Raw genomic sequence first — 223,082 nt, forward strand, 5'->3', positions numbered from 1 at the left:
GTCCCGAACCCCCACCGTCACCCTGGCAGCATGACCACCCCAAACAACCCCATACCCGGCACCACGTCCTTGACGGAGGACATAGAGACACCCCCCCCTCACAGGACCAGGGCCTCAGAGAGGTCCAGGGCCTTCGGTTCGGATCACGCCGCGAGCCCGGCGAGATCCGGAAAGGAGTCTCAGCTCTTGTCCGGGCGGTCGGTCACCCGGAGGGTGTTCAGCAGGGGCTTGCCGAAGCCGGTGTGCGTCACGAAGCGGACGTTGAGCACCCCGTCCGTGACCGTGACCGTGTAGGTGCGGGTCAGGGCCTTGTAGGTGCCCGCCTCCAGGGCGATGTCGAGGGAGGGCAGGACCTGCGTGCCCTCGGCGAGGACGTCGAAGACGCGCTTGTTCGGCTTGGTGGAGGAGAGTTCGGCGAAGCCGAGCTCCACCGTGTAGGTGCCGTTGGGGACGTTGTCGAAGCGGTACTCGTACATGCCCTCACGGGCGTTGCGGAAGAGGCGCTGTTCGTCGGTGCCGGCGATGGTGCGGCCGGTGGACTGGACGGTGCCGTTGCCCTGGTAGCCGTAGGAGCCGGCGGTGTACTTGCGGTCCGGGGACCAGGCGTCGCCGAGGGCGTCGGTGGTGGCGTAGCCGGAGCCCGCGTCCAGGGCGACCTGGTAGCGCGGGACGACGACCTTGACCGGGACGGTGAGGACCGGGGTGCGGCCGCTCGCCGAGGCGATCTTCAGGTCGGCGGTGAGGACGGTGCCGGCGGCCAGCCCGGCCGTGTCGACCGCGAGGGTGACCGGGACCTTTCCGCCCGTCGGCAGCTCGCCGGCGGCCGGCGTGGCCGTCAGCCAGCCCGCGTCCTCGGACACCGTGAACGCCGTGCCCAGGCCCGGGTTGGTGAGGTCCAGGGTCCGGGTCCGCTGCTGGTCGGCCGGGAGCACGACCTCCAGGGCCGGCGCGGACGCCGTCACCTTGCCGGTGCGCAGGGACTGCGTCACCGTCGTGACGTCGGCGGCCTTGACGTCCACGGTCGCCGTGGCGGACTGGTACTGCGGCGCCGCGAGGGAGACGGCCCGCGAGCCGGAGGGGCTCTGGACGACGTACCCGCCGTCGACGGCCGTGGTGGCCGACACGGCGGTGTCGCCCGTGCCGACGGTCACCGTGGCGCCCGCGACGCCGTTGCCGTCGTTGGCGTCGAGCACCCGGCCGGCGACGACGCCGCTCTTGGTGGTGCGGAAGGCGATGGAGAGGCCGTTCGTGACGACGGGGGTGTTGAAGGAGTACTTGAAGGCGTCGGTGCCGGCGGCGTTCTCCACGCCGACCGTGGCCGTGGAGCCGCCCTTGATCCCGGTGCCGCCCGTGCCCTTGTAGGAGTACGTGACGGTGCCGTCCTCGCCGATGGCCGCGGAGAAGGAGAACTTGTCGGCCTGCGCCGACCAGTGGGACACCTCGCGCCACTCGATCACGTAGGCGCGGTGCGGGGCGGTGCCGGTGACCGCGGTGAAGACGCCCGAGCCGCTGCCCGCCGCGCCGACGACCAGGTCGTCCCAGAAGGGGTAGAGGGCGGCGTTCGGCGTGGCCGTGCTCGGGAGGTCGCCGTTGATGTCGCCGGTGTTGTTGCCGCCGAAGCTGACCGTGCCGTTGGTGCCGATCCAGGCCTGGGCGTACGTCTTGCCGTACAGCGGCAGCGGGAAGGGCAGGTCGACCCGTTCGGTGGTGTTGTCGCCGCTCAGCGCGAGCTGCCGGCTCCCCTCGGCGTACGGCCGGTCCGCGGTGGCGCAGGCGTAGCCGTAGCCGTCGGTGCGCTCGGGCAGGTTCACCGCGACGGTGGTGTCGCCGCCGACGCTGACCTCGGCCGTCCCGCCGCTGAGGCAGCGGGAGGCGTGGGTTGCGTCCAGCCGGTAGGTGCCGTGCGGCAGGGTGACCTCGAAGCGGCCCTGCGCGTCGGCGATCGCGGTCACCGGGGTGTCGGCGACGGTGACGGAGGCCCCGGCGGCCGGCCCGGAGGCCGAGGCGACGGTACCGGTGACCTTGCCGGAGGCCGCCTGGGTGAGGGTGAAGTCGCCGATGGCGGTGGCGTTCTCGGTCACGGTGGCGGTGGCGGTCTGCCGGCCGTAGCCGAACTTGGCCGCGGTCAGGGTGTACTCGCCCACCGAGAGGGCCGGGAAGGAGTAGCTGCCGTCGGCCGCCGTGGTGGCCGTACGGTCGATCGGGCCGTCGGCGGTGACCTTCACGCCCGCGAGGGGCTGGCCGCCGGAGCGGACGGTGCCGCCGAGGGCGCCGAGCGCGCCGCGCGGGGCGGCGTCGACTGCGGCGAGGACGTCGAGGCGGCCCTCGCCGAAGACGTTGTTGTCGGCGGCGTTGCCCCCGCACTGGCTGCTGTCGGTGTCCTGGGCGGTGCCGTCCAGCAGCGACTCGGTCTGCGCGATGTCGCCTTCGAGGGACGGGGCGGCGGACCACAGCAGCGCCACGGCGGCCGCGGTGTGCGGCGAGGCCATGGAGGTGCCGGAGAAGGCCTCGTAGGCCCCGCCGGGGACGGACGAGCGGACGTTCACACCCGGGGCGGAGATGTTCGGCTTGACGATGCCGCCCGGGCCGGCGCCGCGCGAGGAGAAGGACGCGACGGCGTTGTTGATGTCGAAGGCGCCGGAGCTGTAGGAGCTGGCGTAGTCACCGGGCGAGCCGCTGGTCGAGCAGCCGGGGCCGGCGTTGCCGTTGGAGAAGGCCGGGAAGATGCCGGCGGCCCGCCAGGTGTCGACGATCTGCTGGTACCAGGTGTCGCCGCCCGCGCCGCCCCAGGAGTTGTTGACGATGTGCGGAGCGAGGTCGGGACGCGGGTTCTGGCCGTTCAGGTCCGTCGGGGCGACGATCCACTGGCCGGAGGCGAGCAGCGAGGCCTCGGAGCAGGAGTTGGACTCGCAGCCCTTGGCGGCGATCCACTGGGCGCCGGGGGCGACGCCGATCTTGTTGGCGCCGCCGTCGTCGCCGACCATCGTGCCCATGGTGTGGGTGCCGTGGTCGTTGTTGTCGCACGGTGCGGCGCCCGCGCACACGCCCGCCGGGTCGAACCAGTTGTAGGCGTGGGAGTGGCTGCCGTCCGCGTTCCTGCCGCGGTACTGGTGGGCCACGGCCGGGTGCGTGAAGTCGACTCCGCTGTCGATGTTGGCGACGACGATGCCCTCGCCGCGGACGCCGATGCGGTCCCACACCTGCGGGGCCTTGACCCGGTCTATGTTCCACTCGACGGCGTCGGCGACGGCCTTTTCGCGCTTGCCCTCGGCGGGCTTGGGCAGGTCGACCTTGTCGTCGGCGTCGATCCTGGCCACCTCGGGGCGCTGCGCGAGCGTCCCGGCGAGCTTCCCGCTGCCGACGACGCGCACGGCGTTCACGATCCAGTACGAGGTGTACTCGGCCCCGGCACCTTCCAGGGCCTTGATGACGTCGGCCTGGCTGCGCGCGGCGTGGTCCTTCTTCGTCCTCAGGACGGTCTCGGCCTTGGCGGCGCGGGTCTGCTGCTTCCCCGCGGCCGTGAGGTCGGCGGCGCTGTCGAGGTAGACCCAGAAGACGGCTTTGGCGGAGCCGTCGAGCTGGGCGCGGAGCTTGGGTTCGATCTTGCGCTCGGCCGCGTTCGGCGTGCCGGGGCCGGGATCCGGTGCGGCCGCGGCGACGCCCGCGCCGAGCGGGAGCAGCAGGACCGAGGTGAGGGCGGCGAGCGCCCTGCGTAAGGACCGTGCGGACCTGCCCGGCCTCGTGGGCCTCAGGGCTCGTGAGGGCCGCTTGTCGCGTTGGGCCACGTGTTGTCTCCTCGTACGCCGTGTGCGGGATGTGCGGGAAGGGTGCGCGTGACGTGCGCGGGTCATGCTGAAGGAGGCGTCATGCTCATTACAAGAGGGCCTTATGAGCCGTTCCGCGCCCCGGGACACGCCGCCGGCCCCGGAACGCGCCGCCGCGCCCCCGGTGGCCCTTCCGCGCAGGGCGGGCCAGCCTGAAGGCATGACCGTGCCTGCCGAGTCGCCTGACACGTCGCCCGAACCCGCCGTCCCGCTCGCCTCGGCGCGCGGCCGGTGGATCCTGCTGACCACGGTGCTCGGCTCGACCATGGCCATGCTGGACGGGACCGTGGTGAACGTGGCGCTCCCGCGCATCGGGGAGGATCTCGACGCCGATCTGGCCGTGCTCCAGTGGACGGTGAACGCCTACCTGCTGACCCTGGCCGGGCTGATCCTGGTCGGCGGCTCGCTGAGCGACCGCTTCGGGCGGCGCCGGATCTTCACACTCGGCGTGGTGTGGTTCGCCGTCGGCTCGCTGCTGTGCGGCCTCGCGCCGAACGCCGGGGTGCTGATCGCCGCCCGTGCCCTGCAGGGCATCGGCGGGGCGCTGCTGACGCCCGGCTCCCTGGCCCTGATCCAGGCGTCGATCCGCGCCGAGGACCGGGGGCGGGCGATCGGCCTGTGGTCGGGGTTCGGCGGGGTGGGTGCGGCGGTGGGGCCGTTCCTCGGCGGCTGGCTGGTGGACGGGCCCGGCTGGCGGTGGGTCTTCCTGCTGAACGTCCCGCTGGCCGCGGTGTGCGTCCCGGTCGCCCTGCGGCACGTACCGGAATCCCGGGACGCGCAGGCGCACGGGCGGTTCGACGCGGCCGGCGCGGCACTCGGCGCGGGCGCCCTCGGGCTGGTCACCTACGCCTTGATCGAAGCCCGGTCCGGATCGGCCGCCGTGATCGTCGCGGCGGTGCTCGGGGTCCTGCTCGGCGCCGCCTTCGTGTATGTGGAGCGGCGGCGCGCCGACCCGATGGTGCCGCCGGACATCTTCGCGTCGCGGCTGTTCACCGCCGTCAACCTCGTCACCCTGTGCGTGTACGCGGCCATCGGGGGGTTCTTCTTCCTCGTGGTGCTCCAGCTCCAGGTGGTGTCCGGGTATTCGGCACTGGCCGCCGGGGCCGCGATGCTGCCGACGACCCTGCTGATGCTTCTCCTGTCGGCGCGCTCGGGTGAGCTGGGGGAGCGGATCGGACCGCGCATCCCGCTCACGGTGGGGCCCGTGCTGTGCGCGGTGGGGACGCTGCTGATGCTGCGGGTGGGGCCCGCGGCCTCGTACGTGCAGGACGTGCTGCCCGCGATGGTCGTGATGGGCATGGGACTGGTGGCCCTGGTCGCGCCGCTGACGTCCACCGTGCTGGCCTCGGTGGATCCCGGCCGGGCGGGACTGGCCAGCGGCATCAACAACGCGGCGGCGCGCGTCGCCGGGCTGCTCGCGGTGGCGGCGCTGCCGCTGCTGTCCGGGATGGGGCCCGAGTCGTACCGCTCGGCGACCCAGTTCGACGCCGCGTTCGGGCGGGCCATGCTCTGGTGCACCGGGGCGTTCCTGGCCGGCGCCGCCGTGGCCTGGGCGACCGTGCGCGCCCCCGCCTCCCGGGCATGCCATCCGCGGTGCCACACCTACTGCGCGGTGGAGGCCCCGCCGCTCGAACCCCGCGAGCGGGGCGACCGCGCGGCGCCGGACTGAGGGGCCGGCGGCGGTCGGTCTCGCGGCCGCCGCCGTCCTCGCGTACGCCCTCGCGACGGGGCCGGTGACCGCAGAGACCCGGAGCCGCACCCATCGGCTACGGCGTGAATGTTCCGTGGATGCCGCTGGTCCTGGCGGGCCGCCTGTGCGCCACCCTGGCGCGCCGCCGCTCGCACGTGGCCGGCGGCTGCGGACCCTCGGCGTGGTCCCTTCCGGCGGGGGCGCCGGCCTGCTCAGCACTGTGGCGGCTGGAATTCGCCTCCACCCGGTGCTCCTTCGCCGCGGTCGCCTCGCTGCTCGTCCCGGGCCGGGTCCGGGGCCGGGAACCGGCCGCCCGGGGCACCTGATCGACCGGAAGTTACCTAGACGTATGTAGTGACTTCACACGCGGGCAGCAGTAGAACTCGTTCCCATTCCATCGAGAGTGAGGAACGTCACATGGGTGACAACACCCTGCCCGAAAGAGGCTCCAATGGAATTTCACGTCGCGGGTTCCTGGGTAGAACAGGTTACATAGTCGGCGCAGTGGCTCTGGCCGGTCACATCACCCCGGCCACGGCCGCGGCCGCCGCACCCGAACCGATCGCGGACGGTGCCCGCGTCCCGGTCCTCGTCATCGGCACCGGCTACGGCGGGTCGGTCGCGGCGCTGCGGCTGGCCCAGGCCGGAGTGGACGTGCAGATGATCGAGATGGGCATGAACTGGGACACGCCGGGCCCCGACGGCAAGATCTTCCCGAAGGTGACCAGCCCGGACTACCGCTCGTTCTGGCTCCGTACGCGGACCAAGGCCCCGCTCAGCAACTTCCTCGGCTTCCCCATCGACAGGGACGTCCCCAAGTACACGGGGATCCTGGACGCCGAGGACTTCGCCGGCATCACCGTCTACCAGGGCCGCGGTGTCGGCGGCGGTTCGCTGGTCAACGGCGGCATGGCGGTCACGCCCAAGCGGGCGAACTTCGCCGCCGTCCTCCCGTCGGTGAACGCCGACGAGATGTACGACACCTACTATCCGCGGGCCAACGCCGGACTCGGGGTCGGGATGGTCGACCCGGCATGGTTCGACACCGCCGAGTGCTACCAGTTCTCCCGCGTCGGCCGCAAGCACGCCCAGCGGTCCGGCTTCGCCTGGACCTTCGTGCCCGACGTGTACGACTGGGACTACATGAAGCGGGAGGCCGCCGGCACCGCCGCCAAGTCGGCCCTGGCCGGGGAGATCCTCTACGGCAACAACCACGGCAAGAAGTCGCTGGTGCAGACCTACCTCGCCCAGGCCAGGGCCACGGGCAGGGTCACCATCTCGCCGCTGCACAAGGTCACCACCGTCTCCCCCGCCGCGGGCGGCGGCTACACGGTCGCCATCGACCAGATCAACACCACCGGGGACACCGTGGCCGCCAAGACCGTCACCGCCGACCGGGTGTTCTTCGCGGCCGGCAGCGTCGGCACCAGCAAGCTCCTGGTCAAGCTGAAGGCGACCGGGGCCCTGCCGCACCTCAACGGCGAGGTGGGCAGGGGCTGGGGCGAGAACGGGAACGTCATGTGCGGCCGCGCCAACCACATGTGGGACCCGACCGGCAAGCTCCAGTCGACCATCCCCTGCTCCGGTATCGACAACTGGGACGCGGGCGGCGCCTTCGCCGAGGTCGCCCCGCTGCCCACCGGGATCGAGACCTACGCCTCCTTCTACCTCTCGATCACGAAGAACCCCAACCGTGCCGAGTTCACCTGGAACACCGCGACGGGCAGGGCCGACCTGAGCTGGCAGACGGCCTGGAAGCAGCCCTCCATCACCATGGCGAAGACGATCTTCGACAAGATCAACTCGAGGGAGGGAACGATCTACCGGACCGACCTGTTCGGTGGCAACAAGATCTGGAACGACAGCCTCACCTACCACCCGCTCGGCGGCGCCGTCCTCGACCGGGCCACCGACAACTACGGCCGTCTGCACGGCTACTCCGGTCTGTACGTGATCGACGGCGCGCTGATCCCCGGAAACGCCAGCGTGAACCCGTTCGTCACCATCACCGCGCTCGCCGAGCGCAACATCGAGAAGATCATCGCGACAGACCTCCCGTAGGGCCGCGCCCTCCCCCCAGCGGCCGGGGCCGTTCGGATGCGCCGAACGGCCCCTTTTCCAGCCCTGCCGCGCTCGGGGCCCCGCTCAGTGGCCGGGCAGCACGCAGACGCTGTCGAGGCCCAGCACGTGGTTGAGCCGCCCGAACGCCAGCCAGGACCCGATGCTCATCGTGAGCTCCACGATCTCCAGCTGGCTGTAGTGCGCGGTCATCCGGTCCCAGAACTCCTCGTCGAGACCGTGGTGGTCGAGGGTGTACCGCTCGGCGTACTCCGCAGCCAGCCGGGTGCGCTCGTCGAACGCCTCCGTGGTGCGCCACTCGGTGACCGCGTCCGCGAACTCCTCCTCGACCTTCTGCCCGTCGCGCTCGGTGCGCCAGTCCAGGCAGAAGGCGCACCCGTTGATCTGCGCGACGCGCAGCCGGGCGGCCTCGAACTCGCGCAGCCCCAGGGTGGTGTGGGCGTACACCGACAGGGAGAAGTTGGCGGCGGCCATGCCGATCCCGGGCACCATGTCGCCCCACACGTACTCGATCGGGTGCTGGCCTTCGGGGATGTCGATCCTCATGACGATTTCCTTCCGAGTCTGCCGGTCGCGGGGCGCAGCGGGACGTCGAGGGCGTCGTAGAGTCCCGGCTCCGCCGCGGTGAGCCAGTCGATGGCGCCGACGAGGCGGCCGACGGCGGTGGCGTTGCCGCCCGCGGAGCGGTTCTCGCCCTCGTCGGTGGCCTCGACGGTGACCTCGATGCGGGGTCGGCCCTCGATGACGACGCGGTGGGCGCCGTCGCCGCCGTCCGGCGGCGACGGCCACTCCGGTGCGCACGAGGGGTGGATGCGGGTGACGTGCTCGATGACGATGCGGGGCTCGCCGCCGACGATGCCCTGTACCTCGAAGCGGATCGCGCCCTGGGTGCCCGCCTCGAACTCGCCCATGCTGCGGGTGGTCACGGTGGTGTCGAGGGCACGGCGCTGCGAGGTCTCGCGGATCTCGTCCAGTTCGACACCGAGCGCCCGGGCCATCATCCGTATCTGGCCGCCCCAGACCATCGTCGGGATCGAGGGCATGAGCATCATCGGCTCGAAGTCCATGGGGTGGCCCATGCCGACGAGGTTGCGGACGGAGTCCGGCTGGTCGTAGGTGGAGTAGTCGAAGATCTCCTGGCAGCGGATGGCGTCGATGGTGGTGCCGAGTCCGCTGAGCAGGAGCGGGAGCGCGTCGTTGCCCCAGCCGGGGTCGACGCCCGAGGCGAAGAGCGAGCCGCCGCCCTCAGCGATCGCCGCCAGTACCGGGTCGCGGAACTCGGGCGGGGCGCTGCGGTGGTCGTAGAGCGGGTAGAGGGCAGGGCTGACGACGACCGCGCCCGCCCGGATCGCGCGGATGATGTCGGCGAGCGCCTCGTCGGGGCGGACGTCCCCGGACGCGGCGTACACCACCGCCCGGGGACGGCCGGCGAGTACGGTTTCGACGTCGTCGGTGGCCTCGACGCCCAACAGGCGCTCGAGTCCGCCGAGTTCGCCGGCGTCGCGGCCGACCTTGGCTGGATTGTGGACGATGACCGCGCAGAGCTCGAGCGCGGGATGGGCCGCGACGGCGCGAATGGCCAGACGGCCGACGTTGCCGGTACCCCAGACAACCGTGGGAATCATGCGCGGAGGGTAGCCACCGCCCCCGCACCTTTCCATAGCCGTGCGGCCCGAACTCGCGCGCCCCGGACGGTTACTGGTTCTGGCCACCCAGGACGAAGAGGAGGTAGACGAAGAAGGCGAAGAGGTGGCCCACGAAGAGGTAGGCGATCAGCCGGATGATCAGGCCGCGGGGGAACTTGGCCTCGAAGCGCGCGCGTACGCCGACGGGCTTGTCTGCAGGGGACACGGGGGTCATGGGTGGGCTCCTCGCCTATCGGTGGTGCGTGGTGGTCGCGGCCCCGCCGAGGCACACCCCGGCGAGGCTGCTCTGGAGCAGGGTGTGGACGAACAGCAGGTCGGCACCGCCGGAGGAGGCGGCGCCGATCCGGTGCGGGGTCAGGGAGTCGAAGTGCGCGCTGTCCCCCGCCTCCAGCAGGTACTCCGTCTCGCCCAGGTGCAGGCGCAGCCTCCCCTGGAGGACGTACAGCCATTCCTCGCCGGGATGGACGCGGACCAGTTCGTCCGGTCCGCGGCCGGACGGCACATGGACGCGCAGCGCCTGCATCCCTCGGCCGGCGCCGCCCGCCTGCCAGTACGTCCAGCCGTCCGCCTCGCGGGCGCCCGGACCGCCTGCCCGTACGATGGGATCGGCCGCGGCGGAGGTCTCGCCGAGCAGATCGGAGACCGTCGTACCGTAGGTGCGGGCCAGTCCCAGCAGGAGCGGCAGCGACGGCCGGCGCCGACCGGTCTCCAGACGGGACAGGTGGGCGGGTGAGAGCCGGGCCCGCGCGGCGGCGGCCTCCAGGGTGAGGCCGGCGCGGCGGCGCAGCTCACGCAGCTGCGGCGCCACTGCGGGCAGCTCGTCGGCCGTGTCGTCGGAGCGGTCGGGGGCGGGACCGGGGTTCATGCCCCCGATTGAGCCAGAGTCTTGCCTTCCTGGCAAACCTCCTTGCCTCTGAGGCAAACGGCGGTGCGTGCACCGTCCGCGGCAGCCTCGGCTACCACCAGCGGACGGGGTAGCGGGGCGCTGCCCGGTTCAGGCGGGAGGCGGCGTGACCGCCCAGGACGAGGACCACCGTGGCACAGAGCAGCAGCGGCACGAACCGCGCGGGGGCCGGGCCCTGGAACACCACGACGACGGCGGTGGCGCACGCGGGCGAGTGCTGGGTCCGGGTGAGGCTGGTGGCGGCGAAGGTCAGTCCTGCGGCCAGGGCCGCACTCCAGGGGCTGCTCGGCGCTGCCGCGAGGACCGCGTAACCGGCCGCGGCGCCCAGGAGATGGGCGACGACGACGGTTCGGGGTTGGGCCGCGGGCAGGGTCGGGGTGTGGTGGAGGACGGCGGCGCTGGCGGCCAGGGACGGTATGAGGACCGGTTCACCGATCACCGCGCCGATGGCGGCGATGGCGAGGAGGGAGGCGGCGACGGCACCGCAGCCGTGCAGGACCGCGGCAGCGGCGGCCCGGGCCCGGTGCAGGCGCCCCGTCTCCCTCGGGAGGAGTACGTCGTCGCGGGGGGCGTCGGCGCCGGGGAGGGCTCGGGGGGACAGCACGGAGTCAACGTCCACGATGGCGGCTCCCGGCACGGCGGATCAGGGTCACAGGTCGGCGCGACGACGGGGCGGGCCCGTCGCGCTGGGTGCCGTCCGTCAGGGCCCGGCACGTGGACAGCCACCTTGGCCCGCACCTCTATCGCCGTCCTATGACGGTTCGATGGCTCGGCTCAGGGCGTGGCCCCTGCGCCCAGCACCGTCTCGACGGTGTCGGCCTGCTCCGCGCCCTTGTCCGGGCGGTACCGCACCACCCGCGCGAAGCGCAGGGCCACTCCGGCCGGGTAGCGCGGCGAGCGCTGCAGTCCGTCGTAGGCGATCTCCACCACCAGTTCGGGGCGCACCCGCACGGTGAAACCGTCGTCCGAGGTGGCGAGCGCGCGCAGCGCCTGCGTCTGCCAGCGCAGCATCTCGTCCGTGAGGCCCTTGAACGTCTTGCCGAGCATGGCGTACGTGCCGTCTGCGGCCCGCGCCCCCAGGTGCAGGTTCGACAGGAGTCCGGTGCGCCGCCCGTGGCCCCATTCGGCGGCGAGCACGACCAGGTCCAGGGTGTGCACCGGCTTCACCTTCAACCAGTGCTTGCCGCGCCGGCCGGCCGCGTACCCCGAGGCCAGGGCCTTCATGACCACGCCCTCGTGGCCGCGGCGCAGGGTCTCGGCCCAGAACTCGACGGCCTCGGCCGCCTGGGCCGCCGGGTCGCGCACCTCCAGGCGGCGGACCCGGGCGTCCTCGGGCACGAGGGCGGCGAGGGCCTCGTACCGCTCGCGGACCGGGAGGTCCAGGAGGACGTCGTCGCCGGCGGCCAGGAGGTCGAAGAAATAGGGGACGACCGGCAGCGTCCGCCGGGCGGCGGCCACGTCCACCCGGGAGCCGACCCGGCTCGCGATCTCCTGGAAGGGGACGGGGCGGCCGTCCGCCGTCTGCCCGATGACCTCCCCGTCGAGGATGAACCGCTCCCCCGGCAGCGACCTGGCCAGTTCGCAGACCTCCGGAAGCCGCCCGGTGATCTCGTCGAGGGAGCGCGTGTAGACCCGTACGTCGTCCCCCTCGCGGTGGACCTGCACGCGGATCCCGTCGAGCTTCTCCTCCACCGCGCAGGGGCCGAGCGCGGCCAGCGCCTCGGAGACCGATCCGGCCGTGCCCGCCAGCATCGGCTGGACGGGCCGCCCCACCCGCAGGGTCACGGCGCCCAGCGCCTCGGCGCCGCCGGCGAGCACCGCCTCGGCGACCCTGGGCAGGGACCCGTCCAGCATCACCGCCCGCCGCAGCTCGGCGGCGGGTACCGCGGCGGCCGCGGCCACAGCCTCCAGGGCCACGGCGTCGAGCGCGCCCTGGCGCACCTCGCCCGACAGCAGGCTGCGCAGGAAGGCCTGCTCGGCCTCGGTGGCCGCGCCGAGCAGCTCGGCGACGATCCGGCCGCGCCGGGCGGCGGACCCGGCGCCGGCCTGCGCCGCGAGTGCGCCGACCGCCGTGTCGACGTCGCGGACGGTGAGGGTGGGTTCCGCCGCCGGTGCGGCCGCCTGGCCCAGGGTGCGCCAGCCGATGCCGGGACGGCCCTGCGGGAGGCGCCCGGAGAGGTAGGAGATGACCAGCCCGGCCTCCTCGGGCGGGGCGGCGGCGAAGAGCTCCGCGAGCAGTGCGGTCTTGCGGGAGCGGGCGGAAGTGGCGGCGACTTCCCTGGACACGCGAGCGACCTCGGCCAACAGCATGCGGCCATCCTCCCGCCCGGCGCTCCCGTCTGCAGGTCGGACGGGCGTACCGCAGGTGCGGTACGCGCCCGCGGCGGACTACTCCCTGAGAAGGTCGGCAGTTCCGCCTGTGGGTGCTCCAAGGCCGGCTACCGGCCGTTTAGGGTGCCCGTATGAAGCTCCGAATGCCCCGGCGGCGCCGAGACCGACTGCTCGCGGGCGCCGCCGCGCTGGCCGTCGTGGCGGGTGCCGGCACGTGGACGGCCGCGTCCGCGTCCGGCGACACGCCCGCCGTGCACCGCCAGGACCAGGTCCTGAACATGCCCGGTGCCGACATCGACACCTCCTACTTCCTCGCCGGCGGCGGGGAGGGCAGCGGGGCGAAACGTCCGGCCGTCCTCCTCGGGCACGGCTTCGGGGGCAGCAAGGACGACGTCCGTGAGCAGGCCGAGCGGCTGGCCCGCGACGGCTACGCCGTCATGACCTGGTCGGCGCGCGGCTTCGGCCGGTCCGGCGGCCGGATCGGGCTGAACGACCCCGAGCACGAGGTCAAGGACGTCTCCCGGCTGATCGACTGGCTCGCAGCCCGGCCCGAGGTACGGCTCGACGCGGACGGCGACCCGCGCATCGGGGTGTCCGGAGCCTCTTACGGCGGGGCCGTCTCGCTGCTGGCCGCCGGTCACGACCGGCGCGTGGACGCGATCGCCCCGGAGATCACCTATTGGAACCTCGCGGACGCCCTCTTCCCGGGCGGCGTCTTCAAGAAGCTGTGGTCGGGCATCTTCTTCACGACCGGCTCGGCCGGCGGGATGCAGCAGGCCGGGACGGCGCAGCAGGACGCCGGGGCCGGGCGCCCCGAGGGTGCGGGTAGGGGCGCGGGCGCGTCCGCGGCCGGCACCGTGACCGGGTCCGGCCCGCAGGACGGCGCCCCGGCCGGTCCCGGCTGCGGGAGGTTCACCCCCGAGCTGTGCGCGATGTACGAACGGGTCGCCGTGGCGGGCAAGCCCGACGCCGAGGCCCGCACGCTGTTGGAACAGCGCAGTCCGTCGGCGGTCGGCGACCGGATCAAGGTGCCCGCCCTCATCGTGCAGGGCCAGGACGACTCCCTCTTCCCGCTGGACCAGGCCGACGCGATGGCCGCGGCCATCGCGGCGAACGGCACACCCGTGTCGGTGGACTGGGCGGCCGGCGGACACGACGGCGGCATGCGGGAGGCGGACCGGGTGGAGGCACGCGTGGCCGCCTGGTTCGACCGCCACCTGAAGGGCGACGAGAGCGTGGACACCGGGCCGGCGTTCCGGGTCTCGCGCTCCGGCGGGATCGACTCCACCGACGGCGAGGTGATACTGCGCGGCGCCGACGGCGACCGCTACCCGGGACTGGCTTCCGGGCCCCGGGACGTCGCCCTGACGGGACGGGAGCAGACCTTCACGAACCCGGCGGGGGGCGCGCCCCCCGCACTGTCCTCCCTGCCCGGCATCGGCGGGCAGCTCGCCTCCTTCGGGGCCGGGCTCTCGCTGGACTTCCCCGGGCAGAACGCCCGCTTCGAGTCGGCTCCGCTGGACGCGGATCTGCAGATCACCGGAACCCCCACCGTGACCCTGAAGGTGAGGTCGACGGCTGCGGACGGTTCGGCCGTACTGTTCGGCAAGGTGTACGACGTGGGGCCCGACGGACGGCAGCAGGTGCTGCCCTCCCAGCTGGTCGCCCCGCTGCGGGTGGAGAACGCGCAGCAGGGCGCGACCGTGCGGCTGAGACTGGCCGCGATCGACCATGCGGTCGCGGCCGGACACCGCCTGCGCCTGGTCATCGCCGCCACGGACCTCGGCTATGCGAGCCCGGCCGCGACGGCCGCCTACACGGTGTCGGTGGACGGCCCCCTGGCCGTGCCCGTGGCACCCGGGGTGCGGACCGCCGCGGCAAGTATGCCCGCCTGGACCTGGTGGCTGCCGCTGGGGGCGCTGGCCCTGGCCGCGACGCTGCTCGGGTTCCGCCGGACCGGCGGGAGCGCCGCCGGGGCACGGGCTGGCGTACCGCTGCCCGACCCGGCGCTGGCCGACGTACCTCTGCAGATCACGGGACTGACGAAGCGGTACGCGAAGTCCCAGGACCGGTACGCGGTACAGGACCTGTCGTTCCGGGTCGAGAAGGGGCAGGTGCTGGGGCTGCTCGGGCCCAACGGGGCCGGTAAGACCACCACCCTGCGCATGCTGATGGGGCTGATCTCGCCGGACGCCGGGGAGATCCGGGTGTTCGGGCACGCGGTGCGGGCCGGAGCACCGGTCCTGTCGCGGGTCGGGGCCTTCGTGGAGGGGGCGGGCTTCCTGCCGCACCTGACGGGCCGCGCCAACCTGGAGCTGTACTGGCAGGCCACCGGCCGCCCCGCCGAGGACTCGCACATGGCGGAGGCCCTGGAGATCGCCGGGCTCGGCGACGCGCTGGAGCGCGCGGTGCGCACGTACTCGCAGGGCATGCGGCAGCGGCTCGCGATCGCGCAGGCGATGCTCGGGATGCCGGACCTGCTGATCCTGGACGAGCCGACGAACGGTCTGGACCCGCCGCAGATCCGGGAGATGCGGGACGTGATGATCCGCTACGCGGCCGGTGGTCGGACGGTCATCGTCTCCAGCCACCTGCTGTCGGAGGTCGAGCAGTCCTGCACGCACCTGGTGGTCATGGACCGCGGCCGGCGGGTGGCGGCGGGTGAGGTCGCCGAGATCACCGGCGGCGGGGACACCCTGCTGGTGACCCTGGCCGAGCCGGTGGACGAGGTGACCGTCGAGAAGGTGGCGGCGCTGGAGGGCGTGGGTTCGGTGGTGGCCGCGGACGACGGGCTGCTCGTACTGCTCGAAGGCTCGACGGCGGCCGGGCTGATCGCCGAACTCGTGCGGCTGGAGGTGCCGGTGACCGGAGTGGGGCCGCACCGCAGACTCGAGGACGCGTTCCTCACTCTGATCGGAGGTGCGGCGTGAGTACGGCGACGACGGCGCGGGAGGTGGCTCCGGGCTACCGGGCGAGCCGTACGCTGCCGCTGCGCGTGGAGGCGCTGCGGCAGTGGCGCCGGCGGCGGACGCTGGTGATGGGCGGGGTCCTGGCCGCACTGCCCATCATCATGATCATCGCCTTCGCGGTGGGCGGCGGGCCGGAGGGCCGGCGCGGCGGCGGCAACCGGATCACCCTGATCGACACGGCCACGGCCTCGGGCGCGAACTTCGCCGCGACCTGCCTGTTCGTGTCGGCCGGTTTCCTGCTGGTGGTGCCGGTGGCACTGTTCTGCGGGGACACCGTGGCATCGGAGGCGAGCTGGTCCTCGCTGCGCTATCTGCTGGCCTCGCCGGTGCCGCGGGCGCGGCTGCTGTGGAGCAAGCTGGTGGTCGCGCTGGGCTTCAGCCTGGCGGCGATCGTGCTGCTGCCGGTGGTGGCGCTGGCCGCGGGCACGGTCGCGTACGGGTGGGGGCCGCTCAAGCTTCCGGCGGGCGGCGCGCTGGCGGCCGGGGACACGGTGCCACGGCTCGCGCTGGCGGTGGCCTTCGTCTTCGTGTCGCAGCTGGTGACGGCGGGGCTGGCGTTCTGGCTGTCCACGCGGACGGACGCGCCGCTGGGCGCGGTGGGCGGCGCGGTCGGCCTGACGATCGTCGGGAACGTGCTGGACGCGGTGACGGCGCTCGGCTCGTGGCGCGAGTTCCTGCCGGCGCACTGGCAGTTCGCGTGGGCGGACGCCCTGCAGCCTCAGCTGGAGTGGGGCGGGATGGCCAAGGGGGCGGTGGTGTCGGTGTCGTACGCGCTGGTGCTGTTCGCCCTCGCCTTCCGCGGCTTCTCCCGCAAGGACATCGTGTCCTGACCGGCGGCCGCGAGCCGCCCGGGCGCGAGCGCCCCCGCCCCATGGGCGGGTGGCGCTCGTCGGCGTCCCGGCGCCTACGCGCTGAAGCCCGGGGCGATCGCGTCGATCTCGGCGAGCAGCTCCGCGTCGAGCGGGCGTTCGCCGGCGGCCGCGTTCGCGCGTATCTGCTCGGGAGAGGTGGCGCCGGCGATGACGGAGGCGCAGCCGGGCCGGGCGGAGAGCCAGCCGATGGCCAGTTCGAGGACGGTGCGGTCGTGCTTCTCGGCGATCGCGGCCAGCGCCTCGACCACGTCGAGGCGCTCCTCGGTGAGGTAGGCGTCCCTGCCTTCGAGGCGGGAGCCGGCCGGGACGGGCGCGCCCCGGCGGATCTTGCCGGTCAGCAGGCCGTTGGCGAGGGGGAAGTACGGGAGTACGCCGACACCGTAGTGCAGGGCCGCGGGGACGAGCTCGCGCTCGGCCGACCGCTCCAGCAGCGACCACTCGTTCTGCGCGGAGACGAAGGGGACGGAGCCGGTCTCACGGGCGACGTGGGCGGCTTCGGCGAGCTGCCAGCCGGTGAAGTTGGAGTGGCCGATGTAGCGGACCTTGCCCTCGGCGACGAGCTCCGTGAGCGCGGCCAGCGTCTCGGCGATGGGAGTGGCCGGATCGGGGCTGTGCAACTGGAGCAGGTCGATGTGGTCGGTTTCGAGGCGGCGCAGGGACTCCTCCACGGCGCGCCGGATGTAGGCGCGGCCGCCGCGGGATCCGGCTGCGGGGCCGTACTTCATGTCGACGCCGTCGTAGCCGAACTTGGTGGCGAGGACGACCTGGTCGCGGCGACCCTTCAGGGCCTGCCCGAGGTGCCGCTCGGAGCCGCCCGCGCCGCCGTAGATGTCGGCGGTGTCGAGGAGGGTGACGCCCGCGTCGAGGGCGGCGTCGACGACGGCGCGGGTGGCCTGGGCATCGAGTCGCCCGCCGAAGTTGTTGCAGCCGAGGCCGACGGCGGACACGTGCAGACCTGAACTGCCCAGGGGGAGATAGCGCATGCGTTTTCGTTCCTCCGGCTCGACGGGTACATGATCAAGGGAGTCACCGACCCCCCTGCATACTGCCACCCCCGGCCGCTGCACTGCGGCGGTGGACGTTTCGTCCGTACCGCCCGGTGCGGACCTCTTCGACCTCCTTCGGCCCGCGCCTGCGGCCGGCGTCGTCCCTGCCGTGTTCGCCTTCGCTGTGCCGTCCGGCCCGTTCGAAGGGCGAAGCTCGCCTTCGAACGGGCCGGACGAGCCGCGCAGCGCTCGCGTACCCGAGGCAGGGGGAGGACGGGGATCGAACTCTCACGGTGCCGTCACCGTCAGGGCCCGGCGGGGTCGGCCGGGTCGTGGACACCGGGATTGCCGAGGGAGATGCACCACGGACATTCGTGGACGTCACCCGCTGCGCTCTCCGCATGCGGCGAGGGCAGGGAGAAACCCGCCCTGTATACGTCCTCACGCAGCCGCGCCGAGCATATTTTCGTCCGGGGCCAGGTGATTGCCCCGGCACCACCCCGTTGCACGAAGCGGCGTGCCGCCCGTACCAGCGCCGCCCGCACCGTGTTCCCCACCCGTGATGCTCCAGGCAGGAAACGGCCAAGGGCGGTCGCCCACGGAAGGCGATCGGATCGGTCACCGTAGGGCGCCATGCTCGCGCAACCCTTCTCGCGGAAGATTCGTATGCACCACAACTCTGACATCGTCGGCTGGTCGCGAAATGTACTCCTCCTCGATCGCGCGGGGTGCGAGTGAAGATCTTGCCGCCGGGGGCGCCCTCCAGGTAAGGGTGGCAGACCCTTGCGAATTCCGGACCATCCCGCGCACGAGCGCAATTGATTTACTTTTTAACGTTCCCGCATTTCCATCGAGCATCAGAACCGAGATCCGTCGAACAGGAAACAGGCAGACCACATGCATTCGGCGAGATCCCAACAGTTCGACCAAAGTCAGCAATGTACGGATTGCCGGGGTTTTTTAGCGGCCGGCCGCGTGTGGATTGCCGGGGTTTTCACGGGATTCGGCGATCGAGTCCGCCCTCCCTGGGTCCCGGAATGGCACACCTTGCCACGCAGTCCAGGAGTGCCGACTCGGCCGGTGCCCCGTGACGGGACGCCGGAGCCCGACCGTCGAGCGGGTGGAGTCGGTCGGCGGCGTGGAGGCACACGGCCGGAGGGGTCTCGCACGAAGACCGGTCGCCCGGCTCCTGCCACCCCGGAGGGAATCCGCACCCGGCCAGGTCGAGACACCGACGGGCTTCACTCCCGGTCCCTGCGGTGTCGCAGCTCGCCGGGAAGACAGCCGGACAGCGTCCACATGGCAGGACAGGACGTGCTCGAGGCGTTGACGGCGCCCCAACTCAAGGGCGTCCACGCGCCACAGGCGGCCGGTCCCTGATGACGTGAAGGCCGTGCAACCCGTGCCCAGCGCGGTGGAGATCAGCACGATCCAGAGGAGAACATCTCCCACAGCCCATCCTTTCGAAGGGTGATGACCCCAGGGCGCACACGATCGAAGCCCTGCGGACTTCGGGCATAACGCAGAGGCATATGCAGAGTTGCGCCCTCACCTTCGATTGCAGCCATGCGCAGCAATCTGCGGATCTTGACATCTCAGCGTTTTTGATGATGTTGGGCCGAAGCCGGGGGCGCAGAGAAGGGGCTCGCAGGGCTCGGCGGCGAGGATGGAACGTGCCGGACGGCGGGGCCCGGCGGCATGCGCAGACGCAGCACGCGAGGTACGGCGGTTCGGCAGCACGCGACGCACACCGCCCGGAAAGCCCTCGCCCCGAGGAAGCGCTCGACCGTCGGGCGCGCCGCGAACGGGAGTTCAGGGGCGAGGGGTCCCTGGCACCGGGTCCGCATCGGCCCGCCAGTCCGCGGCGCCTTGAACTGCGGAGAGGCAGGTCACAACTGCCTCGCCGGCTGAATTTGCAGAAACGATAAGCGGCAGGGAGCACCTGTGCATCCGCCACCACCACCCGGATGGCCCATACCCGGACCAACATCGACAGCGTTTACGGCATATGACAACAGCAAAGCTCCCCCTCTCCTTCCGCGGCCCTGCGGAAGGAGAGGGACAGGGGAGCAACGTTCACGCCGGGGCCACTCGCATCGGAAAGTGGACTTTCACTCCGCGTTCAACCGGCTGCGGCGAGGCCGGGAACGCGACGTTGGAACACGACAGCCTGGCGGTCGATCTGAGCTATTCCTCCTCGATCTTTGAGGACTTCCTCCACACGATGAGAATGATCCAGGTCGACTTCGAACGGCGGACGGAAGACACCGAACGGTCCGCGATGCCGGGCGACCAGGGTTCGGGCGGCAGCTCACGTGGCTGAGCAGTACGGATCCCCGGACGCCCACGCCACCCGCATCGAGCCGGACGACACCGCCTTCTGGCTGCAACCGGACCCTGTGCAGCGTCACTCCCCCGGGCAGCCGCTCGACGGTCCCGGTGAGCCGGGCCGGCCGTGGGATCCGGCGGAAGAACTCGCCATCCTTCTTCAGGAGAGCACCGCGCCCCGGCACACGGAGCCCTTCAGCCGGCTCGGCTTCGACGCCGCGGCCGACCCGGTCGGTGCCGCAGGCCTCGTCGCCGGGCTCGATCACACCCCCGTCGAGCGGCCGCCCAGGCACACTGCCGGCGGGCACCGCCGGAATCCGTCGAAGCGGCCGATCGTGACCCTGCTGCGAACGGGCAGTCTGTTCACCGCCGTGTTGGTCGCCGTCATCGCCGCCTTCGTGAGCATCCTCAGCGGCCTGGCCATCTGCGAGGCCCTGCGCCACAGCGCCGGACTCCACACGTCCCGCGAAGTGGTCAGCTGGTGGCCCCTGCTGATCTACGGGCCCTGGATGGTCGCCTCGCTGTCCATCCTCAGATCGGCTCTGCACCAGCGCCGTGCGCTGCATTCCTGGTCCATCGTTCTGCTGTTCTCCACCCTGGCCACGCTTCTGTGCATTGCCCAGGCGCCCAGAACCATCGCTGCCGGAACGTCGTCCGCTCTTCCCGCCGTCGCGGCGCTGGCCTGCTTCCAGCAGCTGGTCCGCCAGATCACCCTCACCCGGCCGCCTCGCAACGCCGCTCCACGGCACCGGAACCCGCCCGCCGCTGCGCTCGGCTGGACCACCACCGCCGGACGCGGCCCGGCCGGCGCCCCTGCCGGCTACTCCACGGCAGGAAAGGGGGCAGCCCGCTCCCCATCCGGCAGTCATGGATACAGGTACGGCGCATGACGGCCTCATGCGTGCGGCGGTCTCGGCTGCGCAGCAGGTCAGAGCTGCGGCGGCCGGTCCGGGCACCGGGCTGCGGGTCCTGTGACGGGCGAGGCGGGAGCGGGTTGCCGCCACTGCGATCGCGGTCGTGCCGGCGGCGCGGGGGCAGCCCAGGGGTTGGCCACTTGTCTGCTCGGCAGGCGTCGGTGCGATCCCGCGGAAGGTCCGGGCGCGCGTCGGTACCGTCACCGGCGTAGGGCCCGCCGACAGCCTTGCGGTCGTCGAGGACGGTCCGCCGTCCAGGCGCGGGAGAGGGATTCCCGGGTGAGCGTCCTGGCGGAGCCGGCGTCGTCGGCCGACGACGCAAGAGTGCCGAGCGTCCCCACGACGGCGACCGCGAAGAGCGAAGGCGGTAGCAGCCGCTGACTCCCTGGCCAACCCGGTCCTTCCCACACATCAAAGAGGTGTTCGCCTGCACCTTTGAAACGAAGATCGAAACCGATGGTCACGGGCCGTACCCGGACTCGGTCCGACGGTCTGCCCACGCCTGCCCCACCGCGAGCCCGGTCCAGTCCCGTCCGCCACGGGTGCGGCCCGGAGCGCCGCACCCCGCACCCCGGGCATCCGGTCTCTGCAGCACACCCCGGCGGACGTGCCGCGGGGAATCCTCTCCGCACCCATCATGAAAGGTCGGCTACATGTACGAAGAGCGGATCCACCACAAGCGGCGCCAGGACGCCGCCCGCCAGGCGGGCGCAGAGGCTGTCACCGGCCTTCGGGCGGCGCTCGCACTCGCCGACCTGACCCTTCCCTCCCTGAGCAGCGACGGGCCGCTGGCCGGCCACGGCTTCGTCCGGCTCGGAGGATGCAACGCGGCCCTCGCCAACCGGCTCGCCGAAGTCGTCACCGCAGGCGCCTTCGCTCTGCAGTGTCAACGGAAGGCCGGCACGGTGGAACAGCCGCCGGGAGGGCTGCAGCAGCCCACCGCCCACGGCGTCGACATCGACGGCTACCGGATCCTGCGCGCCGACGTCCCGGTCGCGCCGGACCACATCGCCGCGTTCCTCCTCGCCGTGCGCGACACCACCAGGCATCCGGCCCTCGTCGACCGCAGGCCTGCGCGGGCCCGCTGAGGCCCGTGGACTGTCTGGCCGTGTCCGGTCGGGAGATCGTGGACGGCCTGGACGGGCACGGATCCGGCGGGTGGGGCGCCAGGCCCTCGGCTTCAGGCTGTTCGAACCGTCGAGCGCCGGGCCGTGACCCGTCGGTGCGCGCCGCCGAGGCCTGGTATGCCCGGCCGCGTCGCGGGGTACGCGTGTGGCGTGGGAGGCGAACGTTTGACGTTCGACGGCTGGATCGCCGCCGTCGGCACGGACTCCGGCACGCGCGTGGTCGTGGGTCACTGGCCGCGGTCACCCTTCGGGCCGTTCAGTGATGTGATGCTGGAGCGCGCCGACGGATGGCGCACGCTGATCGCGCCCACCGCGCGGACGGCCGAGTACATCGCCGGCGTCTACCACTTCGACGAGGCCCGCACGGCCCCGGTGGGAGTGCGGATTCATGACGGCACGTGGGACGTCACCGCAGGACCCCTGGATCTCGGCTTCCGGGTCGGGCGTCAGGGAGTCCTCGGCCTGGCCCTGCGGGCCGTGCCCCGGCCGCTCGCCCGACGGCCGGTGTGGGCGGCCGTGACCGACGTGCCCGCCCGCCTGATGGCCGGCGTACGGACCCGGGGCAGCTCGCGCCCCGGATACCGCCAGTGGTACGCGGCAGGCGGCCTGTGGCCGATCACGAACGTCCGGGCCTTCTTCGAGGCGCACGACCTCGGCGCACTGGCTCCTGTCGTCCCGCCCGTACGCTTCGGCTTCGCCTCGGCTCCCGCCTCGCCCGCACTGGTCCGGGTGCTCTCCACCGTCGAACGCACTGCTCGCTGACCGGCCGGAGAGTCCGCAGGCAACGCCCCGCGGCGTCGCCCGGAGGGTGACGACCTCGGTGCGGCCCGGGTCCGGTCGGTCACGCAAGTACAAGGCCCCCGAGACGATCCGGGGGCGGCCCGCGCGCCGGAACCGCCCTGGCCCGTCGCCGACGATGCGTCGCAGGTGAGCCGGCCCCGACTCCCTGGGCAGTTCGCGGTGCCGTGAGGTGCGGAACACCGCCGAATGCAGGAACGTGCCGCCAGGGCCGGCAGCGGTCCTGGGCGGCCGGATCGCTCGCTTGCCGACCCCCCGTTCCGCTGGCATATGCGGCTGAATCAGGTCGATCGCTCCGCGCCCGTTGGGGAGCAGGTTCGCTCCCTTGTTGTCGCATGCTGATCCTTTCGCGCGGCCCGCGAGAACCGGCACTTCCGAAACCGTCCAGACGGGTGACTTCCGCACACTTCTTCCAAGAAGGGAGATGTCCGGATATCTGCTCTGAGGTGATCCTGCTGGGCTAGAACGGGTGCCCCCACGGCACCGATCGGCCCGCCCGGTCGGCGATTTCGAGAGGACCCCTTCGTGAGCCACTCGCAGGACGACAACCCGATCACCCACGTCACCGCAGCCCAGTTGAACCGGATCGCAGGGCAGGGCATCTACAGCTCGGCCACGTCCGTGGACCCGGACGCCGTCAACGTCGCCGAGGCCCTGGTCGCCACCCTGAACGGCACGGCGGAGACGCCGCTGCTCACCGCCGACCTCCAGAAGCTCACGGAACAGGTGCGGCAGAAGGCGACGATCGGCTTCCCCTGGATCACCACCGACGACGGGGTACGGCTGTCGGCGCACACGATCAAGCTCAACACCTCGGAGCCCCGCCCCGTGGTGGTCGTTCCGTCGGGCTGGACGCCCTTCGGCTGGATCCTGTTCGAGTACGCGTACCTCCAGCTGGCGCTCCGCGGCTACCACGTGCTCGCCTACACTCCCCGGGGCATGGGCCTCACGTCACCCCTGCCGGGCGGCGGCTTCGTCGACGCCCCCTGGACCTCCCAGGGCACGATCGACGTGGCGGGCCCCTTGGACTGGGCCGACGGCTCCACCGTCATCGACTACGCCCAGCAGCACCTCGACCCGAGCAGGATCGCCTTCCTCGGCGAGTCCTACGGGTCCGGCATCAGCCAGATGGTCGCGGCGAACGACCCGGCCGGCCGGGTGGACGCGGTCGTGGCCCTGAGCACGTGGGGCGACCTGGCCGACAGCCTCTACCAGAACGACACCCGGCACCTGGCGGCGGTCAAGGCGCTGATCGGCTTCACCGGCGGCCCGATCGAGCGGAAGTTCGACCCGGCCACCCGCCGCCTGCTGGAGGACTTCCTGGCCGGCCGGAACTCCGATCCCGTGCGGGCATGGCTCAAGGAGCGGTCGCCGTCGGCCTACCTCGACGAGACCAACGCCCGCGGCATCCCCACCTTCTTCTCCAACACCTGGCACGAAACGCTCTTCCCGGCCAACCAGACCGTCGCCCACTTCGACAGGCTCACCGTGCCCAAGCGGCTCAACCTCTGGATCGGCGACCACGCCGCACCCGAGGGCGCCGGCCTCACCATCCCCTTCAGCGGGCCGAACGTGCCCGTCGAGGAGGCGTTCGCCTGGCTCGACCACCACGTGCTCGGGGCGGACAACGGCGTCGGCGCATGGCCGCAGGTCAACAGCCAGATCATGTTCACGTACACGACCAAGATCGACCCGGAGACCGGGCAGAACGTGATCACCGAGCCCGCCGTCCGCGAACCCAGGCCGTCCTGGGCGGACGTCACCACCTCCACCGAATCCTGGTACCTCACCGCCTCCTCCACCGACCGCCGCGACGGCGGCCTCGGCACCTCGCCGGAAACGGGCTGGAAGCGGGAGTTCACCGCCGGACAGCTCACGGCCGCCACCGCGGTGGACGCCATCATCACGACGGGCCAGGCGGAGTGGAAGGGCAACCCGAAGTCCTACCCCACCGGCACCTTCGACCGCCGCCACCTCGCCGTGTGGACCAGCGGCCCGCTCCAGCAGGCCCGCCGCATCCGCGGCGTCCCCGAGCTCACCCTGACCGTCCGCAGCTCCGCCGCCGCCACGACCCTCGTGGCGTACCTGTTCGACGTCGCCCCCGACGACACCGCCCGCATCATCACGCACGAGCCCCTCACGCTGCCGGACCTGGCCCCCGGTGAGGACCGCAACGCCTCCTGGAAGCTCCAGGCCGCGGGCTACGACCTCGCCGCGAACCACCGGCTCATGCTGGTCGTGAACAGCATGGACCAGCTCTACTCCGACGCCGGCGAGGGCAGGAGCAGCACCACCACGATCACGTCTGCCGACGACAGCACCGCCCACCTGGTCCTGCCCCTCGGATAGTCCGCCCCGGCGGGGGCACGACGTCCGCGCCCTGCCCCCGCCCCTGCTTCCGCACCCCCGCCTGCCGACTTGGACGCCCCGGGCCGAAAGGGCTCGGGGCGGTGGAAGCGGGGCGCGAAGGGTGCCATAGCGTGCCCTCATGGATCAGGAGCACATAGCCGGCCCGGCCGGGGACGGCGAAGGCGCGGGCAGGCGGCGGTTCCTCGCGATCGCCACGGGCGCCGCGACGGCCGCGGGACTCGGGGCGGCGGCCGGCTGCGCGGGCGGCGACGGGAGCGGGAACCTCCGCGCCGGCGAGAAGGCAGGGCCCCCGGACCCGGACGGCAAGCCGTCGGCGACAGGGCCGCACGGCTTCGACGTGAAGGCCGAGAACGCCCGCCCGGGCAACGCCGACTGGGCCGTGGCGAAGGCCGGTCCCGCTCGGGCCGTCGAGGGCTTCGCCGACAAGGTCAGCGTGCTGCCCGGCGAGTCCTTCGGGCTGTACGTGTCGACGACCGCACCCCGGTTCACCGTCTCCGCCTACCGGATGGGATGGTACGGCGGCGCCCGCGCCCGGCTGGTGTGGCGTTCGGAGGCCCTGCCCGGGGTGCGGCAGCCCGAGCCCACGGTGGACTCCGACACCCGGATGGTCCGCACCCGGTGGGCCCGCACCGCCACCGTGGAGACGAAGGACTGGCCGGAGGGCAGCTACCTGCTGCGCCTCGACACACAGGGCGGCGAGGGCGGCCAGCGCTTCGTACCGGTCACCGTCCGGTCGGCGGCGACGGCCGGGCGTACGGTCGTGGTCAACGCCGTGGCCACCTGGCAGGCCTACAACCGCTGGGGCGGCTACGGCAGTTACGACGGCCCCAGCGGCGGCTACGCCTCGCGTTCCCTCGCCGTGTCCTTCGACCGGCCGTACGAGTACGACGACGGCGCGGGCCTGTTCCTGGTGTACGAGGCCCCGCTGATCGCGCTGGCGGAACGTCTCGGCATCCCCCTCGCCTACGCCACCACCACCGACGTGGCGCGGGAGAAGCGGCTCCTGGAGGGAGCCGCGGCGGTCATCTCGCTCGGGCACGACGAGTACTGGTCCCCGGAGCAGCGCGCCCACGTCACGGCCGCCCGCGACGCCGGCACCAACATCGCGATCCTGGGTGCGAACTGCTGCTTCCGGCGGATCCGCCTGGAGGCCTCCGAGCTGGGGCCGGACCGTACGCTGGTCTGCTACAAGTCCTCCTACGGCCAGGACCCGGGCTTCAAGCGGGGCCATCCGGCGACGGTGGACTTCCGCTCGGCTCCCGGCGCGGACCCGGAGAGCTCCCTGCTCGGTGTGATCTACGACGGCTATCCGGTGGACGCCCCCTACGTGGTGACCAACCCCGGGCACTGGTTGTTCGAGGGCACCGGCGCGAAAGCGGGCGACCGCTTCGAGCACCTGGTCGGCGTGGAGTACGACAAGGTCAACACCGCTTTCGCGACGCCCCGGCCGATCGAGATACTGGCCCACTCCCCCGTGGTCTGCGACGGCCGCCCCAGCCACCAGGACACTGCGTACCACACGGTGCCCAGCGGTGCGGGGGTCTTCGCGACGGGCACGATGCGGTGGGTGGAGGCCCTGGACGCGACGGGAGACGGCCGCAGCGGGCGCAACCACGGCCTGGACGCGCGGTCCGGGGCGCTGACGACACGCGTGACGGAGAACCTCCTGCGGGTGTTCGCGGCGGGTCCGGCCGGCCGGTCGCGTCCGGCGCGGGACAACGTCAAGGCGGTGTACGGGGGTTGATGACCCTGTGGCGGCACGAACGGCTCGGCTTCGGCCCGGCGCGATCCAGGGGCTCTCGCGTAGGATCGTGATCACGGCATCGCGTGTCGGTCACCGACCGGGTGAGGCATGGAGGTGCCCGTGATGTGCCTTCCGGAGGCATTCACCCATGTCCGTACAGCTGAACCACACAATCGTCCACTCCCGTGACAACCGGGAGTCCGCCGAGTTCCTGGCCTACGTCCTCGGTCTCGAAGTCGGGCCCGAGTGGGGGCCGTTCATCCCCGTCGACACCGCCAACGGAGTCACCTTGGACTTCGCTGCCGTCCCGGCCGGGGCCATCACGCCGCAGCACTACGCCTTCCTGGTCTCCGAGGAGGAGTTCGACGCGGCGTTCGAGAAGATCCGCTCGGGCGGGATTGCGTACTTCGCCGACCCGCACGGCAGGCTCCCGGGCGAGATCAACCACAACGACGGGGGCCGCGGCGTGTACTTCACGGACCCGACCGGGCACGGGATGGAGATCATCACGCGCCCGTACGGCTACCAGGAGCCCGCCGCCACGGGCAGGTAGACGACGTTGGGCGAGCCCGTGTCGGGGTGCACCCCGACACGGGCCCGCACGCCGTACACCTCGGCCAGCAGGTCCTCCGTGAGCACCTGGGCCGGCGTCCCCGAGGCCGCGACCCGGCCGCCCGCCAGGACGTACAGGCGGTCGCAGAAGGCGGCCGCGAGGTTCAGGTCGTGCAGAACGAGCAGACCGGTGGCGGGCAGGGCCCGGACCAGGCCGAGGACCTCCAGCTGGTAGCGGATGTCCAGGTGATTGGTAGGCTCGTCGAGGGCGAGCAGTCCCGGGTCCTGGACGAGGGCGCGGGCCACCAGGACGCGCTGCCGTTCGCCCCCGGACAGCTCGTCGAAACGGCGGGCGGCGAAGCCGGCCGCTCCCACGGTCTCCAGGGCGTCGGCGACGCGCCGTACGTCGTCCGGGCCGTCCTGTTCCCAGAAGCGCTTGTGCGGGCTGCGGCCCATGGCGACGACCTCGCGGACGGTCAGGCCGAGGGTGCCGCTCGCGTCCTGCGGCACCACCGCCACGCGGCGCGCCCGTTCCTTGACGGTGAGCGCGCCCGCGTCCGCGCCGTCGAGCAGCACTCTGCCGCCGGTCGCCCGCAGGGCTCCGTGGACGCAGCGCAGCAGGGTGGTCTTGCCGCTGCCGTTGGGGCCGACGACCCCCACCGTCTCGCCGGCCCGCGCGGTGAGGTCGATCCCGTGGAGCAGGGTGTGCCCGTCCGTTTCGTAGCGGACGGCCTCGAGGGCCAGTTGCACCGGCCGGGCCGGTCCGGTCGGGTCCGTCATCCGGTCACCCCTTCGGTACGGCTGGAGCGGCGCAGCATCCAGAGGAAGAACGGCCCGCCCACGAGCGCGGTGACGACACCCACCGGTATCTCCTCGGGGGCTGCGGCCGTACGGGCGATCAGGTCGGCCAGGATCAGGAACACCGCCCCGCCCAGCGCGGCGACGGGCAGCAGTGCCCGGTGTCCGGCGCCCACGACCATCCGGGCGGCGTGCGGGACCATCAGCCCGACGAAGCCGATGGCGCCGCTGCACGCGACGAGCACGCCGATGACGAGGGAGGTCAGGACGAACACGGCGGCGCGGAAGCGTCCGGTGTCCAGGCCCAGGGTGTGCGCGCCCTCCTCCCCGGTGAGGAGCAGGTCGAGCGGCCGGGCGAGGGCGAGGAGGAGCGCGCCGCCGACGAGGAGCGCGGTGGTGGGCAGGGCCAGTTCGTCCCAGCGCGCCCCGCCGAGCCCGCCGAGGGTCCAGAACAGCACGGAGCGGATCTGGTCGGGGTGCGCGGCGAGGACGAGGACGAGGCTGGTGAGAGCGGACAGGATGTACTGGACGGCCACGCCGGCCAGGATCAGCCGGCCGGTGGTCATGGTGCCGCCGCGCCGGGCCATCGCGTAGACGGCGACGAGCGCGGCCATGGAGCCCGCGAAGGCGGCCAGCGGCACACCCATGCCGAAACCGGCCGCGGTCGTGCCGAAGACGATCACGAGGACGGCTCCGGCGGAGGCCCCGGAGGAGGCGCCGAGGAGGAACGGGTCGGCGAGCTGGTTGCGTACGAGGGCCTGGAGCACGGTGCCCGCCACGGCGAGCCCCGCTCCGACGACGGCGCCGAGGAGGATCCGCGGCATCCGCACGTCCCACACGATGGAGGCGAAGGCCCCGGTGGGCCGGTTCCCCGACAGGCCGCCGATGACGATGTCGAGCACGCGGCCGGGGGCGATCCGTACGGGCCCCAGCGCCAGGCCCGCGATCGCCGAGACGGCGAGCGCGGCGGCGAGGACGGCGAGGACCGCGCCGGTGCGGAGCCTCACGCGGGGTTCGGGTGGAGCTGGCTCCCCAGCGATTCCACCGCGTCCGCCACGCGGACGCCGAGGACGGCCGAGGAGAGCGGCAGCACGACGAACCGCCGGTTCTTCACGGCGGGCACGTCCGCCAGTGCCGGGTCGTTCAGCAGGCGCTGCTTCTTGGCCTCGACGGTGGTACCGCCGTAGTCGTAGATGAGGACGACCTCGGGCTTGCGCTCGATGACCTTCTCCCAGGCGACGTCGCCGAAGGTGTCCTTGAGGTCGGCAAAGACGTTGGAGCCGCCTGCGAGGGAGATGATCTCGTTGCCCACGCCGTTGCCTCCGGAGGTGGAGGCGGTGCCCTCGCCGGAGTCGTAGGCGAAGACGGTCGGCCGGGGGAGGTCCTTGACGCGGGCGGTCACGGCGTCGATGCGGCGCTGCTCGTCCTCGATGAGCTTCGCACCGCGGTCGGGTACTCCGAAGGTCCGCGCGACCTCGGTGATCTCGGTTTTGAGCTGGTCGAGGCCGACGGGCCCCTCGGTGCAGTACTCCACGTTGAGGCGGGAGTCGATGCCGGACTCGGCGAGTCCCTCGCGGTCGCGGCCCTGCGTCCTGTCGAAGGCGCTGGCGTAACCGCCGTAGACGAAGTCCGGATCGGCGCCGAGCAGGATCTCCTTGGAGGGGTACTCCTCGGCCAGCACCTTGATCTTGTCGTAGGCGGGCTTGTAGGCGGGCAGTACGGCGTCGTCGAGGTAGGCGGTGCCGGCGATCCGGTCGCCCAGGCCGAGGGCGAGCATGAGCTCGGTGGCGTGCTGGTTCATGGTGACCGCCCGCCGGGGCGGGGCCTGATAGGTGTTGCTCACACCGCAGTTGGTGAGGGTGTACGGGAAGCCCGGCGCGGCGGCGTCCTCCGCAGCACGGTCCTGCCCGCCGCCGGGTGAGCCGGCGCAGGCGGTCAGGGATATCAGAAGCGTGACAGGGGTGAGCGCGCGCAGGGCGGCGCGGGAACGCGACATGGCGTGGCCTCTCCGGGGGATCCGCGTCCCCTGGTCGTCGTGAAGGAGCAGAGGCGGTGCGTCAGTGTCTGACTCCCGGTGTCCCGCGCGGGGAGGACCGGTCACAGTGGCGGGACCGCACCGGAATCGCACCGGTTTCCTGTCCTGCACCGCCTGGTCGTGCGCCCCCAGTCTGCCAGAACGCGCACGTGGACCGGGGTGCCGGGCCCTGAGAGTCCCGCGGTCACGCGGGCTCGCGCTGTGTCACGGGTACGTCAACAGACCTCACGCCGCCCACACACCGGACACGATGGCGTGATGCGCACACACCGCACCGCCGCTCTCGCCGCCACTGCCGCCGCACTTCTCGCCCTCACCGCATGCAATCCGCAGACCACCGACACCGGCAAGCCCCCCGCTGCGCCCAGCGCGCCCGCCGCGAACTCCGCCCCCGCTCCGGCCTCCAGTGCCCCGACCTCCGCGAAGACCGCCACCCTCCCGGACATGGTCGGCAAGGGACTCCAGAGCGCCCAGGACGAAGCGCAGGCCGCGGGGTTCGCCCTCCTCAAGTCCCACGACGCGCTGGGCCGCGACCGGCTCCAGGCTCTCGACCGGAACTGGAAGGTCTGTTCCCAGACTCCGGCTGCCGGCGCGGACGTCGACACGGGTACGACCGTGGACTTCGGGGCCGTGAAGCTGGAGGAGTCCTGCCCGGCCGCCGACGCACCGCCCCCGAAGCCTGCGGGCAGCACGATGCCGGACTTCGCCGGGCAGGGCATGAAGGCCGTCCGCGGGGCGCTGCCGTCCCACGCGAGCATCACCGTGAAGGACGCCGTCCAGAGCCGCATGGTGCTGCAGGAGTCGAACTGGAAGGTGTGCTCCCAGGATCCGAAGCCGGGGACGGCTCTGACGGGGCAGCCGGTGTCGTTCCAGGTCGTCAAGACGGAAGAGTCCTGCCCGTAGGCCTTTCCCGCGGTTCCGACCCTGGCGGGGTGCCGACCTCGCGAGACGACGGCCGCCCGGCCGGCCTTTAACGCGGCCGAGCCCCGTCGAACCATCGACGGGGCTCATACTTCGGCGAGGACGAGAGCCGCTCGGCTCCCTTCCCTCATGGCAGGGGCGGCAGGATTCGAACCTGCGGCCTACGGTTTTGGAGACCGTTGCTCTGACCAGCTGAGCTACACCCCTTCGGCGAGACCAACCATGGCACGGCCGGGCCCTGCGATCCAGTGAATTCCCGTCGCGTCGCCGGACGGGATCAGCGACAGAGCTCCATGATCATGTCGTCGAAGCCGGGGAACTCCTCGGCCGCCAGCTCGACCACGGCACCGGCCGTACGCCGCGCGCCCGGGGCGAACCGGTCGGCGACGGCCGTCAGGGCCTCGTCCGGGCGCGAGGTCCGGTCGGCCCCGTAGGGCGCGGCAGCCTCGTACGGGCCGCACCCGTCGGCCAGCAGCCACAGGAAGTCGTCCAGGTCGCGCGCGACGACGCCCGTCTCCCCCTCGGACCCGAGGAAGACCACAGGCTGTTCGGCGAGCGGCCGGCCCGGGCGGACCATCCAGAACGCCGCGTATCCGCCGGATCCGTCCTGGCCGAAGACACGGAAGGCGCCGCCGTCCACGTCGTTGTTCCCCGTCCACGCCCTGAACCAGTCGTCGGTGTCCTCGGCGGACAGGAAGGCTTCGAAGGGGTCGAAGTCGACCCCGTCTCCGTCCGCGTGGCCGAAGGGGACCGCCAGCGCGGCGGCGAGTGCGGCGGGGAACCGTCGATCGTCGTTGAGCGTCACCCGCACACACTAACGGGGCGACGCCCGCAGGTCAGGCCAGGGCCGGAAGGAAGCCGCCGCGGGAGGTGCCGGAGCGCAGGAGGTGCGGCCAGTCCAGCGTCTCGGGCAGCGCCTCGAGGGACAGGACGACCACTCCGCCCGCCCGTTCGGCGTCCGCGCACCAGTCGGCCATGTCGCCGGCCCGGGGGCTTCCGCCGGATCCGTCGAGCACCGGCGCGGCCATGGCGGGAACGACCAGCCCGGCATCGCCGGGGCCGTCCACGACGCACAGCGTGAGCCTGGGGACGATGCTCCACCCCTCGCACGGGGGCACCGCCCCGTCCTGCGCGGCAAGCACCGGCAGGGCGTCGTGCACGGGGGCGTCCGCCACCAGCAGTGCGGGGGTGGTCCCCCGGACGAACAGGGTCTTCTCAGGATCGAACAGCATGGGGCACCCTCGCGGATCGGCGCGGCCGAGTTCCGGCCGCCCCCTTGACCGCTCTGGTCCAGACCAATAGTTTCCGGCATGCACCGCCTCACGCGCTCACGCCCATCCCTCGCATCCGCAAAGGAAGCCCATGCGCCGCAGCATGCTCGGCAGACTGGCCGTAGCCGCATGTTCCCTCTCCCTGCTGACCGCCTTCGCCCCCGCCGCCGGTGCGGACGCCGCCGCCGCGGGCGGATCAGGTCGCGCGTACAAGAAGGTCGGCTACTTCACGCAATGGGGCGTCTACGGCCGGGACTTCCAGGTCCAGGACCTCGATGCGAACGGCTCCGCCGGCAAGCTCACCCACATCAACTACGCCTTCGGCAACGTCAATGCGGAGGGCAAGTGCTTCACCGGCAACGTCCCCGGCGAGGCCGACGCCTGGGCCGACTACGCCCGCCCGCTCGACGCCGCGAACTCCGTCGACGGGGTCGCCGACACGTGGGACCAGCCGCTCGCCGGCAACTTCAACCAGCTGCGCGAACTCAAGGCCAAGCACCCCGGTCTCAAGGTGCTCATCTCACTGGGCGGCTGGAGCTGGTCCACCCACTTCTCCGACGCCGCACTCACCCCGGCCTCCCGCAAGGCCTTCGTCGAGTCCTGCATCGACCTGTACATCAAGGGCAACCTCCCCCAGGACGGCACCCGCGGCGGCGCCGGAGCCGCCGCCGGCGTGTTCGACGGGATCGACCTCGACTGGGAGTGGCCCGGCTCCGCGGGCGACACCGACACGAAGTACCGTCCCGAGGACAAGCGCAACTTCACCGAGCTCGTCAAGGAGTTCCGCACCCAGCTCGACGCGTACGCACGGAGCCGGAAGAAGGCCGGGTACGAGCTGACCGCCTTCGTGCCGACCGCCCCGGCCAAGATCGACGCGGGCTTCGACGTCCGCCGCATCATGCGCGACCTGGACTTCGTCAACCTCCAGGGCTACGACTTCCACGTCTCCGGCGAACCGAGGACCGCGCAGCAGTCCGCCCTGTACGCGCGCGGCGACTTCAGCGTCCACGGCACCGTGGAGGCCTGGAAGCGGCGCGGCGCGCCCGCGCGCAAGCTCGTGATGGGCATGCCGTTCTACGGGCAGGGCTGGACCGGCGTCGGCGGGGGCGGGGACGGCCTGGGGCAGCCCGCCACCGGGCCGGCCCCGGCCACCTGGGCCGCCGGGTACGAGGACTACAAGGTGCTGAAGAAGCTGGCCGATTCGGGTGCGTACCAGGTCCACCGGGACCGGCGCGGCGGGCACGCCTGGCTCTTCGACGGCACCACCCTGTGGACGTACGACGATCCCCGGGTGTTGCGCGCCAAGACCGGCTACATCCGCGAACACGGCCTGGGCGGCGCGATGTTCTGGTCGCTCGACGCGGACACCGCCGCCGGCGAGCTGATGACGGCCGTCGACCGGGGCCTGCGCGGCCGCTGACCGGCGCCGCCGGGCCGTGGACTTGCGTCCGGCCCGGCGGCGTCCCTCCACGTACGCTCCCCCGCATGACACAGACGCATGCGACGGTACGGGCGGTCAACCACCTCACCACGCGCTGGGCCGCGCAGGCCGTGGACGGCACCCGGGGCACGGTCTTCACCGCGGCCGGGGTCTGGCCGCTGCTCGCCCTGCTCGCGGACGGCGCCGACGGGCCCGCCCGCGACGAACTGGCCCAGGCCCTGGGCATACCCGCCGAGGACGCGGCCGCGGCCGCGGGAGAGCTGCTGGCCGAGCTGGCCGGCGTACGGGGGCTCAGCACCGCGACCGGCCTGTGGACCGCGGCCGGCCTGCCGCTGGAGGATGGGTGGTCGGCGAAGCTTCCGCCCGGTACCCGCGGCACGCTGACCGGTGACCTGGAAGCGGACACGAAGGCCCTGGACGGGTGGGCGTCGGACCGGACGGGCGGCCTGATCGAACGCATGCCGGTCACCCTGCAGGACGACACCCGTCTCGTGCTCGCCTCCGCGCTCGCCCTGACGCTGAAGTGGGCGGAGCCGTTCCGGGAGTTTCCGGGCCGGCCGTCCGACGGCCCCTGGGCCGGGCGCGTCCTGCGGCAGCTGTCGCGTACCACGTCCTCGCTGGATCCGGTCCGGGTTGCCGAGGGCCCTGCGGGTCCGGTCACGGCCCTGGAGGTCACCGGCGACGACGACATGGACGTGGACGTGCACCTGGTGCTCGGCGGCCCTGCGGCGCCGGCCGCCGAGGTGCTGGCCGCCGGCATCGCGGCCATCTCCGGAACCCTCCCGTCCGTGGCGGGCGGCGCCCTCCCGGACGGAAGCCCGGGACCCGGGCTGGCGATCGCGACGGTGGAGGCGTTCAGTCCGCAGCCCCAGCTGTCCGTGTCCACGGTGGCCTTCTCGCTGTCCGCGGAGCACGACCTGCTGGAGGACGCGGCGCTGTTCGGGCTCCTGACCGCCACCGACGAGGCCTACGGGCACTTCCCCGGGATCAGCAGGGAGGGCCTGGCGATCGCCTCGGCACGGCAGTCGGCCATGGCCCGGTTCCACGCCACCGGGTTCGAGGCGGCGGCGGTCACCGCCATCGCCGCCCGGCCGGGCGGGGCCGCCCGGCCGGTGAACCACCGGGCCCGGCGCGCCGTGATCAGGTTCGACCGGCCTTTCGGGTTCCTGGCCGTCCACCGCGCCTCCGGGCTGGTCCTGGCAGCGGGCTGGGTCACCGATCCCGAACCGGCGGCGCAGCCTCGGCCGGGAGTGGCCGACCCGCTCGCTCCGCCGCCCTTCCCCGGTGCGCGGCCGCCAGCGCCGCCGTCTCGGTGAAGGCCGGGATCCGCCCGGTGCCGCCGCGGCCGGACACCGACAGGGAGGCGGCGGCGATGCCGTGGGCCACGGCGTCCTCGAGGGTGTCACCGAGGACGAGCCGGGCGGTCGCGGTGCCCGCGAAGCAGTCGCCCGCACCCGTCGCGTCGACCGGTGCGGGGTTCACGGGCACCGGGTGGTGGACCGCCCTCGTGCCGTCGTCCAGCAGGAGCCGGCCGGCGCCCGCGGTGACCGCGACCGTAGGGGCGCCGAGCGCGCGCAACCGGGCGGCGGCGGTACGGGGGTCGGCGGTGTCGACGAGGGCCTGCGCGTCGGCCGGGCAGGAGGTCTTGAGCAGTGCGGTCAGCGGGGCGATGCGGGCAAGCAGGGCCCGTGCCTCGGAACGGCCGGTGAGCCGGGGGCGGAAGTTGGGGTCGTACGTCAGTTGCCCGCCCGCCCGGTGGACGAGGCGGGCGGCGGCCAGGACGGCGGCCCGGCTGCTCGGTGACAGGGCGCCGGTGATCCCGCTGGTGACGAGCGCCCCGCAGCGGGTCAGCAGTGCGCCCCAGGATTCTATGTGCCGCGGGGCGAGGGTGGATCCGGCGCTGCGGGTGCGCCAGTAGACGAACTCGCGGTCGCCGCGGGGGTCGGCGGAGAGCAGGTAGGCGCCGTTGGGGCGCGGGGCGCGGCGGACGTGGGAGACGTCCACGCCGAGTTCGGCGGCCCGCCGCAGCAGCGGGACGCTGAGCTCGTCGTCGCCGACCACGGCGAGCAGCGCGGTCCGGGCTCCGGCGGCAGCGGAGGCGGCCGCGGCGTTGAGGGCGTCGCCGGAGTAGGAGAGGCGGGCCGCGGTGCCGTCGGCGGCTTCGCGCAGGGCGGTGCCCGCGTGGATCTCGACCAGGACCTCGCCGAGTACGAGGACGTCGTAGTCGGTGGGGGCGCGCCCGGTCACGGCCGGAGCTCCGGGGCCGCGGCGCGGTCGACGGCGGGGCCCCGGTCGCCGGGGGTGCCGCGGCCCGGCCGGACCGGTACGGCGACCGCTGCGAACACGGCGGCCAGTGCGTCCGGATCGGCCGGAAGGCCGCTGCCGATACCGACGGCGGTGGCTCCGGCGGCGATCCAGTCGGGAACCTCGTCGGGCCGGATGCCCCCGGTCGGTACGAGCACCGCGTCCGGCAGGACGGCCCGGAGGGAGCGCACGAATCCCGGGCCGCCCACGTGGGCCGGGAAGACCTTGGCCGCTCCGGCGGCCCGGACGGCGGAGGCGATCTCGGCCGGGGTGAACCCGCCCTCGATGAAGACGGCTTCGTGCCGCGCGGCGGCCTCGCGGACCTCCGGCGCCGGGTACGGGGAGACCAGGAAGGCGGCGCCCGCGTCCAGGGCGGCCCGGGCCTGCGCGGCGGTGGTCACCGTACCCACGCCGATCAGGGCGGGACGTCCGTGCGCGTCCGCGAGGTCGGCCGTACGGGCGACGGCCCCGGCCCAGCCGGGGGTGGATGTGGTCAGCTCCACGGCGCGGCAGCCGGCGGCGAGCAGGGCGGTGGTGGCGCGGACGGCCTCGTCGGCGCCCGCGTTGCGCAGCACCGGGAGGAGGCGCTGGGCGGCGAGCACCTCGTACGGGTGGCTGGACATGGGACCCTCCCCACTTGTTCCACGTAGTGGAACTGCGTACCGTCTGACGGAACGATGTGGTCCAGACCCTACACACTCAGGGAGTTGCCGTGCCGACACATGCCGAGGAAGCCGACAGGGGTGTGCGCGCGGGCCGGTCGTCGGCGGCCGGTTCGGCGGCGGAGAAGTCCCTGCGCGTCCTGGAGGCGGTGGCGGTGCCCGGCGGCCCGCACCGGCTGACCGATGTGGCGGCGGCGGCCGCCGTGCCGAAGTCGAGCACCTTCCGCATCCTGGCCTCCCTGGTCGACCAGGGGTTCGTGCGCCAGGAACCCGAGAGCCGCTACGGAGTGGGGCCGCGGCTGCGCGCGCTGTCCGCCCTGGTCGACGGCGGGGAGCCGGACGGGATCGGACGGGTCCTCGGCGAACTGCAGCGGGCCACCGGGCAGACGGTCCACCTCGCCCTGCACAGCGGGGAGACGATCACCTACATCCGCAAGCTGGAGGGCGACCAGCCCTTCCGGACGGCCTCCCGGGTCGGCATGCGCATGCCGCTGCACACGACGGCGATCGGCAAGGGCGTCCTGGCCCACCTGCCCGCCGGGGAGGTGGGCGAACTCGTCGCCGCCACCGGGCTGCCGCGCCGGACGCCGAACACCCTCACCAGCGCGCAGGCCCTGTACGCCCAGTTGGAGGCGGTCCGCTCCTGCGGCCACGCGCTCGACGACGAGGAGAACGAGCCCACCATCCGCTGCATCGGGGCGCCGGTGCTCGGCCCGTCGGGCCGACCGGTCGGCGGGGTCAGCGTCACCACCGTGACCTTCCTGGTCTCACGGGAGGAGATCGAGTCGTACGCACCCGCCCTGCACGCCGCCGCGGAGGCGCTGGCACCCCTGTTGTGACCCCGGTGGGTGCCCGGAAATGGCCTCGGGGAAAGTTCTTCCGATTAACTGTTATCGGGGCCCCCCTCGGCGGTCTCCCATGTATCGGGCATCATCGACCGCCGGTACGGACAGGGACATTCACATGACTACTCAGCACACCGCAGCGCTGGTGGCAGCGGCACGCGCGGGCGATCCCCGCGCCCAGGACGAGCTCGTCGGCGCCCACCTCCCGCTCGTCTACAACATCGTCGGGCGGGCTCTGGGCGGCTCCTGCGACGTGGACGACGTGGTGCAGGACACGATGCTGCGGGCTCTCGACGGGCTGGGCGGCCTGCGCGCGGACGAGTCCTTCCGGTCCTGGCTGGTGGCCATCGCGATGAACCGGGTGCGGGCACACTGGCAGGCCCGGCAGAGCGGCTTCGGCGAGAGCACCTTGGAGTCGGCCTGGGACGTGGCCGACCCGGGCGCGGACTTCGTCGACCTGACCGTCGTACGCCTCAACCTGGCGGGCCAGCGCCGGGAGACGGCACGGGCGACGCGCTGGCTGGAGCCCGAGGACCGGGGGCTGCTGTCGCTGTGGTGGCTGGAGTGCGCCGGGGAGCTGACCCGGGCGGAGGTGGCCTCGGCGCTGGAGCTGTCCCCCCAGCACACCGCGGTGCGGGTGCAGCGGATGAAGGCGCAGCTGGAGGCGGCTCGGGTGGTCGAGCGCGCCCTGGACGCCCAGCCGGGTTGCGAGGAGCTGCGGTCCGTGCTCGCGGGCTGGGACGGCCGGCCCTCGGCGCTGTGGCGCAAGCGAATAGCCCGTCACGCACGTGAGTGCGTGCGGTGCTCCGGACTGTGGAGCGGACTGGTGCCGGCGGAGGGACTGCTGGCCGGTCTGGCACTCGTCCCGGTCTCGGCGGCCCTGCTGGCGGGGATGCGCACGGCCGGACCGGCCGGGTTCGCCCCGGCGGCCTTCGCACAGGACGCGGCCACCGCGAACGGCACCGACGGCGGGTTCGCCACCGACGGCGGGTTCTCCGCCGACGGCGGGTTCGGTGAGGCGACCCAGCTCACTCCGGTGGCCGGTCCGGGCACAGGCGGCCGGGGCGCACTGCGCAAGCGTCGGCAGAGCCGACGCCGGGTGGTCGGCGGTGCGGTAGTGGCAGCCTGCGTCGCGGGCGGCGGTCTGGTGTACCTCGGCGGACTGCCCGGTTCGGCCGGTGCGAAAGACGACGGCGGCGCGTCCTCGGCGCCCCTGGCGGCGCTCTCGGCCACGGAGTCCGCCGGGACCCCGTCGGAGTCGGCCTCCCCCTCTCCCTCCGCTCCGGCGTCCGCGTCCCCCTCGGCCTCGGCGAGCCCGTCGGCGAGCCCGAGCCCCACGCAGCGCCGCAGCACCTCGCCCAGCCCGCGCGCCTCGGCGCCCAAGCCGGCGCCCGCGCCGCCGGGCATCGCCGGGCAGGTGGTGGCGCTCGTCAACACCGAGCGGGCGGCGGCCGGCTGCGGCCCCCTCAAGGAGGACCCGCAGCTGCGGGCGGCGGCGCAGGGGCACTCCGACGACATGGCCGCACGGGACTTCTTCGACCACACCAACCCGGACGGCAAGGACCCCGGGCAACGCACGACGGCGTCCGGCTACCGCTGGTCGACGTACGGCGAGAACATCGCGAGGGGCCAGCAGACGGCCCAGTCGGTCATGGACTCCTGGATGAAGAGCCCCGGCCACCGGGCGAACATCCTCAACTGCTCGTTCAAGGACATCGGCGTGGGCGTCCACCAGGGTGCGGGCGGCCCCTGGTGGACGCAGAACTTCGGCGCCAAGTAGGGAGCACCCGCGGCGGTTGTGACCCGGGCGGTACCGCCTGTGCCATTCCCGCGTTCCCCCGGTCATGGCCGTGCGTCACTCCTGCGGGTCGGCCGGGCGCCTGCCCCGGACCGTCCACGCGCGGGCGGCGAGGGCGACCGAGCCGTCGGGGCGGGTGGGGAGGGCCTCCGCGAGCCGGGTGCGCAGCCGCTCACGGGCTGCGGGGGCGAGGGTCGCGACGTAGCCGGGGGCCGGTCCCTGGCCGCAGAGGAAGGGCTCCCACAGGTCCTCGAACCCGCCGAAGACCGTGGGCACCTCGACGGGGGCGACCGCCACGTCGACCAGCCCGGCCCCGCTCCAGAGGGCGCGCAGCGGGCCGGGGCGGCACAGCGCGAAGCGGCGGCCCTCGTCCAGGGCCGCGGCTGCCGGGTCGAGGGAGGCCGCGGCGTCCCAGAAGCGGCGCAGAAAGGCCATGCCGTCGGCGTAGTCCCACACGTACGCCGCGACGAGCCCGCCGGGCCGGACCACCCGGACGGCCTCGGCGACCGCCCTCCCGGGCGGTTCGAGGAAGTTGAGGGCCAGCCCGCTGACGACCGCGTCGAACGCCGCGTCGCGGACCGGCAGCGCCGACGCGTCGGCCACGGCGAAGCGGGCGGGTGCGGGTGCCGAGGCCCGGGCGGCGCGCACGAATCCCGGGGACCGGTCCAGTCCCAGCACGGTGCGCGGCCGGCACCGCGACGCGACCACCGCGGTCAGCGCCCCGGTGCCGCAGCCGACGTCCAGCCACCGCGGGCCGGCCGGGCCACCGATCCGCGTCACGAACACCTCTGCGACCCGGCGGCTCCACCGGCCCATGTACCGCTCGTACGCGTCGCCTTGTGCCCAGACGTCGGACGGGCCGCCTCCTTGCATCCCGCGCGGCTAGTGGTGGAAGCCGGAGCGGGGTTCGGCCGCGGGCACCGGCGGGGGTGAGGACGTCAGGTGTTCCACGGCCCGGCGCAGGTCCTCGACGAGCAGGGCGATCTGGTCGCGGGTCACGCCGTGGCGGACCAGAACGCGCTGGATGACGGTGTCGTCGCGGTCGGCGGGCAGCGGGTACGAAGGCACCTGCCAGCCGCGCATGCGCAGTCGGTCGGAGAGGTCGTAGAGGGTGAACGGGGACGAGGCCGGGTCGGCGAGCGTGTAGGAGACCGCGGGCAGGGCGCCCCTGCCGTCGTAGAGAAGGGTGAAGGGGCCCATGTCGGCGATCTGCTGTGCCAGGTACTGGGCGGTGTCGGCGCAGGCCTGCTGGACGCGGGTGTAGCCGGCGCGGCCCAGACGCAGGAAGAGGTAGTACTGGGCGATGATCTCACCGCCGGGGCGGGAGAAGTTGAGGGCGAAGGTCGGCATGTCGCCGCCCAGGTAGTCCACCTTGAAGACGAGGTCGGCGGGCAGCAGGTCGGCGGAGCGCCAGATGATCCAGCCGACTCCGAGGGGCGCGAGGCCGTACTTGTGGCCGGAGGTGTTGACGGAGGCGACGCGCGGCAGCCGGAAGTCCCACACCACGTCGGGGTGGAGGAAGGGCGCGACGAAGCCGCCGCTGGCGCCGTCGACGTGGATGGGGATGTCCCAGCCGTGCTCGGCCTGGATGCGGTCGAGCTCGGCGGCGAGCTCGGCGACGGGCTCGTAGTCGCAGGTGTAGGTGACGCCGAGGATGGCGACGACGCCGATGGTGTTCTCGTCGACGTACTGGGCGAGCTGATGGGGCTGCAGGCCGGTGGCGCCGGGCTCCAGAGGGACTTGGCGCAGTTCGACGTCGAAGTAGCGGGCGAACTTGTCCCAGCAGATCTGGACCGGCCCGCAGACGAGGTTCGGCCGGTCCGTGGGGAGCCCTTCGGCGCGGCGGCGCTCGCGCCAGCGCCACTTGAGGGCGAGGCCGCCGAGCATGGCGGCCTCGCTGGAGCCGGTGGTGGAGCAGCCGGTCGCGGTGGTGCCGGCGGGGGCGTTCCACAGGTCGGCCAGGATGTTGACGCACCGGGACTCGATCTCTGCGGTCTGGGGGTACTCGTCCTTGTCGATCATGTTCTTGTCGAGGCAGACGTTCATCAGGCGGTGCACGCCCTCGTCCGACCATGTGGTGCAGAAAGTCGCGAGGTTCTGTGCGGCGTTGCCGTCGAGGAGGAGTTCGTTGCGGAGGAGCTCGTACACGACCTCGGTGGGCGAGTGGTCCTCCGGGATCCGGTATTTGGGGAGGATCTGGCCGCTCAACGTGGACGCGAACACGTCCGTATCGGCGTCCTGGCGGGATGCGTCCTTCGTCTCATGCAAGGCCATGACGGGACTATAGGTGACGAACTTCCTCATTCCCGGGCAGAACAGACATCGACGCGGTGTGGGGCCTGACCGTCGTCGCCGGAGGGGGCCGCCGGGGTCCGGCCGCCGCGGCCGGACCACAGGAGGGCTGCGGCCAGGAGGGCGGCACCTCCCAGCAGCCAGGGAAGCGGCCCCGGTGGGAGGAGCCCGGCGACCGAACCGGTCACGGCCGCCGACAACTGCAGGGCGAGGGACTGGACGGACAGGGCGGTGGCCCGCCCCGCCCCTCCGACGCGACGGTGCATCAGCTCGTTCTCGTTCGGGCCCGCCGCGCCGCGGCCCAGGTAGACCAGCCCGAAGCCGGTGGCCGCGAGGACCGCCGGCCCCACGCCGCCGGCCGCCGCCGTGGCGCCCAGCAGGAGCAGGCCGCCCGCGGCGGCGGCGAGTCCCGTCAGGACCGCTCGCTCTCCGCTGCCCGCGAGCCTGGCGGCGAGCGGTGCGAGGTGGCTGCCGACGGCGGAGCAGGCGAATCCGGCGCAGGCGAGCAGGGCGAAGAGCACCGCACCCGACTCCGGAGCACCCGTCAGGGCCGCGGTGCGGCCCGGGGTGAGCAGTTCGACCACGGCAAGCGCGCTGCCTGCCCCCGCCGCGCTGAGGAGGACCCGGCGGACCAGCGCGTCACGGCCGCCCAGGCGCAGCCCGCCCGCTACGGTGGCCGGTACGCCCCGAAGCGCGCCGCGCAGGGTGGCCGCAGGCCGGCGCGGCTCGGGCAGGGCCGTGAGGGCGTACAGGACGAAGGCCACCTCGACCGCCGCGCCCAGCAGGAGCGGTACGGACAGGGGCAGCACCAGCCCGGAGGTCGCCCCGCCGAGCCGGCCGCCGAGGTCCGGCCCGAGTCCGAGCAGCCAGGGCAGGGCGCCGCCCAGCAGGGTGCCGCCCGCGAGTGCGGCGGAGGTCGCGGAGGCGCCGCGGGCCAGGCCGGTGCGCAGTTCGGCGCCCGGACCGGAGCGGGCGTGGACGGCGTCGACGTACCAGGCCTCCGCCGGCCCGCTGGCCAGGGCGCGGCCCGCGCCCATCAGGGCCATGCCGAGTCCGAGCTGCCAGGGGGCGGTGCCCAGGGCCACCAGGACGAGTGCGGCCAGGTTCGAGAGCCCCGCGGCGGCCAGGACGGCGCGGCGCCCGAGGACGTCGGACAGGCCCCCGGTGGGCAGTTCCAGCGCCGCGGCGGTGAGGGAGTGCGCGGCGAAGCAGCCGGCGATGGCCGCCAGGGTCATCCCCCGCTCGGTGAGCAGCAGGATCAGCGGGGCGATGGTCAGCCCGATCGGCAGCCAGAACAGGACGCAGGCCGTGACGTAGCGCCGGCGTGCGGCGGACGGCTCCGGTATCCCGCTCACCAGGCGCCCTCCGCGTCCGCGGCGGCGTCCGGTCCGGCCGTTGCCGGGCGGGGGGCCATGGGCAGGCCGGCGGTGAGCAGGACGACCTGCATCGCGCGCGGGTCGCCCGCGTCACGCGCGGTCAGCTCTTCCAACTTGCGGCCGAAGGCCTCCCGCAGTTCGGCGAGGGATTCGGGGGTCAGCCTGGGCATCAGATCGCTGATCCCGGAGGGCTCCACCCATTCCCGGCCCAGCCGGCCGTCGGCGATGTCGGCCTCGTACCGGGCGAGGCACTCCTCCAGGCGCCGGATCTGCACTCGGCGGGAGAGATTGACGTAGGCGCGGCTGCCCGGCGTGGCCTCCATGGCCCTGTTGCTCCAGGAGGTCAGGGCGTGCACCGCCTGCCAGCGTCGTTCCCGGCCGTCGCGGTGCTCGGCCTCGGCGACGAACGCGTACTTCGCCAGGACGCGCAGGTGGTAACTGGTGGAAGCGGACGACTCCCCCGTGCGGACCGCCAGTTCGCTGGCGGTGGCCGGTCCGTCCTGCCGGAGCATTCCGAGCAGCCGGATGCGCAGGGGGTGCGTGAGGGCCTTGAGCGCCGCCGCGTCCTGTTCGGGATCGAGTACGCGCTTTTGATCTTCGCTGGGCATGAGGGGGAGGGTAGAGCGGCACCGCACCCTTTCCAAAAGTATTTCTGCAGAATGTTTTTTGCAGAGTCCGCTCGGTGCCGGGGCTCGGCGGGCCGTCAGCCGTCGGCGCGGAGGTACGCCTCCAGTCCGGCGGCGCCGGTCAGCAGGGACCGGCCGCGGGACGACAGGCGGTCGTTCCAGGTACGCAGAGCCGACTCCAGGGGTTCCAGGCCGCCGGCCGAGCGGACCTGGGCGAGCAGGGGGGCGATCTGCTCCAGCAGGTAGCCGCCGCGCCTGAGTTGGCGGGTCAGGCGGGCGTCCCGTACGGCTGCTCCGTCGTAGACGCGGTATCCGGTCAGCCGATCGCGGCGCGGCTGGACGAGGCCGGCCCGCTCCCATGCCCGCAGGGTCGCGGGGCGGATCCCGAGCTGCTCGGCGAGCGGTCCGATGAACGTGTCACCGGACGGCGGCGCCTGCGCGGCGGGTGCCAGGTCGCGGAGGGCGTCCTTGACGGCCCGCAGGGTCCGCCGGTCGTCGAGCAGTTGGGCATGGCTCTCGTCGATGAGGCGGAACGCCTCGTCGAGCTCGCCCTCGTTCACCGCCCGCATGATCGACGTCGCCGCCCGGTGGCCGTGACCGGGCACGAGGGCGAGGAAGGCGTCCAGGGCGTGCGCGTGCAGCGGGGTGTAGGTGCGGTAGCCGTGGGGTGTGCGGTCGGCGGCCGGAAGGATGCCGGCCTCCTCGTAGTTCCTGATCGCCTGCGTCGACAGACCGCGGCCGCGCGCCAGGTCGACCGGCCTCAGCTTCTCACCGCTTTTAAGGTTTCGCCCCATCTGCCCCACGATATAGCGTCAAAGTTTCAACCGGAGCTTCAGCGATAGCGTTGAGGGCATGGCTACTGACCTCAAGGACACCGTCCATGCCGTCGATGCCGCCGCCGTCATGGGGCTGCTGGCGACCCGGCCGCGGGTGCTCGCGCTGGGCGAGCCCACCCACGGCGAGGACGCACTGCTCGACGTGCGCAACGAGCTCTTCCGGCAGCTCGTCGAGGAAGAGGGCTACCGGACGATCGCGGTCGAGAGCGACTGCCTGGCGGCGCTGCTCGTCGACGCGTACGTCACCTCCGCCGCCGGCAGCCTCGACGACGTCATGGAGCGCGGGTTCAGCCACGGCTTGGGCGCTTCCGCAGCCAACCGCGAACTCGTGCGCTGGATGCGGGCGTACAACGTCGGCCGGCCCGCGCCCGAGCGGCTCCGCTTCGCCGGCATCGACGGCCCGCTGGAGATGACCGCAGCCGCGAGCCCCCGCGAGGCCATGACCTCCCTCCACGGATACCTCGCCCGCCACGTCGACGCCGGCCTGCTCCCCTGCACGCAGCGAACGCTGGACCGCCTGCTCGGATCCGAGGGCCGCTGGACCGAGCCGGCCGCGATGAGGGACCCGGCCCGCTCGACGGGCCGGTCCGCCGAGGCGGGGGAGCTGCGGCTGATCGCCGACGATCTCGCGGCTCTGCTCGACGCGCACACGCCGCACCTGAGCACGGCGACCTCGCAGGAGGAGTTCGAGCGGGCCCGCCTGTACGGGCGCACCGCCACCGGCCTGCTGCGCTACCACTTCTGGATGGCCGACACCTCCCCCGGCCGCCTGGCGCGGCTGACCGGCCTGCGGGACCTGATGATGGCCGACAACCTCCTCGCCCTCGCCGAGCGCGGCCCGACCCTGGTCCACGCACACAACAGCCACCTCCAGCGGGAGAAGAGCTCGATGCGCATGGGGGGCCTGCCGCTGGAGTGGTGGGGTGCCGGTTCGATCGCAAGCGCGCGCCTGGGCGGTGGTTACGCCTTCTTCGCCACGGCCCTCGGCACGATCCGGCACCGGGGAGTGGACGCCCCGCCGCCGGGCACGCTGGAAGGGCTGCTGTACGCGCTCCCGGACGACGTCTGCGTGGTCGACGCGCCCCGCCTCGGCGCCGCCCTCGCCGACACGCTGGCCGCGCCCCGCGCGTCCGCCTGGTTCGGCTACTTCCCGTTCGACCCGGCCCACTTGACGGCGACCGACGGGCTCGTGTTCATCAAGGACATTCCGAAGGGCCGTGCCGCGTCCACCCGACAGCTTCCCTGACGCTCCGCTTCCGGCCGACTCTGCCGTGTGACACCGTTCATACGACCCCGGCCCGACCGCAGAAATTACTGCCGGATATACCCATTACCGCAGATCTTCCCGTCCTGACCTCGGGAGCCGGTCCAGACGGGAAGATCATCCAACTTGTTCTACCGGCAACTTATCCATCGATGTCCGGATAGCGGCAGAGCCCGTCCCGAGCGCTGATACCTCTTCCGGCATGAACAAGATCACCCGCCGTCAGGCCCTGGGGACAACTGCCGGTGCACTCACCGTCCTCGGCCTGACCGCCGCAGCAACGAGCGTCGCCACGAGCGCCGCCGCGACCCCCGCCGCGCCCACACCCCAGGGCACGGTCGACGAGGTCTACCAGGGCCGCCGCATCCAGATCATCATGGGCGGCGGAGGCCACCACGGCGGCCACCACTCGCCCGGTCAACCCACCGTCCGGATAGACGGCAGAGAACTCCACATCATGCGCAACGCCGACGGCAGCTGGATCAGCGTGATCAACCACTACGAGACGTTCGCCGAGCCCAAGCTGCTCGCCCGCGCCGCCGTCCGCGACCTCCAGGGCGCGCCCCTCGTCCCCTTCGGAGGTGCGGCATGACCGTCCGCAAGAACCAGGCCACGCTGACGCCCGACGAGAAGCGCGCCTTCACCTCGGCGCTGCTGGAGCTCAAGCGCAACGGCAGCTACGACCGCTTCGTCACCACCCACAACGGTTTCATCATGAGCGACACCGACTCGGGCGACCGCGTCGGCCACCGCTCCCCCTCCTTCCTGCCGTGGCACCGCCGCTTCCTGCTGGAGTTCGAGGAGGCGCTGCAGAAAGTGGACGCGAGCGTCGCGCTCCCCTACTGGGACTGGACCGCCGACCGCACCACCCGTTCCTCCCTCTGGGCCCCGGACTTCCTCGGCGGCACCGGGCGGGCCCGTGACGGCCAGGTCGTCGACGGCCCCTTCGCCTACTCGACCGGCCGCTGGAACATAAACGTGCGCGTGGACGGCCGCCCGTACCTGCGGCGCGCTCTCGGTACGGGCGTGGCCCAGCTGCCGACCCGGGCCGAGGTGGACTCCGTACTCGCCATGCCGGTCTACGACATGGCTCCCTGGAACAGCTCCTCCAACGGCTTCCGCAACCACCTGGAGGGCTGGCGCGGCGCCAACCTGCACAACCGGGTGCACGTGTGGGTCGGCGGACAGATGTCCACCGGGGTCTCCCCCAACGACCCGGTGTTCTGGATGCACCACGCCTTCATCGACAAGCTGTGGGCGGACTGGCAGGCCAAGCACCCGCAGTCCACGTATCTGCCGGCCGCCGGCACGACGAACGTGGTGGACCTGAACGACACCATGCGGCCGTGGGACAACGTGACCCCGGCGGACATGCTGGACCACCGGAAGTTCTACACGTTCGACACCGAACCGGCCGCCGCCAGCCAGCGGTAGTGCAGTTCGGGGCGGCCGACCTGGCCGTACCGGGGGGTCCGGTCCGCGCGGCCGGTGTCCACCAGGTGCTCCAGGTAACGGCGGGCGGTGATCCGGGAGATGCCGGCCGCCCCGGCCGCCGCCGCCGCGGTCAGCCCCTCGGGCGCGGCCCGCAGCAGGGCGGCGACCCGGTCCAGGGTCGGCGCGCTCAGCCCCTTGGGGAGCTCGGCCGGGCGGGGGGCGCGCAGGGCGGCCATCGCCCGGTCGACGTCGTCCTGGCCGGCCGCCTCGCCCGCCGCCTGGCGGAATTCCGCGTAGCGCAGGAGCCGTTCGCGCAGGGTCGGGAAGGCGAAGGGTTTCAGGACGTACTGGACCACGCCGAGCGATACGCTCTCGCGGACCACGGCCAGATCCCTGGCGGACGTCACCACGATCACGTCGACCGGATGCCCGGCCGCCCGCAGTCCGCGCGCGAAGCGCAGGCCGTGCCCGTCGGGCAGGCCGAGGTCGAGGAGCAGGAGGTCGACCCGGGTGCGCTCCAGCACCCGGGTGGCCTCGGCGAGCGAGTGGACGGCGCCGACGGCGGTGAAGCCGGGTACCCGGTCGACGTAGAGCGCGTGCGCGTCGGCGGCGACCTGGTCGTCCTCGACCACCAGCACGCGCACATCGGTGCCGCTCACCGCGGGCCCCCTGCGGCCGGGGCCCGGTCCCCGGGCCGCTCGGGCGCCGTGGGCAGCCGTACGGTGAACTCCGCACCGCCGCCCGGTCCCTGCGCGGCGACCACCGCGCCGCCGTAGCGCTGTGCGACCTGGGCGACGAGGGCGAGGCCGAGGCCGCGGCCCTCCCCCTTGCCGGACCAGCCCCTGCGGAACACGTCCACGCCCTCCGGCAGGCCGGGCCCGTTGTCGGCGACCCGTAGCAGCAGCTCCTCCCGCTCGGGCCGCAGCGTGACCGCGATCCGCGCCCCCGGTACGGCCGTCACGGCGTCGACGGCGTTGTCTATGAGGTTGCCCAGCACGGTGACGAGGTCACGGGCCGACGGCAGTCCGCCCAGGTCGGCGAGGCTGCGGCTGTCGGCGGTGACGACGAGTTCGACCCCTCGTTCGTGCGCCTGGGCGGCCTTGCCCAGCAGCAGCGCGACCAGTACCGGCTCCCCCACCGCGGTGACCACCTCGTCGGTGAGGGCCTGGGCCAGTTCCAGTTCGGCGGTGGCGAAGTCCACCGCCTCCTGCGCCCGGCCCAGCTCGATGAGGGAGACCACGGTGTGCAGCCGGTTGGCCGCCTCGTGGGCCTGGGAGCGCAGCGCCTGGGTGAAGCCCCGTTCGTGGTCCAGCTCGCCGGTCAGCGCCTGCAGTTCCGTGTGGTCGCGCAGGGTGACCACGGTGCCGCGGCGGCCGCCGCCGGCGACCGGTGAGCTGTTGACCACCAGGACCCGGTCCGCCGTCAGGTGCACCTCGTCCACCCGGGGCCGGTCGGCGAGCAGCGCACCGGTGAGGGGGGCCGGCAGTCCCAGGTCGGCGGCCCCGCGGCCGGTGACGTCCCCCGGCAGGCCCAGCAGCTCGCGGCCGGCGTCGTTGATCAGGGTGATCCTGCGCTGCCCGTCGAGCATGAGCAGTCCCTCGCGCACCCCGTGCAGGGCCGCCTGGTGGTAGTCGTACATCCGGCTGAGCTCGGCCGCGTTCATGCCGTGAGTGTGGCGGCGCAGCCTCGCGTTGACGACGTACGTGCCCACACCGCCCAGGGCGAGCGCGCCCCCCGCGACCCAGACGAGTGCGGTGAGCTGGGCGCCGAGCCGGTCGCTGATGGCGCGGACGGTGATCCCCGCGCTGACCAGGCCGACGATCCGGCCGCCGTCCTCCAGTGGGGTGACCACGCGGATGGAGGGGCCGAGGGTACCGGTGTAGGTCTCGCTGAAGGTCTCGCCGCGCAGGGCCGGGGCGGTGTTGCCGAGGAAGGGCTCGCCGATCCGGCGCGGGTCGGGGTGGGTCCAGCGCCTGCCGTCCGGGGCCATGATCGTCACGAAGTCGACCCCGGAGTCCACACGGACCTTCTGCGCGTAGGGCTGGAGCTCGACCGACGGGTCGGTGCCCCGCGCCGCTCCCCGTACGGCGTCGCGCACGGAGGGCGAGTCCGCGACCGCGCGGGCCACGGCCCCGGCCTGGCGCCGGGCGGCCTCCTCGGCCTGGCCGCGGGCGGTGGCGTAGGCGAAGACCGCGCAGCCCGCGACGACCACGGCGACGAGCAGCACCTGCATGGCGAAGAGCTGGCCGGCGAGGCTGCGCGGCGGACGAGGGAAGCGGAACATGGCGCTCAGTGTGCACCGGCTCGTGAACTCAATGAACGCAAGGGTGACCGGGGTCACAGCCCTGGGCGATGGTCTCCACGGACGACTTCACCACCAGGAGGCATCGTGGCCGCCAGGCGCGACAGAACGCACTATCTCTACATCGCGGTGATCGCCGCGGTGCTGCTCGGCATCGGGGTCGGGTTCGCCGCGCCCGGCGTGGCCGTGGAGCTCAAACCGCTGGGTACGGGCTTCGTGAACCTCATCAAGATGATGATCTCGCCCGTGATCTTCTGCACGATCGTGCTGGGCATCGGCTCCGTGCGCAAGGCGGCCAAGGTGGGCGCCGTGGGCGGGCTGGCCCTCGGCTACTTCATGGTCATGTCCACGGTGGCATTGGCCATCGGCCTCCTGGTCGGCAACCTCCTGGAACCGGGCAGCGGTCTGCAGCTGACCGAGGCGGCGCGCAGCGCGGGCGAGGCGCAGGCCAAGGCGGGCGGGGCCGAGAGCACCACGGAGTTCCTGCTGGGGATCATCCCGACCACGCTGGTCTCCGCCTTCACCGGCGGCGAGGTGCTCCAGACGCTGCTGGTGGCGCTGCTGTGCGGGTTCGCGCTCCAGGCGATGGGCGCGGCGGGCGAACCCGTGCTGCGCGGCATCGGGCACGTGCAGAAGCTGGTGTTCCGGGTGCTCGCGATGATCATGTGGGCAGCTCCCGTGGGCGCTTTCGGAGCGATCGCGGCGGTGGTCGGCGCGACCGGCATCGACGCCCTGAAGTCCCTCGCCGTCATCATGATCGGCTTCTACACGACCTGCCTGGTCTTCGTCTTCCTGGTGCTGGGCACGCTGCTGCGCGTGTGCACCGGGGTCAGCGTCTTCGCCCTGCTGCGCTACCTGGGCCGGGAGTTCCTGCTGATCCTGTCGACCTCCTCGTCGGAGTCGGCGCTGCCGCGGCTGATCGCGAAGATGGAGCACCTGGGCGTCTCGCGGCCGGTCACCGGCATCACGGTGCCGACCGGGTACTCCTTCAACCTGGACGGAACCGCGATCTACCTCACGATGTCCTCGCTGTTCGTCGCCGAGGCGATGGGCACGCCGCTGGCCCTGGGCGAGCAGATCTCCCTGCTGCTGTTCATGATCATCGCCTCGAAGGGCGCCGCCGGGGTGACCGGCGCGGGTCTGGCCACCCTCGCCGGCGGCCTCCAGTCGCACCGGCCCGAACTGGTCGACGGAGTCGGCCTGATCGTGGGCATCGACCGGTTCATGAGCGAGGCCCGGGCCCTGACGAACTTCGCGGGCAACGCGGTGGCGACGGTGCTCATCGGAACGTGGACGAAGGAGTTCGACCGCGGCCGGGCCGCGGAAGTCCTCGCGGGACGCCTGCCGTTCGACGAGAAGACCCTGGTGGACGACGGGCACGGGACGCAGCCGGCCGAGCCGGACACGACCCCGGAGGCGACCCCGGCAGCGACCGCCGCGCCGGTCCCGGCGCACACCCCCAAGGACGGCGTACCGGTCTAGGACTCCTCCCCCGCCGGTCCGCCCCTCCGGGCCGGCCGGGCAGGGCTCGCCCCCACGGTGCCCAGCCCGGCCGGCCCGCCGCATTCTCCGCACTTGCGCCCATAGTCGGTATTCCGCCACCGATAAACGAACCCCCGTGCTGTAAAAGGTACTTCCGCAACTGGCCGCGTGCATGACATCTTGCGTCCACCACTTGTTTCGTACGGCCCGGCCTGACCACCGGGTCAACGGAGGACGCATTGATACCCCACATATCCAGCCGACCTCGACGTACCCTCGTGCTGGCCGCCACCCTCGGTGCGGCCCTCGCCTTCGGGGCACCCGCCGCACTCGCCGGCACCGCTCCGGTCTCTCCGTCCGGCTCCGCCGCCTCCGCTCCCGCGGCGGCGCCCAAGGCCGCGGCCCCGGCTTCCCAGAGTGCGACCTGGGTTGCCGGCACCCGTGCCTACCTCGTGATCACCGCCCCCGGTGACACCACGGCGGTCCGCAACGCGGTCACCGCCAACGGGGGAACGGTCTTCCAGTACTACGACGCGATCGGCGTCATCACCGCCCACTCCGCGTCCGCGTCCTTCGCCACCACCATGCGCGGTGTCAGCGGGGTCCAGCAGGTCGGCGCCACCCGCACCTCGGACGTGCCGGCGGACGCCTACAACCCGGCGCTGCCGGCCAACCCGGCGCAGTCCACGACGCCTTCCGGTGAGCCGGTCCGCGCCGACATGACCCAGATCAAGGCCGACCAGGCCTGGGCCGTCACCACGGGTTCCGCCTCCGTCAAGGTCGGCATCCTGGACACCGGTGTGGACGACCAGCACCAGGACCTGGCCCCGAACTTCAACGCCGCGGACTCCGCGTCCTGCGCGTACGGCAGGCCGGATACCCGTACCGGCGCCTGGCGCGACGTCGGCACCCACGGCACGCACGTGGCCGGCACGGTCGCCGCCGCCAAGAACGGCAAGGGCGTCATCGGCGTGGCCCCCGGCGTGAAGATCTCCTCGGTGCGCATCGCCGAGCCGAACTCCTCGCTGTTCTTCGCCGAGAACACCATCTGCGGCTTCATGTGGGCCGGCGACCACGGCTTCAAGGTCACCAACAACAGCTACTACACGGACCCGTGGCAGTTCAACTGCCCGGACAACGCCGACCAGGCCGCGATCATCGAGGGCGTCAAGCGCGCCCAGGAGTACGCGGAGGGCAAGGGCTCGCTGCAGGTCGCGGCGGCCGGCAACTCCAACCTGGACCTGGCCAACAAGACGACCGACACCGAGAGCCCGAACGACTCGACACCGGTCACCCGCACCATCACCAACGCCTGCCTGGACATCCCGACCGAGCTGCCGGGCGTGGTCACGGTCTCGGCGATGGGCACCACCGCGAAGGCCTCGTACTCCAACTACGGCCTGAACGTCATCGACGTCACGGCCCCCGGCGGAGACGCCACCGGCATCTACAGCACCCTGCCGGGCGGCAAGTACGGCTCCATGAGCGGCACTTCGATGGCCTCGCCGCACGTCGCGGGTGTGGCGGCGCTGATGGTCAGCACCAACCCCGGCATCACCCCGGCGCAGCTGCGCGACAAGCTGGCCACCCAGGCCAACGACGTCGCCTGCCCGTCGGACAGCCGCTGCAAGGGCACCACGGCGAAGAACGGCTTCTTCGGCGAAGGCCAGGTCGACGCCCTCAAGGCCGTCGGCAGCACCCCGCCGCCCGGCAAGTACTTCGCGAACGCGGCGGACTTCGCCATCGGTGACAACACCACCGTGGAGAGCCCGATCGCCGTCAGCGGCGTGACCGGCAACGCCCCGGCCACCCTCAAGGTCGGTGTGAACATCGTCCACACCTACATCGGTGACCTGAAGGTCGACCTGGTCGCCCCGGACGGCTCCGTCTACACGCTCCACAACCGCTCGGGCGGCAGCACCGACAACATCAACCAGGTCTACACCGTCAACGCCTCCTCCGAGGTCGCGAACGGCACCTGGAAGCTCCGGGTCAACGACAACGCCGGCGGCGACACCGGCAGGATCGACTCCTGGAACCTCACCTTCTGAGGTCGCGTGAACCGATAGGACACAGGGCGACCAGGGCTTTTCTCTCGGCGTCGCGAGCCCGGCAGGATCCGGGAGAGAGGTCCTAGTGCTGGAGGACGTCGGCGAGCCAGTCGAAGACGATCTCGCAGTGCTGCTGCGGGGCCATCGGGGAGCAGTGCAACTGCGCCCCGGTGGCCTTCGTCAGTTTCACGTACTCCCGCCGCGTGCGCAGCAGTTCGTACATCGCACGCGGCTGGCCCGGGTAGAACTGCTCGAAGTCGTAGTCCAGGACGAGCGTCGGGGCCTTGATCCGGCCGACCACCTTGGTGATGTCGAGCCCGATGGCCACCTGGGCCGGTGTCCACAGGTCCGTGAGGACCGTGCCCTCGCGCGCCTGGCGCAGCGCCTGCCGGTCGAAGATCTCGAAACGCTTCTTGACGGTGAATGCCTCCTGCGGGGTCAGTTCCGGAACGACGTCCTCGTTCCACACCCGGTTGGTCTCCGCCTTGTCGGGCGTGACGATGTCGCGCAGTTCCTCGTCGAAGCCGAGCCACGGGCTGAGGCATCCGGGTTGCGCGACGACGGCGGCGAGGCGGTGTTCGAAGGCGGCGGCGCGCGGGGCGAGGTTGCCGCCCATGCTCAAGCCGGTGAGGGCGATCCGGTCCCCGTCCACGTCCTCGCGCCGGAGCAGCCAGTCGACGATCGGGCTGACCACCGTCTCCCAGCGGGTGGTGAAGGGGATCTCCTCCACGAACAGCAACTGCCCCTGTCCCGGGCCGTCGTAGACGAGCGCGTTCCAGCCGCGGTCGAGGGCCGCGGACACGCCGTAGGTCCACATGTCCACGTTCTGGCCGTCACTGCCGTTGGTGAGGATGACGGTGGGGCGCCGCTCTGCGGGACCGTCCGGGCGGAAGAACCACAGCGGGAGGCGCGTCCTGCCCCACGGGACCCGGTCCGTGACGGCGGCCGGCGTGCAGAGCCTCGCGAAGGTGTCCCAGGCCCTGCGTCCCGCCCGGTACACCGCCTCCTCGTCCCCCGGCTGGTCGGTGCCCAGCACGTAGAACAACGCCTGGGCGTAGTACTGGGCTGCCCGCAGGGAGCGGAAGCGACGGGTCTGCGACGGTGCCCCGCCGCCGTCCCGGCCCGCGGCCGGCGGCGCGGCGAGCCTGTCGCCCCAGGAGCGGAAGGTGTCGGTGTACGTCTGCTCCGAAAGGCCGGCCGCATTGATGGCGTTGACCGCGGTGAGCACCTCGCCGACCTCGGAGGCGCGCATCCCGGCGGCTCCGAGCGCGAGCAGCCCCGCGAAGTTGAAGCCGGGGTCGGCGAAGAGCTTCATCGCTCCGGGCGCCGGTTCCGCCGCCGCGGACGGTGTGGGCACGGCGGCCGCGGTGCGGGCGGTGCTCCCGACGGCGAGCGCCCCGGCTCCCGCGGCCAATCCGGTCAGGGCGGCGCGGCGGGTGAGGGAGGCGGGCTGGTGCGGTGTGCTTGCGGTCATGCAGGGGACGCTACGGCGCGACCCCCGTCCCCTGCGCCGCGCCGCGCCCTCCCCTGCTCCGAACGGGCCCCGCCGGCGGGTCAGCGACTCCCCCGGGTGCGAAGGACGCAGTCGCCGCACAGACCGCCGCCCGGAACCCGGTAGTAGAGGCAGCAACTGCGCCGAACGAAGGCCACGCCGAGCCCCTCCTCGTGGATGAACGTTCCGGTGCCGGCGAGCGCGCCGTCCGCGGCCAGCAGGCCGCGCACCAGTCCGGGGGCCACGCCGCCCGGCACCCGGTCGATCAGCACCCGCAGCGCGCCGACCAGCCCGGCCGCGGCGTTCCCCCGAAGGACCGTCGGGGAGACGCCGTACCGCTCCCGCAGAGCCGTCTCCAGCAGGGCCAGATGCCCCAGGACCGACTCCCCGAGGCCCTCTGCGGGCCGCCCGGCGGGCTCGGGCAGCCAGAGCTGGAGCGAACCCGCCTCCGGCAGCCGCCACCACACCCGGTCGGCGGCCAGGTCCGGCACCCGCCCGGCCAGGGCCGCGCACCCCAGCCCGATCGACCACAGCCGGGAGGCGATCCCGAACTGGGCGGTCGAGGCGGCCACCCTTCCGGGCCCGCTGCCGATCCGGCGGCCCACCTCGGCCACGTACGGACCGAGGTGCCCGCCGTACAGCGCGGTGAGCGGCAGGAAGCCGGGCCCGGGAGGATCCTGCCCGTGACCGGCGGTGAAGAAGGGCCCCACGTCGGCCAGTCGCCGCAGTACGTCGTCCATACCGGGAATGATCTCAGGCCGGCACATGGACGTGCTCACGTCACCGCAGGCGGTCAGGCCGGGTCCGGCGTCGCCCCTTCGAGGATCTCCACGTAGTGCGGGTTGCGCATGATCCCCAGCACGTTGCCGAAGGGGTCGGTGACGGCCGCCGTGACGAACCCGCCGTCCCCGTGCGCGGTCACGGGCTGGTACTCCTCGGCCCCCAGCTCCAGGAGCCGCCGACGGGCCCCCGGAAGGTCGTCGACGACCCAGTAGGCCACCGCCCCGCCCGGCTCCTCGGCGGCGCCCGGCGGGGCGTAGCGGCGGTCGACGATGCCGATCTCGTGCTGGTAGTCGCCGATGCGGAACTCCGCGTAGCCGGGCCGCTCGAAGTACGGCGGGATCCCGAGCACCTCGGTGTACCAGGCCTTGGCCGCTTCCAGGTCGTCGGCCCAGAAGTTGATCGTGGCAAATCCGCGCAGCATGCGCACCCTCCTCTTCGTGATCTTCCCCCGACTGTACGGCTCCGGGGCCTGCGGCGGGCCCCTGCGGGCCCGCCCGGCTCAGCGGCCGGCCGGGAACTCCGGCAGCGCACGGTTGCAGGCCTCCGGCAGCTCCCCAGCCGGGCGCTCGGCCCGGCCTCGCCGGGCGGGGACCCGGGTGGCGCAGTCGCACCTCCATGGCGATCCGAGCGCCCGCGGACACTCCACCCACGACCACGTGTTCGATGTCCGGCCGCGGCGGGAGGGCGGCGTGATCGTCCGCGGGACCGGCGAGCAGCGCCTTGCCCGGCAGCACCGGACTGTCTCCGCATCCTCGCAGGTCAGGCATGATCGCACGGTGTCCTGAGGCTGCGAGCGCGGCCGTCCGGGGGACCCGCGGCGTGCGGTGGAAGAGCCGTCCGCGGACCAGGATGACGGGCGCTCCGGCGCGGGGACCCGAGTCGGCGAAAACCAGCGTCACACCATTGCCGAATTGGGGCTTCAAGAGAGGACTTCGAGGGGCTACATTGAGCCACTCGCGTTCACCTGACAGCCGGTTGCCTTTCACTCGTGTTTTGCACGGGGGGCGACGTCATGGACGCAGACTGTGCAACCACCCCACCGCCCAGAAGGACCGAAGGCTCCGTGCCCGTACCCGTACACCTCGCGGGCCGCACCGTGCGGCTCGAGCCCCTCGCACCACACCACACCGAGGCCCTGGCCGTGGCCGGTGCCGAGGATCGTACGACTTACGCCTTCACCCCCGTACCCCACGGTGTGCAGGCGTCACACGAGTACATCGACCGCGCGCTCGCCGATCAGGCAGCGGGTCGATCGCTCCCGTTCGCCGTCGTCAGAGCCACTGACGGGCGCGTGGTCGGCTCGACCCGGTTCCTGGAACTCGACTACTGGCAGGGGCCGCTGGTGTGGCCCGCCGTGCCGGGCGTCCCGTTCGGCGATCCGGCGACGGCGATCCCCGATGCCGCCGAGATCGGCAATACCTGGCTGTCCCCGACAGCCCAGGGCACCGGCATCAACACCGAGGCGAAGCTGCTCATGCTCCGCCACGCCTTCGAGACCTGGGGGGTCCGGCGCATCTCACTGCGCGCCGATGCCCGCAACGGCCGGTCGCGGGCTGCGATGGAACGTCTCGGCTTCACTTGCGAGGGGGTCCGCCGGGCTCATTCGCGGGGGCTGGACGGCGCCGTCCGCAGTACAGCCTTCTACTCGATCCTCGACGAGGAGTGGCCGGCCGTGCGGTCGATCATCGAGCTGAGGCTGTCGGCGGGGGCGCAGCGCAAGCGCCGCCGCAAGACCCTGGTCCCGGCCTAGGCCGGACAGAAGAACGGAAAAACGGTCCTGCCCCGGCGTTCCCCATCCGAGGAAGGCCGGGGCGAGGGCCGAGTCCGTCGGCCGGACCGGAGCCCCGCACCCGTCGGCCGGTACGGCGTACGGGGCGGCGCCGCTGTTTCGCCGCGGGCCGGGTGGCTCCGGCCGCCCATGACCATGGCCGCGTAGCAGGCCCGCTCGCGGCGGCGAAGTCCACACCCCAAAGTTCACGTCGGCGCTGCGGTACGGTCTGCGCCCTTGTGGACCGTGAAGCCCCGAGCGAGGCGCCGAACCTGCCGGTACGCAGGTCGGACACGCAGGACGGCGAGCGGGCCCACGGCCGTGGGGCACCCGACCCGGCGGCGTGTGCCGGAGCAGGAATGGGCGGTCCCCGGATCGGCACCTCCTGCGACCACCGTGCAATGGGCTGCCCCAGGAAACCCCAAGAGAAGGGAAAGTGCGCAACCCCGGCGAACTTTCGTTCATCTTCCGAACGGAAGAACCGAGACGTCGGACCACCCGCCCCCCTGGGGGCAGCACCAGCCGGAGAGCCACCGCACATGTCGTACGCACCCGAGGGGCAGCAGCACCAGCCTTACCGGCCGGAGGGACAGAGCCCGCAGCCGCCCTACGGCGACCCGTACGGCCGGCCGTACGGGCAGCAGCCGCACGGACAGTCCCCGTACGCGGAGCAGTACGGCGGGCAGAGCCCGTCGTACGGCCAGCAGCCGCAGGACCAGTGGGAGCAGGAGCAGCCCGACCCCCCGCGCCGCAAAGGCCGGGGCCGGCTGATCGCCGTGGTGTCGGTCCTCGCGCTCGCGGGCATAGCCGCCGGCGTCATGGCCCACTACGAGATACCCCCCTTCACCGACAAGGGCTCGGCGGTGTCCTTCGGGCAGGACGCGGGCGGCAAGGGCTCCGGCCAGGGCGGCGCGGGGAGCCCGCAGCCGGCGAACTCCAAGATGCTCATGCCGACCGGGCCGACGGCCGAGTTCAAGAACTCGATGACACTGGCCGACGGCACGCATGTGGCCGTGACCACCCTGGACGGCAAGAAGTCGGGATTCAAGGGCAAGGTCTGGGTCTGGGCCCCCAAGGAGTACAACGACCCGAAGTTCGCCAAGAGCGGCTTCCCTGTCATGATCGCCCTCCCGGGCGGCGCCGGTTACCCGAACAATTACTGGATGGGCACCGACCTCGGCCTCCAGACCAGCATCAGCAAGTGGTACGCGGAGGGGAAGAGCAAGCCCTTCCTGCTGGCCATGCCGGTGCTCAACCCCGGCCCGGACGACAAGGGCGTCTACTGGGACGGCTCCGACATCCCCGGCCAGCCGAAGATGGGCACGTGGCTGACCGAGGACGTCCCGGACCTGATGAAAGCGAACTTCCGCACGGTGAAGTCACGTGACGGCTGGGCGTTCATGGGCTCCTCGACCGGCGGCTTCGCGGGCATGAAGGCCGTGCTGAAGCACCCGGACAAGTTCAAGGCCGTGATCGCCTCCGGCCCGGACATCGTCCCGGACTCCTCCCTGTGGAAGGGCCACGACAAGGAGAAGGCCGAGAACAACCCGGAGCTGCTGGCCAAGCAGCTCATCGACGCCAAGGGCCCGGACGTCTACATCGCCTTCCAGGTCGGCGACAACGAGAACAACAAGAAGACCCTGCCGGACGTGCAGAAGTTCGTCGCCACCTTCGGCAACAAGGGGCCCGTGCACACCAGCCTGCGGGTGATCCCGGGCGGCCGGCACAACGCGAAGACCTACGTCCCGAACATGGGCGAGGGTCCGATCCAGTACATCAGCAAGGTCATGGAAGGACCGGTCGAGTAACCTGCGGCTCCTGCGTCCGCTCCAGCTCAGGCCCGCCGAACACTTTCGGCGGGCCTGAGCCGTTCCAGGGCGCCCAGCCCGGTTCGCCCGTCGTCGCGAACCGCACCCACGCGCCGTGCATCTCGTCGGCCAGCTCCTGCGGGGCGTCCCGGCCGGCCAGCCACCCGGCCTCGGGCACGGACAGGGTGTCGAACACGAAGCCCAGCTCCAGGGCGTGGCAGGCGCCGAGCCCCGGGACGCCCGAACACCAGGCGAACTCGTACAGGAAGCTCGGCGCCTCCCGCCGGGCCCCGGCGAGCCTGCGCAGCGGATCGCGCAGCAGCAGGTCGGTGAACAGCTGACCGGCGAGCTCGGCAGGACCGGCCGCGGGCAGGGCGGTGCGCAGCGCCGCCACGGCGGCCCGGTCCTTGCCGGTCCGGGTCCGGGCCAGTGCCACGGCGAGCGGCCCCATCCGGTCCAGCAGCCGCATGCCGCCGGTGGGGGCCAGCCAGAGCCGGTACTCGTCGGTGGTCCAGCCGAACAGCAGGGGCACCGCAGCGGAAGCGGGGTCCTCGTCGGCGGTCAGGGCGTCGAGGGGGTCGACGGGCAGCGTCTCCGGGTCGACGACCAGGCCGAAGGCGGGTCCTCCGAGGAGGGGGCCCGATCTGCGCAGGACGGCCGCCTGGGCCGCCATCAGGTCGGGCAGGGAGACGGCCGTGAAGGCCGCGGCGGTGGCCTCCACCTTCAGCAGCGAGGCCATCCGCCGGACCATGGCCCGCACCCGGGGGCGGGGCAGGGCCTCGGGGGCTCCGCTCTGCAGGACCGCCCGCCGGAAGAGTCCGGCCGCGCGGGGCGCGGCCAGGAGGGCGCCGATGCTGATGGCTCCGGCGGATTCGCCGAAGAGGGTGACGCGGGCCGGGTCTCCGCCGAAGGCCGCGATGTTGTCGCGGACCCATTCGAGGGCGGCGATCTGGTCCAGGAGGCCGCGGTTGGCGGGCGCGTCGGGGAAGAGCCCGTACCCGAGGACGCCGAGGCGGAAGTTGAAGGAGACGAGCACGACGCCGTCGCGGGCGAAGGCGGAGCCGTTGTAGACGGGCACGGCCGAGGAGCCGCGGGTGTGCGCCCCGCCGTGGATCCACACCATGACCGGCAGGCCGGCCCCGTCAGCCGGCTCGGGGGTCCACACGTTCACGTTCAGGCAGTCGTCGCCGGGGATCGCCGGGTCGGGCAGCAGGGCCGCGAACGTGGGCGGGTAGGGCACCTTGGGTGCGGTCGGCCCGAAGGCGGTGGCCTCGCGCACGCCGTCCCAGGCGGCGGGGGCCGCGGGTGGTGCCAGGCGGAGGGCGCCGACGGGCGGGGCCGCGTAGGGGATGCCCAGGAAGACGGAGATCCCGTCGGCCCCGGTACGTCCCTCGACCACGCCGGCCCCGGTCACGACCCGCGGCCGGCCGACGCCGGCGACGACGTCCTCTGCACTCATCCGTCCTCCTGCTGCTGGTACCGGTCCCGCACGGTCGCACAGCCGTCCGAAGGGTGACAAGGCGTGACCGGTCCGGGGACCGGCCCGGTTGCACGGGCATGCGAATCCTGCGTATCCACCACACTGTGCCCGTCCTTCTGCTGGCGGGCATCTCGTGCGTCGCCGGTCCGGCCCACGCCGCGGGGCCGGATTTCCAGTACGTCGGCCAGGACGACCGGGTCCACGGGCTCACCGCGCCGCGGGGCTGTGCGGCCGCGGAGGGCGGCGGCGGCCGTGCGGTCACCAACGCGACCCGCGGCTCGGCGACCCTGTACCAGGGGCCCCGCTGCACGGGCCGGGTCGTCGGGGTGCTGCGCCCCGGGGAGATCACTCAGGTCCGGCCCCCTTTCGCCTCCGTCGCCTTTCCCGTCACCGGGTAGGCGCAGGGGCCGTGACCCCTCGGCTCTCCTCGCGTTGTATGCCATGTCAAATGCCACAGATTCTGTGGCGCCCCATATCTCACGAGGAGATCTTGATGTCGCGTATCGCGAAGGCATTCGCCATCACCGCTGTCACCGGTAGCGCCGTGGTCGCCGGTGCGGGTCTGGCTGTCGCCGATGCCGGAGCGCACGGTGCGGCGGTCGGCTCCCCCGGTGTCCTGTCGGGCAACCTGCTCCAGGTCCCGGTGCACGTCCCGGTCAACGTCTGCGGCAACACCGTGAACGTGATCGGCCTGCTCAACCCCGCGTTCGGCAACACCTGCGTCAACGCGTCGGGCGGCGGCGACCACCACACCGAGGGTGCCGGCTACGGCCACTGATCGCCTGCTCGACCGAAGGGCCCCCACCGCGGCGCGGCGGGGGCCCTTCCCGTGTGCCCTGCTGCCCTGCCCCCCCCGCCGCTCACCGCGCCCTCGCGGGCGGGTCATTCGTAGCGGTACAGACCCTGGTGGTCGAGCACCTCGCGCGGGGTGACGTCCCAGGGAGGCATCGGCTCGTCAAGGGCGATCACCCGGCCGCGCTGGAGGTCACCGAGGGCCAGGGGCGCCGCGGGCAGGTAGCCGGAGCGGGGGTGCTTGCGCTGCCAGCGGTCCCAGACGAGGTCGACGAAGGCGTGGTGCAGCCAGAACGCCGGGTCGTTGGGCGCCGTACCCCCTGTCATGTGGCCGCCGATCCACTGGTGGACCTTGTTGTGGTTGCGCCACCGCTCGCTCCTGGGGGCCGCCCAGCCCTCCAGCTTGTTGCGGAACCCGCCCGCCGTGGCGGTGGAGTCCCACGGCGAGACGTCGTAGACCGGGTCGTCGATCGCCCACTGGAGTTCGGCCGGGGTGGGCAGGGCGATCGGATTCTGCGGCCTGCCCAGGTTGCGGGTGAGGAACGCGGACTCCGTGATGCCCACGGTCACCGTCCAGTTGCCCCTGTCGTAGGCGAACGGCCCGGTCATCACCTTGCGGTCGGTCGAGCGGCCGGTGCCGCCGAGGAAGTCGTCCGCCCAGAGCGAGGAGACCGGGCTGGTGTCGGTGGTCCAGTCCCAGTACGGGACGGAGACGCGCGGGTCGATCTGCTGCAACTGCTTCTCGAACTCCAGCAGATAGAGCCGGTGCCACGGGAAGAAGGACGGCGACATGTGCCCGACGCGCAGCTTGCGGTCGCGGTCGGGCACGAAGTACTTGTCATGGGTGCGCACCAGGGCGTCGTAGGCGCCGCTGCGCTTCAGCTCCAGTACGGCCGCGGTGAACCGCTTCTTCTGGGCGCTGGTGAGGTTCTTCTGGTTCTGCCGGACGTGCAACGCGTGCATCCTCCCGTTCCCGTGGGTCTGTCAGCCGTGGTGCGGAGCAGCGAACGCCAGCTGGGTCGTGCCCAGTTCGTCGACGGCGGCCCGGGCCAGTTCCAGTGGGGTCGGATAGGACTGGAAGTGGTTGATGCCGCTCAGGTAGCTGCCGTCGGCCCGGCGCATGACGTGCAGCGGGCGGCCGTCGATGCGGACCCCGGCGGCGTCCACGGCGATGTGCCGGCCGCGGTACGTCTCCTCCTCGGCCAGCGGCGCCGGGGTGAGGGTCTGCCGGGGCCGGCGGGCGCGCAGCACCGGGGCCAGGGCCGCGCCCGTACCGGCCAGCACGGCCGCGGTGAACGCCGCGCGCAGCAGCGCGCGTCGGGTCAGGGGTGCGGCGGCTGCTGCGGACATGCGGTCTCCCTCGATCGGTGGCCGGCGGCTACGGGTCTAACGCCGCGCGGCGGGCGAGGTCACCGGTGGGCGCCGCGGAGCTGCTTGTAGAAGAGGGTCGTCGGGTGCAGCCGGCCCGCCGGGTCGGTGGCGTAGTCGGGGATGGTGCCGGCCTCCGTCCAGCCCGCGGAGCGGTAGACGTGCTCCGCGCCGCTGCCGGTCTCGGTGTCCAGGAACAGCAGCAGCACCCCGGCGCGGACGGCCTCGGTCTCGGCGTGCGCGAGGAGGGCGCGGGCGGTGCCGCGGCCCCGGGCGGCCGGGTGGACCATGAGCTTGCGCAGCTCGGCGCGGTGGCGGCCGTTGGGCTTGGATTCGCGGTACCAGCTGACGGTGCCGTCGATGGGGCCGTCGGCACCGGTGCGGGATACCCACACGGCGAGGGAGCCGTCCTCGACGGCGGGCAGCAGGGAGTCCCACCAGGCGGCGGCGGCCGTGTGGTCGAGGCCCTCGAGGAAGCCGAGCGAGGAGCCGTCGCGGACCACGGCGTGCAGGAGGGCTGCGAGTTCGTCACGGTGGGTGCGCAGCGCGGTCGCGGACAGCGCTGCGATGACGGCGGTCATGCGGTGAGCATAGGGATCGGTCGGGGACGTGCCGCAGGCGGGGCAGGTGCAGGTCGCGGACGATCGCGGCCATCCGCAGCGCGAGGACCGGGCCGGGGACGGGGATGTCGACGGTGGCCGGGACGCCGGTCGTGGGACGCCGGTCGCGTGCAGGCCGAGGTGGGCTCGGCCGAAGGCGCACCACGCCGGCTCCCGGCGGCCGGGGCGGCCCTGTCAGCGCCCTTGCCCCTGCGTTTCGCCCCGCACCCGGTCGACCACGTCGCGCACGGCGTCCGCCACGGCGCGGGGCTGCTCCACGGCGATCCCGTGTCCGCTGTGGGTGTCGGTCACGTGCCGGGCGTGCAGTTCGGCGGCGAGCCGTTTCTGAGCGGCCGACCGCCGGAGCCGTTGCCGTCTTGCGGTACGGCGCGACGGCAGGCACCGGGCCGGCCGACCGCCGGAGACCCCAGGGCCTTCTTCCGGAACCTGCGGGGTCGTGGCGCCCGGCACCGCACCGCACCCGGCCGCGTGGTCGTCGGCCGCCGACGCTCCGCGGGGACCTCCTCCTCCGCCGTGCGATCCGCGCCGCACGCCGCACCCTGATCCGGCCTGATCCGAGAGAAGGCCCCTAAGGCGCCGGGAGTTCCGCGAAGTCGGCGACCAGGCCGCGGTGGTGACCGGCCGTGCCGAGGGCGAGGGAGTCGGCCTTGGCCCGCTTGAGGTAGAGGTGGGCCGGGTGTTCCCACGTCATGCCGATGCCTCCGTGGAGCTGGACGCATTCCTCGGCGGCGCGGACGGCCACCCCCGAGCAGTGGGCCTGGGCGACGGCGACGGCGAGGGGCGTGTCGGGGGCTCCGGTGGCGAGGGCGTCGGCGGCGGCCCTGGCCGCCGCCCGGGCGGAGGCCACGTCCAGCCAGAGCCTCGCCAGGCGGTGCTTGAGGGCCTGGAAGGAGCCGACGGGTCGGTTGAACTGGTAGCGGCCCTTGACGTGTCCCACGGTCTCGGTCAGGCACCACTCGGCCAGCCCGACCTGTTCGGAGGCGAGCAGTCCCGCCGCGGAGAGCAGCGCTCCGGCGACGGCCGCCCGGGCCGTGGCCGGGTCGGCGAGGCGGACGCCGGGGGCCGCCTCCAGGGTGACGGTGGCGAGCGGGCGGGTCAGGTCCAGGGGTACGAGCGGGGTGACGCGGGCTTCCCCTGCGCGAACCGCGTACAGCCCGGTGTCGGCCAGGACGAGCAGTACGTCGGCGGCCACCGCGTCCGCCACGGCAGTGACCGTGCCGGTCAGGGTCCCCCCGCCGAAGTCGCGTACGGGCGCCGGCAGGCGGGCGCCGGGGGGCGAGGGTCAGCGGCACGGCCGGGGCGCAGACGGTGCGGCCCGAGGCGAGTTCCGCCAGCAGCGTGGTGGCTTCGGCTGTGTCGCAGGCGAGCAGGATCTCCGTGGCGAGCACGGCGCTCGTGAGGTACGGGACGGGCGCCACGGCCCGGCCCAGCTCCTCCATCACCACGGCGGCCTCGCGGTGCCCCGCGCCCTGTCCCCCGAGCTTCTCGGGTACGAGGAGCCCCGCCGTGCCGATCTCGACGGCGAGGGTGCGCCACAGGTCCGGGTCGTGCGGCAGGGCCGTCTCGGCCCGGGCGAGTACAGCCGTGGCGTCGCACCGGTCGGCGAGGAGCGAGCGTACGGCGGCGCGCAGTTCCTCCTCGGCCTGGGAGTAGAGGAGGTCGGCCGGGGCCGCGGGCGCTGCGGCCGGTGCCGGTGCGGTCATCGGGACAGGTCCTTCCACGCGAGGTCCTTGTCGTCGCGCGGCTCGGTCGGCAGGCCGAGGACGCGTTCGGCGACGATGTTGAGGAGGATTTCGCTCGTGCCGCCCTCGATGCTGTTGCCCTTGGCGCGCAGGTAGCGGTAGCCGGCGTCGCGGCCGGTGAAGTCGACCAGTTCGGGGCGGCGCATGGTCCAGTCCTGGTACAGGAGGCCTTCCTCGCCGAGGAGTTCGACCTCCAGACCGCTGATCTCCTGGTTGAGCCGGGCGAAGGTCAGCTTCATGCCGGAGCCTTCGGGGCCCGGCTGGCCGGCGGCGAGCTGCTGGCGCAGCCGCTCGCCGGTGAGGCGGGCGACCTCGGCCTCGACCCACAGTTCCAGCAGCCGCTGGTGGAGGGCGTGGGTGCGCAGTTCGGGGCGTTCGCGCCAGGCCGCGGCGACGGGGGCGATCATGCCGCCCTCGCGGGCGATGCGCATACCGCCGATGGAGACGCGCTCGTTCATCAGGGTGGTGCGGGCGACCGCCCAGCCCTCGCCGACGGCGCCGAGGCGGTGGGTGTCGGGGATGCGGACGCCGGTGAGGAAGACCTCGTTGAACTCGGCCTCGCCGGTGATCTGGCGCAGTGGCCGGACCTCGACGCCGGGGTCGCGCATGTCGCAGAGGAAGTAGGTGATGCCCTGGTGCTTGGGCAGGGTCGGGTCGGTGCGGGCGACGAGGATGCCCCAGCGGGCGTTGTGGGCGCTGGACGTCCAGACCTTCTGGCCGTCGACCGTCCACTCGCCGGCGGCCTCGTCGAGGACGGCGCGGGTGGCGAGCGCGGCGAGGTCGGATCCGGCGCCGGGCTCGCTGAAGAGCTGGCACCAGACCTCCTCGCCCACCCACAGGGGGCGCAGGAAGCGCCGCTTCTGCTCTTCGGTGCCGTACGCGAGGATCGTGGGCGCGGCCATGCCGAGGCCGATACCGATCCGGCGCGGGTCGTTGTCGGGGGCGCCGGCGGCCTCCAGTTCGGCGTCGACGGCGGCTTGGAGGGAACGGGGCGCGCCGAGTCCGCCGAGGCCCTCGGGGTAGTGCACCCAGGCGAGTCCGGCATCGAAGCGGGCGCGGAGGAAGTCGTCGCGGGGTGTGGACGCGGGCGGATGCCCGGCGAGCAGGTCCCGGACCCGTGTGAGCAGTTGGTCGGCGGTGATCGCTGTCATCGGGCCGCACCCGGCTCTCGGGGCACGGCCAGGACCACCCGGCCGGTGGTGGTGCCGTCGGCGAGGCGCTGCACGGCGTCGGCGACGCCCGGGAGTGCGACGAGCTCGCTGATCAGGGGCTTGACTGCGCCTTCGGCGGCGAGGCGGGTGAGTTCGGTGTGGCAGGCGAGGATCGCGGCCGGGTCCTTGGCCGCGTAGAGGCCCCAGTGCAGGCCGAGGATCGCATAATTCTTGATGAGGGCGTGGTTGAGGGCGGGGGCGGGGATGTCGCCGCTCGCGAAGCCGACCACGACGATCCGGCCCTCGAAGGCCACACACTTGGCGGAGGCGGTGTACGAGTCGCCGCCGACGGGGTCGTAGACCACGTCGGCGCCGCGTCCGCCGGTGAACTCCTTGACCCGGGCGACGACGTCCTCGCTCGTACGGTCGATCACCAGATCGCAGCCGAGCTCCTCGGCGGTACGCACCTTGGCCTTGCCTCCGACGACCCCGATGACGGTGGCTCCGGCGGCCTTGCCGAGCTGGACTGCCGCGCTTCCGACCCCGCCTGCGGCAGCGTGCACGAGCAGGGTCTCGCCCGGCTGGAGGCGCGCCCGGCGGTGCAGACCGAACCAGCCGGTCTGGTAGCCGATGTGCAGGGCTGCGGCCTCGGCGTCGTCGAGGCTCTCGGGGGCCGGGAGCAGGGCCCGCTCGGACGCGATCACGTACTCGGCGAAGCCGCCGTGGGGCAGGCTCGGGGTGGCGATGACGCGCCGGCCGTCGTCGGTGAGGCCGCAGATCTCGACACCGGGGGTGAAGGGCAGCGGCGGGCGGATCTGGTACTGGCCGCGGACGAGCAGCGCGTCGGGGAAGTTGAGGTTCGCCGCGAGCACCCGCAGCCGCACCTCGCCCTCGCCCGGGAGCGGTTGGGGAATCTCCTCGAGGCGCAGGGCCTCTCGGGGCTCTCCGGGGGTATGTACTCGCCATGCCTGCATCCGGGGCCTCCAGCCGCCGTCGAGGAATCACGTTCCGCGCGCATACTAAGCGGTCGCTTGCCCCTCTGTGAACCGTCGGCCGACAGGAAGGCCCTCCGATCCGGTACCGACACGCGCCATTCAGGCCACATCCGCCTCAAGATCAGGCAACATGTGGCGTGCACGTGTCATGACTCAACGGGGAACAGCACCTGTCCAGGGGGGACCACCACATGAGAAGAAGCCTGCCCGCAGCTGCAGCCGCCGTCGTTCTGGCCGGCCTGGTCAGCGCGGCCGGCCCGGCCGCCGCGTCGACCGACGCTCAATGCGCGCCGAAGATCCAGGTCTCGGCTCGATCGGGGACGAGTCGTACGTGCGCGACATGCAGCAGAGCCAGGGCGTCTTCGACTTCGGAGCGGGCGACCTCGCGGTCGGCGTCTCGGGCCACAGGCCCGTGTACTGGACCGGCACCGCGGTGCACCGGGTCCCGCTCACCGACCCGAACGCGTCGGGCCGGGTGATCGCCGTCAACGCGCACGGACTGATGGTGGGCGTCCTCCACGATTCCGCCGGCGCCTCCCTGTTCACCTATCAGGTGGGCGCCGCGGCGATCACCCGGCTGCCGGACGGCTACGGCCACGACCTCGAGGCCGACGTCAACGACGCCGGGTACGTGGTGTCCCGCGCCGACAGCGGGCCCGGGACCGTCTGGAAGGACGGCCGGAAGGTCCGTGAACTGCCCGTCCCGGCCGAAGCCGGCCCGGGGACCCGGATCACGATGGTCACCGGCATCAACAACCGGGGCGACATCCTCGGCATGGCGACGCAGGACTACGAGGTCCCCGAGACCGGCGCGCACCTGGAGGGCACCCACCCGGTGCTGTGGCCGGGGGACGGCAGCGCCGCCCGGCTGCTGGATCCCACGATGAACGACAGCTACGTCCAGGACCTCGACGAGAGCGGCCGGATCGTCGGCTACGACTGGGCGGGTCCGTGGCACGAGTACCGGACGTGGGTCTGGGAGCCCCCGGTCGGCGGCCCCGGCACCACCCCCGGGGGGCTGGCCTCGCACCCGTACGCCACGTTGGAGGCGATCAGCCCGACCACGAACGTCAGCGTCGGCACCGCCAAGTTCCACCCGGACGAGATGGCCCTGCCGGACCAGGCGCTGCTGCGGGCCGGTTCCGGCCCGGTCAAGGCCCTGCCGCGGCTGGCCGCGGGCGGGGCGAGCATGGCCGACGCGGTGTCCGACGCCGACCGGGTCGGCGGAGCGGCCGTGAACGCGAAGGGCAGGCTCAAGCCCGTGATCTGGACCTGCGCCACCAAGCAGGCGTACAACCCGGGCAGCTAGTTCCGTATCTTCCGGATCAGGATCTTTCGGATCAGGCCGGATCGGGGAGCGGGTCCGGTGCCGTGCACCGCGTGGCGGAGGAGGAAGCCCGTGCGGAGCATCGGCGACGGACGAGCAACGCGGCGGGGCGCGGTGCGGTGCGGTGCCGGGCGTCGCGAGCCCGGCAAGGCCTGTAAGGGGGCCCTGGGGCGCGGGCCTCCCGGGGATGGTGATCTGAGCGTCCGCGCGCTATCGATGGGCGGATGGAGAACCCTCAGCGCGGCCTGCCCGCGCCACCGCCCCTCGGTGCCGCCGCCCTGCCCCCCGGTACCTACGGGGGGCAGGTGGTCCTCGTGACCGGCGGCGGCACCGGTCTGGGCAAGGCCGTGGCGGCCGAGTTCGCACGGCTCGGCGCCGACCTGCTGATCGCGGGCCGGCGTCCCGAGCAGCTCAAGGCGGCGCAGGACGAGCTGGCCGCCGTACCGGGTGCGGGCCGGGTGACCGCCGCCGTCTGCGACATCCGCGACCCCGAGCGGGTCGCGGAGGTCTTCGACGCGGCGCAGGCGGCGCTCGGGTTGCCGGACGTACTGGTGAACAACGCGGCCGCCAATTTCCCCTCCCCGGCGGAGGACCTCTCCCCGAACGCCTGGCGGGCGGTCGTGGACATCACCCTGACCGGCACGTGGTTCATGACCCGCGAGTTCGGCTGCCGCCACCTCGCGGCGGGCACCCCCGGGTCGATCGTCAACATCGGCGCCTCGTACGCCTGGACGGGCGGGCCGGGCTTCGCCCACAGCGCCGCCGCCAAGGCGGGGGTGAAGAACCTCGTGGAGACCCTCGCCGTGGAGTGGGGGCCGTACGGCATCCAGATCAACGGGCTCGTCCCGGGCCTGTTCCCGCACGCCGACATGACGGCGGACATCCGCGGCGGGCTGGAGCGCGGCGCCCCCGGCCCCAAGGACGCCCGGCAGCCGGCGTTGCGGGTCGGGGTGCCGCGCGAACTGGGCTGGGCGGCGACGTTCCTGGCCTCGCCGTACGCCAGGTTCGTCACCGGGCACACCCTGGTCGTCGACGGGGCCAACTGGCAGCGCCGGACGGTGGTCAGCCCCGAGGTGGTCCCGGTACGCGAGCAGCTGGGACGCGGCCCCTTCGCCGCCGGGCCGGGCGAGCCCCACCCGGCCGTCCCGCCGTCGCCCGGCATCCCCGGGACCCCGCGCCCGGGAGACTGAGCTGCCCCAGTCGGGCCGCGCGCCCGGGAACGCTGAGAGTGCGTCGGCGAACCGGTCCGGGACCTCCGGGTCCGGTCAGTGGGCCGTGGCCGCAACAGCGTCCTCGCCGACGCCCGGGATCGCGGACACCAGCCGGGCGGTCGCGGCCGTCCGGCCGGAAGAGTCCAGGGCCCCGTCGGCGGCGAGCGCGGGGACCACGGGGGTCGGCGGCGCGGTCGGCGTACGGGGCACCGGCACCCGGTGGTCGGGCTCCCCGGGCCACGCTTGCCGCTCCTGGGCGCGTCGAGGCCGTTCCCTACCGCGTGCACCGGCGCTCGTCGCCGGTCCGGCTCCCCGAGGCCGGTGGCGGCGCCATCGCCGCGGCCCTGTCCGACGACGGCGACGTGGGCCGGCGGCCTCCTGCGGTCAGCCCCCGGTGAAGCGGGGTGGCCGGCCGTCGGCCTGGGCGCCGTATCCCTCGCGGGCGTCGTCCGAGGCCAGCGTGAGGGCCGCGGTCATCGCCACCCGGTCGAGGGCAGCGGGGAGGGCCGCGTCGGCGTAGGCGTCGATTGCGCGCTTGATGCCCTGCACCGCGAGGGGGGCGTTGGCGGCGATCTCCTCCGCCAGGGCGCGGGAGGAAGTCGCCAACGCATCAGCCTCCACGACGAGTTGGACGAGGTTGAGCCGCTCGGCGGTCGCCGCGTCGATGCGGCGGCCCGTCAGCGCCAGCAGCTTCGCCCAGCCCGCGCCCGCCTCGCGGGCGATGCGCAGGTCGCCGCCCGCGTCGACCGCGACGCCCAGCCGGGCCTCGGGCAGGGCGAAGACGGCGTCCCGCGCCGCCACCCGGATGTCGGCCATCAGGGCCAGCTCGAAGCCGAAGCCGAGGCAGTAGCCCTGGACGGCGGCCACCACCGGCTGCGGAAGCCGGGCGAGGACCGCGAACCGCTCGTGGGCCCAGCGGATGCCCTCGCAGTAGTTGCGGGTGCGTTCGGAGGCGGACCCGCCGGTGATGCCGCCGCCCGGGGCCGTCACGTCGATGCCCGCGCAGAACGCCCGGCCCTCCGCCCGCAGCAGCACGGCCCGCACCGAGGGGTCGAAGCGGATCCGGTCAGCGAGCAGGCCGAGCTGCCGGCTGGACTCCCAGCTCCAGCCGTTGAGTTTGTCCGGGCGGCAGAGGGTGAGGACCGCCACGCCGTCCGCGACCTCCAGGCGGACCCGCTCCTCGCCCTCCGCGATCTCCGTGGAGATGGTGTCGATCACCTTGTCCCGCACCCCCGGCCCCGACGAATGCCCATCATTTGACGGTCCGTCAGAGTACGGGTGGAGGGTCAGCGGGGGAAGACCTCGAACGCGACCGCCGGGCGGCCGCCGAACCGCGCCGCCACCCCCTCGGCGTTGCCGGTGAGGAACGTACGGACGTATTCCTCGGGGTCCTGGCCCGTCAGCGCCTCGATGTAGGCCTTGTGCTCCATCAGGGAGAGCACCGACCGCTCCAGGCCCGGACCGGCGTCGGCCGCGTGCGTGGGCGTGCTGGTCCCGGCCACCGCCACCCAGCGGACCCCGTTCCACGGCTCCAGGCCCTGTTCGGAGATGAGCTCCGGGAAGATCCACCGGTTGCCCGCGTCGGCGGCGGCGTCCAGGGTGGCCCTGCCGACGGCCTTGTGATCGGGGGTGTTCCAGTAGCCGCCGCCCTGCTCCCCGCCCCACGTGTCACGGTGGTTGAGGGTGATGACCAGTTCGGGGCGGTGCCGGCGGATGGCCGCCGCGATGTCCCGGCGCAGGCCGAGTCCGTACTCGACGACCCCGTCGCGGTGGTCCAGGAACTCCACCGCGGACACCCCGACCACGGCGGCGCTCGCGCGCTGCTCCGCTTCGCGCAGCGGGGCGCAGTCGGCGGGGGCGAGGGAGTCGATGCCCGCCTCGCCGCGGGTGGCCAGGAGGTATACCACCTCCCGCCCGCCGTCCGTCCAGTCCGCGATGGCGGCCGCGCACCCGTACTCCAGGTCGTCCGGGTGGGCGACGACGGCGAGGGCGCGCTGCCAGTCGGTGGGCATGGGCTCCAAGGGGGCCTGCTGATCACGTGGTTCGGTCATGCGTCGCACAATAGGCGAACGGACCGTCACGGGCCGGGACGTACGGGCCACCGCTGACGCCTGCATGCCGCGCAGCCGGGCGGCGAGCGCGACCGTTGTCGGCGAGGGCGCGGACCGGCCCCCGGGCCGCCCCCTCGCCGCCGGCGCGGCGGGCGTCGGCGTCCTCGCACGTCACACCTCGACGTGCGCGCCGGTCACACCGCGTCGTTCACGAGGGCCAGCAGCCGGTCCAGTACGCGGGGGCCGCCCGCGCGCAGGCCGTCGTGCTCGAACTCGTCCGTCACCCAGGTCCGCAGCCCCCGGATGGCGCGGGCCGTGCGCAGCGAGTCCTCCACGTCCACGTACATGTCGTCGTGGTAGACCGCGGCAGCCACCGGCACCTCGTTGGCCGCCAGCCGCTCCGGGTCGTAGAGCGGCTGCCAGCCCGTACGGGCGGCCAGCAGATCGGCGGTCTCGCGCAGCGGGGAGAGGGCCGGGTCGGTGGTGAAGTGCCAGGGGTGGATGGTCTCGCCGGTGAAGAGCACGGGCTCGTCGCCCGTGAGCGCCTTGCGGGCGTCGAAGCGGGGGTGCTCCGCCCGGACGCGCTCGGCGGCCCAGGCCGTGGGCGCGGCCGGGTCCTGGGCGTAGATCGCCTCGTGGACCAGGGCGTAGAGGGGGTGTCCGGCGAAGGAGAGGAGGCCGCGGGCGCTTTCCAGGAAGGCGTCGGAGAGGGCCGGCCCGGCGGGGGTCGGGACAAAGGCGTCCTCCAGCAGGTAGTGGAGCTGGTGGCTGCCGTCGCCGCCGCCGAGGAGGATGCCGAGGGACTGGAAGGCCTCGACCGTCAGGACGTGGCCGCCGGGGAGCTCGGCCGGCTGGTCCGCGAGATGGGCGGCGATCCGGCGGGCCCGCTCGACGTCCATGGGGTAACGGGCGTAGTGGGCCGCGTTCTTGCGCTCGATGCGCGGGTAGGCGGCCCGGTAGACCTCGTCGGCGGTGGCGGTCAGCGCCGGCAGGCCGCCGGTGATCAGGGCGGCGGTGAGGCCCTCGGGCGCGCTGGAGAGGTACCGGACCGTGCAGAACCCGCCGAAGCTCTGGCCCAGTACGGTCCAGGGCGCGCCGCCGGTGAGACCGGGGCGGATCGCTTCGGCGTCGCGCACGATGGAGTCGGCGCGGAAGTGGGCGAGGTGGTCGGCCTGCCGGGCAGGAGTGCCGCGCAGGGGCAGCGTCTGCCGGTTCAGGGGGGTGGAACGGCCGGTGCCGCGCTGGTCCAGGAGCAGCACCCGGTAGTCCTGGAGGGCCCGCTCCAGCCAGGCCTGCCGGCCGACGAAGCGGCGGGCGCCGAAGCCCGGCCCGCCCTCCAGGTACAGCAGCCAGGGCAGGCTCTCCGGGTCCTTGCCGGTGGCGACCACTTCCCGGCCGTACAGCTCGATCCGCTCCCCGTCCGGGCGCGCGTGGTCCAGCGGGACGGAGAACCGGTGGTCGGTGAGGACCGTGCCGGGCTGGCGGTAGCTGTGGACGATGGTCACGGACGGCCCCCAGGGGTAGGTACGGAGGTACGCGGCCCGGCCGGGTCGGGCACGGGCGCGCGGCGGTCCGCCCGAGTCTAGTGTCCGGGGCGCACAGGGCTGCGGGGCCTTACCGCGGACGGCCTTCCGTGCGGCCGCGGCGGACCGGGTCGCACGGAAGGCGGTGGTGGGGCCGTCGGGCCGGCCGCAGCTGCTTCAGAACTCGACGACCGAGCGGAGCACTTCGCCGCGCTCCATCCGGGCGAAGGCCTCCTCGACGCCGTCGAGCGGGATGGTCTCGGAGACGAACGCGTCCAGGTCGAGCCGGCCCTGCAGGTAGAGGTCGATCAGCAGGGGGAAGTCCCGCTCGGGCAGGCAGTCGCCGTACCAGGAGGACTTCAGGGCGCCGCCGCGGCCGAAGACGTCCAGGAGCGGGAGCTCGAGCTTCATCTCCGGGGTCGGCACGCCGACCAGAACCACGGTCCCGGCGAGGTCGCGTGCGTAGAAGGCCTGCTGGTAGGTCTCCGGACGGCCCACGGCGTCGATGACGACGTCGGCGCCGTTGCCGCCGGTCAGGGCCTGGACGGCCTTGACGACGTCCTCGGTGCGGCCGTTGACGGTGTGCGTGGCGCCGAGGCCGCGGGCCCATTCCAGCTTCCGGTCGTCCAGGTCGACCGCGATGATCCGCGAGGCGCCCGCCAGCCTGGCGCCCGCCACGGCGGCGTTGCCCACTCCCCCGCAGCCGATGACGGCGACGGAGTCGCCCCGTCCGACGTTCCCGGTGTTGAGGGCGGCGCCGAGGCCGGCCATCACGCCGCAGCCGAGCAGTCCGGCCGCGGCCGGGGAGGCGGCCGGGTCCACCTTGGTGCACTGGCCGGCGGCGACCAGGGTCTTCTCGGCGAAGGCTCCGATCCCGAGCGCCGGGGAGAGGGGGGTGCCGTCCTCCAGCGTCATGGGCTGGGTGGCGTTGTGCGTGGCGAAGCAGTACCAGGGGCGCCCGCGCCTGCAGGCCCGACAGGTGCCGCAGACCGCACGCCAGTTGAGGACGACGAAGTCGCCGGGTGCGACGGAGGTGACGTCCGGCCCGACGGACTCGACGATTCCGGCGGCCTCGTGGCCGAGCAGGAAGGGGAACTCGTCGTTGATCCCGCCTTCTCGGTAGTGCAGGTCGGTGTGGCAGACCCCGCAGGCCTGCACCCGGACGAGCGCCTCGCCCGGGCCCGGGTCGGGCACGAGGATCGTCGTCGTCTCCACCGGTGCGCCCTTGCTCCGGGCGATGACCCCTCGTACGCGATGCGTCACGTCGTACCCCGTTCTGATCGGTTCGGTCTGGATCAACGAACGTACACGGACGGCACCCGGTAAGGGAGTTGTGTCACGCTTCGGCGCGCGACCCGGCCAGATCCGGTGGTACGGCGGCGCGAAGGGCCGCGCCGAAGGCGGCCACCGCCGGGTGGGTGCCGGCTCCGCTGCGGAAGGCCAGGCGGGTACGCCGTTGCATCACCAGCCGGGTGAGGTGCACGGCCGGGTCGGGGGGACCGGCCACCCCGAGCTGGGGTACGACGGCCACGCCCTGGCCGGCGGCGACCAGCGCGAGCACGGTGGCGAACTCGTCCACCTGGTGGCGCACGCGGGGCGTGAAGCCGGCCGCCTGGCAGGCCCGCACGGTCATGGTGTGGCAGAGGGTGCCCGGTGTGGCGGTGATCCAGGGCGATCGGGCGTGTGCGCGCAGGACCGCGCCCTGGTCGGGCGCCGGGGGCGGCTGCGGGAGGTCCCCGGCGGGTGGACGGCCGGCTTCCGCCCCGGCCGGCCCCCTCGCCCCGGGTGTCCCGGGCCTCTCGGCCGCCCGGGGCGTTCCCCCCGTGGGCTCCGCCAGGTACATCGCCTCGCCGTAGAGGGGCTCGGTGGTCAGGCCCGGCTCGCGCTCGGCGGGTACGAAGTCGTACGAGTGGACCAGGGCGACGTCCAGGTCCCCGGCCCGAAGGGCGTGGGCGACCCCCGCCGGATCGGTCTCGCAGACCATCGGCTCCAGAGCCGGGTGGCGGCGGGCGAGGGCCACCAGGGCCGCGGGGACGATGGCGCGCGTGGCCGTGGGGAAGGCGCCGATCCGCAGGGCTCCGGCGAGGCCCCCGCGGGCCTCGGCCAGGTCGGCGTCCGCCTGCTCCAGCAGTTCCAGGACGGCCTCGGCGTGCCGGACCAGGTTCTGCCCGGCCGGGGTGAGCCGGACCCGCCGCCCGGTGCGCTCCAGCAGGGGCAGTCCGGCCTCCCGCTCCAGCACGCCGAGCTGCTGGGACACCGCCGAAGGGCTGAAGGAGAGGGCCTCGGCCACGGCGGCGATCGTGCCGCGGCGGGCGAGTTCACGCAGCAGGCGCAGGCGCCGGACATCGAGCATCGGCTCAGCTTACGTGTTGCCCAAGAAACGTGAACTGGATTCGGCGCTGGGGGCGGGCCAGGCTCATGGGCATGGCACAGGACACGACACAGAACACCGCGGAGGACCTCGCGGGGGGAACCTCCGGGGGCATCGCGCGGACGGTCCCGCTCCACGGGATCCACGTACCGCTCGTCACGCCGTTCACGCACACCGGAGGGATCGCCGCCGAGGCCCTGGAGGCGCTCGCCCACGAAGTGCTCGAGGCGGGCGCCACCGGGATCGTCGCCCTCGGCACCACCGGGGAGGCGGCCTGCCTCGACGAGCCGGAGCGCGACCTCGTCACCGGCGTGTGCGCCCGGGTCTGCCGGGAGCGCGGCGCGATGCTGACCGTCGGTGCGGGGGCGGTCGGCACCCGGGCCGCGGAGGCCTCGCTGGCCGGGCTGGCCCGCTGGCCGCAGGCGGGGGCGGCGCTCGTCACCGTCCCGTCGTTCGTACGGCCCTCGGCGGCGGGGGTGTTGGCACACTTCGGACGGCTGGCCGAGGTGAGCCCCGTACCGCTGGTCGTCTACCACATCCCGCACCGCACGGGTCAGCCGCTGGACGCCGCCGCGCTGCGGACCCTCGCGTCGCTCCCCGGGGTCGCCGGAGTGAAGTACTCCACCGGCAGCGTCGACCAGGACGCGGTGGAGCTGCTCGGCGACCGGCCCGCCGGATTCCACGTGCTGGCCGGGGACGACGTGTACGTGTCGCCGATGCTCGCCATGGGCGCGTCGGGCGCGGTCCTCGCCTCGGCCCACCTGGCGACGGAGCGGTTCGCGGAACTCGCCGCGGCCTGGCGGGCGGGGGACGCGGTGCGCGCCCGGGCACTGGGGCACGCCTTGGCGGGGCTGTCGGCGGCGGCCTTCGCCGAACCCAATCCGGCCGTCGTCAAGGGCGTGCTCCACGCCCAGGGCCGCATCCCGGCCGCCGACGTCCGGCTCCCCCTGCTCCCGGCCTCGGAGGGGGCGGTGGCGGCCGTCCTGGAGCGGTTGGCGGCACTCGAGGAACGCCTCCCCGCGCAGCACCCGGGGGAAATGAACGCCTGAGGGGGAAATAGGCGCCGGAAAGCATCCCTCCTGGGCGATTTGACCCCTACGCGCGAGTCGCCCGAATGAGCCCGTCAGGGACCGGACTTGCCCCTAATGCCCCCGGAGCCCCGACCCCGTGATGTCAGTCACGCGGGACACGTCAACATCATTTCCCGCAAGAGGCCGATTCCCTTTTCCCGGAAAGGGAATCGGCCTTTTCGCCGGGATGTCCACAAGGTCATTTCCGGGGCGGATTGCGGGATGTCGATCTATGGGTGGAATTCAGGGCTTGTTCCCGCCCGGCGGGCTCACCTACGGTCACCTCACTCCAGGTGACGGGCGGCCGAATACGGCCCCGCCACCCGGGTCTCCCGTCCCCCCACGTGAGGAATTCCGCCATGCCTGCAAAGGGCAAGCACCGCCGGCCGAAGCAGAACCCGATCACCCGCAAGCTGGCCCTCGCAGGCACAGGCGGCGCGGCTCTCACGCTGCCGCTGATCAGCGCGACCACCGCGGGAGCGGTGGGCACGAGCGCGCCGGCGGCAGTGGCCACCGTCACCGCCGCCACCGCCGTGAACGTGGCGGCGGCCCCTCCCGCCACGTATTCCGTGGTCGTCGGCGACACCCTTTCGGAGATCGCCGCGGACCACTCCGTCAGTGGCGGATGGAAGCAGCTCTACGAGGCGAACCGTGCGGTGGTCGGTGACAACCCGTCCGTCATCCGCCCCGGCATCAAACTGACCATCGGTGCCCAGGCGAAGGCGGCGGCGGCCGCCAAGTCCGCGGCGAAGACCGCCGCCAAGCCGGCTTCCTCCTACCCGAACAATCTCGACGGGTGGATCCGCGAGTCCCTCGCCGTGATGGCCAAGCACGGTATTCCCGGAAGCTACAACGGAATTCACCGCAACGTGATGCGGGAGTCCTCGGGCAACCCCAAGGCGATCAACCTGTGGGACATCAACGCCCGGAACGGAATCCCCTCGAAGGGCCTGCTCCAGGTCATCGACCCGACCTTCAAGGCCTACCACGTGCCCGGCACTTCGCTGGACTCGTACGACCCGGTCGCCAACATCACCGCGGCATGCAACTACGCGGCCGCCCGCTACGGCTCCATCGACAACGTCAACGGCGCCTACTAGCGGGTGCGGCGCGGCCTCGGCCGCCCGACGCGGCGCGCACGAGGATCCGCAGGGGCGCGGTGAGGCCGTAGCCGACGTCGCGGCGCAGGGCGCCGGCGCCGGCCCGCTCCACGGCGGTCAGCTGGTGCGCCATGAGGTCCGCCATGGTGGCGACGACGGGGCGCAGGCCGGGCTCGGCGAGGTCGAGGATGCCGTGGGTGGCGTCGAGGGCCGCGCGGGCGCGCCGGGCCTCGGCGGCGAGGAGGGCCCGTACGGCAGGGGTGTCACGGGCCCCCTCCAGGTCGGCCCGGGTCACGGAGTGCTCGTCGAGGCGGGCGCGCGGGAGGCAGAGCCTGCCGTCGGCGAGGTCGCCGTGGAGGTCGGCGAGGAAGTCGACGCGCTGGGCCGCGTCGACGAACCGGCGCCAGCCGGCGGCCTGTTCGGGATCCGGGCCGCCCTGGTACTGCAGGCCGGTGAAGACCAGCACACCGGGCCAGGCGTAGGCGTCGAGGTAGGCCTGGAAGTCCGCCTCGTCGGCGAAGCCGTCGAAGGCGGCCTCCGCCGAGGCGGCGCCCGCGAGGAAGCGGGACACCCAGTGCTCGGGCAGGCCCCGGGAGTCCACGGCGTGGGCGTAGGCCAGCAGTACGGGATGGGGGCTGTCCCCGGACTCCAGGGCGGCCTCGACGCGCTCGGTCAACGCGGCGAGGCCGGCGGCACGTTGCTGCGGGGTGCCGGTCTCGGCCCCGTCGTCGACGAGGTTCATGAAGGCGAGACCGGCGGCGAGGGCCGGCACCAGGGGCGGCGCTGCGAGCAGTCGCAGCGCCAGGTACGGCGCGGGTTCGCGGCGGAGCACCCGGCGGGCGGCCTGCGTGTAGTCGTCCCGCAGCCGGGTGCCGGATATCCCGGCCGCAGTGAGGGTGGTGCGCCAGCTGGGCACGGGGGTCGCGCTCCTCGAGGTCGGCGTGGGCGGATGGGGGGCGCGGGTTCGGGGCGCGCCCCCGGTCGGTGTCGTGCGGCCCGGTGCGGGGCCGCGCCGGGTCAGGTGGCGGTGACCTTCCTGAGGCTGCCGTCGGTCTTCCACAGGACGTAGCCGCCGCGGCCGTACTCGTCGCTGAGGTAGGTACGGATCGACGGGACCTGGTCCATCATCCACGGGTCGATGATCACGTGGCGCGAGGTCGGCTTCTCGACCTTCAGGTCCTTCTTGGACTGCTCCAGCATGCCGGGCAGGGCGTCCCAGTTGACCGTGGCCATGTCGATCAGCGGCTCCCCCTCCTCGACCGTGCCGTCCGGCCCCGTGCGGGAGGCCGCGCCGTCCCGGTACTGCCAGGAGTCGACGGTCTCGGCGCCCGCGGCGGTGGGGATGGAGGCGAGGATGTACCCGTCGTAGAGCGTCATGTCGACGAAGGTGGTCGTCCCCGTCTCCTTCTTGAACGCCTCCAGCGCGGTGCGGACGTTCTCCGGCGTCATCATGCTGCCCCGGGGAGCGTCCGCCTTCTGCGCGCTGGCCTTGGGGGCGGGGGCCGATGCGGTGTCCCGCCCGGGAGGCGTGGCGGAGGTGGCGACGGCCGGGCGGGTCGCTGCGCCGCCCTTCGCCTCGTCGTCGCCGGAGTTCCCGTCGGGCAGCAGCTGCACGATGCCGACGACGCCGGCCGCCAGGACCACGGTGATCGCGGCGCCGATCAGGGCCGGGCGCCTGCGCGGGGCGCCGCCCACCGGGACGGGCGTGGTCGCGGCGGCGTACGGGGAGCCGCCGGCGCCGTAGGGCGGCGGGGTGTGCGGGGGCGGCGGGGTGTGCGGGGTGCTGTTCGGCGCGTAGGGACCGAACTGCCCGTACGGGGCCGGCACCACCGGGGAGGCGACGGGCGGTGGGGTGGCGGCGGGACCGGTGCCCGCGCCGGATCCGAGAGCGGCGCCAGCGTCCCGGAGCAGTTGTTCCAGCTGTGCTCCGTCGGGGCGCGCGGCCGGGTCCCGCACGAGGAGCCGCTCCAGTACGGGCCCCAGCGGGCCGGAGCGCACCGGCGCGGGGATCGGCTCGTCGAGCACGGCGACGACCGTGGCCAGGCTGGTGGCCCGGCGCAGCGGGTTGGTCCCCTCGGCGGCCACGTACAGGAGCATGCCGAGCGACCACAGGTCGGAGGCGGCCAGCCCTTCCTCCCCGCGGACCCGCTCGGGTGCGATGTACTCCGGGGAGCCGATCAGCACACCGGTCGCGGTGAGGCCGGTGGAGTCGTGCAGCGCCGCGATGCCGAAGTCGGTCAGCACGGCCGACCCGTCGGGGCGCAGCAGCACGTTGGCGGGCTTCACGTCACGGTGGAGGATCCCCTCGGCGTGTGCGGCGCGCAGTGCGGACAGCACGTCGAGGCCGAGCCGTACGACCTCGGCGGGCGGCATCGGGCCGGACTCCAGGCGGTCGTGCAGGGAGCCTCCCCGGACCATCTCCATGACGATCCACGGGTGCCCGTCCGTGCCCTGCGCGGGCTCGACGATGTGGTGGATGGTCACGACATGGGGGTGGGCGAGACGGGCGAGGGCGCGGGCCTCGCGGACGGCGCGTTCGCGCATCTGGTCAGCGAGGCCGGGCTGGGCGGCGGCGGTCGCCGGGTCCGGCGGGCGCACCTCCTTGAGCGCCACCTCGCGGTGCAGGGCGATGTCGCGCGCCCGCCAAACGGTACCCATGCCGCCGCTGCCCAGGGGCGCGACCAATTCGAAGCGCCCGTCGATCAGCTGTCTGCCGGCCTCACTCGTGTCCATGGCGGATCATCGTAGGCGGCGCCGCCGTCAGCAGCGCCGCCGGTCCACCGTGACCGTGCCCTGGGCGGTGGCCACCGCGCGGTCGTAACATCCGCCGGGCGCCTGGGACCCGTACAGCCGGTGGCGGGCGGAGGTGGTGGCGACCGCATGGCGCTGGTCGCGGGGGACGTTCGCGGTGTAGGTGGCGTCGCCGGTGTACCGGTCGTCGAGCCGGGAGGCGTCGACGGTCCGGCCGGCGCGCACGGTGACGGTGTCCGCGCGATCGCCCAGGGTCAGGACCGTGCGCAGGCGGTCGCCGGCTCCGAGGGTGGTCTCGCCGTCCATCGTGTAGGTGCGGTCGGTCCGGGTGGTCGTCGGCCCGTGCGTCACGCGCTCCTCGTCGTTCCAGGCCGCGGTCAGCGCGTCGCGGCTCCCGCCCTCGGTCCAGCGGTGGGCGGAGGTGTGGTGCACGGAGCGGGTGACGGTGGTGGCCAACCGGCCGCGGGAGGTGTCCAGGTACCCGGCGACGGTCAGCCGGTGGTCGCCCTCGGTGTCCACCCGGTGCTGGCCGGGACCGGCCGGCGTCCAGCGGGAGCGCACCGACGGGGCGCTCTCCTCGTGCCGGGTCAGGGCGCCGGTGACGACCCGGCGGGCCTCGTCCTGCCACAGCAGCAGGTTGGCGGGGGTGCTCCAGCCGCTCTGTCCGGCCGGCAGCCCGGCGACGGTCACCTCGATGCGGTGCGGGCGGCCGTCGTTGAGGAGGGCGGCGTAGGGCGTGAGGTCGTAGCGGATCGGCTGCACGTCGAAGGCCCGCGGGCCGGGGGTGACGTACCAGAGGAAGGGGTTGGACCAGCCTCCGGTCCAGACGGTGGGGAAGGGCGCGGCGATGCCGGCGAGCCGCCCGTCGACCAGGACGCGGACCTCGCGGTGGGGGCCGCCGTCCGCGGTGCAGGAGTACGGGGCTCCGGGGGGTGCGGTCAGGTACCAGTACTCCTCGCAGCCACCGCCGGAGCCCGTGGCGTACACCTCGGCGAGCAGCCGTTCGGTGTTGCGGGGGGTGGTGACGGTCGGGGTGGTGAGGGGCAGGACCCGGTCCGGGGTGTCGGGTGCGGGGGTGCGTCCGTCGGCGGCGTAGAAGGTCAGGGTCACCTCGACGTCGATGACGCCGGTGTAGGTGTCGTTCACGACGTTGCCGATGAGCATCTCGACGGGCTGCGGGCGGGCGAGGGTGTCGCGGTAGCGGGTGACGTCCTTCTCGACGGACCAGGTGATGCCGTCGGGCGAGGGCTGGGGCGTCGAGGTGCGCAGGATCTCCACGCCGCCGAGGGACAGGTGGCCCAGGCGGTCGTACTGGCGGCCCTTGACCTTGCCGTCGAGGCGGAGCACCACCGCGGCCCAGTCGGCCGCGCCGCACCCGGCGGGGGGCGCGTAGTCGCCGCGGTAGGGGGTGAAGTCGCGGAACCGGGCGTGCGCGAGGGTCACCTCGCAGGACCGGGTGGCGGGCCGCGCGACGGGCGGTGCCGCGGTGAGGGGGTCGTGCCAGTCGGTGCCGAACTCGGCGGGCGGCGGGTCGGCCCGGGTCAGGCCGTGCGCGGGTCCCGCGGCCGCCAGGGTGCCGGCGGTCAGCGCGAGCGCGCCGAGCAGGCCCCTGATCCTGTGTCGTCTCATGGACCGGCAGTGAAACCCGGTGCGCAGGGCGGCGGCCAGGGCCGCGGGCCGGACCTGGCCGGTTCTCGTCGTCAGCCGCGCAGGAGGACGACGCCGTCGTCGTCCGCGTGGACGGTGTCCCCGGCGCGGAAGGTGACCTCGCCGATGGTGACGGGCTCGTCGACGGCGCCGGCGCCGGTCTTGCCGCTCTTGCGGGGGACGGTGCCCAGGGCCTTCACGCCGAGGTCGAGGGCGCCGAGGGCGACGCTGTCGCGGACCGAGCCGTTGATGATCAGGCCCGCCCAGCCGTTGCGTTCGGCCGCGCCGGCGATCAGGTCTCCGACCAGGGCGGTCCGCGGCGAGCCGGCTCCGTCCACGACGAGGACGGCGCCCTCGCCCGGGGTGTGGAGGAGTTCGCGCAGCAGGGCGTTGTCCTCGTGGCAGCGGACGGTCCGCACGGGGCCGGCGAAGAGCCGGCGGCCGCCGAACTGCCGGAAGCCGGTGGTGCAGACGTCGAGCGCTTCGCCGTGCTCGTCGTACAGGTCGGCTGTGGGGACGGGGGTGATGCTCATGCCGGTACCGGTTCCTCGCTGCTCGGTCTCGTACGTCGCGCCGTGCGGCCACAGTAGTGGGCCCGGCTCGGCCAGCAGGGGGGGGCGGGGGCGGGCAGGCCCGGACAAAGGCCTGAATCCGACGGGCCGATGGGTGCCGCGCCGGCGATCCGGGGCGGGCGAACCGTTTCGCCTGTGCGCAGCGCGGGTCTGCGGGCTCAGACGGGCACTCGTCCCCCTGGTACGGCCAGTTCGCCCGCCGCGGCCGGCACCGGAGACGTCGGGGCGCCCTTCGAGGCGACCGGTGCGCGGGTCAGCAGGACCACGCCCCGCGCCGCGACGAGGGCTCCGGCCCCCGCCAGCAGCAGCCCCGCCGGCCCGCCCTGGAGGCGTTCGCCGAGCAGGACCGCGCCGATGGCGGCCGCGGTGAGCGGATTGGCCAGGTTCACGACGGCGAGCGGGGCACCGAGCCCGCCGCCCCGGTAGGCCCGCTGCGACAGGAGCATCCCGCCGACCGCGAACACCACGACGAGCAGGGCCACGGCGACGACCCGCACACTCAGCAGGGGCCCTCCGCGGCCGCCCGCGACCGCCACGGTCTGGGTCAGCGCGGAGGCCACGGCGGAGGCCAGCCCGGAGGCCGTGGCGTGCCGTAGGCCCGCGCCCGGCTCCCTGACCGCGGTCAGGAGCAGGATGACGGCCGCGGTCGCCCCGGAGACGGCGAGCGCCTCGGCCAGCGTGAGGGTGTCGTCGGGGGCCGGCCCGGAGGCCGGGAGCAGCAGCAGGCCGAGCCCGGCGACGGTGGCGAGGGTGCCGCGCCATTCGGTGGCCGCCACGCGGCGTCCGGCCCGGCGCGCCCCCATCGGGACGGCGGCCACCAGGGTGAGCGCGCCGAGCGGCTGCACCAGGGTGAGGGGGCCGTAGCGCAGTGCCGCCGCGTGCAGCAGGGCCGCGCCGGTGTTCAGCCCGGCCGACCACCACCAGACGCCGGTGCCCAGCAGCGCCCCGGCGCTGCGCGCGGCGCCGGCACGGGCGAGCCGCTCCTGCGCGACGGCGCCGGCAGCGTAGGCCACGGCCGAGGCGAGGCAGAGCCCGACGGCGAGGGTGGTGTCGTTCACCTGCCCGCTCCCACGACCTCGGCGTCGCTCTTGCGGCGCGGCAGTCCGGGTACGGCGCCCTCCGCACCGCCGTCGGTGCCGGTTCCCGGCCCGATGTCCGTACCGGGCTCCGTACCCGTGGGCGTGTGGTCCCGCCCGCTCGTGCGCGGCCGCGGCACCAGTAGCAGGGCGATGCCGAGCAGGGCGGCGGCGACGATCGCGTCGATCCAGTAGTGGTTGGCGGTGCCGACTATGACCAGGAGGGTCACCAGCGGGTGCAGCAGCCACAGCGGCCGCAGGCGCGAGCCCTTCCCGCCGCCGTTGCCGCGGGTCGCGACGATCACGCCGATCGCGAGCATCAGCGCCCAGCCGAAGTGCAGGGAGGGCATCGCGGCGAACTGGTTGGCCAGGGTGTCCGCGTCGGGCGCGGCCCGGTAGACGGTGGGCCCGTAGACCTGGCCGGTGTCGATGAGCCCGGCGGCGGGGAGCATCCGCGGGGGCGCCAGGGGGTAGGCGAGGTGCAGGACGAGCGCGGCTGCGGTGAGCACCGCGAGCACCCGCCGGGTCCACAGGTAGTGCGCGGGGCGGCGGATGTAGAGCCAGACCAGGAAGAGCGCGGTGGCGGGGAAGTGGACGGCCGCGTAGTAGGTGTTCGCGGTGGTCACCAGGGCGTCGCCGTGCAGCAGCAGCCGCTGTACCGCGCCCTCGCCGGGCAGGTGCAGGAGGCGCTCGGCGTCCCAGATCCGGTCCGCGTTGCGGAAGGCCTCGCCGGTGCGGTCGGTCGAGAGCAGCCGGCCCGCCTTGTAGACGGTGAAGAAGCCCGCGACGAGCAGCAGCTCGCGTATGAGGCGCCGACGGGCTGCTCTCGGGCCGGCTTCCGGCCCGGCAGGCGTGGTGTGGGCGGTCATCCCCCGGTCTCTCTTTCCTGTTGCGCGCACAGCGAAACGCCAGTGTATCGATACATTGGCGTATCGATACGCTGGTGTACCGATACGGTCGCGTTCCCGTACACTTCACAGCGGAACCCACCAGCCGAGGCGCCCCGAGGAGAGCCGCAGCCCATGACGTCGACGCCGACCCCCGCGCGCCGCTCCAAGATCACCCCGGAGCGGGAGCAGGAGTTCTACGACGCCGTCCTGGAACAGCTGCGCGAGCACGGCTACGAGGCCCTGACGATGGAGGGCATCGCCGCCCGGGCCAGCTGCGGCAAGTCCACGCTCTACCGGCAGTGGAGGACCAAGCCCCAGCTCGTGGCCGCCGCCCTGCGCTCCGCCCGGCGGGGCACCCTCGCCGCGGTGGACACCGGAACCCTGGCGGGCGACCTGCGCGAGGCGGCCCGGGTCGCGGCCGGCACCTCCGGCCGCGACACCCGGCTGACGCAGGCCCTCGGGCACGCCGTGCTCAGTGACGAGGCCCTCCAGGCCGCCCTGCGCGAGGCCCTGGTCGACCCCGAACTGGCCGCCTTCGACGCGATGGTGGAGCGGGCCGTGGCCCGCGGCGAGATCGCAGCGGACCATCCCGCCGTGGAGTTCCTGCCGGCCCAGCTGATGGGTGTGCTCCGCATCCGGCCGGTGCTGGAGGGCCAGTACGCGGACGCCGACTACCTGATCCGGTTCGTGGAGGCGGTCATGCTCCCGTCCCTGGGGCTCGCGCCCGAGCGCCCCGCCCGGCGGACGGCCGGCCAGGCCCCTTGAACCGGCGGGCCGTCGTCCCGGTGACCGGACGGCGCCCCGCCCGCGCTGCCTCGTGGGGACGGCGGCAGCGCGCCACCCGGACCGGGCGGCGGCCACTCACCCCAGTGGCCGCCGCCCGCTCCGAGCGGCCCCGCGGCGCTCTCCGCCGCATTCAGCGGACCCCGCCCATGACCCGGGTGAACTCCTCCGGGTCGACTTCGAAGCCCTCCAGCCGTACGTCGAACGACCAGGCGCCCGAGGCGTCCCGGGTGAACTCGGCGACGGTGGCCGCCGTGGCACCCGGCACGTCCGTGAAGTCGCCCTGGGCGAGGTCGGTGTGGCCCTCCCGGATCCGGAACCCCGTGCCCGCGACATCGGCGAACGTCTTCGCGCCGGCCGCGCCGCCGCCCGCTGCGGCTCCGGGTTCCTGGATGACCACGCCGATCACCACACGCCCCCTGTCGGGGGACATCCGGTGCAGTTCGACGGTCATCACCTCGTCGAAGCCGAAGCCCTGGCCGGTGTGGCTGTCCCGGTTGAGGGTGATGGTCCCGTCCGGCGACCGGCTGCCGAAGTGCACGAGTTGGACGGGGGTCCCGTGCGGATCCGCGGCTGCGTAGACCGCGGCGACGATGTCGAGGTCGTTCGCGGGCGTGCCGGCCGGGCTGGGGTCCCACCGCAGCGCGATCTCCACCTTGGCCAGTCCTTTGCGTACACCGGTCACCGAACTCCCCCTTCGTTTGCGGGTATTGCCCGCCCATGATCCCACGCGACGCCCGTCCCGGCCCGAACGGCCGTACGTTCCCGGCCAGTCGGTCGGGATCGGGCCCCGCACACCACCCCGCGGGCGTCGGCACCGCCGGCCGGGCCCGGCCGCCCGGCACACCGGCCCCCGCCGGCTACCAGTCGCCGTCCTGTACGGGCTTGCCGGGCCTGGGCGCGGTGCCGAGCGGCTTGACCTGGCCGGGGGCCGGCTCCACCCACGGTGCATGGTCGTCCCCGAGCCACTCACCCACCGGCTTGACCCCGCTCAGGGCATCGGTCGGCGCAAGATCGGCGGCCGAGTCGTCGTAGTAGTCGAACCAGGGCAGCCCGGCCCTGGTGTAGGCGGCCCGGTCGACGGGCGAGGGCGGAGCCTCCTCTCCGGTGATGCGGCGCCACGCCGGCGGGGGCACCAGGTGCACGAAGACCCGCGCGGACGGCTCCTCCGCCCAGTCGGACAGCGGGCGCTCGTCCCGGTAGACCTCCTGGTGCATGCTGCCGCCGACGCCGAGCCCCATCGCGGGTGCCGCGGGCGGCCCCGACCTGCCTGCGGGAGGCGCCGAACGGGGCGCCGCGGCCGGCGCGGGCGGAGCCATCATCGGCGCGGGGACCGGGCCGCCGAAGCCCCCGCCGCCGGGCGGGCCCCCGTAGAACCCCTCGGCCCCGCCCGGCGGCGGGGGCGGCGTCAGTCGCGCCCGTTCGGCCCGCCGCCACTGCGCCAGCGCCTCGCGGCCCAGTGGAAACGCCTGCAGCTGCACGCCGCCGGTGGTCTCCTCACCGGTGACCTGCCCCTCGACCGTGGCGCCGAGGCCCAGCGGCACGGCGACGAACTGGCGCACCGTGCCGTCCCCGGAGTTGATCCCGTCCAGCCAGGGCTGCCGGGGCAGCACCACGTAGTTCTGCGGGGTGCGCGCCAGGCGGCCGCTCCACCGCTCGCCGGAGACGGCGCAGACCTTGCCGACGCCGACCTGGAGCGCGGTGGGCGTCCGGGTCCCGCCGAAGCTCAGCCACATCGCCTCGCGCAGGTACACGGGCAGCATCACGCCGCCCTTCGCCAGCCACTCCGGCGGAACCGTGTCGGGATGGTCCTCGACCCTGCGCAGCGGGAATTCACCCAGCCCCGGGGGCAGTGAATGCGTTCCGGATTCGGGCAGGCGCAGGGTCCGTATGAACCGGATCTGCACCCCTTCTCCCAAAAGCAGCGCATTCCCGTCCACGCGTACCGAACCTGTTCCCACACCCGCCCCTTTCTGCTGGTCAAACCCGGTTCTGCCGAAGAAATTGCGGCTGAGCCGGATCGTTATCCTCAAGTTTTGCTCAAATGTAGTGACGCTGCGGCCGCCCTCTTCCTAGCTTCCTCGTACACGTCTCGACGTGTCGTACGTTCTCGCGGTTCCACACGCCCGGCGATCCCGGTGACGCGTCCCGCGTTCCCCCAGGAAAGAGTGCAAGCATGAAGGTTCCCCAGGCCGGCGCGGTCGCCGCAGTGATCGCCCTCGCCCTGACCGCCTCCGGGTGCGGTGGCGGAGACGAGGACAAGGGGACCCTTCCCATCGGCATCAAGTTCGACCAGCCGGGCATCGGCATGCGGGAGGCCGGTGGCACCTTCACCGGCTTCGACGTGGATGTCGCCACCTACGTCGCCAAGGAGCTCGGCTACGCGCCGGAGCAGATCGAGTTCAAGCAGGTCCTGAGCAACGACCGAGAACTGCTGCTCCAATACAACGAGGTGGAGTTCGTCGTCGCGAGCTACTCGATCAACGAGAAGCGCAAGGAGAAGGTCGACTTCGCCGGGCCGTACTTCGTGGCCCACCAGGACCTGCTGACCCGCGCCAACGACACCTCGATCACGAAGCCCGAGGACCTCAACTCGAAGACGATGTGCTCGGTGACGGGCTCCACCTCCGCCGAGAACCTCAAGAAGAACCTCGCCCCGAAGGCGGCGCTTCTGGAGCTCGGCGGCTACTCGGACTGCGTCGTCGCCCTCCAGGAGGGCCGCGTCGACGCCATGACCACGGACAACTCGATCCTGGCCGGGTACGCCGCGCGCAAGGGCAACGAGGGCAAGTTCAAGCTGACCGGCCAGAGCCTCAGCAACGAGAACTACGGCATCGGGGTCAAGAAGGGCGAGAAGGACCTTCAGCGCAAGATCAACGACGCTCTGAAGAAGATGGTCCAGGACGGTTCCTGGGAAGCGGCCGTGAAGAAGAACTTCGGCGCGAACTACAAGTACGAGCCGGCTCCGGCGATCACCACCGGCAGCTGACGCCCCTGGCTCGGCCGGCCGGGACCCCGCTGTCGAGGGGTCGCGGCCACCCGTGCGTTCCGCCCCGGGTCAGGCCACGGGGGCCTTGCCGCGCAGCACGGTCAGGAACTCCCTCATCCAGCGCGAGTGGTCGGGCCACGCCCGGGCCGAGACCAGGGTGCCGTCGACCACCGTCTCGGAGTCCTCGAACTCCGCCCCCGCGGCCTTCATGTCCAGTGCGAGCGCCGGGTAGGCGGTCACCCGGCGGCCGGCCAGGCCACCTGCCGCGGCGGTGATGAGCGGGCCGTGGCAGATCTGCGCGATCGGCTTGTCCGCTTCCGCGAAGGCGGCCAGGATCCGCCGCACCTCGGGGTCGTTGCGCAGGTATTCGGGAGCCCGCCCGCCCGGGACGACCAGGGCCGCGTAGTCCTCCGTCACCACGTCCGTGAAGGCCAGGTCGGCCGGCCAGGTGTAGCCCGGCTTCTCGGTGTAGGTGTCGAAGCCGTCCTCGAAGTCGTGGACCACGAAGCGCAGCTTCTTGACCTGCGGTGCCGCGATGTGGACCTCGTACCCCTCCTCGCGCAGACGCTGGTACGGATACAGCACCTCCAGCGACTCGGCCGCGTCGCCGGTCACGATGAGGATCTTCACTGCCATGGGCTGCTCCAGGTAGGGCTGATCACGGTTCGGGCCGGCCCCGCCGGGGCCACCGCTACCCTGCCCGCGACAATCGGGGCGCACACCCGGGCTTCCACGTCCCGGACACATGTTTTTTGCCTGATGGGCACATGACAATGCGATCCTCTTGCACGCCACCTGATCCCCCGCCGATTCCCCGGGCGGGGACGGTGCGTACGGAGAGGTACCCCCCACCCGATGAGAATCTCGCGCCTGACCCCCTGGGCGGCCGGCCTCGCCGCCGTCGCCCTGGTCGCCGTACCGGCGGCCGCGTCCGCCGGCCAGCAGGGCACGACCCCCGGGGCCGCCCCCGCCGCGGCCGCCTCCTACGACGCGTACTACGCCTCCGCCGAGGGCAAGACCGGTGCCGCGCTGAAGGCGGCCCTGCACGACATCATCAAGACGCAGTCCAAGGTCACCTACGACGGCGTGTGGAACGCCCTCAAGGTGACCGACCAGGACCCGGCGAACCCGAACAACGTCATCCTCCTCTACTCCGGCCGCTCCCAGTCGAAGTCGTCGAACGGCGGCGGCGCCAACGACTGGAACCGCGAGCACGTCTGGGCGAAGAGCCACGGCGACTTCGGCACGGCCACCGGCCCGGGCACCGACCTGCACCACCTGCGACCCGAGGACGTCACGGTCAACAGCACCCGCGGCAACAAGGACTTCGATCTGGGCGGCAGCGCCGTGGGCGAGGCCCCGGGCAGTCTGACCGACGCGGACTCCTTCGAGCCCCGGGACGCGGTCAAGGGCGACGTGGCCCGCATGCTGCTCTACATGGCCGTCCGCTACGACGGCGGTGACGGCTTCGCGGACCTGGAGATGAACGACAGGGTCAACAACGGCTCCGCCCCGCTCTTCGGCCGGATCAGCCTGCTGAAGCAGTGGAACCGGGCGGACCCGCCGGACGCCTTCGAGCAGCGCCGCAACCAGGTCATATTCGACGTGTACCAGCACAACCGCAACCCGTTCGTCGACCACCCGGAGTGGGTCGACTCCATCTGGTGACGCCGGGCGGCCCGGATCGGCGGCCTCCGGGGGTGACGCGCGCCGGGCCGGGTGTTCGCAGGCGACAGCCGCGGACCGGGCCCGCCGTCGGCAGCCCGCGGAGGCATGTCGCTCAGAGGCGGCCGGCGAGGGCCTGGAACTCGGACCACGGCAGCTGCGGCGTCCGCGCGTCCCACACCTTCTGCGACAGCGCGGCCAGCGGCATCCGGATGCCGGCCGCCACCTGGTCCTGGGTCTGCGCACCGGACAGGTCGGCCCATACGGCGAGGCGCCCGCCGAGGATCTGGCCGTCGTAGGAGGCCGGTACGGCGGTGGTGCCGCGCAGGACCAGCGGGGTCCACTGCTCGTAGATGCGCCGGCCGGTGGGGTAGGTGAACTGGTTGGGCTCGCCGAGCACGTAGTACAGGTACTCGTCGTTGAGGTTCACGAGCTTGCGGCCCTCGCGCAGGTACTCCAGCGGCGGGCGGGCGCCGATCTCCTTGCCGGTCCAGTACTCGACCTGGATGTCCTTGGCAGCGCTGGTGACCCCGCCGGCGAAGAACCCGTCGTTCCACGCCTTGAGCGCCTTGCCCGACGGGCGAACCACGGCGGCGCGGTCGTTGAGCCACCCCGTGGCCAGGTCCTGCACCCGTGCCGAGGGCCCGTAGCGCTGCTGCGCGGCCCGTGCGAGCTGGGGGAAGGAGGCCTGCGGGTCGCGGACGACCAGCGCCTGGTACTCGTCGGCGCCCAAATGCCAGGCCCCGCCGGGGAAGAGCGGCCGGTACTCGCGCAGCAGCTCGTCGATCAGCTTGGCGGAGGCCGGGTTGGATATGTCCACCGCCCCCTTGACGGCCCTGCCCGTGACGTCCCGCAGCTGCAGGTCCGGGTGGGCGCGCAGCACCGCGCCGAGGTGTCCGGGCGAGTCGATCTCCGGGACCACCGTGATGTGGAGCCGGGAGGCGAGCGCCGTGATGTCGCGCACCTGCGCCTTGGTGAGGTGCGGGGTGGAGACGATCTCGGGGTGGCTGTCGGACTGGATCCGGAAGGCCTGGTCGTCGGAGAAGTGCAGGCCGAGCTGGTTGAGCTTGAGGTCGGCCATCTCGCGCAGCCGGCTCTTTATCCACTCGGGTGTGAAGTGCTTGCGCGCTATGTCGAGGTTGAGGCCGCGCTGGGGCTTGGCCGGGGCGTCGCGCACGGTGCCCTCGGGGGCCGAGCCGGAGGCGCGCACGGCCTGCTTGAGGGTGCGCGTGCCGTAGAAGACGCCGGCTTCGTCGGGGGCGTTGATGCGTATGCGGCCGTCCTTGACGGTGAGGGTGTACGACTCGGGGCGGTCGGCGCCCTCGACGGACAGCGCCACGTCGCCGGCGCGCGGCGCCGCCGACTCGCCGTAGGTGATGCCCAGTTCCCCGGCGAGCAGCCGGGCCTCGTCCGAGAGCGCGGCCGTGTCGCCCTGTGCGACGACGACGCGGGCGCCGGGGGCGGGCTTCCAGCCGGGGCCGCGGGCCGGCTCGTGTTCGCGTACGGCCGGGATGGTGCGCGGGGCGGTGGACAGGGCGTAGGTCGGGGAGGGGGCCGGCGGGGTGGGGGCCGCGGCCGGGGCGGTCGTCGCGGGGGCGGTGCCCTGGGCCGTGGGGCTGGGGGCGCGTACCTCGTCGGAGGCGGCCGTGCATCCCGGGAGGGCAAGGGTGGCCAGCACGGCGGCACCTGCCGTCGCGATGGTGTGGACCCTTCTGCGCTTCATCGGCTTCCGCATCGTGCGCCCGTGTCCCCCGTACCAGACCAACGTGGCACGGGGGACGCGGGCGCGCGACCCGGCGGTCTCAGACCAGGGCCTCGAGCGCGGCGGCGGCGAAGGCGTGGTCCTGGTCGGGGGCGCCGCCGCCGACGCCCACGGCGCCGACGAGCCGGCCGTCGCGGTGGACGGGCAGCCCGCCCGCGATGAACAGCAGGGGGCGGTCCAGGGCGGTGGGCAGCGTGTGGAACGGGCCGTCGGGCCGGACGGCGTCGACGAGGTCGGCGGTGGGCGCGTTCAGCTGGAGGGCCGTGTAGGCCTTGCGGGTGCTGGTCTCGCCGGAGATCAGTACGGCGCGGTCGTCGCGCCGGAAGGCGAGCAGGTGTCCGCCGGCGTCGAGGACGGTGACACTGACCGTGGCCCCCGCCGCCTCGGCGGCGGTCGTGGCGGCCGCGACGAGCTGTTCTGCGTCCAAGGTGCTCAGGGGCGCGACAGCGGTGGGCGTGGGGGTGAGGGTGGGGGTGGACATGCGGTTTCTCCTTGCGTGGTGGACAGGGGTCGATCAGTGGCGGGCGGGTGCGGCGGCGGCCTCGCGGACCGCGGCAGCGGCGACCACCCGACTGTGCGGGTCGCGTACGGTCGTACGGCGTTCCAGTGCGCCGGAGACGAGGGCCAGCGCCAGGGCCGAGGCGGCGAGCGCGGCGCCGACCCAGTTGGGGGCGGTCCAGCCGAGGCCGGCGGCGATCACGAGCCCGCCGAGCCAGGCGGCGAGGGCATTGCCGAGGTTGAAGGCGCCGATGTTGACGGCGGAGGCCAGGGTGGGCGCGCCGACGGCCTGGTCCAGGACGCGCTTCTGGAGCGGGGGCACCGTCGCGAAGCCGAGGGCGCCGATGAGCACGATGGTGACGGCGGCGCCGGCCTTGGTGTGGGCGGTGAGGGTGAAGACGGCGAGGGTGACGGCGAGGGCGCCCAGTGAGACGTAGAGCATCGGCATCAGCGCGCGGTCGGCGTAGCGCCCTCCGATGAGGTTGCCGGCGACCATGCCGAGGCCGAAGAGGACGAGGAGCCAGGTGACGGAGGAGTCCGCGTATCCGGCGACGTCGGTCATCATCGGGGTGATGTAGGTGATCGCCGCGAAGACGCCGCCGAAGCCGAGGACGGTCATGGCCATCGCGAGCAGCACCTGGGCATTGCGGAAGGCGGCGAGTTCGCTGCGGATGCGCAGCTCGCCCCCGGGCCGGGGCAGCTCGGGCACGAGGCGGGCGATACCGAGCAGGCCCGCGACGCCGAGCGCGGCGACGATCAGGAAGGTGACGCGCCAGCCGAGGGTCTGTCCGACGAGGGTTCCGAGGGGGACGCCGACGACGTTGGCGACGGTCAGGCCGGTGAACATCATGGCGATCGCGCCGGCCTTCTTCTCGGGGGCGACGAGCTCGGCCGCGACGACCGCGCCGATACCGAAGAAGGCTCCATGGGCGAGCGAGGCGACGACCCGGCCGGCGAGCATGACGCCGAAGGCGGGGGCCAGTGCGGAGAGCACGTTGCCCGCGATGAAGAGGCCCATGAGCAGCATCAGCATGCGCTTGCGGGGGATGCGGGTGCCGAGCACGGTCATGAGGGGGGCGCCGAGGACGACGCCGAGGGCGTATCCGGTCACCAGGAAGCCGGCGGTCGGGATCGAGACGCCGTAGTCGGCGGCGACCTCGGGGAGCAGGCCCATGATCACGAATTCGGTGGTGCCGATCCCGAAGGCCCCGACGGCGAGGGCGAGGAGTGCGAGAGGCATGGGAGGTGCCCTTCAGGGAGGTGGTGCGGGTGCGGCCCGCACCCATCGATGCTGCCGCCGCTTACGTGCGTCCACATTAATTGCACGCGCGGGATATTTGCAAGCGCGGGCTATTGCGATGGTGGCATACCCTGGTGGTCACACGCCCGCGCGGCACGCTTCGACGCTTCGATGGAGGAGCCCATGACGGCCACGGACAGCGCGCTGACCGCCCTCTCCCAGGGCTGGTGCGCACTCTCGCTCCTGCACGGCCGCATCGAGGCGCACATCGAACGGGCCCTGCAGGCCGGGCACGGCCTCAGCGTCCGCGAGTACTCGCTGCTCGACGTCCTCAGCCGTCAGCACGACGGGCCGGGCGGACACCTGCGGATGCACCAGGTCGCCGACTCGGTGGTGCTCAGCCAGAGCGCGACGACCCGGCTGGTCAGCAGGCTGGAGGACCGCGGCCTGCTGAACCGGTACATCTGCGACACGGACCGGCGCGGCATCTACACCGACGTGAGCCCGTCCGGCCTGGCCCTGCTGGCCGCGGCCCGCCCCACGAACGACACCGCCCTGCGCGAGGCCCTGGACGAGGCTGCGGGCAATCCCGAACTGGCCCCCCTGGTGGCGGTCGTGGAGAACCTCCGCAAGCCGTAGGGGGCGCCTTCGCCCGGACACCCCGTCGGGCCTACCGCCCGGGGGGCGGGGGGGACGAGACGACGGCCGCCCCCGGCATGGTGGACGAGCTCTGCGAAGGCGTCACCGATCCGGCCCGCTGCGGGGACGCCTGAGCCGTCGGGCCCGCCGACCGGGTGGGTCTCGCGGATCCGGACGGGCCCGCCGACGCGTCCCCGCCCAGGGGCGGGCCCGGCCTGCTCGGCGAAGGCGACGGCGGAGCCCCGGTGGACGGGCCCGGGGTCGTCACCCGCGGCGGGGTGGCGGGCAGCTGCGGGCCGGGCTCTGGGTCAGGGGCGAACAGCAGGTAGCCGACCCCGGCGGCCGCGGCCGCCGCCAGACCTGCGAGCGGCAGCGCGAACCGCCGCAGCCGCTCCACCGCGGGCCGCCGTCCCGCCCGCGCCCCCGGCGGGCTCGCCGGGCGCAGCAGGCGGACGTCGACGCTGTCGGCGCGAGCCTCGAGCGCCCGGCGCAGCCTGCGCTCCACGGGGCGCTCGCCCGGGTGTTCGCCGAGGCGTTCGCCGTCGGGCGTCATATCCGACCCTCCAGATTCCGTTCCAGCGCGTCCAGGCCGCGGCTCGCATTGGACTTCACCGCGCCCCGGCTGATCCCCAGGGTCGTCGCGATCTCCGCCTCACTGAGATCGGCCCAGTACCGCAGTACGAGGACCTGCCGGCGGCGGGGTGTCAGCCGGGCCAGCGCGGCGAGGACCTCGCGGTGTGCCTCGTCCAGGACCACATGGTCCTCGGCGGACGGTATGTCGACCGCCGGCGGCGGGGCCCAGGCCCGCGCGGTGCGCCTGCGGCGCAGGACGGAGCGCGCTGTGTTGACGACCGAGGTGCGCAGGTAGCCGAGGGCGTTGTCGACCTCGGCGATCTGCTCGCCGTGCCGCCGGTAGAGGGCGGTGAAGGCGTCCTGGACCACGTCCTCGGCGGTGGCGAGGTCGTCGACGAGCAGCACCGCCAGCCGGACCATGCCGAGCCGGTGAGCGTGGTAGAGCTCGGTGACGGTGGGCGGTCTCGGGCCCGCGCCGCCCGCGTGGTCGTGGTCGTGGGTGTGGGCGTGCCACGGCCCGTACGAGGGGGCGTACGCCGGGCCGTACGGCCGGGGGGAGACCCGCGGGTCGGTGGAGCGCTCGCGGCGCAGCCATGACCACAGGCCCCGCCACGCCCGGCCGGGACCGGGCGTGAGGGGGCCGACGGACGGTGCGAGGTGGAGCACGGGGTTCCTCAGCTGTTCGCGCGGCGCCGCACGGCGTAGAGGGCTCCGGCGCCGGCGAGGACCAGCCCGGTCGCCGCCGCCCCCATCGCGACGGTCGTCGCCGAGGAGCCAGTATGCGCGAGCTCGGCGCCCTCGCCCGCCTCGGGGGCGGCGGCGGGCGACGAGGGAGAGGCGCTGGGCTCGGCACCGCCGCCCGCGGCACTCGGGGAAGCACTGGGGGCGGCGCTGGGGGACGCGCTGTTCCCGTCCTTGCCGGTGCTCGACGGGGTGCTGACCGAAGGAGCGGGCCGGGGGCCGCCCTCGCCGGGTGAGGCGCTCGCCGGGAGGCTGACCGACGGGGCGGGCGCGGCCGAGCCGCCGCTCGCGGCGTACGCGGGGCCGGCCAGGGCGACGGCCGTCCCCGCGGCGGCTGCGGCGACGGCCGTGCGGCGGACGGCCGGGTGGACACGCTTCAGGTTCTTCACGGTGGTTCTCCACGGTCGGGTCGGGGGTGCGGGACCGCGCCCCTTCACCCCCGCACGACGCGCGACCGTCCGGCAGGTTGCCGCCGCTGCGGAAAAACTTTCATCCGCCATCCGTCAGACCGCCCAGGGCCGTGCCCAGGGTGGCGATGCCGTCCTCGATCTCCCCCGCGGTGCCCGCCGCGTAGCCGAGGATCAGGCCCGGCGGGCCGGGCCGGTGGCGGTGCCAGGACAGCGGGTGGGTCTTGACCCCGAGGTCGAGGGCCGCCGAGGCCAGGTCGGTGTCGTCGAAGCCGGCGCCGTCGAAGGTGACCGTCAGGTGCAGGCCGGCGGCGGCTCCGTGGACCCGGGCCCCCGGGAGCCGTTCGGCGACGGCCCGGAGCATGACATCCCGGCGGCGCCGGTGGCGGCGCCGGACGAAGCGCAGGTGCCGCTCCAGCTCGCCCGAGTCCATGAGCCGGGCGAGGACCAGCTGGGCGAGGACCGGATTGCCGAGGTCCGCGTAGCGTTTGGCGGCGGCCACCGCGTCGCGCAGGTGCGGCGGGACCAGCAGCCAGCCCAGGCGCAGCGCGGGCGCGAGGAGCTTGGACACGCTTCCGGCGTAGCAGACGCCCTGGGGCATCAGGGCGCGCAGCGCGGGGACGGGCGCACGGTCGTAGCGGTGTTCGGCGTCGTAGTCGTCCTCGATGACCAGCCCTCCTGCGGCCGCCCAGGCGAGCAGGTCGCGTCGGCGCTCGCCGTCGAGGACGACCCCGGTGGGGAACTGGTGCGCCGGGGTGAGCAGGACGGCCTCGGCCCCGCTCGCCCGCAGCGCCGCCACGTCCAGCCCGGCCTCGTCCACGCGGACGGGGACCGTCTCCATCCGCCCGTACTCGAGCTGCTGCCGGGCGCCGAGCGAGCCGGGGTCCTCGACCGCGATCCGGCGCACGCCCCGCTCGCGCAGGACCTGCGCCAGCAGCCCCAGGGCCTGGGCGACGCCCGCGACGACCACCACCTCGTCCGGATCGGCGCGGATGCCGCGGTTGCGGGCCAGCCAGCCGACGACGGCCTCCCGCAGTGCGGGCGCGCCCTGCGGGTTGCCGTAGCCGAAGTCGGCCGGGGTCAGATCGGCGAGCACCCGGCGTTCGGCCTGGATCCAGGCCGAACGCGGGAAGGCGGTCAGGTCGGGGACCCCGGGCGAGAGGTCGATCCGGCAGGGCACGGCCCGCAGCGCGTCGACGAGGCCGCCGCGGTCCGGTGCGAGGGACGGAGCGGCGGGGACGGCGGAGGGGGGCGGGGCGGCGACGACGACCGTCCCGCCGCGGCCCCGGCCCGCCACCTGGCCGGTCTCCGCCAGCCGCTGGTAGGCCTCGGTGACCAGCCCGCGGGAGACCCGCAGTTCGGCGGCGAGGATCCGGCTGGCGGGGAGCCGGCTGCCGACGGGCAGGGTGCCGTCGGCAATGGCGGCGCGGAGCCGGCCCGCCAGCCAGTCGGTGCGGCCGCCGGCCGGCGCCTGGCCGATGTCGAGTTGGAGGAAGTCGGAGCCGCTCGGGCTTTTGGACCCCTGGACCGCACCCTCATTGGACCTGCTCATGAGTCCATTGTGGGGACACGCTGGACCGCATGCAGACAACCACCCCCACCTCCCCCTCCGGCGCCTTCCGGGACCTGGCCCCCGGTGTCGCCGGGATGGCGCTGGTCGGCAGCAGCGTCACCGTCTCCCACGCGCTCGTCGACGCCCCGCTGTTCGCCGTCCAGTCCGTGCGGTACGCGGCCGCCGCACTGCTGCTGTTCGCCCTGGCCCGGGCCGCCCGGGTGCCGGTGCTGCGGCCGCGCGGCCGGGAGTGGCTGTGGCTGGGCGGGATCGCTGCGACCGGCCTGGTGCTGTTCAACGTGGCGGTCGTCCGCGGGGTGGCGCACGCCGAACCGGCCGTCATCGCCGTGGCGGTGGCCTCCGTACCGGTGCTGCTGGGGGTGATCGGGCCCTTCCTGGAGAGGCGGCGGCCGAGCCTGCGGGTGCTGCTGGCGGCTCCGGTGGTGGTGGCGGGCGCGGTGCTGGTCCAGGGCACGGGCCGGACGGACGCCGCCGGAGTGGCCTGGGCCGCGCTCGCGCTGGCCTGCGAGGCCGCCTTCACGCTGCTGGCCGTACCGGTGCTGCGCCGGCACGGCGCATGGGGGGTGTCCGTCCACGCGGTGTGGCTGGGGGCGTTGATGCTGGCAGGCCTCACGGTGCTGTTCGAGACGCCTTCGGACCTGGGGTCGCTGCGGGCCGGCCAGTGGGCGTCGGCCGGCTACCTCGCCGTGATGGTGACAGCGGTGGCGTTCCTCCTGTGGTACCGCACGGTGGCCGCGGTGGGCGCGGGCCGGGCGGGCCTGTTGACCGGGGTCGCGCCGCTGGCCGCGGCCGGCGCGGGGGTCCTGGCCGGCGGCCCGGTCCCGGGCCCGGCGGTGTGGCTGGGCATGGTGGTGGTGGTCGCCGGCCTCGCGGTGGGGCTGCGTCCGGCCCGCGCGGCGGTGGAGCCCGCGCGGGCGCCCCGTACCGGCCGGGTGGGCGGCGGGAAGCCCGCGCCTGCCGCCCCGTGAGGCGTCCTGGCCGCCTCGGCGGTCAGGGCCTGCGCCGGGCGTAGCAGAACAGGTGCTCCTCGGGGCCCGCCAGGCCGTCGGCGGGCTGGAACACCGCGGTGTGGTGGTGCAGTACCTCCAGGCCGCGGTCGGCGAGCCGGACCAGGTGGTCCTGGGTGGAGAGGCTGCTGACGGTGACCTCGTGGCCCATCCACTCGATGTCCAGGCCCCGGATGTCCCCCGGCACCGTGGCCATCACGAAGTAGCCGCCGGGTGCGGTCCACGAGGCCATCCGGTCCAGTGCCGCCGCGACCTCGGGCTGGTCCATGACCAGCAGCGGGAAGAAGGAGCACACGGCGTCGAAGGCGGCTGTTCGCGGCGTGTAGGTGCGCACGTCGGCCTGTTCGAAGCGGGCTCCCGGGACTCTGGCGCGGGCCAGGGCGACCATGGCCGGCGAGACGTCGATGCCGGTCACGTCGCAGCCGGCGCGGACCAGTGTCTCGGCGGTGGGCCGCCCGGTGCCGCTGCCCACGTCCAGTACGCGGGCTCCCGCGGGCAGCCGGGCGGTGAGCCAGTCGAGGGCCTCGATCTGGCCCGGGACCGGGCCGAACACTTCTTCGTAGCGCTCTCCCAGAGCGTCGAACACCTCAGCCGCCGACTTGCGTCGACTCATCGGGCCGCCCCCTTCGCCTGCGGAGCAACCACCGTACAGGGAAGGTCAGGTGGAGGCGGGGACGAGGATGACGGCCGTTCCGTAGGCACAGACCTCGGTCCCGACGTCGGCGGCGTCGGTGACGTCGAAGCGCATCATCAGCACGGCGTTCGCGCCGCGCGCCTTCGCCTGTTCGACGAGCCGGTCCATGGCCTGCTTGCGCGTCTGGACCAGGGTCTTGGTGAGGCCCTTCAGCTCGCCGCCGATCATCGACTTCAGTCCGGCGCCGATCTGGCTGCCCAGGTGGCGGGAGCGCACGGTGAGTCCGAAGACCTCGCCGATGACGCGCTCGACCCGGTAGCCGGGGACGTCGTTGGTCGTCACGACGAGGACGCCGCTCTCGTGCGCGCCGGCTCCGCCGCCGTAGTCGTCGATACCCATGGGACCCACTCTTGCTCCGCCTGCCCCCACCCGCATCCGGGAAGCCCCGCGGCCGGGGCATTCGGGCGGCCGGAGCCTCTCCGGCGACCTCGCCGGGCACGGCGCCGGGTCGAACTCGTCGGCGGCGGTCCGGCCGCGTCGCCCGGCGCCGTTCCGTCGCTGCTCTGCCGGCCGCCCGGCCGGCAGCGGCCCTGTCCCCCGGGGTCCCGCTGCGCGGCCGTGCCCGTACGGGGGCGGGCACAGCCGCCGCACGGGCCCTGTCCCCCGGGGTCCCGCTGCGCGGCCGTGCCCGTACGGGGGCGGGCACAGCCGCCGCACCCAGGTGGACAGGTTGGGCATATCGGGCTAAAAGCCGGTGAGTCATCGGGGCTGCGGGTCCGGCCCTCGTCATAGTCGTCCGTGGCAGCCGCCTGTTGCCATCCCGCGCCGCGCGCAGCGGCCGGTCGGACGTCTTCACAGAGGAGTCGGCTCATGCTGAAGCCCACCGGAACCATCCTCGCTCTCGCCGCAGGAAGCCTGGTTCTCGGTCTGGTCGGGGTGGGCGCCGCCGTCGCGGACGAGGGCCCGCAGGAGATCATCGTCGGCGAGGGTCCCGCGTCCGCCCAGCCGGGCGGATACCCGTACGACAAGTACGCGTTCGGCAGGGTCGTCTCCAGGGGACCGCTGAAGGTCCGCAGCAAGCCGACCACCGCTTCCCGCGCGATCGGCCAGGTGAAGCCGAACAGCAGGGTCGAGATCGAGTGCAAGAAGTACGGTGAGAAGGTCGACGGGAACCGCATCTGGTACCGCCTGCACGTCGAGCGCGAGGACTGGGAGAACGGCTCCGGCCGCGAGGAGCGCCAGGACCCGAACCGCGCGAAGGCGTACGAGAACGAGCAGTGGGTCTCCGCCCGCTACGTCAGGAACCTCTCCGAGGTGAAGTACTGCCGCTGACCCCGGTCAGTCCACCGGGCGTACGGAACGCGGTCCCACGCACCGCGCACCGTGCGCCCGGACCCGTTTGCGCAGTTCGCGGTCGGCCGTGACCACGACCACGGAGCAGCCGTCCCCCGCATGGGCCGCGGCCAGCTCCACGATCAGGTCGTCACCGCTGCCGGGCGCCGTCTCGACCCGCACGCCGGGCACGGACCCGACGCCGCGGGCGGAGCCTTCGACGACGAGGACGACCTCCTCGCCGTCGTCACGGGCGGCCAGCCGGTCACGCAGCCGTTCGGCCGCGCCGCGCCGGTCGCGCCACCAACCGTCCGGCACCGAGCCGACGACGTTCGCGGCATCGACGATCAGCACTTTCCTCACAAGGGAACTGTAGGGGCTGTCCGGCGGATCGCGGCCGGACAACCCCTGAGCCCCTAGAAGTCGCCGTAGTTGACCTGCCAGGTGGGCAGGCCCATGCGGCGCCAGATCGCGACGACCCGGTCGCGGTCGTCGAGCGACACCCGCACCGCGTAGCGGTGGCGCACGTGCGCGTCGAACAGCTCCGCCTTGACCACGTCGTCACGACGCGTGTCGCCCGCCGCGCGCATCCACAGCTCGTCGTACGGCACCTGGTGGCGGCGCAGCCAGGCCTCGGTCTGCGGCCGGTACTCCTCGCTGCGGCCCGACAGCAGCACGATCACGTCGCCGTCCGCACGCCGGAAGGCGTCCAGCGCCTGCCGCACCGGCTCGTTGAGCAGGTCGAGCTCGCAGCGCGTGAAGTCGTACGGCCCCCGGTCGCCGGTCAGCGCGAGCGTGCCGTCGATGTCGCACATCACCGCCGCCGGCAGCGCCGGGTCGGGGACGTAGGGCGTCACGGGCGGCGCGGCCACCGCGCCCGACCCGCCGTTCATCCACTCCGCCGTCAGACGCCAGCCGCCCTTGCGGGCGTTGCCGTGCTTCTCGGCCAGGATGCGGATGATCTCCTCGCCGACCTGCCGTTCGCGGGCGGCGTCCCGGCGCAGGCACTCCTCCAGCGGGACGTCGGTGAAGTCGTGCACGACGAAGGTCGCGAGACCGCCGACGGCCGCCTTCAGCCGCTTGGGGATGTTCTTGGTCAGGTGGGTGTTGTCGACGACCACGTCGAAACCGCCGTCGACGGCCGCGCGGACCGCCGCGTCCTGGACCGCCAGGACCGTCTGCTCGTGGGCGAAGCTGCGGCCCCGCCCGGGGTCCGGCAGGTCGAGCATGGCCCTCAGGTCGTCGAGGTTGACGCGCCGCATGCGGCCGCCGGCCTCGGCCTGGAGGGCGCGCGCGGCCGTCGTCTTGCCGGAGGCGGGCAGTCCCGTCATGACGTGGACGACGGGCAGCCGTGCCTCGGGCTCCGCGGGGCGGTCGGGCCGGTCCGCCGCCGGCGCCGGGATCCGCGGCGCCGCATGCGGGGCGCGGGCGGGCGCGGCGGCGGGCGTCCGCTTCTGCGCGGGCGCGGCGGCGGGCGTCCGCTCCTGCGCGGGCGCGGACCGGTCGCCCTGCTCGGGCACGGTCTTGTTCTCCTCGTCGGTGATGTAGGGATCTGCGGCGTCCGGCCGTACCTGGCGCCAGGTCGTGAGCTCGGTGGGCCGGCCGTCGAGCCGCATGAACATCGCCGGCCGGACGCCACGGTCGGGCAGCTGCGCGACCGCCCGGGCGAAGGCCCCCCGGTCGCCGGTCAGGTGAGCCAGGCCCGCGAAGGCCTCGTCGATGGCGCGCTCGTGGCGGGCGGCTGCCTCCTCCAGGCCGGCCACGACCTCGCGCACCCAGTGGTCGAATTCGTCGGGCACCTGCTCCAGGAGCGCGTCGAGGGGTTTTCCGCCCCAGGCGTCGATGTCGGCGACGGTGCAGTTCAGGCCCTGCGCGAGCTGCTTGGCGGGCAGGCCGGCGAAGCGCTGGATGCCGTGGCCGCGCCAGATGTCCCGCGCGGTCACGCCGGTGAGCACCTTGTGGAGCCGTACGTACTCGGACAGCTTGGCCTTGGCGCGCACGCCGGAGGCGAAGCGCAGGACGAAGCCCTCGGCATCCATGCCGTTGGCGGGGGCCCCGCCGGGCAGGGTGTTGGACTCGGTCAGGGCGAGCAGCTCGTCGAGGGGCATGGCGGGCCACGCCGTGACGACGGAACCCACCCCGCCCCAGTGGGCCGCTGCCTCGGCGAGCGGGACCTCGGCGCCGTCCGTCCGGAAGGCCGCGAGGAGGACGAGGTCGCGGCGGTCGCCGTAGTCGACGACGATGCGGTTCTGCGGGTACAGGATCTCCGCGAGGTAGGTGGTGCCCGGGTGGAGGGCAGCGGTGTCCGCACCGTCGAGCCGGCGCTGTGCCCAGGTGGCCTGGGCACTGGTGAAGGACCCCTTGGAGGCGACGCGCCAGCGGCCCGCGTAGTGGAAGACGATCGCGAGGCTGCCGTCGACCTTGTCGTACACCTCGAACGGCTCGTCGGGGAGGGCGGGGGCGTACGGCTGGCCGGACTCGTGCTCGCCGACGTTGAAGAACTTCGGCAGCGGCAGGGCGACGATCGCGCCGGTCTCGTCGTCGGCGACGAGACCGCGGCAGCGCGTGGTGACTTCGTTCCAGACGCGTTCGTACTGGGCCGTCCGCGTGTACGTGTAGATGGACAGCGGCAGCTCGGGGTGCGACTTGCGGGTCACGTATCCTGCGTCGATCGAGTCCGCCAGCGCCTGGGCGGGCAGCAGGTCATGCAGAGTCAGGGTCTCCTGGCTCATGGGGTCCTCCCGGTTCGAGATGGCTCATTCTCACCCGCGGGAGGGTGTGCCCGGTACTCAATTATGCCTGGTCGGGGCACCCCCCAAGCGGTTGATGTCCGCGGGCCGCAGGATGTGGCCGGGCACCTCGGTGCCGGGCGTGGCGACGGCGATCATGGCGCGGCCGAAGGCCTCGGAGGTGATGACGAGGTCCGGTGCGAACCTCCGCAGCAGCGGGACGAGCGGCGCGGTGACGGCGTAGAGCACGCGGTGGAGCCGGGTCCTGGACGGGACGCCGCGCACCGGCTGCACGATGCCGGGGCGGAACATGTAGGCGCGGAAGGGGAGTTCCAGCAGGTCGTTCTCGGTCCTCCCCTTGACGCGGGCCCACATGGAGCGGCCCCGCCCGGTGCTGTCCGTGCCCACTCCGGAGACGTACACGAAGGTCATTCCGGGGTTGGCCGCGGCGAGCGGGCGGGCCACGGCGAGGGTGAGGTCGTGGGTGACGCGCCGGTACTCCTCCTCCTTCATGCCGACGGAGGAGACGCCCAGGCAGAAGAAGCAGGCGTCGTGGGCGGCCGGGTCGACCCCGGCGGCGGAAAGGTCGGACGGGTCGTCCTGCACCCGCTCGCGCAGTTTGGGGTGGGTGACGCCGAGCGGGGAGCGCCCGACGGCCAGGACGCTGTCGACCGAGCCGTCGCGCAGGCACTCGCGCAGGACGCTCCGGCCGAGCATTCCGGTCGCGCCGAAGAGGAGGACGTTCACCCGTGGAAGCGTAGGCGCTGCCGGGCCTTCGCGCACGGAGGCGGGCGGGGTCGCGGGACCCGGCGGGACCCGGCGGGACCCGGGAGTCCTTGTGGGTCCCGCGGGGTCCTGCGACTCAGTGGGAGACGCAGAGTTCGTTGCCCTGGGGGTCGGCGAGGGTCGTCCAGGTGCTGGGGCCCTGGCGGCCCTCGTGGAGGTGCTGGGCCCCCTTGGCGACGAGGCGCTCGACCAGCTCCTTCGGATCGTCGTCGCCGGTGCGGACGTCGAGGTGCACCCGGTTCTTGACGGTCTTGGCCTCCGGGACGAGCTGGAAGAGGATGCGCGGCGCGCCGTCCAGCCCCTCGGGGTGGCGGATCGCCGCGCCCGTCTTCCAGACGAGGGTGCCGCGGTGGGTGGTGGTGTCGTCCTCGGTCGCGTGCCCCGCCGCGATCAGGCCGCGGATGAACTGCTCGTCGCTGGGTTCCACTTCCCAGCCGAGGGCGTCGGCCCACCAGTCGGCGAGCGGGTGCGGGTCGGGCGAGTCGATGGTCACCTGGAACGTGTACGCCATGCCGGGACCCTACTGACCGGCCGCAGGCCGCGCCACAGGAAGGGCGCCGTCACGCCGGTGGGACGCCCCGGCGGGGCGGGCGCCGGGCGGTGAGGTGGGAGGAGACGAGTACGGCGACGGTGACCAGCCAGGCCGCCACTGCGATCCAGAGCAGGAACTCCCCCAGCGGCACCAGCCAGGCGACGCCGGCGGGTTCGGCGACGGAGAGGCAGGCGGTGGCCGTCATGCCGAGGGGGAAGACGGTCGCCCAGCGGCGGATGTCGTAGCGCGGCCGGGGGTGGCGCAGTTCGGCGGCGAGCAGGACGGCGTACCACAGGAGGGACAGGGCGAGCGCGACGAGCGTGACGGTACGCAGAGCCGTGTGGGCCGAACCCGACCATACGGGTGACGCGGTGAGCCTGGAGCCGGCCAGGGCGCAGATGGAGAGCGCTCCGCCCGCCACCCAGTGGTCTCCGGCGCCCCCCACCACCTCGCGCAGGTCGAACCTGAAGAAGGCGGCCGCGTACAGCAGCAGTCCGAGGCAGAAGGCGGCCAGCGCCGCCCGGGCCAGCCAGTCCTGCCGACAGGCGGCGGCGAGCACCGCCGCGAGGACCGCGAGCCCCTGCGTGGCCACGCAGCCGAGGAAGGCACCTCCGGGCATGCGGCGGCGCCAGTGACGTACGACGTTGAACAGGAGACCGGGCCAGAGCACCGCGGCCAGCGCGAGCAGGGCGGCGGCCGCGGTCTGCCACCCGAGGAGGGAGAGACGGGTGCCGACGACGGTGGTCGCGGCGACGGCCGTCAGCGCGGCCGGGGTGTCGGCCTCGGCACGGAAACGCCCGCGGTCGCCCACGAGCCGGGCAGTGAAGTCGACGGCGAGTACGAGCCACAGGGCGACGGAGATGACCAGGGCGACCAACGACGACGCTTCGTGTCCCGTCATGTGCAGGGCGACGGAGATGATGCCCGTGGCCATGACGGCGGCTCCCGCCGCCGGCGGGAGCCCGGTCCACCAGCCCGGGCCGGGAAGGACGCTCACACCTACAGCGGACCCCAGGGGGCGGCGGGCCGCCAGCGGGCTGGGCCGACCGGCGTCCAAACCTCTTGCGCTGAAGATCAACGGAACGTGCGCGCGATGCACGGGGCGGGGGGCGGCCCCGTCCTAGGCTCGGGGTGGGACGAAGACCTGCCGGTCCGTCACAGGGGAACGGACCGGCGGGCCCCCTCGGCCTCCCGCTTCCGCGTTCACGCCCATCGGCCCCGACCTGCGTCCTACCGGCGTCCGGCACGGTGGCCGGAACTCGCGCTTGTCACTCCTGTTAGGGCTACCTAACCTATGGCTCGCTCGCGCTCGAGCGCGTTCGGCACGACTTCGGGACCCGTCCCCGACCGAAGGAGCCTCCCCCATTGAACGCACAACTCGACCACGCCCGGCCCTACGCCGTCGGCCTGTTCCGGATCGTCACGGGCCTGCTGTTCGCCTCGCACGGAGCCGCCTCCCTCTTCGGCGTCCTCGGCGGCGCCCACGGCGGCGGCACCATCGCGGCCGGCACCTGGCCCGGCTGGTACGCGGCCGCCATCCAGCTGGTCGCCGGCTCCCTGGTCCTCCTGGGCCTGGGCACCCGCGCGGCCGCCTTCGTCGCCTCCGGATCCATGGCGTACGCGTACTTCACGGTGCATCAGCCCGGCGCGCTCTGGCCGCTCCAGAACGGCGGCGAGGCCTCCGTGATGTTCTGCTGGGCCTTCCTGCTCCTGGTGTTCACCGGACCCGGCGCGCTCGCACTGGACTCGCTGTTCACATCGCGCACTTCGGCCCCCTCGGGGCACCGCGACGACACCCGCCCGGAGACCGTGACCGCCTGAGCAATCGATTCGTCGACAGCTCGACGGCCGATAGCCTGGGGCATATGGACGAACTCAACGGGGTGGAGATCGTCGGCTTCGCGGACGCCGAGGCGTTCGAGAGCTGGCTCGCCGAGCACCACACGCGCAAGGAGGGAGTGTGGATCAAGCTCGCGAAGAAGAAGTCCGGTATCGCGTCGGTCACCGATGACGAGCTCGTCGACATCGGGCTCTGCTACGGCTGGATCTCCGGGCAGCGGCGCTCCCTCGACGCTCTGCACTATCTGCAGAAGTACGTGCCGCGCCGGCCGAGGAGCCTGTGGTCGCAGGTGAACGTGGACAAGGTCGCGGCACTGACCGCCGCGGGCCGTATGCGCGAACCGGGGCTCGCCGAGGTGCGCAGGGCGCAGGCGGACGGCCGCTGGGTCGCCGCCTACGCCTCGCAGCGGACCGCGGGGGTTCCGGAGGACCTCGAGGCGGCCCTCGAAGCGCGCCCGGAGGCCCGGGCGGCCTTCGAGGCGCTGGACCGGACCGGGCGCTATCTGGTGGCACTGCCGCTGCTCCAGGCACTGACGCCGCAGACCCGGCAGGCCCGGCTCGAGCGGGCCGTGCGCCTGCTGGCCGGTGACCCTCCGCAATGAGCCGTTGAGCAAGTGGCCCGTTCGGCCGGGTGGGGCGGTGAGCCGGTGGGGCGGTCCGCGTCAAGACGTCAGGCCCGGCCTCCCCCGCGAGGGGAGGCCGGGCCTGCGGGGAGTCCGGGGAATCCGGACCGCGGCGGTCAGGACTCCTGGTTGCGCGGCTTCTCGGCCCGCTCCGCGTTGCGCTCCTTGATCCGCACCGCTTCCTTGCGGACCTCGGCCTGGGTGGCCCGCTCCCGCTGGAGCCACTCGGGGGCTTCCTGCTTCAGTGCTTCGATCTGCTCGGTGGTGAGGGGCTCGGTGACTCCGCCACGGGCGAGGCCCGCGATGGAGACGCCCAGCTTGGAGGCGACCACCGGCCGGGGGTGCGGACCGTTGCGGCGCAGCTCCTGGAGCCACTGGGGCGGGTCGGCCTGGAGCGCACTCAATTCACTGCGCGAGACGACACCCTCCTGGAACTCTGCGGGGGTGGCCTCGAGGTACACGCCCAGCTTCTTCGCCGCGGTCGCGGGCTTCATCGTCTGGGTGTTCTGGTGCGACGTCATGAGGTCAAGGGTATCGAGCGTGTGCACGGGTTCCGACCACGCCCGGTAACCTTGCGGGGTGACAGGCTCGGAAGTACCCCATGCGTTCCGGCTCGCTTATGTCCCCGGCGTGACCCCTGCCAAGTGGGTGCGGATCTGGAACGAGCGGCTGCCCGACGTCCCACTGGCCCTCGCCCAGGTGTCCTCCGCCGAGGTGCTGGGCGTCCTGCGCGCCGGGGACGCCGACGCGGGATTCGTCCGGCTCCCGGTCGACGGTACGGACCTCAGCGCGATCCCCCTCTACACCGAGACCACGGTGGTCGTCGTCCCCAAGGACCACATCGTGGCGGCGGCCGAGGAAGTCACCACCGAGGACCTCGCCGACGAGGTCGTGTGGCATCCCCTCGACGACACCCTCGACTGGGAGAAGCTGCCCGGACAGCCCGCGATCGAGCGGCCCGCCACGACGGCGGACGCGATCGAGCTGGTGGCGGCGGGCGTGGGCGTACTCGTCGTGCCCCAGTCCCTGGCCCGTCTCCACCACCGCAGGGACCTCACCTACCGTCCGGTCACGGACGCCCCCACGTCGCGGGTCGCGCTGTCCTGGCCGCAGGAGGAGCCCACTCCCGATCTGGTGGAGGAGTTCATCGGGATCGTCCGCGGCCGGACGGTGAACAGCACGCGGGGCCGTCAGCAGACCGCGCCGCAGCCCAAGGCGAAGCGCAAGGCGCCGGAGAAGGCCACGGGTACGGGCAAGGGCGGCGCGGGGGCCCGGCGCGGGGCCGCGGCCGCGACGGGGAAGCCGGCGGGGAAGAACCCGCGAGGGGGCTCCGGAGCCGCCAGGGGCGGCAGCGGAGCGAAGGGCGGCAAGGGCGGCAAGCCCCGCCGGCGTCCGTAGGGCCGGAGCCCGGGGCACGCCGGGGACGGGCCGGGCTGAACCGTCGGTGGACCGGCCGGTTCGCCCACGGCCTGGCTTCGGGGGTCGCGATCGCCTCGCGGTGTATGCAGGAGGGATGGATCTCCGGCCGCCGCTCACACGTCATCACCGGCCCCGGCAGCTGAGCCACGCGCAGCTGGTGGCCCCGTTCGCGCTCATCGCGGTCGTGACGGTGGTCGACATCCTCGCCCCGCCCGAGGTGCACCTCGGGCCCTTCCTGGCCGCCGCACCGGCCATGACGGCTTCGTTCGCGGGGCCCCGGATGACGGGTTTCGTGGGTCTGGTGGCCGTGCTGGCCCAGGTGATCGTCTCGGTGACGCGCACCACCCTGACCGACCTGAACCACACCTTCCAGATCATCGCGCTGGTCATGATCTCGGTCTTCGTGACCTTCTTCGCCCACCTGCGGGAGGTACACGAGAAGGAGGTGGTGCAGCTGCGCACGGTGGCCGAGACCGCCCAACAGGTGGTCCTGCGGCCGCTGCGCGACCGGATCGGCCCGCTGGGCGTCGCCTCGGTGTACCTGGCCGCGGCGGCGGAAGCCCGGATCGGCGGCGACCTGTACGCAGCCGCCCGCACGGCCACGGGGACGCGACTGATCATCGGCGATGTGCGCGGCAAGGGCCTGGAGGCGGTCGGGGACGCCGCGCTCGTACTCGGTGCCTTCCGGGCCTCCGCCCACCAGGAGGCCGAGCTCTCCGGACTGGTGGACTACCTGGAGGCCGCGGTCTCCGCGGACCTGGACGGAGGGAACGAGGGCGAGAGCTTCGTGACCGCGGCCGTGCTGGAGATCCCGGACGACGAGCCGGTGCTGCGCCTGGTCAGCTGCGGGCATCCGCCGCCGCTGGTCCTGCTCCAAGACGGCTCAGCCATGGGGCTCGAAGTGGACCGGCCCGCGCCGCCGCTCGGTCTCGCCGGGCTCATGACCGGGGCGGTCACCGCCCAGACCTTTCCGTTCGGGCCGGGTGACGTGCTGCTCCTGTACACGGACGGGGTCCTGGAGGCGCGCGACCGGGCGGGCACCTTCTATCCCCTCGAGGAGCGTGTCGCCGCGTGGACCGGCATGCGCCCGCAGGCCCTGCTGGACCACCTGTGCGAGGACCTGCTCGCGCACGCGGCCGGGAACACGCTCGACGACGACGCCGCGATGGTCGCGGTCGAGCGGCCCGCGCGGCCCTGACGCACGGGCCACGACCCGGCCGACCCGGATTTGCCAGAATCGGCTCATGCTGACCATAGGGACGATCGTCATGGGCGCCGCGGACGTGCGGCGGGCCGCGGAATTCTGGTCCGGTGCGCTGGGTTACGTGCCGCGCGGCGGCGAGGTGGACGACGGCTGGACCGTCCTGGTCCCGGCTGACGGCGGCGGGCCCGGACTGGCCCTCGGGCGCAGCGTCACGCCGCTCCAGGAACACCCCCGCGTCCACCTCGACCTGTACGCGGCGGACGCGGCCGAGCAGGCGGCGGAGGTGGCGCGCCTGGTGGCGCTGGGGGCGCGGCACGTGGACTGGGACTCGTACCCGGAGGACCCGGACTTCGTGGTGCTGGCGGACCCGGAGGGCAACCGCTTCTGCGTGATCGACGCGACCCACGGCTGAGGCCGGCGCGGCAGGGCCGGCGCGGCAGGGCCGGCGCGGCAGGGCCGGCGCGGCAGCGGCGCCGATCCCCCTGGTGCGCCGCCAGTTTTGCACCGCCGCGCGTGAGGGGCGGGGGCTGTCGGCATCGCGTGTCCGCGGGTGGCCGCCTACCGGGGTTCCTGGGCCGCCAGACGGCAGGCGCCGGTGGCCGCGCCGCCCGGGACGCCGGCTTCGGTGAGGCCGTTCACGCAGCCCTGCAGGTCTGCGACCACACCGCGCCGGCATGCGGCCGTGACGGCGTCGGTGGTCTCCGTGCCGGCCTGCGCGGCCATCTGCGTGCAGGCCGGGATGTCCGCCGGGGCGGTGGGGGCGGCGGCGACGATGCCGCCGAGCGTGAGAACGAGGCCGGTGAGGACCCCGGCGGTTCGGATGGGCCTTCGCATGGAACACACCTCGCCCGCGGTCGTTTCCGGGCGGGACGGCGAGGAGCCGGATCCCTCCTGACTCCACCGTACGGCCGGAGGCACCAACCCACACCGCGGGGTCGCAACGCCGCTACCTGATGCCCCGCTTTCCCCTTCCTTAAGCGGAACCTAAGACTCATCGAGGCCGCACCGAAACGAACGAATGTCCGTTTCCGGGCGGCTAGCGTGCTGCCGAAACCCCAACTCCCCAGTAACACAGAGGCAGGCACGCGATGGGCAGCACAGTCGGTCACCGGCGCAGGACGAGTCGTACGGCCAGGGTCACGGGCGCGATCGTGGCGGCGGCGGTGATCGGCGGCGCGGCCTTCGCGCTCACCGGGACCGCCCACGCCGGCTCCGTCGGCGCCGTCTACACCAAGTCCAGTTCCTGGAGCGGCGGTTACACCGGGCAGTACGTCATCACCAACAGCACCGGCCAGGCCCAGTCGGGCTGGACGCTGGAGTTCGACCTGCCGGCTGGTACGAAGATCGACTCGCTCTGGAACGGCACGCACACCGTCGCCGGGCAGCGCGTCACCGTGAAGCCCGCGAGCTGGAACGGGCAACTGGCGGCCGGCGCCTCTGTCACCGTCGGCTTCGTCGCGAGCGGCTCCGGCGCGCCGGGCGATCCGACGGGCTGCCGCATCAACGGGGTGAAGTGCTCCGTGGACCAGGGCGCGACGGCCCAGCCGAGCGGGCGCCCCACCGCCCGCCCCACCGCCACGGCGGCCCCCACAGCCACGGCGGCCCCGACCGCGTCGGCGACCTCCGCCGCGCCGACCGGCACCGCGGCGCCCTCTCCCACGGCTACCGCCCCCGCCCCGGCCGGCGGCGGCGCGCGGTTCGCCCCGTACGTGGACACCTCGCTGTACCCGTCGTACGACCTCCTCGACACCGCAGCCCGGACCGGCGTGAAGGAGTTCCACCTGGCCTTCATCACCTCCGGCGGCGGCTGCGCACCGCTGTGGGGCGGCGTCACGGATCTCGCCAGCGACAAGGTCGCCGCGCAGATCGGTGCGCTGCGCGCCAAGGGCGGCGACGTACGGGTGTCCTTCGGCGGGGCCGCCGGGCACGAACTGGCCCTGAACTGCTCCACGGTGGACGACCTCGCCGCGGCCTACGGAAAGGTCGTCGACCACTACCGGCTCACCAAGGTCGATTTCGACATCGAGGGCGCGGCCCTGCCGGACACGGCCGCCAACGCGCGCCGCGCACAAGCCATCGCCAAGCTCCAGAAGGCCCACCCGGGCCTCGACGTGGCCTTCACCCTGCCCGTGATGCCCGAGGGCCTGACCCAGCCGGGCGTGGCGCTGCTGGCGGACGCCCGGAAGAACGGCGTCCGCGTCGACGCCGTCAACATCATGGCGATGGACTACGGCCCGGCGTACAGCGGGGACATGGGGCAGTACGCGATCCAGGCCGCGACGGCCACCCAGGCCCAGATCAAGGGTGTGCTCGGGCTCTCCGACGCGGCGGCGTGGAAGGCCGTGGCCGTCACGCCGATGATCGGTGTCAACGACGTGACCAGCGAGATCTTCACCGTCGCCGACGCGACGCAGCTCGTGGAATTCGCGGCGTCGAAGGGGATCGGCAGGCTGGCGATGTGGTCCGCCACGCGTGACAAGCAGTGCGCGGCCGGAGCCGTCAACCACGCCGATGCCACGTGCAGTTCGATCCTTCAGCAGCCGCTGGCCTTCACCAGGGCGTTCGCCGCCCTCAAGTAGCGGACGCCCTGGCCGGCCTCTGCCGGATCAGGCCAGGATGCCCGCACAGGTGGCGATGTCGAGCGCCGCGTCGGCGCGCGGCGCGGGGCGGCCCTCGATGTCGGGAGCGGTCAGCAGGGCCGTCACCGCGTCGGCGTCGGCCCTGGCGTGTCCTCGAGCCCGTGAACCCCCGGAGCAGCAGTGCGGAGTCGGCGTGCCCTGCGACGAGGCGGGCCGGGCGTACGGCCCGTCCCGGCCGGAGAGTCCGGCCGGGACGGGCTCGGTGCTACGGCCTTCAGGTGTTGATGCAGGTGTTGCCGGCGGCCGGGTTGAGCGCACCGATCACGTTGATGCTGTTTCCGCACACGTTGATCGGAATGTGGATCGGGATCTGGACGACGTTGCCCGAGAGGACGCCCGGCGAGCCGACCGCGTAGCCCTCCGCGACGGAGTCCGCCGAGGCCGAGGACGCACCGCCGATGACCGCCAGGCCCATCACCAGGGCGAGGCCCGCACTCTTCCAAACACGCGACACGTGGAATCTCCTTGTCGTGCACGACGGCGCCTGAGCACCGCACGGCCCCGAGGGGGGCCGCCCCTCCTTCTTCGGCATCCGACCACGGCCGACCGAAGCCAGGACGGCCCTGTTCGCTCGAAGAGGTGTCCCCTCGGCCTCCGTTTGGAGGTATGAGCGGCGCGGTGGAGCGCCTGCGCCTCCGGCCCGAACTCCCTGTTCGAGCACACCGGTTCGCGTGGCGGGCGAGTTCCGCGACCGTAGAGCCGGAAACGTGGCGGGGCCGTCGCACCGACCGCGCGGGCGCCGCGTTCCGGCCGGTGTCCGCTCGCGAGCTCCGGTTCAGTATGCGTCATTTCGACGATCCGGCAGGCGATGGCGCGATCCGGCGGCCGAGGGTGCCACCACGGCGCCGCTCCGGCGCCGCCGTGAGCGCGATCCCGGCCCGGCGTCGCTCTCGAACCCGCCGCACAGTGACTCAAAGTCACCAATGACGCCGCTCGGCCGGGGCGACTGCCTCGTGCAGGCCATGGTGCCCGGCCCGGCCGAGGACCCGGCCGGGCTGCTCGCCCGGCTGCTGGCCGAGTCCGGCCTCGCGAGGCGGCTGCGCCGGGCGCCCCGTACCGCGGTGGCCCTGGAGGCGGCGCCGCGGATCCACCTCGCCCCGGCGGTCCCGCCCGCCGCGGGCCGCGGCGGCGTGCTGGTCGTGGGCGCGGGCGCCCTGCGCCAGGACCCCCTCAGCGGCACGGGCACCGCACAGGCGCTGCGTACGGCGATCCTCGCCGCGGCGGTGATCGACGCGGCCGCGGCCGGCACGTCCGCGGGCGCACTGTGCGCCCACTACGCACACCGCCTGCGCGCGGCCCACCGCGACCACCTGGCCACCTGCCTGCGGCTGTACGCGGCTGCTTTCGGGTCCGATGCCTGGCGGGACGAGATCGACGCCACACGCAGAGCACTGGGCGGCTCCGCGCCGGTACGCTTCCGGGTCGATCGGACCGTGCCGTTCCCGAACCCGCCCAGGAGCCACCACCCAGATGATCTCCCTCCGCGAAGTACGCGACAGTGACCTGCCCGCCTTCTGGGAGCAGCTCTCCGACCCGGCGGCGCACCAGGTGGCCGCGGTCACCAGGGAGTACCACTACGAGCGGGGCCGCTTCGAGAGCCATTGGGCGAAGGTCCGCGCGAGCCCCGACGTCCTCGTGCGCACCGTGCTCTCCGGGGACGAAGTGGTGGGGCACGCCGCGGTGTACGGGCCGCCGGACGAGCGGGAGGTCACGTACTGGATCGGTCGCGCACACTGGGGGCGCGGGATCGCCACGAAGGCCCTCGCGGCGCTGGTCGCCCTGGAGGGCACCCGCCCGTTGCACGCCCGCGCGGCGGCCGACAACACCGGGTCGATCCGGGTGCTGGAGAAGTGCGGCTTCGTCGTCACCGGGCACGAGCGGGGCTTCGCCCGTGCGCGGGACGGCGAGATCGACGAAGTGCTCCTCACTCTGGAGTGAGGCCCTGTCGAGGCCGCGCGCGGCGGCACCCGGTCCGCTTCGAGCGGACCGGGTGCTCGCCTGTTCGCAGCGTCACGCGGGCTTCTGCGACCAGCTCGTGCACAGGGACCAGATGATGAACACGTCGATCGCGATGATGATGATCGACCACCACGGCTGGTAGGGAAGCCACAGGAAGTTCACGATGATGCTGAGGCCGGCGAGGGCGATGCCCGCGCCCCTGGCGACGTTCGAGCCGAGGAACAGGCCCACTCCGGTCAGGACGACGACGAGTCCGACGATGAGGTGGATCCATCCCCAGGCCGTCAGGTCGAACTCGAAGACGTAGCTGCCGAGGCGCGCGTACACGTCGTCCTCGGCGATGGCCGCGATGCCCTGGAAGATCGCGAGGCATCCGGTCACCACGAGGAGGACCGCGGCGAAGAACGTGCCGACCGCTCCTCCGGTTCCGTCACCACCGCTGGACAGCGGTGCGGTGCCCGGCGCGGGGCCGGTATTCCAATTTCCCCCGGTCGGTGTCGACTGGCCCATCGAACTCACCTCACAGTTGGCGGTACCGCGCCGGACACACCTCGCAGTGTGGTCCGGCCGACGGCTTCTCGTGATCACCCGCAGCGGGTGGTCCTCCCTTCCGGGTCACGGGGCGGGCACGGCGTCAGGCAGGTACCTGGCGCATTTCGAGCACCCGCAGGCCCAGGGACTGGAAGCGCGTGAGGAGCCCGTACAGGTGTGCCTCGTCCGCCACGAAGCCGAGGAGGAGCGTCTGCTCCCGGACCGGGATCCGGTCGAGCTCGGGGAAGTTCGCGGCGAGTGTGTCCGGCACGACGCCCGAGATGCGGAACTCGTAGCGCATGAGAGCACTCACTTCTCTCCGAAGGATGACTTCACGTGCCTTGCCCTGCCCTGCCATGGTGGTCCCGGACCCGTCGCCCTGCATCGCCCGGTACGGGCGATAAGCCGCCCCTAGAGCAGTCCGAGATCCTGGGCGCGGTGGACGGCGTCGCTGCGCCGGGTGACGCAGAGCTTGCGGTAGATGCTCTTCAGGTGGGTCTTGACCGTGTTGGCCGACACGTACAGCTCGGCCGCGATCTCCTCGGTGGACAGCATCCGTGCGGCTTGGCGCAGCACCTCGGTCTCCCGCGCGCTGAGCGCCTCCACCACGGGCGGCGGCCCGTCCGGCGCCGTCGGCCCGTCGGCCGGACGGCTGTGGCGCGGGGCCGGCCGGGGGGCCTCGCGGAGGTTGCGGCGCACCCAGGGCCCGCTCTCGGCGAACGGCCGGCGCAGCTCCTCCGGCCGGGCGAGCTCCACGGCCTCGGCCAGCTTCCGCTGCGCCTCACCGGTGTGGCCGGCCGCCGCGGCGAGCTCCGCCCCGAGCAGCCGGGCACGCACACGTGCCGGCGCCGAGAGGCCGTCGTCGGCAGGCAGGCCCGCCAGCTCACGCGCGGCCGGCTCGGTGTGGCCGGCCGCCAGCAGGGCGCGGGCGCGGGCCAGCGCGGGCGCGGGCCGCCCGGCGGGTGCGGCGTCGAGGACGCGCAGGGCCGCCGCGGCGTCACCGCGCGCCAGGTGCGCGGCCGATTCGGCCACGACCAGCGCGTCCGCCGCCCATGCCGCGCAGGGCACCGTCATGGGGGCCGTCCCTCCCGGACCGAGGCGGGCGAGAACGGCGAGCGCGGCCTCGGCGTCGCCCTCGGCGGCGGCGATCCGGGCGCCGATGACGGCGGCCTGGACCGCGGCCGCGGGTTCGGGGCGGGGTGCGGCGGCCGCAGTCGCGGTCGCCAGGTCCAAGTGGGAGCGGGCCGCCCGCAGATCGTCCTGCTCGACGGCGACGCCCGCCAGGACGAGGTGACCCGTACCGGACCGGCGCTCGGGCGGCAGCGCCGACTGCTCGGCGACGACGAGCGAGGCACGGGCGTGCTCGGCGGCCTGCCGCAGTCGGCCGCGCAACAGCTCGGCGAGGGCCAGCGAGCCGAGCGCGTCGCAGAGCGGATACTGCGTTCCGAGCTCCGTGCCCGGCTCCGTCGCGGGCTCTGCGCAGGCGTCGACCGCGGCCGTGAGCGCGCTGTGCGCGCCGTCGAGCCGTCCGGCGCCGAGCCTCACCGCGCCGAGGGCCGCGAGGAGCAGGGCGCGGATCTCGGGGCGGGCGGCGACCAGTGGGGGTGGCAGCTCTCCGAGTACGCGCTCGGCGTCGGCCGCCGCGCGCTCGGTGGCTGCCGGGTCGGCGTTCGCGCGCCCGGCGAGGACCCCGAGGAAGGCGCGGCTGAACCTGGCGGCCGCGCCGGATCCGGCGCCCAGGTGGGAGTCCGCGCGCCGCACCGCTTCCTCGTAGCCGGGGAGATCCTGTACGACGAGCCGGGCGGCCGCGCCGACCAGTGCGGGCGCGGCACCCGGCGCGTCGGCGGGCAGGGGTGCGAACGCCCGGTTCAGCTGCTCGGCCTCCAGGCCTGTGAACAGCCGGCCGATCGCCAGGTCGTCGACGAGCCGGCCCGCGGCGAACGGCCAGTCGCCGGCGGCCGCCCCCTGGACCACGGCCTCGTTGAGCCGGCCGGTCCCGGCGAGCCAGCGCGCCGCCAGGCCGTGCAGTTGCTGCTCCAGGCCGGGGTGGCGCTGGCGCAGGTGTGCGCGCAGGACCTCGGCGAACAGGGGGTGGAGCCGGTACCAGGCGGATGCGTCGACCTGTTCCAGGAAGGCGTTGTCGCGGGCCAGTCCGGCGAGGGTGCGGGCGGCGTCGTCGCGGCCGGTCAGCGCGTCCGCGAGGTCGGGGTGGACGCGGTCCGCGACGCTGACGCGCAGCAGCAGGTCCTGCGTGGCGGGCGGTTGCGCGTCCAGCACCTCTTTGAGCAGGTAGTCGGCGATCGTGGTGCGGTCGGCCGCGAACTGGCGGACGAAAGCCTCCGGGTCGGGGCTGCGCTGCATGGCGAGGGCGCACAGCCGCACGCCGGCGGCCCACCCCTCGGTCCGTTGCATGAGCAGCCGGACGCCGGCCTGTGAGATGTCGAGTCGGTGCTCGGCCAGCAGGGCTTCGGCGTCCGCGGGGGTGAACCTGAGGTCGGCGTGCCGGATCTCCGCGATCTCGCCGGCCGCCCGGTAGCGGTGCAGTGGGAGCAGGGAGTCCGTCCGGCTGGTGAGGACGATGCGCAGCCCTCCGGCGGCGTGCCGGAGCACGAAGTCCAGTCCTTCGGTCAGGGCGGGCGGCTGGGCCGTGTCGAACTGGTCGAGTACGAGGACCACGGGCCGTGCGGACCCGGACTCGGCCAGCCCCGCCGCGAGACGCACCAGGAAGGACTGGGTGACTCCTTCGGCGCGGGTCGGTCTGCCCACGGCGGCGGGCAGCTCGACCCCGCCCCGGTGGAGGGCCTCCAGGAGGTAGGCCCAGAAGACGCCGGGGGCGTCGTCGGGTTCGACGGTCAGCCACAAGGGGGGTCGAGGGGCGCGGCCGCCGGCCGCCGCCCAGTGGGCGGTGAGCACCGTCTTGCCCGAGCCGGCGGGACCGTTGATCAGGGTGAGCGGGCCCTGCACACCGGCCGTCAGGCGTCTGAGCAGCTCGGGCCGGTGGACGAGGGTCTTCGGCACGGCCGGTGCGGTGAACCGGGCCGTGAGCATCGGGTCGCACTGCTGCGGTCGGGCCACAGGCACCACTGAAGCCGTGATCGGTCGTGATCACCAGTTGTGTCACCCGGTACGGGTGAGGTGCGGGCTCACTGCTGGGTTCGCTGCGGGGCGGGTCCGGGCTCCCGCGGGTCGTCGGCGGTGCCCAGCCGGTGTGCGAGCACGTGCTCGTGGGCCAGTACGTATCCCAGGGCGATACCCATGGTGACGACGACGAAGAACATGATCAGCCAGGAGAGCACAACGAAGACCGGCCCGAGGCCGCCGAACTGCTGGAGACTGTGGTTCAGGGCGCGGGGCATGTAGAACCTGGAGCCCCAGCTGATGAGGCTCGCCCCCACCGCGACCAGGACGGCGCCGGGCAGCAGGGGCAGCCACGCCACGCGGCCGCCGAGCAGGAGGTGCTGGGTCCACCACCACAGCAGGAGGCCGCTGATCAGGGAGACGACCGCGCCGAGCACCGGGCCGGCCCCGAACGCCTGCTGTATCGGCCCCTGGAACAACAGGGCGGTCAGCCATACCAGGAGCCAGGCCACCCAGCGCCAGGCCGCGAGCCGGGCGCCCGCCTTCGGCAGGTGCCACGCGCGCTCGCAGGTCCGCTGGAGGGCGCGGCTGCAGGCGGTCGCGGACAGCAGGGTGACCACGACGCCCACCACCCCGGTACTCGCGATGGTCGCCGTGTCCTCGCCGCTGTTGTGCACCACCGAGCGGATCTCGTCCAGGGCCGGTCCGGTGAGGCCCAGGGTCGCGCTGAGGGTCGAGACGAGCTGCTTGCGCATCCAGTCGGGTGCGAGCGCCCCGATGACGAAGATGGCGGGGATCGCGCCGAGGAAGGCCTGCGCGGCCAGGCGGGTGGCGCAGTCCAGCAGGTTGACCCGGGCGAACTGTTCGAGGATCCGGCCCAGGAACGGCGTGTACCTGCGCATCCAGGCCGGCATGGTGAAGCGGGGCGGCTTGTCGCGCGGCTCCGACACGGTGACGGCTCCTTCCGCGGACGGCGCCTGTCGGCTGCGGTGGCCCTCCATGAGCAGGATGGGGCAGCCCGGGAGGTCCGGCACGTCGGCAGGGCCGCCCGCACGGGGAAAAGGAGCGCGGACGCGGCGGCTCCGCGCCTACGATCCGGGCTGAGCCCTCTGAGAGAAGGAACGATGGAGATCATCTTCCGGAAGCTTCCGGACAACCGGCACGATCTGGAAGTGCGTGACCGGCGGGGCCCGGACGTGCGGCTGTTGCCCCGGGCGACCGGACCGACCATGCCCCACGACCTCGTGCACGCGGCGGTCGAGAGCGCGCTCGGGATCACCGACGGGTTCTGGGGGGCCATGGCCCGCGGCGCCACCTTCGAGGGGTTCGAGAGGGCGGCCCCGTCCCGCCACCGCCGGTCGGGGATGAAGATCCTCCGACGCGGCGGCGACGCGGTGATGCGGGCCGAACTCTGCGTCAACTGGACCTACCGCGTCTGGTCCGGGCTGGGCACGCAGGGCCGGGGAGTGGGCCGGAGCCCGCTCGACGAACGGCAGGTCGCCCTGGCGTGCGCGGCGCTCGACCGTGCCGCCGAACGCTGGTCGGGCGTGGCGGAGGGCGGAACCCTCACCTGGCGCTGGTGAGGGCCGGGGCAGGGCCGGTCCGGGTTTCGAGAGCGGCCGGCGCCGCCCGCCGCCCGCCGCCCGCTGCCCCTCGCCCGCCGCCCCCCTCTACCGCCCCTGGGGTCCGTCCAGGAGGGCGATCTCGTGTTCCAGCGGACCGAGTTCCATCCGGTGGCCGGTGTCCAGGAGGGTGATCTCCCTCTGCACCCCCTCGAGTTCCTCCTGGTGCCCCATGGCCGCCAACTGCAGCCGACAGGCCTTGAGGACGACTACGAGCAGCTGCGCCCTCCCGGCATCCAGGGAGTACATCCGGCGTGCCGCCTCGAGCGCCTCGGTCCGCAGGGCGAGGGCCGTACCGGGCTGGTCGGCGAATTCCTGGCGGCTGTAGCTGCACAGCGCCCGGGCCAGCAGGGGCAGGTACGCGAGCGGGCTCACCTGGGCGAGCACGCGGTAGGCGGCGACCTCCTGTCGGACGGTCAGGGCCTGGGAGCCGAGGAGGGCCACTCGGGCTCGGAGTACCGCGTCGTGACTGATGTGCGCCGTGTGATTCATGACGCTGATTCTGAAAGCCGCACAGGAGCCCAAACAAGGGCAATCGACTGTGCCCTTGGTCCTACGAAAACCCGCTCTGACCTGTCATGATGGGTACGTCTTCACCTCTGCGCCCGCACGGCGGCCGAGTCAGCCGGCGAGGAAGGACAGCCGCACCTGGCGGCGGGGGTTGTCCCGGTTGGTGTCCACCAGGGTGACGGACTGCCAGGTTCCGAGTTCCAGCGTCCCGTCGATCACCGGAAGCGTCGCGTGGGGCGGGACGATCGCGGGCAGGACGTGGTCGCGTCCGTGGCCCGGGGATCCGTGCCGGTGCCGCCACCGGCCGTCGGCCGGCAGCAGGGACTCCAGGGCGGTCAACAGGTCGTCGTCGCTGCCCGCTCCCGTCTCGATGACGGCGAGCCCGGCGGTCGCGTGCGGAGTGAAGATGTTGAGCAGTCCGCTCCGGCCGCGTGCCACCTCGCTGAGGAAGGCGGCGCAGGCGGAGGTCAGGTCGTGGACGGTCTCCCGGTCCCCGGTCGTCACGTCGATGGTGCGCGTTGCGAAGGTGTCGGCCATGGCACCATCCTCCCGCCGCACCACTGCGGGGCGACGCAACCGGGCCGGGGCGGGCCGGCTCCGGACCCAGCCCCTCCCCCGCCGACGGGCGACCCGTCCGGCTTTCCGAACCCGGGGAGCCCAGGGCCGTCACGGACGCAGCGCCGATCGCGCGGCCCGAGTGGGCCCCTCTGGCGGAGAAGGCGTCGGACGAGCGGGCGAAGCCCTGCGGTCGCGCCGGGAACCCCCTGGTCAGCGACCCATTCGGCGCTGCTCGCCGAACCGGAGCAGCACCCGCACCAGACGCCACACGCCGGCCGACACGGCGAGCAGCCCGCCGACCGCCAACACGCCCTTCTCCGCCGAACCGGAGATGCCGAGGGCCAGGACGAGAGTCAGAGCGACGGCAAAGACCACCGCAGCCAGCACGGCTGCAGTCACCAGGGCGAAAACGATCTCCACCGTCATTGCGTCTTTTTCCCACCGCGACTCGCGCCCCATGTCCATGCCGCAAGTCTCACATCCCGGTCAAGCCGCCGCGCCCGGCGCTGCGGCCGACTTGCGCGGTCCGTCACCGCGGCAAGGTGCTGCGCAGGGGGCCGCGGCCCGGTGAACGTCTCCGGCCACAGCACCGGCCGACGTCGGTGACACGGTGTGCGTCGGCGACGGGAAGTCGCCTTCTCCGCTTCCGCATTGAGCTGGCGGTCCGTCAATGGGGCTGTTTTCGGGACTGATTCGCCGAGCGGGCAGTTGGATCCGCGTCCGGCGGCCGCCGGACGGGCTGCGCCGTCACTGCACGCTGAAGCGATGGGGGTGGGCGGGGTCCCGGGGGCAGGCGAAGACGTTGAGCTTGCCGTAGTTGCCCACGGCGACGCCCGTCGGCCGGTGCGCGTCGGCCCCCGCCTCGGCGGGCAGGGGGCGCCAGCTCTCGCTGTCGGAGCGCCACTCGTACGAGTCGACGGTCAGCAGCAGCCGCATCGTGTGGCCGCAGTCCCCGCAGTCCGTACTCCCGGGCCCGGTCACGTTCCACGCCGCGTGCCCGCCGGCCTTCCAGCCGGGCGCGACCGACAGGTCGCCCTGGTAGCTCGGCCGGGCGGCGTCCTCCTCCTCACCTCCGTCCTCGTACGCGGCCTCCTCCTGCGCGTCCTCCCACTCCTCCACCCGGGCGCCCAGTTCGCCGGCCAGCAGCTCGATGTACGGGTACTCGGTGACCTGTTCGGGATGCAGCATGCACGGCGCGGGCAGGTAGCCGTCGAAGCCGACGCGCTCGGGGCGCGGCTGCGGCGCCAGCACCTCGCGCACGTCGGCCGACCGCCGCCACTTCAGCCGCACGTGCATGCCGTGCCGCGTGGGCCCGTGGAGGTCGAAGGGGCACCACAGCACCTGGAGGAGGTCGCAGCCGTCGGGCCCGGCCGCCAGGTCCGGCACGTCCCGGGAGTACAGCTGGGCAACCGCGAGCAACGGCCCGCCGTACGGGTGCGGCTCGTCGCACACCGGCCACGGCTCAGCGGCCGGCCACAGCAGCGGACCACCGACGTGGCTGTCGCGCGCCGTCGGACTCCCTGCGCGGGGGTGCAGCCTGGTCGCCGTCGCGCGGTGGGCGGCCAGCCCGGGGAAGAGCGCCTCGGCGTCCAGCGGCCGCGGCGGGGTGGTGAAGGTCATGCGGCCGAACCTACAAGCCGGCGCCGCCGGTGCGTTCTGCGGGTGTGGGAAGGCAACCGGAGCGGGCATACCTTTCATACTTCCCCCCACCGCTCGTGCAGCCTTCGGTTGAAAGGATGATCGGTGACCTCTCAAAGCATTCATCAGTCCTCTGATGGGCATGTACCGGTGCTCCGTGGCGACGCGACAGTGGAGTGGGCGATGGGCCTGGTGATGGCCCTGACACCCTGCGGGACCCGTGAGGCGCGGCTCGTGCTGGCGGCGGCCGCCGAGCTGGCGCGGGTACCGCTGGCGGAGTTCGCCGCCGCGGTGGTCGCGGGCGCGCGCGGGGAGCCCGCACCCGCCCGGTGGGAACGGGCGCTGCGGCGGGCGGTCGAGGCCTCGAGGAACCCCCGGCCCGGGCCCGAGGGCGGGCGGGGCGTGGGGCTGCTGCCCAGCCGGGCCCGGACCGGGGACGTGCTGGCCCGGTTCCGGGCGGCCCGGGACCGCCTCGCCGCCGCTCCCGGCGACAGCGCGGCCCGCGGGGCCATGGACGACGTGGCCTACACCCTGTGCGTGCTGATGGGCCGCTCGACCGTCCACGAAGCGCTCCTGGCGGCCGAACGGCACCTGGCGGGGCCGGACTGACCGCTGGTGGAGTGACACCGCGGCGAGGGGCGGGCGCGGCGCGGGGACATAGTACGGCCGGCGGGCCGATCCCCGGCTCCGCCCCCTCCCCCGGGGCGGCCGTGTGGGGCGTCCCGTCACGGGTAGGCGCCGCACGTACCAGCCGTGCGCACATGAGCGGTCGGCATGCCCCGCGGAAGCGGGACGCGGGAACGGCGGTACGAGAACGGCGCCGAGGAGCGGCGCACACCCGATGACGGCGAAGGAGAACACGATGGCACGGCACGGACAGTCCCACGGCCGGCGGCCGACCACCCCGTCGCAGGCTCCGGGCGAGAGCGGTGACCGCGAGGCCCGCCGCGAGGCGGACGAGGCCGTCCGGCGCGATACGGGGGGCGGGGACGGCCGGGAGGCCGACGCCCATACCGCGAAGCGGCAGCGGCCCGGCACCGGGCGCGAGGAGCAAGTACGCCCGCACCCCCCGAAGGGCGAGCGGCCTGCGCCGGACGGCCCTGACCACTGAGCCGGTCGGCGCAGGCGGCGGATGATCAGGGCGATCCCGGGGTAACCGCACCGGGTGATCACATTCGGCGTCGAAGAGGAATACCTGCTGGTGGACCCGGTGACGGTGCTGCCGGTCCCCGGGGCCGAGTACGTACGCAGGGCGGCCGGGCTCGGGCCGATCGCGGAGGACGGCGAAGTCCAGGACGAGCTGCTGCAGGCGCAGGTCGAAGTCGCCACACCGGTCTGCACGGAACTGGAGGAGGTGGGCGGGCACCTGCTGCGGCTGCGGCACGCCGTCGCGTCCGCCGCCGAGGAACACGGCTGCCGCGTCGCCATGGCGGCGACCGCACCGCTGCGGGACGCGTCGGCGGTGCCGGTCACCCGCAAGCCCAGGTACCTCAGGATGGAGGGCCAGGCGCGGCAGCTGGTGGACGAGCAGCTGATCAACGGCATGCACGTCCACGTGGGGGTGCCCGATCCGGCGACCGGGGTCGCGGTGCTCAACCGCATCCGGGTGTGGCTCCCGACGCTGCTGGCCATGTCGGCGAACTCTCCCCTGTGGGACGGCAAGGACACCGGCTTCGCGAGCTGGCGCACGATCGTCTTCGGCCGCTGGCCGGTCAGCGGCCCGCCGCCGTACTTCGACGGGCTCGACGACTACGAGCGGCGCGTCGACGCCCTGGTCGGCTCCGGGGTGATCGCCGACCGGGGCCAGCTGTACTGGCAGGCGCGGCTCTCCGACCGCTTCCCGACCATCGAGGTGCGGTGTCTGGACGTGCAGTTGCGTGCCGACGACGCGGTGATGCTGGCCGGCCTGGTACGGGCGCTCGTCGCGGTCGCCCTCGCCGAGGAGAAGGCCGGGGCCGCACCGACCCGGTGCCGGCCGGAGCTGCTGCAGGCCGCCAACTGGCACGCGGCCCGGCACGGCCTGAACTCCACGCTGGTCGACCCCGACGGGCGCTGCCGCAGCAGCGGGGACGTGCTGTACTCCCTGCTCGCCCACGTCGCTCCGGCGCTGTCCGAGTCCGGCGACGAACGTGAGGTCTCGTCGCTCGTGCACCGGCTCCTCCAGGAGGGGACGCCGGCCGACCGGCAGCGCCGCGCCCTGCGGGAGGGCGGCATGCCGGCCCTGCGGAGCCTGATCGTGGGCGACTCCCCGTCCGGCTGAGGCCCGGGACCGCCACGGCGACGATGCCGGGGCCGCAGGCCTGGCAGGAGCCACGGCGGTGTCGGGCCGGCGCCGGGCCCGCGGTTCGCACCGTGCGATGCTGGGACGCATGACCCTGGAAGACCTGGTGAGGCTGCGCCGTGCCCGGGACGTGATCGACCGCGACTACGCGGAGCCCCTGGACGTACCGGCGCTCGCGAAGGTCGCCCTGATGTCGCCGGGGCACTTCTCCCGCAGCTTCCGCGCCGCCTTCGGGGAGAGCCCGTACAGCTATCTGATGACGCGCCGCGTCGAGCGCGCGAAGGCGCTGCTGCGCAGGGGGGACATGAGCGTGACGGACGTGTGCTTCGCCGTGGGGAGCACCTCGCTGGGGTCCTTCAGCTCGCGTTTCGCCGAGCTGGTCGGCGAGAGCCCGAGCGCGTACCGGGCCCGCGCGCACGAGGCGGGCGAGGCCATCCCGGCGTGCGTCGCCAAGTACATGACGCGACCGGTCAGGGGCGGTGAGCCGAACAGGGGCGGTGAGCCGAACAGAGGCGGTGAGCCGGTCGAGGATCCGATCAGGAATGGAGAAGCGAAATCGACGGGCGCCTCGTAGCGTCGGAGCCATGAACATCAACCTCTCGCAGTGCTTCATCGCAGTCGACGACCACGACAAGGCGATCGCGTTCTACCGCGACGTCCTCGGCCTGGAGGTACGCAACGACGTCGGGTTCGAGGGGATGCGCTGGGTGACCGTCGGCTCGCCCTCGCAGGACGTCGAGATCGTCCTCGAACCGCCGCTCGCCGATCCCGGCGCGCCCGCCGCGGACCGGCAGGCGATGGCCGAGCTGCTGGCCAAGGGCATGCTGCGCGGCGTGATCTTCTCCACCGACGACGTCGACGCCACCTTCGAACGCATCCGGGCCGCCGGCGGAGAGGTCATGCAGGAGCCCATCGACCAGCCCTACGGTGTCCGCGACTGCGCCTTCCGCGACCCGGCCGGCAACATGCTCCGCTTCAACCAGCCCCGCAAGCAGTAGGAACCCCTTCCCCCACGGGCCGCGGTCACGTTCGCGTGACCCGGCGTGCCCGTGACCCCCGGCCCGCCCCATGGATGGAGACACGTCAAGCATGGCCACGAGGAAGAGCACGCAGCCCCCCGGCCGGCACGCTGCCGACAGTCACGATCTGATCCGCGTGCACGGTGCCCGCGTGAACAACCTCAAGGACGTCAGCATCGAGATCCCCAAGCGCCGGCTGACGGTGTTCACCGGGGTCTCCGGCTCGGGCAAGAGCTCGCTGGTCTTCGACACGATCGCCGCGGAGTCGCAGCGGCTGATCAACGAGACGTACAGCGCCTTCGTCCAGGGCTTCATGCCCACGCTGGCGCGGCCCGAGGTCGACGTGCTCGACGGGCTGACCACCGCGATCATCGTCGACCAGCAGCGGATGGGCGGCGACCCCCGCTCGACGGTCGGCACCGCGACCGACGCCAACGCGATGCTGCGCATCCTGTTCAGCCGGCTCGGCAAGCCCTACATCGGCTCCCCGAAGGCGTTCTCCTTCAACGTCGCCTCCATCAGCGGCGCGGGTGCGGTCACCGTGGAGCGCGGCGGCCAGACCGTGAAGGAGCGCCGCTCCTTCAGCATCACCGGCGGCATGTGCCCGCGCTGCGAGGGCCGGGGCTCGGTCACCGACCTCGACCTCACGCAGCTCTACGACGACTCCAAGTCGCTGAACGACGGCGCGCTCACCGTCCCCGGCTACAAGCCGGGTGGCTGGAGCTACCGGCTCTACAGCGAGTCGGGTCTCTACGACCCCGACAAGCCGATCCGCAAGTACACCAAGAGGGAGCTGCACGACTTCCTCCACCGCGAGCCGGTCAGGATGAAGATCGCGGGCATCAACATGACCTACGAGGGCCTCGTCCCCCGGATCCAGAAGTCCATGCTCGCCAAGGACCGGGAGTCGATGCAGCCGCACATCCGGGAGTTCGTGGACCGGGCGGTCACCTTCACCACCTGCCCGGACTGCGACGGCACCCGGCTCACCGCGGCGGCCCGGTCATCGAAGATCAAGAAGATCAGCATCGCCGACGCGTGCGCGATGCAGATCAGCGACCTGGCCGCATGGGTCGACTCCCTCGACGAGCCCTCCGTGGCGCCGCTGCTCGCGACGCTCCACCACACCCTCGAATCGTTCGTCGAGATCGGGCTCGGCTACCTCTCCCTCGACCGTCCCGCGGGCACGCTCTCCGGCGGCGAGGCGCAGCGCGTCAAGATGATCCGCCACCTCGGGTCCTCCCTCACCGACACCACGTACGTCTTCGACGAGCCCACCACCGGCCTGCACCCGCACGACATCCAGCGCATGAACGGCCTGCTGCTGCGGCTGCGGGACAAGGGCAACACGGTGCTCGTGGTGGAGCACAAGCCGGAGACGATCGCGATCGCCGACCACGTCGTCGACCTCGGCCCCGGCGCCGGCACGGCGGGCGGCAGCGTCTGCTTCGAGGGCACCGTCGACGGGCTGCGCAAGGGCGGCACCATCACCGGCCGGCACTTCGACGACCGGGCGGCCCTGAAGAAGACGGTGCGCGAGCCCACCGGCCGACTCGAGATCCGCGGCGCCACGACGCACAACCTGCGCAACGTCGACGTCGACATCCCGCTGGGCGTCCTCACCGTCATCACGGGGGTCGCCGGCTCGGGAAAGAGTTCGCTGATCCACGGTTCGATCCCGGCCGGCGAGGGTCTCGTGTCGATCGACCAGGGCGCGATCCGCGGGTCCCGGCGCAGCAACCCGGCGACCTACACGGGTCTGCTCGACCCGATCCGCAAGGCCTTCGCGAAGGCGCACGGCGTCAAGCCCGCCCTGTTCAGCGCCAACTCGGAGGGTGCCTGCCCCACCTGCAACGGCGCGGGAGTCGTGTACACCGACCTGGCGATGATGGCCGGTGTCGCGACCACGTGCGAGGACTGCGAGGGGAAGCGGTTCCAGGCGTCGGTGCTGGACTACCACCTGGGTGGCCGCGACATAAGCGAGGTGCTCGCGATGCCGGTGACCGAGGCCCTGGAGTTCTTCGGGTCCGGTGAGGCGGCCACGCCGGCGGCGCACCGCATCCTCGACCGGCTCTCCGACGTCGGGCTGGGCTACGTCAGCCTCGGCCAGCCGCTCACGACGCTGTCCGGGGGTGAGCGGCAGCGGCTGAAGCTGGCCACGCACATGTCCGACAAGGGCGGGGTCTACGTCCTCGACGAGCCGACCACGGGACTCCACCTCGCCGACGTCGAGCAGCTCCTCGGCCTGCTCGACCGGCTCGTCGACTCGGGCAAGTCGGTCATCGTCATCGAGCACCACCAGGCCGTCATGGCGCACGCCGACTGGATCGTGGACCTCGGTCCCGGCGCGGGCCACGACGGCGGCCGGATCGTCTTCGAGGGCACCCCCGCCGATCTTGTCGCCGACCGTTCCACCCTCACCGGGGAGCACCTCGCGGCCTACGTCGGGGCCTGACCGCCTGGTGGGCTCCGCGGCGCCGTGACCGCGGGGCCCGCGTCCGATCAGGTCGCGTACGGTGCGTACGCGCGCGGGAGGGGCCGGTGCGCGGAAGGCTTGCCGGGTGACGGTGACGCTTCGCGGATCAGCCGGCCGGCTTCCCGCCCGCCGGTCCCTCCTCACGGTGTGCGCCCTGGCGCTGGCCGCCGCGGGGTACGCGCCGCTCGGCTGCGCCGGGCGGCCGGGACCGGCGCCGGTCGGCGAGAGGGTCCGCACGGACGCCGGAGCGGTGCGCGGTGTGCGGTCGGGTCCGCACCTCCTCTTCCGGGGCATCCCGTACGCGGGCGCCCCTAAGGGGCGGCACCGGTGGGCGCCGCCCCGTCCCGTACCGCCGTGGAAGGGGGTCCGGGACGCGACCTCGCCGGGGCCGCTGTGCCCGCAGGTCGCCTCGCCGTACGCCCCGATCTCCAGTACCGAGGAGGACTGCCTGGTCCTGAACGTGACCACGCCGCCCGCGGCGGACCGGGGCCGGCCGGCCCCCGTACTTGTCTGGATCCACGGGGACGGCTCCGTGGGCGGCGGCTCCTTCTTCGACGGCCGCCGGCTGGCCGCGCGCGGCCTGGTGGTCGTCACCGTCAACTACCGGCTCGGCGTCTTCGGCGGCTTGGCCCTGCCGGGCCTGGAGGGCTCCGGCACGTTCGGTCTGCAGGACCAGCGGGCGGCGCTGGCCTGGGTGCGGAGGAACGCGCGGGCCTTCGGCGGGGATCCGGGCAACGTCACCGTCGCGGGCGTGTCCTTCGGGGCGTCGGCCGTCGCCGGGCATCTGACGTCGCCCGCCTCCGCGGGGCTGTTCCACCGCGCGGTCATGGCGAGCGGCGAGGGCGCGATGGACATGCCGCCCGGTGCGATGGGGCCGGGCGTACCGGGATATCCGTGGTACGTGTGGCGGACCGGGCGGGAGATGGAGGACATCACCACGGCGGTGACGGCGTCCCTGGGCTGCGGTGACGACCGCCCGGAGGGCACCTTGGCCTGCCTGCGCGCCCTGCCCGTCCGCAGGATCCTGGAGGTGCCGTACGTCATGAACGCCTTCCAGGCGCTGGGGTACGGCAACGCCACCCTGCCCGAGCTGCCGCCTGCGGCGCTGCGGGCCGGACGGTTCCACAAGGTGCCCGTCCTGTCGGGCGCCACCCGCGACGAGCACCGCGTCTTCGTGGCAATGTCGTACGACGCGGCCGGGAGGCCCTTCACCGAAGCGGACTACGACCGCTCGCTGCGGACCGCGTTCGGCGCGGCGTCCGCGGCGCGGGTGCGTGCGGCGTACCCGCCGGATGCCTTCGCTTCCCCGGCTCTGGCGTGGGCCGCGGTGGTCACCGACCGGATGTGGGCGCGCGGCACGCAGGCCCAGCATGACGCGCTCGCGCCGTACGTGCCCGTGTACGCCTACGAGTTCGCGGACCGCGGCGCGCCGATGTTCCTCCCGCTGCGGGCCGGCTTCGCCTTCGGGGCCTTCCACGCCGGGGACGTCCCGTACCTGTTCGAGGACGAGGCCGCCGAGCCGCGGTTCACCGCGGAACAGCGCCGGCTGTCGGCCGCGATGACCGGCTACTGGGCGGCGTTCGCCCGTACCGGTGCGCCGCGGGGGGCGGGCCTGCCCGACTGGCAGCCCCACCGCGTGGACCGGCCGTACACGCAGTCCCTGGCACCGCGGCGGATCGCTCCCGTCGACTACCGCCGGGAGCACCGCCTCGGCTTCTGGGACGGCCTTTCCTGACGCGGTCCGGCACACCCGCCGGCCCTGCCGCACAGGTTCGGGCCAACTCTCCCTGTTCGCGGACGAGTTGTCCCTGCGCTGGCTATGTTCTACGGGGCTCATCAGTTCGCCCCAGGAGGTCAGATTGCAGTCCAGGCGCTCCTTCGCGCTCTCCCGCCCGTTACGCCGCCCCCACCTGCTCATAGTCTTCGCCCTCGGCTCCCTGCTGGTCGGCCTCACACCCTGGCTCGGGGTCACGAGCACCGCGGCGGCCGGCCGCGTCCCGGGGCCGCGGGCGGCGCCCGTGCCCACCGATCAGCAGGCGGCGGTGCAGTCGCCGCACCACGGCATCGCGCCGGCGAACGCCATGGAGCCCGCGGCTCCCGTCCTCGACCGGGGCGGGTGGACGGCGACGGCGAGCGACGAGGAGACCACCGGCGAGAACGGCCGCGCCGCCAACGTGCTCGACGGTGACAACAACACGATCTGGCACAGCAAGTGGACCGCCCCCGCCGCTCCCCTGCCGCACAGCATCACCCTCGACATGCACCGCACCGCGGTCGTCTCCGCCCTCGTCTACCGACCGCGCGCGGGCGGGTCCAACGGGCGCGTCGGCGAGTACGCAATCAGCGTCAGCCCGGACGGCCAGAACTGGGGCGCCCCCGTCGCCACGGGAACCCTCGCCGACGACGCCACGGCCAAGACCCTCGGTTTCGCCCCGACGGGCGCCCGCTTCGTACGGCTGACGGCGGTCACCGAGGCCGGCAACCGCGGGCCCTGGACCTCCGCCGCCGAGATCAACCTGCTGGGCGATCCCGGCACCCCCGCCGCGACGGTCGACCTGCCCCGGGGCGGGTGGACGGCGACGGCGAGCGACGAGGAGACCACCGGCGAGAACGGCCGCGCCGCCAACGTGCTCGACGGCGACGACAACACCATCTGGCACAGCAAGTGGACCGCCCCCGCCGCTCCCCTGCCGCACAGCATCACCCTCGACATGCACCGCACCGCGGTCGTCTCCGCCCTCGTCTACCATCCCCGCGGCAACGGGCCCAACGGGCGGGCGGGCGCGTACACCGTCGCGACCAGCACCGACGGCATCTCCTTCGGCGCCGCGGTGGCGTCGGGCACCTGGCGGGACGACGACACCGTCAAGACCGCCACCTTCACCCGCGCCGAGCACGCGCGCTACGTACGCCTCACCGTGACCACCGAGGCCGGCGGCCGCGGGCCGTGGACCTCCGCGGGGGAGATACGCCTGAGCGGGCCGGCCAGCCCCGCCGTGCACGGGTCCTGGGGCAGGATCATCGGCTTCCCGCTGGTGCCGGTGGCCACCGCCGCCCTGCCCGGGGACAAGCTGCTCGCGTGGTCCGCGTACGCCGTCGACCGCTTCGGCGGCAGCAACGGCTACACGCAGACGGCGATCCTGGACCTGAGGACGGGCAAGGTCACCCAGCGCCGCATCGACAACACCGGCCACGACATGTTCTGTCCCGGCATAGCCATGCTGGCCGACGGCCGGGTGCTGGTCACCGGCGGCAGCAACGCGGAGAAGGCCAGCATCTACGACCCGGCCACCGACTCCTGGTCCACGACCACCAGCATGAACACGGCCCGCGGCTACCAGGCCATGACCCTGCTCTCCACCGGCGAGGCCTTCGTCCTCGGCGGGTCCTGGAGCGGGGACGCGAGCACCGACAAGGCCGGTGAGGTCTGGTCGCCGGACACCCGTACGTGGCGCAACCTCCCGGGCGTTCCCGCGTCGCAGGCACTGACGGCCGATCCGGCCGGCGCCTACCGCGCCGACAACCACATGTGGCTGCACGCCACTTCGGGCGGCAAGGTCCTCCAGTTGGGCCCGAGCAAGCAGATGAACTGGATCTCCACCAGCGGCCGGGGCGCCATCACCCCGGCCGGCACCCGGGCCGACAGCCAGGACGCGATGACCGGCAACGCCGTGCCGTACGACATCGGCAAGCTGGTCACACTGGGAGGCTCGCCGGCCTACCAGGACTCCCCCGCCACGCAGCGGGCGTACACCGTAAGCATCTCGGGCAGCCAGGTCCAGGCGGCCCGCACCGGGGACATGGAGCACCCGCGCGCGTTCAGCAACAGCGTCGTCCTGCCGGACGGCAAGGTGGCGGTCTTCGGCGGCCAGGCCCGCCCGGTGCCCTTCAGCGACGCCACGTCGGTTCTGACACCCGAGCTCTGGGACCCGGTGACCGGCAGGTTCACCCCGCTCGCCTCCATGGCCGTCCCGCGCAACTACCACAGTGTGGCCAACCTGCTGCCGGACGGCCGGGTCTTCTCCGGTGGCGGCGGCCTGTGCGGCGACTGCGCGACCAACCATCCCGACGGGGCGGTCTTCACTCCGCCCTACCTGCTCAACGCGGACGGTTCGCCCAAGCCGCGACCCGTCATCACCGGGGGTGTGCCCCCGAGGGCGGCCCCCGGCACGCAGCTGACGGTGAGCACCGGGGCCTCCGTGGCGTCGTTCGTCCTGATGCGGGCCGCGGCCGCGACCCACTCCACGGACAACGACCAGCGGCGGGTGCCGCTCGTGTCCACGACGGCGGGGACCGGCACGTACACCGTGTCGATCCCGGCGGACACCGGCGTTGTGCTGCCGGGGACGTACATGCTCTTCGCCCTCGACGCGCAAGGGGTTCCGAGCATCGGGCAGTTCGTCACCGTTTCCTGATCCGGAAGTGCGTCGCCCGGCCCGGTGGGGCGGACGGCGGCGCCGGAGCCGAGGCCCGGGGACACCCGTCCCGGGGCCTCGGCTCGTCGGTCGGTGCACGCACCGCCACCCCGGCATGTGATCCTTACCGGACTTCCGCACGAACGTCGTGGCCGGATCACGGCGGATGGCACGGGTGTTCGGGCGACCGGTCTCCTCGCGCGCTCGCCCGCGGGTACGGTTCCGGCATGGACGACTCCACAACGAACCCGAGCGACGACGGCGCGGCACTGCCGGCGGTGGTCATGGCAACCGCACGCAGACAACTGGCGGAACGGGGGGCGTCGGGGTTGTCCCTCGACGTCGTGGCCCGCGACAGCGGTCTCCCCGGCACGGCTGTGAAAGCCGCCTTCCCGCACCGGGACGACCTGCTGACCGCGCTGGTCGTGGACGCCTACGATGCCTCCGGTGCGGCGATGGAGCGAGCCGACCGGGCCGCCGCCGACGCCGGTGCGACGGCGGGTGCCAGGCTCCTCGCGGCCTCCCGGGCCCTGCGGGAGTGGTCCTTCGCCAACCCGGCGGATTTCACGCTGATCTACGGATCGCCCGTACCGGGCTACCACGCCCCGCAGGACACCGTCCCGCCCGCCTCTCGCACCCCTGCGGTCCTGGCCGGCATCCTGCGGTCGGCGCTGGAGGCCGGCGAACTCACCCCGCCCCGGCGGACACTGCCCGGCGGGCTGCTGCGGCCGGAGGCCCTGGAGCTCTTCGGCGGTGCGCCCGAGGCTCCCTTCTCGGACATCGTCGAACGGGGCATCGTCCTGTGGAGCAGCCTGATCGGGCTGCTGGTGTTCCAGGTCTTCAGCCGGACGCACGACAGCGTCCGGGACGAGGCGGCCTACTTCGACCACGCCGTCGCCGTCGCGGCCGAGACCGTCGGACTCGAGGTCCCCTTCTGCGAGGGCGACCGCTGACGTGACCGCCATCAGGACCCTCTGTTTCGCGATAGCGGCCCTCTCCTCCTACGCCGCGCTCTTCTACCGCCTCTCCCAGGCCCGGCGCAGCTGGCGGGACGGCGCCTACCGCGCGCTGATCGCCACCCTGCTGCTCCAGTGCCTCACGTTCACCATGGGCGCCGTGGCCATGGGCGGCGGAAGCTTCCTCGGCGTGGGCAACCTGGCCATCCTCATCATGCACCTGGCAGCGGTGGCCTTCTGCGTCGCGGCGCAGATCATCCTGCTGCGATGGGCGGCCACGGACGAGGCGGCGGCCCGCGGGACCCGCTACTGGCTGATCACCGGCATCGTCCTGGACGTGCTGCTGACGGTCCTGTTCTTCCTCGCGGACGGCCCCGGCCGGCCCACCTCCGACTTCGACGGCACCAGCAGGCCGCTGCTCCTCACCTACCTCCTGGTGTTCATCGTGTCCCAGGCCGTGCCGTGCGTGACGATCTACCGCCAGTGCGGCCCGTACGCCCGGATGACGGACAACGCCTCGCTGCGGCAGGCCCTGCGGATGCTGTCCGTCGCCGCCGTGGTGCTGTTCCTCTACTGCACGGCCCGTACGGTCAACATCCTGACCGCGGCGGCCGGCGTGGACATCGGCGCCTGGAAGCTCGCCTCGAACGTCTTCAGTGCCTCGGGGATCGTGATCCTCTCCCTCAGCCTGATCAACTCCCTCTGGGGGCCGCCGGTTTCCCGGCTCACGGAGTGGGCCCGCAGCTACCGCTCCTACCGGGCGCTGCACCCGCTGTGGCGGGACCTGTACGAGGCTTCGCCGGACATCGCGCTGGAACCCCCGGGGTCATCGGTGTCCGACCTCAACTACCGCCTGCACCGCCGGGTGGTCGAGATCCGCGACGGCTGGCGCGACTTGCGCCCCTACATCGACCGGGAGACCAACGCGGCAGGCGCCGCGGGCCGGCAGACGGGCGGTGGGGCGAACGGAGAGGCCGGCGCGGAGCTGCGGCAGGCCTTCGCGGAAGCGGCGCAGATCAGACAGGCTCTGCAGGCGAAGCGGACCGGCATCGTCCCCGACCACAGCAAGGACGCCGGCGATTTCGACGACCGCGACACGGACAACTTCGTGGCGGAAGTCGCCTGGCTCACCCAGGTTGCCGCCGCCTACAGTAAGCTCAGCAAGGCGAGTTGAGAGCTCCCGCCCGGTTTGCATCCCCCGTCAAACCGGGCGGGCACTCCCGTTCCCCCGTGTTTCATCGGGCCGGACGGGTGGCTTCCGCCCGGACTGGCCCGGCCCATCCCCCGAGGGCCGGGCCAGTCCGATTTTCCGCAGCAACCCGACCCCGTTTCCCCCGTGAGTCGCGTTAGCTGACAGCTATCGGCGAGACCCAACGTTGGCGGAGTCCAGGCCAATTGTCAACTGACCGCTATTCTGGGAAACTGACGTATAGCCAAGGGCTATACCGAGGAGGTGACGGGAGGAAGGTTCACCATGACGGAGACCGAGACCGGGGGCGATGACCGGCCCCTGCTCGCAGTGCGTCTCGACGACCTTTTCAAGACGGTGCGCCCCAAGGGCAAGCACTGGACCAACGCCGAGGTGGCGGAGGAACTGAAGCGGGCCAGCCCCGAACTCAAGGTCGGGGGTGTGTACTTGTCGCAGCTGCGGACGGGGAAGCGCTCCAATCCCTCACCCGACCTCCTCGCCGCCCTCGCCCGCTTCTTCGGCGTCTCCGTCGCGTACTTCTTCGACGACAAGGTCGCCCGGTCGGTCCTCAGCGAGCTCGCCGCGGTCGAGGCGCTGCGGCAGTCCGGAGTCCGCGCCGTGGCGATGCGGGCGGCCGGTATGAAGAAGGAGAACCTCCAGGCCATCACGGCCATCATGGACCAGTACCGGCAGTTGCAGGGGCTCCCGCCGGTCGACGACCCCTCCGGCACCGAATGAGGGGCGCCAGGAGAGAGCGGTCGGCCGGCCAGGACCGCCGCACGCAGCTCAAGAAGCTCCGGAAGGCCGGTGCGGAGCGGATCGCCGAACTCGACCTGCCGAAGGCGACCGACGTGGCCGAACTGTGCCGCCACCTCGGTGAAGCGCGGGGCCGCCCCATCATCCTGGTACCGATGCAGATGCCCTCGTCGCACCCGTGCGGCATGTGGGTCGCCGCCCGCGACGAGGACCTCATCTTCTACGATGCCAACACCACCAGCGCGCATCAGGAGCACATCATCTTGCACGAGCTGGGCCACATCATCTGCTGCCATCGCGGGGCCGGCGGGCTGGACGAGGCGGCCGCCCGTCTGCTCTTCCCCAACCTCGACCCCGAACTCGTCCGCGACATGCTCCTGCGAGCGGCCTACGACGACGTGCAGGAGCAGGAGGCGGAGATCATCGCCTACCTGCTCTCCCAGCGGATGGGCGCCGCCGAGGGCCGCGACGGCGCCGCCCCCTCCGGCGAGACGGGAGCGGCCGGGGATCCGGGGACGACTGCCATGCTCAGCCGCATCGAACGCACGCTGTTCTGACATGGCCGGCTCAGGACCGGGCGGCAGCCGCCACCTCCTCGGCCAGGACGGTGACGGCCCGGCGGACGTCGTCCTCGCGGTGCTCGCTCGTGAGGAAGAACCGCAGCCTCGACAGGCCCTCCTCCACGGCGGGGTGGAAGATCGGGTCGGCGATGACCCCGCGCGCGAACAGCCGGTCCGCGACGCGCAGGGTCCGCGCCGAGTCGCCGAGGACGACCGGCACGATGGGGGTGCCGGCGCTGGAGCCGGTCGGCAGACCGGCCGCCGCGGCAAGGCCGAGGAAGAGTGCGGCGTTGCGCCTGAGCGCGCGCACCCGATGGGGTTCGGAGGCGATCAGCTCGGTGGCGGCCAGTGCGGCGGCCGCGTTGGCCGGGGTCAGGCCCACGCTGTAGACGAAGCCCGGGAGGGTGTGCCGCAGCCAGCGCACCATGCGGGCCGAGCCGCCGAGGTACCCCCCGCAACTGGCGAAGGACTTGGAGAGGGTGCCCATCCAGAGGTCCACATCGGACCGGTCGACACCGAACAACTCCCCCACGCCCCGGCCGTGTTCGCCCACGGTGCCGATGCTGTGCGCCTCGTCGACCATCAGCAGGGCGCCGTAGCGCTTCTTCAGCTCGATCACGGCGGGCAGGTCGACCAGGTCGCCGTCCATGCTGTAGGCGCCCTCGACGACGACCAGTACCCGGCGGAAGCGGGACCGGTTGATCCGCAGCAGGTGTTCCAGGGCACCGCTGTCGTTGTGGGCGAACGGCCTGCGTGCCGCCCCGGACAGGGCGCAGCCCTGGAGGATGCTGTCGTGGGCCAGCGCATCGTGCAGGACGAGGTCCCCCGCGCCGACGAGGTGCCCGATCGCGGTGACGTTGGTGGCATGGCCGCTGACCAGTGTGAGGCAGTCCCCGACCCCGAGGAAGCCGGCCAGGGCGCGTTCGAGACGGACCGTCAGTCCCCGTTCACCCGAGAGCGCACGGCTCGCGGAGACGGAGGTCCCGTACCGCTCCACGGCCCGGTGCACGGCTTCGTTGACCGCAGGATGGCCCGATATCCCCAGGTAGTTGTAGCTGCCGAAGGACAGGTACGAGCGGTCGCCGATCACCGTGGTGTCGCGGATGGTGCCCTCGTGGACGCGGAAGTACGGGAAATCGGCGCCGCCGGCGGTGACGGCGGCCAGGCGCTCCTCGAAGAGGGCGACCTCCGGGAAGTCGTCGACGCTCGCGGTCTCGGTGCCCCACTCGGCGGCCCGCGCCTCCCGGGACGGCAAACGGCCGGGCGCGGCAGGCCGTGGCCGGTCCGGATCGAGCAGCGCGATCAGCCCGCCGACGGTGAGTCCCGGCGCGAACAGGTCCTCGGAGCGGAATCCGGGCGCCCGCTTGCCGATGTTGACCGCCAGTTCCTGGAGCATGAGGGAGTCGAAGCCGAGACCGGCCACCAGCGTCATGCCCTCGCCCAGGTCCGCGAGGGGGAACACCCCGGTCCGCGACACCTCTTCGAGCACGATGGACACAGCGTCCTCGCCGGACGCGGCGGAGGAGGCGGCAGCGGCGGGCGCGGCGGACGGGGCCGGCGCCTCCGTCGGGGCGGGCGCCTCCGTCGGGGCGGGCGCCTCCGTCGGGGCCGACACGGCCGCCTCCCCCGCCTCGCGCTCCGCGTCGTCCACGACCCAGTGTCGGCGCGGGGCGAGCGGACTCGGCGGCAGGGTGCACGGGGGTGTGCGCCCCGCCGCGGGTGGTTCGGCCGGCGTCGGCGCGGGTCCGGACTCCACGGCACGGCCGGCCTCCAGCGCCGAGGCCGCCACGGTCAGCCGGGAGGCCGCCTCGGCCGAGTCCCGCGCCATGAGGGCGAGGCGCTCCCGCAGGGGACTGCGGCGGGCCAGCGTGTCCGCGACCCGGGCCAGCGGCGGCCCGTCCTCGGTGATGGTCCGTGCCACGTCCCGGGCGTACCGGACCAGCCCGGCCCGGTCGCGTGCCGTGAGGACCAGCTCATAGGGTTCCCCGGCCGGTGCAGAGCGCAGCGGTGGAGCGGGGGCCTCCTCCACGACCAGGTGGACGCCGGTGCCGCCGAAACCGAAGGCGCTCACCCCGGCCCGGCGGGGCAGGTCGCTCGCGGGCCACGCGACCGGTGTCGTCGCGACGGTCAGCCGCGCGGCGTCGAGGGCGGCGGTGTCGGCGAGGCCGAACTCCGGCTGCGGCGGGATCACCCCCCGCTGCACGGCCAGCACCGACTTGACGAGCCCGGCCAGTCCCGCGGAGTTGAGCGAGTGCCCGACCACGGCCTTGACCGCCCCGAGGTGGGCGGGGGCCGCGTCCTCACCCCGCAGTTCGCGCAGGACCTCGAGCTCGACGGGGTCGCCGACGGAGGTTCCGGTGCCGTGAGCCTCCAGGTATCCCACCGCGCCCGGGGACAGGCCCGCGTCGCGGTACGCCCGGCGCAGGGCTCTGAGCTGGCCGCCGGCCCGGGGGTGCATGCCGCCCTGCACGGTGCCGTCGTTGGCCGTGCCCACGCCGCGGATCACGGCGTAGACGCGGTCGCCGGCCGCCCGCGCGTCCGTCAGCGGCCGCAGCACCAGCACCCCGGCGCCCTCCCCCAGGACGAAACCGTCGGCGTCCGCCCCGAAGGGCAGGCATCTGCCGCTGCGCGAGATGGCGCCTATCCTGCACAGCCCGACCAGCAGGTCCGGGGCGAGAATCAGCTGGGCGCCACCGGCGATCGCGATGCGGGAGCGACCGGCGCGCAGCGCGTGGACCGCGTTGGCGACGGCCATGAGTCCGCCGGAGCACGCGGAGTCCAGTGCGTAGCTCTCGCCGTGCAGGTCGAAGACCGAGCTGATGGTGTTGGGTCCCATGTTGAGCAGGAGCCCGGCCACGGACGTGCCGTGCAGCCCGCTGACGGCGCGTACGGTCTCCTGCCAGCCGGAGTCCGTCGCCCGGGTTCCGAACTCGCCGCCGGCCAGCTGGCGCATCCGTATCCGCATGGTGCTGAGCTCGCGGTAGCCGCTCTCGGTGAGGGCCGTGATCACGGAGGTCTCCTCGCGGTCGAAGCCGTCCGCCTCCCACCCCGCATCCTGGATCGCCTCACGGGTCAGGTCGATCAGCAGCCGGTGCTGGGGGTCCATCGCGGCGGCCCGGCGCGGCGGGATGCCGTAGTGCGCCGCGTCGAAGTGGCCCACATCCGGCAGCAGCGCCATGGTGTCGGTGTAGGTCGACGACGTGTCGCGGAAGTCGCCGGTGAGGAAGGCGGCGCTGCGCCAGCGGGTGTCGGGGATGGCGGAGAACTGTGGCTTCGGGGCCGTCAGGAGCCGCCAGTACTCGTTCAGGTTCCGGGCTCCCGGGAACCGGCAGGCCATTCCCACGACGGCTATGGCCTCGTGCTGCTCCCCCGGCTTCTGCGTCCCTGTCACGGGCGTCACCCGGACGTCGGTCGCGCGCGCCACCAGTCGAGCGTGGCCTTGACCTGTTCGTCGACGGGAGTGGCGCGCACCGCGAACGCGGCCTCGTAGGCGCTCGAATCGACCGTGAAGGGGCCGTCGAACTGGTAGCGGATCTCCTTCAGTTCGCGCAGCAGTGGGGAGAAGAGTCCTCCGAGGGCCAGTACGGCCGGAGGGATCCTGCGCACCACAGCGGGCCCGGTTCCCGCTTCCGCGGCGAGCCGGTCGGCCATCTCCCGGACGGACCGCGCGGGTTGGGTCGGGACGTGCCAGGGGCGCCCCCAGGCCCGCTCCTCGGCCGCGACCTCGGCCATCGCCGCGGCCACGTCGGGGAGGTAGGTCCAGCTGTGCGGGGCGTCCGGGTCCCCCAGCGTGGAGACCGGCTTGCCGCGCAGCAGCGCCGGTACGACCCGGCCGGCGAGGTGCCCGCCGTCGGCGACGCCCGGCCCGAAGAAGTCGCTGGCGCGCACCTCGACCGCCTGGATGCGGCCCTGCTCGTGCCGTGCCCGGATCTGTTCCCAGGCGGCGGCGCGGACACGGCCCTTGGGGCCGGTCGCCGCGAGCGGCAGCTCCTCGGTCATCGGTCCGTCCACAGGCCCGTAGCCGTAGAGGTTGCCCAGCATGACCAGTACGGCCCCGGTGGCCTCGGCCGCGGCGCAGACCGAGGAGACGAGCGGCGGCCATGCCCGGACCCAGCGGTGATAGGGCGGCGCGGCGCAGTGGTGGATCGCCGCTGCGCCGCGTGCGGCGGCGGCCAGCCGCTCCCCGTCCGTCGCGTCGAGGGCGAGGTGCTCGATCCCCGGTTCCGGGCTTCTGCCCGTCCTGGTGACGACCCGTACGGAATGTCCCTGCTCTGCCAGCAAACGGGCGGTGGCGGCGCCTGCGGGTCCGAAACCCACGACCACATGAAGACTCACGGGCGCACAGTAGCGCGAGAGCGGATCGATCTCTTCCAAGTTTGGCTGGTACAGGTCAATCGCCGACCGGAACTGGCCCGTTGATCGGCAAGGCCTCTCGGCGCAGGGGCACGGAGGGCGGCCGGATTGCGCTGCGGCGAATTTGGCCAGGACCCGTCCGGCTCCCGGCCCCGGCGCCCGGCACCGCTCGGCCGCGGCGCCTGTGATCCGGAGCACGGTCGAGGTTGCCCCGCGTCAGGGTGGATGTTCGTCGCAGCGGCACGACGTCGACGCACGCGAACCGGCGCCGGCGCCGCGCCGGTGACCGGCGGTACGGAGGTTGCTGCAGCACACCAGTGGGATCTGCAACCACACCGGCGAGCTCCACGAGGACGGATCCCTGGAGCCGCACTGCTGGGTGATCCGGTCGGCCGGCAGGCCTGGGGCAACGCCTCCGCCCCGTACAGCTTGGTCGACGGGCATCGCCGGGACCGGGCGCAGCTCTCCGCCCGGCTGACCGGGCTCGCCGAGGCAGGCTGCGCTCCGCGGGCCTCCGCTTCCCGCGCCCCTGACGGGGCGCCACGCCGGAGGGCCGGACCCGTGCTCGCGGGCCCGGCCGTCGTGCTTCGGTGTCAGACGCGGTCGGCCGCGATCAGGACGTACTGGAAGGAGCCGTCCCTGTAGGAATTGATGAACGCCTCCTCGATACCCGTGACCAGGGAGGACGTGGCACGCAGCTCCCAGTAGGGCAGGGTCTCGGGGGTCAGGTCGATCACGGCCTGCGGCACGAGACGGTTGTCGGCCATGGCCCGCATGTACTCCCGGCGGGAGTGGATGTTGCACTCGAAGTGGGCGTTGATCTGGGAGACCCACTTCGAGGGCTGGCCGTAACGCGGGTTCCAGCAACCGGTGATCGTCACGTAGCGGCCGCCGACGGCGAGGACGCGGGAGTGCTCGGCGAACAGGTCGTGCAGGTCGACGTACATGCTCGACTCGTTGTTCCAGGAGGCGGCGGCCTGCCCGGTCTCGAACGGCGTGTGGAGCATGTTGCAGACGCGGGCGCGCACGGAGTCCTCGATGCCGAGCTCGCGAGCCCGCTGGTTCGCGAAGTCGGCCTGCTTGGCCGACAGGGTGACACCTTCGACCTTGCATCCGAACCGCTGGTGGGCCATGACCATCGAGCCGCCGCGGCCGCAGCCGGCGTCCACGAGCGTGTCGTCGCGTCCGATGGAGCCGAGGTGGTTGAGCAGGACGTCCGCCTGCGCGGACTCCAGGCGGTGGAGCTCGGCGATCAGCTTCTTCTCGTATGCGCTGTCCTCGGTGTCCCCGAGGGCCGCGTGGTCGATGTCACCGATGCCGTAGTGGTGGTGGTACAGACCGTCGACATCCCCGAGGCGCAGGTTCACCGGCCGGGCCTCGTGGTCCCAGTAGCGGGCGATGTCGCCCTGGTAGGGCGTCGCCGGCGCGGGGATGAAGGCGGAAGTGGGGGCGGCAACGGTGAAATCGGTGCTAGTCACGGATAAGTCCATCCTTACCAGAAGTCGGGCAGGCTGTATCGGTAGGTGTTGCTCTGGTGCCAGTAGTGGTTGCCGTCGACCCAGACGGCCACGCCCCGCAGGAAGCGCACCACGCGTGGATCGGGGCAGGAAACGGCCAGTTCCGCGGCCGCGGCCTCGAAGGCGTGCATGAGGTCGTTGTGGATCTCGACCGCCTTCAGGTAGGCCTCCTTGTCGGAGAGGCCCTCTCGTGCTGCGATGACCACCGGCAGGTTCAGGTGCAGGCCGGGGCTGTCGAGTTCCTTGGTGTAGGAGTACAGGTCGTTGGAGATGGTGGTGGCGTTGCCGGCCAGCGCGATCACCCGTTGCATGGCGGGCATGGCGTGCAGATCGGCCGGGAGTTCGTAGCCGCCCACGGTGTCGGTGATGGTGGGGCAGGGACGGAAGTTGTTGAACTGGCGCATCGCCAGGTATTCGGACACTTCCGGGACGTACTTCGTCTCGGCCCAGGCGGCCTCGGCGAGGTACCCCATGTGCAGCCGGGCCATGTCGTGCCGGTACCGGTCGGCCTGGGACGGGGTCGCCGCCTGCGCGAAGTACTCCATGGCCGAGCGGTAGGAGCGCCGCGGCGCGTCCGAGAGGAGCGACTGCGCCCACGCCGACTGGTATGGCGCGGTCGTGTGGACCGGGTCCAGGGCGGTGTGCGCCAGCAGAAGCCTTCCTCCTAGTCCGACCGGCGAACCTCCGTGGTCCTCGCAGTAGCAGTCGTCGACCACGTTCTCGGCGACCATCAGCCGCGTGGCGATCATGAGGTGGTCGACGGTGGGGGCGTCCGGGTGGCAGGCGACCATGTAGCGGCCCACGGAGAAGCCGTCGAACTGGTCCTCCCACTCCGGCGGATACGCCTGCACCTCGTCCACCGCCCAGCGCTTGATCCGGCGGCTGACCTCCTCCACGCGGGCGGGGTCGGGCTCCGGGACGGGGTGGTGGTACAGGCCGGGGATCGGCCTGCCCCCCGCCGCCGGCCGGGGGGCGGGCGGGTCGGCCGGCGCAGGCGGCGCGCCGGGCGGCGCCTGGCGCGGGGTGAAGAACAGCCCCTCCGTGCCCACACCGCTGGGTCCGCGCAGGATCCGTTCCAGGGCGGGGTTCGGTGTCGCCGCCGCCGCGGCGGCCTCCCGCGCCGGCCCGGCGGCCGGGTCGCCACCCGGTCCTTCGGCCGGTACGGGCAGCGCCTCGGGCACGGGCGCGGGAGCAGGAACGGGAACGGGAACGGGAACGGGATGGGAGGGCCGGGCCGCCGGCCCGAAGGGCAGCGCCGGCCCGGTCGGCAGCGCGGGCTTGCCTCCGGTGACGGCGTCGGCGCCTCGGCCGTGTCCGTGGGTCCCGAAGCGGGCCGCGGCGGCAGGCAGGCTCGACTGCGCAGGGGAAGGCCCGGGAACGGGCATCCGTGGCTCCTAGGTGATGGGGGTGGCTGTGCCGGACCCTCCCGGGCACGTTCGGCCGGCCCGGGAGGGGCCGGGCTGATGACGGCAGGGCCGTCAGTCGCGTCGGCGGCCGATCTGGACGTTCTCCATCACGCCGAGCGCGTCGGGCACCAGAATGGCGGCGGAGTAGTAGGTGGTGACCAGGTACGAGATGATCGCCTGCTCGCTGATGCCCATGAAGCGCACGGACAGGCCCGGCTCGTACTCCTCCGGCAGCCCGGTCTGGTGCAGGCCGATCACGCCCTGGTTGTCCTCGCCCGTGCGCATGGCGAGGATGGAGCTCGTGTTCTCCTTGCTGATGGGGATCTTGCTGCAGGGGAGGATCGGGACCCCGCGCCAGGCCGGCACCTGCTGGCCGCCGAGGTCGACGTGGTCGGGGTAGAGCCCGCGGGCGTTGAACTCGCGCCCGATCGCCGCGATGGTCTTGGGGTGGGCGAAGAAGAACTTGGTGCCGCGGCGGCGGCACAGCAGTTCGTCCAAGTCGTCCGGGGTGGGCGGGCCGGAGTGCGTCTGGATGCGCTGCTTGAAGTCGGCGTTGTGGAGGAGGCCGAACTCCCGGTTGTTGACGAGCTCGTACTCCTGGCGCTCGCGCAGCGCCTCGATGGTGAGCCTGAGCTGTTCCTCGGTCTGGTTGTGCGGCCCGTTGTAGAGGTCGGCGACGCGCGTGTGGACGCGCAGCACGGTCTGGGCGATGGAGAGTTCGTACTCGCGCGGCTTGAGTTCGTAGTCGACGAACGTGCCGGGGAGCGCGGCCTCGCCGGTGTGTCCGGCGGACATCGCGATCTCGGCCTCGCCGTGCTTGTTCTGCCGCTGGTGCGGGAGCGAGCCGAACTGCTCGACGTGTGCCCGGAGGTTCGGTGCAGCGTCGAGGACGGCGGAGAAATCGGCGCGGGAGAGGGTGAGCAGGGTGCCGGAGGTCTCGGCGGTGGCCGTGCAGTCGGCGGTCGCGTCGGCGTCCAGCAGCGCGTTCTCGCCGAACCGGTCGCCGTCGGCCAGCACCGCGACGGCGATCGCGTCGCCGTACTTGCCGACCGAGGTCTGGCTGATCCGGCCGTGGGCGATCAGGTGGATCCGATCGGCGGCGGCCCCGCGCTCGACCAGCACCTCGCCGGCGCGGAAGTCGCGCTGGACGCACCGGTCGGCGAGCGTGACCAGCACCTGCTCGTCCTCGAAGCCGCGCAGCATGGCGAGTTCGCCCAGCTCGCGCGGGATCACGCGGACGTTGGCTCCGTCCTGGACGAACTCGATGCGACCGTCACCGACGGTGTAGGTCAGGCGGCGGTTGACACGGTAGGTGCCGCCCTTGGTCTCCACCCAGGGGAGCGTCTTCAGCAGCCACCGGGAGGTGATCTCCTGCATCTGCGGGGCGGACTTGGTCGTGGTGGCAAGGTTGCGGGCCGCCGCCGTGCCCAGACTGGTCTGCTGGGTCGGCTCCAGCTGCGCCTCTGGGCTGGTGTCCACGGTCATCGCGCAGGGCTCTCCTTCGTGCGGGCGGTGATTCGGCACATGGGTGTGCCTGTCACCAGTGAAAGAAGAAAAATAGGGTGAATACCCGGGCAATCCCTCTAGATCCGGAAGCACACTAACGGCCCGCCAACCGGATCCCCCAAAGGAAGGGGCGGGCATTACCTCGATTCGGTGATCTTGGGCCGTGGGGTGTTTGACCAGGTCCTCCGCGGTTTCGGACACGCACGCCGGGCACTTTCCGCCAAGGCTGCGGCGGACTGTCAACTTCCGCTCCGTCGGCCGAGGTTGCGGGGCGCTCATCCGGACAACCGGAGTGGTGCGGCGGCGGGTCCCCGCTCTCCGTGACCGGCGGCGCGGCGAGGTGGACCGGCCGACCGTCCGGGCGCGTCGCCGGCGCGGCCGGCGCGGGGCCCGAGCGGGCGCTCCCGCCGGACTGCCGGCCCGGCATTGCACGCACCGCGGGGGCTTCGGCCCGGTGTCCCTGCACACCGAACGGCAGGCACCGGACGCCTGCGGGATCGGGGAGGTGGCCGAGGTGTGCCCGAAGCCGCTGCGGATGCGGGAGGCCGACCCCGAGGCGCCGCGCAGCCCGGTCGGCCGAAGTCACCGTTCGAGGACGTCACCCGCCCGGTCTTCGGCGGGCGTACGAGCGGGCACTGCCGGAGTTCTCCGGACCATACCGCTCCGCCGCCCGCGTGGGCCCCGCAGGCCGGCCGGCGAGGGCCGATCCGCAGGGCCGGGCGCGCCGTACGCGAGGAGGCGGCGGTGACACCCGGGCGACGCCCCGTGGCTCAAGCGGGCGGGGGGGCCGTGATCCGGCGGACCGACTCCACGACGGCCGCCCGGTGGCGCGCGAGCCGCTCGGCGGGCCAGCCGGTGCCCGCCGCTCCCGCCGCCGGGCCGCCCACCGCCCCGAACCAGGCCTGTGACAGGCCGATGACCAGTGTCAGCACGTCCGCTGCGGCGATGCCGGCGTCGATCCGGCCCGCTTCCTGCGCCTCCCGCACGGCCGCGATCTTGCCCTCGTAGGACTCGGCCTCCGCCCCCGTGGATCCGGGGCGCTCCAGTTGCTTCCACAACACGAGACGCATCAGCTCGGGCCGCTCGACGAGGTGGTCGAACACGGCGCCCGCGTAGCCGGGCAGGTCACCGGCGTCGAAGGGGACGATTTCCGAGCCGGTCTCCAGGGCCCGCCGGAGCACGGCGTCGAAGAGCTGCTCCTTGTTGCCGTAGTAGACGTAGATGAGCCGCTTGTTCGCCTGCGCGCTCTCCGCGATGCGGTCGACGCGCGCACCGGCGATGCCGTACGCCGCGAACTCGGAGAAGGCCGCGTCGAGCAGGCGGGCCTTGGTCGCGTGGGAATCCCGTGCCATGGGCCGCAGCCTAGCAAGTAACTATCTGGTTATTGACAATGCGAACCGGTGCGCCGCAGACTCTATCTATCCGGTTAGTTACTTTCTTGGGAGGAGCACACCATGCAGATGCGCACACTGGGCCGCCAGGGTCTTGCGGTGGGGGCGGAAGGCCTCGGGCTCATGGGCATGAGCGCCCACTACGGCGCCACCGACGAGGCCGAGTCGCTCGCCACGATCGACCGCGCCCTGGAGCTCGGCGTCACCCTTCTCGACACCGCCGAGGGCTACGGCCCCTTCCGCAATGAGCAGCTGCTCGGCAAGGCACTCGCCGGGCGCCGCGAGGCGGCCGTCGTGGCGACGAAGACCGGGATCGAGTTCACCGACGAGGGCGCCTTCCTCGGCCACAACGGGACCCCCGAGTACATCCGCAGGTCGGCGGACCGATCCCTGCGCCACCTGGGCACCGACCACATCGACCTCTACTACCTGCACCGCGTCGACCCGAAGGTGCCGATCGAGGAGAGCGTGGGCGCCCTGGCCGGGCTGGTCGAGGCCGGCAAGGTCCGCCACATCGGTCTGTGCGAGGTCTCCCCCGCCACGATCACCCGTGCCCACGCCGTGCACCCGCTGGCCGCGGTACAGACCGAGTACAGCCTCTTCGAGCGCGGCATCGAGCACGACGGGGTTCTCGACACCCTCCGCACGCTGGGGATCGGGCTCGTCGCCTACTCCCCGCTCGGCCGCGGCTTCCTCTCCGGCGCCATCAGCAGCCCCGACGACTTCGCGGCGGACGACTTCCGCCGCACAGACCCCCGCTTCCAGGGCGAGAACTTCCGCCGGAACCTGGCCGTCGTGGACCGGGTGCGCCGACTCGCCGCCGACAAGGGGGTGACGCCCTCGCAGCTGGCGCTGGCCTGGACCCTGTACCAGGGCGCGGTGCCCATCCCGGGCACCAAGCGCCGCACCTACCTGGAGGAGAACGTCGCCGCGGCCGGCGTGGTGATCACCCCCGCCGAACTGGCCGCGATCGACGCCGTCGCACCGCACGGCGTGGCCTCGGGCGACCGTTACGCGCCCGAGCTGATGGCCTCCCTGAACGGCTGACCGGGCGCGGGATGCCGCGGGGACGTGTTCGATCCGGGCGGGTCCACGGGTCGGCGCCCCGCATCAGGGTGCGGGCCGTACGCGGTGCGCCGGCCCGGTTCCCGGTGGGGGTCGGCGCGTCGTGGCGTCGCGCCCCGCTCTCCGGGCCCGGTCAGAACCGCGGGAACCGGCGGTGACGAAAGTCAGCCGAGCGGCTCCGCAGGACCCGCCGGGTCGGCGGTGAGGGCCGCGGCGGCCGCGAAGAGGCGGGCGCAGCGGCGCGTCATGGCCTCCGGGGATTCGTCGGGGTGCTTGACCCACCAGCGGACGAGGGTGGCGACCAGGTCCCGCCACACGTACCTGAGGGCGTCCGCGTCCAGGGGGTCGTCGGAGCCTGCCGCGCGCAGCAGATCCGCGGTCCCCCCGGCGGCAAGACCGTCGAGGGCGGACCAGTACTCCGCGGCACGGCGTGCGGCCGCGCCGTCGGCCGGCAGGGACGTGTCGTACAGCACGAACCACGCCCTCCGCTGCCCTTCCAGGGCGGTGAAAATGCTCTGCAGCACCCGCAGGGGCGTGTGCCCGGTGGCCCCCTCCCGGCCCATCGCGGTGCGGACGGCGTCCAGCAGGCGGTCCCCGACGGGCACCAGGCAGGCGACGTACAGGCCCTCCTTGGTGCCGAAGTACTGGTGCAGCAGGGTCTTGGTGACGCCGACACGCTCGGCGATGGCGGCGAGGGAGGCAGCCGCGTAGCCGCGGGTGCCGAACTCCTCGGTGGCGGCGGCCAGGATCTGCTGCTGGCGGTGGTGCCGCGGGACTCCCTTGGTGCCGGCTTTCGAGCGGGGGGTTGCCATGGCGGCATATTATCAGTAAGTAATTTACCGTCAGGTAAGTTTCGCACCGCGACCTCTGGAGCGCACCCGTGCCCGGTACGACGCCACAGCCGACCTCCGCCGCGCGCACCCGGTCCTGGTGGGGATGGGGGTGGGCGGACGCACATCCCGACGACGCGGAGTGCACCGCGATGGGGGCCCTGATACCGGGCACCCTCGCCCACCCGCTGCCCGTCCCGCGGGTCCGCGACCTGGACATCGGGCGGCCCGCCGCCGAAGTCCCGGCGAGCCTGGCGCACCTGGTCACGGCCGACCCCGGGGACCGTGCGGCCCACGCCATGGGCAAGGCCTACCGCGACATCGTGCGCGCCCTGCGCGGACGCCCCGGCCGCATCCCCGACCTGGTCGCACGGCCGACGCACGAGCGTGACGTGGCAGACCTGCTGGACTGGGCCGGCGAGCGCCAGGTCGCGGTGGTCCCGTACGGGGGCGGCTCCTCCGTCTCGGGCGGTGTGGAGTACCGCGGCGACGCCCATCGCGCCGTCCTGTCCCTCGACCTGACCGCCATGGACCGCGTCCTGGAGGTCGACGCCGTCGGGCGGGCGGCGCGCATCCAGGCCGGCACCCTCGGCCCGGCCCTGGAGGACCAGCTGCGGCCCCACGGGCTGACCCTGCGGCATTTCCCGCAGAGCTTCGAGTTCTCCACGCTGGGCGGCTGGCTCGCCACCAGGGCGGGCGGCCACTACGCCACCGGGCGTACGCACATCGACGACTTCGTGCAGTCCCTCCGCGTGGTCACACCGGCCGGCACCAGCGCCTCGTGGCGGCTGCCCGCGTCCGGTGCGGGCCCCTCGCCCGACCGGCTGTTCCTCGGCTCCGAGGGGGCGCTGGGGGTCATCACCGAGGCGTGGGTGCGGCTGCAGCAACGCCCCGCCCACAAGGCGTCCGCCTCGCTCGCCTTCGGCGACTTCCACGCCGCGCTGGAAGCGGTGCGCGCCGTCGCGCAGTCGGACCTGTACCCCGCCAACTGCCGGCTGCTCGACGCCGGCGAGGCCGCGCTGTCGGGCGCCTCCCACGACGGCTCCGCGGTGCTCGTGCTGGGGTTCGAGTCCGCGGACGGACCCGTCGACGCCCGGCTGCTGCAGGCCGTGGGGCTGGCCCGCTCCCACGGCGGCAGGCCCGCCGCAGGGTCCGCCGCCGCAGCGGCCGCGGGCGGCACGCTGGGCGGGGACTCCGACGCGGCCGTGAGCGCCTGGCGCTCGGCCTTCCTGCGGATGCCCTACCTCCGCGACGGCCTGGCCAGGATGGGAGCCGTCGCGGAAACCTTCGAGACGGCGGCCACCTGGGACCGGATCCCCGCCCTGATCGAAGCGGTCCGCCAGGAGGTCGCAGAGGCGGCCCGCAAGGGCTCCGGCCACCCGGCGACCGTCAACTGCCGCCTCACCCACGTCTATCCCGACGGCGCGGCCCCGTACTTCACCGTCCTCGCGGCGGGCCGCCCCGGCGACGAGGCGGCCTTCTGGGACGACCTCAAGGCCGTGGCGAGCGACGTCCTGCACCGCCACCGGGCCACGATCACCCACCACCACGCCGTGGGCCGGGACCACCGTGCCGGATACGACCTCCAGCGCCCCGACCCCTTCGCACGCGCGCTGCACGCCGCCAAGGACGCCCTCGACCCGCGGGGCATCCTCAACCCGGGCGTGCTCGTCGGCTGAGGGGCGCCCCGCACGGGGGTCGGGGCGGCGAAGATGACCGGAGCGCGGGTCGTACGGTACGAAGACTTCTGTGAAGGAACAGATCCAGCCCTCGACCGTTCGCGTGTTCATAGCGCTCGCCCCGCCCGACGACGCCAAGGACGAGCTCGCGCGGGCGCTGCGGCCCGCCTACGCGGCGTACCCGGGCCTGCGGTGGAACCGCATCGAGGACTGGCACATCACCCTGGCGTTCCTGGGGGAGCTCCCGGTCGGGACGGTTCCGCTCCTGCGGCCGCCGCTGGCCGGCCTGGCGGCGGGCCGCCCGCCCCTCGAACTGGCGCTGAGCGGCGGCGGGCACTTCGACGAGCGGGTGCTGTGGAGCGGTGTCGACGGGGACCTCGAAGGCCTGCACCTGCTGGCCTGCGAGGTGCGTGCCGTGGTCAAGGAGTGCGGAGTGCCCTTCGAGGACCGGCCGCTGCGCCCCCATCTCACGCTGGCCCGGACCCGCCGAAACGATCCCGCGTGCGTGGTCGAGGCCGCCGCCGGGCTCGGCGCGTTCTCCGGCCGGCGGTGGCGGACCGCACGCCTGCACCTGGTCGGCAGCAACATCGGCCGCGGCCCGGGCCCGATCCACTACCGCGACATCGAGGCCTGGAGCTTCCGCCACGGCGGCTGAGGTCCCGTCCGGACACCCTGCGGCGCTGCCCGCAGCCGGGCCACCCAGGACGCGGGGCCCCCAGGGCGAGCAGCCGGAACATCCCGGCGGCCGGCCCGCGTCCGCCGCGGGCGCCGGAGCGTGACTGCGCTGCCGTCGCCTTGACGAGGGGGTGCCGGCCGCCGAGGGCGGCCTGCGGGTGGAAGTGGTCCGCCACGGGTTCGGAGCCGGGAAAAGCCACCGGCACGAGGCCCGCAGCCCGGCCGGTGCAGGTGCCTGGGGGCAGCTTCGGCCGGGACGGGCGCTTTCCTGCGCCCGCCGGCGAGCGGCAGCAGCCGCTGCGGCCGGCCGGCGCCGTGACCGGGGCGGGGAACACCCCGGGCGGACGTCGGTGAGAGCCTGGTGGAAGGAGCGTGGCGCGCAGGTCCACGGCCCCGGGCACGTCTGCGCCGGGCCGGGTGGGGGGAAGCGGCCGGGTGCGGAGGCGGCCGGGACCGGGCGCGCCGCTCGGCTCGGGTGTCGAGGCCTGTGCCCGCCGGGACGACCCCGCGTCGGGGATGCACGGCAGAAGGCGGAGTCGGCCCCTCGGGGAGGGTGGCGCGGTGTACGGAGCCGCGCGCTGCTCCGGTCGGGCAGCCCTCCGGGGGCCGGCCGGCTGACGCAACCTGACCGGTTCGGGGGCAAGTTCCGGTCCGCGCTGCACCCCCACGGGTGACCGCTGCCCGCAACGGCCGTGCCGGGCCCGCCTCCCGAGCCATTCTGGGAGTCGGCCCTCTTTTCGGACTGTGAGGTTCACGTGCCGCCCACCCGCTCCCCCCTCCACGCTGCCGTCGCCGCCTACCTCGAACGCCATCCCGCCGAACGTGACGCGCTCCAAGCCCTGTTGACGGCTCTCGACGCCGGAGCCGATCCCGCCGGCCGGTCGAGCGTGCCCGGGGACATGACGTGCAGGGCGGTCGTGGTCGACCCCCGTCGGCGCGTCCTGCACGTCCGGGACGAGGCCGGCGGCACGCCCCTCGTACCGGGCGGGCGCGTCGAGCCGGACGACCGTACGCTCATGGCCGCGGCCCTGCGCGGGGTCCAGGAGGGGGCGGGGATCCCGCCCGCCGCCCTCTGCCACACCGCCGAGTACCGGGGCGTGCCCGTCCACATCGGTGTCCGCGCCGTCGATGCGGGCCCGGGCCAGGGTGAATCGGCCCGCCCCCACTACGACTTCCGCATGGTCTTCCACGTGGCCGACCGGGACCTCGCCGCGGCGCCGCCCGCCGAAGGGGCGCCGGGGACCGAGTGGCTCCCCTTCGACGACGTCGGCCCGCCCGCCCTGCGGGCCAGACTCCTGGCGTCGGGGCTCGACGGCCGGGCCGAGCCGGTGAACGCCTCGGCGTTGATCCACGACGGCGCCGGCCGCTACCTGCTCCACCTGAGGGACGACGTCCCGGACATCTGGGAGCCGGGTGCCTGGGCCCTGCTCGGCGGCGGCCGTGAGCCGCAGGACGCCTCGCTGGAGGACACCGTCCGCCGGGAGCTGCGGGAGGAGGCCGGGCTCGAGCCCTCCGCCGTCGAGCCGTACACCGTGGAACACACCGTCGGGACGGACGGCACCACCGTCCCCGTGCAGATCTTCACCGCCCGCTGGACCGGAGACCCCGGCGCCCTCACCCTGACGGAGGGCGTCATGCTCGCCTGGCACGACCCACAGGCCATGTCCCGCCTGCGCATGTCCCCTTCGACCCGCGCCCTGATCCGCCGGCACGCCCAGGACCATTCCGCGGAGCCGGCCCGCGCCGGGACCGTGAACGCGGCGGTCCCCCACATCGTCGGTGTCCACCTCTACCTGGAACGCGACGGCGAGGTCCTGCTCGGGCTGCGGCACCCCGACTCACCGTACGCGGGCTCCGCCCATCATTTCCTCGCCGGGCACTGCGAGCAGGAGTCCGCCGTGAGCTGCCTGGTCAGGGAGGCGCGGGAAGAGGCCGGGCTCGTCGTCGACCCGGCCGACGTGGACCTCGTCCACGTGGTGCACGTCGTGGACCGGCCGGGTGCGCAGCCGCGCGTGCAGCTGGTCTTCCGGGCCCGGCGCTGGTTCGGTGAGCCGCAACTGCTGGAACCCGACCGGTGCGTGTCGTGGCAGTGGTGGCCGCTCGACGCGCTGCCGGATCCTGTCGTCCCCTACACCCGGGCCGCGGTCGAGGGCATCCGTGTCGGGCGCCTGTACACCGAACTCGGCTGGAGCCGCCCGGTGAGCGCCGGATGACCGCCCCGCGCAGGCACACGCTGCCGCTCGACGTGCACCTCCTGCTGCGCCGTGACGGGGAGCGCGGCCCCGAGGTCCTGCTGTCGCGGCGGTCCGGGCCGGTCTACGCGACTGGGATGTGGCACCTGCCGTCAGGCCACCTGGAGGCGGACGAGGACTTCGTCCAGTCCGTGATCCGGGAGGCCCGTGAGGAGACCGGGATCGTCATCGACACGCCGGACGTGCGGGCGGCCGTCACCGTGCACCACCGCCCCCCGACGGGCTCGTCCTCGCGCCTCGGTGTGTTCTTCGAGGTGCGCAGATGGTCCGGCCTGCCCCGGATCATGGAGCCGGACCGGTGCGACGGCCTGGGCTGGTTCGCGCTGGACGCGCTGCCGGCGCCGATGGTCGCGTACTGCCGGGCCGGGCTGGACGCCTACGGGGCCGGGCTCCCGGCGGCCGTCCACTTCCAGCGTGCGGGCGACCCCGTCGAACACCGGGACGGCGAACCGGGCCCCGCCCGTACCGAGTTCCTGGCCGGCCCGGCGGCCGCCGACCCGAGCCGCCCGCCCCTGCGCGAAGGGGGCCGGTAGCGTGCCCCGCGTGGAGCTGGGGAGCGAGGGGACCCGGCTCGTGGTGGTCCGGGGGAATTCGGCCTCGGGCAAGTCCTCGGTGGCGGAGGGGATCCGCGACCGGTTCGGTCGCGGCCTGGCCCTGGTCGGCCAGGACAATCTGCGGCGAACCGTGCTGAGGGAGCGCGACGTGCCCGGCGGCGCCAACATCGGGCTGATCGACACGGTCGCCCGCTACGCGCTTGACGCCGGCTACCACGTGGTGGTCGAGGGCATCCTGTACGCCGACCGGTACGGTGACATGCTCGCCGGTCTGCTCCGCGACCACCGCGGCGTCTCGCGCTGCTACTACCTCGACATCCCGATCGAGGAGACGCTGCGCCGCCACGCCTCGAAGGCCGATCCCGACCTACTGGCCCGGGTCACCGAGCTCCACCTGCGCGACTGGTACCGCGAACGCGACCTCCTACCCGGCGGCGTCGAGACCGTCGTCCGAGCCGAGAGCGCCCTCACCGAGACGATCGACCGCATCATGCGCGACTCGGGCCTGGAAGGCCTGCCACCCCGGACCGATTGACATCACCGACCTGGGCGAAACGGGCATAGGGTCGCGTAATCGTGGTAGACGCCGTGCATAGCGGTTCTACAGGAACCAGGAGGTAGTCATGATCATTCTTGGCGTCATCCTGCTGATCATCGGCTTCGTCACAGGGATATCGATCCTCTGGACGATCGGCGTGATCCTCGTGGTCATCGGCCTGGTGCTGTGGCTGCTGGGCGCCGTCGGGCACGCCGTGGGAGGCCGTAAGCACTACTACTGACGCCGGGCCTCCTGGCACCCGCCCCGCCTTCAGGGGCGGTAGCGCAGTGGATGGTCCCGCGGGACCTCCACGACGGCGATCCGCACACCGTCGGGGTCGGCGATCCACATCTCGATCAGTCCCCACGGCTCCCGCAGCGGAGGCCTCAGCACTTCGGCGCCGCGGCTGTGCAACTCCTCGTACGCCTCCTGCACGTCGGCGACTTGGAGCCACAGCCGCAGGCCCGGCGCGGGCGGCGCGTCGGACCGCCCCGACACTTCGAGGAAGCCGCCGCCGAGGAAGTAGACCGTGCCCCGTTCGGGCCCCGTACCGAACTCGCGGTACACGGCGAGGCCGAGGGTCTCGCCGTAGAACGCGCGCGAACGCTCGGGATCCGTCGGCCGCAGCAGCGTCCTGCTGCTCAGTACATGCACCATGCCCCCACCTTCGCGCACCCTTCCCCCCTCGTCATCCCGACTGCTTGTCGTCACCCGACGGCTTCGCCCCGGCGCGCCTGCGGCCCCACGTCCGCAGCCGGCCGCGGAGCCCGTCGGAGTGCCGGGCGCGCGCGTGCTCGTCGAGTTCCTCCAGCAGGCGCTGCGAGCGCTTCTCCACGCCCAGCTCGTCGAGGACCCGGTCGATCTCGGTGAGCAGCGCGCCGCGCAACTGCCAGTGCTCGGGGTCCTCGCGGGCGGTCGCCAGCAGCAGGGCCGCGAGCCGGTCGCGGTGGACGCGGGCCACGGCCAGCTCCCCGGTCAGGCGGGCCTCGGCCTCCTCGGCGTTGGCGCTCACCTGGGCGGTGATCAGCTGCGCGAAACTCTCCACGGCGACCGCGGTGTGGCGCAGCACCTCGCGCAGAGCGGCGGCGGTCTCGGGTTCGAACAGCGGGCCGTCGGGGCGGGCCTTGGCGAGGTCGGTGAGGGTGCGGCTGGCCACGCGGAGCACCACCGCGCAGATCTCCAGGGTGTCCAGGCCGGTGCGCAGCACGAGCCTGAAGAGCAGGCCCTCCTTGACCCGCGGATTGAGCCGGATGCTGTCCTCGGCCTGCCGCAGGGCGGTGTCGACCTGCGCGATGTCGTTGTCGAGGCGACGCGCCTCGTGCAGCCGGGCGGCGGCCTGTTCGACCCTGCCGGGGCCGGGGAGTTCCTCGCCGAGGTGGTCGAGCAGGCGGCTCATGCGCAGGGCGAGATCGGTGATCGCGGTGCCCGCCGGGCCGATCCACAGGGGTGGCGCCAGGAGGAGGTTGACCAGCAGCCCGACCACCGCCCCGATGAGGGTCTCCAGGACCCGGTCCCACGCGGTGTCCGCCACCTGGGTCACGCCGAGGACGAGCATGGCGCTGATCGCCACCTCGGGCACGAACTCGTCCACGCGCACCAGGTGGCCGATCACCAGGGAGGCCAGGATCAGCAGGCCGAGGCTCCACCAGGTGAGGCCGACCAGCGCGCTGAAACCGATGGCGATCAGGACGCCGACGACCACCGAGTTGACCCGGCGGACGCTGGTGGTCAACGTGGAGTAGAGCGTGACCTGGACGACGAGCAGGGCCGTCAGCGGGGCGGTCAGCGGGTTCGGCTCGCTGCTCAGGCGGAGCGCCACGACGTAGCTGATGACGGCCGCGGCGGTGGAGCGCAGGGCCTGGACGGCGACGGGCTCGCGGCGGCGCCGCGCGACACGGGTGGCGAGGCTACTGATCGTTTCCGACATGACTGCGCATCTTCCCAGGCCGCGCCGGATGACGCGTGCCGGAACGCATGAGTCCGGTCGTGTCGTACCGGGTCGTGCCGTCCCGTGTCGGGAGTGCCCCGTGGGGTAGGTGGAGGAAGTCCGAAGTCCGCGTCGATCGGATCCGCGAGGGAGCGTCAGCCATGAAGGGTACGGAGGACAGGCGTCAGCAGCCGGCCGGGGGTCGTGAGGAACACGCGCAGGAGCACCCGGGGCCGGACCCGGTGCACCCCGAGGCAAGCAAGCCGGTCGCCGGCAAGACGCCGGAGGAACTGCGGAGGCGGCAGGAGAGCAAGATGTCCCACCCGCGCGACGAGGACGCCGACTGACGGCCTCCGCCCCGGCCGGACCCGCCCCCGGGGCGGGTCGGTCTCAGGGGCCTTCGTCGTAGGTGCCGGCCTCGACCTCCAGGGCGAGTTCCTGAAGGACCTCGATCGACGAGACGTCCGTGCGTCCGCCGTCGTGCGCGATCGCGAGACTGGTGAACGCCAGGCTGAACCCGGAGACCATCGTGTGCAGGGCCGGGCCGAGCGCCTCGGCCACCAGGGTCGCGACCTGCTGCGGTGACGCGTCGGCGGGCACGCTGATCGACGGCAGCATCTCGTTCAGCAGCTGTGTGGCCACTCCGGCCGCCTCGGCCGGGCCGTCGGCATCCTCCCCCGCCTCGGCGGCCCTGCGGATGTCCTGGGCCTCGGTGAGGATGCCGATCACTCGCCTGAGTACGTCTGCGCGTTCCATCCTGCGGAGCGTAGTGCGCACGGGGCCGGCCCGGGTGCGCGCGTGCCGGACCGACCGCACGATGACCGTGTACGCGTGTTGCCGTACGCGGACCAGCCGGAAGGGAGAGCGCCATGTCCTCGGACCCCGAGCCGCGCGCGACCGGAAGTCGACTGCTGCTGGTACGGCACGCCAAGGCGGTGCCGAAGGGCGACCCCGCCGAGGACTTCGAGCGCGCCCTGGGCGCGCGCGGCAGGGCCGACGCGCCCCGGACGGGACGCTGGCTGGCCGAGAACGGCTACCGGCCGGATCTGGCGCTGTGCTCGCCCTCGCGCAGGACGCGGCAGACCTGGCAGCTGCTGGTCCCGGCCCTGGCGGACCCCCCGGACGCCGTCTACGACGAGAGGCTCTACAACGCGGCGCCGAGCATGCTGGTCACCGTACTGGCGGAGCGCGGAGCGGGGCTGGCCTGCCTGGCGCTGGTCGGCCACAACACCGGCATCCACGAGTTGGCCACGGCCCTGTGCGGGAGCGGTCCGGAGGAGCTCCTGGAGCAGCTGCGGGACGGGTTCCCGACGTCCGGCGTGGTCGTGGTGGATCTTCCGGGCGGCTGGGAGGAGCTGCTCCCCGGCAGGGGGCGGCTCACCGCCATGTGGGCGCCGGATCACTGACGGGGCCTCACCGAGCACCGAGCTGCACGGGTTTGGTGCACATCCGCACCGAAATTGATGCACAGCCGCGCCGATGTGATGCGACCATGGTCTCCTTCTGCCCTTCAGGAAGGAACCGCGCCATGGATCAGCTGCCCCCTCACCCGGACACCGAGCGGTATTCCGTGACCCTCTGCCCCCCGGCGGTCACGGTCGTCTCGGAGCTGACGGCCGCGACCGGCGTCAGCAAGTCCGACGTGATCAACCGGGCCGTGCTCCTGCTCGGCTTCATCGAGCGTGAACGCGCCAAGGGCAACGACCTGATGATCCGCGACACGGAGGGCGCCCTGGAGCGCATCCACATCATCTGACCCCGTGCGCCCGGCCCTCAGGCGTCCGTGTCCTCGGCCGGCGGCAGCTCCTCGACGACGTGGACGGCCGCCTCCTCGGCCGACGCCGCGCCGCCGTCGATCCCGACGTCGCGGGCGAGTACGGAGATGTGGCGCTGCGGTGCCGAGTCGTCCACCGCGGCCAGCCGGCCCGCCCGGTCCGGTCCTGCCAACAGGGCGTCGCCCGCCTCGTCGCCGACCTCGTCATGGTCGGACACTTCCGGCTGCTCGCGTGCGAGGCGCTGTTCCAGCGTCTCCCCCGTGCGCGCCTCGGCGGCGGTCGTACCCCTGTCGTCGACGGCCAGGGGACGGTCGAGCGGTACGTACGCGGTGTCGAGGGTGTCGTCGAGGCCCGGCTCGTCGAGGGTGTTCTCCAGGTCGGGTTGCGCCTCGGCCGACTCGTCGCTCTCCTGCGGCTGATAGACGTGGTCGCCGTAGGCTTCGTCGGCGCTGCTCATCGGGTTCTCCGATCGGTGGGGGTTCGGCGTGCCGCCGACGGGGGGCGCACCGGTTCCCGGCGTGCTCAGCCGGGCACGGTGGCGTCCAGGGGGAAGGAGCCGCCCGAACCGGTGAGTTCGAGCAGCCTCAGCAGCTGGTGGCTGGGCGCCGCCAGGTGCAGGACGTGTCCGGCATGGAGGGCCTGACGCCGGGCATCCAGCAGCGTGTCGAGTCCCGCGGAGTCGCAGAAAGAGGAATTCCGCAGGTCGACGGTGATGACGGCGCGTCGGGGCGCCTGCGCCGAGGCCGCGGCGAGGGTCGTCCGCAGCTGGCCCACGTGGTCCAGATCCATGCCGCCGCTCACCCGCACCACGTAGGGGTCACCGTGCTCGGGGCCGGCGGCGGCTTGCGGTACGGACGCGTTCTCGGCAGCCATGGGGTACCTCCTCGTACATGGGACACCTGCCCGTCGCGGCGTCCGTCAACCGTCCGTGCGTCCATGGGACCGCGGAGCGCGGCCGGGCGCATACTGGGCGCATGGCGAGCCCGACGACGGCCGTCCGGCGGATCAGGCGGCAAGCCGGCGAGGCGGTGTTCCTGCGCGTCGCCGGTCCTGACGGAGCCCGCAACCGGGAGCGCATCCACCTGACGCCCGGACCTCGCTGGTTCGGGCCGGACCGGCCGGTCAGGCAGGTCCACGGGGACGCGTCCATGTTCGTCGGCGGCTTGGCCGCCCTGCTGCTGCAGTCCCTGCACCCCGTCGCGATGGCCGCCGTGGCGGCGCACTCCGGCTACCGCGGCGACCCATGGGGGCGCCTGCACCGGACCAGTACCTTCCTGGCGGTCACCACCTTCGGTACGAGCGCCGACGCCGAGGCGGCGGTGGCCCGCGTCCGGGCGGTGCACGCCCGCGTCCGGGGCCGCACGGCCGACGGCGTACCGTACCGGGCCGACGATCCGGAGCTGCTGGGCTGGGTGCACGCCGCCGAGGCGGCCTGCTTCCTGCGGGCCCATCAGCTCTACGGCAGGCGCCCGTTGGATCCGGCGGGCTGCGACGCGTACCTCGCCGACACGGCGCGGGTGGCCCGGGCGCTGGGCGTGGACCGACCGCCGGAGAATGTACGGGAACTGGCGCTGGGGATGGCGCGGTACCGGCCCGTCCTGAGGCCGACGGCCGCGTCCCGGGACACGGCGCACTTCCTGCTGACCGATCCGCCGCTGCCGGGGGCCGCCCGGCTGCCGTACGCGCTGCTCGCGGCGGCGGCCGTGGACCTGCTGCCGGCGTGGGCGAGGACGGCCGTCACCGCCGGTTCGGGTACCGCGGCCGGCCGGGTGCCCGGCCCTGCCGCCCGGGCGGGCGGCCGGGCCGTGACCAGGGCGATCCGCTGGGCTCTGCCCCCTGCTCCGGGCCGTGCGGCTCAGTACCCTTCGTCCGGGTAGCCCCAGGTGATCTGCGGCCTCGCAGCGGCGGCCACTTCGGCGACCGTCATCGCGAAGAGCCCCTCGAAGTGCGGCTGCCACAGGTCGAAGCGCGAGATGCCGAGCGGGAAGCGGTTCTTCCCCGTGACGAGGAACGAGCCCTCTTCGTCCACGTCCACCGTGATGCCGACGTAGCCGCCCATGGACTCCTCGCGCAGCAGCTCCTCGAGAGCGCCGACGATCTCCCGGGCCTGCGGCTCGTCGGTGACCCCGGTGACCGTGAATGCAAGATCGATATTGACTGACATGGTGGGAGACTAGACGGCGCCACCGACACGGCGGCCACCCCTCCCCCCTCCACCAGTCCCGACCGGAGCAGTGAACGACCGATGACGTTCCAGGAAGGCCAGCGGGTCACGCTGGCGGCAGACCTCAGGCTGGCCGGGACGGTCGTCCCGGCCGAGGGCTCCCCGGCCGGCGAGGACCCGGTCGCCGGCTCGCTCTCCCTCGCGTCGGGTACCCCGGGCACCGTCGAGCGGGTGGACGCGCCCCGCGAACGGGAGCAGAGCCCCGAGGTGCGCGAGTACGTACGGCTCAAGGCGCTCCTGGACGACTTCGGCCACCAGATGCCCCCGGCGAGCAGGCGGCAGCTGGAGGAGCAGGTGGCTTCTCTCGAACCCGGATGGAACGCCCACCGGCAACACGGGTCGCAGGTGACGGTCCGCGTCCGCCTCGACAACGGCTTCGTCCTCGACGAGGCGCAGGCGGAGCTCTTCATCCCGGCCTGACCCGGCCTTTCAGACCCCGGCGACGGGGCGCGCAGGCCCGGTCCGGCACCTGCGGGGGCGCCGCGTCGCCGTGAGCGGCGGCCTTGGCACGGGCGCGCCCCGACCCGGCCGCCGGCCGCACGGCCCGCACCCCGCCGGACGACTACCGGGTGGAGGTCCTCGGGTCGACTACCGGCTCGCCGGCCCGGCGGCACCGGCCGGTCGTCCCCCGCCGGACCCCCGGCAGGGCCGGTGGCCCCGCGCCCGCATTCCGTAAGGGCCCCGCCCGGACCGCCCGGATGCCGGTTGCCCTGCGAGGCCTCGAGCCGGCCGTCCCGCCCCGGGGCTGCACGGTTCCCCGTCGCGCTCACCGCACCTGGGGTGACGTTTCTGTGGTGAACCGGCTACGCCGTAGGGGTGAGTAAAGGCTTCATCCGCGAAAGTTCTGCTCTTCACCAAGGAAGGATCTGCTTTGGGTAAAGAGTCCTGGTGGCGCGGCTCTCTGCCCTCCCTGTGCCGATGCGCTCCTCGGAGGAACCGAACGATGACTTACGGGAACAAGCTGCGGGAACAGATCGCCAAGCCGGGCACCACGCCGCTCATCGGGGTGTACGACATGTACTCGGCTTCGGTGGCGGCCGAGCACTACGACGGGATGTTCGTGTCCGGGTTCGGGTTCGCCGCCTCCTACTACGGGCTGCCCGACATCGGATTCATCGCCTGGCCCGACATGGTGGCCTTCGTCCAGCGACTGCGCGGCGCCTTCCCCCGTCACCACCTGCTCGTCGACATCGACGACGGCTACGTCGACCCCGAAGTGGCCTGCCACGTCGTGGAGGGCTTGGAACGGATGGGCGCCTCCGGCGTCATCCTGGAGGACCAGAAGCGGCCCCGGCGCTGCGGTCACGCCGACGGCAAGCAGGTGCTCCCGCTCGGCGAGTACCTGGAGAAGCTGGAGATGGTGCTGGCGACCCGCAAGGACCTGGTCGTCGTCGCGCGGACCGATGCGACGGAGGAGGCCGACATCATCCACCGCGCGCAGGCCCTGGCGGCGACCGACGCGGACGTCGTGCTCGTCGACGGCGTCCGCAGCGTGGAGTGGATCGAGCGGATCCGCGAGGCGGTCGGCAGCAAGCCGCTGCTGTTCAACCAGATCGCCGGCGGGAAGTCGCCGCGGCTCTCGCTCACCGAGCTGACCGACCTCGGCGTCGACGTGGCCATCTACAGCACCCCGTGCCTGTTCGCCGCGCACAAGGCCATGGACACCGCCCTGGCCGAACTGCGGCTCTCCGACGGGCGGCTGCCCGCGGCCGACGGGGGCGAGGAGGTCGGGGTCGGCGAGTCCACGCGGCTGCTGACGAAGAACATCTCGCGCCACCACCCCGTCCCGGTGGCGCGCGAGAGCGTGAAGGTGTGAACGGCGCCCGCATCCGTGCCGCGGCAGCGCTCGCGGTGGCCGTCGTCGGCGGCGGTGCGGCACCGGCCGCCGCCGGCGGCAGCCTGATCACCGTCATCGACAACTCGCACTCCGACTCCGTGGTCGAGGTCGACCGCGCGGCCAATCTCCAGACCGGGAGCGGGGCGGCGGGCAGCGATCACGAGGGCAGTGCCGTCGACCTGCTCGCCACCCTCGTCGAAGCGGTGCGCCCCGCCGGCGGCAACGACTGAGACCCCGCCCGACCCGGCGACGGGAACGGCCGGCCCGCCGAAGCGGGCCGGCCGTTCGGCCGTTCTCCGGTAAGGGCGGGTGTCAGTCCTGTCCCAACAGGTCCACATCCTCGACCACGTCGGTGACGTCGTCGGTCAGGTCGTCGGTCGGGGCGGCGGCCGGCGCGGACACCGCCGCGGCTGCCGACCCGGAAGCGGCCCCCGCGGCGTGGGCGGCCGTGGCGGCCGAGAGGGCGCAGCCCGCGAGGGCCAGGGCAAGGGCGGCGGTTCGTACCTTCAGACGCATGCCCTGAGAACGATCTTGCCCGGCGGAGGTCACACCGGGTGACCGATTCGGGCGCGTCCATACGGCGACGCCGGCGACATCGGCGGCCTGCACGCGAGACGTGCATGCCCGAACCGGCCGTGCCACGCTGTTCACAGGCCTCGGGGAGGACAGCCGCGACGAACGGAGCGCGCTGTGAACGGTCCGCACCTCTCCGCACCGCTGCGCCGCGGCCTGGCCGCCGCCTGCGCCGCGCTCCTGATCCTGGTCCCGGCCACCGGTACGGCGGCCGGGGCGGCTCCGCCCCCGGCCCCCTCCCCTTCTCCGAGCGCCTCCGGCGGGCTCGACCCGCGCATCACGGAAATCATGCGGAAGCCGGAGTACCGCCATGCCCAGTGGGGTCTGCTGCAGACCGGACCGGACGGCGGCCGCGTGGTCCACAGCATGTTCCCCGGCCAGTTCTTCATCCCCGGGTCCACCGCCAAGCTGGTCAGCGTCTCCGGCCCGTGGCACACGCTCGGCTCCGAACACCGCTTCGTGACCCCGGTCTACGCGGTCGGCGAGCGCAACGGCGCCACACTGACCGGCGACCTCGACCTCGTCGCCCAGGGTGACCTGACCATGGGCGGCAGGACGCGCCCCGACGGCACGGTCGCGTACACGGACCTCGACCACACCTACGCCAACGACTTCACGGGGGCGACCCTGACACCGCAGAACCCCCTCGCCGGCATGGACGAGCTGGCCCGCCAGGTGCGCGCCTCCGGAATCACCCGCGTCGACGGGGACGTCATCGTGGACAGCAGGCTGTTCGCCCCCGACCCCGTCCTCGACCCGACCCCCACTCCCATGATCGTCAACGACAACCTGATCGACCTGCTGACCACCCCCGGGGACCGGGCGGGCGCGGTCGCCCGGCTGGACTGGCGGCCGAAGGTCGCCCCGTACCAGGTCGAATCCACGGTGAAGACGGTCGCTGCCGGGGAGCCGACCGCCATCACGGTGACGGCCACCGACGGCGGCGCCCGCATAAGGCTGTCGGGCACGATCGCGGCGGACGCCGAGCCGCTGCTGCGCACCTCCCCCATCGGCGACCCCGCCGCGTTCGGCCGTGCCGCGCTGATCCAGGCACTGGCACGGGCCGGGGTCAGGGTCACCGCGAACCCGGCCGGCCCCAATCCGGTCGCCCGGCTGCCCCGCGACTACGAAGGCCGGCCGCGGGTGGCCGCGTACACCTCCCCGCCCTACGCCCAGTACGCCAAGCTGATCCTCAAGGTCAGCCACAACCTGGGTGCCAACCTGGGCATCTGCCTCATGGCCGTGGCGAACGGCAGCCGGCAGTGCGAGGACGGCTTCCCGGTCCTCGCCGACTTCCTGGACGAGGCGGGCGTCGACCGCGGGCAGCTCCAGCTGATGGACGGCCGGGGCGGGAACCCGGCCGACCGGGCAACGCCCGAGGCACTGGTGCAGATGCTGAGCTACTGGCAGCGCACCCCCGACGCGCGGCTCTTCCGCGAGGCCCTGCCGATCCTCGGGGTCGACGGGCTCCTGGCCGAGAACTGCCGCGACTGCCCGGCGCGCGGGAAGGTGTTCGGCAAGACCGGGGCGGCGGTCGGAGGGGACGCCCTCAACGACCGGCTGGCAGTGGGGGCCATCACCATCGCCGGGTACCTGGACCGCGGCGGAGGCCGTTTCGATCCCTTCTACGCCGGGGTCAACGGCGCCTCCACCCCGGGTCCGAACACCCAGGACGTGGTGGCCATCGCGAACGACCTCGCCATGATCGCCGGCTACCTCCAGGAGGCGCCGCCCTCTCCCTGACCGGCCGCCGCTCCCCGGCTGCCGGAGGCCCGGCCGGGGGCACCTGGCATCGTGTGGTCCATGGGTGAACGTGTCGAACGGGTTGACGAGCACGACGAGGTTCTCGGCGTCGTGGACAGGGGTGAGGCGATCCGTCGGGGGTGGCTGCACCGCGTGGCGACGATCGTGTGCCGTGACGCCGATGGACGCGTCCTCGTCCACCGCCGCCCGGACCGCGCCCCCCGTTTTCCGGGTCGTCTCAACTGGATGCTCGGCGGGGCAGTGGACGTCGGCGAGTCCTACGAGGATGCCGCCGCGAGGGAACTGGCGGAGGAACTCGACGTACTGGCCCGTCCCCGCTTCGTGTTCAAGTTCCTGTGCGCGGGTGCGATCAGCCCGTACTGGCTCGGCCTGCACGAGGTGGTCGTCACGGGACCCTTCCGGCCCGATCCCTCGGAGGTCTCCTGGCACGGCTGGGTGACCGAGGCTGAACTGGCCGGCCTGGTCCGCCACGAGGCGTTCGTCCCCGACGCCCGCGAGGCGTTCCGACGGTACCGGGAGCGGCCGATCGGATGAACGTCCGCAGGGCGTCACGGACGCGATGAGGGCGCTTCCGGCCCGGGCGCGGGCCGGAAGCGGAGGTCACCGGGCCGACGGGCGCACGGGGCGGACGTCGATCGCGGGCGTCGTGGTCGTCGGGCACCGGGATGGCGAGGTGCAGGACCCGGGCGTACACGGCGTGGACGGCGGCCGGTCACGCGCGGGCGTGCGCACACGGTGGGTGCTACGGACGGACGGCGGTGACCAGGTAGTAGTCCAGGATCTGCTGCTCCCAGGCGGCCATGAAGTTGCGGGGCCAGGTGCCGGGGGCCCAGAGGCGGGCGAGCCAGCGGTCCCAGCCGGGCCAAACCTCGGGGCCGATCGAGTCGGCGCGGACGTCTGCGAAGCCGGCTCCGGCGAGGGCCTGCGCGAGCCGGGAGACGGGCCGGGCGATGTCGAGTCCGCTGGCGAACGTCTCGAGCAGGCCGGCGAGCCGATCCTGGGGCGCGGGCACGCCGTCGACGCTGAAGAAGCCGGCGACCGCCACCTGTCCGCCGGGGCGCAGGACCCGGGCGGCCTCGCGGGCGAAGGCCGGCAGGTCCGGGAAGTGCTGGACCGCCTCGACGCTGTACAGGCAGTCGAACTCGGCGTCTGCGAGCGGCAGGCTCTCCGCAGCTCCGAGGACGAAGCGCAGCCGCTGCGGCCGCGCGGCAAGCAGCGGGGAGTTCGCCTCGCGGGCCCGTCGGAGCTGCTGGGGGTGGATGTCCACCCCGGTGACCGTGGCGGGTCCGTACTCGTCCAGGGCGAGGGCGCAGCCGAGTCCGAGGCCGCAGCCGATCTCCACGGCGCGGCCGCCGCGGGGCGCGACGGCGTCGAGCACGTGCCGGTAGAGGTCCTGCTCGCTGCGGATCCGGTCGTCCTGCGACAGCGGCCGGTCGAGGTCGATGCATTGCCAGTAGCCGAAGTTGATGAAGCCTCCGGCGAACACCGGCACGGCGCTGAGGTCGGCAGGTCCGTACGTCTCCCAGACCTCGGGCCGTACGACCGGAGCAGGATGCTCCACCGAGTGTTCCGACACCACGTCACCGCCTCCTCGTGACGGGGGCGTTGCACGCCCCGGAGCCATCAGTGTGGGGCGTGGAAACCTGTCACGACAGAGGGCACGCCCGGGGCCCGGCGGTCACCTGCCCCCGGCCGCGGCGCTCTAGGCTGGCGGCATGGAGCATGCCGATGCCACAGCCGCCGGCTCACGCGCCGGGGAGGCGGCCGCTGCCGCCGCCCGGCTGAAGGAGCGGCTGTACGCGACCATCACGATGATCTCCGTGGTGATCGGTCTCGCCGTGTCGGAGCACGCCGACGCCGCCGGGGCGGCGGCCACGGTGCTGACCGCAGCCGTCGGCCTGTGGCTGGCGACCCTCGTCGCCGACCAGCAGGCACACCGCGTGGTCCACTCCCGGCTCGCCACCGGGGCCGAGTTGCGGCACATGCTGTGGGTCAGCAGCCCCCTGCTGCTGTCCGCCGTCGGCCCGTTGGTCCTCATCGCCGCCTCCGCCCTCGGGGTGATGGCCCTGCAGACCGCCCTGTACGCCTCGGCGGGCGTGAGTGTCGCCGGCCTCTTCGGCTGGGGCTGGTACGGCGGCGTCCGCATGGGCAGCGGAGCGGCCGTGGCCCTGCTGGCCGGCGCGCTCGACGCGGCGGTGGGCCTGGCCGTCGCCCTGGTGAAGGCCGCGGCCGGCCACTGAACCGGGGGGCGCATTGTTCGCCGTATGCCGAAATCATGCGGCATCCTGGACGCATGAACGAGTTGCATCCGGGGGCGCCCGCGGACGCCCCGGCCCCCGCGGCCCGCCTGGCGGCCTTCGCCGCCGCCCTGGCCGACGAGACGCGGGCCGCGATCTGCATGACGCTGCTGGAGGGGCGCGCGTGGACCGCCGGTGAGCTGGCCCGGATCGCGGGGGTGGCTCCGTCCACCGTCTCCGGCCACTTGACCCGGCTGCTCGATGCCGGGATCTGCGTGACCGAGCGGCAGGGCCGCCACAGCTACGTGCGCGTGGCCGACGCAGCGACGGCCCGACTCCTCGACGAACTCGCCTCGTACGCGGTCCCGGACCGGGACGCCGCGCACGCCGTGCCGGTGGTCGGTGCACCGGATCCGCTGGCCCGGGCCCGGACCTGCTACGACCACTTCGCCGGTCGGCTGGGCATGGCGGTGACCGACGCGATGGAGGAACGCGGCCTGCTCCGCACGGAGGGCGTGTTCGAGCTGACGGAGGCCGGCCGGCTGTGGTGCGCGGAGGCCGGCATCGCCCTGGCCGGCGAGGGGCGCAGACGGCCGGCGAGCTCCTGCCTGGACTGGACGGAGCGACGCCGCCACCTGGGCGGCCTGGCGGGGGCCCGACTGTGCGCACGCTCGTTGGAGGAGGGATGGGTGGTGCGTCCCCCGGGCGGTGGGCGTGCCCTGGAGGTGACCGCGGGGGGCGAGCGGGCCTTCGGCGATCTGTTGGGGATCACCCCGCAGGCCTGGGCGTAGACCGCTCACCGTGCGTCGCGGTCTCGATCGACACTTCAACTCATATTTCGGTCGACGCCGAAATGTTGCGCCCCTAGAGTGGTGGCATGACGTTCCGCTCGAGTCCGACCCCTCCCGGCGTCCTCACAGTCGGCGCCGTCACCTTCACGGTGTTCGCCTGGGCCTCCGCCTTCGTCTCCATCCGCAGCGCCGGGGCCGCGTACTCCCCGGGCGCCCTGGCCCTCGGCCGGCTGCTGGCCGCCTCGCTGGTGCTGGGCGTACTGCTCCTGATCCGCCGCCAGGGCCTGCCGCCCCGCGAGGCCCTGCGCGGGGTCCTGGTCTCCGGCGTGGTGTGGTTCTGCGGCTACACGATCGCGCTGAACTGGGGTGAGCGGCTGGTCGACGCCGGTACGGCCTCCCTGCTCGTGAACACCGGCCCCATCCTCATGGCGCTGCTCGCGGCCCGCCTGCTCGGCGAGGCGCTGCCGCCGCGGCTGCTGGCGGGCATGGCGGTCTCCTTCGCCGGAGCGGTGGTCGTGGGCCTGTCCATGTCATCCGGGGAGGGTGGCTCCACCTCGCTCCTCGGCGTCGTCCTCTGCCTGCTCGCGGCGGTCGCCTACGCGACCGGCGTCATCGCCCAGAAACCCGCACTCTCCTACGGCACGCCGCTCCAGATCACCGCGTACAGCTGTATGACGGGCGCCGCCGTCTGCCTGCCCTTCACGGGGCAGCTGCTCGACGAACTCCCCCGGGCGCCGGCCTCCGCGACCCTGAACATGGTCTACCTGGGGGTCGTCCCCACCGCTCTGGCCTTCACCACGTGGACCTACGCCCTGGCCCGCATGCCCGCCGGACGGCTGGGCGCGACCACGTACGCCGTCCCGGCCGTCGTCGTCCTGCTGAGCTGGGCCCTGCTGGCCGAGGTGCCGGCCTGGCTGACGCTCCTCGGAGGGGTGCTGTGCCTGGCCGGTGTGGCGGTCTCCCGGTACGCCCCGCGTGCCGCGCGCACTCCCCGCACCCCTGCGGATCCCGTCGAGGGCAATCCGCCCACTCCCGCGAAAGGCAACCGCACATGAGGATCCTCACGGTCGGCGCCGGCGCCGTCGGCGGCTTTTTCGGCGCCCGGCTCGCGGCTGCCGGCCAGGACGTCTCCTTCCTGGTCCGGCCCGCCCGGGCGAAGGCCCTCCAGGCCCGCGGCCTGCGGGTCGAGGGCCAGGGGGAGAAGCTCCGCCTCAGCCCGAAGCTGGTGACGGCCGACGCGCCGGGCGGTCCCTACGATCTGGTCCTGCTCTCCGTGAAGGCGACCGCCCTGCACCCGGCGCTGGCGGACATCGGACCGGCCGTCGGACCGGAGACGGCTGTCGTGCCGCTGCTCAACGGGGTGGCCCACCTCGACGCGCTCGTCGCACGCCTCGGCGCCGGGGCGGTCCTCGGCGGGGTCGCGAAGGTGGTCACCACCCTGAACGAGGAGGGCGACATCCTGCGGATGGCGCCGCCCGCGGTCATCCTGACCGGCGAGACCGACGCGCGCCCCTCCGCCCGCGTGGACTCGATCCGGGGGGTCCTGGCCGAGGCGGGCATCGACTCCCCGGACACCGGGGACATCGTCGCCGCCATGTGGCACAAGTGGGTCTTCATCTCCACCCTGGTCGCCGTCACCTGCCTGATGCGCGGCACGCTCGGGGAGGTGAACGCCGTTCCGGGCGGGGCGGCCCTCGGAGCGTCCCTGCTCGCCGAGGCGGCGTCGGTGTCGGCCGCCGCCGGGCATCCGGTTCCCGAGGCCGAGCTGGCCTTCACCACGGCGACGGTCACCGCACCCGGCTCTCCCCTCACCCCGTCCCTCTACCGGGACCTGATCGCCGGGGTCCCCACGGAGGCCGACCACGTCCTGACCGACCTCACCGTCCGGGCCCGCGCGCTGGGCCTGGCCACTCCCCTGCTGGACCTCGCTGCGCTCCACCTGCGCGTCCACGAGCACCGCCTGGCCGCGGGACGCCCCTGAGGCCGCGGCGCGGGGCCTGCACCGCCGCTCACCCGGATGCCCCGTCCAGTGGGCGTCCGGGCCGCCGGGCCGTTGACTGGAAGGCCCGGAACACCCTTGGAGGCATGGTGGCGACGGTCGCGTGGACGCGTGGTGCGGCAGGTGTGGTGCTGGCGGCGGTGGTGCTCGCCACCGCGGGCTGTTCGGGCGGGGACGGCGACCCGTCCGGCGCCGTTTCCAGTGCCGCGTCCGCGGTGAAGTCGGCCGGCGAGGCCGTCTCGTCGGCCGCCTCCGAGGCGGCGAAGACAGCCGAGTCCGCGGCCGCCGTCGCCAAGGACAAGCTCGCCGAGGTCAAGAACGGGGTCGATGCCAAGGGCCAGGTGTCCCTGGGCGCCGTGGCCACCGGCACGGACGGGTACACGACGGTCCCCGTGACCGTACGGAACACCGACGACGCCACGAAGTCCTTCGCGGTGCAGGTCGAGTTCGAGGACGAGAGCGGCAACCTCGTCGACACCGTGGTGGTGACGGTCTCGGATGTCGCCGGGAAGGGCACTGGCCAGGGCACGGCCCGCAGTACGCACCAGCTGTCCGGCACCGTGACGGCACAGACCGGCAGGGCCCTGCGCTACTGAGACCCGGCAGGTCCCACGCCGTCCGCCTCTCGGTGTGGCGACCATGCGCGGCGTCAACGGCGGCCGTCGCACGGCTGCATCCGCTCCGGCCGGCGGGTACGGCCTCGGCCGTCCCCGAGGCGCCGCCGGTCCTGCCGTGCGGGTGAGATCCGGAGCGCACCCCGAGGGAGAGCACGCTGCCGACCTGACGGCCGTACGGCGCGACGGGGTGCGGGTTCTGTACGGCCCCGGCCCGGTGGACGACGGTCCGGGGCGGGGCTGTGCGCGTCGTTCACCGGCCGCACGCGTCCACAGGGGGGCGGCGTGGCCAACCGCGCGCTACCCTCCCGACATGATTGACATGGACATGCAGCCCACGAGCTTTCGCGGCCGTCCGAGCGGCGCGCTCCGCAGAGGCCGGGCCCTGCGCACCCTGGTGGGCCTCCTCCTGCTGGCACTGCTGGGTACGGCGACCACCGCGAGCGCCTCCACGGCCCCGGCCGCCCCTGCCGGAGCGCCGGCCCCGGCCGGAGCGCCGGCCGGCCTCGCGGCCGCCCGCTGGGGCGACCGGCGCCTCGACGAGGCGTCCTTCCTGACCACCCACAACGCCTTCACCAACTACGAGGACTCCCGCTGGAGTTCGGTGAACCAGTCCGAGTCGGTGCGCGCCCAGCTCGAAGGCGGCGTGCGCGGCCTGAGCCTGGACACCCACTGGTACGAACGCAGCACCTGGCTGTGCGTCATCAGTTTCGGGAGCGACTGCTATCCCAGCGACGTGTACCTGTGCCACGGCGACTGCAAGACCTTCGCCGGTGCCACCTACGCCCTGCCGCGCCAGTCCTTCCACGGCACGATGCAGACCGTGGTGGACTTCCTCGCCGCCCACCCCGAGGAGGTCGTGACCGTCTTTCTGGAGGACTACGTGAGCGCCGACCAGCTGCGGCAGTCCCTGGGCCGGGTCCGGGGGCTGTCCGACATGGTGTTCCGGCCCGACGAGTGGGGCGTACGGCAGAACGGATGGCCGAAGGTCGCCGACCTCGTCACCTCCGGCAAGCGGCTGCTGATCTTCTCCGACCGGTCCGACCGCGAGAACCTGGGCGTCATGTACGACCGGTCGTGGACCGTGAGCAACTTCTGGAGCCTCGGCGACCTGGGCAACGACCTGACGTGCGTCAGCCGGTGGTCCGACCTGCCCCTGGACCGGCAGGAGCCCGGTTTCCGGCGCCTGTTCACGATGAGCCACCACCGCAACGTTCCCACCGTGCTGACGGCGGCCCTGGACAACGGCGCGAAGCTGCGCAGCCGCATCGCCGAGCGGTGCCGGCCCGCGGCCGGGGGCCGCGACCCCAACTTCGTCTCGGTCGACTTCCACCGCCTGTCGGACGGCAGCGGCCACACCCCCGCCTCGATCGTCGCCGAGCTCAACGCCACCCCCTAGAGGGTGCTTTGTGTCCTACCGCCCACGGTCGTGTCCGGCGACGGCGCCGCCCACCGCCGGCGCCGCGCCCCCCTGAACCGGGTCCCTGCACCTGCGGGACGGCGGTCGCCATCGGCCGGCTGCCGTTCAACCGGTGGGGAGCCGAGGCCCGGCCCTGAGGTCCGGCCCCGGGTCCGGACGCGAGCCCGGCTCCCAGATCCGGGCCCGGGCGCGGCAACCTCCCGGGGGCCCACAGCGTCTTTGCGTACAGCACCCGCCGGCCCGGACGGCGCGTGCACCGCGGAGAGGACATGTGATGAGTGAGAAGGCCCGTCGGTTGTTCGACGCCCTCGACCTCGACCAGGACGGATCCCTGACCCGGGCCGAGGTCATCGGCGCCCTGCGCTCGAAGGGGCCGACCCTCGCCGCGCAGGGTGCCATCCCCTTCTGGGGCGTGGGGGACACCGAGGAATCCTCGGCGCTCTTCGACGCGGCCGACCAGAACGGCGACCGCGTACTGAGCTTCGAGGAGTTCGCGGCCGTGGTCGACCGCCGCTTCGGCTGGTAGCCGCCGTACCGTCCCGGGAGGGCGGCCGTCCACGTGCGGCGCCCATCGGGCGGCGGGAGAATGACATGGGCGACGGGGAGCCCACGCGGGCGGGTACGGCCCCGGCCGGCCCGCGGCACGGCCAACCGGACGGGGCGGACGAGTCAGGTGATCGCACATGTGCCGGTGGCTGGCGTATTCGGGAACACCCGTGCTGCTCGACACCATCCTGTACAAACCCGCCCACTCGCTGATCGACCAGAGCCTCCACTCCAAGCTGGGCGTGGAGACGACGAACGGCGACGGTTTCGGCATCGGCTGGTACCCGGACGGCGGCAGCGGCGACGGCACGCCCGCCCTCATGAGGGACGTCGGTCCCGCCTGGAACAACCGCAACCTGCGGGAGCTCGCGGACCACGTCACCTCCCCCGTGTTCTTCGCCCACATCCGGGCGTCGACGGGGACGGCCGTGCAGCAGACGAACTGCCACCCGTTCCGGCACGGCCGCTGGATGTGGATGCACAACGGTGCCATCGCCGGCTTCCACGCCATGCGGCGCGACCTCGCCCTCCTCGTCGACCCCGCGCTGTTCGGGGAGATCGAGGGGACGACGGACTCCGAGGTGATGTTCTACCTGGCGCTCACCTACGGCCTGGAGGAGGACCCTCCGGGCGCGGTCGCGAAGATGGTGGGCGTGGTGGAGCGCGTCGGCCGCGAGCACGGCGTGGAGTACCCGATGCAGATGACGGTGGCCGTCACCGACGGGACCGGCGTGTGGGCCTTCCGGTACTCCAGCCAGGGCGCATCGCGCTCGCTGTTCTACAGCAGCCGGGTGGACACGCTGCGCAGACTGCACCCCGACATCCGGTTCCTCCAGGAGGCGTCCGACGAGACCCGCCTGGTGGTGTCCGAGCCGCTCGGCGATCTGCCCGGGGCGTGGAACGAGGTACCGGAGAGCAGCTACGGCGTGGTGAGGGCGGGCGCGGACGGGCTGTACCCGTTCACCCCACTGGCGGCCTGAGGTCCGCACGGGCTTCCGCACGGGCTTCCGCACGGGCTTCCGTGCGGGGCGACGGCACGGCGGTGGACGTGGCGACGCGGGGCAGTGCGTACGGGTGCTTCTCGGCCAGCCAGGCGACCAGCTGTTCGCGTACCTCGCAGCGGGCGGTCCACAGCCCGTCCGGGTCCTTGGCGGTGACGATCGCCCGCACCACGATGGTGGTGGGGGTGGTGTCGGTGACGGACAGGTCCCAGCCCCGGCCGTCCCACGCCTCGCAGCCGTCCAGGATCTCCTTGAGCTTCTCGCGCATGAGGGCCACGGGCGCGGTGTGGTCGCAGTGGAGGAAGACCGTGCCGGTCATCTGGATGCCGCCGCGGGACCAGTTCTCGAAGGGCCGCGAGGTGAAGTACGAGACGGGCATGGTGATCCGGCGCTCGTCCCAGGTGCGCACGGCGATCAGGGTGAGCGTCACCTCCTCGACCACGCCCCACTCCCCGTCGACGACGACGGTGTCGCCGATGCGCACCATGTCGCCGAACGCGATCTGGAATCCCGCGAAGACGTTGCCGAGGGTCGACTGGGCGGCCACGCCCGCAACGATGCCGATGATGCCGGCCGAGGCCAGGACGGACGTGCCGACGGCCCGGAAGGCGGGGAAGGTGAGCAGCATCGCGGCCGCCGCGACCACGGCGACGACGGCGGTGACGATCCTTCTGATGAGCGTCACCTGGGTGCGGACGCGGCGCACGCGCGAGGGGTCGCGGGTGCCCAACGCATAGCGGGCGTACGAGGATTCGACCACGGCGGAGGCTACGCCGACGACGCACCACGCGCCCGCCCCGATCAGGACGAGTGTCAGGGTCCGGCCCACGGCGGCCTCGTGGTCGCGCAGCGGCTGCCAGGTGATCTGGCGGTACACCCCGCGCAGCACCGCGGTGAACAGCAGTACCCGCACCGACGGTCCGCAGCGGCGCAGCATGTTCCACAGTGGTGTCTCGGGGTGGCGGGCGTCCGCCCGCCGCAGCAGCAGGTCGGCGAGGCGACCCACGACGAGAGTGAGCACGACGGAGCCGCCCAGGACGGCCAGCAGTCGGACGAAGCTGTTCATGACTCCCCGGTGTCTGGTCTCGGGAACGGGTCGGGGAGGCCGGGCGTGGATGCAACGCCCGGCCCCCTGAGGTCCTCGGACCGCGGGTCAGTCGTGCAGCATCTCCTCGCGCAGGGTCTCCAGCGTCCGGTTGAGCAGGCGGGAGACGTGCATCTGGGAGAGGCCGACCTCTTCGCCGATCTCCGCCTGGGTCATCTCCTGGCCGAAGCGAAGCTCCAGGATGCGCGTGCTGCGCTCGTCCAGGCCGGCGAGCAGGGGCGCGAGGGCCTGGCGGTCCTCGACGGCCTCCAGGGCTGGGTCGACGTCGCCGACGGTGTCGGCCAGCGAACGGGCGGGGTGCGCCCCCGAGGGGGTTCCCGTACCGCCGGATTCACCCTGGTGGGCCGCGTCGAGGGACTGGGTGGAGTAGCCGTTGGCGGCGATCAGGGCCTCGCGGACCTCGTCCTCGGTGAGGCCCAGGTGGGCGGCGAGTTCCGCGGGGGTGGGCGCGTGGTCCGTCTCGGAGGTCAGCTCCTCCGTGGCCTTCGCCAGCAGCAGGCGCTGCTCCTGGAGTCGGCGGGGGACCCGCACGGCCCAGGTGGTGTCGCGGAAGTGGCGCTTGATCTCACCTGTGATGTAGGGCACGGCGAGCGTGGTGAACTGGGTGTTCCGCTCGGGGTCGTACCGGTCGATGGCCTTGATCAGGCCGATGATGCCGACCTGGACGATGTCCTCGTTCTCGGGGCCGCCGGGGCGGTCACGGAACGGCCGTGCGGCGAAGTTCACCAGTGAGATGTTCATCTCGATCAGCGTGCCGCGCACGTACTGGTATTCGGGGGTGCCCTCTTCGAGGCTGCGCAGCCGCTCGAAGAACACCCGGGTCAGCTCCCGGGCGTCGCAGGTCGACAGTTCCCGGGGGCAGGGCACCTCGGGGAGCCCGCTCAGCGCGGGTGCGGCCACGGCGCCGCCGTCGGGGGCGGCGGCCGTAGTGGGGGGCGTCGTCGAGGTCGGGGCCTCGGTCGTGGCCGTGATGGTCATCGTCTTCGCTCCTTGGGCACAGGTGCTTGCGGCGCGTTGCGCGATTGCTCGCTCGTTGCTCGGTCGGTGCGGAAGTCCCCTTCCGCTTCCCTGCACCCTGCCGGGGGCCCGGACACACGTCAAGTTATACCGGAAAAGTTTTTCTGGATTTGCTTTTCGCGATTCGCCACTCAAGAATGTCGGAGTGGAGAACGAGCACACGGGTTCACGCCGGAACCACTGGACCTTCCTGACGAACCACGCCCGGGTCCTGATCGCCATCGCGCGCGACCCGGGGGTCCGGCTGCGCGACATCGCGGCGGGCTGCGACCTCACCGAGCGCACCGTGCAGGCGATCGTCACGGACCTGGAGACCGACGGGTACCTCACGAGGACCCGGGACGGCCGGCGCAACCGCTACGCCATCGCCCCCGGCGCGCGCTTCCGCCACCCGGCGGAGGCCGGCCTCGAGATCGCCGGCCTCCTCGCCTACCTCGCGGGGCCGCCGCGCACACCGGCGGGGCCGCCCGTCCGCGACTCGGTGGAAGGCGTCCACGACGACGGGGCCCTGCCCCTGCTGTGATCGGGCGTCGCCCCTGCTGTGATCGGGCGTCGCCCCTGCTGTGATCGCGCGGCGCTGTGGAGCCGTCGTGCAGGCGGTCGCCGCGGTGCCGTTCACCACACCGCCGCCCGTGGCCGGGCTGTCACATCTCTCAGCGGTCCGCCAGCAGGCCTTCGAAGAACCCCCAGTCCAGGCGCTCCGCCTCGGAGCCGGCCGGCACCGCCGCCCACGTCCTCTCCAGCCACGAGGCGAGCCCCGCGCGGTCCAGCACGAAGAGGGCGTACGGCGGCGCCGCCCCCAGCCTCAACAGGACCTGCGCAGTGCGGCCGGGCCCGGCGGTCGGCCGGATCCGCACCTCTCCCGTGCCCGCCAGCGTGCGCAGCCCCGTGGCCAGGAGGTCGCGGCCGATCACCCAGGTCACGTCGTCGGCTCCCGGCTGGTGGAAGGTGAGCTCGACTCCGAGCGGTGCACGGGCGGACCAGTGGAACGTGGCCCGGAGCGGGAAGCGCAGCCGGGTGCGGACCTGATGGATCCCGGTCGTCCAGGTCAGTTCCTGCTCGGGGAAGCGGGGCCGGTGGTCCATGGTGACTCGTCTCTGACGGAGGGCTGTGGGCGGGCCGGGCCGGGGATCGCGCCGTCCGGCCGGAACGGCACCGGCAACACCGGGTGCCATGGAGCGTCTGCTCGTCCGTCCGGGTTCGAAACAGCCGTGCGGGCCATTGGGGGGAAAGGCGGACGTGTCGGCCCGGAAGCTCCCGCCTCCGGACGGATAGTCGTACCGGGCGTTCTCGGCCGACCACGGTCCGTCGTGACCCGCCCGTCAGCCGATGTCATGGGAGAACGGGGCCGGATATGAAGAAGTCCGTAGTGATGTGTGCGCTGGTGACGGGGCTGGCGCTCGGCCCGATGGGCGGCTCGGGGTGGGCCGCCCCGCAGCAGGGGGCCTCTGCGACGGCCCCCGCCGGCCCCCGGGCGGCCTATCCGGTCGGCGAGGTGGTCTCGGACGCGCCGCTCCACGTGCGCCAGAGGCCCACGGTGTACTCCGGCGTCGTCAAGTCGCTGCGCCCGGGCCAGCGTGTGCTCCTCAACTGCCAGACGCGCGGCGGGTGGGTGGACGGAAACCCCCTGTGGTACCGCCTCCAGGGCTCCAAGGGCTGGGTCTCGGCCCGCTTCGTCCACGACCACCAGCCGGTCCGACCCTGCTGACGGTCCCGCCGCCGGCTCACACGGTCGGCTTGCCGGCCTCCCGGCCGTCGACGTACGTCGCCACCACCTCGATGTCGCCGATCGCCGACACATCGACGCGCCGGGGATCGTCGCCCAGTACGACCAGGTCGGCGCGCTTGCCCGGGGTGAGGCTGCCCGCACTGTCCTCCCAGCGGCAGGCGTACGCGCCCGCGACCGTATAGGCGTACAGGGCCTCGTCGACGCCGATGCCCTCGCCCGGGCCGATCAGCCGGCCCGACGCGGAGGCGCGCTCGACCATGAACTGGACGGCCCGCAGCGGTGAGCCGTCCGTCACCGGGCGGTCGGAGCTGCCGACCAGGGTGATGCCGTGGTCGAGGAACCCCCGGCCGCGGTAGAGCCACGGCGCCCGCTCCTCGCCCATGATCGCCGCGTAGTCGTCGCCGAAGTAGCGCAGGAAGTTGGGCTGGACCACCGCGCTGATCCCCAGCCGGGCGAAGCGCGGGAGCTGGTCGGGGCGGATCAGGCCGGCGTGCTCGATGCGGTGCCGGGCGTCGGGCCGGGGCCTCAGCCGCTGGGCCTCCTCCAGGGCGTCCAGGGCCACGTCGGCCGCGCGGTCGCCGATGGCGTGCACCGCGAGCTGCCATCCGGCGAGGTGGCCGTCGACGACGGACCGCGCGAGGACCTCGGGGTCGTCCTGCAACTGGCCGGCGTGGTCCATGCCCTCGTACGGGGCACTGAGGGCGGCGGTACGGGCCATCATGCCGCCGTCGGTGAAGATCTTGAGGGCGCCCACGGACAGCCAGTCGTCGCCGAAGCCGGTGCGCAGGCCCAGGTCCAGCGCCTTGGGGATGCCGTCGGCCTCGTGGGCGCCGACCGGCCGCAGCCGGTCGGCGGAGACCATCAGCTGGACCCGCAACGGCAGCAGGCCCTTGTCACGCGCGAGTTGGTAGGCGCCCAGTTCGACCGGGGTGTGCCCGAAGAGGGCTCCCCCGATGCCCGCTTCGGCGCAGGCGGTGATGCCCTCGGCCACGCAGGTGCGGGCCGCTCGTCCGATGGCCTGGGCCAACTCCTCCTGGGAGTAGGGCAGTCGCAGCGCACGGGCGGCGCCCATGGCGCCCTCGGCGAGGAAGCCGTGCTCGTGCGGGACGTCCGCGGCGAGCAGGTCCAGGACGGCGGTGTTGACGACGCAGCCGTGCCCGGAGTCGTGCAGCACGTAGAGCTTGTGTCCCCGGCTCACCTTGTCGAGCTCGGCGGCGGTCAGGTGGCGTCCCAGCGCCCGCTGGTCGTAGCCGACGACGCTCACCCAGGATCCGGGCGAGTCGCGGGCCGCGACGGCGTCGGCCACGACCGCGAGGGCGTCCTCGATCCGCGTGCAGCCCGCCATGCTGGCGGTGCTCTGCCTGAACCCGGTCCAGGGCAGGTGCACATGGGAGTCGATGAACCCGGGGAGCACCGTGGCGCCTTGGAGGTCCATCACCTCGCGTGCGGGCAGGGAGGCCACGGCCTCGTCCAGCCCGACGATCCGGCCCCGCCAGATGCCGAGCTCGTGGGCGACCGGATGGTCCGGGTCCATGGTGAGGAAGCGGGCGTTGGTCAGCCTGGTGCAGAGCATCGTGCGGGATCCCCCCGGGGGTGGTGGCCGGCGGCTCGGCGGACGGGCGGTGGAGGGTCAGGTGTCCATCGAGCGGGCGAGGGAACGGGGGCGCAGATCGGTCCAGTTCGCCTCGACGAAGTCCAGGCACGCCTCTCGGGTGTTCTCACCGAGGGCAATCGTCCACCCGCCGGGCACGTCGACGAAGGACGGCCAGAGCGAATGCTGGCCCTCGTCGTTCACCAGGACGAGGAAGCGGCCCTCGGCGTCGTCGAATGGGTTGGTGCTCACGGTCGTTGCCTCCCCGGAACGTCACGATTAGGTTAGGCTCGCCTAATTGCAACGAGCTTAGTCCCTCCCCTTGCCGCTCACAAGGAGACCCGCATGCGCCCGACAGAGGACGTCTTCGCCGCGTACGGACTGCCCGGCGAACCGGGTTCCGAAGGGTTCTGGGCGGCAGCGGGGGCGCCCGCGTCGGTCCCCGGGGAGGGCGGCGGCTGGGCGACCCTTTTCCTGTGGCGCGGCTCCCCGGCGAGCATCGGCTTCGAGAGCTGGTCGCAACCGGTGGCGCTCGGCCGGTGGGGCGAGACCGACTGCTGGTACGCGGAGGTCCGGATGCCCGCGCGGCTGCGGGTTACCTACCAGTTCCTCGCGGACGGCGCGGCGTTCGCCGACCCGTTGAACCCGCTCGGCGCGGGCGGGGACCGGTCCATCGTCGCGACCCCGGACGCGCCGGCCCAGCCGCACTGGCCCGTCCTCGGTGCCGGCGCCGACCATGTGCTGCCCCTGCCGGACGCCCGGGTCCGCTGGACGAGCGGACGCCTCGGCGGGCGGCGCACCGTACGGGTCCACCCGGCCGGCGGCGGTGGACCGGTGGTCCTGCTGCTCGACGGGGACGACTGGCTGTACCTGCACCCGGCCATGACGGCGTTCGACGCGGCCGTCGCTGCCGGCGACATGCCGCCCGTCACCCTCGTGTTCCTGCCGACCAGGGATCGGGAGGCCGAGTTCGGATGCCGGCCCGGACTGTGGGAGGGGGTACGGGACGAACTGCTGCCGCTGGTCGCGGAGACGGGCCTGCCCGCGGACCCGGAACGCCTGGTGGTCGCCGGACAGAGCCTCGGCGGGCTGAGCGCGATGTACGCGGCGCTGGAGTTCCCGGAGCTGGTGTCCCGGATCGCCTGCCAGTCCCCGTCGTTCTGGTGGGCGCCCGGCGCGGCGGACCTCGCGGACCCCCTGGCCGGCCCGCTCGGCGGCGCCATCGCGGCGCGCCTGCGCGAGAGCGTGGACCTGTCGGGGCTGCGGGTCGCCTTCGACGTGGGGGAACACGAGGCGCGGATGCTGCCCCACTGCGCTCTCGTCGAGAGCCTGGCCGCCCAGGCCGGCGCGACCGTGCGCGTGTCACGCTCGCCGTCGGCCCACGACCGCGCGTCCTGGCGGCACGCCCTCCTCAGGGACGTCGCGTGGGCTCTGGGCTGATGGCTGTCCCCTCCGTCATCGCCGGTGGATCAGCGCGCGGCGCCGGATGCGGTGCGTGGCACGGCGCGGGAGCGTCCTCGTACCGGGTGTCAGGGGCGTTGCGACGACGCGGCGGGGCGCAGTGGCTGCCGGCGGGCGCCCGCCGGGGATGACGGGCGTCCTCCGCGAGATCCTGCTCACCGGGTTCGCCGGCGCCCCGATCGCGAGCGGCCCCACCGGGCGCACCCGGAACCCCGGCGCCGGCTTCTGCAGGCCGCCGGCGCCCGCCGGGCCGCGCGCCCGGAGGGGGTCCGAGCAGCTCGCCCGCGTTCAGCGTTCTCGACCACCTCGTCCCGGGCCGGCCCGCCCCCTCATCTGGCCACCGCCAGGCAGTAGTTCCGGTCGGTGGCCAGCAGGTTGCGGTGGGTGTCCTCGGCCGTGACGACGCCGTCGTCCAGGACGAGGACCCGGTCGGCGGCGTCCAGGAGGGCCGGACTGCTCGTGATCACGAGGGTGGTCCGGCCCCGGCGCAGCCGCGCGATGTTGCGCGCGATGAGCTGTTCGGTGACGGCGTCGACGGCCGTCGTCGGGTCGTGCAGGACGAGGACGTCGCTGTCTGCGGCCAGGGCCCGGGCCAGGGAGAGGCGTTGGCGCTGCCCGCCGGAGAGGTTCGCGCCGCGGTCGCGCACGGCGTAGTCGAGTCCCTCGCGGTGGAGGGCGACGACATCGGTCAGCATGGACGCCTCCACGGCCTCGGGGACCATTCGGCTGCGGCCCGACGGGTCGATGTTCGTACGGAGGGTGCCCGCGAAGATCTCCGCGTCGTACGGGTTCACCAGCATGTGCTCGCGGACCGCCGCCACCGACAGCTCGGCGACCTCCCGCCCTCCGACCCGTACCGCTCCCTCGTACGCCTGGGGCGGGACCTTCACGGCCAGGACCGCGGCGAGGTCGGCGGCGGCGCGCGGCTGGTAGGCGGCGATCGCCGTGAACCCGCCCGCCGGCACATGGAACTTCAGACCGCGCAGGACCCCGTGGCGGACGCCGTCGACTTCCAGGTCGCCGCCGGGGGCCGGCCGCCGCGTCCCCGGTACCGCGACCGGTGGAGCGGTCAGCACCAGCGCCATCCGCTCGGCAGACGCCCGCGCCATCATCACGTACCGGGGCATGTCCGAGAACATCTTGAGCGGTTCCATGATGAACTGCGCCAGCCCCACGGCCATGACGAGCTCGCCGATGGTGATGCGGCCGTCGAACGCCAGCCAGCCGGCCGTCAGGGTGACGGCGACGGCCAGGGCCGAGTTGAGGGCCGCGGCCGTGCCCGCATACGCGCCGTTCACCCCGGCCACGGTCACCGCCTGGCGCTTCGCCTCGGTGCTGACCTTCCGGTAGGACCCGAAGGCGGCGTGGTTGCCGCCGAAGCCGTGCAGGGGGCGCAGGCCGGTGATCAGGTCGGCCACCTTCGCACCCGCCCGGGCCACCCGCGCCTGCTGCTCGCGCGTACTGGAGCCGATCCGGCGGGACATCACCGACAGGACCGACAGGATCGCGACGGTGCCGACGATCACCAGCAGGCCGAGCCTGAGGTCCGCCAGCCCCAGTGCGACGGCGGCGACCAGGACCGCGACCAGCGAGCTGATCAGCAGGGGCACGACCTCGATGATGTCGGCCGTCTGGTCGGCGTCCTCGGTGGCGATGGTCAGCACCTCGCCGGACTTGAGGTCCACGTCTCGGGCCACGGGCTGGAGGCCGCAGTCGGCGACCCGCACCCGCCAGCGGTGCGCCTCGGTCGTGTTGGCCTTCTGCAGGATGCGCATGCCGAAGCGCCACGACAGCGACACCGTCGTGATGATCACGGCCAGCGCTGCGATCGACAAAGCAAGGGCGCCGGGGCTGCGGTCCCGCATCGTGTGCTCGACGATCAGGCCGAGCGCGATGGGGAAGGCGGTCTCGCCGGCCTGGTAGAGGCCCATGAGGACGGTGCCCCAGGCCATGGCGCCGACGTTGCGGCGCAGGGCGGTGCGCAGGATGTCGGAGCCCGAGCGGGGCCGCTGCATGTCAGGAGTTGTCATCGAGGTGGCGGGCAATCGCTTCCGGGGTTCGCAGGGTGAACAGATCTCGGATCGTGATCACTGGACCGTACTCGCGGCGGAGCAGCCCTGTCAGCCGCACCGCCAGCATGGAGTGTCCGCCGAGGGACACGAAGTCGCTCACCGCGCTCACCTCGTCGTCGTCCAGGTCCAGTGCCTCGGCGAAGAACGCGCAGACCGCGGTCTCGGTCCCGGTCCGCGGGCCGCGCTCCCCCGCCGTGGTCAGGGCGCCCAGGGGCCGGGCGTCGGGCAGCGCCTTGGTGTCGGCCTTGCCGTTCACCGTCAGCGGGATGGCGTCGACCCGGGCGTAGTGCGTCGGTCGCAGGAAGTCCGGGAGCGCGGAGCCCACTTCGGCGGCCACGGTCGCCAGGTCGCCGCCGTCCAGGACGAGGTAGGCCGCCAGCCGGTGCGCGCCGTCGACCTGGGGATCGGGCTGGGCGACCGCGGCGACGAACCGGACCTGCGGGTGGGCCGCGAACGCGGCCTCCACCTCGCCGGGTTCCACGCGGTGGCCGCGGATCTTGACCTGCTGGTCGGTGCGGCCCAGGTACGCCAGATTGCCGTCGGGCCGGCGCGCCACCAGGTCGCCGGTGCGGTACATGCGCTCGCCGGGCTCCCCGAACGGGCAGGCGACGAAGCGGTGCGCGGTCTGGGCGGCCTGCCCGAGGTAGCCGCGCGCGATGCCGATGCCCGCCACGTACAGCTCGCCGGGGACCCCGTCGGGCAGGGGGCGCAGCCACGGGTCCAGGACGTACACGTCCGTGTTGTCGATGGCCACACCCACCACCGGGTCCTCGCATTCGAAGGTGCCGACGCCGAGGGTGTTGATGGTGTACTCGGTGGGTCCGTACAGGTTGTAGCCGGCCGTGCCCTCGGTCCGGGCGAGCCGCTGCCACAGCGCGGGTGTGACGGCCTCTCCGCCCAGGAGGACGAGGGCGGGCCGCCGGCCGGGGTCGTCGAGCAGGCCCTCGGCCACCAGTTGCTGGGCGTAGGTCGGGGTCACGTTGATGACGTCGATCCCCTGCCCGACGCAGTACTCGACCAGCCGGGGGGCGTCGCGGCGCAGTTCCTCGTCGCAGATGTGCACCTCATGGCCGTCGGCGAGCCACAGCAGTTCCTCCCACGACATGTCGAAGGCGAAGGACACGGTGTGGGCGATACGGAAGATCCGGTGGCCGTGTTCCGCCAGCACCGGCTCGAAGATCCGGCGCTGGTGGTTGATCAGCATGTTGGTCAGCCCGACGTATTCGGTCACCACGCCCTTGGGCCTGCCGGTCGATCCGGAGGTGTAGATCGTGTACGCGGGGTGCCGAAGGCGGTGCGGGTCGTCCGGGGCGAAGGTGGTGAAGGGCTCGGCCTCGGGGAGGGGCCGGTCCAGCTCGATCAGGTCGCCGGGCAGCCGGCGCAGCCGGGGTGACACGGCGGTGACGGTCAGGGTCACCTCCGGGCGGGCGTCCGCGACGATCGCGGCGATCCGCTCGTCGGGGTGGTCCAGCTCCAGCGGCACGTACGCGGCACCTGTGCGCAGTACGGCGAACAGAGCCACGATCGAGTCGAGGGAGCGCGGGACGGCGAGGCCCACGGTGGTCTCGGGGCCGATGCCGCGCCCGGCGAGGACGCCGGCCACGGCGCGGCTGCGGTCGCGGAGGTCGGCGAAGGTCATGGTGTGTCCGTGGGCGACGAGTGCGGTCCGACCGGGGTGGCGGTCGGCCGCCCGGTCGAACCGGTCGACGACGGTGTCCGTGCCGACGTCGGTGCGTTCGGCGGGCCGGGGCAGCGGCGCGGGGCCCCGCAGGGCGCCCACCGGTCCCGTGGCCCGGGCGAGCTCGTCGAGCAGGGCCAGGTAGTCGTCCAGGAGGCGCCGGGCCGCCGGGGTGTCGTGGTCGCGGTACTCCAGTTTGACGGTGAGCCGGTCGCCGGGGGTGACCACCCAGGTGTACGGGTAGTGCGTGGAGTCGTCGGCGCGTACGGCGGTGATGCCGTGACGGGTGTTCATCTCGGCGAAGGCGTCCATGTCCAGGAAGTTCTGGAGCACGAAGAGGTTGTCGAAGAGCGTGTCGTGTCCGCCGGCCCGCTGGATCTCGCCGAGCCCGATGTGCTCGTGCTCCATCGCCTCGACCCGGGCGGCCTGCACGGCCGACAGGTATGCGCGCACGCTGTCGCCCGGCCGTGCCCGGGTCCACATGGGCACGGTGTTGAGCAGGACGCCGACGATGCCGGAGAGGCCCTCGCCCTCCCGGCCGGAGACGGTGACGCCGAACACGGCGTCGCCGCGGCCCGTCCGGGCGCCCAGCAGGAGGCCGAAGGCGCCGGTCAGCAGGGAGTTCAGGGTGACGCCGTGGGTGCGGGCGGCGTCCCGCAGCAGCTGTGACCGATCGGAGGTCAGCGTGTGCACCAGGGTGCGGGGCAGGCCGTCGGCGAGGGCCGGGGCAGGTCCGGCCAGCAGGGTCGGACCGGGCAGGCCCGTCAGGTGCCGGGCCCAGAATTGTTCGGCCGTGGCCGGGTCCTTGGCGGCGAGCGCCCTGGCGTGTTCCTCGAAGCTCGGGGAGGCCGGGGTGGGCGCCGCCAACTCACCGGTCACGGCGGCCTGGTAGGCGTCGAAGAGGTCGCGGAGCACGATCTCCCGGGACCAGCCGTCCCACAGCAGCAGGTGGTAGCTCAGCAGTAGGCCGTCGCGGCCGTCGGGCCGGCGCACGACGGTCAGCCGGATCAGTGGCGGCCGGCCCGTGTCGAATCCGGTGTCGCGGTCGCGGGCCAGCAGGTCCTCGACCTCGGCGTCCGTGGTGAGGGCGAGTGTGCGGACGTGGACGCGGCGGCCGGCCGCGAGGACCTGCACTGCGTTGCCGTCGTCGTCGGTGGCGAAGCCGGCGCCCACCGACGGGTGGCGGGCCATCACCCAGGCCATCGCCTCGGCCAGGGCGTCGGCGTCCAGGCGCCGGTCGAAGGTGAACCAGCTCTGCGCGACGTAGTGTCCGGCCGGACCGGCCAGTTGGGCCTGGAAGTACAGGCCGCGCTGGAGGGGGGTGACCGGTGCGGTGCGCTCGGCGGTCGCGGAGGTCTGCGCGATGTGTTCCAGTGCGTCGCGCCAGTGACCGGTGATCTCGTCGGGGACGCCCTCGGCGAGGGTGAAGACGGCGTGCAGGCTGCCGGTGGCCGCGTCCGTCCAGGCGTTCACCTCGACGGCGTAGGGGCTGCTGTTCGGGTCGCCCCCGGTGATGTGCAGGGCCTGTGACTCGTCGCCCCTGCCGAGGTAGTTGAACAGCACCTGCGGATGGGTGTCGAGCAGCGGAGCCGTCTGCGGGTCGAGGTAGCGGAGGCGGCCGTAGGCGAGGTGGGCGCGTTCGTCCGGCCGTCGTGCGGCGACCTCGCGGGCCGCAGCAACGGGGTCGGTGTGCGCGGTGAGCCGCACGGGCGCGATGGAGGTGAACCAGCCGACGGTACGGGTGTAGTCGTGGTGGGGCAGGACCGGGTCGCGGCCGTGCCGCTCCAGGTCGACCGCGAGGTCGGTGGGCGTGGGCTGGACGCGGGTCAGTGCGGTGCGCAGCGCGCCGCACAGCAGCTCGGTGAGGCCGACGCCGAGCGCGGCGGGCGCGGTGCGGGTGACGAGGTCGCCGACGTGGGGCGGGAGGACGACGGTGGTCTCGCGCGGCGCCCGGACGGCGGGCAGCAGCGGGGGCGCCTGGAGCGTGGTGATCCAGTGCCCGAGCCCGTCGTCGGCCGGGTGGGCCGACGGGGCCGCCAGGGCCCGGGCGTACTCGGCGTAGGAGGTGGTCGGCGGCGCCGGGGGTGTGCCGCGCAGGGCCCCCTCCAGGTCGTCCAGCAGGATCAGCCATGACACCGTGTCGACGGCGAGGTGGTGCACGGCGACGACGAGGGTGCGGGTCGCCTCGAGCCAGGAGAACGCGACGACGTCCCCGGCCTCGGGGTCGAGGCGTCCGGCGGCCTCGTCGGCCGCGGCCGCCGGGTCGGTGGTGGCCGCGCGTACGACGGTCACCTCGCGGGCGGGTTCGGTGCGCAGGGCCCACACGCCGTGCTCGACGCGCAGTCGCAGCCGCAGGGCCGGGTGTGCGGCCACGACGGCGTTCGCGGCCCGCTCGGCGTCGGCGAACGCGGTGCTCTCGTTCCCGGCCACGGCCCGGGCCTGGGCGAACCGGGCGAGCGAGCCGCCCAGGCTGCGCCGGCGCAGGATGATGGGGGTCGGGGCCAGGGGCCCGTCCTCGTGGGCGGCGGGTGGGGCGGCTGGTGCGGGCGCCGCGGCCCGCGGTGTGCTCGCCAGGTGTGCGGCGAGGGCGCGCGGTGTCCTGAGCAGGAACACGTCCCGCGGCGTGATCGCGAGGCCGAGGGACCGGGCCCGGTTGACGACGGTGATGGCGAGGATGCTGTCGCCGCCCGCCCGGAAGAAGTCGCAGTCGGCGTCCACGGCGGCGGTGGGCAGGGTCGCGGTGAAGATGCCGACCAGTGCCGTGACGGCGGTGTCGGGCGCCGGCGGCGGCGCGCCGTACGCCGCGCCCGCCGCACCCGCCCGTTCGGCCTGCTCGGCCTGCTCGGCCTGTTCGGCGAGGGCCTTGCGGTCCAGCTTGCCGTTGACCGTGAGCGGCAGGGCGCCGACCGGCAGTACCCGGGCTGGCACCATGTGCGCGGGAAGCTTCGACGCCAGCGGGCCGGCGAGGTCCTCCGGCGGCCGTCCCACGACATGGGCGACGAGGTGGTCGCCGCCGACGGCCACGGTGACGGCCGCGTCGACGACGCCGTCGAGTTCCCTGATCGCGGCCTCGACCTCGGCAGGCTCGATCCGGAAGCCCTTGAGCTGCACCTGGTCGTCGGCGCGGCCGGTGAACTCCAGGTCGCCGTCGAGCGTGCGGCGGGCGAGGTCGCCGGTGTGGTACATGCGGGAGCCGTCGGCCGCGAACGGGTCGGCCACGAACCGGCCGGCCGTGAGCCCCGGTCGGCCCAGGTAGCCGAGCGAGACCTGGTCGCCCGCGACGTAGATCGCGCCCACCCGGCCCGGCGGGACCGGCCGGAGCCGGTCGTCGAGCAGATAGGTGGCCAGGCCGGGGATCGGGTCGCCGATCGGGCTGACGTCGCCGCGGTCGAAGTCCTCGTCGGTGAGGACCCGGTGGGTGACGTGGACGGTGGTCTCGGTGATGCCGTACATGTTGACGAGCTCGGGCGAGGCGGTGCCGTGCCGCTCGACCCAGCCGCGCAGCCGCCCCAGGTCCAGCGCCTCACCCCCGAAGACGACCCGGCGCAGTGCGGGCAGCGGCTCGCCGGCGTGCCGGTCGGCCTCGATGAACTGGTAGAAGGCGGAGGGGGTCTGGTTGAGCACGGTGACCGCGCGTTCGCGGACGAGCCGGTGGAAGTCGGCCGGGGAGCGGGTCAACGCGTACTCCGGCACCAGCAGCTCGCCGCCGTGGACCAGGGCGCCCCACAGCTCCCAGACCGCGAAGTCGAAGGAGTACGAGTGGAACTGCACCCACACGTCGTGCGGGCCGAAGTCCATGTCGGGGCGCGTGTTGGCGAGCAGGGCCGCCACGCTGGAGTGCGGGACGACGACGCCCTTGGGCCGCCCGGTGGAGCCGGAGGTGTAGATGACGTACGCCGGGTCCTGCGGGCCGGCCGCGGAGGTGGCGGGCGCCGCGGTGGTCCTTGGCAGCGGCTCCCCCTGGACGAGCACGCGGGCGCGGACGCCCGCCCGGGCCAGCAGCCGCGTGAAGCGGTCCCGCTGCCCGGGGGCGACGAGGACGACCTGCGGGGCGGCGTCGGCGAGGACGTACTCCAGCCGGCCGTCGGGGTAGGCCAGGTCGAGCGGTACGTAGGCTCCGCCCGCGGTGACGACGGCCACCGGGGCGACGACCTGCTCCAGGGAGCGCGGTAGGGCCACGGCGACGCGCTTTCCCGGTCCGACACCGGCGGCGCGCAGGGCGGCGGCCAGTTCGTCGCGCGCCGCGGACAGTTCGCCGTAGGTCAGCGAGCGGGTGGCGCCGTCGAGGGCGCACTGGGTGACGGCGGTGGCCTCCGGGTCCCGGCGGGCGGCGGCGTCGAAGAGGGCGCCGAGGGTGGCCGGGACGGCGGGCGCCGCCGGCGCGGTCCGTGCCGGGTATCGGGCGCCGCCGGGCGCCAGGTCCTCGACCAGGGCGTCCGGCCGGGTGAGGAGGCCGGTGAGGGTACGGGTGAAGCCGGACAGGATCGCGCGGGCGCTCGCCTCCCGCAGGAGGGCGCCGTCGTAGATGAGGTTGAAGCGGGGCCGGCCCTCAGGTGTGCGTTCCACCACGAGGGTGAGCGGGTAGTGCGGGGCTCCCTCGTTCACGATGCCGGTGATGAACAGCGAGTGGCCGGGTTCCCGCAGGGCGGCGGTGTCGGTCGCGACGTCGAAGACCACGAGGGTGTCGAACAGCGGGCCTGCGCCGGTGTGTCGGCTGATGCGTGCCAGCGAGACGTGCTGGTGGGGCAGGACGGCGCTCTGGTGCTCGCGCACTGAGCCCAGCAGGTCGCGGGCGGTGGTGGCGGCGGTCCACCGGGCTCGGACGGGGATGGTGTTGATGAAGAGTCCGACCATGTCCTCGATGCCGGGCACGTCCGCGTCGCGCCCGGACACCGTGGAGCCTAAGACGACGTCCCGGTCGTGCAGGAGGCCGCCGAGGACCACCGCCCAGGCGCTGTGCACGGCGACGCTCAGGGGCACCCCGGCCGAGCGGACCGCCTCGTCGAGGTCGCCGTCGGCTTCCACGGCCGTGTCGGCGAACCGGTCCGACGGTGTGTGTCCTTCGGCGACCAGCGAGGGGCCGGGCTGGCCGGCGAGCTGTTCGCGCCACACCCGGTCGCTGTCTTCCTCGTCGCGTCCGGCGAGCCGGCGGACGTAGTCGGGGAAGCCGCCGACCGGGTACACGCTGCCGGGCGCGTGGTATTCGGCGAGCAGCGCGCGGAGCATCGGCGGCACCGACCAGCCGTCGGCGATGATGTGGTGCACCGTCTGGACCAGGACGGTCCGGCCGGCTCCCGCACGGATCAGCGTGTACCGCATGAGAGGGCCGGCGGCCAGGTCGAATCCGGCGCGGCGGTCGCGCTCGGCGTGGTCGCGGATCTCCTCGTCGGTGATGCCGGGCCGGTCCAGGACGGTGAAGGGGGCCCGTACGCCGCCGGCGAGCACGGAGACGACGCGGCCGTCGGCGAGGGGCACGAAGCGGGCGGCGAGGTTGGGGAAGAGGGCGAGCAGGCGGGTGGCCGCGGCCGCGAGCCGGTCGGCGTCGATCTCTCCCCCGAGGGTGAGCAGTTGCTGCTCGACGTAGTTGCCCGCGGAGTCGTCGTCGAATACGGAGTGGAAGTACAGGCCTTCCTGGAGGGGGGTCATCGGCAGGACGTCGCGCAGGTCCGGGCCGTCGAGTTCGTCGACGTCGGCCTGGGTGAGGGCGACCGGGCCGAAGTCGCTGGGAGAATGCCCGCCGGAGTCGAGTGCGGCGATCGCGGCCAGGGTCTCCCGGAAGTACGCGCCGATGGCCGCGACGTCCTCGTCGGTGAACAGTCCGTCGGGCCAGGAGATGGTGGTGACCAGCTCGTAGGCACCGGTCGGGTCGGGTTCGGCGATGGCGTTGAACTCCAGGGCGCGCGGCAGGCGCATTCGCGGGTCGCGCTTCTCCCCCAACTGGCCGGTGGTGTCACTGAGTTCCCAGTCGCCGGATGAACCTGCGTCGAAGCGGCCGAGGTAGTTGAAGAGCACCTGCGGTGCGGGCACGTCGAACCGGTCGCCGGCGAGGTGGCGCAGCACGCCGTAGGAGAGGCCGCCCCGGGGGACGCGGGCGAGGTCTTCCTTGACGGCCTTGAGGGCGGCGGTCAGGTACGCGGGGTCGCGGAGGTCGGCGGCCGTACCGGGGTCGACGGTGACGGGGAAGAGGGTGGTGAACCAGCCGACGGTCCGGGACAGTTCGGGTTCGAAGCCGGCGCCGTCCGCCACGAAGCGGGCTTCGCGGCCGTGGCCCTCCAGTTCGACGTGGGCGAAGGTCTGGTCCTGGCCGAGGTCGCGGCGCCACCGGGCGAGGGTGACGGCCAGCGCGGTCAGCAGCACGTCGTTGACGCCCGCGTGGAAAGCGGCGGGGACGTCGCCGAGCAGGGCGGCCGTGACGTCGGGGCCGACCGCGACGGTCGTCGTCCGCTCCCGTGCGACGGTGTCGGCCGCATCGAGCGCGCGCCGGCCCAGTGGCGCGTCCGTCCCCGGCAGGGCGCGCCGGAAGTGGGCCCGGTCGTCGCCGAACGCGGCCTGCTCGAGCAGCTGTGTCCAGCGGCGGAACGAAGTCCCCGCCTCGGGCAGTCGCACCGGTGCTCCGGCGGAGTACTGCTCCCACGCGGTGGCGAGGTCCTCCAGCAGGATGCGCCAGGAGACGCCGTCGACCACCACGTGGTGGGCGACGAGGACGAGCTGGCGGGCGTCGCGGCGCCACACGGCGCGCAGCATGATGCCGCCCGCCGGGTCCAGTGCCTCTGTGGCGAGCGTGACGCACTCGTGGAGCGGCCGGTGGCTCTCCTGCCACCCCGCGGCGGTACGGTCCCCGGCAGCGGGGACGTCGAAGCCCCAGCGGTCGCCGCGGACGAGCCGGGCGCGCAGCATGTCGTGGCGTTCGACGAGGGCGGAGAGGATCGTGTCGAGGGCGGCGGCGGTCAAATCCGCCGGGGTGTTCACCACGACGGACTGCACGAAGCCGTCGACCGCCTCGGTGGTCTCGCCGAGCCAGCGCACGATGGGTGAGCCCGTGACGGGCCCCGTCGCGATGTCGTCGTGGTCCTGTGCGGCGGTGTCGGCGGGGGTCGCCACCGCGGCCAGCGCGCCGATCACGCTGTGCGTGAAGATCTGCCGGGGCGTGACGTGCAGGCCCGCCCTGCGCAGCGCGCCGAGCAGTGAGATGGCGAGCAGACTGTCGCCGCCGAGCCGGAAGAAGTCCTGGTCGACGCCGACCCGGTCCAACCGCAGGAGCGTCGCGACCGCCGCACACACCTGGCGCTCGTTCTCGGTGACGGGCAGGGCGAGCGGGCCGGCGCCGGTCACGGACCCGGGCTCCGGCAGCGCGCCGCGGTCGAGCTTGCCGTTGGCGGTGAGCGGGAACTCCTTCACGACGACGACGCGGGCGGGCACCATGTACTCCACCATGTGCCCGGCGGCCCAGTCCCGGACCTCCTCCGCCCGCAGGTCTTCACTGCCCGCGGCGGGGATCACATAGCCCACCAGGTAGGTGCCGCCGGCTGTGTTCTTCTTCGCGACGACGCAGCTGTGCCGCACCTGCGGGTGCTCCGCGAGGCCGGCCTCGACGTCCTCGATCTCCAGCCGCATGCCGCGGATCTTGATCTGGTTGTCGGCCCGGCCGAGGAAGTCCAGCGATCCGTCCGGCGCGTACCGGGCCAGGTCACCGGTCCGGTACAGCCGTGAGCCGTCCGCGGCGAAGGGGTTGGCGACGAACCGGGAGGCCGTCAGGCCGGGGGCGCCGGCGTATCCGCGGCCCAGGAGGAAGCCGCCCACGTACAGTTCGCCGCCGACGCCGACGGGGACCGGGCGCAGCTCGTCGTCGAGGACGTAGAGCTGGGTGTTGGGGTTGGCCCTGCCGATGGACGTGGACAGGCGTTCCGCGGCACCCCGGTAGATGACGTGGGAGACGCCGATCGTCGTCTCGGCGGGGCCGTAGCCGTGGTACAGGGGTATGTCGAGCCGGGTGCGGAAGCGCTCGTACAGTTCGGGGGTCAGCACCTCGCCCCCGCACCAGACGTGCCGCAGGCTGTCGAGTCGGCCGGAGTCGCCCGCGATCTCCAGCAGCACGTCCAGCATGGACGACACCAGATACGCGAAGGTGACGCGCTGCTCGGCGATCACGCGCAGGAGGTGATGCGGGTCGCGTTCGCCGCCGGGCCGCAGGACGACCAGCCTGCCGCCGGACACCAGCGGCAGGAAGATCTCGTTGACGGAGATGTCGAAGGACAGCGGCGCCTTGAACAGCGAGGCGTCGTCGTGGCCGAAGCGCAGGATTTCCCCGGCCTGCCACAGCAGGCGCTCGCTGATCGCCTCGTGCCGGATCATCGCGCCCTTGGGGCGGCCGGTGGAACCGGAGGTGAAGATCACGTAGGCGAGGGCGTCGCCGGGGGTGGTGATGCCGGTGTCCCCGCCGGGGTGGGAGCCGTGCCGCCAGTCGCCGAGGTCGACGGCCACGGCGGCGGGTTCGCCCGGATCGTGTTCGCCCGAGCCGTTGAGCTGGAGCACGACGCCCGCGTCCTCGATGACGGCGGCCCTGCGGGCGGCGGGCCACTGTGGGTCGAGCGGTACGAACGCGGCGCCCGCCTGGAGTACGCCGAGGAGTCCGACGACCATGTCGGCGGAGCGGCCCATGGAGATGCCGACGACCTGTTCGGCGGTGACACCGCGTTCGAGGAGGTGGTGGGCCAGCTGGCCGGAGACCTCGGCGACCTGGCCGTACGTCAGCGAGCGGCGCTCGTCGACGACGGCCACGGCGTGGGGGCGGGTGCGGGCCTGCTCGCGGAACATCTCCACGACGGTCGGGCGGATCCGGTCCGCGCCGTTGTCGTTCCACTCGGCGAGGGTCTCGATGCGCGCCGCCGCGCTGGAGGGGGCGATGGTGCCGAGCGGCCGGTCGGGGAAGTCGGCCAGGTCGTCGAGCGCGAGCTGCGCCTCGGCCGGCGGGACCCCTTCCGGGAGGACGATGCTGCGGGCGTCCGCGCCGACCTCCCAGCCGGCCGGGCCCGCGCCGCCGTTGTCGACCCATCCGAGGACGTCGGCGAAGAGGGTGGCGGGGGTCAGTTCCATGCCGTCGGGACTGCGGCCGGTCGCCCAGTACGCCAGCCCGATGGAGCACGCCGAGGCGATGGTCCGGTCGCAGTAGTCGCCCGTTCGCCGGCGCATCCCGGCCAGGCGCGTGGGAGAAAGCCGCACGAGACGAGCGGTCGGTTCCGTCATCGAAGACTCAACGCCCCTTCAGTGTCCGCGGGTCGCCCGCCCGGTTCCGAGTGGGGGCGGGGCCCAGGCCGTGTCCTAACTTCCCTCGCGCCAGGCGCGCCACAGTTGCGCGTAGCGGCCGCCCAGGGCCACCAGTTCCTCGTGCGTGCCGTGCTCCACGACGCGGCCCGCGTCGAGCACGGCGATCCGGTCCGCCGCCATGGCCTGTGTCAGCCGGTGCGCGACGAACAGCGTGGTGCGGCCGGCGCATGCGGCCAGCACGGCCCGCTCGAGCTCGGCCGCGCCCTCGCTGCCCGCCTCGGCCGTGGACTCGTCGAGCACCACCACGGGCGAGCGGGCCAGCACGAGCCGGGCGAGCGCGATCTGGGCCACCTTGGTGACGTCCAGGCGCTCGCCGCCCTCCCCGACCGGGGTCTGCACACCGTCGGGCAGGGCGTCCACCCAGCCGTCCGCGCCGACGGTGCGCAGGGCGTCCGCCAGTTCGGCGTCGGTCGCCTGCGGTGCGGCCAGCCGCAGGTCGTCGGCGAGGGGACCGGAGAAGACGTGCGTCTCCTGCGTCAGGATGCTCACCAGGGCCCGCGCGCCGGCCTCGTCCAGGCCGGAGAGGTCGGTCCCGCCGATGCGCACCGATCCGGCCTGCGGGGTGCCGATGCCCGCGATCAGCGCTGCCAGCGTCGACTTGCCGGCGCCCGTCGCCCCCACGAGGGCGAGCGAACCTCCGGCCGGGATGGCCAGGTCGACGTCCTGGAGCACCGGCTGCTCGGTGCCGGGGTAGCTGAAGGTCAGGCCCTTCACGGCCACCGGGTACGGCGCGTCGGCCGCCGGCTGGTCGGCCGGGGTGCCGACCAGGCGGTCCTCGGCGTCCTCTCCGAGCACTCCGACCAGCCGGGTGAGGCTCGCGCCCGACTTCTGCGCCTCGTCGAAGGTGAACATGATGGAGCCCAGCGGGGTGAACAGCCGGTGGAAGAGCAGCGGGGCCGCCGAGACCTCGCCGAGGGTGGCGGCGTCGGTCTGCAGCAGGGCGTACCCCACCACGATGATGAGGACGAGTCCGATGAACTCGGCGCGGTTCTCGCGGCCGACGAACCGTCCGAAGAGCCGGAACACCTCGATGCCGAGCTCGCGGACCCGCCACGACTCGGTGGTGACCTTCTCGCGGACCGCGCCTTCCAGGCGGTAGGCGCGGACGGTGTCGATGCCGTTCAGTCCGCTGATCAGGGCCTGTGCGCGGTCGGCCTGGACGGCCCGCTGCTGCTTGTAGAGCGGGGCGGAGCGGGGCAGGTACCAGCGCAGGGCGAGCGCGTACGCGGGCAGCGCGCCGGCGCCCGCCAGACCGAGCCGCCAGTCGAGGCCGAACATGCCGAGCGTGGCGATGACGACCAGCACGCCCGCCGAGAAGACGGTGGGGACGGCCGTGCGGATGCCCCTGGAGAGCACGGCGACGTCGTCGCCGACGCGGGACAGCACGTCGCCCCGGCCGACCTGTTCGATCCGGGCGCTGGGCATTCCCAGCACCGCCCGGACGGCGCCCTCCCGCAGCCTGGCGAGGAGGTCCGCGCCGAGCCGCCCCACCAGATAGGTGGACAGGGCGGTGGCCGCCGCGCCGAGCAGCGCGGCGGCCACCATCAACACGCCCGTGGTGACCAGGATCGAGCGCGGTCCGCCCGCGACCACCCCGTCGACGACCCGGCCGAGCAGGAGCAGCGGGAGCACCTGGAGCGCTGCCCCGGCCACCGTCGTCAGGATGGCGGTGGCCGTCAGCCAGGGCACCTCCCGGCAGTGCGCGGACACCCAGCGGGCGGCCTCGCGTCCGGTCGTGGTGCGCAGGGTGGCCGGGGCGGCGGGCGTGTCCGTGGCGCTCACACTCAGCCGGCCGACTTGACGAGTTCGTCGATCGCGTAGGGCAGGGAGAGCAGGGTGCCCTGGGACATGGCCGCGCCGACGGCCGGGCCTTCGCTGTCCAGGAGGTAGGAGACCTTCCCGTTCTTGACCGCGTTCAGGTTGGTGAAGAGTTCGAACTTCTTCAGCGCTTCCTGGTCCGCCTTGTCGGCGATGACGAAGATGCGGTCGACGTCGACGAGGTCCATGCGCTCCGGGGAGAGCGTGGTGTAGAACTTGCCGTCGGCGATCTTGTCGATCTCGGTCTGGCCCTTGTAGCCGATGCCCGTGATCAGTCGGCCTCGCACGTCGGTGGTGGTGAAGGGAGCCACCGAGTCCTTGTACCAGGACACTGCGACGGCGGTCTGGTTCGCGAAGTCGGGGTGCGCTTTCCTGGCCGCGTCCAGCTTGTCCTGGATGCCCTTGACCAGTTCGGTCCCCTTGGCCTCCTGGCCCAGGGCCTTGGCGATGTGGACGGCGTTGTCCTGCCAGGGGGCGCTGAACGGCTCCTTCTCCTCCTTGGTCCGGCCCACCGTGGGTGCGATCTTGGTGAGCTTCTCGTAGGCGGCCTGGTCGATCTCGGAGTAGACCGCGATGATCAGATCCGGCCGCAGGGCGGCGATCTTCTCGTAGTTCGGGCCCGCGTCGCCGTTGTTCATGACGACCTCGGGGCGGGCGTCGCCCCACTTGTCCTTCGTCCAGGGCCACTGGGTGTTGATGTCGGGACTCGTGCCGGGCGGGTTGGGGTACTGGTCGACCATCCCCACCGGCTTGATGCCGAAGGCGAGGACGGCCTGGTCGTCGGTGTAGCCGACCGAGACGACCCGCTTCGGGGCCTTGTCGATCTTCGTGGATCCGAAGGCGTGCTCCACCGTGACCGGGAAGGTCCCGGCCGCGGCGGCCGGGGCGTCGTCGCCCTTCTTGGCAGCCGGGTCCGCCGGGTCGGATCCGCAGCCGGCCAGGAGGCCCACCCCGAGCGCGGCGGCGGACACCGCCGCCGCGATCCGCGTCCGGGGATTCGTGACTGTCGTTCGATGGAGAAGCATCCGCAATCCCTTGCTTTCGTGCTGTCCATTGCGCCCCCGGCCGAGGGCAGGCACACAGTATCGCGCCCAACTGAGGCTAGCCTAGCCTTACTTGAACCGTATCTTTGTCCACCTGATCCGGCCGCACATGGGCGCGGCCGATCGGCACGATCAGGGGCCTGTCCCCCACCGGATCGTCGATCACCTTGGCACGCAGCCCGAAGGCTTCCTGCAGCAGATCGGCGGTGATGACGTCGCGCGGGTGCCCCTGCGCGAGGATCGACCCCGCCTTCATCACGATGAGGTTGTCGCTGTAACGGGTGGCCAGATTCAGGTCGTGCAGCACGAGGACCACCGTGCAACCGCACTCGTGGAGGTCGTCCACCAGATCGAGCACGTCGATGGCGTGCGCCAGGTCCAGGTAGGTGGTCGGCTCGTCGAGCAGCAGCAGGTCGGTGCCCTGGGCCAGGGTCATGGAGATCCACACGCGTTGGCGCTGGCCGCCGGACAGCGCGTCGACGGGTCGGTCGGCCAGGTCGGACACCCCGGTCATGGCCAGCGCCCGCTCCACGACCGCGGCATCGTCCGACGACCACTGCCGCAGCCAGCTCTGGTGCGGATGCCGGCCCCTGGCGACCAGGTCGGCCACCGTGAGCCCCTCCGGCGCCACGGGGGCCTGCGGCAACAGGCCGAGCTTCTTGGCCACGTCCCTGGTCCGGAGCCTGGCGATGTCGTCGCCGTCGAGGACGACGGACCCCCGGGCCGGCTTGAGCAGCCGCGACAGGGTCCGCAGCAGGGTCGACTTCCCGCAGCCGTTGGAGCCGATGATCGTGGTGATCACCCGGGGCGGGACGGCCACGTCGAGGTCGTCGATGACGACCCGGCCCCCGTACCCGACCGTGATCCCTCTGGCCGCCAGCCGTGCGGTGTCCCCGCCCCCGGCCGCGCTCCCGGTGACGTGTTCCATGGCCACGGTTCCCCCTTGGTTCATGCCTGCCCGAACATGTGTCGATCAACGAAGATTGGCCCGCACCAGGAGGTAGACGAGGAAAGGGCCGCCGATCGCGGCGGTTACCACACCGACCGGCAGGGTGATCGGCAGCGCCGTACGCGCCACCAGGTCCGAGCCGATCAGCAGCAGGGCCCCGGTCAGGCCGGACGCCACCATCGGCGGCGTGGGACACCTCGTCAGGCGCATCGCCACCTGCGGTGCCACCAGCGCGACGAAGGAGACCGGCCCGGCCGCGCTCACCGCGACCCCGGCGAGCAGCACCGCGCACAGCAGCAGGACGGCGCGCACCACCGAGTGGCGGACGCCCAGGCCCGCGGCCACGTCGTCACCGAGGTGCAGCGGCTTGAACTGGAACGCGACGGCCCCGACGACGACCGTGAGGGCGAGCGTGCACCAGAGCGCCACCCGCACGTCGTCCCAGGAGCGGTTGTCCAGGGAGCCGATCAGCCAGGCCTGCGCCCGGGCCACGTCCCTGATGTCGGCGGTCACCAGCAGCCAGGTCGTGACCGCCTCCATCACCGCGCTCACGGAGAGGCCGATGAGGATGAGCCGGAACCCGTCGATCCCGCGTCGCCACGCCAGGACGTACACGAGGAGGCCGGTGCCGAGACCACCCGCAAGAGCTGCACCGGACAGCCCCACGGAGTTGACGACGGCGGTGGCGGTCCCGCCCGACACCGTCACCAGGAACACCGCGACCGCGCCGGCGCCCCAGGTGATCCCGAGGATGTCGGGGCTGGCCAGCGGGTTGCGCGCGATGGACTGGGTGATCGCCCCCGACATGCCCAGGGCGACACCCACGACGCACCCGGCCAGGGCCCGCGGCATCCGAAGGTCCATGATCACGAACTCGTCGACCTGCTCGCCCCGGCCCAGGATCGTGGAGACCACCTGGGGCAGGGCGATGGGGAAGTCCCCGACGCCGACGGACAGGCAGAAGACGAGGAACGTCGCCGCCGCCAGCAGGAGCGTGACGCAGACGAGCCACGGCCGCCAGACGAACGACACCCCGCCGAGCCGCACGCCCGGGGCCACCGACGGCCTCCCCCGGGCCCGGTCCACCTCGGTCGCGTTCACTGCGGTCACCTTCACGCCGGTCACGTCCATGTCGGTTGCGTTCATGCGGTCCTGAACTTCCCGCGCCACACCAGGACCGCGAAGAAGGGGGCGCCGAGGAGCGCCACGACGACACCCGCGTCCAGCTCGCCCGGCCGCACCACCAGGCGCCCTGCGATGTCGCAGACCAGCAGCACGATGGCGCCGAGGAGACCCGCGTACGGCACGAGCCAGCGATAGTCCGGCCCCGTCAGGTAGCGGGCCACGTGGGCCACCATGAGGCCCAGGAACGCGATGGAGCCGCACGCCGCCGTCGCGGCGCCCGCCAGCAGGGTGATGGCGATGATGCCGATGGTCCGGTGCAGGGCGGTGTTGACGCCGAGGCCCCGGGCCACGTCGTCGCCCAGGTTGAGCAGGTTGACGGCGGGCAGCGTGGTCAGCGCCAGCACCAGCCCGGCCGCGATGAAGGCGGCCACCGGCCAGATGACGTCGAATCCGACGCCGGCCACCGAGCCCGCGTTCCAGAAGCGCAGCGCGTTCAGCGACGCCTTGTCGGAGAGCGCCACCGCCGTCGTCATCGCGGCGAGGAACACGGTGACCCCCTGTCCGGCCAGTGCGAGGGTCAGCGGGTTGCCGGCTCCCCGGCCGATGCTGGCGAGCCCGAACACGAGGACGCCCGCGACCGCCGCCCCGGCGAAGGCGAACCAGACGTACTGGAACGGGTTCGCGAAGCCGAGGACGGCGATCACCGAGACAACGGCGAAGGAGGCGCCCGCGTTCACGCCCAGCAGGCCGGTGTCGGCGATCGGGTTGCGCGTGTACCCCTGGATCAGCGCCCCTCCGACCCCGAGGGCCGCTCCGGCCACGGTCGCGAGCACTGTGCGGGGGACCCGTACCGTCTGCACGATGAGCCGGATCTCGGTCAGCCGGTGGTCGGCGCTCGGTCCGGCCGACAGCCCGTACCAGACCTCGGACGGGCTGAGTGCGCGCGCACCGACGCCCAACGACACCACCATCGCGGCCAGGAGGACCGACACCAGGACGAGCGAACCGGCAACTCGGCGCCTGCGCACCCGGGTTGCGCCCATGGGCGCGGGGCGTTCCACTGCAATCGTGGCCATGTCGCCGTACGTCATCCCTTCGGAACACCGGTGGACCGGAGTCAGTGGATCGGCGCCGGTCAGCGGGCGGCCGCGCTGCCGGTGCCCCCGGCGAGCGTACGGGCCTCGTCGGGACCGGACTTCAGGCCGCGCCCGAGGAGCGAGTCGAGGATCTCCCCCACCCTGACGGCGGTGTTGGACAGCAGGGAGGAAGTGATGCCGTGGGTGTGCTCCGTCCCGCCCTGTACGTAGATCCCGCAGCGCAGGGCGGGGTCGGTCGCGATGCGGTAGTCGCGCTGGACCCGGACGCGCCCCTCGTCGTCGCGCAGGCACCGCTCGGCGGCCTCGCCGAGCAGACCGAGGGGGTCGGCGGGCCGGTACCCGGTCGCGAAGACCACGACGTCCGCGTCCAGCGCGGTCTCCTCACCGGTGACGAGGGACCGCACGGTCGCGTGGACTCCCGCCTCGGTCTCCCGGACGCCGGTCAGCCGGGAGACGTTGAGGAAGCGGAGCCGCTCGGTGCCCAGGACCTTCTCCTGGTACATCTGGCGGTACAGGTCGTCGATCAGGTCGATGTCCACCACCGAGTAGTTGGTGTTGCCGTGGTAGTCCATGAGCCGGCGCTTGACGTCCTCCGGCGCGGCGAAGAACTCGCCCACGGCATCCGGGTCGAAGATCCGGTTGGCGAATCCGCTGTCGTCGGCGGGGCTGTACCCGTAGCGGGAGAAGACGGCGCACACCTCCGCCTTCGGGAAACGGCGGTGCAGGTAGGCGACGTTCTCGGCGGCGCTCTGCCCGGCGCCGACGACGATGAACCGGGAGGGGGCGGCGGCGCCGTCCAGGCCGTCGACCTTCGTCAGCAGGTCGCAGTTGTGCCACACGCGCTCGGTGCGCTCGACACCGTCCGGCATGAAGGGGCGCAGGCCCGTGCCTATGACGACGTTGCGGGCACGGTGGAGGGCGAGCCCCTCACCGGACCGGACCGTGACGTCCAGGTGCTCCACCACGCCGTCACGGGCGACCGGCGTGACGCCGACGACCTCGTGGCCGTAGGAGACCATGCCGTCGACCTTGTCCGCGGCCCATTCGAAGTAGTCGTGGAACTCCACGCGCAGCGGGAAGAGGTTCTTGTGGTTGATGAAGTCGATCAGCCGTCCCCTGCTCTTGAGGTAGCACAGGAAGCTGAACTCGCTCGCCGGGTTCCGCAGCGTCACCAGGTCCTTGAGGAAGCTCACCTGCATGGTCGCGTCGTCGATGAGCATCCCGCGGTGCCAGCCGAAGCGCGGCTGCTGTTCGAAGAAACGGGCGTTGACCACTTCCCGGCCGCCGACGCGTAAGTTGTGCTCGCTGACCGCGATGGCCATGGCCACGTTGGACGGCCCGAAGCCGATTCCAATGAGGTCGTGGACCACCGGGGCTTCGCCAGGACGAACCTGTGCCATGTCACTCCCATCCTGCGAGGGCGGCCACCGCGCCGTGGGGACGCGCGGCCGTGGGTCGGGCTCCGCCGAGCACGGAAACCGGGCACGCCGACGAAGCCATGACCATGAGACTTAGGCAAGGCTAAGCTCATTCCGAGGACACTGTCGATAGGCAAAACGGACGGTCACCCTTCCGAGTGATCTTCAACTCCCCTGTAAATGGGGGCCATTGCACGCTTAGGCAAGCCTTGCTTTACTCGACATGGCCAACCGCCTGCTCTGAGGAGGAACCCCATGCGGGTCGTCATGTTCGGTTACCAGACCTGGGGGCACCGCACCCTGCAAGCCCTCCTGGACTCCGAGCACGACGTGGTCCTGGTCGTGACGCACCCCAAGAGCGAGCACGTCTACGAGAAGATCTGGAGCGACTCCGTCGCCGACCTCGCGCAGGAGCACGGGGTCCCGGTACTGCTCCGCAACCGGCCCGACGACGAGGAGCTGTTGGCGCGCCTGAAGGAGGCGGACCCGGACATCATCGTGGCCAACAACTGGCGGACCTGGCTCCCGCCGCGCGTGTTCGACCTCCCGCGCCACGGCACCCTGAACGTGCACGACTCGCTGCTGCCGAAGTACGCCGGCTTCTCGCCCCTGATCTGGGCGCTGATCAACGGCGAGACCGAAGTGGGCGTGACCGCGCACATGATGAACGACGAGCTCGACGCCGGCGACATCGTGCGGCAGGAGGCCGTACCGGTGGGGCCGAGGGACACCGCCACCGACCTCTTCCACCGCACCGTCGACCTCATCGCGCCGGTCACGGTCGGCGCGCTCGACCTCATCGCCTCCGGTCAGCGGGAGTTCGTCCGCCAGGACCGCTCACAGGCCAGCTTCTTCCACAAGCGCTCCGTCGAGGACAGCCGCATCGACTGGACCTGGTCCGCGGAGGAGCTGGACCGCCTGGTCCGAGCCCAGTCCGAGCCGTATCCGAGCGCCTTCACCTTCCACCGGGGCAGGCGGATCGAGGTTCTGGCCGCCTCCGTGTCACAGGGCCGGTACGGCGGCACGCCCGGCCGTGTCTTCTACCGCGAGGGCGACGGCGTCGTGATCGTCGCGGGCGCCGACGCCCGCTACGGCCGCAACCACGGGCTGGCCATCACCCGGGTGCGGACCGAGGACGGACGCGAGCTGCCCGCGGCCGAGTACTTCACCTCCATGGGCGGATACCTGACCGCCCGCCCCTGAGCGCGATCTCCCCCGACGCGCCGACGCCCCGGCCGGTGGCGCGGCGACGATGCGGCAGGCGGCCGCCCTGAGCCACTGCCCGGGTGCCGGGTGGCCGCCGCCCGCGTACGGGAGGAGGCGCGCCGCGGGGGTACGGCGCACACCACTGCGCCGCACCCCCGCTCACCGCGCGCCGCCGGGCCCCTCAGCCCGGCGGGGACCGGAGCCCCTCATCGGCTCCGGTCGTACGTGGGGAACCGGCGCAGCCCGGCTCCCTGCCCGCTTCCGCGTCGGTCGTCGAGGACGGCGAGCAGCTCCTCGTGGCGGCGTTCGCCCGGTGCCGCGAGGACCAGGGACCCGTTGCGAGGCTGCGGGGGTGGACATGCGCTCTCCTGACGGAGGCTGGACGGGAGCGGAGGGGCGGGGCGGGGCCGGGTGCGGGAGCCGGACGCGGGCAGCCGGCCGGCTCCCGGGCCGGGCCCGGCTAGTGGAACTGCTCCTCCTCGGTGGAGCCGGCGAGGGCGGTGGTGGAGGAGGCCGGGTGGACGGCGGTGGAGACGAGGTCGAAGTAGCCCGTGCCGACCTCCCGCTGGTGCCTGACCGCGGTGAAGCCGTGCTGCTGGGCGGCGAACTCGCGCTCCTGGAGGTCGACGTATGCCGTCATGCCGTGGTCGGCGTAGCCGCGGGCCAGCTCGAACATGCCGTGGTTGAGGGAGTGGAAGCCGGCCAGGGTGATGAACTGGAACTTGTAGCCCATGGAGCCGAGTTCGCGCTGGAACTTGGCGATCTGGTCGTCGCCGAGGGCGGCCTTCCAGTTGAAGGAGGGCGAGCAGTTGTAGGCCAGCATCTTCCCGGGGAACTCCGCATGGAGGGCCTCGGCGAACTCGCGGGCCTGGGCGAGGTCCGGGGTTCCGGTCTCCACCCAGACGAGGTCGGCGTACGGGGCGTAGGCGAGGCCGCGGGCGATGACGGGAGCCATGCCGTTCCGCACCCGGTGGAAGCCCTCGGCGGTGCGCTCCCCTGTGGTGAAGCGCGCGTCCCGTTCGTCGACGTCGCTCGTCAGCAGGTTCGCCGCCAGCGCGTCGGTGCGGGCGATGATCAGCGTGGGGGTGTCCGCGATGTCGGCCGCGAGGCGGGCCGCGTTGAGGGTCCGGATGTGCTGCGAAGTCGGGACGAGGACCTTGCCGCCGAGGTGGCCGCACTTCTTCTCGGAGGCGAGCTGGTCCTCGTAGTGGATGCCGGCCGCGCCCGCCGCGATCATCGCCCTCGTCAGCTCGAAGGCGTTGAGCGGGCCGCCGAAGCCGGCCTCGGCGTCCGCGACGATCGGCGCCAGCCAGTCCGTCGGGTCGCCGCCGCCCTCGGCGGTGGCGATCTGGTCGGCGCGCAGCAGGGCGTTGTTGATGCGGCGCACCACCTGCGGCACGGAGTTGACGGGGTACAGGCTCTGGTCGGGGTAGGTGTGGCCGGCCTGGTTGGCATCGGCGGCCACCTGCCAGCCGGAGAGGTAGATCGCCTGGAGGCCCGCGCGGACCTGCTGCACGGCCTGCCCGCCGGTCAGCGCGCCGAGGGCGTGGACGTAGTCGAGCTCGTGGAGCTGCCTCCACAGCCGCTCGGCGCCACGTCGGGCCAGGGTGTGCTCCTCCCGGACGCTGCCGGAGAGCCGCACCACGTCCTCGGCCGTGTAGGTGCGCTCGATGCCCGCCCATCGAGGGTCGCCGGACCAGCACTGCTCGAGCTGCCGTGCCGCTGCCGTGGTCGCCTTCGCGTCTGCCATGACCGTCACCGTCTCCGTGAGTCGCTTGAGCTGCCAACGCTGCCGCCGGGCACGGCAAAGCATTGGCACTGTGTGCCTGGGTGCCTGGGGCGCGGCCGCCGGACCCCACTGTGGGTGGAGCTGAGCAATGCGCCGGGCAGCCGAGTGCGGACTGCCGAAATCTCCGACATCGGTGCGTGAATCGCGCCCCGCCCGTCCGTCTCGGCCGCCGGGGTCCGGCGGGCCGCACGACGACTCTGACACTGGCACCCAGTGCCATCAAGGGGTGTCGTTTGCCAAGTTCTGTGAATCTTCCGACCGTCTTCTGCCACGTTTGCAAAGATCGATGGCGGTGCGGTCGCGCATACTCTGGAGCCCGGCCGCGGGGCCGCACGAGGGAAGGGGCGCGGGTGGGCAAGACGTACGCGGGGGCGCGCCTGCGGCGGCTGCGCGAGGAACGCCGGATGAGCCAGGCGGAACTGGCCAGGGTCCTCGGCATCTCGCCCAGCTACCTCAACCAGATGGAGCACGACTCGCGCCCGCTGACGGTCCCCGTGCTGCTCCGGCTGACCGAGGCCTTCGGCGTCGACCCCGGCTTCTTCTCCGAGCGGGACACCGGCCGGCTCGTGGCCGACCTGCGCGAGGCCCTCGCCGGAGAGGTCGCCGAGGCCCGCGTGTCCCCCTCGGAGCTGGCCGAGCTCGCCCGGCGGATGCCGGCCGTCGCGTCCGTGCTGCTGGACCTGGGCCGGCGCAGCCAACTGCTCGCGGAGCGGCTCGCGGAGACGACGGACGGCAGGGACGGAGCAGCCGGCGCGGCACCGCGCTCGCCCCACGAGGAGATCCGCGAGTTCTTCTACCGGCGGCAGAACTACCTGCACGACCTCGACCTGGCCGCCGAGGACCTCGCCCGGGAAATCCGCGTCCGGCGCGGGGAGGTGCTGCGCGCGCTGTCGGACCGGCTCGCCGGCCGGCACGGGATCCGGCTGGCGGCCGGCTCCGACCGCCTCCACCACTTCGACGCGGGGGCGCGCATCCTGCACCTGTCCGGGCGGCTGCGGCCGGGCCAGCAGGCGTTCCGGATGGCCACCCAGCTCGCCCTGCTGGAGTACGGGACGGAGTTGGACCGGCTGGCCGCCGAGGACTTCCCGCAGGACTCCCCCGCCCACCGCCTGGCCCGGATCGGCATCGCGAACTACTTCGCGGCGGCGCTGATCCTTCCGTACGGCGCCTTCCACGCGGCCGCGGAGGAGTTCCGGTACGACATCGAGCGGCTCGCGGACCACTTCGGTCTCGGCTACGAGACCGTCTGCCACCGACTCAGCACCCTGCAACGCCCCAGACTGCGGGGGGTGCCCTTCTCGTTCGTACGGGTCGACCGGGCGGGGAACATGTCCAAGCGGCAGTCCGCCACCGGATTCCACTTCTCCCGCGCCGGCGGCACCTGCCCGCTGTGGAACGTCTACGAGGCCTTCGCCGCGCCCGGCCGCATCCACGTCCAGGTCGCCGCCATGCCCGACGGGCAGCGGTACCTGTGGACCGCGCGCGCAGTGACCCGCCACCGCGGCGGCTGGGGCGAGCCCGGCAAGACCTTCGCGATAGGCCTCGGCTGCGAGATCCGGCACGCCTCCCGGCTGGTCTACTCCGACGGCCTCGACCTGGGCAACGTCTCCGCCGCGACCCCCATCGGCATGGGTTGCCGCCTGTGCGAACGGCTCGACTGCCCCCAGCGGGCGGTGCCGCCGCTCGGCCGCGCCCTGGCGGTCGACGAGAACAGCAGCACCTTCGTCCCCTACCCCGTGGCCCCCGGGAAGGGCTGAAGGACCGACCGGCCGGAGACCGGCGGGAGATCCCCGGAGGTCCCCGCAGTGCGCGGAGATTCGCGGGAACCGGGCGGGGACCGCATCCGACCACCTGCGCGGAACCGGCGGGGCGCCGACCCCGTGAGCGAATCCTCGGATCAGGGAATGTCGATGACCGAAGAACAGCAGTCCGCAGGCCAGGCTCCCGCGTCCACGGGGCGGTGGGGGCCTCCCCCGGCGCTCACCGGGTTCGTGGTGCTGCTCCTGGCGGTGTTCGCCCTCGCGTACGGGGTCGGGTCCGCCGCGGGTCCGGTGGCGCCCGGCCTGCGCAGCACCGTCGGCGACTCGGGGCCCGCCGAGCCGGGGGGCATGGGCGGCATGAACGGCGGCATGGGCGGCATGAACGGCGGCGGGCGATGACGGCGGAGGGAGGCACGGTCGCCGGGGTGACCACCGACCTCGTCGTCCGCGGCATGACCTGCGCGGCGTGCGTGAACCGGGTGGAGAAACGGCTGACGCGCATCGACGGGGTGACGGCCTCGGTGAACCTTGCCACCGGCCGGGCCCGCGTCCACCACCCGGCGGGCGTCACGGCCGCGCAGCTCCTGGCGGTGGTCGAAAAGGCGGGCTACGAGACGGAGTTGGTGCCGCCGCCCGTGCCACGGGCGGCACCGGGGACGGCGACCGGCCCCAGTGCTCCGAGCCGTCGGACCGCTCCTGCGGATCCGGACGACCCGGATGATCCCGCCGGCCGGACGCGGGAGGAGGCCCGCCAGGACCGCGAACGCCTGCTGATCACCGCCCTGCTCTGCCTGCCGGTCCTCGTCCTGTCGATGGCTCCCGCCCTGCAGTTCCGCCACTGGCAGTGGCTGTGCCTGGTCCTGGCCGCCCCGGTGGTCGTCTGGAGCTCCTGGCCGTTCCACCTGAGGGCTGCCCGCGGCCTGCGGCACTCGGCGGCCACCATGGACACCCTCGTCTCGCTCGGAGTCATCGCCTCCTTCGCCTGGTCCCTGTACGCGCTGTTCCTCGGCGGCGCGGGCGAACCCGGCATGCGGATGCCGTTCAGCCTCCTCCCCTCGGCCGGTACGGAGGCCGCTCACGTCTACCTCGAGGCGGCGGTCGCCGTCCCCCTCTTCGTACTGACCGGCCGCCATCTGGAGGCGCGGGCCCGGCGCGGTACGGGTGCGGCGCTGCGCTCCCTCGCAGGGCTGGCCGCCAAGGACGTCACCGTCCGCGAGGACGGCCGGGAGCGCCTGCTGCCCATAGAGGAGCTCGTGCCGGGCCAGGGGTTCGTCGTCCGGCCCGGGGAGCGGGTCGCCACCGACGGCGTCGTGGTGTCGGGCAGCTCGGCCCTGGACCTGTCGCTGATCACCGGGGAGAGCGATCCCGTCGAGGTGGGCCCCGGCCGGGCTGTGGTGGGCGGCGCCGTGAACATGGGGGGACTTCTCCTCGTACAGGCCACCGCGGTCGGCGCCGACACCCGGCTGGCCCGGATCACGCACCTGGTCACCGAGGCCCAGGCGGGCAAGGCGCGGGCGCAGCGCCTGGCGGACAAGGTGGCGGGCGTCTTCGTCCCGGCGGTGCTCTCCCTGGCGGTCACCGTGCTCGGCTTCTGGCTCGGCGCCGGAGCCGATCCGCAGGCGGCCGTCACCGCGGCCGTCGCGATCCTCGTCGTGGCCTGCCCGTGCGCCCTGGGGCTGGCCACCCCGACCGCCCTCATGGCCGCCACCGGCCGGGGTGCCCGCCTCGGCATCCTGGTCAAGGGGCCGCAGTCGCTGGAGGCCCTGCGGCACGTCGACGTGATCGTCCTGGACAAGACCGGCACCCTCACCACGGGCCACATGTCCGTCGTACGTGTCACGGAGACCGCCGGCGGGATCGGCGGGGACGTGGCGGTCCGGCTGGCCGGAGCGGTGGAGCAGGGCTCCGAGCACCCGCTGGGCCGCGCGGTCGCCTCGTACGCCCGGCGCTCGGCGTCCCGGGGCCCCCTGCCGGGGGTCGCCGGCTTCCTGGCCGTGCCCGGCAGCGGCGTCACGGGGATCGTGGAGGGCCGCAGGGTGGAGGTACGCACTCCGGGCGAGGGCCTGCCCGCATCGCTGGCACAGGCGCTGGCCGAGGCGGAGGCCGCCGCGCTCACCCCGGTCCTGGTGCGGGTGGACGGCTTCGACGAGGCTCTGATCGCGCTCGGCGACGTCCTGCGGCCGGGCAGCTACCGGGCGGTCGACCGGCTGCGGCGCCTCGGGGTGGAGCCGGTGCTGGCCACCGGCGACCGGGAGGCCACCGCACGGTCCGTCGCCCGCGAGCTCGGCATCGCGGAGATCCACGCCCACTGCAGCCCCGAGGGCAAGGCGGCGCTGGTACGGGAGTTGCGGAGCGGGGGTCGCCGGGTGGCCGTGATCGGGGACGGGGTCAACGACGCCGCGGCCCTGGCGGAGGCGGACCTCGGGATCGCGATGGGCAGCGGTACGGACGTGGCCATCGGAGCCGCCGACGTGACCCTCGTCCGGGGTGACATCGAGGCGGTCGCCGACGCGGTCCGCCTCGCCCGCCGCACGCTGGCGACGATCCGGCTCAACCTGGTCTGGGCTTTCGGCTACAACGCGGTGACCGTCCCCCTGGCTGCCGTGGGACTGCTGGGCCCGATGCTCGCCGCGGCCGCCATGTCCGCCAGTTCGGTCCTCGTCGTGGCCAACAGCCTGCGTCTGTGCACCTGGCAGCCCTCGCCGAAGCGCCCGGTCACCTCCGTCGGAAAGGCATCCCGGTGATGGACGAACTCCTGCGGACGGTGCACCGCTCGGTGGGCACGGCGGTGCGGCGGACGGCGGGCCGTGCCGCGGCCCGGGCGGCGGAGGCGGCGGCAGTCCGCGGGCCGGACCGCCGGAGCCTGCGCGACGGGCTCCTCGCCACCCTGGTTCCCGTGATGGCCTGCATGGCCATGCTGGTGGCGCTGACCGCGTGGACCAGGGCGGGGGCCGCGGGCAGCCCGGCGCGGATCGACGTCGGCGTGGGGCAGGTCTTCCTCCCGTACGCCGGCAGGGAGCGCACCGCGGCCTTCTTCCGGATCGCCAACACCGGTGGATCGGACGACCAGCTGGTCTCGGTGACCTCGCCGGCCGCCGACGAGATCACCCTGAACCGGCACGAGCGCGCCGGCGAGGGCGGCGACGCAAAGCGCGCGGTGCCCTCGGCGAACATCCCGGCGGGAGCTGTTGTGCACATGACGCCGAGCACCCTGGACCTGATGGTCAGGGTGAAGACCCGGCGCAAGGTGGGCGACGTCATCCCGTTCGTCCTGCATTTCCGCCGCAGCGGCGCGGTGGACGCCGTGGCGTTCGTGGTGCGCCCCGGCAGCTGAGCCGTGCGGGGCGCCGGCCCCGCCGTCGGCCAGGACAGAGCGGCGGGCCGGGCTTAGCGTGGCAGGTGGGAAGTCGGCCACCCGCCGGCGAACGGCAGTCGTCAGGGCAGGAGAGTCGGCCATGAGTACGGTGCACGGGAACGCGGAAGCCTACGAGGTGGTCTTCGCGGCCGCGGACGGGGTCGGGGAGGACGTCGTCCGGATGACCCGGACCAGCGCGGCGGGACCGGGAGGTCACCCCGTCTACGAGGACGCCACCGGCATCGTCCGGGCGGAGATCAGCAGCGGCGGTGAGGTACGGGTACTGGCGACGGGCGGAGGCCAGCAGCCGGCCCGCGTGCTGCGGGCCCGGCCGGTGACCTGACGGACGTCGCCCCCACCGTGGGAGCGATCGTCGCCGCCACGCGTTCCGCTGTCCGACGGAAGCCCGGCGCCGCCGTCGCGGGCGTCCTCCGCCTCCTCACCTGCTCTGATCCCGTGGTCAGCAGCGGTTCAGTCGTTCAGTCGGGCCAGGTGCCGGTGAGGCGCCTGACGGCCACGGCTCCGCCCCGGTCGATCGCCGCCTTGACCGCGGCGAACACGGCACCCTGCAGGATCGCGGCGATGAGGACCTCCCGCCACGTCCGGTCCTCGTCGGTGGCGTTCGGCGCGTCGTCCTCGTGGCCGAGCCGCTTCCAGACCTGCTTGAACGCGATGCCGGCCAGCGCGCCTCCGAGGGCGCCGAGCGCCATCCCCACGGGCTTGTACGCGACGGTCGAGGCCTTCATCGGTAGCTCCTCCACGGTTCGGGGTGCGGTTCTTCCCCCTGCGCCTGCCCGGTCCCGTACGCGGCTAACGTCCGCGGGACCGGGCAGACGCGAAACGGGCCGGCGGTCCGCGCCGGTCGCCTCGCCGATCCCCGACGGACGGAGTTTCGCCATGGCACACGCAGTCGACGTCATCACCGAACTGATCGCGGACCACCGCGAGATGGACGAGACGTTCGACATCATCGAGCAGGCCGCCCCCGCCGCCGAACGGCAGACGGCCGCGGAGCGGCTGACGATCGAGCTCGTCCGGCACACGGTCGCCGAGGAGGAACACCTCTATCCGACCCTCCGGGAGGTGCTCCCGGACGGCGATCTCATCGCGGACCGGGAAATCGCCGACCACGCCCGGATGGAGAAGATCCTCAAGGACCTCGAGGGGCTCGACGCCGACGAACCCGAGTTCGACCAGCTCGTCGCGGCTCTCAGGGCCGAGGTCACCGCGCACGTCTGGGACGAGGAGGAGAACCTCTTCCCGCGCCTGCGGGAGAGCTGCGCACAGGAGGCCCTGGAGTGGATGGGCGACCGGATCCGCCGCGCGAAGATGCGCGCACCCCGCTCCCCCGACGCCCCGCCGGCGGCCGCCCCGGGCATCGGCCTGGTGGACCGCGCCCGCGACCTCGTCACGGGCAGCGGCGCCCGGTAGCTCGGTAGCCCGGGAACCAAGAAACGAAGCGTCACGGGCCGTTCGCGTCGCCGCCGCTGCCGTCGGCGCCCGTTCCGGCCGCCCGATCCCGCGCCGGCGCCGCCCGGCCGATCGCCCCGCCGGCCGGCGCAGGACGGCCCTCGGGCCGGTCAGCGGCCCGAGGACCGGCTGTCCGGCTTCGGGCCGGCCGGCAGCCGGTGCACCGTCCGTCCGGCGGCGCCGGTGGTACGCGGCGGTGAGGATCGCCGGGAGCGCACCCGGGGCGAGGAGCGGGGTGTGCGTCGCCCGGCACACCCCGGCGGCCGGGCCTGCGCACCCGGGCCCCGGACCCCGTCCCCGCCTCAGGCCCCGGACCCCGTCCCCGCCTCAGGCCCCGGCCACCGCACCGCCCCTGGCGCCCCCGTCCGCCAGCTGCCGCTCCGCCGTGTCCAGCAGCATCTCCAGCGCGACCGGGTAGGCGCTGTGCGTCATACGGGCGGCCAGCAGCCCGGCGGTGGCCGCGATGTTCGGGTACGCGTCCGCCGGGAGGCGGGCGTACGTCGACTCCCAGCGCTCCTCGTCCGAGGCCCGGGCGTCGGCGGACAGGGCCAGCGGGCCCGCGTCGAGGGCCGCGAAGGCCAGGCTCTGGTCGATGTAGGCGTGGTAGATCCGCACCGCATCCTCGTCGCCGAACCCCGCACCGCGCAGGATACCCAGGATCGCCTCGTCGGCCGCGATCTCGCGCGGTCGGCCGGTCACCCGGCTCGCGGTCAGCAGGGCGGCCTGCGGGTGGGCGAGGTAGGCACCGTGGATGCGCAGCCCGAGGGCGCGGAGGTCGTCGCGCCACCGGCCGGTCGGGGACCAGCCGGCGAGGGCCCGCCCGATCAGCTCCTCGCCGATGGCGAGGGTGAGGCCGTCCATGCCCTCGAAGTACCGGTAGAGGGTGCTGGGGTCCGCGCCCAGGGCGGCGCCGAGCCGGCGGGCGGACAGGCCCGCGCTGCCGTGCTCCCGCACCATCCGCAGCGCCGTCTCGACGATCAGCTTCTCCGAGAGCACCGTCCCCCGGCGGGTGGGTCGCCGCCTCCTGCGGGCCTCCTCGGGGACCACGTCCTTCGCCATCGCCGCCCGCCTCCGTAACGTCCCGGCCTTATGCCAACACCATTGACCTTAACCCGTGGAGCCCGGTTCCATCAGCCCCCTGAGGCGGATGCTTCACCGAGAGAGGACCAGGACATGCGTGTGCTGCTTGTGGGTGCCGGCGGTGTCGGGAGCGCGATCACCAAGATCGCCGCCCGCCGCGACTTCTTCGACCACATCGTCGTCGCCGACTACGATCTGGCCCGCGCGCAGGCCGCGGTCGCCGCCCTGGGCGCCGACGAGCAGCGCTTCAGCGCCTGCCGCGTCGACGCCTCCGACGAGGCGGCGGTGACCGGGCTGCTCACCGAGCACGCGTGCGGCGTGCTGATGAACGCCACCGACCCGCGCTTCGTGATGCCCCTGTTCAACGCGGCGCTGGCGGCGGGCAGCCACTACGTCGACATGGCCATGTCCCTGTCCCGCCCGCACCCGGACCGTCCGCACAGCGAGTGCGGCCTCAAGCTCGGCGACGAGCAGTTCGAGCAGGCCGCCGACTGGGAGAAAGCGGGCCGCCTGGCGCTCGTCGGCATGGGTGTCGAGCCCGGACTGTCGGACGTCTTCGCCCGCTACGCGGCCGACGAGCTCTTCGACGACATCGAGGAGATCGGCATCCGCGACGGAGCGGACCTGGCCGTCGAGGGCTACGACTTCGCCCCGTCCTTCAACATCTGGACGACGATCGAGGAGTGCCTGAACCCTCCCGTCGTGTACGAGAGCGAGCGCGGCTGGTTCACCACCGAGCCGTTCAGCGAGCCGGAGGTCTTCGACTTCCCCGAGGGCATCGGGCCGGTCGAGTGCGTCAACGTCGAGCACGAGGAGGTCCTCCTCGTGCCGCGCTGGATCGGCGCCCGGCGTGTGACGTTCAAGTACGGACTCGGCGACGACTTCATCGGCAAGCTCAAGGCGCTGCACGCGCTGGGCCTGGACTCCACGGTCCGGGTCCCGGTCCGCGGCGAGGACGGCGCCGAGGTCCGGGTCTCGCCGCGCGACGTGGTCGCCGCCTGCCTGCCGGACCCGGCGAGCCTCGGGGACCGGATGACGGGGAAGACCTGCGCCGGCACCTGGGTCAAGGGCACCAAGGCCGGCCTGCCCCGCGAGGTGTACCTGTACCACGTGGTCGACAACCAGTGGTCGATGCGCGAGTACGGCTCCCAGGCCGTCGTCTGGCAGACCGCCGTCAACCCGGTGGTGGCCCTCGAACTGCTCGCGACCGGCGTGTGGTCCGGGTCCGGCGTCCTGGGACCCGAGGCGCTGCCGCCGGTCCCGTTCCTCGACCTGCTGACGGAGTACGGCTCCCCCTGGGGCGTCCGCGAACAGGGCACCGCCCCCGCGCCTGGCCGCTGACCCGGTCGGCCTCCGGCCGCATTCCGCGCGGCACGTCCGCCGAGGGCCCGGGTGGACGCGCCGCGCGGAGGACCACGGCCTGGCCGCGCCGCTGGCCCGACGGGAACCGCAATGATCACCTTTGGCGTCTTCGCCGCCACGTGACCGTCGAGGGAGAGGAGAGGCGACGTGGAACAGACCCGTCGTGCCGTACTGACTCTGGGAGCGGGGGTGGCGCTGACCGCGGCGGTGCCGGCTGGCACGGCCCGGGCGGCCGCGCCCGGCGGAGGCGGCGAGGCCGCCCGGCGGCTGCGCGCGCTGGAGCGGGAGTACGGCGCGCGGGTGGGGGCGTACGCCCGGGACACCGGGACGGGCCGCACGGTGCTGTACCGGGCCGATGAACTGTTCCCCATGTGCTCGGTGTTCAAGGCGCCGGCCGCGGCGGCCGTGATGCGGGACCTGGACCGTGACGGGGAGTTCCTCGCCCGGCGGATCCACTACACCCAGCAGGACGTCACCTCCGCGGGCGGCGGCTCGGTGACCGGGCGGCCCGAGAACGTCGCCGGCGGGCTCACGGTGGCCGAACTGTGCTCGGCGGCCATCGCCCAGAGCGACAACGGCGCCGCGAACCTGCTGCTCCGCGAGCTGGGCGGGCCCACGGCGATCACCCGGTTCTGCCGCTCCGTCGGGGATCGTACGACGCGGCTCGACCGCTGGGAGCCGGAGCTGAACTCGGCCGAGCCGTCGCGGGTGACCGACACGACCAGCCCACGGGCCATCGCACGCACCTACGGGCGCCTGGTGCTCGGTGACGCACTGGCCCCGCGCCATCGGGAGTTCCTGACGCGGTGGCTGCTGTCCAACACCACGAGCGGCGACCGGTTCCGCGCGGGCCTGCCGCGCGACTGGGTGATCGGGGACAAGACGGGCGCCGGGTCGTACGGGACCAACAACAACGTGGGCATCGCCTGGCCTCCCGGGCGGCCGCCCGTGGAGCTGGCCGTGCTCACCGCCAAGCCCGGTTCCTCCGCGCCGCGCGAGGACTCGCTGGTCGCGAAGGCCGCGGAGGCACTGGCGGCGGCCCTCTCCTGACGGCTTCGCTTTCGCGGGCCCGCCGCCTCCGTGCGGGTCATTCCAGCACGGAGGCGGCCACCGAGAGGTCCGCCACCAGGCCCGCGAAGGCGGCCTCACGGTCGTCGGCCCGCAGCACCGCCGAGGGGTGGACCGTCGCCAGCAGCTGCCCGGCCGACGCCGTACCCGGCTCCTCGCCGTCGAGGGCCGGCATCGGCAGCAGGACCCCCCGCTGCTCGCCGACCCGGAACGAGGGCCCCAGCAGAGCCCTGCCCGCCGTCGCGCCGAGCACCACCAGCACCTCGGGTGCGACCAGGCGCAGTTCCCGCGCGAGCCAGGGCCGGCAGGCGGTCATCTCGCGCAGGCTGGGAGCCTTGTGGATGCGCCGCTTGCCGCGCGGGGCGGGAGTGAACTTGAAGTGCTTGACCACGTTGGTGAGGTACGCCTCCTCGCCGTCGAGCCCCGCCTCGTCCAGCGCCCGGCGCAGCAACTGCCCGGCCGGACCCACGAAGGGCTCCCCCTGCAGGTCCTCCCGGTCGCCGGGCTGCTCCCCGACCAGCATCAGGCGCGCACGGGCCGGGCCCCGGCCGAAGACCGTCTGCGTCGCGTCACGGAACAAGGGGCACCCCCGGCATCCGGACGCCGCGCGGCGCAGGGCCGGCAGTCCGCCGCGCGCCGGCAGATAGGGCGTGGCGTCGTAGTGCTGCCCGGCGTCGCCGTCGGATGCGGCCGGAACGGCCTTCGGGATCGTCTCCATCGGCCACCACCGCCCCGGTGCGCTGTTCCTGGTCCGTCCCGCAGTCGGGACCGCGGGACGGCAGTCGGCTTTTGCCCCGGGAGCCCCACCTCAAACCGGGGCGGCGAGGTGTGCCCGACCTCGTGCAGGGCAGGCGGATGGCATGACCGTGCACGTCGGCACCTCCGGGTGGCAGTACCGGGACTGGTCGGGTGTCCTCTACCCGCCGGACCGGCCGCAGCGCCTGTGGCTGGAGGAGTACACGGGTCATTTCCGGACCGTGGAGAGCAACAACGCCTTCTACCGGCTGCCGTCACCCGAGACGTTCGCCCGGTGGCGCGAGCGCACACCGCCCGGTTTCGTCATGGCCGTCAAGGCGAGCCGCTTCCTGACGCACGTCAAACGCCTGCGCGAGCCCGCCGAGCCGGTGCACCGGCTCATGGCGCACGCCGCTTCCCTGGGCGACCGTCTCGGACCGGTCCTCCTCCAGCTGCCGCCCACCCTGCGGGCCGACCCGGCCGCACTCGACGCGTGCCTCGCCTGCTTCCCGGCCGGAACGCGCGTCGCGGTCGAACCCCGGCACGAGTCCTGGTGGTCGCAGGACGTGCGCTCGGTCCTGACCGGCCGCGGCGCGGCCCTGTGCTGGGCCGACCGCGGGTCTCGGCCCGTGACCCCGCTGTGGCGCACCGCGGACTGGGGGTACGTACGGTTCCACGAGGGCCGTGCCCGCCCCGCCCCCCGGTACGGCAGGACGGCCCTGCGGACCTGGGCGTCCCGGATCGCGGACACCTGGCCGACGGGCTCGGACGTCTTCGCGTACTTCAACAACGACGCGGGCGGGGCGGCCGTGGCCGACGCCCGCGCGTTCATCCGGCTGGTGTCGTCCCCCGCGCGAGGAGGTCGCGGAGCCGCACCCGCTCGGCGGGGGTGAGGCCGGACGGGGCCTCCCCGCCGCTCCCCGCGCGCAGCGCTCCGACGGAGCTGCCGTCAACCGGCGCACAGATCAAGGATCTTGACGGTACCGTGCTCCCCCAGCGGGCTGACGCGGTGCCCACGAAGTGCCACGATGGTCCGTGCTTCAACAGTGTGCCTTTTCCGGGACGCTCCGAGAGCGGCGCCGGGCATCCCGGAGGGCAGCCCTACCCCACGAAAGGGCGGACACCCCATGCGCGTTATACCGTTCGTATGGCCCTTAGGCGGCGGCCGCGGCTCGACCGCGCAGGACCAGGTGCGCGACTACTACAGCCACAAGACGCAGGAGATCCTGCACAAGTACGGTCCGGGCCCGCGCGTCCACTTCCACGTGGGGCTGTACCCGGACGGCCCACCGGGGACCACCGTCCCCCAGAGCGCACTGAAACAGAGCCTGTTCGACTCGCAGGAGCGAATAGTCGACCACGCGGCCCGCACGTGGGGTGCGTACGAGTCCCCTCCCCGGCGCCTGCTCGACATCGGCTGCGGGCTGGGCGGTACCTCGCTCTACTGGGCTCAGGAGCACGGGGCGTCGGTCACCAGCCTCACCGTCGCGCCGGAACACCTCCCCATCGTGGAGCGCTTCGCCCGTCGCGCCGGGGTCGCGGACCGTGTGAGACCCGTGCTGGCCGATGTGCACGACCTCGACGAGACCCGCGCCTACGACGCCGTGTACGCCAACGAGAGCAGCGGCTACACCGATCGGACCCGGCTGTTCGAGGTCGTCGCCAAGGCGCTGGAGCCGGGTGGCTGGTTCGGGATCCAGGAGCACTTCGCGGGCGCCTCGCAGTGGCGGGAGTTCATGGACGGCTACTACAGAACACGGCTCGGCCGGCGCGGGGAATACCTGGCCGCGGCCGAGGCGGCCGGCTTCGAGCTGGTGCAGGACGAGGACGTGACGGACTCGGTGGCCGAGTTCTGGGTGCAGTCCATGGCGTGGAACACCGCCGAACTCGACCGGCTCCGGGCGGACTCCGATGCCGTACCGGGCGCCTGGACCGGCGACCGGCTCGAACAGTCGACGATCGCGCACAGCAAGTTCTTCCGGCTCTGGCGGGAGCACGCGGTGGAAACCCGGCTGCTGCGCTTCCGGATCGGCGGTGGCCGATGACAGGACCGATCCGGCCCTCCCTCCTCGGGACGGGCCTGCCGCCCTTCTACTGCCCCTTGCCGCGCGACCTCGTCCATCCCGAGGCCAAGGAGGTGGAGTCCAGGGCGGTCGCATGGCTGGACTCCTTCGGCCTGTACCCCGATCCGGTCGAGCGTGCCTGGGGGCTCGCCACGCACAGCGCCGACTTCTCGTGCCGCATCATCCCCTGCGGGGACGCGGAGGCGGTCCTGCTGTTCACCGAGTGGAACTACTGGGCCAACGCCGTGGACGACTGGCAGGATTCGGGTTCCGATGAGGTCGGGACGGCTGCGGTCGTCGAACACGGGGTGCGGCTGCTGCGGACCATCGAGGACCCGGAGGCGTCCGTGCTGCCCGAGGGCCCCATGACCCGCGCACTGCTGGATCTGGTGGACCGCACCCATGCCATGCTCACCCCTTACGAGCTGCGAAGGTTCGTCGAGGGGACGCGGGACTGGCTGCTCGGGGCGGCCTGGCGGGCAGCCCGGGCGGAGGCGGGGTCCATGCCGGGGCTGAACGACTTCGTCGCCATGGGGCCGCTGGCGAACGGCACGCGGTTCTCACTGACCTGGTCGGACGTCGCCCGCGGGAACCGGCTGTCGGCGGACGTCCTCAGCTCCCCCGCCCTGACGGCACTGACGGACGCGGCCGGTTTCGTCGTCAGCGCCGACAACGACCTGTTCTCCTACGACAAGGACGACCACCTGGAGCCGCGCGAGGTGAACCTTGTCAACGTCCTCGCCCATCACGAGGGTTGCTCCCCCGCCGAGGCGGTCCCGCTCGCCGTGGCGTTGCGCGACCAGGTGATGGTCCTGTTCACCGGGCTGAGGGCGCGGCTCGAGAACGGCGAGGACGGCGTCGGCGGCGAACTGCGCGGCCATCTCGAGGCGTTGGGCCACTACGTGGCCGGCTCCATCGCCTGGCAGGCCCGGGCACCCCGGTACGCCAGTCCGCGCAACCGGTACGAACTGCCCGTCCCGGAAGCCGGGTTCCCGGTCCGGTACGCCGAGCAGCCCAGCGTCCCTGGGACCGAGCCTCCGGACCTGCCGGCGCTGGCGTCCTGGTGGCGGCAACTGCACCGCTGAGCGCGAAGACCGAGGTCCCCGGCCGGTGCGGCCGGGGACCTCGGTGCGAACGGCCCGCTCAGCGACGGCCGAGCAGCCGGCGCCACCAGCTGACACCACGGCGCCTGCGGCCGCCCGTGGCCGCGGGCGGCGGCGCCGTCGGCTGCGGCGGGATCACCGGGTGGACGGGGTGCCCGGCCGGCTGCTCCACCGGGAGCTGCGGGGCCGGCGCCGAGCGCGGCGCGAACCGTACGGGCAGTGCCAGCAGATGACGGGACATCAGCGTGCCCCGCCACTGGAGCTCGCTCGCGTCGACCGCCAGCTGGAGGTCGGGCAGCCGGTCCAACAGGACTTCGATGCCGGTGTCCGCGATGGCGCGCCCGATGTCCTGGCCGGGGCATTCGTGCGGGCCGCTGCTGAACGCCAGGTGCGAGCGGTTGCCGTGGACGGACACGGAGGGGTCGGGCCGGATCTGCGGGTCCGCGTTGCCCGCGGCCAGGCCGAGCAGGATCATGTCCCCGGCCTTCACCTGCTGGCCGCCGAGCACGGTGTCTCCGGTGGCCCAGCGTCCGATGATCGTGTTGATCGGCGGATCGTCCCAGAGGACCTGCTCCAGCGCGTCGGGCAGGGTCATGTGGCCGCCGGAGAGGCTCGCCCGGAAGCGCGGGTCGGTCAGGACGGTGCGCAGCGTGTTGGCGATCAGGTTGGCGGTGGTCTCGTATGCCGCGATCAGCACGACGCGCAGGTGCATGAGCACTTCGGTGTCGGTCAGGTCCGCGGGGTGCTCGATCAGCCAGGAGGCGAGGTCGCGGGCGGGCTTGGCCTTGCGCTCGACGACCAGGTTCTCCAGCGTGGTCGTGACGTAGCGGTCGCTCTGCAGGGCCGTCTCGGTCCCCTGGAGCATGTCGCGCGCCGCGTTGACCAGCAGCGGCCCGTGTTCGTCGGGGGCCCCGATGAGCTGCGTCATGACCAGCATGGGGAGCTGGTCGGAGAAGGCGGGCACCAGGTCGGCGTATCCCTCGGCCGCGATCTGGTCGACGAGCTGGTTGGCGAAGCGCGTCACGTAGCGGCGGATGCCGCGCTTGTCGAAGCGTTCGAGGGACTCCACGACGGCCGAGCGCAGCCGCTCGTGGACGGGGCCGTCGGTGAAGTTGCACACCGGTACCCAGGAGACCATGGGGCCGAGCGGGGTGTCGGCCGGCACCCGGCCCTCTCTCATGTCGCGCCAGCCGCGGGGGTCGCGGGCGAAGCGCGAGGACGTGCGGGCGACGTCCAGGTTCTCCCGGTGGCCGAGGACGAGCCACGCCGGGAGGTCCCCGCTCACGAGCACCGGGGCCACCGGGCCGTGCTCGGCCCGCAGCTTCTCGTACAGGGCGAGGGGGTCCGCCTGGGCTTCCGCTCCGTGCAGGCGGTACAGGCCGCCCGCGGTCGCCGCGGCGTGGGCGGGGCACCCGGGCGGTGGGGTGGGGGTGGTGCTCACATTGCCTCCTGGGTGGCTGCCTGGGAGTGCAGGTAGCGCATGAGGGTCAGCAGGACGTCGCGGGAGGAGTCCCGCCTTCTGGCGTCGCAGACGAGGATCGGGACGGCGGGCGGCAGGTCGAGGGCCTCGCGCAGCTCCTCCAGCGGATGGTCGGGTGCGCCGGGGAAGGAGTTGACGGCCACGACGAAGGGGACGCCGCGTTCCTCCAGGCGTCCGATGACGTCGAAGCTGATCTCCAGCCGACGGGTGTCGAGGAGTACGACGGCTCCGAGCGCGCCCTCGAAGAGCCCGCGCCACAGGAACCAGAAGCGCTCCTGTCCGGGTGTCCCGAACAGGTACAGCACGAGTTCGTCGTTGATGCTGATGCGGCCGAAGTCCATGGCCACGGTCGTGGTGATCTTGCGGGCGACGCCCCAGGTGTCGTCGACGCCGACGCCGGCCCGGGTCATCGTCTCCTCGGTCGTCAGCGGTTTGATCTCGCTGACCGCACCGACCATCGTCGTCTTGCCCACGCCGAACCCGCCGACGACCACGACCTTCACTGCCGCCGCGGCCGTCTGCGGCAGGATGTCCGCCTCGCGCGGCCCGGCGGGCGGGTCAGAGCTTCTGAAGTCCATCGATCACTGCCTCGATCAGAGCAAGGTCGGGTAGCTGCGCGGCGGGAACGGGCGGGCGGACGTGCACGCGTTGGGCGGCCATCAGGTCTCCGACCAGCACGGTGACGACGCTCACGGGCAGGCCGGCGTACGCGGCGATCTCGGCCACCGACAGCGGTGACTGGCACATCCGCAGAATGGACGCCTGCTCGGGCTGCATCTCGGGCCGGGGAGGCCCTTTGGCCACCACTAAGGTCACGAGGTCCAGCTGGACGGAGGTGGAGGGCCCACTGCGTCCGCCGGTGATGACGTAGAGCCGTTCGGGACTGCCGTCCTCCCAGCTTGAGGGCGGCTCTTTCACGCGGGCTGCCCGTCGTGCCGGGGCGGGCTGCTCAGGTGGTCCCCCATTCGGGTCACCAGGTTCCGCATCTGCGCGCCCATGAGGCCCGCGTCGACGCCCTCGTCGGCGAGGACCGCGAGGTAGGAGCCGTCTCCGGCGGCCATGAGGTAGAAGAAGCCGCCGTCCATCTCGATCACGACCAGCCGCATTCTGCCCTCGGAGCTGGGTAGTTCGGCGGCCACCGCTCCGGCGAGGCTCTGCAGGCCGGCGCACGCGGCCGCCAGGCGGTCGGCCGTGTCCGTCTCGGCCCCGTACTGGGCCACGCAGAGCCCGTCCGCGGACAGCACGATCACGTGTCGCGTCTGCGGCACGCCGGCGGCCAGGTCCTTGAGCATCCAGTCCATACTGCTTCGCTGAGTCATCACTGCCTAAGCCCCTTTGGTCGCTGAACCCGACGCGTCCTGGGCGCCCGACGCGTCCTGGCCGGGTTCGCCCGCCAGTCCGCTGTGGAACGCCTCCAGCCACATTCCGGGACCGTTGTCGTCCGCCGGCTGCGGCCTCGCGGCCGGCCGGACTTCGGAGGTGGCGACACGGTCCTTCCGGCGCCGTTGCGGCAGGCCGGTCGCGGTACGTTCGGTGGTCGGCCCGCCGTCGGCGGGCATCGGGCCGGGTACCGGCCCGGGCGCCGGCGCCGGACGGGGCACGGACACGCCGGCCGACGTCGCGTCGACGGGGTGCTCGCGCGGAGTGGCGGACACCGCCCTGGGCCCCGAGGAGGAGCCGATGCCGTGGGCGAGACCGGTCGCAGCGGACGCGGTGGTGATCAGGTGCTGCGGCACGATGACCACGGCGCGGACACCGCCGTACGCGGAGGAGCGCAGGGACACCTGGAACCCGTACGCCTGCGCCAGCCGGCCGACCACAGCGAGGCCCAGCCTCGGGGTCTCGCCCAGGTCGTTGAGGTCGATGCCGGACTGGGCCTGCGCGAGCATCTTCTCGGCGCGTGCGCGGGCCTCCTCGCTCATGCTGAGTCCGCCGTCCTCGATCTCCACGGCGATGCCCGACTGCACCTCGACGGCTGTGAGGTGGACCCGGGTGTGCGGCGGGGAGTAGCGGGTGGCGTTGTCCAGCAGCTCGGCGAGGGTGTGGATCAGCGGCTCGACGACGGGGCCGACGACGGCGACCTCGGAGACCGAGTGGAGTTCGACCCTCTGGTAGTCGATGATCCTCGACATCGCGCCGCGCAGCACGCTGTAGAGCGTGACGGCCCTGCTCCACTGCCGTCCGGGGCGCGCACCGCCGAGGACGGAGATGGAGTCGGCGAGCCGGCCGATGAGGGCGGTGCCGTGGTCCAGTCGCAGCAGGTCTCCGAACACGTCCGGGTTGCGGCCGTGCCGGTCCTCCATCTCGCGCATCTCGTGGGCCTGCTGATGGACGATCGCCTGCACGCGGCGGGCGACGTTGACGAAGGCCCGCTGTGCCGAGTCGCGCAGGCTCTCCTCGTTGTCGACTGCGTCGATGACGTGGGTCAGCACGGCTTGCAGGGCTGCCCTGAAGCGGGGCGTGAGGGCGGTGTCGTCCCCCCAGCGGTTGCCGTGTCCGGCGCGGCCGCCCAGGGAGGTGAGCACCTCCTCGGCCACCTCGCCCCGGCGCAGTCGCTCGATGGCCTCGGGGAGCACCGCCGCGGACAGGCGGGTCGCCTCGGTCTCCTGCCGGGCCAGGGTGTGCCGGAGCGCGGCGATCTCTGCGCCCCGGGCGGCGAGCGCGCGGCCGCGCCGCAGGGCCTCGACGAACACGGCGGCGGTGCACAGGGCACCCGCGGTGATCAGGATGGTGCCGACCGGCTCGGAGGAGGAAACAAGCGCCCCGACCAGGCAGACGGCGGCGAGGGACCCGATCGCGGGCAGCGCCCGGCTTGCCCCCGCATCCGGGTGGGCCGTTTCGGGTGGAATGTCTCTTTGCTCCATCGGCGTCCTCGAATTATCGGAAAAGGGTGACCTTCTGACCGGTGGGCGGGAGCATAACTAGGCCCAACTGCCCGCACGCGCACTTTTGTTGGAGTTCATCGGACCGGAGGAACCGTTATGCGCCATCAATGGCGACGAATTCCGGCCCCGGCGGTGGACGGCCCGCGGAGGGGGGCGGCGTAAGGGGAGGTCGACGGCCCGCCGACGCCTTGGCGGCACGGACTTTCACCCCTGGATCCCCTCCGGCACCGGCCGCGCCTCACGGTCGCGAGGTGGCGCCGCGAAGCCGAATGCGCTAGGGGGCAGCGCCGGAGGGTCGCCGACGCGAGCGGGCCGGCCATCCGGCACCGCTCTGCCGCCCCGGGGGCCGCGAGGCCGGCGTGCAGGGCGCCGAGGGCGAGGTCGGTCGCCTCGGACAGCGGGGTGTCCTCCAGGAGGGAGCCGGCTGTCAGGGCGGCGAGGCCCGGCACGGCGGAGAAGGCGACCCTCGCGAGGTGGTCCGGCTCACCGGCGCGTACGGGGGGCGGGGCCGCCGAGGCGTTCGTCCTTGCACTCGACCGAGGCCGTGGCGTACGGGAGCGCTCCTGTTCGCCGCGGGTGCCCGCCGTCTCGCCCGGCGCGGTCGTACCGAATTCTTCTACGTCGTCGGCGGCCGGGACACCGCGGGTCGGGCAGGTGGCCGCCCCGAGCGGGTCGTCACGGCGACCGGCGGGGCGCTGGAACGCGACCGGCCTCCGCCCGGCATCGTCGCCGTCCCCGGCAGTCGGCTCCCGGCGGCGGCGTCCACGCCGGGTCCGCATCCGCGCCGCCCGGCCCTGACGGTGGCGGGCCGGGCCCTCGATGCGTGACCGGCCCGACTCGTCCGGGCGGGCCCGCTGCCGCACACTGGGATCCGGAACACCCCCGAGGGCGGGGTGCCCGGATCCCGGCGGGCGCGGGGAGGCGCGACATGGTCATCAGTCACCAGATCTCCGACGGGACGCTGCACGTGCGGATCCTGCACGAGCTTCGCGTCACCGACCGGGCCGCGGCCGCCCTGCAGATCGAGTCCCTCGTGCACCTGCACCGTCCGGCGCAGGTCTCCGTCGAACTGCCGAGCCTCTCCCCCTCCCCCATGACCTTCAGCGCGCTGGCCCGCGCCCGGCGGATGTGCCAGAGCCTCGGCATCCCCCTGACCGCGACGGGGCCCGGTGAACAGGCGCCCCTGCCCCTCTTCGGCCACGGGGGCGGCGCGGCCGGGCCCCGGTCGATGGAGCACGGAGCGCGCCACGACCACTGAACCGGGGACGGCGGCCCGACCGGCCGCGGACCGTGGTCAGTTGAAGGGTTCCAGTGTCATGAAGGCCTCCTGGGGGTTCCCCTCGTGCACCAGCGACTCGTGGGCGCCCACGTCGTCGAAGGCGAAGCCGTACGCCTTACCGTCGGCCATCTGGGCGTGGATGATGCGGGAGTAGTGGTTGGTGACGGCGTCGCGGTAGAAGCCGGCGCCGTTCGCGTCGGGCTGGTTCGGGTTGGTCAGGAGCGTGGAGCGGTTGAAGCCCGCGCACAGGGTGCGGGAGATCGGGCCGCGCACGGTGTCGTTGGGGGCGTCGAGGAGCTTGTAGCAGCCGAAGACGCTGTCGGAGTCGGGCTTCTGGAAGCTGGTGACCACCGCTCCCGAGCCGTTGGTGAAGTTCATGACGTTGCCCGAGACCCGGCCGTAGTACTTGGTAGCGGGTTCGTGCGCGAACGGCGTCACGGTGAGGGTGGAGGAGCTGTATTTGCTCCAGACGCGGTTGATGTAGTCGTTCATCGCGCCGGCCGGGATGCCGCCCGCCCCGATGCCGTGGCCGGGGGACAGCGCCCGCAGGGGCGTGCCGTCGGCACGGCTGTGGATCAGCCCGCCCCAGCCGGCCGAACGCAGCCCGCCGAAGACGGCGTTGTACCCGCCCGCCTTGAGGCGGCCGGTGTTCTTGACCGTGCCGTCGGCCGCCTTGGCGCCCACCGCGTACGGGGCCGAGAACATGTCGACCTGCGTGCTGTTGATCCACAGGCCGGCGTCGTTCAGCGTGTACTCGGACCAGTTGAACAGGATGTCGTGGTTGGGGTCGGAGGGGTTCTGCACGGCGGGCTGCACCAGGCCGCCGGTGGTGAGCCGGAAGACGAGCTTGCGTCCGACGGAGAAGTAGACGCGTCCGGAGAACTTGGGCATGCGGATCGTCTTGGTCTGCCCGTTGGCCGGGCC

The 223,082-nt window shown here is 73.2% G+C and carries 206 protein-coding genes, 1 tRNA gene, 1 pseudogene and 1 riboswitch (1 of these 209 running past the window's edge); of the genes and pseudogenes, 97 read left to right on the plus strand and 111 right to left on the minus strand.

All coding sequences use genetic code 11. From position 1 onward, the window contains the following. Window positions 1-179: 179 nt before the first annotated feature. Window positions 180-3,785 carry a S8 family serine peptidase gene (locus tag ACZ6JS_RS21415; protein ID WP_469299951.1) on the minus strand — a complete coding sequence of 1,202 codons (3,606 nt, stop codon included), beginning with the start codon at window positions 3,783-3,785 and terminating at the stop codon, window positions 180-182. 199 nt (window positions 3,786-3,984) lie between these two features. Here ACZ6JS_RS21415 and ACZ6JS_RS21420 point away from each other — a divergent pair, with 199 nt between their 5' ends. The 3 genes from ACZ6JS_RS21420 (at window position 3,985) to ACZ6JS_RS21430 (ending at window position 7,575) form a co-directional block, all read left to right on the plus strand. Continuing rightward, complete coding sequence (locus ACZ6JS_RS21420; RefSeq protein ID WP_469299953.1) at window positions 3,985-5,493, plus strand: MFS transporter; 1,509 nt, start codon at window positions 3,985-3,987, stop codon at window positions 5,491-5,493. Between the two features lie 104 nt (window positions 5,494-5,597). Beyond that, window positions 5,598-5,840, plus strand: coding sequence for a DUF6629 family protein (locus ACZ6JS_RS21425; protein WP_469299955.1), 243 nt, complete (start codon window positions 5,598-5,600; stop codon window positions 5,838-5,840). 91 nt (window positions 5,841-5,931) lie between these two features. Further along, window positions 5,932-7,575, plus strand: coding sequence for a GMC oxidoreductase (locus ACZ6JS_RS21430; protein WP_469299957.1), 1,644 nt, complete (start codon window positions 5,932-5,934; stop codon window positions 7,573-7,575). Between the two features lie 84 nt (window positions 7,576-7,659). Here ACZ6JS_RS21430 and ACZ6JS_RS21435 read toward each other — a convergent pair whose 3' ends face one another. From ACZ6JS_RS21435 to ACZ6JS_RS21460, 6 genes are all read right to left on the minus strand, one after another. Then, window positions 7,660-8,139, minus strand: a complete 480-nt coding sequence (locus tag ACZ6JS_RS21435; RefSeq protein WP_469299959.1) for a carboxymuconolactone decarboxylase family protein — start codon at window positions 8,137-8,139, stop codon at window positions 7,660-7,662. Continuing rightward, complete coding sequence (locus tag ACZ6JS_RS21440; protein WP_469299961.1) at window positions 8,136-9,218, minus strand: NAD(P)H-dependent amine dehydrogenase family protein; 1,083 nt, start codon at window positions 9,216-9,218, stop codon at window positions 8,136-8,138. Before ACZ6JS_RS21440 ends, ACZ6JS_RS21435 begins: the two co-directional genes overlap by 4 nt. A gap of 70 nt (window positions 9,219-9,288) precedes the next feature. Next, window positions 9,289-9,453 (minus strand): DUF6126 family protein, encoded by a 165-nt coding sequence (locus tag ACZ6JS_RS21445; protein ID WP_469299962.1) that lies wholly within the window; start codon window positions 9,451-9,453, stop codon window positions 9,289-9,291. A gap of 15 nt (window positions 9,454-9,468) precedes the next feature. Beyond that, window positions 9,469-10,104 (minus strand): helix-turn-helix domain-containing protein, encoded by a 636-nt coding sequence (locus ACZ6JS_RS21450; RefSeq protein ID WP_469299964.1) that lies wholly within the window; start codon window positions 10,102-10,104, stop codon window positions 9,469-9,471. Window positions 10,105-10,195: 91 nt separating this feature from the next. Next, on the minus strand, window positions 10,196-10,762 hold the full coding sequence (locus ACZ6JS_RS21455) for an HPP family protein (RefSeq protein ID WP_469299966.1): 567 nt from the start codon (window positions 10,760-10,762) through the stop codon (window positions 10,196-10,198). A gap of 155 nt (window positions 10,763-10,917) precedes the next feature. After that, window positions 10,918-12,453, minus strand: a complete 1,536-nt coding sequence (locus ACZ6JS_RS21460) for an ATP-dependent DNA ligase (protein WP_469299968.1) — start codon at window positions 12,451-12,453, stop codon at window positions 10,918-10,920. Window positions 12,454-12,605: 152 nt separating this feature from the next. Between ACZ6JS_RS21460 and ACZ6JS_RS21465 the strand changes: the two genes are divergently transcribed. Together ACZ6JS_RS21465 and ACZ6JS_RS21470 are read left to right on the plus strand one after the other, a co-directional pair. Next, window positions 12,606-15,404 carry an alpha/beta fold hydrolase gene (locus ACZ6JS_RS21465; protein WP_469299970.1) on the plus strand — a complete coding sequence of 933 codons (2,799 nt, stop codon included), beginning with the start codon at window positions 12,606-12,608 and terminating at the stop codon, window positions 15,402-15,404. Next, on the plus strand, window positions 15,401-16,273 hold the full coding sequence (locus tag ACZ6JS_RS21470) for an ABC transporter permease (protein ID WP_469299971.1): 873 nt from the start codon (window positions 15,401-15,403) through the stop codon (window positions 16,271-16,273). The genes ACZ6JS_RS21465 and ACZ6JS_RS21470 overlap by 4 nt, the downstream gene beginning before the upstream one ends. A gap of 74 nt (window positions 16,274-16,347) precedes the next feature. Here ACZ6JS_RS21470 and ACZ6JS_RS21475 read toward each other — a convergent pair whose 3' ends face one another. Then, window positions 16,348-17,298, minus strand: a complete 951-nt coding sequence (locus tag ACZ6JS_RS21475) for an aldo/keto reductase (RefSeq protein ID WP_469299973.1) — start codon at window positions 17,296-17,298, stop codon at window positions 16,348-16,350. A 2,158-nt stretch (window positions 17,299-19,456) separates the two neighbouring features. On the opposite strand from ACZ6JS_RS21475, the gene ACZ6JS_RS21480 reads away from it, so the two are divergent. From ACZ6JS_RS21480 to ACZ6JS_RS21510, 7 genes are all read left to right on the plus strand, one after another. After that, window positions 19,457-19,624 (plus strand): hypothetical protein, encoded by a 168-nt coding sequence (locus ACZ6JS_RS21480; protein ID WP_469299975.1) that lies wholly within the window; start codon window positions 19,457-19,459, stop codon window positions 19,622-19,624. Continuing rightward, a complete protein-coding gene (locus tag ACZ6JS_RS21485; RefSeq protein WP_469299976.1) occupies window positions 19,617-20,519 on the plus strand; it encodes a hypothetical protein in 903 nt (300 codons plus the stop codon). The genes ACZ6JS_RS21480 and ACZ6JS_RS21485 overlap by 8 nt, the downstream gene beginning before the upstream one ends. Before the next feature lie 677 nt (window positions 20,520-21,196). Beyond that, window positions 21,197-21,631 carry a hypothetical protein gene (locus tag ACZ6JS_RS21490; protein ID WP_469299978.1) on the plus strand — a complete coding sequence of 145 codons (435 nt, stop codon included), beginning with the start codon at window positions 21,197-21,199 and terminating at the stop codon, window positions 21,629-21,631. 156 nt (window positions 21,632-21,787) lie between these two features. Beyond that, window positions 21,788-22,432 (plus strand): hypothetical protein, encoded by a 645-nt coding sequence (locus ACZ6JS_RS21495; RefSeq protein WP_469299979.1) that lies wholly within the window; start codon window positions 21,788-21,790, stop codon window positions 22,430-22,432. A gap of 561 nt (window positions 22,433-22,993) precedes the next feature. Then, a complete protein-coding gene (locus ACZ6JS_RS21500; RefSeq protein WP_469299981.1) occupies window positions 22,994-24,817 on the plus strand; it encodes a CocE/NonD family hydrolase in 1,824 nt (607 codons plus the stop codon). 139 nt (window positions 24,818-24,956) lie between these two features. Further along, window positions 24,957-26,582, plus strand: coding sequence for a N,N-dimethylformamidase beta subunit family domain-containing protein (locus ACZ6JS_RS21505; RefSeq protein WP_469299982.1), 1,626 nt, complete (start codon window positions 24,957-24,959; stop codon window positions 26,580-26,582). Between the two features lie 148 nt (window positions 26,583-26,730). Beyond that, window positions 26,731-27,135: a VOC family protein gene (locus ACZ6JS_RS21510; protein WP_469299984.1), complete on the plus strand. Its 405-nt coding sequence runs from the start codon at window positions 26,731-26,733 to the stop codon at window positions 27,133-27,135. Here ACZ6JS_RS21510 and ACZ6JS_RS21515 read toward each other — a convergent pair. From ACZ6JS_RS21515 to ACZ6JS_RS21525, 3 genes are read right to left on the minus strand one after another with little or no spacing between them, the layout of a single operon-like run. After that, entirely contained in the window at window positions 27,105-27,914 is an 810-nt protein-coding gene (locus ACZ6JS_RS21515; RefSeq protein WP_469299986.1) for an ABC transporter ATP-binding protein, read from the minus strand. The two genes, ACZ6JS_RS21510 and ACZ6JS_RS21515, sit on opposite strands and share 31 nt — an antisense overlap. Then, entirely contained in the window at window positions 27,911-28,939 is a 1,029-nt protein-coding gene (locus tag ACZ6JS_RS21520; protein WP_469299988.1) for a FecCD family ABC transporter permease, read from the minus strand. Before ACZ6JS_RS21520 ends, ACZ6JS_RS21515 begins: the two co-directional genes overlap by 4 nt. After that, window positions 28,936-29,928: an ABC transporter substrate-binding protein gene (locus tag ACZ6JS_RS21525; RefSeq protein WP_469299989.1), complete on the minus strand. Its 993-nt coding sequence runs from the start codon at window positions 29,926-29,928 to the stop codon at window positions 28,936-28,938. The genes ACZ6JS_RS21520 and ACZ6JS_RS21525 overlap by 4 nt, the downstream gene beginning before the upstream one ends. 42 nt (window positions 29,929-29,970) lie before the next feature. Further along, a riboswitch (cobalamin riboswitch) is annotated at window positions 29,971-30,110 on the minus strand. Window positions 30,111-30,225: 115 nt separating this feature from the next. On the opposite strand from ACZ6JS_RS21525, the gene ACZ6JS_RS21530 reads away from it, so the two are divergent. Further along, a complete protein-coding gene (locus ACZ6JS_RS21530) occupies window positions 30,226-30,870 on the plus strand; it encodes a PASTA domain-containing protein (RefSeq protein WP_469299991.1) in 645 nt (214 codons plus the stop codon). Window positions 30,871-31,018: 148 nt separating this feature from the next. On the opposite strand, the gene ACZ6JS_RS21535 is transcribed toward ACZ6JS_RS21530, so the two are convergent. The 3 genes from ACZ6JS_RS21535 to ACZ6JS_RS21545 form a co-directional block, all read right to left on the minus strand. Beyond that, a tRNA-Trp gene (locus tag ACZ6JS_RS21535) sits at window positions 31,019-31,095 on the minus strand. A 70-nt stretch (window positions 31,096-31,165) separates the two neighbouring features. After that, window positions 31,166-31,693: an SMI1/KNR4 family protein gene (locus ACZ6JS_RS21540; protein ID WP_469299993.1), complete on the minus strand. Its 528-nt coding sequence runs from the start codon at window positions 31,691-31,693 to the stop codon at window positions 31,166-31,168. A 31-nt stretch (window positions 31,694-31,724) separates the two neighbouring features. Beyond that, on the minus strand, window positions 31,725-32,120 hold the full coding sequence (locus ACZ6JS_RS21545; RefSeq protein ID WP_469299995.1) for a hypothetical protein: 396 nt from the start codon (window positions 32,118-32,120) through the stop codon (window positions 31,725-31,727). A gap of 130 nt (window positions 32,121-32,250) precedes the next feature. On the opposite strand from ACZ6JS_RS21545, the gene ACZ6JS_RS21550 reads away from it, so the two are divergent. Next, window positions 32,251-33,579 (plus strand): glycoside hydrolase family 18 protein, encoded by a 1,329-nt coding sequence (locus ACZ6JS_RS21550; RefSeq protein WP_469299996.1) that lies wholly within the window; start codon window positions 32,251-32,253, stop codon window positions 33,577-33,579. Window positions 33,580-33,644: 65 nt separating this feature from the next. Continuing rightward, on the plus strand, window positions 33,645-34,916 hold the full coding sequence (locus ACZ6JS_RS21555; RefSeq protein ID WP_469299998.1) for a serpin family protein: 1,272 nt from the start codon (window positions 33,645-33,647) through the stop codon (window positions 34,914-34,916). On the opposite strand, the gene ACZ6JS_RS21560 is transcribed toward ACZ6JS_RS21555, so the two are convergent. Together ACZ6JS_RS21560 and ACZ6JS_RS21565 are read right to left on the minus strand one after the other, a co-directional pair. Beyond that, on the minus strand, window positions 34,813-35,847 hold the full coding sequence (locus ACZ6JS_RS21560; protein WP_469300000.1) for a PfkB family carbohydrate kinase: 1,035 nt from the start codon (window positions 35,845-35,847) through the stop codon (window positions 34,813-34,815). The genes ACZ6JS_RS21555 and ACZ6JS_RS21560 overlap by 104 nt on opposite strands. Next, on the minus strand, window positions 35,844-36,527 hold the full coding sequence (locus tag ACZ6JS_RS21565) for a bifunctional 4-hydroxy-2-oxoglutarate aldolase/2-dehydro-3-deoxy-phosphogluconate aldolase (protein WP_469300002.1): 684 nt from the start codon (window positions 36,525-36,527) through the stop codon (window positions 35,844-35,846). The genes ACZ6JS_RS21560 and ACZ6JS_RS21565 overlap by 4 nt, the downstream gene beginning before the upstream one ends. 89 nt (window positions 36,528-36,616) lie before the next feature. Between ACZ6JS_RS21565 and ACZ6JS_RS21570 the strand changes: the two genes are divergently transcribed. Together ACZ6JS_RS21570 and ACZ6JS_RS21575 are read left to right on the plus strand one after the other, a co-directional pair. Next, complete coding sequence (locus ACZ6JS_RS21570; protein ID WP_469300004.1) at window positions 36,617-37,405, plus strand: IclR family transcriptional regulator; 789 nt, start codon at window positions 36,617-36,619, stop codon at window positions 37,403-37,405. Between the two features lie 124 nt (window positions 37,406-37,529). After that, window positions 37,530-39,191, plus strand: coding sequence for a sigma-70 family RNA polymerase sigma factor (locus ACZ6JS_RS21575; RefSeq protein WP_469300006.1), 1,662 nt, complete (start codon window positions 37,530-37,532; stop codon window positions 39,189-39,191). A gap of 75 nt (window positions 39,192-39,266) precedes the next feature. Here the strand turns inward: ACZ6JS_RS21575 and ACZ6JS_RS21580 are convergent, their stop codons facing one another. The 5 genes from ACZ6JS_RS21580 to ACZ6JS_RS21600 all read right to left on the minus strand — a co-directional run bounded on the left by ACZ6JS_RS21580 (window position 39,267) and on the right by ACZ6JS_RS21600 (window position 44,297). Continuing rightward, on the minus strand, window positions 39,267-40,082 hold the full coding sequence (locus ACZ6JS_RS21580) for a class I SAM-dependent methyltransferase (RefSeq protein ID WP_469300007.1): 816 nt from the start codon (window positions 40,080-40,082) through the stop codon (window positions 39,267-39,269). Between the two features lie 9 nt (window positions 40,083-40,091). Then, a complete protein-coding gene (locus ACZ6JS_RS21585) occupies window positions 40,092-41,483 on the minus strand; it encodes a glutamate decarboxylase (protein WP_469300008.1) in 1,392 nt (463 codons plus the stop codon). Between the two features lie 26 nt (window positions 41,484-41,509). Next, a complete protein-coding gene (locus tag ACZ6JS_RS21590; RefSeq protein ID WP_469300010.1) occupies window positions 41,510-42,856 on the minus strand; it encodes an MFS transporter in 1,347 nt (448 codons plus the stop codon). Then, the gene (locus ACZ6JS_RS21595) at window positions 42,853-43,485 is read right to left on the minus strand and encodes an ArsR/SmtB family transcription factor (RefSeq protein ID WP_469300012.1); all 633 of its coding nucleotides are present in this window, start codon (window positions 43,483-43,485) and stop codon (window positions 42,853-42,855) included. The genes ACZ6JS_RS21590 and ACZ6JS_RS21595 overlap by 4 nt, the downstream gene beginning before the upstream one ends. Window positions 43,486-43,580: 95 nt before the next feature. After that, window positions 43,581-44,297, minus strand: a complete 717-nt coding sequence (locus ACZ6JS_RS21600) for a TioE family transcriptional regulator (RefSeq protein ID WP_469300014.1) — start codon at window positions 44,295-44,297, stop codon at window positions 43,581-43,583. A 58-nt stretch (window positions 44,298-44,355) separates the two neighbouring features. Here ACZ6JS_RS21600 and ACZ6JS_RS21605 point away from each other — a divergent pair, with 58 nt between their 5' ends. From ACZ6JS_RS21605 to melC2, 3 genes are all read left to right on the plus strand, one after another. Beyond that, window positions 44,356-45,585 carry an erythromycin esterase family protein gene (locus tag ACZ6JS_RS21605; protein ID WP_469300016.1) on the plus strand — a complete coding sequence of 410 codons (1,230 nt, stop codon included), beginning with the start codon at window positions 44,356-44,358 and terminating at the stop codon, window positions 45,583-45,585. Window positions 45,586-45,805: 220 nt separating this feature from the next. After that, complete coding sequence (gene melC1, locus ACZ6JS_RS21610; protein WP_469300018.1) at window positions 45,806-46,195, plus strand: apotyrosinase chaperone MelC1; 390 nt, start codon at window positions 45,806-45,808, stop codon at window positions 46,193-46,195. Further along, window positions 46,192-47,037 carry a tyrosinase MelC2 gene (gene melC2, locus ACZ6JS_RS21615; protein WP_469300019.1) on the plus strand — a complete coding sequence of 282 codons (846 nt, stop codon included), beginning with the start codon at window positions 46,192-46,194 and terminating at the stop codon, window positions 47,035-47,037. The genes melC1 and melC2 overlap by 4 nt, the downstream gene beginning before the upstream one ends. Here melC2 and ACZ6JS_RS21620 read toward each other — a convergent pair. Beyond that, window positions 46,995-47,696, minus strand: coding sequence for a response regulator (locus ACZ6JS_RS21620; RefSeq protein WP_469300021.1), 702 nt, complete (start codon window positions 47,694-47,696; stop codon window positions 46,995-46,997). The two genes, melC2 and ACZ6JS_RS21620, sit on opposite strands and share 43 nt — an antisense overlap. Further along, window positions 47,693-49,321, minus strand: a complete 1,629-nt coding sequence (locus ACZ6JS_RS21625) for a sensor histidine kinase (RefSeq protein WP_469300022.1) — start codon at window positions 49,319-49,321, stop codon at window positions 47,693-47,695. Before ACZ6JS_RS21625 ends, ACZ6JS_RS21620 begins: the two co-directional genes overlap by 4 nt. Window positions 49,322-49,426: 105 nt before the next feature. On the opposite strand from ACZ6JS_RS21625, the gene ACZ6JS_RS21630 reads away from it, so the two are divergent. Both ACZ6JS_RS21630 and ACZ6JS_RS21635 read left to right on the plus strand, forming a co-directional pair. After that, on the plus strand, window positions 49,427-50,821 hold the full coding sequence (locus ACZ6JS_RS21630; protein ID WP_469300024.1) for a cation:dicarboxylate symporter family transporter: 1,395 nt from the start codon (window positions 49,427-49,429) through the stop codon (window positions 50,819-50,821). 278 nt (window positions 50,822-51,099) lie between these two features. Continuing rightward, on the plus strand, window positions 51,100-52,872 hold the full coding sequence (locus ACZ6JS_RS21635) for a S8 family peptidase (RefSeq protein ID WP_469300026.1): 1,773 nt from the start codon (window positions 51,100-51,102) through the stop codon (window positions 52,870-52,872). A gap of 82 nt (window positions 52,873-52,954) precedes the next feature. Here the strand turns inward: ACZ6JS_RS21635 and ACZ6JS_RS21640 are convergent, their stop codons facing one another. The 3 genes from ACZ6JS_RS21640 to ACZ6JS_RS21650 all read right to left on the minus strand — a co-directional run bounded on the left by ACZ6JS_RS21640 (window position 52,955) and on the right by ACZ6JS_RS21650 (window position 55,568). Then, window positions 52,955-54,346 carry an alpha/beta hydrolase family protein gene (locus tag ACZ6JS_RS21640; protein WP_469300028.1) on the minus strand — a complete coding sequence of 464 codons (1,392 nt, stop codon included), beginning with the start codon at window positions 54,344-54,346 and terminating at the stop codon, window positions 52,955-52,957. An 80-nt stretch (window positions 54,347-54,426) separates the two neighbouring features. Then, window positions 54,427-55,104, minus strand: coding sequence for a (2Fe-2S)-binding protein (locus tag ACZ6JS_RS21645; protein ID WP_469300029.1), 678 nt, complete (start codon window positions 55,102-55,104; stop codon window positions 54,427-54,429). A gap of 53 nt (window positions 55,105-55,157) precedes the next feature. After that, window positions 55,158-55,568 (minus strand): VOC family protein, encoded by a 411-nt coding sequence (locus ACZ6JS_RS21650; RefSeq protein WP_469300031.1) that lies wholly within the window; start codon window positions 55,566-55,568, stop codon window positions 55,158-55,160. A 642-nt stretch (window positions 55,569-56,210) separates the two neighbouring features. Between ACZ6JS_RS21650 and ACZ6JS_RS21655 the strand changes: the two genes are divergently transcribed. Together ACZ6JS_RS21655 and ACZ6JS_RS21660 are read left to right on the plus strand one after the other, a co-directional pair. Beyond that, complete coding sequence (locus ACZ6JS_RS21655; protein ID WP_469300033.1) at window positions 56,211-56,897, plus strand: GNAT family N-acetyltransferase; 687 nt, start codon at window positions 56,211-56,213, stop codon at window positions 56,895-56,897. A gap of 557 nt (window positions 56,898-57,454) precedes the next feature. Then, entirely contained in the window at window positions 57,455-58,723 is a 1,269-nt protein-coding gene (locus tag ACZ6JS_RS21660) for an alpha/beta hydrolase (protein ID WP_469300034.1), read from the plus strand. Here ACZ6JS_RS21660 and ACZ6JS_RS21665 read toward each other — a convergent pair. Next, on the minus strand, window positions 58,701-60,182 hold the full coding sequence (locus ACZ6JS_RS21665) for a carboxylesterase/lipase family protein (RefSeq protein ID WP_469300036.1): 1,482 nt from the start codon (window positions 60,180-60,182) through the stop codon (window positions 58,701-58,703). The two genes, ACZ6JS_RS21660 and ACZ6JS_RS21665, sit on opposite strands and share 23 nt — an antisense overlap. A 125-nt stretch (window positions 60,183-60,307) precedes the next feature. Between ACZ6JS_RS21665 and ACZ6JS_RS21670 the strand changes: the two genes are divergently transcribed. Then, window positions 60,308-60,601 carry a hypothetical protein gene (locus ACZ6JS_RS21670; RefSeq protein WP_469300038.1) on the plus strand — a complete coding sequence of 98 codons (294 nt, stop codon included), beginning with the start codon at window positions 60,308-60,310 and terminating at the stop codon, window positions 60,599-60,601. Between the two features lie 95 nt (window positions 60,602-60,696). After that, window positions 60,697-60,981 carry a chaplin gene (locus tag ACZ6JS_RS21675; RefSeq protein ID WP_030959631.1) on the plus strand — a complete coding sequence of 95 codons (285 nt, stop codon included), beginning with the start codon at window positions 60,697-60,699 and terminating at the stop codon, window positions 60,979-60,981. Between the two features lie 104 nt (window positions 60,982-61,085). Here ACZ6JS_RS21675 and ACZ6JS_RS21680 read toward each other — a convergent pair whose 3' ends face one another. The 6 genes and pseudogenes from ACZ6JS_RS21680 to ACZ6JS_RS21705 form a co-directional block, all read right to left on the minus strand. Further along, window positions 61,086-61,949: a tyrosinase family protein gene (locus ACZ6JS_RS21680; RefSeq protein WP_469300529.1), complete on the minus strand. Its 864-nt coding sequence runs from the start codon at window positions 61,947-61,949 to the stop codon at window positions 61,086-61,088. Between the two features lie 30 nt (window positions 61,950-61,979). Then, on the minus strand, window positions 61,980-62,345 hold the full coding sequence (locus tag ACZ6JS_RS21685; RefSeq protein ID WP_060178416.1) for a tyrosinase family oxidase copper chaperone: 366 nt from the start codon (window positions 62,343-62,345) through the stop codon (window positions 61,980-61,982). Between the two features lie 59 nt (window positions 62,346-62,404). Next, window positions 62,405-62,944, minus strand: coding sequence for a GNAT family N-acetyltransferase (locus tag ACZ6JS_RS21690; RefSeq protein WP_469300040.1), 540 nt, complete (start codon window positions 62,942-62,944; stop codon window positions 62,405-62,407). Between the two features lie 607 nt (window positions 62,945-63,551). Then, window positions 63,552-64,686: pseudogene (locus ACZ6JS_RS21695) on the minus strand (acyl-CoA dehydrogenase family protein). Then, window positions 64,683-65,876, minus strand: a complete 1,194-nt coding sequence (locus ACZ6JS_RS21700) for an acyl-CoA dehydrogenase family protein (RefSeq protein ID WP_469300042.1) — start codon at window positions 65,874-65,876, stop codon at window positions 64,683-64,685. Before ACZ6JS_RS21700 ends, ACZ6JS_RS21695 begins: the two are co-directional and overlap by 4 nt. Then, on the minus strand, window positions 65,873-66,850 hold the full coding sequence (locus ACZ6JS_RS21705; protein WP_469300044.1) for an NADPH:quinone oxidoreductase family protein: 978 nt from the start codon (window positions 66,848-66,850) through the stop codon (window positions 65,873-65,875). The genes ACZ6JS_RS21700 and ACZ6JS_RS21705 overlap by 4 nt, the downstream gene beginning before the upstream one ends. A gap of 304 nt (window positions 66,851-67,154) precedes the next feature. On the opposite strand from ACZ6JS_RS21705, the gene ACZ6JS_RS21710 reads away from it, so the two are divergent. Together ACZ6JS_RS21710 and ACZ6JS_RS21715 are read left to right on the plus strand one after the other, a co-directional pair. Beyond that, window positions 67,155-68,180, plus strand: a complete 1,026-nt coding sequence (locus ACZ6JS_RS21710) for a hypothetical protein (RefSeq protein WP_469300046.1) — start codon at window positions 67,155-67,157, stop codon at window positions 68,178-68,180. Between the two features lie 242 nt (window positions 68,181-68,422). Further along, window positions 68,423-69,388: an SDR family oxidoreductase gene (locus ACZ6JS_RS21715; protein WP_469300048.1), complete on the plus strand. Its 966-nt coding sequence runs from the start codon at window positions 68,423-68,425 to the stop codon at window positions 69,386-69,388. Window positions 69,389-69,463: 75 nt separating this feature from the next. Here ACZ6JS_RS21715 and ACZ6JS_RS21720 read toward each other — a convergent pair whose 3' ends face one another. The 6 genes from ACZ6JS_RS21720 to ACZ6JS_RS21745 all read right to left on the minus strand — a co-directional run bounded on the left by ACZ6JS_RS21720 (window position 69,464) and on the right by ACZ6JS_RS21745 (window position 75,336). After that, complete coding sequence (locus ACZ6JS_RS21720; protein WP_469300049.1) at window positions 69,464-69,619, minus strand: hypothetical protein; 156 nt, start codon at window positions 69,617-69,619, stop codon at window positions 69,464-69,466. Between the two features lie 174 nt (window positions 69,620-69,793). Then, window positions 69,794-70,627 carry an enoyl-CoA hydratase/isomerase family protein gene (locus ACZ6JS_RS21725; RefSeq protein ID WP_469300051.1) on the minus strand — a complete coding sequence of 278 codons (834 nt, stop codon included), beginning with the start codon at window positions 70,625-70,627 and terminating at the stop codon, window positions 69,794-69,796. A 68-nt stretch (window positions 70,628-70,695) separates the two neighbouring features. Next, a complete protein-coding gene (locus ACZ6JS_RS21730) occupies window positions 70,696-71,460 on the minus strand; it encodes a PIG-L deacetylase family protein (protein ID WP_469300053.1) in 765 nt (254 codons plus the stop codon). A 194-nt stretch (window positions 71,461-71,654) separates the two neighbouring features. Then, the gene (locus ACZ6JS_RS21735) at window positions 71,655-72,959 is read right to left on the minus strand and encodes an alpha/beta fold hydrolase (protein WP_469300531.1); all 1,305 of its coding nucleotides are present in this window, start codon (window positions 72,957-72,959) and stop codon (window positions 71,655-71,657) included. Window positions 72,960-73,160: 201 nt separating this feature from the next. Beyond that, window positions 73,161-74,246: an S-(hydroxymethyl)mycothiol dehydrogenase gene (locus ACZ6JS_RS21740; protein ID WP_136228152.1), complete on the minus strand. Its 1,086-nt coding sequence runs from the start codon at window positions 74,244-74,246 to the stop codon at window positions 73,161-73,163. A 73-nt stretch (window positions 74,247-74,319) separates the two neighbouring features. Next, window positions 74,320-75,336: a LysR family transcriptional regulator gene (locus tag ACZ6JS_RS21745; protein ID WP_469300055.1), complete on the minus strand. Its 1,017-nt coding sequence runs from the start codon at window positions 75,334-75,336 to the stop codon at window positions 74,320-74,322. Window positions 75,337-75,407: 71 nt separating this feature from the next. Between ACZ6JS_RS21745 and ACZ6JS_RS21750 the strand changes: the two genes are divergently transcribed. Then, window positions 75,408-76,403 carry a dihydrodipicolinate synthase family protein gene (locus ACZ6JS_RS21750; RefSeq protein WP_469300057.1) on the plus strand — a complete coding sequence of 332 codons (996 nt, stop codon included), beginning with the start codon at window positions 75,408-75,410 and terminating at the stop codon, window positions 76,401-76,403. A gap of 380 nt (window positions 76,404-76,783) precedes the next feature. Beyond that, complete coding sequence (locus tag ACZ6JS_RS21755) at window positions 76,784-77,524, plus strand: transglycosylase SLT domain-containing protein (protein ID WP_469300058.1); 741 nt, start codon at window positions 76,784-76,786, stop codon at window positions 77,522-77,524. Here ACZ6JS_RS21755 and ACZ6JS_RS21760 read toward each other — a convergent pair. The 6 genes from ACZ6JS_RS21760 to ACZ6JS_RS21785 form a co-directional block, all read right to left on the minus strand. Next, complete coding sequence (locus ACZ6JS_RS21760) at window positions 77,508-78,440, minus strand: squalene/phytoene synthase family protein (RefSeq protein ID WP_469300060.1); 933 nt, start codon at window positions 78,438-78,440, stop codon at window positions 77,508-77,510. The two genes, ACZ6JS_RS21755 and ACZ6JS_RS21760, sit on opposite strands and share 17 nt — an antisense overlap. A 101-nt stretch (window positions 78,441-78,541) precedes the next feature. After that, window positions 78,542-80,257, minus strand: a complete 1,716-nt coding sequence (locus tag ACZ6JS_RS21765; RefSeq protein ID WP_469300061.1) for a serine/threonine-protein kinase — start codon at window positions 80,255-80,257, stop codon at window positions 78,542-78,544. A 27-nt stretch (window positions 80,258-80,284) separates the two neighbouring features. Beyond that, window positions 80,285-81,904, minus strand: a complete 1,620-nt coding sequence (locus tag ACZ6JS_RS21770; RefSeq protein ID WP_469300062.1) for a peptide-N4-asparagine amidase — start codon at window positions 81,902-81,904, stop codon at window positions 80,285-80,287. A gap of 71 nt (window positions 81,905-81,975) precedes the next feature. Continuing rightward, window positions 81,976-82,455 (minus strand): ribonuclease E activity regulator RraA, encoded by a 480-nt coding sequence (rraA, locus tag ACZ6JS_RS21775; RefSeq protein WP_469300063.1) that lies wholly within the window; start codon window positions 82,453-82,455, stop codon window positions 81,976-81,978. 197 nt (window positions 82,456-82,652) lie between these two features. Beyond that, window positions 82,653-83,552 (minus strand): DMT family transporter, encoded by a 900-nt coding sequence (locus tag ACZ6JS_RS21780; protein WP_469300065.1) that lies wholly within the window; start codon window positions 83,550-83,552, stop codon window positions 82,653-82,655. Beyond that, window positions 83,549-84,439, minus strand: a complete 891-nt coding sequence (locus ACZ6JS_RS21785) for a phosphatase PAP2 family protein (protein ID WP_469300067.1) — start codon at window positions 84,437-84,439, stop codon at window positions 83,549-83,551. The genes ACZ6JS_RS21780 and ACZ6JS_RS21785 overlap by 4 nt, the downstream gene beginning before the upstream one ends. A 153-nt stretch (window positions 84,440-84,592) precedes the next feature. Here ACZ6JS_RS21785 and ACZ6JS_RS21790 point away from each other — a divergent pair, with 153 nt between their 5' ends. Next, entirely contained in the window at window positions 84,593-85,225 is a 633-nt protein-coding gene (locus tag ACZ6JS_RS21790; protein WP_469300068.1) for a TetR/AcrR family transcriptional regulator, read from the plus strand. A 151-nt stretch (window positions 85,226-85,376) separates the two neighbouring features. Here the strand turns inward: ACZ6JS_RS21790 and ACZ6JS_RS21795 are convergent, their stop codons facing one another. Together ACZ6JS_RS21795 and ACZ6JS_RS21800 are read right to left on the minus strand one after the other, a co-directional pair. Beyond that, entirely contained in the window at window positions 85,377-85,928 is a 552-nt protein-coding gene (locus ACZ6JS_RS21795) for a TerD family protein (RefSeq protein ID WP_469300070.1), read from the minus strand. 175 nt (window positions 85,929-86,103) lie between these two features. Then, window positions 86,104-87,204, minus strand: coding sequence for a hypothetical protein (locus tag ACZ6JS_RS21800; protein ID WP_469300071.1), 1,101 nt, complete (start codon window positions 87,202-87,204; stop codon window positions 86,104-86,106). 215 nt (window positions 87,205-87,419) lie between these two features. On the opposite strand from ACZ6JS_RS21800, the gene ACZ6JS_RS21805 reads away from it, so the two are divergent. Beyond that, window positions 87,420-88,232, plus strand: a complete 813-nt coding sequence (locus tag ACZ6JS_RS21805; RefSeq protein ID WP_469300073.1) for a glutamate ABC transporter substrate-binding protein — start codon at window positions 87,420-87,422, stop codon at window positions 88,230-88,232. A gap of 69 nt (window positions 88,233-88,301) precedes the next feature. Here ACZ6JS_RS21805 and ACZ6JS_RS21810 read toward each other — a convergent pair whose 3' ends face one another. After that, a complete protein-coding gene (locus ACZ6JS_RS21810) occupies window positions 88,302-88,868 on the minus strand; it encodes a DJ-1/PfpI family protein (protein WP_469300074.1) in 567 nt (188 codons plus the stop codon). A 219-nt stretch (window positions 88,869-89,087) separates the two neighbouring features. Here ACZ6JS_RS21810 and ACZ6JS_RS21815 point away from each other — a divergent pair, with 219 nt between their 5' ends. Beyond that, a complete protein-coding gene (locus ACZ6JS_RS21815) occupies window positions 89,088-89,900 on the plus strand; it encodes an endonuclease I family protein (protein WP_469300075.1) in 813 nt (270 codons plus the stop codon). A gap of 112 nt (window positions 89,901-90,012) precedes the next feature. Here the strand turns inward: ACZ6JS_RS21815 and ACZ6JS_RS21820 are convergent, their stop codons facing one another. The 3 genes from ACZ6JS_RS21820 to ACZ6JS_RS21830 form a co-directional block, all read right to left on the minus strand. Continuing rightward, a complete protein-coding gene (locus ACZ6JS_RS21820) occupies window positions 90,013-91,620 on the minus strand; it encodes a beta-N-acetylhexosaminidase (protein WP_469300077.1) in 1,608 nt (535 codons plus the stop codon). Between the two features lie 79 nt (window positions 91,621-91,699). Next, on the minus strand, window positions 91,700-92,140 hold the full coding sequence (locus ACZ6JS_RS21825) for a GlcG/HbpS family heme-binding protein (RefSeq protein WP_469300079.1): 441 nt from the start codon (window positions 92,138-92,140) through the stop codon (window positions 91,700-91,702). 33 nt (window positions 92,141-92,173) lie between these two features. Continuing rightward, a complete protein-coding gene (locus tag ACZ6JS_RS21830) occupies window positions 92,174-93,397 on the minus strand; it encodes an MFS transporter (protein WP_469300080.1) in 1,224 nt (407 codons plus the stop codon). Window positions 93,398-93,580: 183 nt separating this feature from the next. Here ACZ6JS_RS21830 and ACZ6JS_RS21835 point away from each other — a divergent pair, with 183 nt between their 5' ends. Beyond that, window positions 93,581-94,036: a MarR family winged helix-turn-helix transcriptional regulator gene (locus ACZ6JS_RS21835; RefSeq protein ID WP_469300082.1), complete on the plus strand. Its 456-nt coding sequence runs from the start codon at window positions 93,581-93,583 to the stop codon at window positions 94,034-94,036. Window positions 94,037-94,067: 31 nt separating this feature from the next. Here the strand turns inward: ACZ6JS_RS21835 and ACZ6JS_RS21840 are convergent, their stop codons facing one another. The 4 genes from ACZ6JS_RS21840 to pdxR all read right to left on the minus strand — a co-directional run bounded on the left by ACZ6JS_RS21840 (window position 94,068) and on the right by pdxR (window position 97,309). After that, the gene (locus ACZ6JS_RS21840) at window positions 94,068-94,589 is read right to left on the minus strand and encodes a hypothetical protein (protein ID WP_469300083.1); all 522 of its coding nucleotides are present in this window, start codon (window positions 94,587-94,589) and stop codon (window positions 94,068-94,070) included. Then, window positions 94,586-95,275 carry an RNA polymerase sigma factor gene (locus tag ACZ6JS_RS21845; RefSeq protein ID WP_469300085.1) on the minus strand — a complete coding sequence of 230 codons (690 nt, stop codon included), beginning with the start codon at window positions 95,273-95,275 and terminating at the stop codon, window positions 94,586-94,588. Before ACZ6JS_RS21845 ends, ACZ6JS_RS21840 begins: the two co-directional genes overlap by 4 nt. An 8-nt stretch (window positions 95,276-95,283) precedes the next feature. Then, window positions 95,284-95,739: an LPXTG cell wall anchor domain-containing protein gene (locus tag ACZ6JS_RS21850; protein ID WP_469300086.1), complete on the minus strand. Its 456-nt coding sequence runs from the start codon at window positions 95,737-95,739 to the stop codon at window positions 95,284-95,286. Between the two features lie 100 nt (window positions 95,740-95,839). Beyond that, the gene (gene pdxR, locus ACZ6JS_RS21855) at window positions 95,840-97,309 is read right to left on the minus strand and encodes a MocR-like pyridoxine biosynthesis transcription factor PdxR (RefSeq protein WP_469300087.1); all 1,470 of its coding nucleotides are present in this window, start codon (window positions 97,307-97,309) and stop codon (window positions 95,840-95,842) included. 29 nt (window positions 97,310-97,338) lie between these two features. On the opposite strand from pdxR, the gene ACZ6JS_RS21860 reads away from it, so the two are divergent. Further along, on the plus strand, window positions 97,339-98,298 hold the full coding sequence (locus ACZ6JS_RS21860) for an EamA family transporter (RefSeq protein WP_469300089.1): 960 nt from the start codon (window positions 97,339-97,341) through the stop codon (window positions 98,296-98,298). Window positions 98,299-98,320: 22 nt separating this feature from the next. Here the strand turns inward: ACZ6JS_RS21860 and ACZ6JS_RS21865 are convergent, their stop codons facing one another. Further along, window positions 98,321-98,950 (minus strand): class I SAM-dependent methyltransferase, encoded by a 630-nt coding sequence (locus tag ACZ6JS_RS21865; protein ID WP_469300091.1) that lies wholly within the window; start codon window positions 98,948-98,950, stop codon window positions 98,321-98,323. A gap of 45 nt (window positions 98,951-98,995) precedes the next feature. Continuing rightward, window positions 98,996-99,370, minus strand: a complete 375-nt coding sequence (locus ACZ6JS_RS21870; RefSeq protein WP_469300093.1) for a YbjQ family protein — start codon at window positions 99,368-99,370, stop codon at window positions 98,996-98,998. A 471-nt stretch (window positions 99,371-99,841) separates the two neighbouring features. On the opposite strand from ACZ6JS_RS21870, the gene ACZ6JS_RS21875 reads away from it, so the two are divergent. Further along, window positions 99,842-100,303 (plus strand): SH3 domain-containing protein, encoded by a 462-nt coding sequence (locus tag ACZ6JS_RS21875; protein WP_469300094.1) that lies wholly within the window; start codon window positions 99,842-99,844, stop codon window positions 100,301-100,303. A 6-nt stretch (window positions 100,304-100,309) separates the two neighbouring features. On the opposite strand, the gene ACZ6JS_RS21880 is transcribed toward ACZ6JS_RS21875, so the two are convergent. From ACZ6JS_RS21880 to ACZ6JS_RS21900, 5 genes are all read right to left on the minus strand, one after another. Continuing rightward, a complete protein-coding gene (locus ACZ6JS_RS21880) occupies window positions 100,310-100,666 on the minus strand; it encodes an NYN domain-containing protein (RefSeq protein ID WP_469300095.1) in 357 nt (118 codons plus the stop codon). 53 nt (window positions 100,667-100,719) lie between these two features. Continuing rightward, a complete protein-coding gene (locus tag ACZ6JS_RS21885) occupies window positions 100,720-103,035 on the minus strand; it encodes a phosphatase domain-containing protein (protein WP_469300096.1) in 2,316 nt (771 codons plus the stop codon). A gap of 57 nt (window positions 103,036-103,092) precedes the next feature. Next, the gene (locus ACZ6JS_RS21890) at window positions 103,093-103,779 is read right to left on the minus strand and encodes a Rossmann-fold NAD(P)-binding domain-containing protein (protein ID WP_469300098.1); all 687 of its coding nucleotides are present in this window, start codon (window positions 103,777-103,779) and stop codon (window positions 103,093-103,095) included. A 115-nt stretch (window positions 103,780-103,894) separates the two neighbouring features. Next, window positions 103,895-104,329, minus strand: a complete 435-nt coding sequence (locus tag ACZ6JS_RS21895) for a VOC family protein (protein WP_469300100.1) — start codon at window positions 104,327-104,329, stop codon at window positions 103,895-103,897. Between the two features lie 49 nt (window positions 104,330-104,378). Next, a complete protein-coding gene (locus ACZ6JS_RS21900; protein WP_469300101.1) occupies window positions 104,379-105,347 on the minus strand; it encodes a tellurite resistance/C4-dicarboxylate transporter family protein in 969 nt (322 codons plus the stop codon). A 368-nt stretch (window positions 105,348-105,715) separates the two neighbouring features. Between ACZ6JS_RS21900 and ACZ6JS_RS21905 the strand changes: the two genes are divergently transcribed. Both ACZ6JS_RS21905 and ACZ6JS_RS21910 read left to right on the plus strand, forming a co-directional pair. After that, a complete protein-coding gene (locus ACZ6JS_RS21905) occupies window positions 105,716-106,171 on the plus strand; it encodes a DoxX family protein (RefSeq protein WP_469300103.1) in 456 nt (151 codons plus the stop codon). 44 nt (window positions 106,172-106,215) lie between these two features. After that, the gene (locus ACZ6JS_RS21910; protein ID WP_469300104.1) at window positions 106,216-106,791 is read left to right on the plus strand and encodes a YdeI/OmpD-associated family protein; all 576 of its coding nucleotides are present in this window, start codon (window positions 106,216-106,218) and stop codon (window positions 106,789-106,791) included. A 137-nt stretch (window positions 106,792-106,928) separates the two neighbouring features. Here the strand turns inward: ACZ6JS_RS21910 and ACZ6JS_RS21915 are convergent, their stop codons facing one another. Beyond that, a complete protein-coding gene (locus ACZ6JS_RS21915) occupies window positions 106,929-107,333 on the minus strand; it encodes a DUF5997 family protein (protein WP_469300106.1) in 405 nt (134 codons plus the stop codon). 58 nt (window positions 107,334-107,391) lie between these two features. On the opposite strand from ACZ6JS_RS21915, the gene ACZ6JS_RS21920 reads away from it, so the two are divergent. From ACZ6JS_RS21920 to ACZ6JS_RS21930, 3 genes are all read left to right on the plus strand, one after another. Beyond that, window positions 107,392-108,210, plus strand: a complete 819-nt coding sequence (locus ACZ6JS_RS21920) for a LysR substrate-binding domain-containing protein (RefSeq protein WP_469300108.1) — start codon at window positions 107,392-107,394, stop codon at window positions 108,208-108,210. Window positions 108,211-108,325: 115 nt separating this feature from the next. Further along, window positions 108,326-109,429, plus strand: coding sequence for a PP2C family protein-serine/threonine phosphatase (locus ACZ6JS_RS21925; RefSeq protein ID WP_469300110.1), 1,104 nt, complete (start codon window positions 108,326-108,328; stop codon window positions 109,427-109,429). Window positions 109,430-109,475: 46 nt separating this feature from the next. Continuing rightward, window positions 109,476-109,847, plus strand: a complete 372-nt coding sequence (locus ACZ6JS_RS21930; RefSeq protein WP_469300112.1) for a VOC family protein — start codon at window positions 109,476-109,478, stop codon at window positions 109,845-109,847. A gap of 146 nt (window positions 109,848-109,993) precedes the next feature. Here the strand turns inward: ACZ6JS_RS21930 and ACZ6JS_RS21935 are convergent, their stop codons facing one another. After that, complete coding sequence (locus ACZ6JS_RS21935) at window positions 109,994-110,269, minus strand: hypothetical protein (RefSeq protein WP_469300113.1); 276 nt, start codon at window positions 110,267-110,269, stop codon at window positions 109,994-109,996. A gap of 254 nt (window positions 110,270-110,523) precedes the next feature. Between ACZ6JS_RS21935 and ACZ6JS_RS21940 the strand changes: the two genes are divergently transcribed. Beyond that, window positions 110,524-112,014, plus strand: a complete 1,491-nt coding sequence (locus ACZ6JS_RS21940; protein WP_469300114.1) for a glycoside hydrolase family 18 protein — start codon at window positions 110,524-110,526, stop codon at window positions 112,012-112,014. Window positions 112,015-112,288: 274 nt separating this feature from the next. On the opposite strand, the gene ACZ6JS_RS21945 is transcribed toward ACZ6JS_RS21940, so the two are convergent. Further along, window positions 112,289-112,528: a chaplin gene (locus ACZ6JS_RS21945; protein WP_469300115.1), complete on the minus strand. Its 240-nt coding sequence runs from the start codon at window positions 112,526-112,528 to the stop codon at window positions 112,289-112,291. 469 nt (window positions 112,529-112,997) lie between these two features. On the opposite strand from ACZ6JS_RS21945, the gene ACZ6JS_RS21950 reads away from it, so the two are divergent. Then, the gene (locus ACZ6JS_RS21950; protein WP_469300117.1) at window positions 112,998-113,576 is read left to right on the plus strand and encodes a hypothetical protein; all 579 of its coding nucleotides are present in this window, start codon (window positions 112,998-113,000) and stop codon (window positions 113,574-113,576) included. After that, complete coding sequence (locus tag ACZ6JS_RS21955; protein WP_469300119.1) at window positions 113,545-114,012, plus strand: GNAT family N-acetyltransferase; 468 nt, start codon at window positions 113,545-113,547, stop codon at window positions 114,010-114,012. Before ACZ6JS_RS21950 ends, ACZ6JS_RS21955 begins: the two co-directional genes overlap by 32 nt. 72 nt (window positions 114,013-114,084) lie before the next feature. On the opposite strand, the gene ACZ6JS_RS21960 is transcribed toward ACZ6JS_RS21955, so the two are convergent. The 4 genes from ACZ6JS_RS21960 to ACZ6JS_RS21975 all read right to left on the minus strand — a co-directional run bounded on the left by ACZ6JS_RS21960 (window position 114,085) and on the right by ACZ6JS_RS21975 (window position 118,592). Beyond that, on the minus strand, window positions 114,085-114,543 hold the full coding sequence (locus ACZ6JS_RS21960) for a DUF7144 family membrane protein (protein WP_469300121.1): 459 nt from the start codon (window positions 114,541-114,543) through the stop codon (window positions 114,085-114,087). A 124-nt stretch (window positions 114,544-114,667) separates the two neighbouring features. Then, on the minus strand, window positions 114,668-114,865 hold the full coding sequence (locus tag ACZ6JS_RS21965) for a hypothetical protein (protein ID WP_469300533.1): 198 nt from the start codon (window positions 114,863-114,865) through the stop codon (window positions 114,668-114,670). 110 nt (window positions 114,866-114,975) lie between these two features. Next, window positions 114,976-117,639 carry a helix-turn-helix transcriptional regulator gene (locus ACZ6JS_RS21970; protein ID WP_469300123.1) on the minus strand — a complete coding sequence of 888 codons (2,664 nt, stop codon included), beginning with the start codon at window positions 117,637-117,639 and terminating at the stop codon, window positions 114,976-114,978. Between the two features lie 68 nt (window positions 117,640-117,707). Beyond that, on the minus strand, window positions 117,708-118,592 hold the full coding sequence (locus tag ACZ6JS_RS21975) for a YhjD/YihY/BrkB family envelope integrity protein (RefSeq protein WP_469300125.1): 885 nt from the start codon (window positions 118,590-118,592) through the stop codon (window positions 117,708-117,710). A 174-nt stretch (window positions 118,593-118,766) separates the two neighbouring features. Between ACZ6JS_RS21975 and ACZ6JS_RS21980 the strand changes: the two genes are divergently transcribed. Next, complete coding sequence (locus ACZ6JS_RS21980) at window positions 118,767-119,225, plus strand: hypothetical protein (protein ID WP_469300126.1); 459 nt, start codon at window positions 118,767-118,769, stop codon at window positions 119,223-119,225. An 87-nt stretch (window positions 119,226-119,312) separates the two neighbouring features. Here the strand turns inward: ACZ6JS_RS21980 and ACZ6JS_RS21985 are convergent, their stop codons facing one another. From ACZ6JS_RS21985 to ACZ6JS_RS22000, 4 genes are all read right to left on the minus strand, one after another. Next, complete coding sequence (locus ACZ6JS_RS21985; protein ID WP_469300127.1) at window positions 119,313-119,756, minus strand: hypothetical protein; 444 nt, start codon at window positions 119,754-119,756, stop codon at window positions 119,313-119,315. A gap of 129 nt (window positions 119,757-119,885) precedes the next feature. Next, complete coding sequence (locus tag ACZ6JS_RS21990) at window positions 119,886-120,311, minus strand: secondary thiamine-phosphate synthase enzyme YjbQ (protein ID WP_469300129.1); 426 nt, start codon at window positions 120,309-120,311, stop codon at window positions 119,886-119,888. A 231-nt stretch (window positions 120,312-120,542) separates the two neighbouring features. Next, window positions 120,543-120,797, minus strand: a complete 255-nt coding sequence (locus ACZ6JS_RS21995) for a DUF6332 family protein (RefSeq protein ID WP_469300130.1) — start codon at window positions 120,795-120,797, stop codon at window positions 120,543-120,545. Window positions 120,798-121,079: 282 nt separating this feature from the next. Continuing rightward, window positions 121,080-121,952, minus strand: coding sequence for a YwqG family protein (locus ACZ6JS_RS22000; protein ID WP_469300132.1), 873 nt, complete (start codon window positions 121,950-121,952; stop codon window positions 121,080-121,082). Window positions 121,953-122,153: 201 nt separating this feature from the next. Between ACZ6JS_RS22000 and ACZ6JS_RS22005 the strand changes: the two genes are divergently transcribed. From ACZ6JS_RS22005 to ACZ6JS_RS22060, 12 genes are all read left to right on the plus strand, one after another. Beyond that, window positions 122,154-122,579, plus strand: coding sequence for a DUF5133 domain-containing protein (locus ACZ6JS_RS22005; RefSeq protein ID WP_469300134.1), 426 nt, complete (start codon window positions 122,154-122,156; stop codon window positions 122,577-122,579). Window positions 122,580-122,832: 253 nt separating this feature from the next. After that, entirely contained in the window at window positions 122,833-123,081 is a 249-nt protein-coding gene (locus ACZ6JS_RS22010) for a hypothetical protein (RefSeq protein WP_469300136.1), read from the plus strand. A gap of 54 nt (window positions 123,082-123,135) precedes the next feature. Further along, on the plus strand, window positions 123,136-124,230 hold the full coding sequence (locus tag ACZ6JS_RS22015; protein ID WP_469300137.1) for a carboxylate-amine ligase: 1,095 nt from the start codon (window positions 123,136-123,138) through the stop codon (window positions 124,228-124,230). 109 nt (window positions 124,231-124,339) lie between these two features. After that, window positions 124,340-124,825 (plus strand): helix-turn-helix domain-containing protein, encoded by a 486-nt coding sequence (locus ACZ6JS_RS22020; protein ID WP_469300139.1) that lies wholly within the window; start codon window positions 124,340-124,342, stop codon window positions 124,823-124,825. 10 nt (window positions 124,826-124,835) lie between these two features. Next, window positions 124,836-125,249: a VOC family protein gene (locus tag ACZ6JS_RS22025; RefSeq protein ID WP_030027260.1), complete on the plus strand. Its 414-nt coding sequence runs from the start codon at window positions 124,836-124,838 to the stop codon at window positions 125,247-125,249. 91 nt (window positions 125,250-125,340) lie between these two features. After that, complete coding sequence (locus ACZ6JS_RS22030; RefSeq protein WP_469300140.1) at window positions 125,341-127,725, plus strand: ATP-binding cassette domain-containing protein; 2,385 nt, start codon at window positions 125,341-125,343, stop codon at window positions 127,723-127,725. A 106-nt stretch (window positions 127,726-127,831) separates the two neighbouring features. Beyond that, a complete protein-coding gene (locus tag ACZ6JS_RS22035) occupies window positions 127,832-129,481 on the plus strand; it encodes a carboxylesterase/lipase family protein (RefSeq protein WP_469300142.1) in 1,650 nt (549 codons plus the stop codon). 124 nt (window positions 129,482-129,605) lie between these two features. Then, window positions 129,606-132,161: a discoidin domain-containing protein gene (locus ACZ6JS_RS22040; RefSeq protein ID WP_469300144.1), complete on the plus strand. Its 2,556-nt coding sequence runs from the start codon at window positions 129,606-129,608 to the stop codon at window positions 132,159-132,161. Between the two features lie 227 nt (window positions 132,162-132,388). Continuing rightward, entirely contained in the window at window positions 132,389-133,114 is a 726-nt protein-coding gene (locus ACZ6JS_RS22045) for a TetR/AcrR family transcriptional regulator (RefSeq protein ID WP_469300146.1), read from the plus strand. 1 nt (window position 133,115) lies between these two features. Next, the gene (locus ACZ6JS_RS22050; protein WP_469300148.1) at window positions 133,116-134,291 is read left to right on the plus strand and encodes an MAB_1171c family putative transporter; all 1,176 of its coding nucleotides are present in this window, start codon (window positions 133,116-133,118) and stop codon (window positions 134,289-134,291) included. 300 nt (window positions 134,292-134,591) lie between these two features. Continuing rightward, a complete protein-coding gene (locus ACZ6JS_RS22055; RefSeq protein WP_469300150.1) occupies window positions 134,592-135,044 on the plus strand; it encodes a helix-turn-helix domain-containing protein in 453 nt (150 codons plus the stop codon). Then, entirely contained in the window at window positions 135,041-135,619 is a 579-nt protein-coding gene (locus ACZ6JS_RS22060) for a toxin (RefSeq protein ID WP_469300152.1), read from the plus strand. Before ACZ6JS_RS22055 ends, ACZ6JS_RS22060 begins: the two co-directional genes overlap by 4 nt. Before the next feature lie 10 nt (window positions 135,620-135,629). On the opposite strand, the gene ACZ6JS_RS22065 is transcribed toward ACZ6JS_RS22060, so the two are convergent. The 6 genes from ACZ6JS_RS22065 to ACZ6JS_RS22090 all read right to left on the minus strand — a co-directional run bounded on the left by ACZ6JS_RS22065 (window position 135,630) and on the right by ACZ6JS_RS22090 (window position 145,756). Beyond that, entirely contained in the window at window positions 135,630-138,959 is a 3,330-nt protein-coding gene (locus tag ACZ6JS_RS22065) for an aminotransferase class I/II-fold pyridoxal phosphate-dependent enzyme (RefSeq protein ID WP_469300535.1), read from the minus strand. Between the two features lie 59 nt (window positions 138,960-139,018). Further along, complete coding sequence (locus ACZ6JS_RS22070; RefSeq protein WP_469300153.1) at window positions 139,019-139,957, minus strand: NAD-dependent epimerase/dehydratase family protein; 939 nt, start codon at window positions 139,955-139,957, stop codon at window positions 139,019-139,021. Window positions 139,958-140,568: 611 nt separating this feature from the next. After that, a complete protein-coding gene (locus ACZ6JS_RS22075) occupies window positions 140,569-141,465 on the minus strand; it encodes a geranyl diphosphate 2-C-methyltransferase (RefSeq protein ID WP_469300155.1) in 897 nt (298 codons plus the stop codon). A 2-nt stretch (window positions 141,466-141,467) separates the two neighbouring features. After that, the gene (locus tag ACZ6JS_RS22080; RefSeq protein WP_469300156.1) at window positions 141,468-142,877 is read right to left on the minus strand and encodes a family 2 encapsulin nanocompartment cargo protein terpene cyclase; all 1,410 of its coding nucleotides are present in this window, start codon (window positions 142,875-142,877) and stop codon (window positions 141,468-141,470) included. A 93-nt stretch (window positions 142,878-142,970) separates the two neighbouring features. Beyond that, complete coding sequence (locus ACZ6JS_RS22085) at window positions 142,971-144,383, minus strand: family 2B encapsulin nanocompartment shell protein (protein ID WP_469300157.1); 1,413 nt, start codon at window positions 144,381-144,383, stop codon at window positions 142,971-142,973. 791 nt (window positions 144,384-145,174) lie between these two features. Continuing rightward, on the minus strand, window positions 145,175-145,756 hold the full coding sequence (locus ACZ6JS_RS22090) for a TetR/AcrR family transcriptional regulator (RefSeq protein ID WP_469300159.1): 582 nt from the start codon (window positions 145,754-145,756) through the stop codon (window positions 145,175-145,177). Between the two features lie 102 nt (window positions 145,757-145,858). Here ACZ6JS_RS22090 and ACZ6JS_RS22095 point away from each other — a divergent pair, with 102 nt between their 5' ends. After that, the gene (locus tag ACZ6JS_RS22095) at window positions 145,859-146,842 is read left to right on the plus strand and encodes an aldo/keto reductase (protein ID WP_469300160.1); all 984 of its coding nucleotides are present in this window, start codon (window positions 145,859-145,861) and stop codon (window positions 146,840-146,842) included. Between the two features lie 182 nt (window positions 146,843-147,024). Here the strand turns inward: ACZ6JS_RS22095 and ACZ6JS_RS22100 are convergent, their stop codons facing one another. Further along, a complete protein-coding gene (locus ACZ6JS_RS22100; protein WP_469300161.1) occupies window positions 147,025-147,672 on the minus strand; it encodes a TetR/AcrR family transcriptional regulator in 648 nt (215 codons plus the stop codon). A gap of 68 nt (window positions 147,673-147,740) precedes the next feature. On the opposite strand from ACZ6JS_RS22100, the gene ACZ6JS_RS22105 reads away from it, so the two are divergent. The 6 genes from ACZ6JS_RS22105 (at window position 147,741) to ACZ6JS_RS22130 (ending at window position 153,629) form a co-directional block, all read left to right on the plus strand. Beyond that, on the plus strand, window positions 147,741-149,369 hold the full coding sequence (locus ACZ6JS_RS22105) for an FAD-binding oxidoreductase (RefSeq protein WP_469300163.1): 1,629 nt from the start codon (window positions 147,741-147,743) through the stop codon (window positions 149,367-149,369). 70 nt (window positions 149,370-149,439) lie between these two features. Next, on the plus strand, window positions 149,440-150,024 hold the full coding sequence (thpR, locus tag ACZ6JS_RS22110) for an RNA 2',3'-cyclic phosphodiesterase (protein ID WP_469300165.1): 585 nt from the start codon (window positions 149,440-149,442) through the stop codon (window positions 150,022-150,024). Between the two features lie 775 nt (window positions 150,025-150,799). Beyond that, window positions 150,800-152,257, plus strand: a complete 1,458-nt coding sequence (locus ACZ6JS_RS22115) for an NUDIX hydrolase (RefSeq protein ID WP_469300167.1) — start codon at window positions 150,800-150,802, stop codon at window positions 152,255-152,257. Then, the gene (locus ACZ6JS_RS22120) at window positions 152,254-152,829 is read left to right on the plus strand and encodes an NUDIX hydrolase (protein WP_469300168.1); all 576 of its coding nucleotides are present in this window, start codon (window positions 152,254-152,256) and stop codon (window positions 152,827-152,829) included. Before ACZ6JS_RS22115 ends, ACZ6JS_RS22120 begins: the two co-directional genes overlap by 4 nt. Before the next feature lie 16 nt (window positions 152,830-152,845). Continuing rightward, complete coding sequence (locus ACZ6JS_RS22125) at window positions 152,846-153,385, plus strand: AAA family ATPase (protein WP_469300537.1); 540 nt, start codon at window positions 152,846-152,848, stop codon at window positions 153,383-153,385. Window positions 153,386-153,473: 88 nt separating this feature from the next. Then, window positions 153,474-153,629: a DUF6131 family protein gene (locus ACZ6JS_RS22130; RefSeq protein ID WP_469300169.1), complete on the plus strand. Its 156-nt coding sequence runs from the start codon at window positions 153,474-153,476 to the stop codon at window positions 153,627-153,629. A 29-nt stretch (window positions 153,630-153,658) separates the two neighbouring features. Here ACZ6JS_RS22130 and ACZ6JS_RS22135 read toward each other — a convergent pair whose 3' ends face one another. After that, a complete protein-coding gene (locus ACZ6JS_RS22135; protein ID WP_469300171.1) occupies window positions 153,659-154,045 on the minus strand; it encodes a VOC family protein in 387 nt (128 codons plus the stop codon). 31 nt (window positions 154,046-154,076) lie between these two features. Further along, complete coding sequence (locus ACZ6JS_RS22140) at window positions 154,077-155,315, minus strand: FUSC family protein (RefSeq protein ID WP_469300172.1); 1,239 nt, start codon at window positions 155,313-155,315, stop codon at window positions 154,077-154,079. 161 nt (window positions 155,316-155,476) lie between these two features. On the opposite strand from ACZ6JS_RS22140, the gene ACZ6JS_RS22145 reads away from it, so the two are divergent. Then, the gene (locus ACZ6JS_RS22145) at window positions 155,477-155,662 is read left to right on the plus strand and encodes a hypothetical protein (protein ID WP_469300175.1); all 186 of its coding nucleotides are present in this window, start codon (window positions 155,477-155,479) and stop codon (window positions 155,660-155,662) included. Window positions 155,663-155,705: 43 nt separating this feature from the next. On the opposite strand, the gene ACZ6JS_RS22150 is transcribed toward ACZ6JS_RS22145, so the two are convergent. Beyond that, window positions 155,706-156,071: a hypothetical protein gene (locus ACZ6JS_RS22150; protein ID WP_469300177.1), complete on the minus strand. Its 366-nt coding sequence runs from the start codon at window positions 156,069-156,071 to the stop codon at window positions 155,706-155,708. Window positions 156,072-156,184: 113 nt separating this feature from the next. Between ACZ6JS_RS22150 and ACZ6JS_RS22155 the strand changes: the two genes are divergently transcribed. Both ACZ6JS_RS22155 and ACZ6JS_RS22160 read left to right on the plus strand, forming a co-directional pair. Then, on the plus strand, window positions 156,185-156,721 hold the full coding sequence (locus ACZ6JS_RS22155; RefSeq protein ID WP_469300179.1) for a SixA phosphatase family protein: 537 nt from the start codon (window positions 156,185-156,187) through the stop codon (window positions 156,719-156,721). Window positions 156,722-156,843: 122 nt separating this feature from the next. After that, window positions 156,844-157,071, plus strand: coding sequence for a hypothetical protein (locus ACZ6JS_RS22160; protein ID WP_266495310.1), 228 nt, complete (start codon window positions 156,844-156,846; stop codon window positions 157,069-157,071). A gap of 17 nt (window positions 157,072-157,088) precedes the next feature. Here ACZ6JS_RS22160 and ACZ6JS_RS22165 read toward each other — a convergent pair whose 3' ends face one another. After that, window positions 157,089-157,547, minus strand: a complete 459-nt coding sequence (locus ACZ6JS_RS22165; RefSeq protein WP_469300181.1) for a DUF5709 domain-containing protein — start codon at window positions 157,545-157,547, stop codon at window positions 157,089-157,091. A 65-nt stretch (window positions 157,548-157,612) separates the two neighbouring features. Next, complete coding sequence (locus ACZ6JS_RS22170) at window positions 157,613-157,963, minus strand: STAS domain-containing protein (RefSeq protein ID WP_469300182.1); 351 nt, start codon at window positions 157,961-157,963, stop codon at window positions 157,613-157,615. Between the two features lie 101 nt (window positions 157,964-158,064). On the opposite strand from ACZ6JS_RS22170, the gene ACZ6JS_RS22175 reads away from it, so the two are divergent. Continuing rightward, window positions 158,065-158,967 (plus strand): oxygenase MpaB family protein, encoded by a 903-nt coding sequence (locus tag ACZ6JS_RS22175; RefSeq protein ID WP_469300184.1) that lies wholly within the window; start codon window positions 158,065-158,067, stop codon window positions 158,965-158,967. On the opposite strand, the gene ACZ6JS_RS22180 is transcribed toward ACZ6JS_RS22175, so the two are convergent. Beyond that, the gene (locus ACZ6JS_RS22180; protein WP_469300185.1) at window positions 158,946-159,254 is read right to left on the minus strand and encodes a hypothetical protein; all 309 of its coding nucleotides are present in this window, start codon (window positions 159,252-159,254) and stop codon (window positions 158,946-158,948) included. The two genes, ACZ6JS_RS22175 and ACZ6JS_RS22180, sit on opposite strands and share 22 nt — an antisense overlap. An 81-nt stretch (window positions 159,255-159,335) precedes the next feature. Between ACZ6JS_RS22180 and ACZ6JS_RS22185 the strand changes: the two genes are divergently transcribed. From ACZ6JS_RS22185 to ACZ6JS_RS22195, 3 genes are all read left to right on the plus strand, one after another. After that, on the plus strand, window positions 159,336-159,734 hold the full coding sequence (locus ACZ6JS_RS22185) for a hypothetical protein (protein ID WP_469300187.1): 399 nt from the start codon (window positions 159,336-159,338) through the stop codon (window positions 159,732-159,734). A 523-nt stretch (window positions 159,735-160,257) separates the two neighbouring features. Continuing rightward, the gene (locus ACZ6JS_RS22190; RefSeq protein WP_469300189.1) at window positions 160,258-161,130 is read left to right on the plus strand and encodes an isocitrate lyase/PEP mutase family protein; all 873 of its coding nucleotides are present in this window, start codon (window positions 160,258-160,260) and stop codon (window positions 161,128-161,130) included. Further along, on the plus strand, window positions 161,127-161,381 hold the full coding sequence (locus ACZ6JS_RS22195; protein WP_469300191.1) for a hypothetical protein: 255 nt from the start codon (window positions 161,127-161,129) through the stop codon (window positions 161,379-161,381). The genes ACZ6JS_RS22190 and ACZ6JS_RS22195 overlap by 4 nt, the downstream gene beginning before the upstream one ends. Before the next feature lie 82 nt (window positions 161,382-161,463). Here ACZ6JS_RS22195 and ACZ6JS_RS22200 read toward each other — a convergent pair whose 3' ends face one another. Beyond that, window positions 161,464-161,667 (minus strand): hypothetical protein, encoded by a 204-nt coding sequence (locus tag ACZ6JS_RS22200; protein WP_469300193.1) that lies wholly within the window; start codon window positions 161,665-161,667, stop codon window positions 161,464-161,466. A gap of 174 nt (window positions 161,668-161,841) precedes the next feature. Here ACZ6JS_RS22200 and dacB point away from each other — a divergent pair, with 174 nt between their 5' ends. Next, the gene (dacB, locus tag ACZ6JS_RS22205; RefSeq protein WP_469300195.1) at window positions 161,842-163,467 is read left to right on the plus strand and encodes a D-alanyl-D-alanine carboxypeptidase/D-alanyl-D-alanine endopeptidase; all 1,626 of its coding nucleotides are present in this window, start codon (window positions 161,842-161,844) and stop codon (window positions 163,465-163,467) included. Between the two features lie 60 nt (window positions 163,468-163,527). Beyond that, window positions 163,528-164,022 carry an NUDIX hydrolase gene (locus tag ACZ6JS_RS22210; RefSeq protein WP_469300196.1) on the plus strand — a complete coding sequence of 165 codons (495 nt, stop codon included), beginning with the start codon at window positions 163,528-163,530 and terminating at the stop codon, window positions 164,020-164,022. 208 nt (window positions 164,023-164,230) lie between these two features. Here ACZ6JS_RS22210 and ACZ6JS_RS22215 read toward each other — a convergent pair whose 3' ends face one another. Then, on the minus strand, window positions 164,231-165,067 hold the full coding sequence (locus tag ACZ6JS_RS22215; RefSeq protein WP_469300197.1) for a class I SAM-dependent methyltransferase: 837 nt from the start codon (window positions 165,065-165,067) through the stop codon (window positions 164,231-164,233). Between the two features lie 136 nt (window positions 165,068-165,203). Here ACZ6JS_RS22215 and ACZ6JS_RS22220 point away from each other — a divergent pair, with 136 nt between their 5' ends. The 8 genes from ACZ6JS_RS22220 (at window position 165,204) to ACZ6JS_RS22255 (ending at window position 172,075) form a co-directional block, all read left to right on the plus strand. Further along, window positions 165,204-165,728, plus strand: coding sequence for a hypothetical protein (locus ACZ6JS_RS22220; RefSeq protein WP_469300199.1), 525 nt, complete (start codon window positions 165,204-165,206; stop codon window positions 165,726-165,728). A 53-nt stretch (window positions 165,729-165,781) separates the two neighbouring features. Further along, window positions 165,782-166,516, plus strand: a complete 735-nt coding sequence (locus ACZ6JS_RS22225) for an ArsR/SmtB family transcription factor (protein ID WP_469300200.1) — start codon at window positions 165,782-165,784, stop codon at window positions 166,514-166,516. An 86-nt stretch (window positions 166,517-166,602) separates the two neighbouring features. After that, on the plus strand, window positions 166,603-167,571 hold the full coding sequence (locus ACZ6JS_RS22230) for a DMT family transporter (RefSeq protein ID WP_469300201.1): 969 nt from the start codon (window positions 166,603-166,605) through the stop codon (window positions 167,569-167,571). Next, the gene (locus tag ACZ6JS_RS22235) at window positions 167,568-168,497 is read left to right on the plus strand and encodes a 2-dehydropantoate 2-reductase (protein ID WP_469300203.1); all 930 of its coding nucleotides are present in this window, start codon (window positions 167,568-167,570) and stop codon (window positions 168,495-168,497) included. Before ACZ6JS_RS22230 ends, ACZ6JS_RS22235 begins: the two co-directional genes overlap by 4 nt. A 104-nt stretch (window positions 168,498-168,601) precedes the next feature. After that, entirely contained in the window at window positions 168,602-169,111 is a 510-nt protein-coding gene (locus ACZ6JS_RS22240; protein ID WP_469300204.1) for a hypothetical protein, read from the plus strand. A 331-nt stretch (window positions 169,112-169,442) separates the two neighbouring features. Next, entirely contained in the window at window positions 169,443-170,528 is a 1,086-nt protein-coding gene (locus tag ACZ6JS_RS22245; RefSeq protein ID WP_469300205.1) for a PI-PLC domain-containing protein, read from the plus strand. Between the two features lie 295 nt (window positions 170,529-170,823). Further along, the gene (locus ACZ6JS_RS22250) at window positions 170,824-171,075 is read left to right on the plus strand and encodes an EF-hand domain-containing protein (RefSeq protein WP_469300207.1); all 252 of its coding nucleotides are present in this window, start codon (window positions 170,824-170,826) and stop codon (window positions 171,073-171,075) included. A gap of 157 nt (window positions 171,076-171,232) precedes the next feature. Next, complete coding sequence (locus ACZ6JS_RS22255; protein WP_469300209.1) at window positions 171,233-172,075, plus strand: class II glutamine amidotransferase; 843 nt, start codon at window positions 171,233-171,235, stop codon at window positions 172,073-172,075. On the opposite strand, the gene ACZ6JS_RS22260 is transcribed toward ACZ6JS_RS22255, so the two are convergent. Beyond that, the gene (locus tag ACZ6JS_RS22260; RefSeq protein WP_469300210.1) at window positions 172,056-173,162 is read right to left on the minus strand and encodes a mechanosensitive ion channel family protein; all 1,107 of its coding nucleotides are present in this window, start codon (window positions 173,160-173,162) and stop codon (window positions 172,056-172,058) included. The two genes, ACZ6JS_RS22255 and ACZ6JS_RS22260, sit on opposite strands and share 20 nt — an antisense overlap. A gap of 87 nt (window positions 173,163-173,249) precedes the next feature. After that, entirely contained in the window at window positions 173,250-174,179 is a 930-nt protein-coding gene (locus tag ACZ6JS_RS22265; RefSeq protein WP_469300211.1) for a SigB/SigF/SigG family RNA polymerase sigma factor, read from the minus strand. 184 nt (window positions 174,180-174,363) lie between these two features. Here ACZ6JS_RS22265 and ACZ6JS_RS22270 point away from each other — a divergent pair, with 184 nt between their 5' ends. Then, window positions 174,364-174,741 carry a helix-turn-helix transcriptional regulator gene (locus ACZ6JS_RS22270; RefSeq protein WP_469300213.1) on the plus strand — a complete coding sequence of 126 codons (378 nt, stop codon included), beginning with the start codon at window positions 174,364-174,366 and terminating at the stop codon, window positions 174,739-174,741. A gap of 130 nt (window positions 174,742-174,871) precedes the next feature. Here the strand turns inward: ACZ6JS_RS22270 and ACZ6JS_RS22275 are convergent, their stop codons facing one another. Continuing rightward, complete coding sequence (locus tag ACZ6JS_RS22275; RefSeq protein ID WP_469300214.1) at window positions 174,872-175,303, minus strand: SsgA family sporulation/cell division regulator; 432 nt, start codon at window positions 175,301-175,303, stop codon at window positions 174,872-174,874. Window positions 175,304-175,572: 269 nt separating this feature from the next. Between ACZ6JS_RS22275 and ACZ6JS_RS22280 the strand changes: the two genes are divergently transcribed. Then, complete coding sequence (locus ACZ6JS_RS22280; protein ID WP_469300215.1) at window positions 175,573-175,926, plus strand: hypothetical protein; 354 nt, start codon at window positions 175,573-175,575, stop codon at window positions 175,924-175,926. Window positions 175,927-175,942: 16 nt separating this feature from the next. Here the strand turns inward: ACZ6JS_RS22280 and ACZ6JS_RS22285 are convergent, their stop codons facing one another. After that, entirely contained in the window at window positions 175,943-177,520 is a 1,578-nt protein-coding gene (locus tag ACZ6JS_RS22285; protein ID WP_469300216.1) for an amidohydrolase, read from the minus strand. A gap of 57 nt (window positions 177,521-177,577) precedes the next feature. Beyond that, entirely contained in the window at window positions 177,578-177,790 is a 213-nt protein-coding gene (locus tag ACZ6JS_RS22290; RefSeq protein WP_469300218.1) for an MbtH family protein, read from the minus strand. A gap of 93 nt (window positions 177,791-177,883) precedes the next feature. Here ACZ6JS_RS22290 and ACZ6JS_RS22295 point away from each other — a divergent pair, with 93 nt between their 5' ends. Further along, complete coding sequence (locus tag ACZ6JS_RS22295) at window positions 177,884-178,978, plus strand: alpha/beta hydrolase-fold protein (protein WP_469300220.1); 1,095 nt, start codon at window positions 177,884-177,886, stop codon at window positions 178,976-178,978. 350 nt (window positions 178,979-179,328) lie between these two features. Here the strand turns inward: ACZ6JS_RS22295 and ACZ6JS_RS22300 are convergent, their stop codons facing one another. From ACZ6JS_RS22300 to ACZ6JS_RS22335, 8 genes are all read right to left on the minus strand, one after another. Further along, window positions 179,329-181,029 carry an ABC transporter ATP-binding protein gene (locus ACZ6JS_RS22300; protein ID WP_469300222.1) on the minus strand — a complete coding sequence of 567 codons (1,701 nt, stop codon included), beginning with the start codon at window positions 181,027-181,029 and terminating at the stop codon, window positions 179,329-179,331. Further along, window positions 181,016-191,992 carry a non-ribosomal peptide synthetase gene (locus ACZ6JS_RS22305; RefSeq protein WP_469300223.1) on the minus strand — a complete coding sequence of 3,659 codons (10,977 nt, stop codon included), beginning with the start codon at window positions 191,990-191,992 and terminating at the stop codon, window positions 181,016-181,018. The genes ACZ6JS_RS22300 and ACZ6JS_RS22305 overlap by 14 nt, the downstream gene beginning before the upstream one ends. 75 nt (window positions 191,993-192,067) lie before the next feature. Then, window positions 192,068-193,855, minus strand: a complete 1,788-nt coding sequence (locus ACZ6JS_RS22310) for an ABC transporter ATP-binding protein (protein ID WP_469300224.1) — start codon at window positions 193,853-193,855, stop codon at window positions 192,068-192,070. 2 nt (window positions 193,856-193,857) lie between these two features. Further along, a complete protein-coding gene (locus ACZ6JS_RS22315; protein WP_469300226.1) occupies window positions 193,858-194,916 on the minus strand; it encodes an iron-siderophore ABC transporter substrate-binding protein in 1,059 nt (352 codons plus the stop codon). A 76-nt stretch (window positions 194,917-194,992) separates the two neighbouring features. Then, window positions 194,993-195,862 (minus strand): ABC transporter ATP-binding protein, encoded by an 870-nt coding sequence (locus ACZ6JS_RS22320; protein ID WP_469300539.1) that lies wholly within the window; start codon window positions 195,860-195,862, stop codon window positions 194,993-194,995. A 45-nt stretch (window positions 195,863-195,907) separates the two neighbouring features. After that, window positions 195,908-197,029 (minus strand): FecCD family ABC transporter permease, encoded by a 1,122-nt coding sequence (locus ACZ6JS_RS22325; RefSeq protein ID WP_469300227.1) that lies wholly within the window; start codon window positions 197,027-197,029, stop codon window positions 195,908-195,910. Beyond that, the gene (locus ACZ6JS_RS22330) at window positions 197,026-198,084 is read right to left on the minus strand and encodes a FecCD family ABC transporter permease (RefSeq protein ID WP_469300229.1); all 1,059 of its coding nucleotides are present in this window, start codon (window positions 198,082-198,084) and stop codon (window positions 197,026-197,028) included. Before ACZ6JS_RS22330 ends, ACZ6JS_RS22325 begins: the two co-directional genes overlap by 4 nt. 59 nt (window positions 198,085-198,143) lie before the next feature. Then, window positions 198,144-199,505 (minus strand): lysine N(6)-hydroxylase/L-ornithine N(5)-oxygenase family protein, encoded by a 1,362-nt coding sequence (locus ACZ6JS_RS22335; protein ID WP_469300230.1) that lies wholly within the window; start codon window positions 199,503-199,505, stop codon window positions 198,144-198,146. Window positions 199,506-199,778: 273 nt separating this feature from the next. Here ACZ6JS_RS22335 and ACZ6JS_RS22340 point away from each other — a divergent pair, with 273 nt between their 5' ends. Then, window positions 199,779-200,726: a methionyl-tRNA formyltransferase gene (locus ACZ6JS_RS22340; RefSeq protein ID WP_469300232.1), complete on the plus strand. Its 948-nt coding sequence runs from the start codon at window positions 199,779-199,781 to the stop codon at window positions 200,724-200,726. Window positions 200,727-201,189: 463 nt separating this feature from the next. Here ACZ6JS_RS22340 and aceA read toward each other — a convergent pair whose 3' ends face one another. Next, window positions 201,190-202,479: an isocitrate lyase gene (gene aceA / locus ACZ6JS_RS22345; protein WP_469300233.1), complete on the minus strand. Its 1,290-nt coding sequence runs from the start codon at window positions 202,477-202,479 to the stop codon at window positions 201,190-201,192. A gap of 389 nt (window positions 202,480-202,868) precedes the next feature. Between aceA and ACZ6JS_RS22350 the strand changes: the two genes are divergently transcribed. The 5 genes from ACZ6JS_RS22350 to ACZ6JS_RS22370 all read left to right on the plus strand — a co-directional run bounded on the left by ACZ6JS_RS22350 (window position 202,869) and on the right by ACZ6JS_RS22370 (window position 207,976). Then, a complete protein-coding gene (locus tag ACZ6JS_RS22350) occupies window positions 202,869-204,275 on the plus strand; it encodes a short-chain fatty acyl-CoA regulator family protein (RefSeq protein WP_469300235.1) in 1,407 nt (468 codons plus the stop codon). Between the two features lie 153 nt (window positions 204,276-204,428). Continuing rightward, window positions 204,429-204,677, plus strand: coding sequence for a hypothetical protein (locus tag ACZ6JS_RS22355; protein WP_469300237.1), 249 nt, complete (start codon window positions 204,429-204,431; stop codon window positions 204,675-204,677). After that, a complete protein-coding gene (locus ACZ6JS_RS22360; protein ID WP_469300239.1) occupies window positions 204,674-207,022 on the plus strand; it encodes a heavy metal translocating P-type ATPase in 2,349 nt (782 codons plus the stop codon). The genes ACZ6JS_RS22355 and ACZ6JS_RS22360 overlap by 4 nt, the downstream gene beginning before the upstream one ends. Then, the gene (locus tag ACZ6JS_RS22365; RefSeq protein WP_469300241.1) at window positions 207,022-207,612 is read left to right on the plus strand and encodes a copper chaperone PCu(A)C; all 591 of its coding nucleotides are present in this window, start codon (window positions 207,022-207,024) and stop codon (window positions 207,610-207,612) included. Before ACZ6JS_RS22360 ends, ACZ6JS_RS22365 begins: the two co-directional genes overlap by 1 nt. Before the next feature lie 121 nt (window positions 207,613-207,733). Beyond that, window positions 207,734-207,976, plus strand: coding sequence for a DUF6296 family protein (locus ACZ6JS_RS22370; protein WP_469300242.1), 243 nt, complete (start codon window positions 207,734-207,736; stop codon window positions 207,974-207,976). Window positions 207,977-208,112: 136 nt separating this feature from the next. Here the strand turns inward: ACZ6JS_RS22370 and ACZ6JS_RS22375 are convergent, their stop codons facing one another. After that, the gene (locus ACZ6JS_RS22375; protein ID WP_469300244.1) at window positions 208,113-208,379 is read right to left on the minus strand and encodes a DUF4235 domain-containing protein; all 267 of its coding nucleotides are present in this window, start codon (window positions 208,377-208,379) and stop codon (window positions 208,113-208,115) included. 151 nt (window positions 208,380-208,530) lie between these two features. On the opposite strand from ACZ6JS_RS22375, the gene ACZ6JS_RS22380 reads away from it, so the two are divergent. Continuing rightward, a complete protein-coding gene (locus ACZ6JS_RS22380; protein WP_469300245.1) occupies window positions 208,531-209,064 on the plus strand; it encodes a hemerythrin domain-containing protein in 534 nt (177 codons plus the stop codon). A 366-nt stretch (window positions 209,065-209,430) separates the two neighbouring features. On the opposite strand, the gene ACZ6JS_RS22385 is transcribed toward ACZ6JS_RS22380, so the two are convergent. Further along, window positions 209,431-210,162 carry a TetR/AcrR family transcriptional regulator gene (locus ACZ6JS_RS22385; protein ID WP_469300246.1) on the minus strand — a complete coding sequence of 244 codons (732 nt, stop codon included), beginning with the start codon at window positions 210,160-210,162 and terminating at the stop codon, window positions 209,431-209,433. A 114-nt stretch (window positions 210,163-210,276) separates the two neighbouring features. On the opposite strand from ACZ6JS_RS22385, the gene ACZ6JS_RS22390 reads away from it, so the two are divergent. Both ACZ6JS_RS22390 and bla read left to right on the plus strand, forming a co-directional pair. Further along, a complete protein-coding gene (locus tag ACZ6JS_RS22390) occupies window positions 210,277-211,524 on the plus strand; it encodes a saccharopine dehydrogenase family protein (protein ID WP_469300247.1) in 1,248 nt (415 codons plus the stop codon). 168 nt (window positions 211,525-211,692) lie between these two features. Next, entirely contained in the window at window positions 211,693-212,595 is a 903-nt protein-coding gene (gene bla / locus ACZ6JS_RS22395; protein ID WP_469300249.1) for a class A beta-lactamase, read from the plus strand. Window positions 212,596-212,632: 37 nt separating this feature from the next. Here bla and ACZ6JS_RS22400 read toward each other — a convergent pair whose 3' ends face one another. After that, a complete protein-coding gene (locus ACZ6JS_RS22400) occupies window positions 212,633-213,331 on the minus strand; it encodes a UdgX family uracil-DNA binding protein (protein WP_469300251.1) in 699 nt (232 codons plus the stop codon). 142 nt (window positions 213,332-213,473) lie between these two features. Between ACZ6JS_RS22400 and ACZ6JS_RS22405 the strand changes: the two genes are divergently transcribed. The 3 genes from ACZ6JS_RS22405 to ACZ6JS_RS22415 all read left to right on the plus strand — a co-directional run bounded on the left by ACZ6JS_RS22405 (window position 213,474) and on the right by ACZ6JS_RS22415 (window position 216,496). Beyond that, a complete protein-coding gene (locus ACZ6JS_RS22405; protein WP_469300252.1) occupies window positions 213,474-214,241 on the plus strand; it encodes a DUF72 domain-containing protein in 768 nt (255 codons plus the stop codon). A 234-nt stretch (window positions 214,242-214,475) separates the two neighbouring features. Beyond that, window positions 214,476-215,393, plus strand: a complete 918-nt coding sequence (locus ACZ6JS_RS22410; protein WP_469300254.1) for an SAM-dependent methyltransferase — start codon at window positions 214,476-214,478, stop codon at window positions 215,391-215,393. Beyond that, entirely contained in the window at window positions 215,390-216,496 is a 1,107-nt protein-coding gene (locus ACZ6JS_RS22415; protein WP_469300255.1) for a terpene synthase family protein, read from the plus strand. The genes ACZ6JS_RS22410 and ACZ6JS_RS22415 overlap by 4 nt, the downstream gene beginning before the upstream one ends. A gap of 58 nt (window positions 216,497-216,554) precedes the next feature. On the opposite strand, the gene ACZ6JS_RS22420 is transcribed toward ACZ6JS_RS22415, so the two are convergent. The 5 genes from ACZ6JS_RS22420 to ACZ6JS_RS22440 are packed head-to-tail and all read right to left on the minus strand — an operon-like array spanning window position 216,555 to window position 220,858. Continuing rightward, window positions 216,555-217,955: a cytochrome P450 gene (locus ACZ6JS_RS22420; protein ID WP_469300257.1), complete on the minus strand. Its 1,401-nt coding sequence runs from the start codon at window positions 217,953-217,955 to the stop codon at window positions 216,555-216,557. Beyond that, window positions 217,952-218,572 carry a GTP-binding protein gene (locus tag ACZ6JS_RS22425; RefSeq protein WP_030843670.1) on the minus strand — a complete coding sequence of 207 codons (621 nt, stop codon included), beginning with the start codon at window positions 218,570-218,572 and terminating at the stop codon, window positions 217,952-217,954. The genes ACZ6JS_RS22420 and ACZ6JS_RS22425 overlap by 4 nt, the downstream gene beginning before the upstream one ends. Continuing rightward, window positions 218,553-218,912, minus strand: a complete 360-nt coding sequence (locus ACZ6JS_RS22430) for a DUF742 domain-containing protein (protein ID WP_060177477.1) — start codon at window positions 218,910-218,912, stop codon at window positions 218,553-218,555. The genes ACZ6JS_RS22425 and ACZ6JS_RS22430 overlap by 20 nt, the downstream gene beginning before the upstream one ends. After that, window positions 218,909-219,313 (minus strand): roadblock/LC7 domain-containing protein, encoded by a 405-nt coding sequence (locus tag ACZ6JS_RS22435; RefSeq protein ID WP_030031532.1) that lies wholly within the window; start codon window positions 219,311-219,313, stop codon window positions 218,909-218,911. Before ACZ6JS_RS22435 ends, ACZ6JS_RS22430 begins: the two co-directional genes overlap by 4 nt. 6 nt (window positions 219,314-219,319) lie before the next feature. Beyond that, window positions 219,320-220,858: a sensor histidine kinase gene (locus ACZ6JS_RS22440; protein WP_469300259.1), complete on the minus strand. Its 1,539-nt coding sequence runs from the start codon at window positions 220,856-220,858 to the stop codon at window positions 219,320-219,322. Window positions 220,859-221,807: 949 nt separating this feature from the next. Here ACZ6JS_RS22440 and ACZ6JS_RS22445 point away from each other — a divergent pair. After that, window positions 221,808-222,137 (plus strand): hypothetical protein, encoded by a 330-nt coding sequence (locus ACZ6JS_RS22445; protein WP_469300261.1) that lies wholly within the window; start codon window positions 221,808-221,810, stop codon window positions 222,135-222,137. A gap of 36 nt (window positions 222,138-222,173) precedes the next feature. Here ACZ6JS_RS22445 and ACZ6JS_RS22450 read toward each other — a convergent pair whose 3' ends face one another. Then, a protein-coding gene (locus ACZ6JS_RS22450) for a glycoside hydrolase family 64 protein (protein ID WP_469300262.1) crosses the window boundary here: on the minus strand, window positions 222,174-223,082 show its 3' portion. The gene runs 279 nt beyond the window's last position; only the last 909 of its 1,188 coding nucleotides appear in the window; its start codon lies beyond the right edge, outside the window — the gene reads right to left on this strand; it ends in the stop codon at window positions 222,174-222,176.

The organism is Streptomyces sp. NPDC046349 (assembly GCF_055587885.1).

Bases quoted from the DNA above. Each gene is read 5' to 3' on its own strand.
- ACZ6JS_RS21420 (WP_469299953.1), top strand. From the start codon at position 3,985: ATGACCGTGCCTGCCGAGTCGCCTGACACGTCGCCCGAACCCGCCGTC.
- ACZ6JS_RS21430 (WP_469299957.1), top strand. From the start codon at position 5,932: ATGGGTGACAACACCCTGCCCGAAAGAGGCTCCAATGGAATTTCACGT.
- ACZ6JS_RS21435 (WP_469299959.1), bottom strand. From the start codon at position 8,139: ATGAGGATCGACATCCCCGAAGGCCAGCACCCGATCGAGTACGTGTGG.
- ACZ6JS_RS21440 (WP_469299961.1), bottom strand. From the start codon at position 9,218: ATGATTCCCACGGTTGTCTGGGGTACCGGCAACGTCGGCCGTCTGGCC.
- ACZ6JS_RS21445 (WP_469299962.1), bottom strand. From the start codon at position 9,453: ATGACCCCCGTGTCCCCTGCAGACAAGCCCGTCGGCGTACGCGCGCGC.
- ACZ6JS_RS21450 (WP_469299964.1), bottom strand. From the start codon at position 10,104: ATGAACCCCGGTCCCGCCCCCGACCGCTCCGACGACACGGCCGACGAG.
- ACZ6JS_RS21460 (WP_469299968.1), bottom strand. From the start codon at position 12,453: ATGCTGTTGGCCGAGGTCGCTCGCGTGTCCAGGGAAGTCGCCGCCACT.
- ACZ6JS_RS21465 (WP_469299970.1), top strand. From the start codon at position 12,606: ATGAAGCTCCGAATGCCCCGGCGGCGCCGAGACCGACTGCTCGCGGGC.
- ACZ6JS_RS21475 (WP_469299973.1), bottom strand. From the start codon at position 17,298: ATGCGCTATCTCCCCCTGGGCAGTTCAGGTCTGCACGTGTCCGCCGTC.
- ACZ6JS_RS21490 (WP_469299978.1), top strand. From the start codon at position 21,197: ATGTACGAAGAGCGGATCCACCACAAGCGGCGCCAGGACGCCGCCCGC.
- ACZ6JS_RS21495 (WP_469299979.1), top strand. From the start codon at position 21,788: ATGCCCGGCCGCGTCGCGGGGTACGCGTGTGGCGTGGGAGGCGAACGT.
- ACZ6JS_RS21505 (WP_469299982.1), top strand. From the start codon at position 24,957: ATGGATCAGGAGCACATAGCCGGCCCGGCCGGGGACGGCGAAGGCGCG.
- ACZ6JS_RS21510 (WP_469299984.1), top strand. From the start codon at position 26,731: ATGTCCGTACAGCTGAACCACACAATCGTCCACTCCCGTGACAACCGG.
- ACZ6JS_RS21515 (WP_469299986.1), bottom strand. From the start codon at position 27,914: ATGACGGACCCGACCGGACCGGCCCGGCCGGTGCAACTGGCCCTCGAG.
- ACZ6JS_RS21525 (WP_469299989.1), bottom strand. From the start codon at position 29,928: ATGTCGCGTTCCCGCGCCGCCCTGCGCGCGCTCACCCCTGTCACGCTT.
- ACZ6JS_RS21530 (WP_469299991.1), top strand. From the start codon at position 30,226: ATGCGCACACACCGCACCGCCGCTCTCGCCGCCACTGCCGCCGCACTT.
- ACZ6JS_RS21545 (WP_469299995.1), bottom strand. From the start codon at position 32,120: ATGCTGTTCGATCCTGAGAAGACCCTGTTCGTCCGGGGGACCACCCCC.
- ACZ6JS_RS21550 (WP_469299996.1), top strand. From the start codon at position 32,251: ATGCGCCGCAGCATGCTCGGCAGACTGGCCGTAGCCGCATGTTCCCTC.
- ACZ6JS_RS21555 (WP_469299998.1), top strand. From the start codon at position 33,645: ATGACACAGACGCATGCGACGGTACGGGCGGTCAACCACCTCACCACG.
- ACZ6JS_RS21565 (WP_469300002.1), bottom strand. From the start codon at position 36,527: ATGTCCAGCCACCCGTACGAGGTGCTCGCCGCCCAGCGCCTCCTCCCG.
- ACZ6JS_RS21575 (WP_469300006.1), top strand. From the start codon at position 37,530: ATGACTACTCAGCACACCGCAGCGCTGGTGGCAGCGGCACGCGCGGGC.
- ACZ6JS_RS21580 (WP_469300007.1), bottom strand. From the start codon at position 40,082: ATGCAAGGAGGCGGCCCGTCCGACGTCTGGGCACAAGGCGACGCGTAC.
- ACZ6JS_RS21585 (WP_469300008.1), bottom strand. From the start codon at position 41,483: ATGGCCTTGCATGAGACGAAGGACGCATCCCGCCAGGACGCCGATACG.
- ACZ6JS_RS21595 (WP_469300012.1), bottom strand. From the start codon at position 43,485: ATGCCCAGCGAAGATCAAAAGCGCGTACTCGATCCCGAACAGGACGCG.
- ACZ6JS_RS21600 (WP_469300014.1), bottom strand. From the start codon at position 44,297: ATGGGGCGAAACCTTAAAAGCGGTGAGAAGCTGAGGCCGGTCGACCTG.
- ACZ6JS_RS21605 (WP_469300016.1), top strand. From the start codon at position 44,356: ATGGCTACTGACCTCAAGGACACCGTCCATGCCGTCGATGCCGCCGCC.
- melC1 (WP_469300018.1), top strand. From the start codon at position 45,806: ATGAACAAGATCACCCGCCGTCAGGCCCTGGGGACAACTGCCGGTGCA.
- melC2 (WP_469300019.1), top strand. From the start codon at position 46,192: ATGACCGTCCGCAAGAACCAGGCCACGCTGACGCCCGACGAGAAGCGC.
- ACZ6JS_RS21625 (WP_469300022.1), bottom strand. From the start codon at position 49,321: ATGTTCCGCTTCCCTCGTCCGCCGCGCAGCCTCGCCGGCCAGCTCTTC.
- ACZ6JS_RS21640 (WP_469300028.1), bottom strand. From the start codon at position 54,346: ATGACCGCAAGCACACCGCACCAGCCCGCCTCCCTCACCCGCCGCGCC.
- ACZ6JS_RS21645 (WP_469300029.1), bottom strand. From the start codon at position 55,104: ATGGACGACGTACTGCGGCGACTGGCCGACGTGGGGCCCTTCTTCACC.
- ACZ6JS_RS21650 (WP_469300031.1), bottom strand. From the start codon at position 55,568: ATGCTGCGCGGATTTGCCACGATCAACTTCTGGGCCGACGACCTGGAA.
- ACZ6JS_RS21660 (WP_469300034.1), top strand. From the start codon at position 57,455: ATGTCGTACGCACCCGAGGGGCAGCAGCACCAGCCTTACCGGCCGGAG.
- ACZ6JS_RS21665 (WP_469300036.1), bottom strand. From the start codon at position 60,182: ATGAGTGCAGAGGACGTCGTCGCCGGCGTCGGCCGGCCGCGGGTCGTG.
- ACZ6JS_RS21675 (WP_030959631.1), top strand. From the start codon at position 60,697: ATGTCGCGTATCGCGAAGGCATTCGCCATCACCGCTGTCACCGGTAGC.
- ACZ6JS_RS21685 (WP_060178416.1), bottom strand. From the start codon at position 62,345: ATGTCCGCAGCAGCCGCCGCACCCCTGACCCGACGCGCGCTGCTGCGC.
- ACZ6JS_RS21690 (WP_469300040.1), bottom strand. From the start codon at position 62,944: ATGACCGCCGTCATCGCAGCGCTGTCCGCGACCGCGCTGCGCACCCAC.
- ACZ6JS_RS21700 (WP_469300042.1), bottom strand. From the start codon at position 65,876: ATGACAGCGATCACCGCCGACCAACTGCTCACACGGGTCCGGGACCTG.
- ACZ6JS_RS21705 (WP_469300044.1), bottom strand. From the start codon at position 66,850: ATGCAGGCATGGCGAGTACATACCCCCGGAGAGCCCCGAGAGGCCCTG.
- ACZ6JS_RS21710 (WP_469300046.1), top strand. From the start codon at position 67,155: ATGCGCGCCGAAGATCCAGGTCTCGGCTCGATCGGGGACGAGTCGTAC.
- ACZ6JS_RS21715 (WP_469300048.1), top strand. From the start codon at position 68,423: ATGGAGAACCCTCAGCGCGGCCTGCCCGCGCCACCGCCCCTCGGTGCC.
- ACZ6JS_RS21730 (WP_469300053.1), bottom strand. From the start codon at position 71,460: ATGACCGAACCACGTGATCAGCAGGCCCCCTTGGAGCCCATGCCCACC.
- ACZ6JS_RS21745 (WP_469300055.1), bottom strand. From the start codon at position 75,336: ATGCTCGATGTCCGGCGCCTGCGCCTGCTGCGTGAACTCGCCCGCCGC.
- ACZ6JS_RS21750 (WP_469300057.1), top strand. From the start codon at position 75,408: ATGGCACAGGACACGACACAGAACACCGCGGAGGACCTCGCGGGGGGA.
- ACZ6JS_RS21755 (WP_469300058.1), top strand. From the start codon at position 76,784: ATGCCTGCAAAGGGCAAGCACCGCCGGCCGAAGCAGAACCCGATCACC.
- ACZ6JS_RS21765 (WP_469300061.1), bottom strand. From the start codon at position 80,257: ATGGACACGAGTGAGGCCGGCAGACAGCTGATCGACGGGCGCTTCGAA.
- ACZ6JS_RS21770 (WP_469300062.1), bottom strand. From the start codon at position 81,904: ATGAGACGACACAGGATCAGGGGCCTGCTCGGCGCGCTCGCGCTGACC.
- rraA (WP_469300063.1), bottom strand. From the start codon at position 82,455: ATGAGCATCACCCCCGTCCCCACAGCCGACCTGTACGACGAGCACGGC.
- ACZ6JS_RS21785 (WP_469300067.1), bottom strand. From the start codon at position 84,439: ATGACCGCCCACACCACGCCTGCCGGGCCGGAAGCCGGCCCGAGAGCA.
- ACZ6JS_RS21790 (WP_469300068.1), top strand. From the start codon at position 84,593: ATGACGTCGACGCCGACCCCCGCGCGCCGCTCCAAGATCACCCCGGAG.
- ACZ6JS_RS21805 (WP_469300073.1), top strand. From the start codon at position 87,420: ATGAAGGTTCCCCAGGCCGGCGCGGTCGCCGCAGTGATCGCCCTCGCC.
- ACZ6JS_RS21810 (WP_469300074.1), bottom strand. From the start codon at position 88,868: ATGGCAGTGAAGATCCTCATCGTGACCGGCGACGCGGCCGAGTCGCTG.
- ACZ6JS_RS21815 (WP_469300075.1), top strand. From the start codon at position 89,088: ATGAGAATCTCGCGCCTGACCCCCTGGGCGGCCGGCCTCGCCGCCGTC.
- ACZ6JS_RS21820 (WP_469300077.1), bottom strand. From the start codon at position 91,620: ATGAAGCGCAGAAGGGTCCACACCATCGCGACGGCAGGTGCCGCCGTG.
- ACZ6JS_RS21825 (WP_469300079.1), bottom strand. From the start codon at position 92,140: ATGTCCACCCCCACCCTCACCCCCACGCCCACCGCTGTCGCGCCCCTG.
- ACZ6JS_RS21830 (WP_469300080.1), bottom strand. From the start codon at position 93,397: ATGCCTCTCGCACTCCTCGCCCTCGCCGTCGGGGCCTTCGGGATCGGC.
- ACZ6JS_RS21835 (WP_469300082.1), top strand. From the start codon at position 93,581: ATGACGGCCACGGACAGCGCGCTGACCGCCCTCTCCCAGGGCTGGTGC.
- ACZ6JS_RS21840 (WP_469300083.1), bottom strand. From the start codon at position 94,589: ATGACGCCCGACGGCGAACGCCTCGGCGAACACCCGGGCGAGCGCCCC.
- pdxR (WP_469300087.1), bottom strand. From the start codon at position 97,309: ATGAGCAGGTCCAATGAGGGTGCGGTCCAGGGGTCCAAAAGCCCGAGC.
- ACZ6JS_RS21860 (WP_469300089.1), top strand. From the start codon at position 97,339: ATGCAGACAACCACCCCCACCTCCCCCTCCGGCGCCTTCCGGGACCTG.
- ACZ6JS_RS21865 (WP_469300091.1), bottom strand. From the start codon at position 98,950: ATGAGTCGACGCAAGTCGGCGGCTGAGGTGTTCGACGCTCTGGGAGAG.
- ACZ6JS_RS21870 (WP_469300093.1), bottom strand. From the start codon at position 99,370: ATGGGTATCGACGACTACGGCGGCGGAGCCGGCGCGCACGAGAGCGGC.
- ACZ6JS_RS21875 (WP_469300094.1), top strand. From the start codon at position 99,842: ATGCTGAAGCCCACCGGAACCATCCTCGCTCTCGCCGCAGGAAGCCTG.
- ACZ6JS_RS21885 (WP_469300096.1), bottom strand. From the start codon at position 103,035: ATGAGCCAGGAGACCCTGACTCTGCATGACCTGCTGCCCGCCCAGGCG.
- ACZ6JS_RS21895 (WP_469300100.1), bottom strand. From the start codon at position 104,329: ATGGCGTACACGTTCCAGGTGACCATCGACTCGCCCGACCCGCACCCG.
- ACZ6JS_RS21910 (WP_469300104.1), top strand. From the start codon at position 106,216: ATGGACGAACTCAACGGGGTGGAGATCGTCGGCTTCGCGGACGCCGAG.
- ACZ6JS_RS21915 (WP_469300106.1), bottom strand. From the start codon at position 107,333: ATGACGTCGCACCAGAACACCCAGACGATGAAGCCCGCGACCGCGGCG.
- ACZ6JS_RS21925 (WP_469300110.1), top strand. From the start codon at position 108,326: ATGGATCTCCGGCCGCCGCTCACACGTCATCACCGGCCCCGGCAGCTG.
- ACZ6JS_RS21930 (WP_469300112.1), top strand. From the start codon at position 109,476: ATGCTGACCATAGGGACGATCGTCATGGGCGCCGCGGACGTGCGGCGG.
- ACZ6JS_RS21935 (WP_469300113.1), bottom strand. From the start codon at position 110,269: ATGCGAAGGCCCATCCGAACCGCCGGGGTCCTCACCGGCCTCGTTCTC.
- ACZ6JS_RS21940 (WP_469300114.1), top strand. From the start codon at position 110,524: ATGGGCAGCACAGTCGGTCACCGGCGCAGGACGAGTCGTACGGCCAGG.
- ACZ6JS_RS21950 (WP_469300117.1), top strand. From the start codon at position 112,998: ATGACGCCGCTCGGCCGGGGCGACTGCCTCGTGCAGGCCATGGTGCCC.
- ACZ6JS_RS21955 (WP_469300119.1), top strand. From the start codon at position 113,545: ATGATCTCCCTCCGCGAAGTACGCGACAGTGACCTGCCCGCCTTCTGG.
- ACZ6JS_RS21960 (WP_469300121.1), bottom strand. From the start codon at position 114,543: ATGGGCCAGTCGACACCGACCGGGGGAAATTGGAATACCGGCCCCGCG.
- ACZ6JS_RS21965 (WP_469300533.1), bottom strand. From the start codon at position 114,865: ATGCGCTACGAGTTCCGCATCTCGGGCGTCGTGCCGGACACACTCGCC.
- ACZ6JS_RS21980 (WP_469300126.1), top strand. From the start codon at position 118,767: ATGGAGATCATCTTCCGGAAGCTTCCGGACAACCGGCACGATCTGGAA.
- ACZ6JS_RS21985 (WP_469300127.1), bottom strand. From the start codon at position 119,756: ATGAATCACACGGCGCACATCAGTCACGACGCGGTACTCCGAGCCCGA.
- ACZ6JS_RS21990 (WP_469300129.1), bottom strand. From the start codon at position 120,311: ATGGCCGACACCTTCGCAACGCGCACCATCGACGTGACGACCGGGGAC.
- ACZ6JS_RS21995 (WP_469300130.1), bottom strand. From the start codon at position 120,797: ATGGACATGGGGCGCGAGTCGCGGTGGGAAAAAGACGCAATGACGGTG.
- ACZ6JS_RS22000 (WP_469300132.1), bottom strand. From the start codon at position 121,952: ATGACCTTCACCACCCCGCCGCGGCCGCTGGACGCCGAGGCGCTCTTC.
- ACZ6JS_RS22005 (WP_469300134.1), top strand. From the start codon at position 122,154: ATGGGCCTGGTGATGGCCCTGACACCCTGCGGGACCCGTGAGGCGCGG.
- ACZ6JS_RS22010 (WP_469300136.1), top strand. From the start codon at position 122,833: ATGGCACGGCACGGACAGTCCCACGGCCGGCGGCCGACCACCCCGTCG.
- ACZ6JS_RS22020 (WP_469300139.1), top strand. From the start codon at position 124,340: ATGACCCTGGAAGACCTGGTGAGGCTGCGCCGTGCCCGGGACGTGATC.
- ACZ6JS_RS22025 (WP_030027260.1), top strand. From the start codon at position 124,836: ATGAACATCAACCTCTCGCAGTGCTTCATCGCAGTCGACGACCACGAC.
- ACZ6JS_RS22030 (WP_469300140.1), top strand. From the start codon at position 125,341: ATGGCCACGAGGAAGAGCACGCAGCCCCCCGGCCGGCACGCTGCCGAC.
- ACZ6JS_RS22045 (WP_469300146.1), top strand. From the start codon at position 132,389: ATGGACGACTCCACAACGAACCCGAGCGACGACGGCGCGGCACTGCCG.
- ACZ6JS_RS22055 (WP_469300150.1), top strand. From the start codon at position 134,592: ATGACGGAGACCGAGACCGGGGGCGATGACCGGCCCCTGCTCGCAGTG.
- ACZ6JS_RS22060 (WP_469300152.1), top strand. From the start codon at position 135,041: ATGAGGGGCGCCAGGAGAGAGCGGTCGGCCGGCCAGGACCGCCGCACG.
- ACZ6JS_RS22065 (WP_469300535.1), bottom strand. From the start codon at position 138,959: ATGGCCTGCCGGTTCCCGGGAGCCCGGAACCTGAACGAGTACTGGCGG.
- ACZ6JS_RS22075 (WP_469300155.1), bottom strand. From the start codon at position 141,465: ATGGACTTATCCGTGACTAGCACCGATTTCACCGTTGCCGCCCCCACT.
- ACZ6JS_RS22080 (WP_469300156.1), bottom strand. From the start codon at position 142,877: ATGCCCGTTCCCGGGCCTTCCCCTGCGCAGTCGAGCCTGCCTGCCGCC.
- ACZ6JS_RS22085 (WP_469300157.1), bottom strand. From the start codon at position 144,383: ATGACCGTGGACACCAGCCCAGAGGCGCAGCTGGAGCCGACCCAGCAG.
- ACZ6JS_RS22090 (WP_469300159.1), bottom strand. From the start codon at position 145,756: ATGGCACGGGATTCCCACGCGACCAAGGCCCGCCTGCTCGACGCGGCC.
- ACZ6JS_RS22095 (WP_469300160.1), top strand. From the start codon at position 145,859: ATGCAGATGCGCACACTGGGCCGCCAGGGTCTTGCGGTGGGGGCGGAA.
- ACZ6JS_RS22100 (WP_469300161.1), bottom strand. From the start codon at position 147,672: ATGGCAACCCCCCGCTCGAAAGCCGGCACCAAGGGAGTCCCGCGGCAC.
- ACZ6JS_RS22120 (WP_469300168.1), top strand. From the start codon at position 152,254: ATGACCGCCCCGCGCAGGCACACGCTGCCGCTCGACGTGCACCTCCTG.
- ACZ6JS_RS22130 (WP_469300169.1), top strand. From the start codon at position 153,474: ATGATCATTCTTGGCGTCATCCTGCTGATCATCGGCTTCGTCACAGGG.
- ACZ6JS_RS22135 (WP_469300171.1), bottom strand. From the start codon at position 154,045: ATGGTGCATGTACTGAGCAGCAGGACGCTGCTGCGGCCGACGGATCCC.
- ACZ6JS_RS22140 (WP_469300172.1), bottom strand. From the start codon at position 155,315: ATGTCGGAAACGATCAGTAGCCTCGCCACCCGTGTCGCGCGGCGCCGC.
- ACZ6JS_RS22145 (WP_469300175.1), top strand. From the start codon at position 155,477: ATGAAGGGTACGGAGGACAGGCGTCAGCAGCCGGCCGGGGGTCGTGAG.
- ACZ6JS_RS22150 (WP_469300177.1), bottom strand. From the start codon at position 156,071: ATGGAACGCGCAGACGTACTCAGGCGAGTGATCGGCATCCTCACCGAG.
- ACZ6JS_RS22155 (WP_469300179.1), top strand. From the start codon at position 156,185: ATGTCCTCGGACCCCGAGCCGCGCGCGACCGGAAGTCGACTGCTGCTG.
- ACZ6JS_RS22160 (WP_266495310.1), top strand. From the start codon at position 156,844: ATGGATCAGCTGCCCCCTCACCCGGACACCGAGCGGTATTCCGTGACC.
- ACZ6JS_RS22165 (WP_469300181.1), bottom strand. From the start codon at position 157,547: ATGAGCAGCGCCGACGAAGCCTACGGCGACCACGTCTATCAGCCGCAG.
- ACZ6JS_RS22170 (WP_469300182.1), bottom strand. From the start codon at position 157,963: ATGGCTGCCGAGAACGCGTCCGTACCGCAAGCCGCCGCCGGCCCCGAG.
- ACZ6JS_RS22175 (WP_469300184.1), top strand. From the start codon at position 158,065: ATGGCGAGCCCGACGACGGCCGTCCGGCGGATCAGGCGGCAAGCCGGC.
- ACZ6JS_RS22180 (WP_469300185.1), bottom strand. From the start codon at position 159,254: ATGTCAGTCAATATCGATCTTGCATTCACGGTCACCGGGGTCACCGAC.
- ACZ6JS_RS22185 (WP_469300187.1), top strand. From the start codon at position 159,336: ATGACGTTCCAGGAAGGCCAGCGGGTCACGCTGGCGGCAGACCTCAGG.
- ACZ6JS_RS22190 (WP_469300189.1), top strand. From the start codon at position 160,258: ATGACTTACGGGAACAAGCTGCGGGAACAGATCGCCAAGCCGGGCACC.
- ACZ6JS_RS22200 (WP_469300193.1), bottom strand. From the start codon at position 161,667: ATGCGTCTGAAGGTACGAACCGCCGCCCTTGCCCTGGCCCTCGCGGGC.
- ACZ6JS_RS22210 (WP_469300196.1), top strand. From the start codon at position 163,528: ATGGGTGAACGTGTCGAACGGGTTGACGAGCACGACGAGGTTCTCGGC.
- ACZ6JS_RS22220 (WP_469300199.1), top strand. From the start codon at position 165,204: ATGGAGCATGCCGATGCCACAGCCGCCGGCTCACGCGCCGGGGAGGCG.
- ACZ6JS_RS22225 (WP_469300200.1), top strand. From the start codon at position 165,782: ATGAACGAGTTGCATCCGGGGGCGCCCGCGGACGCCCCGGCCCCCGCG.
- ACZ6JS_RS22230 (WP_469300201.1), top strand. From the start codon at position 166,603: ATGACGTTCCGCTCGAGTCCGACCCCTCCCGGCGTCCTCACAGTCGGC.
- ACZ6JS_RS22235 (WP_469300203.1), top strand. From the start codon at position 167,568: ATGAGGATCCTCACGGTCGGCGCCGGCGCCGTCGGCGGCTTTTTCGGC.
- ACZ6JS_RS22240 (WP_469300204.1), top strand. From the start codon at position 168,602: ATGGTGGCGACGGTCGCGTGGACGCGTGGTGCGGCAGGTGTGGTGCTG.
- ACZ6JS_RS22245 (WP_469300205.1), top strand. From the start codon at position 169,443: ATGATTGACATGGACATGCAGCCCACGAGCTTTCGCGGCCGTCCGAGC.
- ACZ6JS_RS22250 (WP_469300207.1), top strand. From the start codon at position 170,824: ATGAGTGAGAAGGCCCGTCGGTTGTTCGACGCCCTCGACCTCGACCAG.
- ACZ6JS_RS22255 (WP_469300209.1), top strand. From the start codon at position 171,233: ATGTGCCGGTGGCTGGCGTATTCGGGAACACCCGTGCTGCTCGACACC.
- ACZ6JS_RS22260 (WP_469300210.1), bottom strand. From the start codon at position 173,162: ATGAACAGCTTCGTCCGACTGCTGGCCGTCCTGGGCGGCTCCGTCGTG.
- ACZ6JS_RS22265 (WP_469300211.1), bottom strand. From the start codon at position 174,179: ATGACCATCACGGCCACGACCGAGGCCCCGACCTCGACGACGCCCCCC.
- ACZ6JS_RS22275 (WP_469300214.1), bottom strand. From the start codon at position 175,303: ATGGACCACCGGCCCCGCTTCCCCGAGCAGGAACTGACCTGGACGACC.
- ACZ6JS_RS22280 (WP_469300215.1), top strand. From the start codon at position 175,573: ATGAAGAAGTCCGTAGTGATGTGTGCGCTGGTGACGGGGCTGGCGCTC.
- ACZ6JS_RS22285 (WP_469300216.1), bottom strand. From the start codon at position 177,520: ATGCTCTGCACCAGGCTGACCAACGCCCGCTTCCTCACCATGGACCCG.
- ACZ6JS_RS22295 (WP_469300220.1), top strand. From the start codon at position 177,884: ATGCGCCCGACAGAGGACGTCTTCGCCGCGTACGGACTGCCCGGCGAA.
- ACZ6JS_RS22300 (WP_469300222.1), bottom strand. From the start codon at position 181,029: ATGACAACTCCTGACATGCAGCGGCCCCGCTCGGGCTCCGACATCCTG.
- ACZ6JS_RS22305 (WP_469300223.1), bottom strand. From the start codon at position 191,992: ATGACGGAACCGACCGCTCGTCTCGTGCGGCTTTCTCCCACGCGCCTG.
- ACZ6JS_RS22315 (WP_469300226.1), bottom strand. From the start codon at position 194,916: ATGCTTCTCCATCGAACGACAGTCACGAATCCCCGGACGCGGATCGCG.
- ACZ6JS_RS22320 (WP_469300539.1), bottom strand. From the start codon at position 195,862: ATGGAACACGTCACCGGGAGCGCGGCCGGGGGCGGGGACACCGCACGG.
- ACZ6JS_RS22325 (WP_469300227.1), bottom strand. From the start codon at position 197,029: ATGAACGCAACCGACATGGACGTGACCGGCGTGAAGGTGACCGCAGTG.
- ACZ6JS_RS22330 (WP_469300229.1), bottom strand. From the start codon at position 198,084: ATGGCCACGATTGCAGTGGAACGCCCCGCGCCCATGGGCGCAACCCGG.
- ACZ6JS_RS22335 (WP_469300230.1), bottom strand. From the start codon at position 199,505: ATGGCACAGGTTCGTCCTGGCGAAGCCCCGGTGGTCCACGACCTCATT.
- ACZ6JS_RS22340 (WP_469300232.1), top strand. From the start codon at position 199,779: ATGCGGGTCGTCATGTTCGGTTACCAGACCTGGGGGCACCGCACCCTG.
- aceA (WP_469300233.1), bottom strand. From the start codon at position 202,479: ATGGCAGACGCGAAGGCGACCACGGCAGCGGCACGGCAGCTCGAGCAG.
- ACZ6JS_RS22355 (WP_469300237.1), top strand. From the start codon at position 204,429: ATGACCGAAGAACAGCAGTCCGCAGGCCAGGCTCCCGCGTCCACGGGG.
- ACZ6JS_RS22360 (WP_469300239.1), top strand. From the start codon at position 204,674: ATGACGGCGGAGGGAGGCACGGTCGCCGGGGTGACCACCGACCTCGTC.
- ACZ6JS_RS22365 (WP_469300241.1), top strand. From the start codon at position 207,022: ATGGACGAACTCCTGCGGACGGTGCACCGCTCGGTGGGCACGGCGGTG.
- ACZ6JS_RS22370 (WP_469300242.1), top strand. From the start codon at position 207,734: ATGAGTACGGTGCACGGGAACGCGGAAGCCTACGAGGTGGTCTTCGCG.
- ACZ6JS_RS22375 (WP_469300244.1), bottom strand. From the start codon at position 208,379: ATGAAGGCCTCGACCGTCGCGTACAAGCCCGTGGGGATGGCGCTCGGC.
- ACZ6JS_RS22380 (WP_469300245.1), top strand. From the start codon at position 208,531: ATGGCACACGCAGTCGACGTCATCACCGAACTGATCGCGGACCACCGC.
- ACZ6JS_RS22385 (WP_469300246.1), bottom strand. From the start codon at position 210,162: ATGGCGAAGGACGTGGTCCCCGAGGAGGCCCGCAGGAGGCGGCGACCC.
- ACZ6JS_RS22390 (WP_469300247.1), top strand. From the start codon at position 210,277: ATGCGTGTGCTGCTTGTGGGTGCCGGCGGTGTCGGGAGCGCGATCACC.
- ACZ6JS_RS22400 (WP_469300251.1), bottom strand. From the start codon at position 213,331: ATGGAGACGATCCCGAAGGCCGTTCCGGCCGCATCCGACGGCGACGCC.
- ACZ6JS_RS22405 (WP_469300252.1), top strand. From the start codon at position 213,474: ATGACCGTGCACGTCGGCACCTCCGGGTGGCAGTACCGGGACTGGTCG.
- ACZ6JS_RS22410 (WP_469300254.1), top strand. From the start codon at position 214,476: ATGCGCGTTATACCGTTCGTATGGCCCTTAGGCGGCGGCCGCGGCTCG.
- ACZ6JS_RS22415 (WP_469300255.1), top strand. From the start codon at position 215,390: ATGACAGGACCGATCCGGCCCTCCCTCCTCGGGACGGGCCTGCCGCCC.
- ACZ6JS_RS22425 (WP_030843670.1), bottom strand. From the start codon at position 218,572: ATGGACTTCAGAAGCTCTGACCCGCCCGCCGGGCCGCGCGAGGCGGAC.
- ACZ6JS_RS22435 (WP_030031532.1), bottom strand. From the start codon at position 219,313: ATGACTCAGCGAAGCAGTATGGACTGGATGCTCAAGGACCTGGCCGCC.
- ACZ6JS_RS22440 (WP_469300259.1), bottom strand. From the start codon at position 220,858: ATGGAGCAAAGAGACATTCCACCCGAAACGGCCCACCCGGATGCGGGG.
- ACZ6JS_RS22445 (WP_469300261.1), top strand. From the start codon at position 221,808: ATGGTCATCAGTCACCAGATCTCCGACGGGACGCTGCACGTGCGGATC.